Source organism: Caulobacter sp. GW821-FHT05F04, assembly GCF_059419665.1.
The window spans coordinates 110,449-336,940 of the sequence record NZ_JBWKSF010000003.1 but is presented as its reverse complement, the minus strand read 5'-3'; the positions used below and the strand labels follow the sequence as shown (position 1 = coordinate 336,940).

General features: G+C 67.8%; 201 protein-coding genes, 5 tRNA genes and 4 pseudogenes (2 of these 210 running past the window's edge). 77 read left to right on the top strand and 133 right to left on the bottom strand.

Annotation, left to right across the window (positions count from 1 at the left end; genetic code table 11):
- Positions 1-747: the 5' portion of a pentapeptide repeat-containing protein gene (locus AC07R7_RS10210; protein ID WP_492887894.1), read on the bottom strand. 513 nt of this gene lie to the left of the window's left edge; 747 of the gene's 1,260 nt are visible here — the first part of the coding sequence; the start codon lies at positions 745-747; its stop codon lies off the left edge, out of view.
- Between the two features lie 93 nt (positions 748-840).
- Positions 841-1,554, bottom strand: a complete 714-nt coding sequence (gene gpmA, locus AC07R7_RS10205) for a 2,3-diphosphoglycerate-dependent phosphoglycerate mutase (RefSeq protein WP_494635068.1) — start codon at positions 1,552-1,554, stop codon at positions 841-843.
- A 162-nt stretch (positions 1,555-1,716) separates the two neighbouring features.
- Here gpmA and AC07R7_RS10200 point away from each other — a divergent pair, with 162 nt between their 5' ends.
- The 3 genes from AC07R7_RS10200 (at position 1,717) to AC07R7_RS10190 (ending at position 4,528) form a co-directional block, all read left to right on the top strand.
- Entirely contained in the window at positions 1,717-1,980 is a 264-nt protein-coding gene (locus tag AC07R7_RS10200) for a hypothetical protein (RefSeq protein ID WP_492840041.1), read from the top strand.
- On the top strand, positions 1,977-2,933 hold the full coding sequence (locus AC07R7_RS10195) for a KpsF/GutQ family sugar-phosphate isomerase (protein ID WP_494635067.1): 957 nt from the start codon (positions 1,977-1,979) through the stop codon (positions 2,931-2,933). The genes AC07R7_RS10200 and AC07R7_RS10195 overlap by 4 nt, the downstream gene beginning before the upstream one ends.
- Before the next feature lie 98 nt (positions 2,934-3,031).
- Positions 3,032-4,528: a phosphomannomutase/phosphoglucomutase gene (locus AC07R7_RS10190; protein WP_494635066.1), complete on the top strand. Its 1,497-nt coding sequence runs from the start codon at positions 3,032-3,034 to the stop codon at positions 4,526-4,528.
- Between the two features lie 197 nt (positions 4,529-4,725).
- Here the strand turns inward: AC07R7_RS10190 and AC07R7_RS10185 are convergent, their stop codons facing one another.
- The gene (locus tag AC07R7_RS10185; RefSeq protein WP_494635065.1) at positions 4,726-4,860 is read right to left on the bottom strand and encodes a hypothetical protein; all 135 of its coding nucleotides are present in this window, start codon (positions 4,858-4,860) and stop codon (positions 4,726-4,728) included.
- A 174-nt stretch (positions 4,861-5,034) separates the two neighbouring features.
- Here AC07R7_RS10185 and AC07R7_RS10180 point away from each other — a divergent pair, with 174 nt between their 5' ends.
- From AC07R7_RS10180 to AC07R7_RS10170, 3 genes are read left to right on the top strand one after another with little or no spacing between them, the layout of a single operon-like run.
- Positions 5,035-5,472 (top strand): acetyltransferase, encoded by a 438-nt coding sequence (locus tag AC07R7_RS10180; protein WP_494635064.1) that lies wholly within the window; start codon positions 5,035-5,037, stop codon positions 5,470-5,472.
- 60 nt (positions 5,473-5,532) lie between these two features.
- Positions 5,533-6,810, top strand: coding sequence for a metal-dependent hydrolase family protein (locus tag AC07R7_RS10175; protein WP_494635063.1), 1,278 nt, complete (start codon positions 5,533-5,535; stop codon positions 6,808-6,810).
- Positions 6,810-7,439 carry a hypothetical protein gene (locus tag AC07R7_RS10170; protein ID WP_494635062.1) on the top strand — a complete coding sequence of 210 codons (630 nt, stop codon included), beginning with the start codon at positions 6,810-6,812 and terminating at the stop codon, positions 7,437-7,439. The genes AC07R7_RS10175 and AC07R7_RS10170 overlap by 1 nt, the downstream gene beginning before the upstream one ends.
- A 2-nt stretch (positions 7,440-7,441) precedes the next feature.
- Here AC07R7_RS10170 and AC07R7_RS10165 read toward each other — a convergent pair whose 3' ends face one another.
- Positions 7,442-7,819 carry a response regulator gene (locus AC07R7_RS10165; protein WP_494635061.1) on the bottom strand — a complete coding sequence of 126 codons (378 nt, stop codon included), beginning with the start codon at positions 7,817-7,819 and terminating at the stop codon, positions 7,442-7,444.
- A 148-nt stretch (positions 7,820-7,967) separates the two neighbouring features.
- On the opposite strand from AC07R7_RS10165, the gene AC07R7_RS10160 reads away from it, so the two are divergent.
- From AC07R7_RS10160 to AC07R7_RS10150, 3 genes and pseudogenes are all read left to right on the top strand, one after another.
- The gene (locus tag AC07R7_RS10160) at positions 7,968-8,885 is read left to right on the top strand and encodes a 5'-methylthioadenosine/S-adenosylhomocysteine nucleosidase (protein ID WP_494635060.1); all 918 of its coding nucleotides are present in this window, start codon (positions 7,968-7,970) and stop codon (positions 8,883-8,885) included.
- Positions 8,886-8,941: 56 nt separating this feature from the next.
- Entirely contained in the window at positions 8,942-9,175 is a 234-nt protein-coding gene (locus AC07R7_RS10155; RefSeq protein ID WP_199743549.1) for a CsbD family protein, read from the top strand.
- 10 nt (positions 9,176-9,185) lie between these two features.
- Positions 9,186-9,268: pseudogene (locus tag AC07R7_RS10150) on the top strand (hypothetical protein); the annotation flags it as partial.
- 6 nt (positions 9,269-9,274) lie between these two features.
- On the opposite strand, the gene upp reads toward AC07R7_RS10150, so the two are convergent.
- Genes upp through AC07R7_RS10135 form a run of 3 tightly spaced genes read right to left on the bottom strand, consistent with a single transcriptional unit; the run spans position 9,275 to position 12,572 of the window.
- Positions 9,275-9,904, bottom strand: coding sequence for a uracil phosphoribosyltransferase (gene upp, locus AC07R7_RS10145; protein WP_492887885.1), 630 nt, complete (start codon positions 9,902-9,904; stop codon positions 9,275-9,277).
- A gap of 32 nt (positions 9,905-9,936) precedes the next feature.
- Entirely contained in the window at positions 9,937-12,105 is a 2,169-nt protein-coding gene (locus tag AC07R7_RS10140) for a xanthine dehydrogenase family protein molybdopterin-binding subunit (protein WP_494635059.1), read from the bottom strand.
- A gap of 2 nt (positions 12,106-12,107) precedes the next feature.
- Positions 12,108-12,572, bottom strand: a complete 465-nt coding sequence (locus tag AC07R7_RS10135) for a (2Fe-2S)-binding protein (protein ID WP_494635058.1) — start codon at positions 12,570-12,572, stop codon at positions 12,108-12,110.
- A gap of 306 nt (positions 12,573-12,878) precedes the next feature.
- Here AC07R7_RS10135 and AC07R7_RS10130 point away from each other — a divergent pair, with 306 nt between their 5' ends.
- The 4 genes from AC07R7_RS10130 to AC07R7_RS10115 all read left to right on the top strand — a co-directional run bounded on the left by AC07R7_RS10130 (position 12,879) and on the right by AC07R7_RS10115 (position 15,508).
- The gene (locus AC07R7_RS10130; protein ID WP_492887882.1) at positions 12,879-13,445 is read left to right on the top strand and encodes an NUDIX hydrolase; all 567 of its coding nucleotides are present in this window, start codon (positions 12,879-12,881) and stop codon (positions 13,443-13,445) included.
- Between the two features lie 80 nt (positions 13,446-13,525).
- A complete protein-coding gene (locus AC07R7_RS10125; protein ID WP_494635057.1) occupies positions 13,526-14,251 on the top strand; it encodes an endonuclease III domain-containing protein in 726 nt (241 codons plus the stop codon).
- 31 nt (positions 14,252-14,282) lie between these two features.
- The gene (locus tag AC07R7_RS10120; protein WP_494635056.1) at positions 14,283-15,005 is read left to right on the top strand and encodes a DUF72 domain-containing protein; all 723 of its coding nucleotides are present in this window, start codon (positions 14,283-14,285) and stop codon (positions 15,003-15,005) included.
- 89 nt (positions 15,006-15,094) lie between these two features.
- Positions 15,095-15,508, top strand: a complete 414-nt coding sequence (locus tag AC07R7_RS10115) for a hypothetical protein (RefSeq protein ID WP_494635055.1) — start codon at positions 15,095-15,097, stop codon at positions 15,506-15,508.
- On the opposite strand, the gene AC07R7_RS10110 is transcribed toward AC07R7_RS10115, so the two are convergent.
- The 11 genes from AC07R7_RS10110 to AC07R7_RS10060 all read right to left on the bottom strand — a co-directional run bounded on the left by AC07R7_RS10110 (position 15,505) and on the right by AC07R7_RS10060 (position 29,758).
- Positions 15,505-16,476, bottom strand: a complete 972-nt coding sequence (locus AC07R7_RS10110; protein ID WP_494635054.1) for a M15 family metallopeptidase — start codon at positions 16,474-16,476, stop codon at positions 15,505-15,507. The two genes, AC07R7_RS10115 and AC07R7_RS10110, sit on opposite strands and share 4 nt — an antisense overlap.
- 17 nt (positions 16,477-16,493) lie before the next feature.
- Positions 16,494-17,990 (bottom strand): CoA-acylating methylmalonate-semialdehyde dehydrogenase, encoded by a 1,497-nt coding sequence (locus AC07R7_RS10105; protein WP_494635053.1) that lies wholly within the window; start codon positions 17,988-17,990, stop codon positions 16,494-16,496.
- Between the two features lie 65 nt (positions 17,991-18,055).
- Positions 18,056-18,580 carry a flavin reductase family protein gene (locus AC07R7_RS10100; protein WP_494635052.1) on the bottom strand — a complete coding sequence of 175 codons (525 nt, stop codon included), beginning with the start codon at positions 18,578-18,580 and terminating at the stop codon, positions 18,056-18,058.
- A 38-nt stretch (positions 18,581-18,618) separates the two neighbouring features.
- Complete coding sequence (locus AC07R7_RS10095) at positions 18,619-19,623, bottom strand: hypothetical protein (protein ID WP_494635051.1); 1,005 nt, start codon at positions 19,621-19,623, stop codon at positions 18,619-18,621.
- Complete coding sequence (locus AC07R7_RS10090) at positions 19,539-20,459, bottom strand: glycosyltransferase family 2 protein (protein WP_494635050.1); 921 nt, start codon at positions 20,457-20,459, stop codon at positions 19,539-19,541. Before AC07R7_RS10090 ends, AC07R7_RS10095 begins: the two co-directional genes overlap by 85 nt.
- Positions 20,459-21,610: a GNAT family N-acetyltransferase gene (locus tag AC07R7_RS10085; protein ID WP_494635049.1), complete on the bottom strand. Its 1,152-nt coding sequence runs from the start codon at positions 21,608-21,610 to the stop codon at positions 20,459-20,461. The genes AC07R7_RS10090 and AC07R7_RS10085 overlap by 1 nt, the downstream gene beginning before the upstream one ends.
- A 94-nt stretch (positions 21,611-21,704) precedes the next feature.
- Entirely contained in the window at positions 21,705-22,199 is a 495-nt protein-coding gene (locus AC07R7_RS10080; protein ID WP_494635048.1) for a GAF domain-containing protein, read from the bottom strand.
- 51 nt (positions 22,200-22,250) lie between these two features.
- Positions 22,251-23,339, bottom strand: a complete 1,089-nt coding sequence (locus AC07R7_RS10075) for a ChaN family lipoprotein (protein WP_494635047.1) — start codon at positions 23,337-23,339, stop codon at positions 22,251-22,253.
- Between the two features lie 84 nt (positions 23,340-23,423).
- Complete coding sequence (locus AC07R7_RS10070) at positions 23,424-25,772, bottom strand: methyl-accepting chemotaxis protein (RefSeq protein WP_494635046.1); 2,349 nt, start codon at positions 25,770-25,772, stop codon at positions 23,424-23,426.
- Positions 25,773-25,893: 121 nt separating this feature from the next.
- A complete protein-coding gene (locus AC07R7_RS10065; RefSeq protein WP_494635045.1) occupies positions 25,894-28,209 on the bottom strand; it encodes a glucan 1,4-alpha-glucosidase in 2,316 nt (771 codons plus the stop codon).
- A 37-nt stretch (positions 28,210-28,246) separates the two neighbouring features.
- Complete coding sequence (locus tag AC07R7_RS10060) at positions 28,247-29,758, bottom strand: MFS transporter (protein WP_494635043.1); 1,512 nt, start codon at positions 29,756-29,758, stop codon at positions 28,247-28,249.
- 235 nt (positions 29,759-29,993) lie between these two features.
- Here AC07R7_RS10060 and AC07R7_RS10055 point away from each other — a divergent pair.
- A pseudogene (locus AC07R7_RS10055) lies at positions 29,994-31,096 on the top strand (LacI family DNA-binding transcriptional regulator).
- On the opposite strand, the gene AC07R7_RS10050 reads toward AC07R7_RS10055, so the two are convergent.
- Complete coding sequence (locus AC07R7_RS10050; protein WP_494635042.1) at positions 31,093-32,736, bottom strand: alpha-glucosidase; 1,644 nt, start codon at positions 32,734-32,736, stop codon at positions 31,093-31,095. The pseudogene AC07R7_RS10055 and the gene AC07R7_RS10050 overlap by 4 nt on opposite strands.
- On the bottom strand, positions 32,712-34,526 hold the full coding sequence (locus AC07R7_RS10045) for an alpha-amylase family glycosyl hydrolase (RefSeq protein WP_494635041.1): 1,815 nt from the start codon (positions 34,524-34,526) through the stop codon (positions 32,712-32,714). The genes AC07R7_RS10050 and AC07R7_RS10045 overlap by 25 nt, the downstream gene beginning before the upstream one ends.
- A 300-nt stretch (positions 34,527-34,826) precedes the next feature.
- Between AC07R7_RS10045 and AC07R7_RS10040 the strand changes: the two genes are divergently transcribed.
- Together AC07R7_RS10040 and AC07R7_RS10035 are read left to right on the top strand one after the other, a co-directional pair.
- Complete coding sequence (locus tag AC07R7_RS10040) at positions 34,827-37,553, top strand: TonB-dependent receptor (RefSeq protein ID WP_494635040.1); 2,727 nt, start codon at positions 34,827-34,829, stop codon at positions 37,551-37,553.
- Positions 37,554-37,696: 143 nt separating this feature from the next.
- On the top strand, positions 37,697-38,806 hold the full coding sequence (locus AC07R7_RS10035; RefSeq protein ID WP_494635039.1) for a hypothetical protein: 1,110 nt from the start codon (positions 37,697-37,699) through the stop codon (positions 38,804-38,806).
- On the opposite strand, the gene AC07R7_RS10030 is transcribed toward AC07R7_RS10035, so the two are convergent.
- Positions 38,803-39,117 (bottom strand): hypothetical protein, encoded by a 315-nt coding sequence (locus AC07R7_RS10030; protein WP_492887863.1) that lies wholly within the window; start codon positions 39,115-39,117, stop codon positions 38,803-38,805. The two genes, AC07R7_RS10035 and AC07R7_RS10030, sit on opposite strands and share 4 nt — an antisense overlap.
- A 273-nt stretch (positions 39,118-39,390) precedes the next feature.
- Positions 39,391-39,466: transfer RNA gene (locus AC07R7_RS10025), tRNA-Ile, on the bottom strand.
- Between the two features lie 151 nt (positions 39,467-39,617).
- Here AC07R7_RS10025 and AC07R7_RS10020 point away from each other — a divergent pair.
- The gene (locus AC07R7_RS10020) at positions 39,618-40,367 is read left to right on the top strand and encodes an SIMPL domain-containing protein (protein ID WP_494635038.1); all 750 of its coding nucleotides are present in this window, start codon (positions 39,618-39,620) and stop codon (positions 40,365-40,367) included.
- A gap of 14 nt (positions 40,368-40,381) precedes the next feature.
- On the opposite strand, the pseudogene AC07R7_RS10015 reads toward AC07R7_RS10020, so the two are convergent.
- From AC07R7_RS10015 to panD, 3 genes and pseudogenes are all read right to left on the bottom strand, one after another.
- A pseudogene (locus tag AC07R7_RS10015) lies at positions 40,382-40,480 on the bottom strand (hypothetical protein); the annotation flags it as partial.
- A gap of 5 nt (positions 40,481-40,485) precedes the next feature.
- The gene (locus tag AC07R7_RS10010) at positions 40,486-40,947 is read right to left on the bottom strand and encodes a hypothetical protein (RefSeq protein WP_494635037.1); all 462 of its coding nucleotides are present in this window, start codon (positions 40,945-40,947) and stop codon (positions 40,486-40,488) included.
- Positions 40,947-41,303, bottom strand: a complete 357-nt coding sequence (panD, locus tag AC07R7_RS10005) for an aspartate 1-decarboxylase (RefSeq protein ID WP_099576484.1) — start codon at positions 41,301-41,303, stop codon at positions 40,947-40,949. Before panD ends, AC07R7_RS10010 begins: the two co-directional genes overlap by 1 nt.
- Before the next feature lie 173 nt (positions 41,304-41,476).
- Between panD and AC07R7_RS10000 the strand changes: the two genes are divergently transcribed.
- Both AC07R7_RS10000 and AC07R7_RS09995 read left to right on the top strand, forming a co-directional pair.
- On the top strand, positions 41,477-42,142 hold the full coding sequence (locus tag AC07R7_RS10000) for a hypothetical protein (RefSeq protein WP_494635036.1): 666 nt from the start codon (positions 41,477-41,479) through the stop codon (positions 42,140-42,142).
- A gap of 2 nt (positions 42,143-42,144) precedes the next feature.
- A complete protein-coding gene (locus AC07R7_RS09995; protein ID WP_494635035.1) occupies positions 42,145-43,047 on the top strand; it encodes a M23 family metallopeptidase in 903 nt (300 codons plus the stop codon).
- Here AC07R7_RS09995 and AC07R7_RS09990 read toward each other — a convergent pair.
- The 7 genes from AC07R7_RS09990 to glmU form a co-directional block, all read right to left on the bottom strand.
- Positions 43,044-43,883 (bottom strand): alpha/beta hydrolase, encoded by an 840-nt coding sequence (locus AC07R7_RS09990; protein ID WP_494635034.1) that lies wholly within the window; start codon positions 43,881-43,883, stop codon positions 43,044-43,046. The two genes, AC07R7_RS09995 and AC07R7_RS09990, sit on opposite strands and share 4 nt — an antisense overlap.
- 8 nt (positions 43,884-43,891) lie before the next feature.
- Positions 43,892-45,682 carry a long-chain-acyl-CoA synthetase gene (locus AC07R7_RS09985; RefSeq protein WP_494635033.1) on the bottom strand — a complete coding sequence of 597 codons (1,791 nt, stop codon included), beginning with the start codon at positions 45,680-45,682 and terminating at the stop codon, positions 43,892-43,894.
- Positions 45,683-45,816: 134 nt separating this feature from the next.
- Positions 45,817-47,196 carry a class II 3-deoxy-7-phosphoheptulonate synthase gene (locus tag AC07R7_RS09980; RefSeq protein WP_492887856.1) on the bottom strand — a complete coding sequence of 460 codons (1,380 nt, stop codon included), beginning with the start codon at positions 47,194-47,196 and terminating at the stop codon, positions 45,817-45,819.
- A 112-nt stretch (positions 47,197-47,308) separates the two neighbouring features.
- A complete protein-coding gene (locus AC07R7_RS09975; protein WP_494635032.1) occupies positions 47,309-48,544 on the bottom strand; it encodes an O-antigen ligase family protein in 1,236 nt (411 codons plus the stop codon).
- Positions 48,541-49,941 (bottom strand): glutathione-disulfide reductase, encoded by a 1,401-nt coding sequence (gene gor / locus AC07R7_RS09970; protein WP_494635031.1) that lies wholly within the window; start codon positions 49,939-49,941, stop codon positions 48,541-48,543. The genes AC07R7_RS09975 and gor overlap by 4 nt, the downstream gene beginning before the upstream one ends.
- Before the next feature lie 42 nt (positions 49,942-49,983).
- Positions 49,984-50,667, bottom strand: a complete 684-nt coding sequence (gene rpiA / locus AC07R7_RS09965) for a ribose-5-phosphate isomerase RpiA (protein ID WP_494635030.1) — start codon at positions 50,665-50,667, stop codon at positions 49,984-49,986.
- Positions 50,664-52,052: a bifunctional UDP-N-acetylglucosamine diphosphorylase/glucosamine-1-phosphate N-acetyltransferase GlmU gene (gene glmU, locus AC07R7_RS09960; protein WP_494635029.1), complete on the bottom strand. Its 1,389-nt coding sequence runs from the start codon at positions 52,050-52,052 to the stop codon at positions 50,664-50,666. The genes rpiA and glmU overlap by 4 nt, the downstream gene beginning before the upstream one ends.
- Positions 52,053-52,120: 68 nt before the next feature.
- Here glmU and AC07R7_RS09955 point away from each other — a divergent pair, with 68 nt between their 5' ends.
- Complete coding sequence (locus AC07R7_RS09955; RefSeq protein WP_494635028.1) at positions 52,121-52,834, top strand: HAD-IA family hydrolase; 714 nt, start codon at positions 52,121-52,123, stop codon at positions 52,832-52,834.
- Positions 52,835-52,882: 48 nt separating this feature from the next.
- Positions 52,883-52,957 (top strand) — tRNA-Val (locus tag AC07R7_RS09950).
- Positions 52,958-53,002: 45 nt separating this feature from the next.
- Here the strand turns inward: AC07R7_RS09950 and AC07R7_RS09945 are convergent.
- Positions 53,003-53,269: a hypothetical protein gene (locus tag AC07R7_RS09945; protein WP_494635027.1), complete on the bottom strand. Its 267-nt coding sequence runs from the start codon at positions 53,267-53,269 to the stop codon at positions 53,003-53,005.
- A 251-nt stretch (positions 53,270-53,520) separates the two neighbouring features.
- Here AC07R7_RS09945 and AC07R7_RS09940 point away from each other — a divergent pair, with 251 nt between their 5' ends.
- A complete protein-coding gene (locus AC07R7_RS09940; RefSeq protein WP_494635026.1) occupies positions 53,521-55,083 on the top strand; it encodes an alkaline phosphatase D family protein in 1,563 nt (520 codons plus the stop codon).
- Between the two features lie 32 nt (positions 55,084-55,115).
- On the top strand, positions 55,116-56,945 hold the full coding sequence (locus tag AC07R7_RS09935) for a pectate lyase-like domain-containing protein (protein ID WP_494635025.1): 1,830 nt from the start codon (positions 55,116-55,118) through the stop codon (positions 56,943-56,945).
- A gap of 30 nt (positions 56,946-56,975) precedes the next feature.
- Here the strand turns inward: AC07R7_RS09935 and AC07R7_RS09930 are convergent, their stop codons facing one another.
- Complete coding sequence (locus tag AC07R7_RS09930; protein ID WP_494635024.1) at positions 56,976-58,190, bottom strand: MFS transporter; 1,215 nt, start codon at positions 58,188-58,190, stop codon at positions 56,976-56,978.
- A 293-nt stretch (positions 58,191-58,483) separates the two neighbouring features.
- Between AC07R7_RS09930 and AC07R7_RS09925 the strand changes: the two genes are divergently transcribed.
- The 4 genes from AC07R7_RS09925 to AC07R7_RS09910 all read left to right on the top strand — a co-directional run bounded on the left by AC07R7_RS09925 (position 58,484) and on the right by AC07R7_RS09910 (position 64,405).
- Positions 58,484-61,417: a TonB-dependent receptor gene (locus tag AC07R7_RS09925; RefSeq protein ID WP_494635023.1), complete on the top strand. Its 2,934-nt coding sequence runs from the start codon at positions 58,484-58,486 to the stop codon at positions 61,415-61,417.
- Positions 61,418-61,551: 134 nt separating this feature from the next.
- Complete coding sequence (locus AC07R7_RS09920; RefSeq protein ID WP_494635022.1) at positions 61,552-62,277, top strand: SapC family protein; 726 nt, start codon at positions 61,552-61,554, stop codon at positions 62,275-62,277.
- Positions 62,270-63,295 carry a cupin-like domain-containing protein gene (locus AC07R7_RS09915; RefSeq protein WP_494635021.1) on the top strand — a complete coding sequence of 342 codons (1,026 nt, stop codon included), beginning with the start codon at positions 62,270-62,272 and terminating at the stop codon, positions 63,293-63,295. Before AC07R7_RS09920 ends, AC07R7_RS09915 begins: the two co-directional genes overlap by 8 nt.
- 3 nt (positions 63,296-63,298) lie before the next feature.
- On the top strand, positions 63,299-64,405 hold the full coding sequence (locus AC07R7_RS09910) for a LacI family DNA-binding transcriptional regulator (RefSeq protein ID WP_492887843.1): 1,107 nt from the start codon (positions 63,299-63,301) through the stop codon (positions 64,403-64,405).
- Between the two features lie 246 nt (positions 64,406-64,651).
- Here the strand turns inward: AC07R7_RS09910 and AC07R7_RS09905 are convergent, their stop codons facing one another.
- Positions 64,652-65,167: a Crp/Fnr family transcriptional regulator gene (locus tag AC07R7_RS09905; RefSeq protein ID WP_494635020.1), complete on the bottom strand. Its 516-nt coding sequence runs from the start codon at positions 65,165-65,167 to the stop codon at positions 64,652-64,654.
- A 60-nt stretch (positions 65,168-65,227) separates the two neighbouring features.
- Between AC07R7_RS09905 and AC07R7_RS09900 the strand changes: the two genes are divergently transcribed.
- From AC07R7_RS09900 to AC07R7_RS09885, 4 genes are all read left to right on the top strand, one after another.
- Positions 65,228-65,779 carry a TolC family protein gene (locus AC07R7_RS09900; protein ID WP_494635019.1) on the top strand — a complete coding sequence of 184 codons (552 nt, stop codon included), beginning with the start codon at positions 65,228-65,230 and terminating at the stop codon, positions 65,777-65,779.
- A 26-nt stretch (positions 65,780-65,805) separates the two neighbouring features.
- Positions 65,806-66,369 carry a cytochrome b gene (locus tag AC07R7_RS09895; protein ID WP_494635018.1) on the top strand — a complete coding sequence of 188 codons (564 nt, stop codon included), beginning with the start codon at positions 65,806-65,808 and terminating at the stop codon, positions 66,367-66,369.
- 71 nt (positions 66,370-66,440) lie between these two features.
- Positions 66,441-66,794 (top strand): sigma factor, encoded by a 354-nt coding sequence (locus AC07R7_RS09890; protein ID WP_494635017.1) that lies wholly within the window; start codon positions 66,441-66,443, stop codon positions 66,792-66,794.
- Positions 66,772-66,972: a sigma-70 family RNA polymerase sigma factor gene (locus tag AC07R7_RS09885; RefSeq protein ID WP_494635016.1), complete on the top strand. Its 201-nt coding sequence runs from the start codon at positions 66,772-66,774 to the stop codon at positions 66,970-66,972. The genes AC07R7_RS09890 and AC07R7_RS09885 overlap by 23 nt, the downstream gene beginning before the upstream one ends.
- 198 nt (positions 66,973-67,170) lie before the next feature.
- Here the strand turns inward: AC07R7_RS09885 and AC07R7_RS09880 are convergent, their stop codons facing one another.
- Both AC07R7_RS09880 and AC07R7_RS09875 read right to left on the bottom strand, forming a co-directional pair.
- Positions 67,171-67,992, bottom strand: a complete 822-nt coding sequence (locus AC07R7_RS09880; RefSeq protein WP_492887839.1) for a flagellin — start codon at positions 67,990-67,992, stop codon at positions 67,171-67,173.
- Between the two features lie 377 nt (positions 67,993-68,369).
- Positions 68,370-69,413, bottom strand: a complete 1,044-nt coding sequence (locus tag AC07R7_RS09875) for a LysR family transcriptional regulator (protein ID WP_494635015.1) — start codon at positions 69,411-69,413, stop codon at positions 68,370-68,372.
- A 350-nt stretch (positions 69,414-69,763) separates the two neighbouring features.
- Here AC07R7_RS09875 and AC07R7_RS09870 point away from each other — a divergent pair, with 350 nt between their 5' ends.
- The 5 genes from AC07R7_RS09870 (at position 69,764) to AC07R7_RS09850 (ending at position 75,548) form a co-directional block, all read left to right on the top strand.
- Entirely contained in the window at positions 69,764-70,327 is a 564-nt protein-coding gene (locus AC07R7_RS09870; RefSeq protein ID WP_494635014.1) for a hypothetical protein, read from the top strand.
- Positions 70,328-70,458: 131 nt separating this feature from the next.
- Positions 70,459-71,649: an efflux RND transporter periplasmic adaptor subunit gene (locus tag AC07R7_RS09865; protein ID WP_494635013.1), complete on the top strand. Its 1,191-nt coding sequence runs from the start codon at positions 70,459-70,461 to the stop codon at positions 71,647-71,649.
- Positions 71,649-73,592 (top strand): MacB family efflux pump subunit, encoded by a 1,944-nt coding sequence (locus tag AC07R7_RS09860; RefSeq protein WP_492887835.1) that lies wholly within the window; start codon positions 71,649-71,651, stop codon positions 73,590-73,592. The genes AC07R7_RS09865 and AC07R7_RS09860 overlap by 1 nt, the downstream gene beginning before the upstream one ends.
- 2 nt (positions 73,593-73,594) lie before the next feature.
- Entirely contained in the window at positions 73,595-74,980 is a 1,386-nt protein-coding gene (locus AC07R7_RS09855; RefSeq protein WP_494635012.1) for an efflux transporter outer membrane subunit, read from the top strand.
- A gap of 361 nt (positions 74,981-75,341) precedes the next feature.
- A complete protein-coding gene (locus tag AC07R7_RS09850) occupies positions 75,342-75,548 on the top strand; it encodes a hypothetical protein (protein WP_494635011.1) in 207 nt (68 codons plus the stop codon).
- Positions 75,549-75,643: 95 nt separating this feature from the next.
- Here AC07R7_RS09850 and AC07R7_RS09845 read toward each other — a convergent pair whose 3' ends face one another.
- The 5 genes from AC07R7_RS09845 to AC07R7_RS09825 are packed head-to-tail and all read right to left on the bottom strand — an operon-like array spanning position 75,644 to position 81,565.
- Positions 75,644-77,434, bottom strand: coding sequence for an ABC transporter ATP-binding protein (locus AC07R7_RS09845; RefSeq protein WP_494635010.1), 1,791 nt, complete (start codon positions 77,432-77,434; stop codon positions 75,644-75,646).
- On the bottom strand, positions 77,424-78,560 hold the full coding sequence (locus AC07R7_RS09840; protein WP_494635009.1) for a glycosyltransferase: 1,137 nt from the start codon (positions 78,558-78,560) through the stop codon (positions 77,424-77,426). Before AC07R7_RS09840 ends, AC07R7_RS09845 begins: the two co-directional genes overlap by 11 nt.
- Positions 78,548-79,405 (bottom strand): glucosamine inositolphosphorylceramide transferase family protein, encoded by an 858-nt coding sequence (locus AC07R7_RS09835; RefSeq protein WP_494635008.1) that lies wholly within the window; start codon positions 79,403-79,405, stop codon positions 78,548-78,550. The genes AC07R7_RS09840 and AC07R7_RS09835 overlap by 13 nt, the downstream gene beginning before the upstream one ends.
- Positions 79,406-79,442: 37 nt before the next feature.
- Positions 79,443-80,402, bottom strand: a complete 960-nt coding sequence (locus AC07R7_RS09830; protein ID WP_494635007.1) for a hypothetical protein — start codon at positions 80,400-80,402, stop codon at positions 79,443-79,445.
- A complete protein-coding gene (locus AC07R7_RS09825; protein ID WP_494635006.1) occupies positions 80,399-81,565 on the bottom strand; it encodes a glycosyltransferase in 1,167 nt (388 codons plus the stop codon). The genes AC07R7_RS09830 and AC07R7_RS09825 overlap by 4 nt, the downstream gene beginning before the upstream one ends.
- 189 nt (positions 81,566-81,754) lie before the next feature.
- Here AC07R7_RS09825 and AC07R7_RS09820 point away from each other — a divergent pair, with 189 nt between their 5' ends.
- Positions 81,755-82,186 carry a glycosyltransferase gene (locus AC07R7_RS09820; RefSeq protein ID WP_494635005.1) on the top strand — a complete coding sequence of 144 codons (432 nt, stop codon included), beginning with the start codon at positions 81,755-81,757 and terminating at the stop codon, positions 82,184-82,186.
- 292 nt (positions 82,187-82,478) lie between these two features.
- On the opposite strand, the gene AC07R7_RS09815 is transcribed toward AC07R7_RS09820, so the two are convergent.
- The 3 genes from AC07R7_RS09815 to AC07R7_RS09805 form a co-directional block, all read right to left on the bottom strand.
- The gene (locus AC07R7_RS09815; protein WP_492887827.1) at positions 82,479-83,102 is read right to left on the bottom strand and encodes a LamG-like jellyroll fold domain-containing protein; all 624 of its coding nucleotides are present in this window, start codon (positions 83,100-83,102) and stop codon (positions 82,479-82,481) included.
- 92 nt (positions 83,103-83,194) lie between these two features.
- Positions 83,195-84,301: a pectinesterase family protein gene (locus AC07R7_RS09810; protein ID WP_494635004.1), complete on the bottom strand. Its 1,107-nt coding sequence runs from the start codon at positions 84,299-84,301 to the stop codon at positions 83,195-83,197.
- A gap of 58 nt (positions 84,302-84,359) precedes the next feature.
- Complete coding sequence (locus AC07R7_RS09805) at positions 84,360-87,314, bottom strand: TonB-dependent receptor (RefSeq protein WP_494635003.1); 2,955 nt, start codon at positions 87,312-87,314, stop codon at positions 84,360-84,362.
- 240 nt (positions 87,315-87,554) lie between these two features.
- Between AC07R7_RS09805 and AC07R7_RS09800 the strand changes: the two genes are divergently transcribed.
- The 3 genes from AC07R7_RS09800 to AC07R7_RS09790 are packed head-to-tail and all read left to right on the top strand — an operon-like array spanning position 87,555 to position 94,282.
- Positions 87,555-89,816 (top strand): glycoside hydrolase family 88 protein, encoded by a 2,262-nt coding sequence (locus AC07R7_RS09800; protein WP_494635002.1) that lies wholly within the window; start codon positions 87,555-87,557, stop codon positions 89,814-89,816.
- Positions 89,817-89,819: 3 nt separating this feature from the next.
- On the top strand, positions 89,820-92,912 hold the full coding sequence (locus tag AC07R7_RS09795; protein WP_494635001.1) for an alpha-L-rhamnosidase: 3,093 nt from the start codon (positions 89,820-89,822) through the stop codon (positions 92,910-92,912).
- An 8-nt stretch (positions 92,913-92,920) separates the two neighbouring features.
- Entirely contained in the window at positions 92,921-94,282 is a 1,362-nt protein-coding gene (locus AC07R7_RS09790; RefSeq protein ID WP_494635000.1) for a glycoside hydrolase family 28 protein, read from the top strand.
- 35 nt (positions 94,283-94,317) lie between these two features.
- On the opposite strand, the pseudogene AC07R7_RS09785 reads toward AC07R7_RS09790, so the two are convergent.
- The 3 genes and pseudogenes from AC07R7_RS09785 to AC07R7_RS09775 form a co-directional block, all read right to left on the bottom strand.
- Positions 94,318-94,400, bottom strand: a pseudogene (locus AC07R7_RS09785) (hypothetical protein); the annotation flags it as partial.
- On the bottom strand, positions 94,397-95,734 hold the full coding sequence (locus AC07R7_RS09780) for an oligogalacturonate lyase family protein (protein ID WP_494634999.1): 1,338 nt from the start codon (positions 95,732-95,734) through the stop codon (positions 94,397-94,399). The pseudogene AC07R7_RS09785 and the gene AC07R7_RS09780, both read right to left, overlap by 4 nt.
- A gap of 82 nt (positions 95,735-95,816) precedes the next feature.
- Complete coding sequence (locus AC07R7_RS09775; RefSeq protein ID WP_494634998.1) at positions 95,817-98,528, bottom strand: TonB-dependent receptor; 2,712 nt, start codon at positions 98,526-98,528, stop codon at positions 95,817-95,819.
- A gap of 234 nt (positions 98,529-98,762) precedes the next feature.
- Between AC07R7_RS09775 and AC07R7_RS09770 the strand changes: the two genes are divergently transcribed.
- Complete coding sequence (locus tag AC07R7_RS09770; protein WP_494634997.1) at positions 98,763-100,145, top strand: pectate lyase; 1,383 nt, start codon at positions 98,763-98,765, stop codon at positions 100,143-100,145.
- 125 nt (positions 100,146-100,270) lie between these two features.
- Here AC07R7_RS09770 and AC07R7_RS09765 read toward each other — a convergent pair whose 3' ends face one another.
- Genes AC07R7_RS09765 through AC07R7_RS09750 form a run of 4 tightly spaced genes read right to left on the bottom strand, consistent with a single transcriptional unit; the run spans position 100,271 to position 105,309 of the window.
- Positions 100,271-102,541, bottom strand: a complete 2,271-nt coding sequence (locus tag AC07R7_RS09765; protein ID WP_494634996.1) for a hypothetical protein — start codon at positions 102,539-102,541, stop codon at positions 100,271-100,273.
- 34 nt (positions 102,542-102,575) lie between these two features.
- Positions 102,576-103,709: an FMN-dependent L-lactate dehydrogenase LldD gene (gene lldD, locus AC07R7_RS09760; RefSeq protein ID WP_494634995.1), complete on the bottom strand. Its 1,134-nt coding sequence runs from the start codon at positions 103,707-103,709 to the stop codon at positions 102,576-102,578.
- 2 nt (positions 103,710-103,711) lie between these two features.
- The gene (lra1, locus tag AC07R7_RS09755; protein WP_494634994.1) at positions 103,712-104,473 is read right to left on the bottom strand and encodes an L-rhamnose 1-dehydrogenase Lra1; all 762 of its coding nucleotides are present in this window, start codon (positions 104,471-104,473) and stop codon (positions 103,712-103,714) included.
- A 32-nt stretch (positions 104,474-104,505) separates the two neighbouring features.
- Positions 104,506-105,309, bottom strand: coding sequence for an IclR family transcriptional regulator (locus AC07R7_RS09750; protein WP_125158772.1), 804 nt, complete (start codon positions 105,307-105,309; stop codon positions 104,506-104,508).
- Positions 105,310-105,470: 161 nt separating this feature from the next.
- On the opposite strand from AC07R7_RS09750, the gene rhmD reads away from it, so the two are divergent.
- The 7 genes from rhmD to AC07R7_RS09715 all read left to right on the top strand — a co-directional run bounded on the left by rhmD (position 105,471) and on the right by AC07R7_RS09715 (position 111,169).
- The gene (rhmD, locus tag AC07R7_RS09745) at positions 105,471-106,649 is read left to right on the top strand and encodes an L-rhamnonate dehydratase (RefSeq protein ID WP_494634993.1); all 1,179 of its coding nucleotides are present in this window, start codon (positions 105,471-105,473) and stop codon (positions 106,647-106,649) included.
- A gap of 21 nt (positions 106,650-106,670) precedes the next feature.
- Positions 106,671-107,534, top strand: coding sequence for a 2,4-didehydro-3-deoxy-L-rhamnonate hydrolase (locus tag AC07R7_RS09740; protein ID WP_494634992.1), 864 nt, complete (start codon positions 106,671-106,673; stop codon positions 107,532-107,534).
- Entirely contained in the window at positions 107,531-108,283 is a 753-nt protein-coding gene (locus AC07R7_RS09735; protein ID WP_494634991.1) for an SDR family NAD(P)-dependent oxidoreductase, read from the top strand. The genes AC07R7_RS09740 and AC07R7_RS09735 overlap by 4 nt, the downstream gene beginning before the upstream one ends.
- 47 nt (positions 108,284-108,330) lie before the next feature.
- Positions 108,331-109,230: an amidohydrolase family protein gene (locus AC07R7_RS09730; protein ID WP_494634990.1), complete on the top strand. Its 900-nt coding sequence runs from the start codon at positions 108,331-108,333 to the stop codon at positions 109,228-109,230.
- On the top strand, positions 109,230-109,544 hold the full coding sequence (locus AC07R7_RS09725) for an L-rhamnose mutarotase (protein ID WP_494634989.1): 315 nt from the start codon (positions 109,230-109,232) through the stop codon (positions 109,542-109,544). The genes AC07R7_RS09730 and AC07R7_RS09725 overlap by 1 nt, the downstream gene beginning before the upstream one ends.
- Before the next feature lie 35 nt (positions 109,545-109,579).
- A complete protein-coding gene (gene rhaT / locus AC07R7_RS09720) occupies positions 109,580-110,659 on the top strand; it encodes an L-rhamnose/proton symporter RhaT (RefSeq protein ID WP_494634988.1) in 1,080 nt (359 codons plus the stop codon).
- Positions 110,660-110,743: 84 nt separating this feature from the next.
- The gene (locus tag AC07R7_RS09715; protein WP_492887809.1) at positions 110,744-111,169 is read left to right on the top strand and encodes a VOC family protein; all 426 of its coding nucleotides are present in this window, start codon (positions 110,744-110,746) and stop codon (positions 111,167-111,169) included.
- Positions 111,170-111,203: 34 nt separating this feature from the next.
- Here AC07R7_RS09715 and AC07R7_RS09710 read toward each other — a convergent pair whose 3' ends face one another.
- The 7 genes from AC07R7_RS09710 to AC07R7_RS09680 all read right to left on the bottom strand — a co-directional run bounded on the left by AC07R7_RS09710 (position 111,204) and on the right by AC07R7_RS09680 (position 117,122).
- On the bottom strand, positions 111,204-111,530 hold the full coding sequence (locus AC07R7_RS09710; RefSeq protein WP_492887808.1) for a DUF8776 family protein: 327 nt from the start codon (positions 111,528-111,530) through the stop codon (positions 111,204-111,206).
- Positions 111,531-111,642: 112 nt separating this feature from the next.
- Positions 111,643-112,398, bottom strand: a complete 756-nt coding sequence (locus AC07R7_RS09705; RefSeq protein ID WP_494634987.1) for a FadR/GntR family transcriptional regulator — start codon at positions 112,396-112,398, stop codon at positions 111,643-111,645.
- A gap of 31 nt (positions 112,399-112,429) precedes the next feature.
- The gene (locus AC07R7_RS09700) at positions 112,430-113,638 is read right to left on the bottom strand and encodes a glycoside hydrolase family 88/105 protein (RefSeq protein ID WP_494634986.1); all 1,209 of its coding nucleotides are present in this window, start codon (positions 113,636-113,638) and stop codon (positions 112,430-112,432) included.
- A 52-nt stretch (positions 113,639-113,690) separates the two neighbouring features.
- Positions 113,691-114,539 carry a 5-dehydro-4-deoxy-D-glucuronate isomerase gene (kduI, locus tag AC07R7_RS09695; RefSeq protein WP_494634985.1) on the bottom strand — a complete coding sequence of 283 codons (849 nt, stop codon included), beginning with the start codon at positions 114,537-114,539 and terminating at the stop codon, positions 113,691-113,693.
- 442 nt (positions 114,540-114,981) lie between these two features.
- Positions 114,982-115,746: a FadR/GntR family transcriptional regulator gene (locus AC07R7_RS09690; protein WP_492838035.1), complete on the bottom strand. Its 765-nt coding sequence runs from the start codon at positions 115,744-115,746 to the stop codon at positions 114,982-114,984.
- A gap of 335 nt (positions 115,747-116,081) precedes the next feature.
- Positions 116,082-116,306 carry a hypothetical protein gene (locus AC07R7_RS09685; RefSeq protein ID WP_494634984.1) on the bottom strand — a complete coding sequence of 75 codons (225 nt, stop codon included), beginning with the start codon at positions 116,304-116,306 and terminating at the stop codon, positions 116,082-116,084.
- A gap of 87 nt (positions 116,307-116,393) precedes the next feature.
- Complete coding sequence (locus AC07R7_RS09680; protein ID WP_494634983.1) at positions 116,394-117,122, bottom strand: glutathione S-transferase family protein; 729 nt, start codon at positions 117,120-117,122, stop codon at positions 116,394-116,396.
- Positions 117,123-117,215: 93 nt separating this feature from the next.
- Here AC07R7_RS09680 and AC07R7_RS09675 point away from each other — a divergent pair, with 93 nt between their 5' ends.
- Positions 117,216-117,935, top strand: coding sequence for a helix-turn-helix transcriptional regulator (locus AC07R7_RS09675; RefSeq protein WP_492887802.1), 720 nt, complete (start codon positions 117,216-117,218; stop codon positions 117,933-117,935).
- Between the two features lie 7 nt (positions 117,936-117,942).
- Here AC07R7_RS09675 and AC07R7_RS09670 read toward each other — a convergent pair whose 3' ends face one another.
- From AC07R7_RS09670 to AC07R7_RS09660, 3 genes are read right to left on the bottom strand one after another with little or no spacing between them, the layout of a single operon-like run.
- Positions 117,943-118,911, bottom strand: coding sequence for an alpha/beta hydrolase (locus tag AC07R7_RS09670; protein ID WP_494634982.1), 969 nt, complete (start codon positions 118,909-118,911; stop codon positions 117,943-117,945).
- Positions 118,912-118,969: 58 nt separating this feature from the next.
- Entirely contained in the window at positions 118,970-119,776 is an 807-nt protein-coding gene (locus tag AC07R7_RS09665; RefSeq protein ID WP_492887800.1) for a TrmH family RNA methyltransferase, read from the bottom strand.
- Between the two features lie 20 nt (positions 119,777-119,796).
- A complete protein-coding gene (locus tag AC07R7_RS09660) occupies positions 119,797-121,053 on the bottom strand; it encodes an MFS transporter (protein ID WP_125158787.1) in 1,257 nt (418 codons plus the stop codon).
- Positions 121,054-121,284: 231 nt separating this feature from the next.
- On the opposite strand from AC07R7_RS09660, the gene AC07R7_RS09655 reads away from it, so the two are divergent.
- On the top strand, positions 121,285-122,337 hold the full coding sequence (locus AC07R7_RS09655) for a LacI family DNA-binding transcriptional regulator (protein WP_492887798.1): 1,053 nt from the start codon (positions 121,285-121,287) through the stop codon (positions 122,335-122,337).
- A gap of 3 nt (positions 122,338-122,340) precedes the next feature.
- Here the strand turns inward: AC07R7_RS09655 and AC07R7_RS09650 are convergent, their stop codons facing one another.
- Complete coding sequence (locus AC07R7_RS09650) at positions 122,341-123,897, bottom strand: methyl-accepting chemotaxis protein (protein ID WP_494634981.1); 1,557 nt, start codon at positions 123,895-123,897, stop codon at positions 122,341-122,343.
- Positions 123,898-124,144: 247 nt separating this feature from the next.
- Between AC07R7_RS09650 and AC07R7_RS09645 the strand changes: the two genes are divergently transcribed.
- The 4 genes from AC07R7_RS09645 to AC07R7_RS09630 are packed head-to-tail and all read left to right on the top strand — an operon-like array spanning position 124,145 to position 127,690.
- Positions 124,145-125,260 carry an ABC transporter permease gene (locus AC07R7_RS09645; RefSeq protein ID WP_494634980.1) on the top strand — a complete coding sequence of 372 codons (1,116 nt, stop codon included), beginning with the start codon at positions 124,145-124,147 and terminating at the stop codon, positions 125,258-125,260.
- A complete protein-coding gene (locus AC07R7_RS09640; RefSeq protein WP_492887795.1) occupies positions 125,257-126,105 on the top strand; it encodes an ABC transporter ATP-binding protein in 849 nt (282 codons plus the stop codon). Before AC07R7_RS09645 ends, AC07R7_RS09640 begins: the two co-directional genes overlap by 4 nt.
- Positions 126,105-127,043 carry an MlaD family protein gene (locus tag AC07R7_RS09635; protein ID WP_125158792.1) on the top strand — a complete coding sequence of 313 codons (939 nt, stop codon included), beginning with the start codon at positions 126,105-126,107 and terminating at the stop codon, positions 127,041-127,043. The genes AC07R7_RS09640 and AC07R7_RS09635 overlap by 1 nt, the downstream gene beginning before the upstream one ends.
- Positions 127,040-127,690, top strand: coding sequence for an ABC-type transport auxiliary lipoprotein family protein (locus AC07R7_RS09630; RefSeq protein WP_492887794.1), 651 nt, complete (start codon positions 127,040-127,042; stop codon positions 127,688-127,690). Before AC07R7_RS09635 ends, AC07R7_RS09630 begins: the two co-directional genes overlap by 4 nt.
- 9 nt (positions 127,691-127,699) lie before the next feature.
- Here AC07R7_RS09630 and AC07R7_RS09625 read toward each other — a convergent pair whose 3' ends face one another.
- Both AC07R7_RS09625 and spbR read right to left on the bottom strand, forming a co-directional pair.
- Positions 127,700-128,479, bottom strand: a complete 780-nt coding sequence (locus tag AC07R7_RS09625; protein WP_494634979.1) for an NUDIX hydrolase — start codon at positions 128,477-128,479, stop codon at positions 127,700-127,702.
- Positions 128,480-128,533: 54 nt separating this feature from the next.
- On the bottom strand, positions 128,534-129,682 hold the full coding sequence (gene spbR / locus AC07R7_RS09620) for a pole-localized protein SpbR (protein WP_494634978.1): 1,149 nt from the start codon (positions 129,680-129,682) through the stop codon (positions 128,534-128,536).
- Positions 129,683-129,836: 154 nt separating this feature from the next.
- On the opposite strand from spbR, the gene AC07R7_RS09615 reads away from it, so the two are divergent.
- The 3 genes from AC07R7_RS09615 (at position 129,837) to AC07R7_RS09605 (ending at position 133,543) form a co-directional block, all read left to right on the top strand.
- Complete coding sequence (locus tag AC07R7_RS09615) at positions 129,837-131,627, top strand: hybrid sensor histidine kinase/response regulator (protein WP_494634977.1); 1,791 nt, start codon at positions 129,837-129,839, stop codon at positions 131,625-131,627.
- 222 nt (positions 131,628-131,849) lie between these two features.
- Positions 131,850-132,269 carry a nucleoside diphosphate kinase regulator gene (gene rnk, locus AC07R7_RS09610; RefSeq protein ID WP_494634976.1) on the top strand — a complete coding sequence of 140 codons (420 nt, stop codon included), beginning with the start codon at positions 131,850-131,852 and terminating at the stop codon, positions 132,267-132,269.
- Between the two features lie 83 nt (positions 132,270-132,352).
- Positions 132,353-133,543 carry a CaiB/BaiF CoA transferase family protein gene (locus AC07R7_RS09605; protein WP_494634975.1) on the top strand — a complete coding sequence of 397 codons (1,191 nt, stop codon included), beginning with the start codon at positions 132,353-132,355 and terminating at the stop codon, positions 133,541-133,543.
- Here AC07R7_RS09605 and AC07R7_RS09600 read toward each other — a convergent pair.
- The gene (locus AC07R7_RS09600; RefSeq protein ID WP_494635229.1) at positions 133,530-134,402 is read right to left on the bottom strand and encodes a lytic transglycosylase domain-containing protein; all 873 of its coding nucleotides are present in this window, start codon (positions 134,400-134,402) and stop codon (positions 133,530-133,532) included. The two genes, AC07R7_RS09605 and AC07R7_RS09600, sit on opposite strands and share 14 nt — an antisense overlap.
- 193 nt (positions 134,403-134,595) lie before the next feature.
- Between AC07R7_RS09600 and AC07R7_RS09595 the strand changes: the two genes are divergently transcribed.
- Complete coding sequence (locus tag AC07R7_RS09595) at positions 134,596-135,309, top strand: energy transducer TonB family protein (RefSeq protein WP_494634974.1); 714 nt, start codon at positions 134,596-134,598, stop codon at positions 135,307-135,309.
- Between the two features lie 122 nt (positions 135,310-135,431).
- Here AC07R7_RS09595 and AC07R7_RS09590 read toward each other — a convergent pair whose 3' ends face one another.
- Positions 135,432-136,595: an acyl-CoA dehydrogenase family protein gene (locus AC07R7_RS09590; protein ID WP_125158800.1), complete on the bottom strand. Its 1,164-nt coding sequence runs from the start codon at positions 136,593-136,595 to the stop codon at positions 135,432-135,434.
- A gap of 22 nt (positions 136,596-136,617) precedes the next feature.
- Positions 136,618-137,628: an NAD(P)/FAD-dependent oxidoreductase gene (locus AC07R7_RS09585; RefSeq protein ID WP_494634973.1), complete on the bottom strand. Its 1,011-nt coding sequence runs from the start codon at positions 137,626-137,628 to the stop codon at positions 136,618-136,620.
- Between the two features lie 217 nt (positions 137,629-137,845).
- Here AC07R7_RS09585 and AC07R7_RS09580 point away from each other — a divergent pair, with 217 nt between their 5' ends.
- From AC07R7_RS09580 to ku, 3 genes are all read left to right on the top strand, one after another.
- Entirely contained in the window at positions 137,846-138,253 is a 408-nt protein-coding gene (locus AC07R7_RS09580) for a helix-turn-helix domain-containing protein (protein WP_099576434.1), read from the top strand.
- Between the two features lie 126 nt (positions 138,254-138,379).
- Entirely contained in the window at positions 138,380-139,411 is a 1,032-nt protein-coding gene (locus AC07R7_RS09575) for a DNA topoisomerase IB (protein WP_494634972.1), read from the top strand.
- Positions 139,412-139,465: 54 nt separating this feature from the next.
- Entirely contained in the window at positions 139,466-140,296 is an 831-nt protein-coding gene (gene ku / locus AC07R7_RS09570; protein WP_494634971.1) for a non-homologous end joining protein Ku, read from the top strand.
- Between the two features lie 106 nt (positions 140,297-140,402).
- Here the strand turns inward: ku and ligD are convergent, their stop codons facing one another.
- Both ligD and AC07R7_RS09560 read right to left on the bottom strand, forming a co-directional pair.
- Entirely contained in the window at positions 140,403-143,045 is a 2,643-nt protein-coding gene (ligD, locus tag AC07R7_RS09565) for a DNA ligase D (RefSeq protein WP_494634970.1), read from the bottom strand.
- A gap of 3 nt (positions 143,046-143,048) precedes the next feature.
- Positions 143,049-143,318 carry a hypothetical protein gene (locus AC07R7_RS09560; RefSeq protein ID WP_125158807.1) on the bottom strand — a complete coding sequence of 90 codons (270 nt, stop codon included), beginning with the start codon at positions 143,316-143,318 and terminating at the stop codon, positions 143,049-143,051.
- A 241-nt stretch (positions 143,319-143,559) separates the two neighbouring features.
- Between AC07R7_RS09560 and AC07R7_RS09555 the strand changes: the two genes are divergently transcribed.
- The 4 genes from AC07R7_RS09555 (at position 143,560) to AC07R7_RS09540 (ending at position 146,042) form a co-directional block, all read left to right on the top strand.
- A complete protein-coding gene (locus AC07R7_RS09555) occupies positions 143,560-143,982 on the top strand; it encodes an Ohr family peroxiredoxin (RefSeq protein ID WP_494634969.1) in 423 nt (140 codons plus the stop codon).
- Between the two features lie 82 nt (positions 143,983-144,064).
- Positions 144,065-144,988: a LysR family transcriptional regulator gene (locus tag AC07R7_RS09550; RefSeq protein WP_494634968.1), complete on the top strand. Its 924-nt coding sequence runs from the start codon at positions 144,065-144,067 to the stop codon at positions 144,986-144,988.
- Positions 144,989-145,124: 136 nt separating this feature from the next.
- On the top strand, positions 145,125-145,556 hold the full coding sequence (locus AC07R7_RS09545) for a helix-turn-helix transcriptional regulator (protein ID WP_492887780.1): 432 nt from the start codon (positions 145,125-145,127) through the stop codon (positions 145,554-145,556).
- 204 nt (positions 145,557-145,760) lie between these two features.
- Positions 145,761-146,042 (top strand): HU family DNA-binding protein, encoded by a 282-nt coding sequence (locus AC07R7_RS09540; protein WP_066682603.1) that lies wholly within the window; start codon positions 145,761-145,763, stop codon positions 146,040-146,042.
- A gap of 435 nt (positions 146,043-146,477) precedes the next feature.
- On the opposite strand, the gene AC07R7_RS09535 is transcribed toward AC07R7_RS09540, so the two are convergent.
- The 20 genes from AC07R7_RS09535 to AC07R7_RS09440 all read right to left on the bottom strand — a co-directional run bounded on the left by AC07R7_RS09535 (position 146,478) and on the right by AC07R7_RS09440 (position 161,566).
- Positions 146,478-147,014 (bottom strand): hemerythrin domain-containing protein, encoded by a 537-nt coding sequence (locus AC07R7_RS09535; protein ID WP_494634967.1) that lies wholly within the window; start codon positions 147,012-147,014, stop codon positions 146,478-146,480.
- 183 nt (positions 147,015-147,197) lie between these two features.
- A complete protein-coding gene (locus tag AC07R7_RS09530; RefSeq protein ID WP_492887778.1) occupies positions 147,198-148,925 on the bottom strand; it encodes an ATP-binding protein in 1,728 nt (575 codons plus the stop codon).
- Positions 148,922-149,482: a TOL_0243 family YfiR-like periplasmic protein gene (locus AC07R7_RS09525; protein WP_492887777.1), complete on the bottom strand. Its 561-nt coding sequence runs from the start codon at positions 149,480-149,482 to the stop codon at positions 148,922-148,924. Before AC07R7_RS09525 ends, AC07R7_RS09530 begins: the two co-directional genes overlap by 4 nt.
- Positions 149,483-149,693: 211 nt before the next feature.
- Positions 149,694-149,770, bottom strand: a tRNA-His gene (locus tag AC07R7_RS09520).
- Positions 149,771-149,963: 193 nt separating this feature from the next.
- Positions 149,964-150,695: an energy transducer TonB gene (locus AC07R7_RS09515; RefSeq protein ID WP_125158816.1), complete on the bottom strand. Its 732-nt coding sequence runs from the start codon at positions 150,693-150,695 to the stop codon at positions 149,964-149,966.
- A gap of 14 nt (positions 150,696-150,709) precedes the next feature.
- Positions 150,710-151,141, bottom strand: coding sequence for a biopolymer transporter ExbD (locus AC07R7_RS09510; RefSeq protein WP_125158817.1), 432 nt, complete (start codon positions 151,139-151,141; stop codon positions 150,710-150,712).
- A gap of 5 nt (positions 151,142-151,146) precedes the next feature.
- Complete coding sequence (locus tag AC07R7_RS09505) at positions 151,147-152,049, bottom strand: MotA/TolQ/ExbB proton channel family protein (RefSeq protein WP_492838008.1); 903 nt, start codon at positions 152,047-152,049, stop codon at positions 151,147-151,149.
- Positions 152,050-152,617: 568 nt separating this feature from the next.
- Positions 152,618-152,693 (bottom strand) — tRNA-Phe (locus AC07R7_RS09500).
- Between the two features lie 98 nt (positions 152,694-152,791).
- Positions 152,792-152,965, bottom strand: a complete 174-nt coding sequence (locus AC07R7_RS09495; RefSeq protein WP_494634966.1) for a DNA gyrase inhibitor YacG — start codon at positions 152,963-152,965, stop codon at positions 152,792-152,794.
- On the bottom strand, positions 152,962-154,008 hold the full coding sequence (locus AC07R7_RS09490; protein WP_494634965.1) for a ribonuclease E/G: 1,047 nt from the start codon (positions 154,006-154,008) through the stop codon (positions 152,962-152,964). Before AC07R7_RS09490 ends, AC07R7_RS09495 begins: the two co-directional genes overlap by 4 nt.
- Positions 154,005-154,601, bottom strand: coding sequence for a Maf family nucleotide pyrophosphatase (locus tag AC07R7_RS09485; protein ID WP_494635228.1), 597 nt, complete (start codon positions 154,599-154,601; stop codon positions 154,005-154,007). The genes AC07R7_RS09490 and AC07R7_RS09485 overlap by 4 nt, the downstream gene beginning before the upstream one ends.
- 19 nt (positions 154,602-154,620) lie before the next feature.
- Complete coding sequence (gene infA / locus AC07R7_RS09480) at positions 154,621-154,839, bottom strand: translation initiation factor IF-1 (protein ID WP_035044427.1); 219 nt, start codon at positions 154,837-154,839, stop codon at positions 154,621-154,623.
- A 97-nt stretch (positions 154,840-154,936) separates the two neighbouring features.
- Positions 154,937-155,392, bottom strand: a complete 456-nt coding sequence (locus tag AC07R7_RS09475) for an arsenate reductase ArsC (protein WP_492838005.1) — start codon at positions 155,390-155,392, stop codon at positions 154,937-154,939.
- A 112-nt stretch (positions 155,393-155,504) separates the two neighbouring features.
- Positions 155,505-155,999 carry a UPF0262 family protein gene (locus tag AC07R7_RS09470; protein ID WP_492887775.1) on the bottom strand — a complete coding sequence of 165 codons (495 nt, stop codon included), beginning with the start codon at positions 155,997-155,999 and terminating at the stop codon, positions 155,505-155,507.
- Between the two features lie 20 nt (positions 156,000-156,019).
- The gene (gene hisD, locus AC07R7_RS09465) at positions 156,020-157,306 is read right to left on the bottom strand and encodes a histidinol dehydrogenase (protein ID WP_494634964.1); all 1,287 of its coding nucleotides are present in this window, start codon (positions 157,304-157,306) and stop codon (positions 156,020-156,022) included.
- Between the two features lie 76 nt (positions 157,307-157,382).
- On the bottom strand, positions 157,383-158,825 hold the full coding sequence (locus AC07R7_RS09460) for an NCS1 family nucleobase:cation symporter-1 (RefSeq protein WP_494634963.1): 1,443 nt from the start codon (positions 158,823-158,825) through the stop codon (positions 157,383-157,385).
- A gap of 60 nt (positions 158,826-158,885) precedes the next feature.
- Complete coding sequence (locus AC07R7_RS09455; RefSeq protein WP_494634962.1) at positions 158,886-159,080, bottom strand: hypothetical protein; 195 nt, start codon at positions 159,078-159,080, stop codon at positions 158,886-158,888.
- A 202-nt stretch (positions 159,081-159,282) separates the two neighbouring features.
- Positions 159,283-159,723 (bottom strand): DUF2948 family protein, encoded by a 441-nt coding sequence (locus AC07R7_RS09450; protein WP_492887771.1) that lies wholly within the window; start codon positions 159,721-159,723, stop codon positions 159,283-159,285.
- A gap of 2 nt (positions 159,724-159,725) precedes the next feature.
- A complete protein-coding gene (gene murA / locus AC07R7_RS09445; RefSeq protein WP_492837999.1) occupies positions 159,726-161,015 on the bottom strand; it encodes a UDP-N-acetylglucosamine 1-carboxyvinyltransferase in 1,290 nt (429 codons plus the stop codon).
- A 98-nt stretch (positions 161,016-161,113) separates the two neighbouring features.
- Positions 161,114-161,566 (bottom strand): hypothetical protein, encoded by a 453-nt coding sequence (locus tag AC07R7_RS09440; protein ID WP_492837998.1) that lies wholly within the window; start codon positions 161,564-161,566, stop codon positions 161,114-161,116.
- Between the two features lie 89 nt (positions 161,567-161,655).
- Between AC07R7_RS09440 and AC07R7_RS09435 the strand changes: the two genes are divergently transcribed.
- A tRNA-Thr gene (locus AC07R7_RS09435) sits at positions 161,656-161,730 on the top strand.
- 110 nt (positions 161,731-161,840) lie between these two features.
- Here the strand turns inward: AC07R7_RS09435 and AC07R7_RS09430 are convergent.
- On the bottom strand, positions 161,841-163,667 hold the full coding sequence (locus AC07R7_RS09430) for an acetyl-CoA hydrolase/transferase C-terminal domain-containing protein (RefSeq protein ID WP_494634961.1): 1,827 nt from the start codon (positions 163,665-163,667) through the stop codon (positions 161,841-161,843).
- 76 nt (positions 163,668-163,743) lie between these two features.
- Positions 163,744-163,998 carry a hypothetical protein gene (locus tag AC07R7_RS09425; protein ID WP_492887768.1) on the bottom strand — a complete coding sequence of 85 codons (255 nt, stop codon included), beginning with the start codon at positions 163,996-163,998 and terminating at the stop codon, positions 163,744-163,746.
- A 343-nt stretch (positions 163,999-164,341) separates the two neighbouring features.
- Between AC07R7_RS09425 and katG the strand changes: the two genes are divergently transcribed.
- Complete coding sequence (katG, locus tag AC07R7_RS09420) at positions 164,342-166,519, top strand: catalase/peroxidase HPI (protein ID WP_494634960.1); 2,178 nt, start codon at positions 164,342-164,344, stop codon at positions 166,517-166,519.
- Between the two features lie 63 nt (positions 166,520-166,582).
- On the opposite strand, the gene AC07R7_RS09415 is transcribed toward katG, so the two are convergent.
- From AC07R7_RS09415 to AC07R7_RS09405, 3 genes are read right to left on the bottom strand one after another with little or no spacing between them, the layout of a single operon-like run.
- The gene (locus tag AC07R7_RS09415; RefSeq protein ID WP_494634959.1) at positions 166,583-168,139 is read right to left on the bottom strand and encodes a DHA2 family efflux MFS transporter permease subunit; all 1,557 of its coding nucleotides are present in this window, start codon (positions 168,137-168,139) and stop codon (positions 166,583-166,585) included.
- A 20-nt stretch (positions 168,140-168,159) separates the two neighbouring features.
- Positions 168,160-169,293, bottom strand: coding sequence for an HlyD family secretion protein (locus AC07R7_RS09410; RefSeq protein ID WP_494634958.1), 1,134 nt, complete (start codon positions 169,291-169,293; stop codon positions 168,160-168,162).
- A 41-nt stretch (positions 169,294-169,334) separates the two neighbouring features.
- Positions 169,335-170,765, bottom strand: coding sequence for an efflux transporter outer membrane subunit (locus tag AC07R7_RS09405; RefSeq protein ID WP_492887764.1), 1,431 nt, complete (start codon positions 170,763-170,765; stop codon positions 169,335-169,337).
- Positions 170,766-170,873: 108 nt separating this feature from the next.
- On the opposite strand from AC07R7_RS09405, the gene AC07R7_RS09400 reads away from it, so the two are divergent.
- Positions 170,874-171,500 carry a TetR/AcrR family transcriptional regulator gene (locus AC07R7_RS09400; protein ID WP_492887763.1) on the top strand — a complete coding sequence of 209 codons (627 nt, stop codon included), beginning with the start codon at positions 170,874-170,876 and terminating at the stop codon, positions 171,498-171,500.
- 153 nt (positions 171,501-171,653) lie between these two features.
- Here AC07R7_RS09400 and AC07R7_RS09395 read toward each other — a convergent pair whose 3' ends face one another.
- The 6 genes from AC07R7_RS09395 to AC07R7_RS09370 form a co-directional block, all read right to left on the bottom strand.
- On the bottom strand, positions 171,654-172,826 hold the full coding sequence (locus tag AC07R7_RS09395) for an acetyl-CoA C-acyltransferase (RefSeq protein WP_494634957.1): 1,173 nt from the start codon (positions 172,824-172,826) through the stop codon (positions 171,654-171,656).
- Positions 172,826-173,719, bottom strand: coding sequence for an SDR family NAD(P)-dependent oxidoreductase (locus tag AC07R7_RS09390; protein WP_494634956.1), 894 nt, complete (start codon positions 173,717-173,719; stop codon positions 172,826-172,828). Before AC07R7_RS09390 ends, AC07R7_RS09395 begins: the two co-directional genes overlap by 1 nt.
- Before the next feature lie 112 nt (positions 173,720-173,831).
- Positions 173,832-174,461, bottom strand: a complete 630-nt coding sequence (locus tag AC07R7_RS09385) for a TetR/AcrR family transcriptional regulator (protein ID WP_492887953.1) — start codon at positions 174,459-174,461, stop codon at positions 173,832-173,834.
- Between the two features lie 108 nt (positions 174,462-174,569).
- Positions 174,570-176,111, bottom strand: coding sequence for an AMP-binding protein (locus AC07R7_RS09380; protein ID WP_494635227.1), 1,542 nt, complete (start codon positions 176,109-176,111; stop codon positions 174,570-174,572).
- A gap of 26 nt (positions 176,112-176,137) precedes the next feature.
- The gene (locus AC07R7_RS09375; protein WP_494634955.1) at positions 176,138-177,802 is read right to left on the bottom strand and encodes a carboxylesterase/lipase family protein; all 1,665 of its coding nucleotides are present in this window, start codon (positions 177,800-177,802) and stop codon (positions 176,138-176,140) included.
- Complete coding sequence (locus AC07R7_RS09370; RefSeq protein WP_494634954.1) at positions 177,792-180,056, bottom strand: TonB-dependent receptor; 2,265 nt, start codon at positions 180,054-180,056, stop codon at positions 177,792-177,794. Before AC07R7_RS09370 ends, AC07R7_RS09375 begins: the two co-directional genes overlap by 11 nt.
- Before the next feature lie 177 nt (positions 180,057-180,233).
- Between AC07R7_RS09370 and AC07R7_RS09365 the strand changes: the two genes are divergently transcribed.
- Positions 180,234-181,544, top strand: coding sequence for a spinster family MFS transporter (locus tag AC07R7_RS09365; protein WP_494634953.1), 1,311 nt, complete (start codon positions 180,234-180,236; stop codon positions 181,542-181,544).
- Between the two features lie 117 nt (positions 181,545-181,661).
- On the opposite strand, the gene AC07R7_RS09360 is transcribed toward AC07R7_RS09365, so the two are convergent.
- Positions 181,662-182,339 (bottom strand): TetR/AcrR family transcriptional regulator, encoded by a 678-nt coding sequence (locus AC07R7_RS09360; RefSeq protein ID WP_494634952.1) that lies wholly within the window; start codon positions 182,337-182,339, stop codon positions 181,662-181,664.
- Positions 182,340-182,539: 200 nt separating this feature from the next.
- Here AC07R7_RS09360 and AC07R7_RS09355 point away from each other — a divergent pair, with 200 nt between their 5' ends.
- Positions 182,540-185,584 carry a TonB-dependent receptor domain-containing protein gene (locus AC07R7_RS09355; protein ID WP_494634951.1) on the top strand — a complete coding sequence of 1,015 codons (3,045 nt, stop codon included), beginning with the start codon at positions 182,540-182,542 and terminating at the stop codon, positions 185,582-185,584.
- 155 nt (positions 185,585-185,739) lie between these two features.
- The gene (locus AC07R7_RS09350; RefSeq protein WP_494634950.1) at positions 185,740-187,467 is read left to right on the top strand and encodes a methyl-accepting chemotaxis protein; all 1,728 of its coding nucleotides are present in this window, start codon (positions 185,740-185,742) and stop codon (positions 187,465-187,467) included.
- 145 nt (positions 187,468-187,612) lie between these two features.
- Here AC07R7_RS09350 and AC07R7_RS09345 read toward each other — a convergent pair whose 3' ends face one another.
- From AC07R7_RS09345 to AC07R7_RS09275, 15 genes are all read right to left on the bottom strand, one after another.
- Positions 187,613-188,704: a protein-glutamate methylesterase/protein-glutamine glutaminase gene (locus tag AC07R7_RS09345; RefSeq protein ID WP_492887755.1), complete on the bottom strand. Its 1,092-nt coding sequence runs from the start codon at positions 188,702-188,704 to the stop codon at positions 187,613-187,615.
- A gap of 4 nt (positions 188,705-188,708) precedes the next feature.
- Positions 188,709-189,566: a CheR family methyltransferase gene (locus tag AC07R7_RS09340; protein WP_492887754.1), complete on the bottom strand. Its 858-nt coding sequence runs from the start codon at positions 189,564-189,566 to the stop codon at positions 188,709-188,711.
- A gap of 12 nt (positions 189,567-189,578) precedes the next feature.
- Positions 189,579-190,064: a chemotaxis protein CheW gene (locus AC07R7_RS09335; protein WP_494634949.1), complete on the bottom strand. Its 486-nt coding sequence runs from the start codon at positions 190,062-190,064 to the stop codon at positions 189,579-189,581.
- Positions 190,064-191,866, bottom strand: coding sequence for a methyl-accepting chemotaxis protein (locus AC07R7_RS09330; RefSeq protein ID WP_494634948.1), 1,803 nt, complete (start codon positions 191,864-191,866; stop codon positions 190,064-190,066). The genes AC07R7_RS09335 and AC07R7_RS09330 overlap by 1 nt, the downstream gene beginning before the upstream one ends.
- A 184-nt stretch (positions 191,867-192,050) precedes the next feature.
- Complete coding sequence (locus AC07R7_RS09325; protein WP_494634947.1) at positions 192,051-193,739, bottom strand: methyl-accepting chemotaxis protein; 1,689 nt, start codon at positions 193,737-193,739, stop codon at positions 192,051-192,053.
- Positions 193,740-193,756: 17 nt separating this feature from the next.
- Positions 193,757-194,242 (bottom strand): chemotaxis protein CheW, encoded by a 486-nt coding sequence (locus tag AC07R7_RS09320; protein WP_492887751.1) that lies wholly within the window; start codon positions 194,240-194,242, stop codon positions 193,757-193,759.
- A gap of 11 nt (positions 194,243-194,253) precedes the next feature.
- Complete coding sequence (locus AC07R7_RS09315; protein ID WP_494634946.1) at positions 194,254-196,230, bottom strand: chemotaxis protein CheA; 1,977 nt, start codon at positions 196,228-196,230, stop codon at positions 194,254-194,256.
- Complete coding sequence (locus AC07R7_RS09310) at positions 196,227-196,592, bottom strand: response regulator (protein WP_492837961.1); 366 nt, start codon at positions 196,590-196,592, stop codon at positions 196,227-196,229. The genes AC07R7_RS09315 and AC07R7_RS09310 overlap by 4 nt, the downstream gene beginning before the upstream one ends.
- Entirely contained in the window at positions 196,589-196,915 is a 327-nt protein-coding gene (locus AC07R7_RS09305; protein WP_494635226.1) for an STAS domain-containing protein, read from the bottom strand. Before AC07R7_RS09305 ends, AC07R7_RS09310 begins: the two co-directional genes overlap by 4 nt.
- 167 nt (positions 196,916-197,082) lie before the next feature.
- Positions 197,083-198,897, bottom strand: coding sequence for a PAS domain-containing hybrid sensor histidine kinase/response regulator (locus AC07R7_RS09300; protein WP_494634945.1), 1,815 nt, complete (start codon positions 198,895-198,897; stop codon positions 197,083-197,085).
- A 77-nt stretch (positions 198,898-198,974) separates the two neighbouring features.
- Positions 198,975-199,325 carry a hypothetical protein gene (locus tag AC07R7_RS09295; RefSeq protein WP_492837958.1) on the bottom strand — a complete coding sequence of 117 codons (351 nt, stop codon included), beginning with the start codon at positions 199,323-199,325 and terminating at the stop codon, positions 198,975-198,977.
- Between the two features lie 174 nt (positions 199,326-199,499).
- Complete coding sequence (locus tag AC07R7_RS09290; protein ID WP_492887748.1) at positions 199,500-199,694, bottom strand: hypothetical protein; 195 nt, start codon at positions 199,692-199,694, stop codon at positions 199,500-199,502.
- Positions 199,695-199,979: 285 nt separating this feature from the next.
- On the bottom strand, positions 199,980-201,719 hold the full coding sequence (locus AC07R7_RS09285) for an adenylate/guanylate cyclase domain-containing protein (RefSeq protein WP_494634944.1): 1,740 nt from the start codon (positions 201,717-201,719) through the stop codon (positions 199,980-199,982).
- 11 nt (positions 201,720-201,730) lie between these two features.
- On the bottom strand, positions 201,731-202,147 hold the full coding sequence (locus tag AC07R7_RS09280; RefSeq protein ID WP_492837955.1) for a hypothetical protein: 417 nt from the start codon (positions 202,145-202,147) through the stop codon (positions 201,731-201,733).
- A gap of 17 nt (positions 202,148-202,164) precedes the next feature.
- Entirely contained in the window at positions 202,165-204,177 is a 2,013-nt protein-coding gene (locus AC07R7_RS09275) for a TIR domain-containing protein (protein ID WP_494634943.1), read from the bottom strand.
- 33 nt (positions 204,178-204,210) lie between these two features.
- On the opposite strand from AC07R7_RS09275, the gene AC07R7_RS09270 reads away from it, so the two are divergent.
- A complete protein-coding gene (locus tag AC07R7_RS09270) occupies positions 204,211-204,957 on the top strand; it encodes a Crp/Fnr family transcriptional regulator (protein WP_492887745.1) in 747 nt (248 codons plus the stop codon).
- A gap of 11 nt (positions 204,958-204,968) precedes the next feature.
- Here AC07R7_RS09270 and AC07R7_RS09265 read toward each other — a convergent pair whose 3' ends face one another.
- The 9 genes from AC07R7_RS09265 to AC07R7_RS09225 all read right to left on the bottom strand — a co-directional run bounded on the left by AC07R7_RS09265 (position 204,969) and on the right by AC07R7_RS09225 (position 215,331).
- Positions 204,969-206,948 (bottom strand): TonB-dependent receptor, encoded by a 1,980-nt coding sequence (locus tag AC07R7_RS09265; protein ID WP_494634942.1) that lies wholly within the window; start codon positions 206,946-206,948, stop codon positions 204,969-204,971.
- 54 nt (positions 206,949-207,002) lie between these two features.
- On the bottom strand, positions 207,003-208,421 hold the full coding sequence (locus AC07R7_RS09260; RefSeq protein ID WP_494634941.1) for an efflux transporter outer membrane subunit: 1,419 nt from the start codon (positions 208,419-208,421) through the stop codon (positions 207,003-207,005).
- Positions 208,418-209,299, bottom strand: coding sequence for an efflux RND transporter periplasmic adaptor subunit (locus tag AC07R7_RS09255; RefSeq protein WP_492887742.1), 882 nt, complete (start codon positions 209,297-209,299; stop codon positions 208,418-208,420). Before AC07R7_RS09255 ends, AC07R7_RS09260 begins: the two co-directional genes overlap by 4 nt.
- A 12-nt stretch (positions 209,300-209,311) precedes the next feature.
- Entirely contained in the window at positions 209,312-209,521 is a 210-nt protein-coding gene (locus AC07R7_RS09250) for a DUF1656 domain-containing protein (protein WP_492887741.1), read from the bottom strand.
- Positions 209,518-211,536: an FUSC family protein gene (locus tag AC07R7_RS09245; RefSeq protein WP_492887740.1), complete on the bottom strand. Its 2,019-nt coding sequence runs from the start codon at positions 211,534-211,536 to the stop codon at positions 209,518-209,520. Before AC07R7_RS09245 ends, AC07R7_RS09250 begins: the two co-directional genes overlap by 4 nt.
- 12 nt (positions 211,537-211,548) lie before the next feature.
- Positions 211,549-212,007 carry a MarR family winged helix-turn-helix transcriptional regulator gene (locus AC07R7_RS09240; protein WP_492887739.1) on the bottom strand — a complete coding sequence of 153 codons (459 nt, stop codon included), beginning with the start codon at positions 212,005-212,007 and terminating at the stop codon, positions 211,549-211,551.
- Positions 212,008-212,118: 111 nt separating this feature from the next.
- A complete protein-coding gene (locus tag AC07R7_RS09235; protein WP_494634940.1) occupies positions 212,119-213,126 on the bottom strand; it encodes a purine-nucleoside phosphorylase in 1,008 nt (335 codons plus the stop codon).
- Between the two features lie 211 nt (positions 213,127-213,337).
- Entirely contained in the window at positions 213,338-214,201 is an 864-nt protein-coding gene (locus AC07R7_RS09230) for a dienelactone hydrolase family protein (protein ID WP_494634939.1), read from the bottom strand.
- A 101-nt stretch (positions 214,202-214,302) separates the two neighbouring features.
- Positions 214,303-215,331 carry a glycosylasparaginase gene (locus tag AC07R7_RS09225; RefSeq protein ID WP_494634938.1) on the bottom strand — a complete coding sequence of 343 codons (1,029 nt, stop codon included), beginning with the start codon at positions 215,329-215,331 and terminating at the stop codon, positions 214,303-214,305.
- Between the two features lie 55 nt (positions 215,332-215,386).
- On the opposite strand from AC07R7_RS09225, the gene AC07R7_RS09220 reads away from it, so the two are divergent.
- Positions 215,387-216,124 carry a copper homeostasis protein CutC gene (locus AC07R7_RS09220; RefSeq protein ID WP_494634937.1) on the top strand — a complete coding sequence of 246 codons (738 nt, stop codon included), beginning with the start codon at positions 215,387-215,389 and terminating at the stop codon, positions 216,122-216,124.
- Positions 216,125-216,189: 65 nt separating this feature from the next.
- Here AC07R7_RS09220 and AC07R7_RS09215 read toward each other — a convergent pair whose 3' ends face one another.
- Genes AC07R7_RS09215 through AC07R7_RS09205 form a run of 3 tightly spaced genes read right to left on the bottom strand, consistent with a single transcriptional unit; the run spans position 216,190 to position 218,807 of the window.
- Positions 216,190-217,353 (bottom strand): glutathionylspermidine synthase family protein, encoded by a 1,164-nt coding sequence (locus AC07R7_RS09215; protein WP_494634936.1) that lies wholly within the window; start codon positions 217,351-217,353, stop codon positions 216,190-216,192.
- Positions 217,353-218,111 carry a PspA/IM30 family protein gene (locus AC07R7_RS09210; protein ID WP_492887733.1) on the bottom strand — a complete coding sequence of 253 codons (759 nt, stop codon included), beginning with the start codon at positions 218,109-218,111 and terminating at the stop codon, positions 217,353-217,355. Before AC07R7_RS09210 ends, AC07R7_RS09215 begins: the two co-directional genes overlap by 1 nt.
- Before the next feature lie 24 nt (positions 218,112-218,135).
- Positions 218,136-218,807, bottom strand: coding sequence for a YjfI family protein (locus tag AC07R7_RS09205; RefSeq protein WP_492887732.1), 672 nt, complete (start codon positions 218,805-218,807; stop codon positions 218,136-218,138).
- Positions 218,808-219,022: 215 nt separating this feature from the next.
- On the opposite strand from AC07R7_RS09205, the gene AC07R7_RS09200 reads away from it, so the two are divergent.
- The 4 genes from AC07R7_RS09200 to AC07R7_RS09185 all read left to right on the top strand — a co-directional run bounded on the left by AC07R7_RS09200 (position 219,023) and on the right by AC07R7_RS09185 (position 221,382).
- Positions 219,023-219,670, top strand: a complete 648-nt coding sequence (locus AC07R7_RS09200; RefSeq protein WP_492887731.1) for a YjfK family protein — start codon at positions 219,023-219,025, stop codon at positions 219,668-219,670.
- Positions 219,671-219,687: 17 nt separating this feature from the next.
- Positions 219,688-220,101, top strand: a complete 414-nt coding sequence (locus AC07R7_RS09195; protein WP_492887730.1) for a DUF350 domain-containing protein — start codon at positions 219,688-219,690, stop codon at positions 220,099-220,101.
- 11 nt (positions 220,102-220,112) lie between these two features.
- The gene (locus tag AC07R7_RS09190) at positions 220,113-220,751 is read left to right on the top strand and encodes a DUF1190 domain-containing protein (protein WP_494634935.1); all 639 of its coding nucleotides are present in this window, start codon (positions 220,113-220,115) and stop codon (positions 220,749-220,751) included.
- Between the two features lie 145 nt (positions 220,752-220,896).
- On the top strand, positions 220,897-221,382 hold the full coding sequence (locus AC07R7_RS09185; protein WP_492887728.1) for a hypothetical protein: 486 nt from the start codon (positions 220,897-220,899) through the stop codon (positions 221,380-221,382).
- On the opposite strand, the gene AC07R7_RS09180 is transcribed toward AC07R7_RS09185, so the two are convergent.
- The 4 genes from AC07R7_RS09180 to AC07R7_RS09165 all read right to left on the bottom strand — a co-directional run.
- A complete protein-coding gene (locus tag AC07R7_RS09180) occupies positions 221,379-221,876 on the bottom strand; it encodes a low molecular weight protein-tyrosine-phosphatase (protein ID WP_494634934.1) in 498 nt (165 codons plus the stop codon). The genes AC07R7_RS09185 and AC07R7_RS09180 overlap by 4 nt on opposite strands.
- Complete coding sequence (locus AC07R7_RS09175; protein ID WP_494634933.1) at positions 221,861-225,445, bottom strand: hydantoinase B/oxoprolinase family protein; 3,585 nt, start codon at positions 225,443-225,445, stop codon at positions 221,861-221,863. The genes AC07R7_RS09180 and AC07R7_RS09175 overlap by 16 nt, the downstream gene beginning before the upstream one ends.
- Positions 225,446-225,574: 129 nt before the next feature.
- The gene (locus AC07R7_RS09170; RefSeq protein ID WP_492887726.1) at positions 225,575-226,150 is read right to left on the bottom strand and encodes a TMEM165/GDT1 family protein; all 576 of its coding nucleotides are present in this window, start codon (positions 226,148-226,150) and stop codon (positions 225,575-225,577) included.
- A 241-nt stretch (positions 226,151-226,391) separates the two neighbouring features.
- A protein-coding gene (locus AC07R7_RS09165; RefSeq protein WP_494634932.1) for a DUF2793 domain-containing protein crosses the window boundary here: on the bottom strand, positions 226,392-226,492 show its final stretch. The gene runs 652 nt beyond the window's last position; the window shows 101 of its 753 coding nt (coding positions 653-753); the start codon falls outside the window, past its right edge — the gene reads right to left on this strand; it ends in the stop codon at positions 226,392-226,394.

Sequence of the window (226,492 nt, the reverse complement as noted above, 5' to 3'; positions counted from 1 at the left end):
CGGCAGGTCCGAGACGCTGGTGCCCGACGGCTTGTCGGTCAGGGCCCCTTCCAGATTGGTGTCGTTGATGTTCCACGACATGGTCTTGGCGCCGACCAGGATCGTGTTGCGCAGGTCGGCCCCGGCCAGATTGGCGCCCGACAGGTCGGCCCCGGCCAGGTTCGCCCCGTTGAAATTGGCCTGCTTGAGGTTGGCGCGGACCAGCTTGGCGTCCTTGAGGATCGCGTCGCTGAAGTCGGCCTTGGTGGCGACGATGCCCGACAGGCGCGACCGCTCGAGATTCGCGCCCGACAGGTTGGCGCCCTTGGCGTAGGCCTCGCGCTGGACCGGCTCGATGACGCGATAGCCTTCCTTGCGGTCGGCGGCGGCGATGGAGCCTTCGCGCAGATCGGACTCGAACATGTCGGCGCCGGTCAGGTTGGCGCCGCGCAGGCTGGAGCCGCGCAGGTCGGCGCGACGCATCGAAGCGTCCGTCAGGTCCGCTCCCTGCAGATCCGCGCCGTAGAGATTGGCGTTGTCCAGCTTGGTCTTGCGCAGGTCGCAGCCGACCATCATCGCGCCGGTGAAATCGGCGTCGCACAGATTGCGGCCGGTCATCGACAGGCCCGACAGGTCGCAGAAGGCGAACACGGCGCGCGCCCCGCCCAGGCGGGCCGACCACAGGCGATCGTGCTTGGCGCAGATGACGTCGACATCATGCTGCGTCAGGCGCTTGTATTCCTGTGTCGTGCTGGCGGCGGCGCTCATGTCTGGCATGGAATCCCGGATAGGGGATCACCATGCGCAGAGCAAAATTAACGTCGTGTTTCCAAGGGTTTCTGGTGAAGCTTAGCCAGAATTTTACCCAACTTGGGGCAGAGCTTCCGCCCGGCTTTCGTCCAGGTAGCGAGCGCTGGTCGGCTTGAGCTGGTCGTCGAGCTCGATGACCAGCGGATTGCCCGTTGGGATCTCGACGCCGACGATCTTGTCGTTCGGCACGTTGAACAGATGCTTGACGATAGCCCGCAGCGAATTGCCATGGGCCGCGATCAGGACCGTCTCGCCGGCCTTCAGGTGCGGGGCGATATCGCTTTCCCAGTAGGGCAGAACGCGCACCAGGGTCGTGGCCAGGCTCTCGGTCGACGGCAGATCAGCGCCCTTGTAGCGGCGGTCCTTGCTGAAGTCGTACTCGCCGCCCGCGGCCAGCTCCGGCGGCGGGATATCGTACGAGCGGCGCCAGACGGTGACCTGCTCGACACCGTGCTTCTCGGCCGTCTCGGCCTTGTTCAGGCCCGTCAGGCCGCCGTAGTGACGCTCGTTCAGACGCCAGTCCTTGGTCACTGGCACGAAGCTCTGCTTGGCGGCGTCCAGGGCCAGATTGCCGGTGCGAATGGCCCGGGTCTGGACCGAGGTGAAGGCGTGGTCGATCTGGATGCCGGCGTCCTTGATCAGTTCGCCGCCCTTCTTGGCCTGGGCCTCGCCCTCGGCGGTCAGGTCGACGTCGACCCAGCCCGTGAAGCGATTTTCCAGGTTCCACTGGCTCTGGCCATGGCGGAGCAGGACGAGGGTCGGCATCGGCGGCTTCCTTCGCGGATCGGGGAGGTATGGGCGCGGGCTAAGGCTCCGCGGCCGCAGCGTCAAGCGCGGAGCAAGGCGCGATACGTCCGCCGCCCTCCTCTTCCCCCTCCCCCGCGCCGCGGCGCATGCTATAGGCGGGCCATGCCTGATCGCATTTTCATGCCGCTGATGGGACTGGTCGCCGCCGCGCTGATCGCCCTGTCCCTCGTCTGGCCGCAAGGCCAGGGCGCCCGTTCCTGGGGTCCGTTCGGCCACACGCCCGTGCAGCAGACGCCGGAGATGAAGGCCCGGATCCAAAAGGAGAAGGACGCCGCGATCCGCCGCGACCAGGCCGCCAAGAAAGCTGTCGAGGCCGTGGGCCAGATGCCGACCCAGGCCCCGCCGCCCGTTCCGCCCCAGGCCCCGCCCCAGGCCCCGCAATGAGCGCTTTCGACGCCGTCGCGGTCGGCCGTCGCGTGCTGAGCAGGGAGGCCGACGCGCTCAACACCCTGGCCGAGTCGCTGGGCGAGACCTTCGTCCGCGCGGTCGAGGCCGTGTTCGACGCCAAGGGCCGGGTCGTCTGCACCGGCATGGGCAAGTCTGGCCACGTGGCGCGCAAGATCGCCGCCACCCTGGCCTCGACCGGCACCTCGGCCATGTTCGTCCACCCGGCCGAGGCCAGCCATGGCGACCTCGGCATGATCGGTCCCGACGACGTGATCCTGGCCCTGTCGAAGTCGGGTGCGGGGCGCGAGCTCTCCGACACCCTGGCCTACGCCAAGCGCTTCTCGATCCCGCTGGTGGCCATGACCGCCGTGGCCGACAGCCCGCTGGGCCAGGCGGCGGACATCCTGCTGCTGCTGCCCGACGCTCCGGAGGCCACGGCCGAGGTCAATGCGCCGACCACGTCGACGACCCTGCAGATCGCCCTGGGCGACGCCCTGGCCGTGGCCTTGCTGGAGCGGCGCGGCTTCACGGCCAGCGACTTCCGCGTCTTCCACCCGGGCGGCAAGCTGGGCGCCATGTTGCGCACCGTCGCCGACCTGATGCATGGGCAGGACGAGCTCCCCTTGGTGAGCGCCGACGCGGCCATGCCCGACGCCCTGCTGGTGATGAGCGAGAAGCGCTTCGGCGCGGTCGGCGTCGTCGACGGCGGGGGCCTGCTGACCGGCCTGATCACCGACGGCGACCTGCGCCGGCACATGGACGGCCTTCTTCAGCACACGGCCGGCCAGGTCATGACCCAGCATCCGCTGACCATCGCGCCTGGCGCCCTGGCCGCCGAGGCGCTGAAGGTCATGAACGAGCGCCGCATCACCGTGCTGTTCGTGGTCGACGCCGGACGCCCAGTCGGCGTGCTGCATGTTCACGACCTACTCCGGGCCGGCGTGATCTAGGTCACATTCGACTTTATCGAACTTTGTCATGTGAACGCGCTAGTCGCCCGGTCTTTGGGCGGCTAAAGCCACGTCACCTAAACTGAAGCGAGCTTTCGATGTTCTCCGCGCCCCGCGCCGACCTCGTCCCGAATACCGCCGCCTACGAGAACGAGCCGTTGGTCAAGGCGACCGGCTTTCGCGAGTACGACGCGCGCTGGCTGTTCGGGCCCGAGATCAACCTTCTGGGCGTTCAGGCGCTGGGCCTGGGTCTCGGCACCTACATCCACGAACTGGGCCAGTCGAAGATCGTGGTCGGCCACGACTTCCGCTCGTACTCGACCTCGATCAAGAACGCCCTGATCCTGGGCCTGATCAGCGCCGGCTGCGAGGTCCACGACATCGGCCTGGCCTTGTCGCCGACCGCCTATTTCGCCCAGTTCGACCTCGACATCCCCTGCGTGGCCATGGTCACGGCCAGCCACAACGAGAACGGCTGGACCGGCGTGAAGATGGGCGCCCAGAAGCCGCTGACCTTCGGCCCCGACGAGATGAGCCGCCTCAAGGCCATCGTCCTCGGAGCCGAGTTCGTCGAGCGCGACGGCGGCAAGCTGATCCGCGTGCAGGGCGAGGCCCAGCGCTATATCGACGACGTCGCCAAGCGCGCCAGCATCACCCGCCCCCTCAAGGTCGTCGCCGCCTGCGGCAACGGCACGGCCGGCGCCTTCGTGGTCGAGGCCCTGCAGAAGATGGGCGTGGCCGAGGTCGTGCCGATGGACACCGATCTCGACTTCAACTTCCCGAAGTACAATCCCAACCCCGAAGACGCCGAGATGCTGCACGCGATGGCCCACGTCGTCCGTGAGGAGAAGGCGGACCTGGCCTTTGGCTTCGACGGCGACGGCGACCGCTGCGGCGTGGTCGATGACGAGGGCGAGGAAATCTTCGCCGACAAGATCGGCCTGATGCTGGCCCGCGACCTGGCCCCGCTGCATCCGGGCGCGACCTTCGTGGTCGACGTCAAGTCGACCGGCCTCTACGCCACCGACCCGATCCTGGCCGCCCACGGCTGCAAGGTCATCTACTGGAAGACCGGCCACAGCTACATCAAGCGCAAGAGCGCCGAGCTGGGGGCCCTGGCCGGCTTCGAGAAGAGCGGCCACTTCTTCATGAACGGCGACCTGGGCTACGGCTACGACTGCGGCCTGACCGCCGCCGCCGCCATCCTGGCCATGCTGGACCGCAATCCGGGCATGAAGCTGTCGGACATGCGCAAGGCCCTGCCGGTGGCCTTCACCTCGCTGACCATGAGCCCGCACTGCGGCGACGAGGTGAAGTACGGCGTGGTCGACGACGTGGTGAAGGAATACGAGAACCTGTTCGCCGCCGGCGGTTCGATCCTGGGCCGAAAGATCACCGAGGTGATCACGGTCAACGGCGTCCGCGTCCACCTGGAAGACGGCTCATGGGTGCTGGTCCGCGCCTCGTCGAACAAGCCGGAGGTCGTGGTCGTGGTCGAGAGCACCCGGTCCGAGGACGACATGCGCGCCCTCTTCCGCGAGGAAGTGAAGCCCCGCCTGGGCGACCGCGTCGGCAAGTACAATCAGGAGATCTGAGCCGGCTCGCCGGGCTCAAAGCAAAAGGGCCGGCGTGAAAGCGCCGGCCCTTTCGTCATTTGGCTCCGCCCTGGATCAAGACGTCTTGGTGCCTCGTTGGGCGACCGTATCCACGCGCTTCAGGGGCGGCGGGCCGCCGGTCGAGCGGGGATCGTTCAGTCCGCGCAGGGGCGAGGGCAGCGTGCCTGAATAGGTTTTCATCGCGGCGTCGCCTTGGACGGGCGGTTGGTCGCGCGCGAGCGGCTCGGCGCCACGGTGAAGAAACGGAAGATGGGAAGCATCATCGCCGCGGCGATGACGCAGGCGGCCGAAAGCTGAAAGAGCCAGTCCATTTGGAGAATCTCAAGCGTCGCCAAGCCCGAGCGTTGACCGCGATGCGGTTCGCTCCCGACGGCGACTGATCCTCATATGGGGAGCCATGGCCACGTTTATCAGGGGCGCCGCGAAATATGTCGGAACCGGCCGATCGGCTGGCGCGGAAAGCGGCGGCGGGTTAGGTCACCGCCATGATCAAGCTCCGCCCCTCGCGCCCGGAAGACGGCGCTCGCGTCGTCGAGATCTGGGCCGCCGCCGTCGACGCCACCCATGATTTTCTGACGCCGGAGGACCGGGCCGCGATCGGTCGCGATGTCGAGCGCTTCCTGCCGACCGCGCCGCTGATGCTGGCCGTCGACGACCGCGATCGACCGCTGGGCTTCATGCTGATCGTCGACAGCCACATGGAGGCCCTGTTCATCGATCCCCAGCATCGCGGGGCCGGCGTCGGCGCCATGTTGATCGACTACGCCCTGGCGGTTCACCCGGTCCTGACCACCGACGTCAACGAACAGAACGGCCAGGCCGTCGGCTTCTACGAGCACATGGGCTTCGAACGTATCGGCTGGTCGGCCACCGACGGCCAGGGCCGCCCCTACCCGCTGATCCATCTGCGCTTTGGCGTCTGATCACTTTGGTGGTTGGGGCGATTTCGGATTAGCTGCGTGACGTCAAACACGAGTCGTCCCATGCGCCGTCTGCTCACCGCCCTTGCCCTGATCCTGGCGCCCGGCCTCGCGCTCGCCGCCCAGCCCGTGCTGCTCAAGCCCGCCCGGGTCTGGACGGCCGAGAACGCCGGCCCGCCGCGCGAGGGCTGGGCCGTGCTGGTCAAGGACGGTAAGATCGCCGCCGTGGGCCCCGCCGCCCAGATCGACGCCGCGGGCGCGGAGATCGTCGACCTGCCCGGCGCAACCGTGATCCCCGGCCTAATGGACCTGCATAGCCATCTCTTCCTGCATCCCTATAACGAGACCCTGTGGGACGATCAGGTGCTGAAGGAGACGCCGACCTACCGCGCGCTGCGGGCGGCGGTGCAGGCCAAGGCGACGCTGGAGGCTGGGTTCACCACCCTGCGCGACCTCGGCACCGAGGGCGTCGGCGCGGCGGACGTTCCGCTGCGCAAGGCGATCAATGACGGCCTGATCCCGGGTCCGCGCCTGTTCGTGGCGACCAAGGCGATCGTGGCCACCGGCTCGTACGGCCCGGCCCGCAAGAACTACAATCCCGAAGCCGACCTGCCCCAGGGCGCGCAGGAAGCCAGCGGCGTGGCCGAAGTGGTCAAGGCCGTGCGCGAGCAGGCCGGCGCCGGCGCGGACTGGATCAAGGTCTACGCCGACTACCGCGTCGGACCCGATGGCTCCACGCAGCCGACCTTCTCGATCGAGGAGTTGAAGGCCCTGGTCGACGCGGCCCATTCCAGCGGTCGGCCGGTCTCGGCCCACGCCTCCAGCGACGAAGGCATGCGCCGCGCGATCGTGGCGGGCGTCGACACCATCGAGCACGGCTATGGCGGCAGCGACGCCACCTTCAAGCTGATGGCCGAGAAGGGCGTGGTGTTCTTCCCGACCCTGACGGCGGTGGAGAGCACCTCGACCTATTTCGGCGGCTACGTCGCCGGCAAGACCCCGCCGACCGCCGCCATGGTCAACGCCGAGCGCGCCTTCAAGCTGGCGGTGAAGAACGGCGTCACCATCGGCATGGGCAGCGACGTCGGCGTCTTCCGGCATGGCGACAACGCCCGCGAGCTGGTCTGGCTGGTCAAGGAGGGCATGAGCCCCGCCCAGGCCCTGCTGGCCGCCACCGCCGTCGACGCCAAGGTGCTGGGCCGGGCCAATGACCTCGGCCAGCTGAAGCCCGGCTACCTCGCCGACATCGTGGCGGTGAAGGGCGATCCGACCCGGACGATCGAGGCCACCCAAGACGTCGTCTTCGTCATGAAGGGCGGCCAGATCGTGCGGCGACCGTGATGCGCCTGGTCCCCGCCCTGCTGTTGCTGACCCTGGCCGGCCCGGCGCTCGCTGAAGCCGACCCCGGCACGCTGCAGCAGCACGACACCTTCCGCGACGCCGCCACCGCGCCGTTGGAGGACCTGAACCTCAAACGGAAGTCGATTCCGCCGGTCCTGGCCCGGGCGGTCACCGATCCCTACGACCTGACGGGCCTGACCCGCTGCGAACCGATCGCCGCCGAGATCGGCCGGCTGGACGCGGCCCTGGGTCCCGACCTCGACGAAGCCCCGCCGCCCGACGACCGCTCGCGCGGCAAGAAGGTCGCCGACGCGGCCTATGGCGCCGGGGTGGCCGGGGTCCGCGACACGACCCACGACCTGCTGCCGTTTCGGGGCTGGATCCGTCGCCTGACCGGGGCGGCCAAGCACGATCGGGCCATCGCCAAGGCCATCCAGTCCGGCGGCGTGCGACGCGGCTATCTGAAGGGTGTCGGCATGCGGATGAATTGCGCCCCGCCGGCCGCGCCCAGCTGGTTCGTACCGGTCGAGAGCAAGCCTCTGCCGCCGCCCAAGCCCGTCAGCGTGTTCGAGAACTTCCTGGCGTGGTGCAGCGAGGTCGTGGCGTGGCTGAAGAGCCTTATCGGCTGACCTCAGGCGGACTCCAGCATCGCCAGCACTTCGGCGACCAGCTTGGGACCATCGAACGGCTTCATCACATAGCCCTTGGCGCCCAGTTGCATGGCCTGAACGATGCGGTCCAGGCGGCCGTCGCCGGTCAGCATCAGCACCGGGATGTCAGCGTTTTCGGACTCCTTCAGCGCCTTCAAGGCGTCGAGACCGCTCTGACCGGGGATACGCACGTCCAGCAGGATGGCGTCGGGCCGGCGCGCGGGGACCGCCGCCATCAGCCGGTCGGCGGCCGGAAAGCTTACGACCTCCAGCCCGTCGCGGGCCAGATAGGCCTCGACCAACTCGAGCGTCGCCGCGTCGTCGTCGGCGACATAGATCAGAGGAACACGTCTGGACATCGAGCCAACGGCCTACGCGGTTTCGGATATCTGTTAAAGACTTCCCGTTTCGCGATCACAATTCAAATGAAGGCCGCTGGAAAGGCTTCCACCCTTGGGGCCGAGCGGCTGGACCGCTAAGCAGAGGCAGTTTCGCCTCGGAGTCGCCATGCGTCCGTCCTTTCCTTCCTTGGCCGCCCTCGTCCTGGCCTGCCTGTTCCTCGTTGGCGCGCCGGCCATGGCGCAAAGATTGGACGAGACCCCGCGCGTGGCGGTGATCTCGGCCTTCCCGCCCGAAATCGGCGCGCTGAACGCCGCGACCAGTGAGCAGAAGACCTTCGACGTCCACGGCGTCCGGTTCACGACGGGTCGGCTCGAGGGCAAGCCGGTCGTGGTGTTCCTCAGCGGCGTGTCGATGGTCAACGCGGCCATGACCACCCAGATGGCGCTGGACCGCTTCAACATCACCCGCATCGTATTCTCTGGCATCGCCGGCGGCGTCGACGAGGGTCTGGACATCGGTGACGTCGTAGTCGCCGACCAGTGGGCCCAGAACCTGGAAAGCGCCTTCGCCCGCGAGACGGATAAGGGTTTCGAGGTCTCGCCCGCCATCCGCAACAGTCCGCTGGCCAACTACGGGATGATCTATCCCCGCGCGATCATCCTGCCGGGGACCGACCTGTCGGCGCCGGCCCGCGTCTGGTTCCCGGCCGATCCGGCCCTGCTAGCCACCGCCCGCGAGGTCGCCGCCGAGGTCGCCCTGCAGCGTTGCGCCGTCGACAAGTGCCTGGTCCATCCGCCCAAGGTGGTGGTGGGCGGCAACGGCGTCTCGGCCCCGGTGTTCCTCGACAACGCCGGCTACCGCAAATACCTCCGCGCGACCTTCGAGGCTCGCGTCGTGGACATGGAGAGCGCCGCCGTCGCCCATGTGGCCCTGGTCAACGCGACCCCGTTCATCGCCTTCCGCAGCCTGTCGGACCTTGCCGGCGGCGGCGCGGGCGCCAACGAGATGCACACCTTCATGGCCCTGGCCTCGGACAATTCCGCGACCGTGGTGAAGGCCTTCGTCAAGGCGCTGCCGAACTAGGCCCGGATCGCTAGGGCTCCGTTCGCGTTCCTTGCGGACAACACGGAGCTTTACCCATGACCTTGCAACGTCCCCTCGCCTTCGCCCTGGCCTCGATGATCGCGCTGACGACCTTGAGCGCCTGCGACAAAGAAGCCGGCCGCAAGCAGGAGACGATCGGCAAGGTCGAGTCCGGCGTCGGCAAGGTCGTCGGCGACAAGGACCTGAAGAACGAAGGCAAGAAGGACAAGGTCGCCGGCAACCTGAAGCAGGGCGAGCTGAAGGACGCCGTCAAGGACGCCAAGAAGTAGCGACGAGTGGCCCGCCCTCGCCCTTCGACAGGCTCAGGGTGAGGGCTACTCCGCGCCAAACCTCACCCTGAGCTTGTCGAAGGGCGAGGTTTCGGCTCATCAACGCGTCCCGAACGTCCGGTCGCCGGCGTCGCCCAGGCCCGGCACGATGTAGCCGTGCTCGTTCAACGTCGCGTCGACCGCCGCCGTCCAGATCGGCACGTCGGGATGCGCGGCCCGCAGCGCCTCGACGCCCGGCTGGGCGGCCAGCAGGCAGACGAAGCGCAGATTGGTGACGCCGGCGGCCTTCAGCCGCGAGATCGCCGCGATGGCCGAATGGCCCGTGGCCAGCATCGGATCGACGACGATGACCAGGCGGCCGGCGATGTCCTCCGGCGCCTTGAAGTAGTACTCGACCGCCTCCAGCGTCTCGTGATCGCGATAAAGGCCGATATGGGCCACGCGCGCCGAGGGCACGAGGTCCAGCATCCCCTCGCACATGCCCAGGCCCGCCCGCAGGATCGGCGCGAAGACCAGCTTCTTGCCGGCGATCTCATAGGCCGTCGTCGGGGCGACCGGGGTCTCGATCTGGACCGCGTCCATCGGCAGGTCGCGGGTGATCTCATAGCAGATCAGGGTCGCGACCTCGCGCATCAGGGCCCGGAAGGTCTTCGTCGAGGTCCGCTTGTCCCGCATCTTGGTCAGCTTGTGCTGGACGAGCGGATGGCTGACGACGGTGACCTGGGACATGAAGGCGCTCGCTTGAAGAGTATCTCCCGGTCCTAGGCCAGTTGGTCGCCGATCGGCAAGCTGCGGATGCGCTTGCCGGTGGCGGCGAAGATGGCGTTGCACAGCGCCGCCGGGGTCGGCGGATAGGCCGGCTCGCCAAGGCCCGTCGGATTGTTGTCCGACAGCTTGAAGTGCACTTCGACCTCCGGCGCGTCGGCCATGCGCAGCAGCGGGAAGGTGTTGAAATTGCCCTGCTTGGCCGCGCCGTTCTCGAAGGTGATCTCCTGGCGCAGGGTGGAGCCGATGGCGTCGAGGATCGAGCCCTGCATCTGCTGCTCGGCCCCATTCGGATTGACGATCTGACGGCCGACGTCGGCGGCCGCCCAGACCTTGTCGATCTTCAGCGCCCCATCCTTGACCGTCACCTGCATGACCACCGCCACATAGCCCAGGTGGCTATAGTGGCAGGCCACGCCCAGGCCCGAGCCCTTGGGCAGTTTGCGGCCCCAGCCGGACTTCTCGGCCACGAGGTCCAGCACCCCGCGCATGCGGCCGGTGTGGAAGCTGTCGCCCTTGCCGGGCTCGCCCAGCAGGCGCGGCTCGCCCAGCAAGTCGCGGCGGAAGGCGACCGGGTCCTTGCCGGCGGCGACGGCCAGTTCGTCGGTGAAGCTCTGCAGCACGAAGCCGAAGGCGTTGTTGCCCGGCGCGCGCAACGGCCCGGTCGGCATGCCCAGCGGCATGACCGACACGTCGACGCGGTAGTTGTCTACCGCCCGGCACGGGAACTGGGTGGCGTTGAAGCCGCAGCTGGGCGCGAACTTGTCGCCCTCACCGAAGCTGACGAAGTGGTCCTTCCAGGCCGTGACCTTGCCCGAGGCGTCGAGGCCGGCGGTGAGGTTGTGCCAGGCGCCCGGACGGTAGAAGTCGTGGCGCGTGTCGTCCTCGCGCGTCCAGATCAGCTTGACCGGCGCACCGGCCCTGGCGGCGATCGCCGCGGCCTCGACCATGTAGTCGTTGTTCAGCCGCCGGCCGAAACCGCCGCCGCCGCGCACCAGGTGGATGGTGATCGCCTCTTCCGGCACGTTCAGGGCGGCCGCGACCAGCTTGCGGCCCGGCTCGGGGTTCTGGGTTGGAGCCCAGATCTCGACCTTGCCGTCCTTGACGCTGGCCGTGCAGTTCTGCGGCTCCAGCGGCGCGTGGGCGATGAAGGGATAGCTGTAGGTCGCCGCCACGACCTTGGCCGCGCTCTTCAGCGCCGCGTCGACGTCGCCGTCCGAACGGTCGGTGCGCTGCGGCGGGGCCTTGGCCAACTCGGCGGCCTTGGCGGCGAAGCCGGCGCTGGACTGGGCGGCGGTGGGGTGCTCGGCCCACTGGATCTCCAGGGCGTTGCGGCCCTTGCGCGCCGCCCACCAGCTGTCGGCCACCAACGCCACGCCGGGCAGCAGGCCGTTGAGGTTGGTCCCGCCCTCGATGATGAAGGCGTCGCGCACGCCCTTCACCGCCTTGGCCGGCGCCAGATCGACACTGGCCACCTTGGCCCCATAGACCGGCGCCTTGACGAAGGTGGCGAACAGCATGCCCGGCACAACGATATCGACGCCGTACAGCGGCTGGCCCGTGGTGATGGCGTCGAGGTTCTGGCTCTTGTGGCTCTGGCCGATGATCCGGAAGGCCTTGGGATCCTTCAGGACCAGGGTCTTGGGATCCGGCGGCGTGAGGGCGGCGGCGGCTTCCGCCAGATCGCCATAGGGCGCGCGGTTCTTGCCCGAGACGACGAAGCCCGGCTCGGTCTTGCAGCTATCGACCGGAACGTTCCAGCGCGTGGCGGCGGCCTGGATCAGCAGCGCCCGCACGGTCGCGCCGACGCGGCGCAGGCCGTCATATTCCAGCGTCGTGGCCATGCTGCCGCCGGCCACCTGGCGGCCATAGACCTTGGCGTCGGCCAGGGCCTGCTCGACGGTCACGGCCGACCACTCCACGTCCAGCTCCTCGGCGATCAGCATCGGCAGGGCCGTCTTGATGCCCTGCCCGACCTCCGGGACCTTCGAGGCGATCGTGACCTTGCCGTCCAGCGCGATGCGGACATAGGCGTTGATCCGCTTGGCCTCGGCGGCATGCCCCTCGGCGGCCATGGTGAAGCTCAGCAGCAGGCCGCCGCCGGCGGCCGCGCCGCTTTTCAGGACGAAGCGGCGTGTGGGATCGCGCAGGAGTTCGCCGTCCATGATCAGACCTCCACCTGGCCGGACGCGGCCTTGATCGCCTTCTTGACCCGCGGATAGGTCGCGCAGCGGCAGAGGTTGCCGTTCATGGCCGCCTCGATCTCGGCGTCGGTCGGCTTGGGCTTGGCGGTCAGCAGGGCCGTAGCCGACATGATCTGGCCCGCCTGGCAGTAGCCGCACTGCGGCACGTCGACCGCCTTCCACGCCTCCTGCACCTTGGCCCCGACCGGGGTCTTGCCGACGCCCTCGACGGTGGTGACAGCGCGCGCGCCGACCCGGCTGACTGGCGTGACGCAGGCGCGGACCGGCGCGCCGTTCAGGTGCACCGTACAGGCCCCGCACAGGGCCGCCCCGCAGCCGAACTTGGCCCCGACCAGGCCCAGCGTGTCGCGCAGCACCCACAGCAGCGGGGTGTCGCCGTCGACATCGGCTGTCCGGGTCTCTCCATTGACGGTCAGCGTGAAGGCCATGACGCGGCTCCGATCCCCAGTGAACGGGCGCGATCCTGCCTCAGCGAGGCTTGGCGCGCGACCCCTGTTCGGCGAAACCGCAAACGAATTTGACACCCGCGCCCGCGCGTGGTCTTCACCTCGCCCCCGGGGAGTCGATCCGTTCACAGACGATATTCATCGACGCGACTCCGCACGCGGAGCGCGCGCGAGTTGTCGCACCAACGTTCAACGCGACGACTCGGGCGATCGGGGCCACTATTCTACGTGGCTGAAATTCGCGGAACGGGCGGACCACGCGGTTCGCGGGCTTGGGATTGGGGTGACGTGGCAAGGGCGAGTGGCAATACGGGATCAGGCAAGCCGGGCGGCGGCGGCAAGCGCCGCCAGGTCGCGGCCTTGCCCTGGCGGGGCGAGGGCGAGGCCCTGCGCGTCTTGCTGGTCTCGTCGCGCGAGACCCGCCGCTGGGTGATCCCAAAGGGCTGGCCGATGAGGGACAAGCCCGACCACGCGGCCGCCGCCCAGGAAGCCTATGAGGAGGCCGGCCTGGTGGGCGTGATCGCCGACCAGCCGATCGGCGAGTACGAGTACCTCAAGAAGCTGAAAAGCGGCGCGGCGCGGTTGGTCAAGGTCGACGTCTATCCGCTGGAGGTCACCGGCGAACTCCAAGCCTGGCCGGAGAAGGGCCAGCGCACGCTGGACTGGATGACTCCGGTCGAGGCCGCCCTCGCCGTCCAGGAGCCCGCGCTACGCGACCTGATCGCCAACTTCGCCGGCGTCGCCCTGCCCGAGGAGGAGCGCCCGGCGCTCGACCCGGCGCCGACGCCCGCGCGCGTCGCCTTCCAGCGCCTGCGCCGCCGCGTGACGGCGCTGTGGGGCCGCTACAGCCGCTGATCCAACCCAAGCAAACGCCTGTGGACAACGCCGTTCGGCGCACATAATGTTCCCATTATGTTCTTGAACGGCGAGGTCCCATGCAGCTGTCCCTAGGCTTGGCCCGGTCGCCGCTGGAAAGCGTGCGCGACGCCCTGCTCTGCGAGTTCGGCCCGCAGCGGCCCGTGGCGCGCATGGACCCGATCTCCCAGTTGGTGAAGTCGTCGATCAGCGGCCGCACCCTGGACGCCGTCTCGTGGGCGGCGTTCCTGCGCCTGCGGTCCGAGTTCAAGTGCTGGGAGGACCTGGCCCAGGCGCCGGTCGCGGCCGTGGCTCGGATCATCGACGATGTCGCCTTCCCCGCCGACAAGGCCCGCCACCTGACTACCACCCTGAAGATGATCGAGGCCAAGGTCGGCTGGCTGTCGCTGAACCACCTGAAGACCCTGGAGGTCGATCAGGCCCGCTGGGAGCTGCAGGCTCTGCCCGGCGTGGGCGTCAAGGTCGCCGCCTGCGTGCTGAACTTCAGCGACTTGGCCATGCGCAGCCTGGTGGTCGACACCCACGTCCACCGCGTCGCCAAGCGCATCGGTCTGGTCGGCGCGGGCGACACGACTCAGGCCTATCACACGCTGATGGCCCTGGCGCCGGACACGTGGACCGCCGACGACCTGTTCGAACTGCACTGGCTGCTGAAGCGCGGCCTGGGCCAGATGCTGTGTCCGCACGAGGGCCCCAAGTGCGGAGCGTGCCCGATCAAGTCGATGTGCGCCAAGGCCGGCGTCGGCCACAGCGCCGACGTCCTGCCGTGGCGACCGCGGGACTGAACCCGGGCGGCGCTTCGCGCGCCGATCCCGCATGACCATCCGGATTGGCACGGCCGGTTGGAGCTTCCCGCGCGACCTCGACTTCCCGGTCGAGGGAACGGGGCTGGAGCGCTACGCGGCGCGGTTCGACTGCGTCGAGATCAACAGCGCGTTCCACCGGCCGCATCAGCGCAAGACCTATGAGCGTTGGGCGGCGACCACGCCAGAGGACTTTCGGTTCGCGGTGAAGGTCCCGCGGGCCATCACCCACGAGCGGCGGCTGGTCGGCGTGGACGATCTGCTGGCGCGGTTCCTCGACGAGACCGACGGCCTGGGCGGCAAGCGCGGGCCGCTCCTGGTGCAGTTGCCGCCGAGTCTGCGGTTCGAGCCGGGCTTGGTCGCGGCGTTCTTGAGGACCTGGCGTGGATCCACCAATGCACCGACCGTGTTGGAGGCGCGCCATCCGAGCTGGTTCCCGGCCGAGCCGGAACGGATGCTGGCGGATTTCCAAGTCGCCCGCGTCGCGGCCGATCCAGCCGTGGTTCCCGAGGCGGCCGAGCCTGGCGGCTGGCGCGACCTGATCTATCGCCGCTGGCATGGCTCGCCGGTGATCTACGAGAGCGCCTATCCGCCCGAGGCGCAGGACGCCCTCGCCGCCCGCCTCATTGATGAAACAGAGACGGCGGAAACCTGGTGCGTCTTCGACAACACCAAGTTTGGCGCGGCGACGCGGGACGCCTTGGCGATCAAACGCATCTTGTCAGCCCGGCCATAGCGCGGCGGAGAGCGGCTCCGCACCCGCCGCTTGCCCTTGGGTTCCCGATAGCGCTACGCGCTTCCGGGCTGACACGTTGAGGAATCTCGATGCCCGCTTTCGACCCCGCCCTGATGGTCGCGCCCGAAGCCCTGGCCCGCTTCCTCGAAACCGGCGACGAGACCCTGCTCGACGGCGTTTTCTCCACGGGCGACGTCACCATCCTGGAAAACTTCCCGCCGCACATCTTCCACGGCCAGGCGGGTCTGTCCCTCTGGCGCGCCACGATGGCCAAGCACGTGGGCGCCATCGGCGAACTGCATCACACGTTCGAGCGGCCGCAGGATTTCGGGGTCACGGGCGACATCGTCCACTTCACCCTGCCCACGCGCTGGAGCGGCGTGCGCGACGGCGCGCCGTTCAAGGAGCTGGGCGGCTGGACCTTCGTCCAGGTCCGCGAGGACGACCGCTGGCGGATCCGCTCGTACGGCTGGGCCGTCGTCGAGTTCGCCTGGGAGGCCTAAGCGCCCGACGCCAGCTCCGTGAAGGTCTTCGTGCCGATCGGGTAGCGACGATAGTCGCGGTAGTCGAAGTGCCACCACTCCTCGGGATAGACGGTGAAGCCCTTGGCCTCCATCGCCTGACGCAGGATCGCTCGCCGGGCCCGCTGCGCCGTCGTGCCGCCCACGAAGTCGGCGTAAGAGCGGGTCGAGAACTCGTCGTAGAGGCCGGGCATCTCGACGGCCTTGCCGGTCTTCAGGTCGTACAGGGTCAGGTCGACCGCGCAGCCACGGTTGTGCCGCGAGCCCTGCGCCGGGTCGGCGACGAACACATGGTCCTCCGGCGGCGTCGCCTCCCAGAACATCCAGGTCACGTACCAGGGACGGTAGGCGTCGTGGATCAGCAGGCCATAGCCCTGGGCCGCCAGCGCCTTGTGGATCCGCCCCAGCGCCTGCGCGGCCGGTCGCTGCAGATAGGCCGCCGGCGTCTCGTAGAGCGGGATGCCCATGAAGTTGTCCGATCCGGCATAGCGGATGTCGAGCTTGATACCAGGATCGATGGTGGTCACGTCGACGAGATCGGACGGCAAGCGCTCGCCCGGCTCGACCGGCGGCGTGGCGGCCAGGGCGCGCCGGCGCAGGGCGACCGGATCAGCGCGCACGGCCCTGTGGATCCGCTCCCGCGTCTCGGCCCCGAAGTCGTGGAAGGCCAGGGCCTTGCCGTTCAGGCGCGCCGCGCCCTTTTCCAGCACCAACTCGCCGCCGCCAGCAATGGCGTAGCGACCACCGCCCAAAGGCGTCAGCCGCGCGGACTTGAAGCCCTCGCCGTCGATATGCAGCGCCCCGTCCTTCTCGAAGACGGTGAAGGGCGCGGCCTTGTCGCCGTATTGGCCGATGGCGGCCCACTCGGCCTTCGTCTGGCCGAACGCGGTCGGGACCAGGAGCCCGGCGGCGGCGATGGACAGGAAGGATCGTCGAACCAGCATGCTCATCACCGCCCTCTGAAGGCCTATTTCATTGTCGGGATGACGAAGCTGGAGTCGCTCACCTCGCCTTCCGGCCAGCGGGCGGTCACCGTCTTGACCTTGGTGTAGAACTTCACGCCCTCGACGCCGTGCTGGTTGGTGTCACCGAACGCCGAGCGCTTCCAGCCGCCGAAGGTGTGGTAGGCGACCGGCACCGGGATCGGCACATTGATGCCGACCATGCCGACATTGACGCTGGCGGCGAACTCGCGCGCGGCGCGGCCGTTGCGCGTGAAGATGGCGACGCCGTTGCCGTACTGGTGTTCCGACGGCAGGGCCACGGCCTCCTCGAAGCTGTCGGCGCGGACCATCTGCAGCACCGGGCCGAAGATCTCCTCCTGGTAGGTCTTCATGCCCTTCCTGACGCCGTCGAACAGTGACGGGCCGATGAAGAAGCCCTTTTCGAAGCCCTGCAGCTGGAAGTCGCGGCCGTCGACGACCAGCTCCGCGCCTTCCTCGACGCCGATGCGGATGTAGTCGGCGATCTTGTCGCGATGCGCGGCGCTGACTACCGGGCCGTAGTGAGCGTCGGGGTCGGTGGAAACGCCGACCTTCAGGGTCGCGATCTCGGCGACCATGCGCTCGCGCAGCTCGTCGGCGGTCTTCTTCCCGACCGGCACCACCACCGGCAGGGCCATGCAGCGCTCGCCGGCCGAACCGAAGGCCGCTCCCGAGAGATCCTTGACCACCTGGTCCATGTCCGCGTCGGGCAGGACGATGCCGTGGTTCTTGGCGCCGCCCATGGCCTGGACGCGTTTCCCGTGCGCCGTGCCCGTCCGATAGACGTAGTGGGCGATGTCGGAGCTGCCGACGAAGCTGACGGCGCGGATCAGTGGGTGGGTCAGGATGGCGTCGACGGCGCTCTTGTCGCCGTGGATGACGTTCAGCACGCCGGCGGGCGCGCCGGCTTCCATCATCAGCTCGGCCAGCTTCACCGGCACCGTCGGATCCTTTTCCGACGGCTTGAGGATGAAGGTGTTGCCCACCGCGATGCTGATGCCGAACATCCACATCGGGATCATGGCCGGGAAGTTGAACGGGGTGATGCCCGCGCAGACGCCCAGCGGCTGGCGCATCGAATAGACGTCGATGCCGGGGCCCGCGCCCTCGGTATATTCGCCCTTCAGGATATGAGGGATGCCGCAGGCGAACTCGATGACCTCGAGGCCGCGCTGGATGTCGCCCTTGCTGTCGGCGATGACCTTGCCGTGCTCGGATGACAGGATCTCGGCCAGGCTGTTCATGTCGCGCTCGATCAGGCGCTTGAACTCGAACATCACCCGCGCGCGGCGCTGCGGGTTGGTGGCGGCCCAGCCGATCTGCGCCTTGGCGGCGACCTGGACGGCCGCGTCGAGTTCGGCGTCGGTCGCGAACTGGACGCGCGCCTGAACCTCGCCGGTGTTGGGATTGAAGACGTCGCCGAAGCGGCCGGAGGCTCCGGTCAGGGTCTGACCGTTCACGAAATGGACGATGTCTCGCATGATGCGCTCCCTAACGCTGTTTTGCGCGTCAATAGCATCCAAGGTTCACGCCGTATCGCGCGAAGTCATTCCGCGTCCACATGGACGCGGCGGAACCGGCCCTGCAGATAGACCAACGGCTCGTGGTCGGGATCGTAACGCAGCTTGACCACCCGCCCGACATAGACCCGGTGGTCGCCGGCGTCGAAGACGTGGTGCGTCTCGCACTCGAAATTGGCCATGCAGCCCGGCAGGATCGGCACGCCCGTGCGCCAGGTCTCGGTCTCGACGCCGGCGAAACGGTCGGCGTCCTTCTGGACGAACTGGCGGGCCAGGGCCTGGTGCTCGGCGTGCAGGACGTTGACCGCCCAGCGACCGGCCGCGTCCAGCGACGACAGGCTGGACGACTTCAGGTCGACGCAGACCAGGACCAGCGGCGGGTCCAGCGACACCGAGGTGAATGAATTGGCCGTCAGCCCGACCTTGCGACCGTCCTCGCGGACGGTGGTGATCACCGTCACCCCGGTCGTGAAGCATCCGAACGCATTGCGCAGGGCCCGGGCGTCGTGCTCGGCGCCCTCCCCCAGTTCGATCGTAACCGCTTTACTCATTGCCTAAGCAGTGCGGCAAAGATCGGCGGTCGGCAAGGTCAGCCGTGCACGGGCTCGACCAAAACGCCCGGTCGCGCGGCATCCAGGCCGAAGGTGATCGGCAGGTGGTGCACGTGCGGCGTCTGCAGGCCCAGGGCCTTGGCTCCACGCGCCACGGCCAGCTTGCCCAGCGCCGTCGGCCCGAAACCCTCCTGCACGCGCGGGCTCATGCCCATGCGCCGGCGCAGCACGCCGTTGGCGTAGATGACGTTGGCCCGCATCAAAGCCGGTGGGGTCATGAATTCGACCGAGATAGAGACGTTCAGCATGGGACCGTTCTCGATCCGGTGCGGAGCGTTCTGCTTCCAGGTGACCATGTTCCCGGGCGTCAGCGCCACTTCCTGAGCGCCCTTGTCCCATTCGGGTTCGAAGGCGAACTGCTCGGCGGTCTCGCGCAGGACGATCTTCTCCAGGGCCTGGTCGCCGACATAGGGGTCCGCCACCGGATAGACCCAAACCTTCTTCTCACCGCGGAGCTGCCACAGCGACACCAGCGGCACGTCGAGGTGATAGAAGACCTGGGCGTTGGCGCTGGAGATCAGCATGCCGACGTCGCGCTTGAAGGTGCGCAGGCCCGGCACGTGCGCTTCCTTGTCGGCGAAGATCTCATCGGCCAGGGCGGCGTATTCCGGCACATGGTCGTTGGTCTGGCGCAGATTCAGCCATATGCGGCCGGTCTTGGCGGCCTCCAGCAGCTGATCGCCGCTCAGATTGCCGGCCGAGCCCTTGCGCCAGGTGGTCCAGGCCTTGGGGTCGTCGCCCATGGTGAAGACGCCCAGCTTGTCGCGCGGATACTGGTCCAGCAGGCGCGCCAGCCCCTCGTCGTCGAACATCGGACGCTCGTGCAGGGCGTGCTTGAACATCAGGTTCTCGTGGCCGAAGGCCTTGGCCTTGTCCGCCGTCCAGTCGGTGATCACGCTCATGCGGTCCTCCCGTAGAATTGAATCTTGAAGGGGCCCCACCAGAGGGTCTTGCCCAGGCCCCGCGCGGCGCGGTCCAGCCATTCGGCGCGGTCCCTGGCGCGGGTCAGCCACTTGAAGCCGGCGACGGCCCCGAACACGGCGGCCTGGCCCAGACCGATGATCATCCAGCGGGCGACGCCCAGAGTGTCGCGCGGCGCGGCCGTGGCGCAGTGCGAGGTCGGGCCCTGGCCGTAGGCGAAGGCGCGGGCGATCGTGTAGCGAAGGTTCATGCGGCTGGGCACCGGCTCTTCCCAGACCCAGGCGGCCGGCTCCCAGGCGAAGCGCGCGCCGGCTGCGCGCATGTGGCCAAACAGCATGTCGTCCTCGCCGCCGATGTGATTGCGCTCGATCGCGAACGGCGTGACCGGATCCGGCAGGGCCGCGCGGCGGATCAGGCTGTCGCCGCAACCGTAGTAGTGGTCGAAGATACCGGCCTCGGCGGGACCCTCCCGCGAAAAGAAGCGCTCCAGATAGTCGCGGTGCTCGACGATGTGATCCGGGGCGCGAGTTCGAACCGGACCGAACACCACGTCGGCGTCGTAGCGGACCTGGGCCGCCAGCAGCGCCGCCAGCCAGCCGGCCGGGGCCTCCTCGTCGTCGTCCAGGAAGGCGATCAGCTCGCCCGAGGCGCGGGCCATGCCAGCGTTGCGGGCGAAGGCGACGCCGGGGCGCTTTTCATGGACGTAGACCACGGGGAACGGCGCGGCCTTGGCCAGCATGTCGGCCACGGGCTTGGCGGACGGGACTTGGTCGTTGTCGACGATCACCAGCTCCAGTTCGGCGCGGTCGACGCCGGTCTGGCCGAACACCGAGCGCGCCGCGACGGCCAGGCCGTCCGGACGCCGCTGTGTCGGGATCATGATCGTCACGCGCGGCATCAGACCTCCGGATGGCCCCCCTGGCGGCGATGCGCGCGCGAGGCCACGGCCCCGACGAAGTCGCGCACGCGGCCGGACATGGTCAGTTCGGTGCTGGCGATGGCGTCCATGCGGCGGCGCAGGCGTCCGACCGGACCCGCGCCGTGGGCGCCAGCCATCGTCCAGGCGTTCTCGATCGACAGCGCCATGCGCCCGCCGATCGTGGCGGCGGTCGCCGCGCCCTCGCCGATCGTCACGGTGTTGAGACCGTAAGACCGCTTGTAGTGGTCATGGCTGGGGCCGAGATCGTAACGGGAAAGGCCCAGTTTCGGCATCGCCGCGATGGCGCGCAGGAAGAAGATCTGGCCCGGCGACCAGGCGGCGTGTTCGGGGGAGGTCGAGGCGATCCACGGATGGTACACCTCGCCCAGGCGGACGCCGAAGTGGCCGCCCACCAGCGTGTCGCCGGCATAGAGGTTGATCATCAGCCCCCGGAAGTCGCCCGAGCGACGGGCGAACAGGTCCGCCATCAACTCGCGGGTCCAGTCGGCGCGCAAGAAGTCGTGGGCGCCGGTCCGCTCCAGCTGTTCGCGCTTCCAGTCGATCAGTTGGTTGAACGCGTCGCGCGAAACGTCGCCCGCGACCAGGCGCACCGGCCCGATCTCGCGGTCCAGCTTGTTGTCCAGGCGGCGGTAGTTCTTGATCTTCTTGGGACTCGCGGCGCGGATGGCCTCCAGATAGGCCTCGGCGGTCGTGCCCTCCAGATCAATCAGATAGGCCGTGCGGTCGGTCTCCGGCGAGGCCGGGAACAGGCCATTCGGATCGACGAGGCCGGTGTAGCGGAAAACCGAGACGTCGGCGGCGCGCAGCACCTGTCCCAGATCAAGTCCCGCATCGGGACGGGCCACCAGGCCATGATAGTCCGACAACGGAGAACCGATCGGCCGCGCTAGGCCGCCCGGACGGCGGTGATAGGCTAGAAAGCCCTGGGTCTGGCCGTCGCGGCGGACCACCGCCACGCGCGCGTCTTCCCGAACACTTCCAATGGCTTGCGCGAAGTCGGGGCCCAGCAACGGATTGCCGAAACCCGCCTGAGAGACGGCCAGGCTCCGCCACAGCGCCACGTCTTCGGCGCTCAGCAGGTTCGGGTGTAGGGTTTCGACGTCCAACATGTCCAGCTGTCCTACTCCGGCTCGGGTTAGGGAAAGATGGATCAAGGCCTGCAATCGGCGGGCCATGTGTCAGACCGGCGGTTCGGTCGACCTTTTATGCAAAAGTCGTCTTGAGGATCTTCTCCAGCCACAGCTGGTCGGTGGCGTCGAACGCGGCGGGCTTGTCGGAATCGACGTCGAACACCGCGATCAACTGGCCGTCGGGGCCGAAGACCGGCACGACGATCTCGCTCTCCGAACGGCTGTCGCAGGCGATATGGCCTGGGAAAGCGTGCACATCCGGCACAAGCTGGGTCTCGCCCGTGGCCGCCGCCGCCCCGCAGACGCCGCGCCCGTAGGCGATGCGCAAGCAGCCCAGCGAGCCCTGGTAGGGCCCGACCACCAGTTCGCGCTCTTTCAAGGGATCCACGACGTAGAAGCCGGTCCAGAAATAGTGGTCGAAGCTGTTGGCCAGCATCGAGGCTACCGTCGCCATGCGGGCGGTGACGTTGGGCTCGCCATCCAGCACGGACGCGATCTCGTCGGCGACCTCGGCATAGCGGGTCGCCTTGTCGGCGGAGAGGGTGATGTCGTTGAACGCTTCGGCCATGGCGGGGATATAGCGCGGCCTTCGGCGGATGTCAGAGGGGGGCGGCGCGGTTTAGGGCTTGGCCGGCTCGGCGGTCCCCGGCGGCGAGTACTTGCAGGCGCTGGCCTTGCGCTTGGCCATCAGGGCCTGGACCCACGCGCCGGTGTCCTCGCCGTCCACGAAGGTCGGCGGATTTGGATAGATCAGCTGGATCAGCGTGCCGTTCTCCAGATCGGTGGCCTTGAAGGCCGGCGCCTTGGCGTCATCGACCTCCAGGGGGTCGATGACCGCGATCTTCAGGGCGGGGTCGCGCAGCTTCAGCCGCTCGACGGTTCCCAGGAAGGCCGCGCTATGGAAATTGCCGTTCAGATGCAGGGCCTTTGAGCCCGGATGGGCTCTCAGCGCCATAAAAATGGCCTCGGCCATGGTGTCGTCGCGGGCGGTCTGGCCGGCCAGGCTGCGCTCGGCCTTCAGCAGCGCCTCGGGCGACTGGCTCGCGCCGCCGCCATGGGCCGCCGCGCCGGACTGGAAGCGCATGTACTTGGCGCGATAGGCGCCGGTCCCCGGATTGAGATCGCGCGCGATCCAGCCGCGCTCCTCCGGCCTGAACTGGCTGAGGATTTCGGGGCCCCATTGGCCGATGCACGAGATCGCCCAGGTCGGCGCCTCGGCGGCCACCACGGGCAGGCCATGCGTCCGCGCGAACTCGACCAGCGGCCGGTACGAGGTCGGATAGTTGTCCCAGGCCCGGCCCTTTTCCTTCAGGGCGTTCTCGCCGACCTTGCCGGCCAGATAGGCGTCGACCACCGGCTGGGTGTCGCGCTCGAACTGCTCCAGCGACAGGATGTAGCGCGGGTTCTTGGCCACCAGCGCCCGGAACAGCTCCTGCTGCCGCAGATGCACGCCGGGATGGCGGTGACTTTCGCCGAAGAACACGACGTCGTAGCCCGACAGCAACTCGGCGGCCTCGGCGAAGCTCACGACGCGGGGCTTGCCGGTCTTGGCGTCCTTCATGACGAACGCGGTATCGTAGAAGTCCTCCAGCCCCCGGCTCAGTTGGTAGCCGTCACCGACGGGCTTCACGATCGGCGCTGTCTGGGCCACGGCGCCGCTAGCCAGGGCAAGCATCGGCAGGGAAATGAGCCAGGACTTCGTGAACATCGGCGCTCCAGGGTATGGACCTTAGATCCAAGGACTACCCGGTCTGGCTACCGCCACGCCAGAACTTTGCGAGTCACTTGCAAGTCAGAACTCTTCCCACTCGCCCGGACGTGAGCTCGGCGCGACCTTGAGGGCGTTCGCGCCCTGCACGTAGCGCTGGCGGAAGCTCTCGCGGGTTGGAGCCACCGTCGGACGCTGGACCGGAGCCGCTGGACGGCGCTCGGCGCGGGCGGGCAGTTCGTGGACCACCGCCCCGACCTGGAAGCGGCCGATCAGGCGTTCCAGTTCGGCGGCCTCGGTCGAGAGCGCGTGGCTGGCGGCCGTCGACTGCTCGACCATGGCGGCGTTCTGCTGGGTGACCTGGTCCATCTGGTTCACGGCCTGGTTCACCTCGGCCAGGCCCACGGCCTGCTCCTTGGAGGACGAGGCGATTTCGCCGACCAGTTCGTTGATCTCGGCCACCTGGGTGAGAATCTGCGCCAGGGTCTCGCCCGTCTCGCCGACCAGCTTGACGCCCTTGCCGACCTGGTCGCTGGAGGCGCGGATCAGGCCCCTGATTTCCTTGGCCGCATCAGCCGAGCGCTGGGCCAGGGCCCGCACTTCTTGAGCGACCACCGCGAAGCCTCGGCCGGCATCGCCGGCGCGCGCGGCTTCGACGCCGGCGTTCAGCGCCAGCAGGTTGGTCTGGAAGGCGATCTCGTCGATGACGCCAATGATCTGGGTGATCGACTGCGAGGACTTCTCGATGCCGCCCATCGCCTGGACGGCTTCCTGGACCACCGCGCCGCTGCGTTCGGCGGCGGCCTTGGCGCTGATCGTCACCTGACGCGCCCGCTCGGCGCCTTCCGAGCTGCGCTTCACCGTGGCGGTGATCTGGTCGAGGGCGGCGGCGGTCTGCTCCAGGCCAGCGGCCTGGCGCTCCGTCCGCTGCGAAAGATCGTCGGCGGCGCTGCTGATCTCCGCGCAGCCGCCGCGGATGCTACGGGCGGCGGTCAGGATGCCGGCCATGGTCGCCTGCAGGCTTTCGACGGCGGCGTTGAAGTCGCGCGGCATCTTCACCGCGTCGCCCTGGAAGTCGTCCTCGCGCATGCGCCAGATCAGGTCGCCATCGACCAAACGCTCCATGCCTTCGCCGAGGTTGGCGACGGCCTTGGCCTGGGCGGCGGCGAAGGCTTGCGCCTCCTGCTCGTGACGCAGGCGGGCGGCCTCGGCCACGGCGCGCTCGGCCTCCTGCTCGGCCCGCCGGCGCTGACCATCGGCCAGATCGTGGCGGAAACCGTCCAGGGCGCGGGCGATGGCGCCGATCTCGTCGCCGCCGTCGATACCGGGAACGGCCTCGTCGTAGCGGCCGGCGCTCAGCTTGTCGACGCTGCGGGTCAGCCCCGTCAGCGGCTTCTTGACCAGGGCGGCGCTGGCGAAGAACAGCGCCGCCAGCACGGCGGCGGTGATGACAAGCCCGCCGACGAACAGGATCTTGGCCAGGCGGTCGGCGGGACCCGTGATGGCGGCCACCGGCACATCCATGACCAGGGCCCAGGTGGTGTTCAAAGCCGGGATCGGGACGGGACGGATGATGCGGGCCATCGGCACGCCGTTGTCGACGACGCCCTTGACCTCGACGATCGCGCCCCCGGCCAGGACGCTCTGCAGTTGGTGGGCGCCGGCATCCGAATACGGCTGGGTGCGCTTGGCCGGATCGGGATGGGCGATCCACTTGCCGCTCGGCGACAGCATCATCACCCGGCCGCCGCCCAGCGGCTTGAGCGCGCCCAGAGTCTTGGAGACGCTGTCCAGCGCCATATCGAGACCGGCCGCGCCGATGAACCGGCCGTGCGAGAACACCGGGTAGACGACCGAGGTCATCAACACCGACTTGCCGGCGACCTCGTAGGAATAGGGCTCGACGACGGTCGACTTCCCCGTCTGCTTGGGGATGGCGTAGTAGGGCTCCTGGTACTCGTTGCCCTGGTCCAGCGGCTGGAAGATCACCTTGTCGCCGTCGTGCACCCAGTACGGCGAGAAGTTGCCGGCCTTGTTCGAGCCCGACGCGGTGTTGCCGACGAACTCGGCGTCCTTGCCGTCGAAGGCGTTGGGCTCGGCCATGTACCAGCTGCCCAGCACCATCGCCGAGGACTCGGCGTTGGGCTTCAGCATCTGGACCACCGTGGCCCGGTCGGTCATGCCCGCCTCATGGGCCGCGCCGATCGAGACGGCCATCGACCGCGCCGTCGACTGGACCTTACCGATGTCGGCCTGGACGCTCTGGATGGCGTCATCAGCCACCGCGCCAGCATAGCGGTTGGTCAGGCCCGAAACGATCGCGCTGGTGTGCGACGAGACGGCCACCGCCGCGGCGATGAGCAGGAAGCCGATCGCGAGACCCGCCACGAGGATCAATTTCCACGCGATGGTCAATCGACGGAACGCTGTCATGAAGGTCTCCGGCCGCGAGCAGGGCTGTTAACCCTGTCTTCGCGGCCGAATCCTAAACCACCCGTTAACCATGCCGCGGACGCGCCGAACTGCGACAATCCGCGCATCAGGAACAGTTACCCTAGCGGGAGAAACGGGCCTTCACAGGCGCGTAGTTGTCCCACACCTGGCCGTCGCTGACCGAGCGCAGGAGCTTGACGTATTCGGCGTGGCTCCAGGCCAGGGGCGTGGCGCTGTCGGTCCCCTCGCCGCGCGTGTAGCCATGAGCGCTTGGCGCGCCGACGCCGTCCCAGACCTGTTCGGGGATCAGCAGACCCTCGTTGGCGAACAGCTCCATGGCGCGGACATAGGTGTCGCGGATCTTCTTGATGGACGCCGCGTCGGGCTTGCCCGACACGCCGGCCAGGGCCAGTTCGTAGTGACCGCGCTCACCGGTGAAGATCGGCCACACGCGGCCGCGCTGGCCCGGACGCATCTGGCCGTCGGCCCCATAGTTGGCGCCGGTCTTGGTATCCTCGCCATAGCCGTCGACGCCGTAGCGGCGCCAGCCGGGGAAGCTGCCGTCGACGCCCGGGAACGTGAAGCCGTAGCGGACGCGATAGAGGTCCTCCATCGCCTCGTCGTCCAGCTTGGGCAGGCTGGCGACGATGGCCGGGTCATCGGCGCGGCGCACGCCGTAGCGGACCAGCTCCAGGAAGCCGGCGTCCAGCATCTTGTCCTCGGGGACCGCCGTCTGGCCGTTGCGTTCCTCGACCGGGCTCTTGTTGTCCGGGTCCTGGTCGCTGTTGAGGCGCAGGTAGTAGTGACCGTCGCCGAACGCGCCCTTGGTCGTGACCATGCGGGCCTCGACCTTGGACGAATAGTCGTCGGCGGTCTTGCGGTAGGTCTCCGCCGAGGCCGTGTCGCCGGCGGCCTCGGCGATGTCGCCGGCCACCACCAGACCCGCGATCACGGCGGCGGTCGTCGAGGGCGAGTAGCCGCCCTGCTCTTCCCAGCGCTCCTGCTGGGTGAACGGCGGGGTGATGGTCGCGTGGTTCCAGCCCAGGTCGACCTTGCCGCCCTTGACCAGGAAGTCGGCCGCCGGCTTCAGCATCTTGCCGTAGTAGGTCTTCAGTTCCGCATCGGACAGCCAGCCCAGCTTCCACAGCTTCCAGCCCAGCATGATCGGCATGGCCGTCTGGTCCAGCTGGACGCCGACCCATTCGGGCGTGCCGTCGACGTGCGACTTCTGCAGGAACCAGCCGCCATCGCCCCTATTGCCAGGCGTCTTGGCTCCGACCTGCACCGTCGGCAGGTAGTGGAAGGCCGCCAGCGGCGTCTCCTTGTCGCCCAGGGCCGCCAGGGCCATGGCGCACTGGTAGAAGTCGCGCGGCCAGACGGCCTTGTAGCCGGTCGAGGACGTCGTGGCGTCGACCGTGTCGCCCCAAGGGTTGGACAGCGAGGCGATCAAGGCCCCGGCGTGGGTGCGATCCTCCTGGACCTTCAGCATCAGGGCCGAAGCCTGGACCAGCTTGCCGCCATCCTCCGAGGCTTCGCGCAGGCGCGGCAGCTGCGTCAGCGAGGCCAGATAGTCTTCCCAGCCCACCCGCGCGCCCTCGCCGTTGAAGCGGGCCAGCACCTCGGCGTAACCGGTCTTCAGCGTCGCGGCGGCGGTGGCGTCAGCGGCCCTGGCGTCGGAACCGAAGCCGATGGCGAAGTCGAAGGTCGCTTCCTTGCTCACGGCCGGCAGCTGGCCGGTCAGGACGATCGCGCCCTTGGCCGAGGTCGTCGCGGTCTTCAGGCCCAGCAGCGCGTCATTGTCCTTCAACACGCTAGCGGAGGCCTTGGCGAAGGGCTTGGTCCCCTTCAGGCTCAGGAACGCCTTGCCCTCGTAGGCGGTCAGCGCCGCCGTCGAGGCCGCGCCGGTATCGCCGCCGCCGGTGTTGGCCATGTGCGGCTCCAGCACCAGGGTCGGCGTGACTGGCCCCCCCAACGCCTTGACGGTCACGCGCACAAACAAGGCGTTACGGTCCGGGTCGGTGAAGATCCGCTTCTCGATGACGAAGCGACCCTGCTTGTCGGTGGTGGTGATCTTGTAGGCCGGCGACAGCGGACGGCCGGCCGCGTCGACATGCAGATATTCGGTCTTCGAGGTCGTGTCCGCGCCCTCGACCGCCAGGCCCGTCGCGGTCTGGACGGCGATGCGCATCTGCTTGATCTGGGCCTCGTGGATCAGACCGTACATGGTCTCGGTCAGCACGCCGTCGGCGATCGAGAACCAGACCTTGGACACCGCCCCGGTCTTGCCGCCGGCCTTGTAGGCCCCGTCGACATAGGCCTCGTAGGACGCGCCGACACCCGTCTTGGCCGAATAGGCCCAGGTGCTCGGCGCGGCGGCATGCGCCGCGCTGGCGGTCAGGGCGGCCGAGGCCAGGGCGAGAAGTTTCAGGCGGCGCATGGCGAGGACCTCGTCAGGCTGGAAGGGAAAGGGAGGATCAGGCGGGCTCGCCGGCGACACGGTCGCGGACGAGGAAGGTCGTGGCGGCGGCGATGGCGAAGGACACCGCCCCCAGCACCAGGGCGTAGATCGCCTGGCCGCCGAAGAAGCTCTTCAGCAGCAGGCCCAGCACCGTCGCGGCCAGCAGCTGCGGGATGACGATGAAGAAATTGAAGATGCCCATGTAGACGCCCATCTTCCGCGCCGGCAGGGCCCCGGCCAGGATCGAGTACGGGGCCGACAGGATCGAGCTCCAGGCGAAGCCGACGCCGATCATGCCGATCCACAGCATCCCCGGCTCGCGGATCAACAGGAACGACAGCAGGCCCAGGGCGCCCAGGATCAGGCAGGCGGCATGGCTGAGCTTGCGGCTGGTCGCCTGAACCATCAGCGGGATGACCAGGGCCGCCAGGGCCGCGACGCCATTGTAGACGGCGAACAGCACGCCCACCCAGTCCGCGCCTTCATTATAGGCCTTGGACGTCGCGTCCACCGCGTGGAAGTGGACCGCCGCCACCGCGGGCGTCGTGTAGATCCACATGGCGAACAGGCCGAACCACGAGAAGAACTGCACCACCGCCAGCTGACGCATGGTCCTGGGCATGCGGAAGAAGTCGGACAGCACTTCGGAAAAGCCGTTGTCCGTGCGCCCGATCCGTTTGAGCCGCGCGCCAGCGACGCCCGCCACGCCGAACGCGAAGACCAGGCCGGCCAGGACGTAGAGCTCCTTCTCCAGGCGCGCGCTCCAGACGACCAGCGCCAAGGCCAGGCCCACCAGCACGCCGCCGACGCCCAGGACGACATAGGCGTTGACCGACGGCTCGGGCTCCTCGTGCGGGCCGAAGCCCAACGCCTCGTGCTCGGCGGCCTCGAAGGCGACGAGCTGGTCGGGGCTGTATTCCCGGGTCGTGAACACCGTCCACATCACGGCCAGCAGGAGACCCGCGCCGCCGGCGTAGAAGGCGATCCGCACCGCGTCGGGGATCTGGCCGGCCGGAGCGGTGTTCGACACGTGGAGCCAGTTGGTCAGCATCCACGGCAGGGCCGAGGCCAGCACCGCGCCCAGGCCGATGAAGAAGCTCTGCATGGCGTAGCCGGTGGCGCGCTGCTCGTCGGGCAGGTTGTCGCCGACGAAGGCTCGGAACGGCTCCATGGTGATGTTGATCGAGGCGTCCATCAGCCACAGCGCGCCCGCCGCCACCCACAGCGCGGGCGCGTTGGGCATGACGAACAGCGCCAAGGTGGTGAGGATCGCGCCCCAGAAGAAGTACGGCCTGCGGCGACCCAGACGACCCCAGGTCTTGTCGGAGAGATGGCCGATGATCGGCTGGACCAGCAGGCCCGTGGCCGGCGCGGCGATCCACAGGATCGCCAGATGGTTCACATCGACGCCCAGGGTCTGGAAGATGCGGCTGGTGTTGGCGTTCTGCAGGCCGAAACCGATCTGGATTCCGAAGAAGCCAAAGCACATGTTCCAGATCTGCAGGAAACTGAGCCTCCGCCTGGTCATCGGTCCTCCGCCCCGCTCCGACCGCCGGTTAGCCCGACTGGTTCGCAAGTTTTTTCATGAACTCTCGTGACGGGCATTTGCGCATGCGCCGTCAATGGGCGCAACGGAGAATCCACTACTTGTTGAGCCTATTCGCAAAACAGGCGCCCCAAACCCGACATCCGCTACCGGCGGAACAGCAAGGTTCAAGCCACGGTTTGCAGTAGTTTTCACATCCATTTTCAACCAGCTCGGCTTGCAAACCCCATCGAACGGCGCCTTATGGGCCTCTGAAAAAGTTTGCAGAAATCTTTGCAGCATCAACAGTCGAACAGGGACGGGCGTAAGGTGAGCAAGGGGGCGACGCGACTGGAGGACCTGGCCAAGCTGGCGGGGGTTTCGATCTCGACCGCGTCGCGAGCCCTCAACGACAGCCCGGCCGTCAACAAGCGCACCAAGCAGCTGATCTGGAAGCTGGCGCGCGAAATGGACTATCCGTTCCGCCGCTACATGCCCGCCGGTCCGATCGGGGCCGAGGCGACGATCGCCATCGTCACACCCCGTCCGCAAGGCCGCGCCAGCAGCATGTCGGACCCGTTCTTCCTCGAGCTGCTGGCTGGCGTCGGCGAGGCCGCCCGCGAGCGCGGCTGCGACGTGATCCTCAGCCACATCGCCCCGACCAATTTCGAGGACCTGTCCTCGGCCATGACCACCAGCCGGGCGGAGGGCGTGATCTTCCTGGGCCAGAGCTCGCTGCACGCGGCCTTCAACCGCCTGGCCGAAACCGAGAACCGCTTCGTGGTCTGGGGCGCCCAGCTGCCGGACCAGAACTATTGCTCGGTCGGCTCGGACAACGTGATGGGCGGCCGCCGCGCCACGCTTCACCTGCAGCGCCTGGGCCGCAAGCGCATCGTCTTCCTCGGCGACACCGAGGCGCCCGAGGCCATGCAGCGCCATCGCGGCTATCTGGACGCCCTCGACCACGCCAAGCTGGGCGTCGACCCAAACCTGATCGTCCCGGCCCACTTCGAGGTCGAGTCGGCCGAGGCCGCTGTCGACAGCCTGATCCACCACGGTGTGGCGTTCGACGGCGTCGTCGCCGCCTCCGACCTGATCGCGCTTGGCGCCATGCGGGCCCTGAAGCACGCCGGTCTGTCGGTTCCCGGCGACGTCTCGGTGATGGGCTTCGACAACGTCCCCTTCAGCCGCTACGCCAGCCCGGCTCTGAGCACCATCGCCCAGGACACCAACAAGGCCGGCCGGCTGATGGTCTCCAAGCTGCTCGACAGCGGCGAGCGGGCCAGCCGGTCCGAACGCGTGCCGACGGACCTGATCATTCGCGAAAGCTGCGGCGGTTAGACCCGTCGCGCGATCAGCCCGGCGCACGGCCGCATTTCGCCGTCGCCGCCCAGGTTGACCCCGTCGACGATCGCCCACCCCTCCGGCAGCGACCAGGTCACCGCCTCATGGCCGAGATTGAAGGCCAGCAGCACGGCGTCCACCCCCTCCCCGCGCTGGAAGATCAGCAGCGGGCTGTTGGTGTCGACGAAGCTGATCGCGCCGGTGCGCAGGGCGGGATAGGCTTTCCGCAAGGCGATCAGGCGACGCGCCACATGCAGGGTCGAGGTCGGATCCGCCTCCTGGGCGTCCACCGCCAGCGGCAGGTGCTCGGGATCGACCGGCAGCCAGGGCTCGACGCGAGAGAAGCCGGCGTTGATCGCGCCAGCCACCCACGGCATCGGCGTGCGCGCGCCGTCGCGCCCCAGGGTCTGGGGCCAGTTGGCGATGGCCTCCGGATCCTGCAGGCGCTCGAACGGCACATTGGCCTGGGGCAGGCCCAGCTCCTCGCCCTGATAGACGAAGACATTGCCGCGCAGGCCCATCAACAGCAGCAGGCACATCTCGGCGAAGGCCTTGCGGTCGCGCCCCTCGGCCCAGCGCGACACCGCGCGCGGGGCGTCGTGGTTCGAGAAGGTCCACGACGGCCAGCCCTCCCCGTCCTCGCCCGGCCACATGGCCGCGCCCTTGGGGATCATGTCGCCGGTCAGCCTGTCGGCGTAGAGATAGAGGAAGCCGTAGGCGCTGTTCAGGCGATCGTTTCCGGCCGTGAACAGCTTCATTTCGCGGTCCGCGTGGTCGCCGCCGACTTCCGCCACCGAGAACCGGCCGCCCGCCGCGTCGGTCAGCGCCCGCAGGCGGCTCAGGAACTTCGGGATGTCGGCGTGGCTCTGGTTGTGGATCTTGTCCTGGAAGTCGAACGGCCGCGTGCGCTTGCCGCCCGGCGGCAGCGGCGGGTTATCCGTGAACGCCGGGTCGTGCATCGAGAAGTTGATGGCGTCGAAGCGGAAACCATCCACGCCCTTGTCGATCCAGAACTGGGTGACGGCCAGCAGGGCTTCCTGCACCGCCGGATTGTGCAGGTTCAGCTGCGGCTGGCTGCTGAGGAAATTGTGCATGTAGTACTGGCCGCGACGGGCGTCCCAGGTCCAGGCCGGGCCGCCGAACACCGACTGCCAGTTGCTGGGCGGGCTGCCGTCCGGCTTGGCGTCGGCCCAGACGAACCAGTCGGCCTTGGCGTTGGTCCGATCCTGACGGCTTTCCGTGAACCACGGGTGCTCTTCCGAGGTGTGGGAGAACACCAGGTCGATGATGATCTTCAGATTTAGGGCGTGGGCCTTGGCGATCAGGGCGTCGAAGTCGGCCAGGGTCCCGAAGATCGGATCGACGTCGCGATAGTCCGAGACGTCGTAGCCGAAGTCCTTCATCGGCGAGGTGAAGAAGGGCGACAGCCACACCCCGTCGACGCCCAGCGAGGCGATGTGCTCGAGGTGTTCGGTGATCCCGGGCAGGTCGCCGACCCCGTCGCCGTTCGAGTCGGCGAAGCTGCGCGGATAGACCTGATAGATGACCGCGCCACGCCACCATTCGGCGCTCATCGACGTCTCCGCACCGGGGCGAACCAGAACCTGCACTGTCACTGTCGTCCCTCGGAAACGCAAATCATGTAGTCGAGCGGCTTCAGCTCGATGGAATAGCTGCCGGGCGCGGTCGCCGTCGCGGCGCATGCGCCGTGCAGCGCCCGCCAGGCGACGGAGCCGGTCTCGACCGGGATGTTGGCGGTCAGCGGCTGGTCGCCAGTGTTGAAGACAGCCAATACCTCGGTCTTGTCCAGAATGCGCGAGAAGGCCAGCAGGCCGGGTTTTTCACTGGCGACACGGACCACCTGGCGCCCTTCGCGCAGCGCCGACGTCGCCTGGCGCAGCCTGGCGAGTTCGGCGATACGGCCATAGAGCAGAGCGTCGGCCTCGAAGGCGGATCTCGCCCCCTTGGCGCTCGAGCCGATCAGACGGTTGTCGTTGTAGCTGGCCACCTGGCTCGCAAACATGTCCTCGCGGCTGTCCGCGTAATCGCCGTCGCCGGTGAAGCCTTGCTCGTCGCCGTAGTAGATCGTCGGGACGCCCCGCGCGGTCAGCATCAGGGCATTGGCCAGGGTGACGCGGGCCAGCAACTCGTCATCGCCTATCCCTGGCTTGGCCTTCAGCGCGAACCAGCCGATCCGGCCCATGTCGTGATTGCCCAGGAAGGTCGGCAGCTGACGCGCGGTCGCCTCGCCGCCTTCGTAGACGGGATCGGCGGCGAAGACGCGGGCCAGGCGGTCGGTCCCGGTCCGGCCCAGGGCGACATCGGTGACCGCCGACTGAAAGGCGAAATCCAGCACCGCCGGCAGCCTGTCGACCGTCGTGTGGCTGGCCAGGATCGCCGGGTCGGCGTCGAACACCTCGCCGAAGATGTGAAAGTTCGGGATCCCCTTGGCCTTGGCGCGCGCCAGCATGGCCGGAACAAAAGCCTGCCAGAACTCGGGGTTCACGTGACGGGCGGTGTCGATGCGGAAGCCGTCGATCCCGAAATCGTCGATCCACTGGCCGTAGACCTCGACGAAACCCCGCACGACGCGCGGGTTCTCGGTGAAGACGTCGTCCAGCGTGGCGAAATCGCCCAGCAGCGAACTCTCGCCCGCGAACGTGCTGTCACCCCGGTTGTGGTAGTAGATCGGGTCGTTCAGCCAATCCGGCTTCTTGAGGTGCTCCTGCCCCGCCGGAACATAAGGCGCGTAGGCCCAGTTCGACGTCTTGAGCTTGGTGAAGTCCTTGCCGTCGAAACCGGCATTGATCGGCGCGCCGCCGAGGCCGCCTTGGCGAACATAGGGATAGTCGGCGACGCCACGATACGCGCAGCGGCCGTCCGGACATTCCTTGTACTGGATGACGTCCGCCGTGTGGTTCACGACGATGTCCATATAGACCTTCAGGCCTCGGGCATGGGCCGCATCCACGAGCGCCCTGAAGTCGGCCTTGGTCCCGAAGTGCGGATCGACATCGGTGAAGTCGGTGATCCAGTAGCCGTGGTGCGCGGCCGACTCGTGGCCCGGCGAGCCCTGCACCGCGCGGTTCCTGAAGATCGGCGCCAGCCACACCGCCGTCGCGCCCAGGCCCTGGATGTAGTCCAGCCGCCGGGTCACCCCCTTCAGATCGCCGCCGTGATAGAAGCCTGCCCGCGTCGGGTCGAAGCCGTCGACCAGCGGCCCTGTATCGCGCCCGCCGTGATCATTGGTCGCGTCGCCATTCTCGAAGCGATCGGGCAGGACGAAATAGATCACTTCATCCTGGGGCTTGCGGAGGCGATAGGAGCCCGGAGCAGCGCACGCGGCCGAGGCCAGCGCTCCCACGCCAAGCACACCCAGGGCCGTCACGGCCAGCAGCGTTCGTCGCCAAGGCGTCAACGCCGACATCGCCCCCCCCTCGCGGCGAATGACAACCGCACTGCAATTATTTGCAAGAATTTGCAGAACCAGCGACAGCCTGTCAATCCGTCCGGCCGACTGGATTTGCAGCCCCTTCCAACAAATTTTCGCGGCGCAAGTGGCGCAAAGAAGCCACACGACGCCCCATTCCGGTGATCCCAAGACGAGCCTGACGCCGGATTTGCAATTTTTTGGGTTGATTACAGCGCGTTAATTTGCGGTAGTTTGCAGCAACGGCCCGATCGCAAGTTTGCAAGAGCGCAGAGCCGGACAGGGAGGGAGCATTCCATGAACACCCAAGTTTCGCGTCGTCGTGCGTGGCTGATGGCGGGTGGCGCCACCGGCCTGGTCCTGGCGTTCGCCGTGGCCGGCTCGGCCCAGGCCCAGACCACCGCCCCCGCGACCCAGGACGACAGCAAGGTCGAAGAGGTCGTCGTCACCGGCATCCGCCGCGGCATCGAAGGCGCCATCTCGCTGAAGAAGAGCTCGACCTCGATCGTCGAAGCCGTTTCGGCCGAGGACATCGGCAAGCTGCCGGACATGTCGATCGCCGAGTCGATCGCCCGTCTGCCCGGCCTGACCGCCCAGCGCCTGGATGGCCGCGGGCAGGTCATCTCGATCCGCGGCCTGGCCCCCGACTTCACCACCGCCCTGCTGAACGGCCGCGAGCAGGTCTCGACCGGCGACAACCGCGGCGTCGAGTTCGACCAGTATCCGTCGGAACTGCTGAGCGCCGTCGTGGTCTACAAGACCCCGGACGCCGGCCTGATCGGTCAGGGCCTGGCCGGCACCGCCGACATGCGCACCGTCCGTCCACTGGCCTTCGGCAAGCGCGCCCTGGCCATCGGCGCCCGCTATGAGTGGAACGACATCGGCGCTCTGAACGCCGGCACCAAGGCCCACGGCAACCGCCTGTCGATCTCGTATATCGACCAGTTCATGGACGGTAAGCTGGGCCTGGCTTTGGGCTACGCCCACATGGAGTCGCCCTACCAGGCCGAGCGCTGGAATTCATGGGGCTATCCCACCGACGCCTCAGGCAACCTGGTGATCGGCGGCGCCAAGCCGTACGTGCAGTCCAGCATGCTGAAGCGCGACGGCGTCATCGGCGTCCTGGAGTTCAAGCCCACCGACAATTTCAGCTCGTCGCTGGACGTCTTCTATTCGAAGTTCAAGAACCACCAGATCCAGCGCGGCATCGAACTGCCGCTGGTCTGGGGCGGCGTGCCGCTGACCGGCGCCCAGGCCTCGGGCGGCTTCGTCAACAGCGGCGCCTTCAACGGCGTGAAGGGCGTGGTCCGCAACGACGGCAACGACCGCGACGCGACCATCAAGTCGGTCGGCTGGAACAACAGGTTCAACGTCGGCGACGACTGGACCCTGGTCAGCGACCTGTCGTGGTCGAAAGTCGACCGCACCGACCAGATCGTCGAGAGCTATTCGGGCACGGGCCGCTCGGGCGTCGGCGCGACCGACAACATGACGTTCTCGATGAACGACGACGGCGTGGCGATCTTCAAGTCGACCCTGAACTATGCCGATCCGAACGTGATCAAGCTGACCAGCCCGCAAGGCTGGGGCGGCGACATCATCACCGGCGGCCAGGACGGCTATCTGAACCAGCCGCACATCGAGGACGAGCTGAAGGCGGTCCGCCTGTCGGCCGCCAAGGCGCTGGGCGACGGCCTGTCCAGCTTCGAGATCGGCTTCAACTACAGCGAACGCTCCAAGGGCCTCGTCAACGACGAATGGTTCCTGCGCGTGAAGGGCTCGCCGGCCAGCGTCGCGATCCCCTCGTCGGCCATCGTCGGCACGACCTCTCTGGCCTTCATCGGCATCGCCGGCATGGTCAGCTACGATCCGTTCGCCCTGATCAAGAACGGTACGTACGACCTGGTTCGCAACCCGAACGCCGACGTGCTGGTCAAGAGCTGGGACGTCGAGGAAAAGGTCACGATCGGCTATGTGAAGGCCAATATCGACGCGGCTGTCGGCAGCGTGCCGGTCACCGGCAACTTCGGCTTCCAGATCGTCAACACCGACCAAAGCTCGACCGCCCTGGGCGCCAGCGGCACCGGCGCGGGCGTCACCCGCGCCAATCTGTCGGGCGGCAAGACCTACACCGATTTCCTGCCCAGCATGAACCTGCAGTTCCACCTGCCGGCCGAGCAGACCCTGCGCTTCGCCGTCGCCCGCACCCTGGCCCGTCCGCGGATGGACCAGATGCGCGCCAGCACGCAGTACAGCTTCGACGCGGCCAAGGGCGGCAATACCGACATCAACTTCTCGCCGTGGAGCGGCACGGGCGGCAATCCGGACCTCGAGCCGTGGCGCGCCGACGCCTATGACGTGTCGTACGAGAAGTACTTCGGCCGTCAGGCCTATGTCTCGCTGGCCGCCTTCTACAAGGATCTGAAGACCTACGTTTACGACCAGAGCATCATCTACGACTTCACCGGCTTCCCGACTGGCGGCAACCCGGAACCGGCCACCCGCAAGGGCCTGGTGACGACCCCGCAGAACGGCAAGGGCGGCACGGTCAAGGGCGTCGAATTCGCCGCCTCGATCCCCGGCGCGCTGTTCACCGACGTGCTGGACGGATTCGGCGCCACCTTCAGCGCCTCGTACACCGACAGCTCGATCCACCCGAACCCGAACGACCTGAGCACCCCGATCCCGGGCCTGTCGAAGAAGGTCGCCAACCTGACCGTCTACTACGAGAAGAACGGCTTCTCGTTCCGCGTCAGCGACCGCTACCGCTCGAAGTTCCTGGGCGAGGTCACCGGCTTCGGCAACGGTCGCAACTACCGGATGGTCAAAGGCGAGTCCGTCGTCGACAGCCAGATCGGCTACACCTTCAGCGACGGCCCGATGGAGGGCCTTTCGGTCCTGGCCCAGGTCAACAACCTGACCAACGAGCCCTTCGTCACCTACCAGAACAACGATCCGCGCCAGGTCATCGACTACCAGAACTACGGTCGCACCTATCTCGTCGGCCTGAACTATCGGTTCTAAGCCGACCACTCCTTCCCCGAAGAAGCCTTGGCGCCCCTGTCGGTCCTGCCCGACAGGGGCTCTTTTTCGCCTGAAGCTTCGCCTTTCAAGCTCTCTTTAGGATTGAGCCGGATAGTGCCGCCCATCTGGGGGAGCGCACGATCATGCCGACCAAGTCCATCCGTCTGGCCATCCTGCTGGCGAGCGCCGCCGGCGGCTTGAGCGCCTGCGCCACCCGCGAGGAGGTCGCCGCCCTGCGCCAACCGGCCATGCCGCCGGTCGCCGTGGCCAAGGCCTCGCCCGCCCGGGCCTTCTATCGCAACGTCGCCGTCCAGGCCGTCGAGGGCGCGCCGGAGTTCCGCTGGTTCGATGGCGGCGCCGTCGTCACCACCCGCCCGACCCGCGTCCAGGTCGTCGAGAGCCTGAACAACCATCTGCGCCGCGCCGAGATGCTGGCCCCGACGCGGCTCGACGCCGAATACATGCTCTACACGACCTTCGAAGAGCTGCGCGGCCCCAACGTCTGGTGGGGAACCGACAAGCTGGCCTCGGCCCGCGTCACCTTCCGCCTGGTGCGCTGGCGCACCGGCGAGGTAGTCCGCGAGAAGACCCTGGAAGCCTCCTACGAGGCGCGCTGGACCGGGATCACGCCCGACATCGCCCGCGCCGCCATTGCCGGTCCGCTGGGCGTCTCGCGCGACCGCGTGCTGGCCCTGCCCGGCGGCGCCATCGGCGGCGTCGCGCTGGGCTATTACGTCAACCAGAACCTGATCGTGTCGATCTATGACGCGCCCTATGCCGGCCTCGTCGGCGCGGCCCAGGCCGCCGCCATCGGCGGTCCCAGCCGCCTGGGCCCCGGGTTCGACGCCGCCTTCAGCACCGCCCTGGCCGTCGGCACGGCCTCGGGCCGCTTCCAGGACCTGGAGGCCATGCTGGCCGGCGGGGTGATCAGCGCGGCCGGCGCCGCGGCGGGTCCCGTCCCGGCGGGTCGCGAGATGTCGCAACTGGGCGAGGTCACCACCGCCTTCAACGGCCGCGAGCGCCGCCTGGCCGCCACGCGCGGCTTGATGGACCTGGCCTTCGACCTCTTCATGAACGAGCTCAGCCGCGACGGATCGGTGATCTACAAGACCGCCGTCTCGTGCCGCGCCCTGAACGGCGACAGCGACAGAGGCCCCTACCTGGCCGAGACCGCGGGCGCCTACGCCGTCGACTGCCCCGGCGCGCGCTACAACGACGCCAAGACGACCAAGGCGTTTCCGAGCCAGTTCTAAAGCTTCTCCGCCCGCTCGGCCGCGCGGCGCCTGACCACGCGGAACAGCAGCGGCAGCAGGTCCCAGTTGAAAGCCCCGATCGCGAAGCCGAACAGATAGGCCTCACGCATCGGCGCCCAGGGGATCAGCGGCAGCGCCGCCTTGACGAAGAACGCCGCCAGGATGACGGCCGAGGCGGTGGCGCAGGCCAGCCGGATCGTCAGCTCGCGCGGGCTCGCGCCGCTCGGCGCGCCCACCTGCACCAGGCCATAGACGGCCACGCCGCCGAGCGCGCCCACGATCGCGCGCAGGCGGTCGGGATCGATGTCCATCACGGCCTCCTTACGGCCTGGGATCTTGGGTGACGGCGTCAGGACGTTCCGGTCCGCGTCGCGGCCGCGACGGCGCCGGAACGTCCTCGCCGTTAACAAATGTGCCTAGGTCTGACGGCGGAGTCGATTGGCGTTGGAAGCGCATGCGTCCGAGTCTGACGTGGACTCACGGCGATCCTATAGCCACTCAGAATTAGAACGAAAGCAGAACAAATGGTGCGATTGACCTCCATGCGGCGTCAGCCGCCTGAGGGTCCTTGAACTTCGGGGTGGTGGTAGGCCTGGAGGGACTCGAACCCCCAACCAGACCGTTATGAGCGGTCGGCTCTAACCATTGAGCTACAGGCCCGCGCGGATACGTGTGAGCGTACGCGAGAGCGGCGGATTAGCATGAGCCGAACGCGGCTTAAAGCTCCGGTTCAGGTTGGAGCTGTCATCAGGGAACGCATAGCTGTCCAGCAGCGCTTCCCTTGCCTTGGACGGACCTGGAGAAAAGAACGATGACCAACACCGCTCGCCGCCTGACCTCGATCGCCCTGCCAGCCCTGATCGGCGGCGCGCTGATGATGGGCGCCGCCGCGCCGGCCCTGGCCCAGACCAGCGCCGACTCGGCGTTCAAGGCCACGACCTTCAGCCTGTCGGCCTATGGCGAGACCCGCGTGGCGCCGGACATGGCCACCATCACCCTCGGCGTGCAGACCGAGGCCCTGACCGCCGGCGAGGCCCTGAAGGCCAACGGCGCGCGCATGAACCAGGTGATGGCCGCCCTGAAGAAGGCCGGGATCGCCGAGCGCGACGTCCAGACCTCGAACCTGAACCTCAACGCCCAGTACGCCTATGAGCAGAACCAGCCGCCGAAGCTGACCGGATACCAAGCCTCGAACCAGGTGACGATCACGGTCCGCGACCTGGCCAAGCTGGGCGCGACGGTCGACGCCACGGTCAACGCCGGCGCCAACACGGTCAACGGCATCAGCTTCGGCCTCATCAATCCCCAGGCCGCCGAGGACGCCGCGCGCCTGGAAGCCGTGAAGGCCCTGCAGGCCAAGGCCGAGCTCTATGGCCGCGCCACCGGTTACAAGGCCGTGCGCCTGGTCAATCTGAGCGAAGGCGGCGGCTACCAGCCCGCGCCGCCCCCGATGCCGGTGTTCGCCATGGCCAAGCGCGAGATGGCCGACTCCACCAGCATCGCGGCCGGTGAACTGAAGGTCCGCGTCGACGTCAGCGCGACGTACGAAGCCGCCAAGTAGGCGATATCCGCCCGGAGCCGCCCTCGCCCTTCGACAAGCTCAGGGTGAGGGCTACTTCTCGCGGTGATTGAGTCGAAAACCTCATCCTGAGCCTGTCGAAGGACGAGGTTTTCGCTTCCTAGAAGCCGGCCTTGGCGAAGGCCCGCTCGACACGATCCTTGATCTCCAGCCCCGGCAGGGCTCGTTCGCCCTCCATGACCGCGACATAGGTCAGGCCGCGCGCCGGCTTGCCTTCGCCGGTCGGCACCGGGCCAATGGACCAGCCGACCGTGGCGCCGTTGGCCCCGCCGCTGGCGCAGCTGATGAAGCGGGCCGGCTTGCCCAGGCTTGCCTTCAGCAAGGTCTCGGCCGTGGTCTGCGCGCCTTCGCAGGACGGCAGGTTGCGCGAACAGGTGACATAGCCGCCGCCACGCCACACCAGCTTGCCGCTGGCGTCGGCGATCACGACGCAGGTCGAGGGCGAGCCGATCGACTTGCCGACCGACTGGGTCAGGACGGCCTCGTCCACGCCCGAAGGCAGCTTCGGCGAACAGGCCGAGAGACCCGCGGCGGCCAGAACAGCGAGCGCGATACGACGCATCAGGCCGCCTTCTTGATCAGATTGCCTTCGTCCAGCAGCACGACGGTCGGGGCGTAGTTGCGGGCCTCTTCCGCCGCCATCTGACAGTAGGTCACGACGATCACCAGGTCGTTCTTCTGCACCAGGCGAGCGGCGGCGCCGTTGACGCCGATGACCTTCGAACCGCGCGGGGCCTCGATGGCGTAGGTCGTGAAGCGGGCGCCGTTGGTGATGTTCAGAACATCGACCTGCTCGTTCGGCAGGATGCCCGAGGCGTCCAGCAGGTCGCGGTCGATGGCGATCGAGCCTTCGTAGTCCAGGTCGGCCTGGGTCACCGTGGCCCGGTGCAGTTTGGCCTTCAGCATGGTGAGCAGCATGGCGGGGGCTCTATCCCTTTGAACGAAATGGAATTCTCTAGGCCGCCACACACAAGGCCCGAAACAGGTCACGCCATATAGACACGAACCCACAACCGTTCAATCGCGCCCTCTCAAGGCCAATGGTTAACACCGTGACCATTTCGCGCTAGGGTTTGAAAGAACGCGGTTCTGTGGGGGATGCCATGCGTCATTCAAGAGGGTGGGCGATGGCGGGAGCCGTCGCCGTGAGCGTGCTCGCGGGCGCGGCGTGGATCTCGACCGGCAAGGCGCAGACGCGGGATGCGACCGGTGCGCCGGTCCCCGGCGCGGCGGCTGTCCGCCCCGGGATCGCGGCGCTGACCGCCCGGCCGCGCGGCCGCGTGGACTGGCAAGGCGCCGTCGGCAGTCTGCGCCAGTCGGCCAATGTCGGCGAGAGCCTGGCGAGCAACCTGAACCGCGAACAGGTCGACATGACCGCCGTGCCGATCCTGCTGCCCCAGGACGCCAAGCTGACGGCCGGGGCGCGGATCTACAGCTTCGGCGACTACTACACGATCACCAGCAACACCGCTGGCGGCCGCGTCTCGTTGAGCGGCACGACCGTCACCGTGCCGATGCCGGCGTCCAGGCCGCTGAAGATCGAGGCCGGGCCGGAGATGCTGACGATCCAGCGCACGGTCGACGGTCAGTTGGCCAGCTTCGTGCGCTACGGGGTGCTCTACACCGTGGAGATCCGCTGCGACGCCGCCGGCGACCCGCGCTGCGCCGATGACAACTATGTGCTGGGCCTGGTCGGCAAGACCACCGCCGTGGTGATGGGCAAGGCCGCGCGGGACGCCGCCGGGCTGGGAGGTTGACCATGCGCCTCTCCCCGCTCCTGCTGGTCGCCGCCCTGGCGCTCGCGCCGCTGGCCGCCTGCGACGACACCACCAAGCCTCCGGCGCCCGGCGAGACGCCCAAGCCGCCCTCGCCCGAACCCGGGCCTCCCCAGCCCGACGACAGCCCGGCCGACGGCGGGGCCGAGCAGCCGTCCAGCGAGCCGGTGCCGCCCAGCCCCGATCCCGCGCCACAGCCGGCCGATCCGCCCGCGCCCTCGCCGGCCACGTTCGACCACGCGCCGGCCGGCGCGATCCCGGCCGGCCAGGGTCCGGGCTATCTGGACCGCACGGTCTGGTCGCCGAACATGTGCTGGCCGCTGGCCGAGGCCGGCTTCCCGAACTCGCAGGTCTACGGGCCCGGCGGCGGCATGGGTCCGGCCGGCAAGCCCAGCCAGTGCGACGCGCTGAACTACAGCCTGCCCTGGCACGACACCTTCTGCGAAGCCCGCTCGCGTGCGAACCCGCTGTGCGCCGGCGCCGGCACGGGCCACCAGGGCCAGGACATCCGTCCGGCCACCTGCAAGAAGAACGAGCATTGGGCCGTGGCCGCCGAGGCCGGCACGATCACGGACATCGGCTCGTACAGCGTCACCCTCGTGGCCAAGGCCCAGCCGCACTACACCTACCGCTACCTGCACATGCAGATGTCGACCCTGGCGGTGAAGGAAGGCGACCAGGTCGCCAAGGGCCAGAAACTGGGCAAGGTCTCGAACGATTTCGGCGGCACGCCCACGACCATCCACCTACACTTCGAGCTGCGGGCCGGCGTGGCGGGCGTGACCACTGACGGCAAGGCCGTGGCGCTTCAGACCTTCCTGCCGCCGTATCTCAGCCTGGCCGAGGCCTATCAGCGCAAGCTGAACGGCCAGGCCTGCGGAAGCTAGCCTACGGCTGTCCTGAGAAAGGCGACCATGTCCGCCAATACCGTCGACTTGCCGCGAAACAGGCGCGACAGGGCCAGCACCGGACCGGCGTGGCCCATGCCGGGGTAGTGGCGCTCCTCGACCCTGGCGCCCGCCGCGCGCAGGGCAGCGGCCAGCTTGCGGGTGTTGCGGGGACGGACCACCGTGTCCTGCTCACCGGTGGCCAGAAACGCCGACGGCGCGTCGGCGCGCGCGAAGGCTGCCGGCTGGGTGGCGGCGAGATCGTCCGCCTCGCCAAAGGTGCGGATCGTCACCGGGCTCTCCAGCGGCAGGAAGGCATAAGGTCCCGACAGGCCGACGAAGGCGCGGATCATGCTGGGTTCGACCGCGACGGCGCGCAGCCAGCGCGGGTCCAAGGCCAGCATGGCGGCGTTGTAGGCGCCGGCCGAGTGACCGATCAGAACGATGCGACCAGGATCGCCGCCCAGGCTGGCGGCGTTGTCGACCGCCCAGCGCACCGCCGCCGCGCCATCCTCCAGGAAGCCCGGATAGCGGACCTCGGGATAGAGCCGGTAGTCCGGGACCAGCGCCAGGAAGCCCTGGGCGGCCAGGGCGCGCGCCACCCAGCGATAGTCCTGGCGGCGGCCGGTCTCCCAGGAGCCGCCGTAGAAGAAGATCGCCACCGGCGCCGGGCCGTCGGCCTTCGGCGGCGCGTAGACATCGAGCCCGCCGCGCGGTCCCTCGGCATGCCCCGCGTCGTGGGTCACGCGCCGCGCGAGGTCCTTCGGCGCGATCAGGGCGAACAGTTGCAGCGGCGAGAACGCGGCCAGCAGGCGCTTGATCGCTCCTTTGGTCACGGGCGGCCCTAAAGTTTGAAAGCCCCGCTCTCGATCTTGGCGTGCAGGGCCTTGGTGATCTTCACATAGCCCTTGGCCGGATCGCGGAAGTACAGCGGATCCCGGGTCTTGGCCGGATCGAAGCCGTCATTGACCAGGTCGATCTTGCGGTACTTGAAGGTGCCGGTCGTCTCGATCTGCTGCTGCAGGCGCACGAACAGCGGACGGGCGTAGCTGGGCAGCTGCTCGTCGACGTGTTTGCCGAAGGCCTCGATGTCGAAGCCTCCCTCCACGACCAGCGCCGCCATGCCGGCCTTGCCGTCCAGGTCCCCGACCTTGACGCCGTAGACATTGACTTCCAGCACGCCTTCGAAGCCCGCGATGCGTTCGGACACCTCGCTGGTGGCGACGTTCTCGCCCTTCCAGCGGAAGGTGTCGCCGATACGGTCGACGAAATAGATGTAGCCGTCGCCGTCGACCTTCATCAGATCGCCGGTGCGGAACCAGGCGTCGCCCTTCTGGAAGACGTCGTGCAGCACCTTCTTCTCGGTGGCGGCCTTGTCGGCATAGCCGGTGTAGTTCGAGCGGGCGTCGCTGCCGATATGGCCGATGCACTCCCCGACCTCGCCCGGCGCGACCTCGATGCAGCAGCCGTTCGGGCCGCGGATCGGCATCTCGGCCTCGACGTCGAACTTGACGATGCGGATGTTGAACTTCTTCTTCAGATAGCCGGGGATCCGGCCGATCGCGCCGCGCCGGCCATCGAAGTTGAACAGCGAGACGTTGCCCTCGGTCGCGCCGTAGAACTCCAGCACCTCGCCGACCTTGAAACGGTCCAGCATGTCGTTCCAAACGTCGGGGCGCAGACCGTTGCCGAAGATCATGCGGATCTTGTGGGCGCGCTCCAGCTCGTGCTCGGGCTGGTTGGCCAAGTAGCGGCACAGCTCGCCGATATAGACGAACATCGTGCAGTTCTCGGCGACGATCTCGGGCCAGAAGTGGGTGGCCGAGAACTTCTTGCGCAGCACGATCGAACCGCCGTTCAGCAGGCCCGCGCCCATGGCGCAGAGGCCGCCGGTGGCGTGGTATAGCGGCAGCGTCACGTAGATGCGGTCGGTCTCCTTCGAACCGGTGGAGCCGGCGAAACCGCGCATATAGAGCTGGGCGCGCATGTGGGTGATGCGCGCGGCCTTGGGCAGGCCCGTCGTCCCGCTGGTGAAGATGTAGAGCGCGGTGTCCTTGGCGACGATGCCGTCGCGGGCCGTCTCGCGGTCGGGACGCAACTGGCTGCAGCTCTTCAGCGCCTTGACCAGGTCGCGCTGCTCGCCGGTCACAGGCCCCAGCACCCACTGGTGCATGTGGCGCTCCAGCTGGCCCTTGACGTCCTCGAAGCAGGGCGAGGTCTCGGGGTCGACGATGCAATGCAGGGCCTGAGAGATGTTCAGGCAGTGCGCCAGCGCCGCGCCGGTCAGCTGGTTGTTGATCAGGGCCGTGGCCACGCCGACCTTGGTCAGGCCATACCAGATCGCCAGGTATTCGAGGCGATTGGGCATGAACAGCGCCACGGTCTGGCCCCTCGTCAGCCCCAGCCCCTTGGCCCAATGGGCATAGCGATTGGCGATGGCGTCCAGCTCGGCGTAGGTGACCGACTTGCCTTCGAAGGTGATCGCCGGGCGATCGCGCCACTTGTCGACTGCGGCTTCCAGGTCGTCACAGATCAGGTTCGGGCTGTCGGGAGCGATCGACTTCACGCGCTTGAGCGTCCGGGAAAGTCCCTTCAGAAACCGGATTTCCCGCTTGATTGTCTGACGCAAACGCATTCGTCTCTCCCTTAAACAACCATTGGAGAGCGCCGCGCGACGGGTCAAGACGCCGCGCGCTGCATCGCAAACCTTTCAATGTTCGCCCAACCTGAACGGCGATCAGTCAGGATCGCCGTATCCGGCGCTGATCGTCAGCCGGCAGCGAGACGGCGTTGCTCGTCGCGGGCCGACTTCAGCTTCTCGGCCACCAGGAAGGCCAGCTCCAGCGCCTGCTCGCCGTTCAGACGCGGGTCGCAGTGCGTGTGGTAGCGGTCGGCGAGCTCGGTCTCGGAAACCGCGCGCGCCCCGCCCAGGCATTCGGTGACGTTCTGGCCGGTCATCTCCAGGTGGACGCCGCCCGGATGGACGCCCTCGGCCTGGGCGATCTCCACGAAGCTCTTCACTTCGCTCAAGATGCGGTCGAACGGACGGGTCTTGTAGCCGGTCGAGGCCTTCAGCGTGTTGCCGTGCATCGGGTCGGTGGCCCACACCACCGAACGACCGGCCGACTTGGTCGCCCGCATCAGGCGCGGCAGACGATCGGCGATCTTGTCCGAACCGAAGCGGCCGTACAGCGTCAGACGGCCCGACTCGTTGTTGGGGTTCAGCACGTCGATCAGACGCAGGAGATCGTCGGCCTCCATGGTCGGGCCGCACTTCATGCCGATCGGGTTCTTCACGCCCTTCATGAATTCGACGTGCGCGCCGTCCAGCTGGCGAGTGCGCTCGCCGATCCACAGCAGGTGGGCGCTGGTGTCGTACCAGTCGCCCGAGGTGCTATCGATGCGGGTCATGGCTTCCTCGAAGCCCAGCAGCAGGGCCTCGTGGCTGGTGAAGAACTCCACCTGGTGCATGCCCGGGTGGCTCTGGGGCGTGACGCCAATGGCGGCCATGAAGGCCAGGCTCTCGGTGATCTTGTCCGACAGTTCGCGGTAACGCGCACCCTGCGGGCTGTCGCCGACAAAGCCCAGGGTCCAACGGTGGATGTTGTGCAGATCAGCGTAGCCGCCGCTGGCGAAGGCGCGCAGCAGGTTCAGGGTCGCCGCCGACTGGCCATAGGCCTTCAGCAGGCGATCCGGATCCGGCACGCGTTCCTCGGCCGTGAAGTCCATGCCGTTGATGATGTCGCCGCGATAGGACGGCAGGGTCTCGCCGTCGATCGTCTCGACGGGCTCGGAGCGCGGCTTGGCGAACTGGCCGGCGATGCGGCCCACCTTCACCACCGGCTTGCCGCCAGCGAAGGTCAGCACCACCGCCATCTGCAGGATCAGGCGGAAGGTGTCGCGGATATTGTCCGCGTGGAATTCCTTGAAGCTCTCGGCGCAGTCGCCGCCCTGCAGCAGGAAGGCCCGGCCCTCGGCCACGTCGCCCAGCAGGCTTTTCAGGCGGCGCGCCTCGCCGGCGAAGACCAGCGGCGGCATCTGGCGCAGCGTCTGCTCGACCCGCTCCACCGCGCCCATGTCCGGATAATCGGTGGGCATGTGCTTGGCGGGCTTGGCTCTCCAGGCGGCGGGGGTCCAGCGGGCGGTCATGGCAAGGCTCGATAACTGAAAGGGCGGCGTAGATACCGCGAAAGGAACCAAAAGGCAAAATCATGCGGCCGAACACCGCCGATCCGCCCGAGCGAGAAACGTGACGGTCGCGCTAACGCCGTGGAGCGCTCGATTTTTGCGCGATCGCACAGCCGATAGCGGCGATGACGCCGAGCGCCAGCCACCACTCCTGCCAGACGCCGAAGCTGAGGCCGCCGATCATCACGTACGCGGTCAGGGTGGCGGCCGCCATCGCGCCGTCGCGGCGGTTCTCGCCGGTCCAGGCCACGATCCGGTACAGCACCCAGGCGAAGAACGCCGCCGCCAGGGCCGCGCCCAGCGCGCCCAGCTCCAGCCACAGCTGCAGGGCGGCGTTGTGGGTGTGCAGCGGGATGGCGTTACCGAAGGTCCGGCTGGCGTCGACACCCCAGCCTCGCAGGGCGTGCTCGACGATCTTGTTGGCGGCGAAAGCCCAGATGTTCAGGCGCGCGTCCCACGAGGGCGGGGCGATCACGTGCAGCCAGGCGAACAGGCCCGAGCGCACGCCCCACAACACCACCATCGGCGCGAAGATGAACAGGGTCGAGATCGCCGGGATCATGCCGCGCACGAACGGCTTGCCGATGATCCGCGTCCCCAGCCAGACGACTCCGCCCAGCAGCAGGGCGGCGCCCGAGGCGTCGGCGCTGGTGAAGTGCGAGGCGGCCAGGATCATCAGCGCCATGGTCGCGATCAGCACATTGCGGCCGCGGAAGCCCCAGGCGTCCAGCAAACGCACACAGGGCCAGAACAGCAGCACCAGCGGATAGATCGGCAGGGACACCTTCACCACCGCCAGGTCGGGCCGAATGGGGTCGTGGGTCGCGGCCCGGATCGCCTGGTAGATCCTCGCCCCCATCGCGGCGTCGATGAAGGTGAAAGCGGCCAAGGCGATCATGCCGAACAGCATCATCCGCCCCGCCAGCCGCGCCGAGCGTTGCGACATGGTTCCGAGCACCGCGACGGCGGTCCCGTAGAGGCCCAGTTGCAGCACCAGCTTCAGGGCGGTGAAGGCGCCGACGTCCTTGTCGCGCTTGAGCTCTGACAGCGCCGGGGCGGCTGGGCTCCAGTTCAGGCTGACCAGCGCCCACAGCACCAGCAGCATCAGGGCGAACATCGGCAACAGCGGCGGGCGCGATCGCGCCAGGCCTGGCGTCGCCAGCAGGCCGACCACGGCCAGCAGCGGCGCGAAGCCCAGCGGCGCCAGGTAGCCGATCAGTGGCGTCATCACCATCAGGAAGACGGCGAGCGCGCCCAGCCACCGCGTGCGGCGCTCGGGGCTCTCGGCAGAGGCTATCGCCAGCGTCATCCAACCCCGCCGACTTCGACCGGCGTATACTTCTCGCGCATCGTGACCAGTTCCTCGGCCAGGGTCGGGTGAACCGCGCAGGTCGAGTCCCACTGGGGCTTGGTCACGCCCATCTTCACGGCGATGGCGGCCATCTGGATAATCTCGGGCGCGTCCGGACCCACCACGTGCACACCGAGCACCTTCTGGTCGTCGGCCTTGACCACCAGCTTCATCAGGCACCGCTCCTGGCCGCCGTAGAAGGTGATTTTCATCGGACGAAACACCGAGCGATAGACGTCGACCGTGCCGAACGCGTGGCGGGCCTCGGCCTCGGTCATGCCGACCGAGCCGACCGGCGGCTGCGAGAACACCGCCGAGGCGACCATGTCGTGATCGAAGGTGGTCGGATTGTCGTAGAATTCGGTCTGGGCGAAGGCCGCGCCTTCGCGAATGGCCACGGGCGTCAGATTGATGCGGTCGGTGACGTCGCCGACGGCCCAGATGCTGGCGACGCTGGTCTTGGAGTGCGCGTCGACCGCGATCGCGCCCTTGTCGTTCAGCTTCACGCCGACCTTCTCCAGGCCCAGGCCGTGGACGTAGGGCTCCCGGCCGGTGGCGAACATCACCGCTTCGGTCTCGAAGGTCAGGTCGCTGGTCAAGGTGCTGAGCAGCGTGCCGTCCGCCTGCTTCTCGATGCTGGTGTGCGAGCAGCCCAGCACCACCTTGACGCCACGCTTCTCAAGCTCTTCAGCCAGGTGCGAGCGGACATCGTCGTCGAAGCCGCGCAGGATGTTGGCTCCGCGATAGAGCAGCGTGGTCTCGACGCCCAGACCGTTGAAGATGCCCGCGAACTCGACGGCGATATAGCCGCCGCCGACGACCAGGATGCTCTTGGGCAGCTTGGGGAGGTGGAAGGCCTCGTCCGAGGTGATCCCGAACTCCGCGCCCGGGAAGTCGGGCTTCACCGGACGACCGCCGGTGGCGACCAGGATCTTCTTGGCGGTGTAGGTCCCGGCGTCCTTACTGCCCTCCTTGGGCAGCACCTCGACGGTGTGAGCGTCGACGATCTGGGCGCGGCCGTGCAGCAGGTGCGCACCGGCCTTCTGCAGGTTGGTGACGTAGATGCCCGACAGGCGGGCGATCTCGACGTCCTTGTCGTGCAGGAAACCCTTCCAGTCGAACTTGGCGCCCTCGATCGTCCAGCCATAGCCCTTGGCGGTCTTCAGCTGGCTGGTGACCTCGCTGGCGTAGACCATGAACTTCTTGGGCACGCAGCCGCGGATCACGCAGGTGCCGCCGACCCGATATTCCTCGGCCACGGCGACCTTGGCGCCGCTCATGGCCGCCAGACGGGCCGCCCGCACGCCGCCCGAGCCGGCGCCGATGACGAAGAGATCGAAGTCGTAGTCAGCCATCACCGGCCTCCGGAACCTTAACTGGTCGGCTTATGTAGGATGTCAGGGAACGAGGCGCACCACACCCTCGTCCGTGCCGAACAGGGCTTCGTCGGCGAGGTCGAGGAACAGGCCGTGGTCGACCACGCCGGTGACGCTCTTCAGCGCGGCGGCCAGGGCCGTGGGCTCGGCGATGACGCCGGAGGCCATGTCGTAGATCAGGTTGCCGCCGTCGGTGACCACCACGCCTCGGTCGGCCATGCGCAGGCGCGGCGGCGGCAGATCGAACTCGGCCGCGATGTCGGCCAGGCGCCAGCTGGTATGGACATGGCCGAAGCGGACCACCTCGATCGGCAGCGGGAACTTGCCCAGAGCGTCGACCTTCTTGGCCGCGTCGGCGATGACGACGCAACGGCTGGAAGCTTCCCAGACCAGCTTCTCGCGCAGCAGGGCCGCGCCGCCGCCCTTGATCAGGGACAGGCCCGGACCAACCTCGTCGGCGCCGTCCACCGTCAGGTCGATGGTCTTGACATCGTCCAGCGCCACCAGCGGGATGCCCAGTTCGCGCGCCAGGGCGCCGGTGGCGTCCGAGGTCGGCACGCCACGGATGTCGCTCAGCTTGCGGGCGGCCAGCGCCTTGACGAACCACGCGGCCGTCGAGCCGGTGCCCAGGCCCACCACCATCCCGTTCTCGACGAGTTCGGCGGCGGCTTCGCCGGAGATACGCTTCTGGTCGTCGACGCTCATTTCTTGCCGCCCTTCTTCTTGTCCTTGGCGGCCTGCTTGAGGGCGCGAAACTTCGTCGCCCAGCCGGCCTTGGTCTTCTGTTCCGGACGCGTCAGGGCCAGGGCCCCGTCCTCGACATCCTTGGTGATCACCGAGCCCGAGCCCGTCATCGCCCCGTCGCCGATGCGGACCGGCGCGACCAGGGCGCTGTTGGAGCCGATAAAGGCGCCCTTGCCGACATGGGTCTCGAACTTCTCGAAGCCGTCGTAATTGCAGAAGATCGTACCGGCCCCGATGTTAGCCTTCTCGCCGATCGAGCCGTCGCCGAGATAGCTGAGGTGATTGGCCTTGGCGCCCGCCCCGACCTTGACCTTCTTGACCTCGACGAAGTTGCCGATGTGGGCTTCGGGCCCGATCTCGGCGCCCGGCCGCAGGCGGGCGTAGGGCCCGATCAGGGCGCCCTCGCCCACGTGCGCGCCTTCCAGATGGCTGAAGGCCTTGATCACCGCGCCGGTCTCGACGCTGACGCCCGGCCCGAAGACCACGAACTGTTCGACGATGGCCCCGGCGGCGATCTTCGTGTCCCACGACAGGTGGACGGTCTCGGGCGCGGGCATGGTCACGCCCTCGGTCAGCAGGACGTTGCGGCGACCGCGCTGCCAGACCGCCTCGGCGGCGGCCAGTTCGGCTTGCGAGTTGACGCCCTGAACCGCCGGCTCCGGCGCGAAGGCCGCGCGGGTCGAGAGCTTGCGATCGTGGGCCAGGCCCACGACGTCGGTCAGGTAGTATTCGCCCTTGCTGTTGTCGTTGCGGACGTCGGCCAGCAGGCTGAACAGCGTGGCGCGGTCAGCGGCCAGGACGCCGGAATTGCAGTGCTTGACCTGCTTGGTGGCGAGGTCGGCGTCCTTCTCCTCGACGATGCGCAGCAGCACATGGCCCGGGGCCAGGATCAGGCGGCCGTAGCCGGTCGGGTTGGCGGCCTCGAAGCCCAGCACCGCCACGTCGGTCCCGCCCTCGATGAGGTCGAACAGCGGCGCGATCACCCCGGCCGTGGTCAGCGGACAGTCGGCGTAGGTGACGACCACGTCGCCCTCGAAATCGGCCAGGGCGTCCTTGGCCGCCAGCACCGCGTGGCCGGTGCCCAGCGGCGGATCCTGGATGACCGTCGCGTTCGGACCGAGGCGCTTGCGGGCGCTCTCGCCAACCTGCGGGCTGTGCGCGCCGACCACGACGACGATCCGCTCGCAGTTCAGCCCTTCGGCGGCGTCGATGGCCAGGTCCAGCAGCGTGCGGCCGGCGACCTTGTGCAGCACCTTGGGCGTCGGCGACTTCATCCGCGTCCCCTGGCCGGCGGCCAGGATCACGGCGGCGCGCGGACGGGATGGGCTCGAAACGGAATCAGTCATGGATGGGCGACTCCCTGGGACGCTTCCAGCGTTGCATTAGCCGCCCAATTGGCGGAAAGGCCAGACCCATGAGCGAGCTTCATGACCTGAACGGGGCGACCATCGCCTTCGACCTCGATGGAACCCTGGTCGACACCGCCCCCGACCTGGTCGGCGCGCTGAACACCATCCTGACCCAGGAAACCCTGCCGCCTCTGCCCTTCGACGAGGTTCGGCTGATGGTCGGTCGCGGCGCGCGCGCCCTGCTGGAACGCGGCTTCGCCGCCGCCGGGGTGCCGCTGGGGGTCGACCGCGCCCCGACGCTCGTGGAGCGCTTCATCGCCGTCTACCTGGACCGCATCGCCGACGAGAGCGCGCCCTTCCCTGGCGTGGTCGAGGTGCTGACCGAACTGAAGGCCGACGGCGCCAGGCTGGTGGTCTGCACCAACAAGCTGACCAACCTGTCGGTCGCCCTGCTGGACGCGGTGGGCCTGACGCCGCTGTTCGACGGGGTGATCGGCGCGGACCTGGCCCCCGCCCCAAAGCCCGACGGCCGCCATGTCGCCGCCGCCATCGCGGCCGTGGGCGGCGATCTGGCCCGCGCGGTGATGGTCGGCGACAGCATCAACGACGCCCTGGGGGCCCGCAACGCCGGCGTCCCCGGCCTGCTGGTCTCATTCGGCTACACGGAGGATCCGGTCGAGACCCTGGGAGCCGATCTGGTCATCCACAGCTTTTTGGATGTGCCCCGGGCCTGCAAGACGCTTTTGGCCTCTTGCCCCGGACCGAACACCGGGCTATAGGCCCCCTCCTCTCGCGGATCGGTCCTTCACGGACCTCTCCACACCGGCGGATGCGTAGCTCAGCGGGAGAGCACCTCGTTCACACCGAGGGGGTCACAGGTTCAATCCCTGTCGCATCCACCATCCATACCCCAGGAAAATCAACAACTTGCCGGGAAATCCGGAGCTTCACAGCGACACCTGTCGCGGTTTACTACCCAGAAACATCCCCCAACGACGGCCATTTCGGCCAGTTGACGTAGTGGCGCAGCCGGGCCCGCCCGGAGCGGCGGAATATCGCCACTCCAGCAAATCTAAGCGCTCGGCGATGCGGATGGGCCAGGCGTCGTATTCCGCGCCGGCGTGACCGGCGGCCGAAAGCTCCTCCAGCACGATCGTCACCTTCACGCCGTTGGGCGTGGCCAGGGAGTAGAGCTGCAAAGGATGCTTGCCCACGCGCAGAGGCTCCTCGCGCGTGGCGCCGGCGATAGGCCGATTGATGTTGGCGAAGGCGAGACAGCCGCCACGGCCGTGGGCCCCTGTTTGGTCCCCTCGGAACGCCATCTATTTTGAACCGTCCACAGCATATGGGTGGTTTGTCATCGCGCTGTCATCCGGGCGCCATGAACGCCATGTGTAGCCATCCGCGAAGTCGCCGCAAAGGGTCCGCCCGAGGGCGTGATCGGCGCAAGTTCCCAGGAGACAGAATGGCGTTTCGGTTTACCCGGCGAGGCGTGCTGGCCGGCGTTGCGGCGACCAGCGGTCTAATTGCCGCCCCGGCGATCGTCCGCGCCCAGCAGGTTTTTAGCGGCTATCCGTTCCGCCTCGGCGTGGCGGCGGGCGACCCCAGCGCGGACGGCTTTGTGTTGTGGACCCGCCTGGCGCCCGATCCGCTTGGCGAACATGGCGGGATGCCCATGGCCCCGATCAGCGTGGATTGGGTGGTGGCGTCCGACTCGCGATTCCAAACCGTTGTCGCCAGGGGCAGCGCGGTGGCGCGGCCGGAATTGGCGCATGCGGTGCATGTCGAGGTGAGCGGGCTCGCGCCGGGGCGGCCCTATTGGTATCGCTTCTTCGTCGGGCGGGAGCGCTCGATGCCTGGCCGCGTCGTCACCTTGCCAATGGCCGGCGCGGCGCTGCGGCGGCTGCGCTTCGGCGTCGCCGGCTGCCAGGGCTATGAGGATGGTCTGTACACGGCCTACCGCCACCTCGCGGGCGAAGAGGTCGACTTCATCTATCACTATGGCGACTATATCTATGAAGGCCGCGCCTCGCCGACGCCGCTCGACTATGGCGGCAACGCGCGACGCTTCGTGCGGGCGCATGTGGGGCAAAATCTCTACAGCCTTGATGACTATCGGCGGCGCTACGCCCAGTACAAGATGGACCAGGATCTGCAGGCGGCGCATGCCGCCACGGGCTGGTTCACGACCTTTGACGACCATGAGGTCGAGAACAACTGGGTCGGCGGCATCGATCAGAACGGCACGCAGCCGGAGGTTTTCGCGCTGCGCCGCGCCGCGGCCTTCCAGGCCTACTACGAGCACATGCCGCTTCGCGCGGCGTCGTTTCCGACGGCGGCGGGTCTGCGTCTCCACCGGCGGGCCGTGATCGGCGACCTGGTTGATCTGCATCTGCTGGACACTCGCCAGTTCCGCACGGATCAGCCGTGCGGCGACGGCTTCAAGGCCTATTGCGCCGGCTGGGATGATCGCGGCGCGCAGGTGCTGGGCGTGGACCAGGAAGCCTGGTTGGCGGGCAATCTTCGCCAGAAGGCCGCCCGCTGGAACACGATCGCCCAACAGGTGATGATGATGCCGCTGGATCGGCGCGAGGCCGGCGAAACCGCGCCGGTGCGCAACATGGACAGCTGGGGTGGATACAATACCCCGCGTGAGCGCCTGTTCGACCGGCTGAAGGGGCTGGGCAATGTCGTGGTCCTAACCGGCGACGAACACCAGAACTATGCGGGCGAGCTGCGCACCAAGGGTGGCGAGGGCGACGCGGTGGCGGTCGAGTTTGTCGGCACCTCGATCTCGTCAGGCGGCGACGGAGCTGACAAGCGGCTCGGCTCGGACCGCATCGAAAGCCAGAACCCGTTCCTGAAGTTCACCAATGATCGCCGCGGCTATCTGCTGTGTGACGTCAATCACCAGCGCTGGGAGACCCAGTTCAGGACCGTCGAGCGCGTCACCACGCCCGACGCGCCGGTGATCACGGCCAAGACGGCCACCGTCGCGCATGGCCAACCCACGCTCAGCCTGGGCTGACGCGCGGCCTCGAGGCGTCCGCGGGCTCGACCGTGGCCCGCCGCGCCGCAGGCTGCGGGCGACAAGAATATCGGATCGTCGTGATGGATGACAACGAAGCGGACGAGGGCAGGCGCGCCTTGATGCAGCGCGCCGTCGCCTTGGGTGTCGGCGCCGCGGCCTGCGCGGTGTTTCCCGCCGAGGCTGGCGCGCAGGCGCGGACGGGGGGCGATCCGGACCTGGGTCCCAATGTGGTGATCATCGGGCCGGAGATGCCGACGGCGGTGATCCAAGCCAAGCTTGACGCGATCTTCAGCGTCCAGGAGACGGCGCATTTCACCGATCGCCGCGACGCGGTGCTGTTCAAGCCCGGTCGCTACGCCGTCGAGGTGAAGGTCGGTTTCTTTACCCAGATCGCCGGGCTTGGCCGGCTGCCGGGCGACGTGGTGATCGACGGTCATGTCCGGGCGGACGCCCAATGGTTCAAGGGCAACGCCCTGGTGAACTTCTGGCGCGCGGTGGAAAACCTCGCCATTCGTCCGCCCGACGGCGCCGACCGTTGGGCGGTCTCCCAGGCGGCGCCCTATCGGCGCGTCCACTTGATGGGCGATCTTCGTCTGGATGACGGCGGTTCCTCGAGCGGCGGCTTCATGGCCGATTGCCAGATCGAGGGCGAAATTCGCTCGGGCTCGCAGCAGCAGTGGTTCACCCGTGGCGCCACGATTCGGGGCTGGGACGGCGCGAATTGGAACATGATGTTTCTGGGCGTGACCGGCGCGCCGGCCACCACCTTCCCACAGCCGCCCGTCACCACCTTGCCGGCGGCGCCGATCGTAAGGGAAAAGCCGCATTTGCAGGTCGACGCGGCCGGTGACTGGGGTGTGTTCGTGCCGGCGCTGCGCCGCGACGCGCAGGGAACCAGCTGGACCGCGGGCGATCCGGCCGGCGCGCTGATTCCGCTTTCGCGCTTTCTCATCGCTCGGCCCGGGGTGTCGGCCGGCGACATCAACGCGGCGCTGAGCCAGGGGCGGCATCTGTTGCTGACACCGGGCGTCTACGTGCTCGACGCGCCCATCAGGGTCGAGCGGGCCGACACGGTGGTGTTGGGCCTGGGCCTGGCGACGCTGTTGCCGGTCGCGGGCAATGCGGCGCTGACGGTGGCCGACGTGCCGGGCGTCTCCATCGCCGGGGTGTTGATCGATGCGGGGCCCGTGGAGTCTCCGGTGCTGATGACGGTGGGGCCGCCCGACGCCTCGGGCGACCACGCCGACAACCCGACCCTGCTGGCCGACCTGTTCTTCCGCGTCGGCGGCGTCGCCGTCGGCAAGGCGGAGACCTGCCTCGAGATCAACAGCCATCACGTGATCGGCGACCACCTGTGGATCTGGCGCGCAGATCACGGCGATCTGGACGGCGGCCGGACGCATGTCGGCTGGGCTGAAAGCACCGGCGACCAGGGCCTGATCGTGCGCGGCGACGACGTGACCGTGTACGGCCTGTTCGTCGAGCATTTCCAACGACACCAGACCGTTTGGCGAGGCGAGCGGGGCCGCACCTTCTTCTATCAGAGCGAGTTGCCCTATGATCCGCCCAGCCAAGCCGCCTGCAGGGCGGACGGGCTGGGCTGGGCCGCCTACAAGGTCGCCGACTCGGTCGAACGGCACGAGGCCGTGGGGCTGGGCGTCTACGCCTATTTCGCCGCCGATCCTTCCATTGTGGTCGAAAGCGCGGTGGAGGCGCCGCGGCGGCCCAGTGTTCGTTTCACCAGCGTGACCACCGTCTCCCTGGGCGGCGGGGTGGGCAGCATCGCGCATCTGGTCAATGACCAAGGCGCCGCCGCGCGGCCCGGCGCGATTCGCCAGACCTTGGCGCGCTACCCCTGATCCATCGCCCCGAAAAGGACGGCGCGGGCGTCAGCGGCGTCCGCGAATGGCCAGCATGGCGAAACCCCCGCACAGAGTCAGTCCCGCCAGCAGTAACAGCAGTCCGCCAAAGTCGCCCGGCGTGGCGAAAACATAGGCTAGGACCGGCCCGACCAGGGCGGGCAGAGTGTTGGCGAGGTTGAGCAGTCCAAGGTCGCGGCCGCGATTTCGGGCGCTGGGCAGCAGCTGCATCCAAAACACCGCGTGCAGGGCCAGGAAGATCTCCGAACCGAGGGCGTAGGTGATGAAGCCGACGGCCCCGGCCGTCCGACTGCTCGCGAGGGCCATCAGCGTCAGGCCGACGGCGGTCAGTACGGCCGAGCCGAGCAGGAACGGCTTGCGCCGGCCCAGTTGGTCCGAGAGCCGTCCGATCAGGATGGCGAAGGGCAGCGGCAAGATATAGGCCAGGGTCAGCATGTGGCCCGCATAGCCCGCCAGAACCAGCGGTGGAGTGTTGGGCTCAAGGCTCTGAAAATAGTACAGTAGGTAGAGGGTCAGCGAATTGCCGGCCGCCTGCAGCAGAAGACGGGCGAGCCAGGCGATCCTCAGGTCGTGCTGGGTCAGGCTTCGGGGCGGCGGCGGTTCAGTCGGGGCTGGGGCCGGCTGGGCGGGGGTCAAGACCAACGGCGCGACGCAGATCGCCACCGCCAGGACAATGACGGCCAGCTGCGCCGCTTCGCCATGCCGGGCCAGGCCGACCACGCCTGTCGCCAGTCCGGCGGCCAGGGGATAGGCGAAGGCCAGCAGGCCGCCGACCAGGCCCTTCTGCGTGTCGGGAATCTCGTCGGCCATGATGGCCAGCATCGGGGCGAGGATGGCGTTGACCGCGCCCTGGAAGATCACCACCGCGACCACGAGGGTGACCGGCGTGTTCGCTACCAGGACCAGCCCGTAGGCGCCGGCGGTGGCCAGCACCCCACCGACCATCCAGCCCCGCCTCCCGCCGCCCTTGGCCACGGAGCGATCGCTCAGCCAGCCGAAGAGGAGGTTGGCCAGGATGGCGCCGAGGGTGCCGCACAGGGTCGTGGCGGTGAAAAGGCCGATGCGCGCATCGCTGGCGATGGCGGCCACCTTGATCGGCAGCAAGAACGCCACGAGCGGCAAATAGCCCATGGTTCCGCCGGCATAGGCCAGGGCGAAGACCAGGAGAAACCGCCAGGATCGGCGGTTCGGCGAGGCCAAGGGGGTGGGCGAGGGTTTGGGCATCGCGCTTGACGATCGAGGCCTTATCCGCCCCCGCCACAATCAGCAAGCGCAAGACTAACTAGCGCCCGTCCTTACCGTCGGAAGATGACGAAGAAATGAAAGCTGAAGTTAATGTTCACTACAGTTATGTGACGATTTTTGTATTGTTTTTTATAGCCTTTGGTGTGCGGTTGACAGCCAATTTTTCGCCGGGCAGTGAACGTTCACATTTTTGAAGTTGGGGCTTGGACGAGCCTCACAACACGGGGAATATCATGCCGAACTCCACGTCGCTTAGGTTGTCACGACTGGCCTTGAGCGCATCGACGCTGGCGATCCTGAGCCTGCCGAGCCTGGCGATGGCGCAAGAGGCCGCCAAGGTTTCGGCGCCGTCGGACAGCGGCGAGGTCAGCGAGATCGTCGTCACCGGCATCCGCGCCAGCCTGCGCCAGTCGGCCGACATCAAGCGCGACGCGCAAGGCGTGGTCGACGCGATCTCGGCCGAAGACATGGGCAAGTTCCCGGACACCAACCTCGCCGAGTCCCTGCAGCGCATCACCGGCGTCTCTATCGATCGCTCGATGGGCGAAGGTTCGTTTGTCACCGTTCGCGGTTTCGGCCCCGATTTTAACCTGGTGATCCTAAATGGCCGCCAGATGCCCACCGCGCAGCTGAGCGGCGGCGCGACCGCGCCCTCGTCGCGCTCGTTCGACTTCGGCAACCTGGCCTCGGAAGGCGTCGCCGCCGTCGAGGTTTATAAGTCCGGTCGCGCCACGATAGAGTCGGGCGGCATCGGCTCGACGATCAATATCCGCACGCCCCGCCCACTCGACCGACCCGGCCCGCGCGGCAGCGTCGGCGTCAAGGCGGTCTACGACAAGTCGGGCAATGACAAGGACCCCGTCACGCCCGAAGTGTCGGGCATCTTCAGCGACACCTTCCTCGACAACCGTATCGGCGTCCTGGCGTCGGGTACGTATCAGAAGCGCGAAGGCGGCAACAACGAAGCCTATGTCGGCTGGCGCGACGGCTATGTCGCCACCAATCCGGCCGGCCAACTGCCCCAGCCGAGCGATCCGCGGTCGGCCAACATCGTCAACCGGCCGACCGGAACGACGGTCTATTCGGTGCCCAACAACGCCGGCATCGGCATCAACAACTTCAAGCGCGAACGCATCAACGGTCAGTTGGTGCTGCAATTCCGCCCGACCGACGCCCTGACCGCGACCGTCGACTACACCTATTCGCGCAACACCGTCGAAACCCGCAACAACAGCGTCGGCGTCTATTTTAATCACAACGCCACCAGCAGCGACTGGACCAACGGGCCGATCGCGGCGCCGAACTTCTACACCGAGACCTTCAAGGCCAGCGAAAAGAAGGATCTCTCCTACGTCGCCAATCTGACGGCCAACCGCACCGAGAATAAGTCCATCGGCGGGAACCTGACCTGGAAGGCCCCTGGCGATCGCCTGACCTTCGAGATCGACGGCCACCATTCGACCGCCGAGTCCAAGCCGACCAACAAATATGGCACCAGCACCTCGGTCAGCACCGCGATCTATGGCGTCGCCAGCCAGAGCATCACGTTCAAGAAGAACGCGCCGATCCTGTCCTACACGATGCAACCCGGCATCAGCGCGCTCGACGCGTCGCTGATCCAGGCCAGCGGCAACTCGTTCCGCAACGGCTATTTCCGGGACGAGATCAACCAAGGCCAGGTCATGGGCCGCTATGAGGGCGACGGCTGGCTCGACGGAATCGACTTCGGCGTCTCCTATGTCGACAACAAGGTGCGGTCGGCCTACGGCTTCATCCAGAACAACACCTGGAGCGGCGCCGGTCCGGCTTCGGATCTTCCCGACAACCTGTTCACCCTGGCGACCATCCCGGACAAGTATCCGGGCATCGGCGTGAATGGCGCCGACCTGGTCCAGCAGATCTACACCTTTGATTTCAAGACCGTGGTTCCGCTTTTGGACCGGCTCTACAAGTTCTGCGGCGGCGACGGCGACTGCCTGGCGACCTATACGGTCGATCGGCGGATCCACGAAAAGACCGCCGCCCCCTATCTGCAGGTGAAGACCAGGTTCGACGCCTTCAATTGGCCCGTCCATCTGGTCGGCGGCCTGCGCTATGAAAAGACCAAGGTCGACTCGTCGGCGCTGGTGCCGGTCCCGACCGGCACCGAGTGGGTGTCAAACAACGAGTTCAACGTCGTCTACTCGGGCAAGAGCGACTTCACGAACTTCAAGGGTGAATACGACAACTGGTTGCCGGCGATCGATTTCGACATCGCGCCGCGTGACGACGTCAAGCTGCGCGCTTCCTACAGCCACACGATCACCCGCGCCGACTATGGCAGCTTGCAGGGTGGGCGAACGCTGGACTCGCTGTTCCGGATCGACGCCGGCTCGGGCAGCCAGGGCAATCCGGGTCTGGAGCCTTACAAGTCCAAGAACATCGATCTGTCGGCCGAGTGGTACTACAAGCCCGACAGCTATATCTCGGTCGGCTACTTCCATAAGGACGTCGAGAACTTCCTGTCGTCCACGCGCGTCGACACCTCGGCCTTCGGCCTGACCAATCCGGCGGACGGTCCGCGCTTCAAGGCCGCGCGCGCCGCGCTGGGCCCCAACGCGACGGTCGCCGACATCCGCCAGTACATCTTCGCCAACTATCCCAATTCGGTGAAGATCACGGGCGGAACGCCGGGTAACTACACCGGCACGATCATCGGCCTGCCGGAAGACAACCTGGTCAATTTCAAGGTCTCGACCCCGGTCAACAGCAGCCAGACCGCCTCCGTCCACGGCTGGGAGTTCGCCTTCCAGCACAGCTTCTGGGATACGGGCCTGGGCGTGATCTTGAACTACACCATCGTCGATGGCGACGTCCGCTACGACAACACCTTGCCGGCGACGGCCACCCAGTTCGCGCTGACGGGTCTGAGCGATACGGCCAATGTCGTCGCGTTCTACGACAAGCACGGGATCCAGGCCCGCATCGCCTATAACTGGCGCGACGAGTTCCTCTCGGGGAACGGGCCTAATCCGGGCTACACCGAGGCCTATGGTCAAGTTGACGCCAACGCCAGCTATGAGATCCGGCCCGGGCTGACGGCCTTCGTCGAGGGCCTGAACCTGACCGGCGAAGGTCGGCGGGGCCATCAGCGCTCGAAGCAGTACGTGACGGTCGCCGCGCCGGGCTTCGCCCGCTATACCGCCGGCATCCGCTTCACCTTCTAGGCCAGAGCCGTCGCGACCGTGAAGGTGGAAGAGCCGCTCGCCCGAGGGCGGGTGGCTCTTCCAACGGCCCGACGGCAGGCGGCGTTCAGGATGCGCGGGAACCGCCGCCCGCTAGGCACGGCAATGGGGTCTTGATGTCGAACCATGTCCTTCTGACGGTCGAGGCGCACCGCGCATTGCGCATCGACACCCGGCGCGACCCGGCCCTCGGCGACGCAATGATGTCGTGTCTCATCCCGCCCGACGAGTTTCGCCAGGCGCAGAACCACTATCCGATCCTGTTCCATCGTCCGCCGGGAGGCGACCGCTTCCAGGCGGTGGCGCTGTTTGGCTTTCATCCCGGCGAGAATCTGTTCCTAGAGGCGGACGGCTGGGACGCCGCTTATCTGCCCCTGGCCATGACGATCCAGCCGTTCTTGATCGGCGCCCCGACCTCCCCCGGGGCCGCCCCCTCGGTCCATATCGATATGGCCAGCCCGCGGATCCTTCGCGCGCCGGACGCGGAAGGCGCGGCGGTGTTCGACGAGGCGGGCCGACCGACCGACTATCTCGAAACGATCGCTGAACAGTTGGGCGCGCTCGATGCGGGCTACTGGCGATCGGCGGATTTCTTCTCGGCGCTGCGTCGACATGACCTGCTCGAGCCCCTGGCCGTGGAGATGATGCTAGAGGACGGCGGCTTCGAACGCCTGGTCGGCTTCCATGTCATCGACGAGGCGCGTCTGGCCGCCCTCGACGCCGATTCGATCGCCGCCCTGCATGCCGAGGGACATCTGCAGCCGATCTATATGGCGATCGCCTCGCTGGCCAATCTCGCCGCTCTGATCGCCCGCAAGAACCGGAGGTCGCGTCATGGATGAGGCCAGCATCTGGGACGACATGGCCAAAACGCCGGCCGTGGCCGTCGAGGACCCCGACGCGCTCGACGTCCGTCTGCGCGAGGCCGCCGCGCCGTTCGTCGTGCACGGCCTGGTGGCCGATTGGCCCCTGGTCGCCGCGGCCCGCCATTCGGACCGTGAGGCGCGCGCCTATCTGCTGAGTCTGCATCGGGACGTGCCCTTCACGGTCGCCACCGGCGCCCCAGGGAGCGACGGGCGGATGTTCTATGACCAGGCCATGGGCATGAACTTCCGCACCGACCGCGCGAAATTGTCCCAAATCTTCGAGCGGATGAACGCCGAGGAGGGCGAGGCGGACGCTTCGCCGCTCTATCTGGCGGGCGTCGATGTTCACGACTTTTTCCGAGGACTGCACGAGGCCAATCACGTGCCTCTGGCGGGGCGGGACTGTCTGGCCAGCATTTGGATCGGCACGCGCACGCGGGTCGCCGCCCACAATGACTTTCCCGACAATCTGGCCTGCGTGGCGGCCGGTCGTCGCCGGTTCACGCTGTTTCCGCCGGAGCAGTTCTCCAATCTCTATCTGGGCCCTATCGACAACACGCCCGGCGGGCGAGCTGTAAGCCTGGTCGATTTTCATGCGCCGGATTTCGAGCGGTTCCCCCGCTTTCGCGAGGCGCTGCGTCACGCCCAATATGTCGAGTTGGCGGCCGGCGACGCGCTGCATATCCCGACGATGTGGTGGCACCATGTCGAGGCGCTGGATCCGTTCAATGTTCTGGTCAACTACTGGTGGCGCGATACGCCTCGGTGGATGGGCCAGCCCCAGAACGCGCTCAATCTGGCGCTCCTGACCATCCGCGACCTGCCCGAGGCAGAAAAGCGTCATTGGCGCGCTCTGTTCGACCACTATGTGTTCGACAACGACGCCCAGGTGACCGCTCATATCCCCCAGGGTGGGCGGGGCGTGTTGGACCCGCTGACCGCCGAAAGCGCCGGTCGCCTGCACGCCTTCCTGTTACGACAACTCAACCGGTAGGCCTTGATCGCGACCGTAACGGCGGCGCGGCGCGAAAGGGATTGGAAAGCGAGCATGGCGCGGCGGCGGCAGTCAGTAACCATTCGGCACGTGGCGGCGGACGTCGGCGTGTCGCTGCAGACGATCAGCCGGGTCATCAACAAGGAGCCCGGGGTTAGCCCGGCGATGGCGCGGCGCGTGCAGGCGTCGATCGACAAGTTGGGCTATGTGCCGTCGATCGCGGCGCAGCGGATGAGCGGCTCGCGATCGTATCTTATCTTGGCCTTGAACGACCGCGAACGCACCATCGCCGACTGGCGCGCGCGCGAGGGCAGCGACTGGATCGGCCAAATGATGCTCGGCGGCATGCTCGCCTGCGCGAAGCACGGCTATCGGATGATCGTCGAACTGATCGATACCGACAGCGATCACATCGAGCGCGAATTGCTGTCGGCGGTGGCGGCCCTGCAACCCGACGGCGCCATCCTCACGCCGCCGCATTCGCAAAACCCGGTGATTCTCGACCTACTCGACCGTCATGGCATCAGCGTCGCGCGGATCGGCTCCCTGGCCGAGGGGCCAGGCTTCACGCTCACGCTAGGCGACGAGGGCGGCGCCCGCCTGGCCACCGAGCATTTGTTGGCGCTCGGTCATCGTCGCATCGGCTTTATCGCCGGCTCGCCCGACTATGAGCTGAGCGGTTGGCGCATCAACGGCTGGCGCGCGGGCATGGCGGCGGCGGGCCTGCCGGTCGAAGGTCTGCTGGCGCACGGCGATTTCAGCTATGGGTCTGGGCTCGAGGCGGCGCGCGCCCTGCTCGACGGCGCGGCGCCGACCGCGATCATCGCCAGCAATGACCAGATGGCGCTGGCCACCATGGCCGCCGTGCGCGGGCGAGGCCTGGATGTGCCGTCCGACATCTCGCTGGTCAGCTTCGACGACACTCCGATCGTCCGTCTGGCCAACCCGCCGCTAACCGCGATCATTCAGCCGGTCGCCGAGGGGACCGCGCAGGCCGTCGAACTGATCATCGCCGCAAGAACGGGTCAGGCTAGCGCGGGCGGCCCGATCGTCATCCCTCCAACCCTCGCCGTGCGGAACTCGACGCGGGCGCTGGCTCCCCCGGCCTGAGCGTCCCGCGCCGCTGGCGCATCATCGAGACGCCAGATCGCGCCAATGGCTATCCGGACCTGATGGGCCCGTCGACATTCTCCCCGAGGCCACCGGCGGCGACATAGCTAACTTCATCGCTCGTCGGGAGACTTCTTCAGCAGTGGGATACGAAACCTCACCGCAGACACTCGGCCGCGCCGAACGGGCCCGACAACGCCCGCCGCGCGTTACCTACAGCGGGAGCCTTGTGGGGCGGTTTTTCCCCTAACCGAAGGGCGAGTTCTCGGCGCCCGGGCCCTTGCAGCCGCCACGGCGAAGCCGGAGCAGGCGGCGAACGCCTTCGAGGAGCGATCCCCTCGGCCCCGCCTCCGGTCCAGCCAAGGCCGCGGCGCGCCGGTCGAGGACGCCAAGTCCTTGCCGCGCGGAACGCTCCAGCGTGGCGGCAAGCTCCGGATTGGCATTGGCCACCGGGGCCAGCGCCTCGCGGTCTAGGGCATAGACCTCGCCATGGGTCAGGGCGCGGGCGCTTGCGCGCAAAGGCTCGCCCGCCAGGAGGCTGATCTCGCCAAGGTAGTCGCCCGGGCCGACCCGCCCCAGCCCCTCGTCCGCGCCGCCCGCCCCTTCCCGCGAGACCACGAAGACCCCGGACGCGACGATATACAGGCGCGCCTTGGCCTGCCCTTGCGCGAAGAGCGTGTCGCCGGGCTCCAGGTGCCATCGTAACGCGGGCGGCGCCAGCGCCCTCCACGAAGTCGCAACACACCCTCCACGATCAGGCAACCGCGCTCGGGCATAGGCTCGCGGCGCCTCGAGCGGCGCGCCTTGGAAGCCTCACTCTTCATGAACCGCCACCCGCCGCGCATCGCCGCGCCCCTTATGGTTTGCGCCTCGATCCTGGCCGCCTGCGGGCAGGCCGAGGTCGGCGTGTCGCCCTCGGCCACCGAAGTGGCGGTGGCGACCGCGGACGTCGCGACCGTTTTACCGATGGATGACCTGCCTGGTCGCGTGGTCGCCTTCCGAACCGCCGAGATCCGCCCCCAGGTGTCGGGCGTCGTAACCCGTCGGCTCTTCACCCAGGGGGGTGATGTCACGGCCGGCCAGCCGCTGTTCCAGATCGATCCCACGCCCTATCGGGCCGACAGCCTCGCCGCCCAGGCCAGGTTCGCTAACCAGGTCAATGTTCAGGAAGGCGTGGCCGAGGCCGTGCGCGTTCGTCTGCATTTGTCGGACCTCAGGCACCGCGCCGGCCTGGAGGGCCGCCTCGAACCGCTCGACGCGCGGCGCGCCAGCAATGCGGCCCGTCAGACGCTGCTCTCGCTTCGGCGCGACCAGCTAGCGGCCATGGTCACGCTCTACGCCGCGCTCGGTGGCGGTCTGGAGCCAGCGTCGTGAAAAACGATATCGAAGGAGCGTCAAAAATGAGACCCGTCACGAGCGAGCTCGGCCGCCCCGACCGCTATCCCTTCTCGATGCGCGCCCTCCATTGGCTTCGCGCGCTCCTGCTGGTCGGGCTGATCGCTCTGGGCTGGTACATGACCGCTCTTCCCGAAGCGGCGCCGATCAAGTTCGCCCTCTATCCGATCCACAAGCAGTTGGGCGTGACTGTCCTTCTCATCGCCATCGCCGCGCTCTTTGTTCGCGGACGTTCGGTTCACCCCGCCGAGCCTCGCGGCTCGTCGCGTTTTGAAGCGATCCTGTCGCGCTTCACGCACCGCGCGCTGCTGGTCCTGGCTATCGTCGTGCCGCTGATGGGCTACGCGATGTCCAGTTCCTATGTCGACAGCGACGGCGTGCCGTTCCTGTTCATGATGCTTCCGGAGCTCTTGCCCAAGAGCGATCTCGGCTTCGCCGTTTTCCAATGGCTGCACAGGATTCTGGCCTACGCGCTGCTCGCCCTGGCCCTCCTGCACGTGATCGGGGCGCTGAAGCACCGCCTGGTGGATCGCGGCGGCGAAAGCGACGTGCTCGGCCGAATGCTGTGACGCCGACCTAGCCCTCTCGTCATCGAAGACCTTTGCCCAACATCGGCTTTCAGCCATCGAGGCCAAGTTCCGTGACTACTTCGCCTTCGTCCTCGACCTCTCCGTTGATCATCGCCTACTTCGTGCGGCGCGAGGACTTGCGTCGCTTCCTCTCCGCCAGGACGGCCGGAGGCGGAGACGTCGACGATCTCATTCAGGACCTCTATCTCAAGGTCCAGCGCGTGAACGGCGAGGCGATCGAAAACCCCTCGGCCTATCTATATCGGCTAGCGTCAAATCTGGCTCTGGATCGTCTACGCGCCAAGTATCGGTCCGCCGCGCGCGACGCGGCTTGGCGAGACGTCAATCATACGAGTCTGGGCGCCACCGCCATCGCCGACGCGGCGGACGGCCGAGGCCGCCGTGGACGCTCGCCTCCGACTTGAAAGACTGGCCCACACCCTCGGCGCTCTGCCGCCTATGACAAAGCGCGTATTCACGCTGCACAAGCTTGACGGCCTGACCCATGCCGAAACCGCCAGACAGCTTGGAATCTCAAGAAGCGCGGTCGAAAAGCACATCAGCCGAGCGATCAAACACCTGCTCGCGGCATCCCACGGGTGAGCAAGGGCGGTATGGGCGCCCGGATCAGCCCGCGCCCACGCCGCGCGCCCTCCAGCACGCGGGCGGACACCGCGGCGCCGAGCGTCGCTAACCGATAGCCTAGGCAATTGACGAAGGTCGTCTTCGGGACCAGCGCGACCAGAAGCCAACCTTGAAAAGCGCCGCCCCCGCATCCCAAGCGGAGGCGGCTCGCGCCTCTTATCGGAAAAGGCTCAACAGCGACTGAGTTGATTGGTTAGCGATGGACAAAGCCTGCACCCCGAGCTGCTGCTTGGTTTGCAGCGCCTGCAGCTTGGCGCTTTCCTTGGCGAGGTCCGCGTCCACAAGATTGCCAACCCCCGACGTCAGGCTGTCTTGCAGCTTGCCGACGAAGGTCAGGTGGGTGTCGAGACCGGTCGAGGCCGTACCCAGCGAGGCCAGCTTGTTGGTGGCCGTGCCGATGGCCTTGTCGACGGTGGCGATCATCGACTTCGCCACGCTGGCGCTGGCGAAGCTGGAACCAGCCGACAGGCCGAGGCCGGCCAGACCCAGGGTCTGGGCCTTGACGGTGAAGCCCGAGCCGTCCGAGTTGGCCAGGAAAGTCATTTGCGTGCCCTTGCCGTCGGCAAGGCTGACGCCGTTGAACTTGGCGTTGTCGGCGGCCTTCTGCACCTGGTCGCGCAGCGAGTTGAAGTCCGACTTCAGCGCATTGAACGAGGCGGTGTTCAGCGAGGTGTCGGAAGCGGCCAGGGCCTTTTCCTTCATCTTGCCGAGCAGGTCGGTGATGGTGTCGCCGGCGGCCAGGGCCACGTCGATCGTCGACTGGCCGCGTTGCAGCGAGTCCTTCACCGAGTTCAACGACTGGGCGGTGGACGATTGCGTCTTGGACATGGCCCAGATCGCGCCGTTGTCCTTGGCGCTGCCGACCTTCTTGCCAGTGCTGATCCGTTGCTGAACTGATCTCAGATCCGAAGCCGTATTATTCAGGTTCTGAAGCGCAATCATCGCGCCAGAGTTAGTGTTTATGCTGTTAATAGCCATAATTCACATTGCCCTTTGTGCTATCAACGACACAAAGATCGTTGATCGGCTTTTTGCCTTCGGGCAATTTCCGCCGCCAAAAGCGGGATTTCGTTAATTTACTCGATTAGATATTCAAAATCCATTTCAGTTATAATCGAGACTATTTTCCGTCGATCACCAGCCCCCGCACATGGACCCACGCATACTCATGATGCCGGCAGGGGGTGACCGCGGCGCGAGTGGCTGCCGCGCCGCGGCCATGAGACCTGCCTGGACGGAAGGCCTCGCAAGAGGCGCGGCGAGGGTTCCAGACCCGCTCGACACCTCTTCATATAGCCCGGGACGAAGCGACCGCGGGGATGCGGGGAGCGGCCAGAACGCCACGGGGCGCCGAACTATCGCGCGGCGTCGTTGCGCGAACGTGGCGGTTCGGTGGACGCGCCATGGGGCGCAACTTCCGCCGCGGATGGCTCCGCGAAACCGTCGACCCGACGGCGCTCAAAGCCAAATCCAGGCTTGGGATCGGCTATTTGGGCGAGTTGATCCACGAGCCATAGGACTATCGGATCCTCACGCGAACGTCCGCGCCAAAGCAGCCAATAGCTGAAGGACTCCAAGTCAAACGGCGCGTCGAGCACGACCAGATCGTGATGGCCGGCTGTCAGCAGGCGGGCCACGCGGTCGGGGACCACCATGATCGCGTCAGAACTTAGTATGAGAGGCGCCGCCAACGAGGAATAGGGAACACGCATGATGATCCGCCGCTCCCGCCCCAGGATAGCGAGGCGGCGCTCGGCGGGATCGTCATCTTCGCCTTGCACTGTGCTGACCACATGCGGCCAGGCCAGAAACTCATCGAGCGTCAGACGCGCGGGGCGATGCGAGGCACGCCCTGTCGCCATGAGCGGATGATCGGCGCGAAGGACGCATTGGTAGTTTTCAACAAAAAGCAGTCGCTCGAAGGCGCGCGTCGGCCGGGGATCATGGCTCGTTAGGACAAGATCGGCATCGCCGACAGCCAGGGCGTTCAGATGCGTCGGCAAGAGCGGCTCGACTTCAAGGCATAGACCCGGAGCAGCCCGACTGATCCGCTCCAAGGCCGGAGCAAGCACCGTCAGAACGCCATAATCCGAAGAGGCGATCCGATAAACCCCGGCGAAGTCGCGCGGCTCCTGGGCCGGGCCTCGGCGCAGGAGGGCCTCCGTTTCGCCGAGCCATCGATAGAGAGGCCCCTCCAGAGATTTGGCGCGATGGGTTAGCGCCATGCCGCTGTTGGTCTTGATGAGAAGCGGATCGTGGAGAAGCTCACGCAGCCGGCCGAGCGAGCGGCTGACAGCCGGCTGACTGACGCCCAGTCGCTGGGCGGTCAGCGTGACGCTGCGCGTAACGATGAGGTTATGCAGAGTCGTCAGGAGATTGAGGTCGAACTCTTCCAACATTTTGGACCGCCGCGCCGTAAGCGCCCCCGGTCTTAGAGCTTTCCCTTCCCCCACCAAGAGGGAATTGACGCCCTCCACGCTCCCTCCACGAACGCTCCACCCCCGCATAACGACGCTACCGCATAAGAGCTTCGCCGCCGGTTCTGGCGCTGACGCAGACCGCGTCCCGCGGAGCAGAACGACCAAGTCGTGAGCACATTATACAAATGCAGGCTCAGAATACCGGCCCAGCGCAACAACACATCGAGTTATTCATTGTCACATCGCTTACAATAATCGACTTCGTGTTAATAGTGTTGAGAATTTTATTCAACGCGGAACGTTCGAACAGTCTACCGAAAGATAACCCCATGGGCCAAACGACCTCTCTGAAGAAACATGTATTTCTTTCTATGTTTAGCGCCGCGACGGTCCTCACCACGCCCGCTCTAGCTCAGGTCAAGGCGGAACCGCGTCCCGCTGAGAGCACCTCCAAGCCCTCCCAAAAGACCGGGGCGAACCGCCCGGGCGATGCACGCAAGAAAGCCATGGACATCGGCTCCCAGCCAGCGCGCGACCTGGGCGTGGCCAAAACCGAGATTCCGGCCGCCCTCCAAAAGGCTTACGACGCGCCCTACGGCTTGAAGGACCTCGACAGCTGCAAGGCGATCGAGGCCGAGATCGCCTCCTTGAACGAAGCGCTTGGCCCCGATTTCGACGCTGGCGACAAACCGAAGAGCGGCCCCGGCAAGATGGCCGAAGAAGGCGGCAAGATACTGGTGGGCAGCATCATTCCTTTCCGCGGTTTGGTGCGGCAGGTCTCGGGCGCGGCGTCCGCGGACCGTCGCTTGGAGAAAGCCGTCACCACGGGCGTGGCCCGCCGCGGCTTCCTGCGCGGCGTGCGCGCCGCCAAGGGATGCGAAACGCCCCGATAGGCGTGCTTTCCGCCGCTGGCTTGAGCCAGCGGAGTCCCCTCGGCACAGCCAGAGCCAGACCCAAACCTGTCGCCAACCGCGAAAGGTCGGCCAATCCCCGCACTCCCTAATTCTGGAGCATCACCTGCGCCATGAAACGTCGCATGATTGTCGGTGCAGCCCTCACCGCCGTAGCCGTCGGCGCCGTGTCAATTCCCGCGATACTCGCGTCTCGCAAGTCACCTCAGCTTCTCACGGCGGTCGTCACGCGAGGCGATATCGAGGAAGCCGTCGTCGCGAATGGCAAGCTTGAGCCAAGCCAGCTCGTGGGCGTGGGCGCACAGGTATCTGGCCAGGTCCAGGCGCTCAAGGTCGTGCTAGGCCAACACGTTCGCAAGGGCGACCTTATCGCTCAAATCGACCCCCAGCCCCAGACCAACGCCCTGAGCGTGGCGCGAGCGGAGCTCGCCAACGCCGAGGCCCAAGAGGGCGCACGCCAAGCCACGCTGGCCCGCGCCGAGCTGGCGTTTAAACGTCAGCAGGACATGGGCCCAGGCCTTGCGACATCGCAAGCCGAATACGAGGCGGCCGAAGCGGAACTGAAAAGCGCCCGCGCCGCCGTGATCTCGGCCCAGGCTCAAGTTCGCCAGGCCAGCGTCAGCGTCGCCAACGCTGAAGTCAATCTTGGCTACACACGCATCGTCGCGCCGATCGATGGGGTGGTGGTGTCGGTGGTCACCAAACAAGGCCAAACAGTCAGCTCGGCCCTGGCGGTCCCGACCATCGTTGTGTTGGCTAGGCTCGACACCATGCGGGTCAAGGCCAGCGTCTCCGAAGCCGATGTCATCAAGGTCAAGCCGGGTCAGTCGGCTCGCTTCACCATCCTTGGCGATCCGGATAGGGCTTACCATGCGCGTCTCGCGCAGGTGCAGGCGGTCCCCGATGCGATCGTCAATGAACTGGGAACGGCATCGAGCGCGGCCGCGCAGGGCGCGCCAGCAGCCTCGGCTATCTACTACAGCGCGCTGTTCGAGGTGCCTAATCCCGATGGGCGGCTGCGCGCGATGATGACCACGCAGGTTTCCATCATCCTGGCGTCCAAGCACGGCGTGCTGAGGATTCCAGCCACCGCGCTGGGACCGCGCCTCCCGGATGGACGCTACCCCGTGCGGGTCGGGCTCGCCAATGGCAAGATCGACACACGTCCTATTCGCATCGGCCTCAACAACAGGGTCTTGGTGGAGGTCGTCCATGGATTGACCGAGGGCGACAAGGTGGTGGTGGGAGAGACCGTCGCCAGCGACGGCATCGATCCGGCGGCGGCATTCGTGGGCGGCTTCTGATGGACGCCCCGCCCCTCATTCGCCTGGTCGGCGTCCGGCGTGACTATCCCACCGGGGATGGCGTGTTCTCGGCACTTGGCGGTATCGACCTTGAGATCCGCGCGGGCGAAATGGTCGCCATCGTCGGCGCGTCAGGATCGGGCAAGTCGACCCTGATGAATATCCTGGGCTGTCTGGACCGGCCCACCGCGGGAACCTACCAAATCGGCGGTCGGGATACGGCGGAGCTTGGGCCGGATGACTTGGCCGCGCTTCGCCGCGAGCGGTTCGGCTTTATCTTTCAACGCTACCATCTGCTGGCCGCGATGAGCGCGGTCGCCAATGTCGAGACCCCCGCGATCTATGCGGGCGATGCGCGCGAGACACGGCGCGCGCGCGCGCGTGACCTGCTGGTCCGCCTAGGCCTTGGCGAACGGCTCTCGCATCGGCCGAGCCAGCTCTCGGGCGGTCAGCAGCAGCGCGTGTCCATAGCCCGGGCCCTGATCAATGGCGGCGAGGTCATCCTGGCCGACGAACCGACCGGCGCGCTCGACCGCGCCAGCGGGGAAAAGGTGATGGAGATCCTGCGCGACCTGCACGCCGAAGGTCACACCATCATCTTGGTGACGCATGACAAATCAGTCGCGCAACACGCGCCTCGCGTCATCGAGATCAGCGACGGCTTCATCGTGGCCGACCGAGGACCCCGCACTTGTGCGCCTAGCGCCGCGCTTCGTCCTGTCGCGGCGCACAAGCCCAAGCTGGCCGCCGTTCATCAGCTCACGGAGAGCTTCCAATTGGCGCTGATCGCGATGTCCGCGCACAAGCTGCGCACGTTTCTGACGATGCTCGGCGTGATCATCGGCATCGCTTCCGTGGTGTCCGTGGTGGCGATCGGCAACGGATCGCGCAGCCAGATCATGAAGCAGATCTCGGACTTGGGGACCAACACCCTCGATCTCTATCCGGGCAAGGACTTCGGTGACCTCGAGGCAAGCAAGGTCGAGACGTTAACGCCCTCGGACGTCGAGGCGCTGAGGAAACAGCCGTACGTCGACAGCGTGACGCCAGGCGTCTTCACGACAGTCGCCGCGCGATACCGAGGCTTGACCGTCAACGCCGAGGTCTCAGGCGTGGGCGCCGACTTCTTCCGGGTCAAGGGCTCGAAGTTCGCCGAAGGCCGTGGCTTCGACGCGGAAGCGGTCGCTAGCATTCGACAGGACGTCGTGCTCGACAACAACGCGCGCAAGGCTCTGTTCGCCCGCGGCGAGCCCGCCATCGGCCAAACGATCATGCTGGGGCAGACCCCGGCCAGAGTTGTCGGCGTCATCCAGCGAAAGCCGTCCGGCGGGCGCGACTCCAGCCTGACGATCTATGCGCCGTACACCACGGTGATGACCCGGATGCTGGGCGTTTCTCATCTAAGCAGCGTGACAGTGCGCGTTTCCGACAAGTCTCCGGTCGCCGCGGCGCAAGGCGCCGTCACGCAGTTGATGACGATGCGCCACGGCAAGAAGGACTTCTTCATCAGCAACAACGACCAAATCCGAAAGATGATCGAGAATACAGCCAAGACGATGACGCTGCTGATCAGCTCTATAGCCATCATATCCTTGGTGGTCGGCGGGATCGGCGTGATGAACATCATGCTCGTATCGGTCACCGAACGCACCGCCGAGATCGGACTTCGCATGGCGGTCGGCGCGCGGCGCGCGGACATCTTGCACCAATTTCTGATCGAGGCGGTGCTGGTCTGCCTTCTTGGCGGCGTCATCGGCATCGCCCTGGCGCTCGGGATCGCCGGCGTTCTGGCGGCGGCCGGATCTGGACTGGTCATGCAGTTCTCACCGCTCTCGATCATCGCGGCCTTCGCCTGCTCCACCTTCATCGGCGTGGCCTTCGGCTACCTGCCCGCCCGCAACGCCGCGCGCCTCGATCCGATCGACGCACTCAGCAGAGTCTAGCCATGACTATTCCCGGTCTCCGCCATTCGGCGGCGCTACTGCCGATCACCGCCCTCCTGGCGGGGTGCGCCCTCGCCCCCCATGCCGCCTATACTCCTCCCGCGACGGCGACCGCGCCGACATGGCAGGCAGCCGCGCCGTCCGAACCCGCGCCACGGCCGACGATGTGGTGGAAAACACTCGGTGACCCGCGCATGGACCAGCTCATTGACCAGGTGACAACGCGCAATCCCGGTCTCGCCGCCGCCGGCCTTCGCCTCAAGCGCGCGCGCCTATCGCTGGACCTGGCGAGTCAGCGCTTGAAGCCGACCATCGTCGCGGATGTCTCCCATGGCCTTAGCCAGCCCATGACGGGCCGACGACAGTCGTCGTTGTCCTCGAGCGCCGCGATCACGACGAGTTGGGAGTTGGACCTCTTTGGCCGCCTGGCGGCTCAGCGCGACATGGAGCGTTGGGAGGCCCGAGCCAGCCAGCAGGATCTGGAGGCCACGCGCCTGGCCTTGGTTGGCTCGGCGGCGAGCGCCTGGTGGCAGCTGGCGCTGGCGAACGAGCGCATGGCGCTCGGCGACCAGAGTCTGATGAACGCCCAACGCACCTTCGACCTCGTCGCCCGCCGGTATCAGGCCGGAGCGGCCTCGGCTGTCGAGATGAAGGACGCCGAGCAAAGCATTGCATCGCAAGAAGCCCAACGCATTCGACTCGAGCAAGCTCGCACGGAGGCGCGAAACGCCCTCGCGGCGCTGCTCGGCGAACACGCCTATAATGGACCGGAGCCGAAGGCGCTCCCGACGGCCAACCTGCCCGAGATCCCAGCGGGACTCCCGTCGGACCTGCTGGTTCGGCGCCCGGACTTGGCGGCAGCGCAGGCTAGGCTTCGCCGCGCGCTAGCCGCGCAGGACGCGGCGCTGGCCGATACCTATCCCCGCTTTACGCTCACCGGCTCAGCCGGCGGCGTGAGCAGCGCGCTCAGCAACGTTCTTCGCGCGCCAAGCATGGGCTTGACCGGAGGGGTGAGCTTTCCGTTTCTCGACGCCCGTCGCGCTCGGTTGTCCGTCGGCGTGGCGAAGGTCGACTATGAGCTCGCGGTCGAACAGTTCCGGCAAACCTTCTACGATGCGCTGCGCGATACCGAGAACGCGCTTTCCAACAGAGCCGTGACGCTGATGCAAGGTGAGCAGCTCGTTCGCGATCTGTCCGCCGCCCGTCAGGCCGAGAGCCTGTACGCCCAACAGTACAAGGCCGGCGCTATTCCCCTAAGAACGGTATTGGACGCCCAGGAGCGGCGGCGCGTGGCCCAGAACGCTGTCCTTCAGAACCGCTTTGATCAGCTCAACGCCCAAATGGTTCTCTATATGGCCTTGGGCGGCGAGCCGGCCGCCAAACCATGACGCCAAGGACAGTGATGGCGGACAGTGGCTTTCGGCCCCACCCGCTTGAGCGAGGGCTGGATCGAGCGGTCAAACAACACCTTCGGCTTAACCGGCGGGCTCACAAAGCGCTGAGTGACCAGCTTCGTATCGATTGGCGGCGTTATCTGTAGGTGGCTCGATGACATCTTCATCCCCGCTGAGCGCGCTGCTGGCGGCCGCGCACGCCTTACGCCAGTCGGCGATTACCCGTGTCGAAAGGGCGTCAGCGCCGAGCCCGCGAGACCAAGCCCAAGAAGCTGGGAACCAAGCGCTCGATAAAGACCACCGGCGGCGGCGACCAACGGAACGGAAAGGTTCCCAGCTTAGCGATGTGGCGGACATGTCGCCGCGACAGGCGGCGACGACCTTGGATGCGGTGGCGAAGCTGCGCGACATGTACGGCGAAGGTGGCCTTGAGGTGAAGGCTTCTCGAGGTGAGGAAACGACGACATCCCTCGCGACCTACACCCGTTGGCTTCAGGAACGCGCTGGCGAAGCCACTGCCGATCCCGACACGCAGGCAAACCTCTTTAGCCTGAAAACCTGATCGGGGTGCGCTGGTCGCGCATGCTCATCCATGAGCGGCTTGGCGGTGAGCCCGCCTAGCGGATGACTGTTCCGGGCGTTCGCGCTTGGATCGCCCTAGTCTTCTTCAGGCCGCAGCAGGGCCGCATAGGCGCCGCCCCGCGCCATGAGCCCGTCATGCGTCCCACGTTCAACGACCTGGCCGCGTTTCATCACGACGATCAAGTCCGCCGAGCGAACGGTGGAGAGCCGGTGAGCGATCGTGATGGTGGTCCGCCCCTTCGACAGCGCCGCCAGCGCCGCGCTCATCGCCTGCTCGGTCTGAGTATCGAGCGCGCTGGTCGCCTCGTCGAGCAGCAGGATCGGCGGGTCGCGCAGGATGGTGCGAGCAAGCGCGAGCCGCTGTTTCTCGCCGCCCGAAAAGCGATAGCCGCGCTCCCCGACGATGGTGTCGTAACCTTCCGGCAACGCCTCGATTTGCGCCGCGATCTGTGCGGCGCGGGCCGCCGCGACAAGATCCGCATCGGTGGCGTCGGGCCTGGCGAAGCGCAGGTTGTCGGCGATGCTCGCATTCAGCAGATAGGGCTCCTGCGTCACGACGCCGAGCATTTCGTTAAGCGAAGCGAGTTTGAGGTCCCGGATGTCGACGCCATCGAACCGGATCGCCCCATGATCGACGTCATACAACCGCGCGAGAAGGTAGCCGAGCGTCGTCTTGCCCGACCCCGTCGCGCCCACGATGGCGACGTGCGATCCGGCGGGGATGTCGATGGAGACGTCGCGCAACGTGGGCTCGCCGCCCTTGTCGTAGGCGAAGCTCACATTCTCGATCGCGACGGCGCCGCGCATGCGATCGGCCGGGAGCGCAACAGCATCGGGGCGCTCGACGATTTCCACGGGCCGATCAAGATAATCGAACACGCGCGCGAATAGGGCTCGGGTGGTCCGAATTTCGAGTCCCGTGCGCAAAACCTCCTCAAGGGGCCAGAGCAGTTGCTCCTGCAGGGCGATCATCGCCACGAGCGTGCCGATGGTGATCGTCACGTCACGGCTGATCAGCCAGCCGCCCAGGAGAAGGGTCAGAGCCGGTAGCACCTGAAGCAGCAGATAGATGAGCTGCCACTGCCACTCACCCGCCGTGCTGGAGCGCACCTCGAGCGCGCCGACATCTGCCGAGGTTCGGGCGAAGCGTCGGACGAGAAAATCTCTCCGCCCCATGGTTCGGGCCAGGATGACGCCCGAGATCGAAAGCGTCTCCTGCACCGTCGACGAAAGGTCAGCCATCCGCTCCTGTTGCCGATGGGTGTAGGCCTCGCGCTTCTGACCGACATGATCACTCAGGCGCACGACGATCGGAATGACCGTCATCGAGAACAGCGCCAGCCGCCAGTCGAGCAACACCATGGCGACGCTGGTCATGATCACGAGGCTGAGATTGCGGGCCAGCTCGTGCGCGGTGTTGGTGACGAGAGATTGCAGCCCGCCAATGTCGTTGGCGATACGCGACTGGATTTCGCCAGCGCGGGCGTGGGTGAAGAAGCCCAGCGAGAGTGACTGGAGATGTCCGTAAACCCGCACACGCAAGTCATGCATGACCGCTTGGCCGATCTGCGAGGACAGTATGGCGTGGGTCGCGTTGATCACCGCGGATATCGCCCCCACGCCGATCAAGGCCGCGACGAGGAGACTGAGCAGACCCATATCGCCGTTAGGCAGCGCCTTATCGATGATCGCGCGCAGCAGGAACGGGGTCGTCAGGCCGACTGCCGCCCCTAAGGTGATGAGCGCCGCTATCGCCGCGATGCGGTGTCGATAAGGACTAAATAGCGACAGCACCCGCCGTAATGAAACCTGGACGGCCTCCCCGGTTTCATCCCCCAGCTCGTTCTTAAAATCGTTATCGAGCATCGTTCGTCACCTGAGCGAGGCAAAGTCGGGACATGGTGGACAAATAGGTTTCGCAGGCGGATTCGATTGTAAAACGCTGAGCTAAGGCCAGGCTTTTCTGCGCGTCTTGGGATCCTGGCCGGACCGTCGCGATCGCCTCGGCAAGGGCTCGCTCGTCACCAACCTCGACAAGCAGACCCAAGTCGCCATGACCCAGCAAGGTCTTCATGCTTCGACCGCAGTCTGTGGCCACGATCGGAAGCCCCGCGGCCAGCCCTTCGAGGACGACCGCGGGCACGCCTTCATAGTCTGACGACAACAGCAGGATGTCGAACGACGTCAGCTGGTTGACCGGATCTGGAAGGTAACCTCGGAACACCACGCGCGTTTTCAGTCCAAGATCCACCGCGAGACGCTCGAGCTTTCCGCGTTCGGGCCCATCACCAATGATCGTCAGCGTATCGGCCGCGAGCGCTCCACGCGCGAAGGCGCGCAACATCAGGGCGATATTCTTCTGCGGCGTGAGCCTGGCGACGCAAACGAAACAGCGGCCGGCGCCATTGGTTCGCGGGGCTTGCCGGCTTGCCCGCAACCTGGCGATCAGCGGTCCGGACAGGGCGGGATCCGGAATGATCGTGACGCGGTCAGCCGACACGCCCAGACAGTCACCGATCTCCTCGGCCATCGGCGCTTCCATGCCGATGAAGTGGTCTAGGCGCCGTCCCTGGATTTTGAGCCATAGGCGATAGGCGAAGCGGAACCAGCGCGGCTGATCGCGTCGGTCGAGATCGTTGCTGATCTTGACCACGATGGGCGGGCAGTCGCGGCCCAGTAGGACCTTCAGCGCGACCGCGATGACCGCGTAGGTATTGCCCGCGCAGAACAGGACGTCGGGACGCAGCCGCCGCACGACCTTGGGAAGCGTCCAGATCATCCACAACGTTTCCATCCCGGCCACGCCTGGACCAGCGCCCGGCGGAGAGATCGGATCAAGGCCGGCGCCGACGTCGTCGCGCATGCCCCCTTCGAGACGTCCCATGAAAAGCGGCGCATCGACACCCAGCTCGCGCCAATGACGCACCATCCGCAGCGCGATGCGCTCGACCCCGCCAGGCTCGAAGCTGTGCAAGAAGGTCAGGACGCGCAAGGCGCGGACTCTCGGCGCGGCGCCCACAGCGAGCGATCGATGCGCTTGACGTCGAACAGGGTGACCGGACCACAGGCCGACAGGGTGTGCAGTCCCATCGAATAGCCCCCCACGCCAGGCGGCGGCGCAAGCGGTGCGCTGGCTTCGGCCTCGAAGCGATCAGGGCCCAGCTCCAAAATCTTCAACTGTCGGACGCCGCCGCCGTATGTGTGCCTGCAGTCCTGCACCGGCAGGACCGGCGCGGCGTCCTCCATCCAGACCGTGCCGCCAGGCCGGCATGACGCCAGACTGTCGCGCACGGGGTTGCCGGCATGGGGGCGCCATGGCCCGGTCAGACGCTCGGCGAAGGCCAGGTGTAGGCGCCCCTGCTTCCAACGCTGCGGGCCGGTCGGAGAATAGGCCAGCCACCACAGCCCGCCGTGTCGGAACGGGGTGGCGTCGATCGCGGGAGTGTCCAGTTCGAAACGCGCCACCGGCTCCCAAACGTCGGGAAACGCGGCCGCTCGGTAAAGCGTGAGCCCGCCCGATCGGTGGCCCTCGGGGAGCATCCAAATTTGCCCGTCGGTCTCGAAGACCTGCGGATAGGACAGGTGCCAGGGCTCGCGCAGGATCACGGACCGTCGATGGGACAAAAAGTCCGACCCAAGTTCGATCACCTCGATGACGCCGTGGCGAGTTCGGTAGTCATAGGCTTCGACGAACAGGTACAGGCACCCATCGCGCCAAAGGCCGAAGGGATCGGCCAGGAACTTAAGCCTCGCCTCCTCGGCCAGCCAGTGGACCTGAGGGGCGGAGGAAAAACCGAGCCGAGCAATCTGGGCGATCGGCGCCTGGACCAGCCCCACGCGCCAGATGTCTCGTCCAGGAATCCGTGCGCGCCAATCAGTAGTCATGGACACCCCCGGCCTTGATCGAAGACGCCCCGCTCGCGCGGCGCAAGCTACGCGTCAGATCGAGCGCGCCCAGCCCGACGATCACGGACAGATGTAGAACCAGCGTGACCAGGGCGAGCGCCGCCAGCAACACGGCAACGGTCGAATGCGCGCCCAACAGCAGCAGCATCAAGTTGCCGAACACCAGATCCTTGTTGGAGATCAGCGGGATGCGCGAGATCAGGTAGCGGATCGCCAGCAGGACGATCCACAGGCCAGGCTGCACTTCCGGCATAGCCAGACGCCAGACCAGGATGGTCAGCGCGGTCCACACCCCAAGGCGCAGACAGCAGATAAGGCCGACATAGGTCAGTTGAGACGGGCGCAGCGAGAATACTCGCCGCCTTAAGAGCAGGACGCCTAGCGAGATGGCGAGCGGGATGATCCCCGACCATAGGGCTGGCCCCATCCGCCGAGCGAAATCCATGTCGCGGAGCTGCGTCAGGCTGACGGCCGCCAGAACCAACGTCAACAGGTTGCCAAGCAAGGCCGAGACGATGTTGGCGTCCTTGATGGCGGCGAAAGGCTCGGCGATGACGCCCGCCGCCCGTCGCGCCCAGACATATAGATAGGCCTCGCCGCTGTAGCCCAGCACCACTTCATTGATGACGTTCTTGCGCAGCAGAGTCTCGAAGCCCTCGAGGGGCATGTTCCAGAACCGCCGAAAGATCGCGAAATCGGAGATCGTCTGGACGAGGTACAGCAGCAGGAGCGCTGGCCAGACCAGCGGCGGCAAGCGGCCGATAGTGGCCAGTACCTCCGCGGTCGCGCCGTCCAGCTGCAGGACAATGGCCGCGACCATCCCGACCGACAGAAGCCCGCCAAGCCACACCCATCGCCGCCGGGTCCGTCCGCCGGCCGCGCGCGAGGCGGCTTGGTCGACACCGTCGGCCTCCGCGCCTCCGGTCATGTCCGAACTCCGGCCGCGACGGCGCCGTAGTGTTCAAAAAGCTCGGCGAAATGGTCGATGTCGCGCCGCACGCCAACCGATGCCTTGATCGCGGCGCTCTTCAAAGCGAGCGGGTCTCGGGCGAAAAGACGTTCGATGGCGGTCGCGGCGGCGACAGTGTCGCCGGCGAGATAGATTTCGCAGGTCTCCAGCCGCGCTATATGCGCGAACCCACCGCGATCAGGCCCGACAACGGGCAGGCCACTGGCCATCGCCTCGGCCGGGATCAGCCCGAAGGTTTCGGACTCGCAGCCATGCACCAGAGCGTCGGCGCTCGCCAGGTGCGCGGCCAGGAGCGTCCGATCGCGGATCGGCGGCAGGATATGAACGTGGGGATCCCCGGCGGCGGCGCGGGCCACGCGCGCACGGTCAATGCCGTCGCCGATCAAAACCAGGCCGAGCGGCGCGGCGCATCGGGCGCGCTTCACCGCTTTAATGACCATCGGCCAGCGCTTTTCAGGATGGAAACGGCCGACGCCGAGCACCAGTCTCGCCTCGTCCGGGCAATTGCAGGCGGCCAACAGACGAGACCGAAGCCCCGCGTCGCGCATGTCGGGCGAGAAGGCCTCGCGATCGATGCCTAGCGAAACGCTGGCCACCGCGTCGATCCCCTGCCCCGTCAGCCGATCGGCCAGCCAAGGTCCTCCAGTGACGACGGACGCAAAGCGCCCGGTCAACTGGCGGAGGTAACGCCAGAACCACGCGAATAGCTGGTCTATGCGCTGTGGGCTGGCGAAAGGGGCAAGCCAGCGCTGGGGATAAGAGGCCACGGGATCGGCATGCATGAACATCGCGCGCGGGACCGGAGCGCGCCAACGGGCGACAATCCACGCGCCTCGCCAGGGCGAGGACGCCTCGACCAGATCGGGCGCCAGTCGATCTAGCCAGCGGTGCACCGGCCCCGCATCCCAGAACATGTGATAGTTGGCGTCGAATGGCAGTTTCGGGGACCGAACGTGGATCACCCCGCCAGCCTGGCGCTGTTCGAAGGCATCCTGGGGGCCCGGCGCGATCACGAAGAGTTCGTGACCAAGCTGCGCGGCCGCCTCCAGTTTACGGTCGATGTAGGTCCGCACGCCCCCGCCGGTCGGCGAATAGAATTCGGCGACATCCACTATCCGCATCGCGCTTCGAACCTCAGAGATCCGCCGGACCGCACCGCCTAAACATCCGCGCGACGGGGGCTCGCGGGGCGCTTTCACAGAAAGACGGCATGCGTCGACGCACGCCTCAAAAGATTTTCAAAATCCGTGTGGTGGCGCGGCGCGCGCGTCGTCTGAATTGAAAACCGAGGCCACCGCACGGGGACAGACATGGAAATGAATAGAATGGTGGCCACCCGTTTCAGGAGGCCGCCACGCATCGCTTTGTTCTCCAGGAACTACAACTACACCCTGGATGGAGCAAATAAGTCCCTTAACCGCCTGGTTGGTCACCTGCAAAGCACATTGGACACTGGGGCGAGTACCTATTCTCCGACTTCGCGGACCCCGGCGTTTGAACCGGTCGGCGATCTGATTTCCGTACCGTCGGTGAGAATTCCGTTCCGAAGCGACTACCGCGTTTCGTTCGGCCTTACCGCATCCACAAGGCGGGATATCGAGGCCTTCGGACCCGACCTTATCCACCTCTCGGTGCCGGACGCTCTAGGCTGGTCGGCGCTCAAGCTAGGTCGCCAGCTGTATGTGCCGGTCGTAGCCAGTCTACATACGCTGTTCGTTAGCCCTCGACGGCCGACGACGTGAAGACCGGCGCCGGATCCGCCAAAAAACCCTTGCGCTCGACGCGCGCCGGCAGCGACCTGACGGTTCAGAGGTCGATCCTGCTCGGCGTCCCTAGAGCGTCGTGGGCGGCATGCCGGTTCGATGTCGATCTGTCCAACAGGCGGCCCCATCGGCGACGGCTGCACGAAAATAGCTTGGCGCTTCATGAAAACGCGTGTCGAGCCACTCCCCTGAAACTCCCGAGAAACTCCATGTTTGGACGCACGTCGAGGATTTCGGCGCGCCCCAGGTCGGTGCGGCGATCAAGCGCCCGTCAGCGCGTCTTCCGCAGCGCTTGCGGCGCCAGGGCGCGGGGCGTGAAGCGGGCCTCTCGGACGGCGCCCTTGAAGTAGTCGACCTTGTTCATGCGGGCCCCGATCGAGCTGCGGCCCTGGCCTTGCGGCTGGTAGGCGATGTCGGCCTCGCCCTGCAGCTCGCCGTTGACGAACGACCGGTAGGTCTTGCCGTCATAGCTCTGGGCCACCCAGTACCAGGGGCCGATCGGGAAGGTCTTGTCCAGGAACAGCAGGGTCTGCTTGTAGCCCTGCCCCGTGGCGAAGGCGTCCAGGCTCCAGGCGCCGTCCTTGACGCGGATCTCGAACAGGACGCGCGTGACCGAGGGCGGCGCGCCGGGCGTCGGGTCCTCCTCGTTGAGGTGGAACCAGCGCTGGGCGAAAGCCCCGCCATCGGGACGGAACAGAGCCTCGAAGGTGAACTGGCCCATGCCCGCCAGCGGATGTTTGCCGATGACCAGGCGGTCGTCGACGCCGTCGAACTGAACGGCCTTGCCATAGGGGCTGTCGACCAGGATCGGGTCGCCCTCGACCCTGGTGTCGGCGCCGCCAATGTTCGACAGGCGGTCGAAGACCCAGCGGGTCTGGCCGGGGAGCCTGGTCATCGCCCGAGCCTCGCCGGCCAGCAGCCCTCCAGCGAGAGCGGCTCCGCCGACCAGGACTTCGCGTCGTCCGCAACCGCCCATCGCTTCACTCCTCAAACCGGATTCCAGCCCGACATCAGCTTCGGGATCGTATAGTTGCGCGCCTCCGCGGCCGACAGCTGGCGGCGACGCTTGGAAGGCTTGCCCGCGCCCGGTCCCTTGCTGACGTATTCGAACAGGCGCGCATCCTCGGGCTGGTACATGGCCCGCCGGCCGCCCTTCAGATTGTAGTGCATCGGATACCAGCCTTCGGGGACGATATGGTCGTCCATCCAGCAGCGGATGAAGGCGGCCTGCCCCACGGCGTCCGGGTTGCCATAGCGACCGTCCGGGAAGCTCATGGTGCGCCGCCAGGGCCGGCCCAGCGCCATCGTGCGCCTGGGCATGTCCGCATCGCGGGTCAGGCGACAGTCCAGGAAGACCAGACCGTAGGGCTGGCGGCGGTCGGTGTCCGGCGCGGCGATGAAGCCGTGGAAGTCCTTGCCCGGCCGGGTGCGCGAGCGGATCTCGCAATGGTCGAACACCGCCAAGCCCATGCCGTAGATGAAGTCTACGCAGCCGCTGACATAGCACTCGCGGAACACGCTGCGGCCTGCGTCCGCGAACAGGGTGTCCTGCCAGCCGGTCAGGGCCACGTCCTCGAAATAGGCCTTGTCCGAGCCTTGGCCCAGCTTCAGCGCCGTGGCTTGCGCCCCGCTGGCGCCGGTGCGGTCGTAATCGACCTCGGGCGGCATGTGGCGCGGATAGTCGAAGTCGTTGGCGATGGTCATCCGCTTGGCCCGGAAGCCGGGCGCGGTGACGACCAGGGTGGCGATCTCGGCCGGACCGCCGGGACGACGGGCGCCGGCATAGTCGTCATGGACAATGGTGGTGGCCTGGCGGCCCTCGCCGATCAGCCAGACGTTCGGCTTGGTCACCGTCACCTTCTCGCGCCAGGTCCCAGCGGTCACCAGAATACGGAACGGTTGGTCGCTGACAGCCGGCGCGGCGTCCAGCGCCTCGGCGAGGGAGGCGTAGGTCTTGGCGACGCCACGGCTCCTTCCGTCCGTCGAGACGATGGCGTCGAAAGCTCCGCGGGAAGCGGCCGGGGCCGGGTTGGCGGCGAAAGCGGCCGCCGCGCCGGTCAGCATCAGCGACCGGCGATCGAAGAGATAGGACATGGGTCGCCCTCGCAAAGCGACACGGCGCGGCTCCGAAGAGCCGCGCCGTGCTTGAGGCTTAGAAGGTGTAGCGGAAGCCGGCGAAGAACTCGCGGCCGGTCTCGTGGTAGAACGACACCAGCTGACTGCTGTCGTAGTACTGGTCCTGCTTCTCGTTGGTCAGGTTGACCGCCTCGAGCGTGAAGGCCAGGTTCTTGGTCCAGGTGTAGGTCAGCGAGGCGTCGAAGTTCAGCGTCGACTTGGTGCCTTCGACGTCCGAACCGTTACGGCCCGGGATCTGGGTTAGGTACTTGGAGCGATAGGCCGCCGAGACGCGGCTGCTGATCTTCTTGTTCTCGAAGTAGAGCGTGGCGTTGTAGCTGTCCTTCGAGAGGTTGGTCAGCGGGCCGATGGCCGCCACAGCGCCTGTCGAGGACAGGTACGTCACGTTCGAGGTCACATGGGTGTAGTTGCCCAGGAAGCCGAACTTGTCGAACGGCGCCGGCAGGAAGGTGAAGGGCTGCTGGTAGTTGATCTCGAAGCCCTTCAGCGGACCGCCGGGCGTGTTGACCGAGGTGCTGAACTGCCAAACCGGCAGGCTGGGCGAGCAGCCCGGGGTGGTGCCGCAGGCGGCGACCGCCGCGCTGTCCGGCAGGCCGAACGGGTTCTGGTCGAAGGTCGACAGCGCCGAGGTGTAGCTCTGCACGAACGTCGAGATGTCCTTGTAGAAGTAGGCGAAGGACAATAGGCCGCCCGGCTGGAAGTACCACTCGACCGCGGCGTCGGCGGTCTTGGCGCGGTACGGATCCAGGAACGGGTTGCCCGAGGTCACCGACTTGGTCGAACCCGTGCCGATGTTGACGCCCGGCGTCAGCGAGCCGAGGTTCGGCCGCGACATGACCTTGGCGGCGCCGAAGCGCAGCAGCAGATCTTCGCGCGGCTCGACGACGACGTTCATGGCCGGCAGCACGTCCGTGTAGGCGCGCGTGGCCGTCGTGGCCGAGATCGTCTGATAGTTCACGCCGTTGACGTTCGAGGGCACTACGCCATAGCCCAGCGCCTTCTGGCGGGTCTTCACATAGCGGACACCGACATCGCCGCGCACCGGCACGCCGCCGACGTCGAACTTGAAGTCGCCCTGGACGTAGCCCGTCGTGTCCCACTCATCGATCGAGTAGTTGCTGCCCAGGCTGGGCTCGCGACCCAGGTTGTAGATGCCGCAGCCCTGGGTGAAGCACGAATTGCCGAACGGGCTGACCCAGACCGTGCCCGGCGTGGTGGTGACCGTCTTGCCGTAGTTCACGTCGTCCATGTGCAGGGCCGCGAGGGCCTTGTTCAGGTCCGGCGTGATCCATGAAGACACGTTGCCGGCCGGGATCTTCAGGCTCGAGAAGTCGATCGTCTCCGCATAGCTGGACCGCGGCACGGTCTTCAGGTCGGTCGAGCTGATCGGATTGATGTTCGAGGTCGTGCCGTTCGAGCGGGCGAAGGCCGTGCTTTCGACGCCATAGGCCTTGTAGGACAGGCCGCCCTTCAGCTTGAAGGCGTCGCTGAAGTCATAGGCCAGGTCGAACTGGCCGGTCTTGTAGCTGTTGTCGACATAGCCCTGGACCATGCGAATCTCGGCCAGGGTCCAGGCGTCGGCGTTGACGGTGTCGCCGGAGCCGTACTTGATCACCGGATAGGCGTCGCCGGCGCTGTAGTCGAAGCTGTAGCCCTGGACGTTGTACTGGTCCCACTGGACCGTGTTCTGGACGGGGTTGGAGAAGGTCGACTTCGAGAAGCCGAGCACGCCCTTGGCCTTGAACTTGTCGGTGAACTGGTGCTCGCCGGCCAGGGTGAACTGGCGGAATTCGGTCTCCAGTTCATCGTGGCGCTGCTCGGTCTTCAGATCGACGTTGTTCCACGTTCCCTTGGTCATGACCGGGAAGTTCGAGCGTGGGCTGGTGATCGTGTAGTCGACCACGTCGACCTGGTTGATGCCGCACGAGGGCGCCGAGGTCGCCGTACAGGTGCCGGCGGTCTGGGGCGTGAAGGTCTCGAGGAAGTCCTCGTTACGCTCGCCCTTGAAGTCGGCGTAGAGCACGTCGAACGAGACCGTGGTCTTGTCGTCCGGCGCCCATTGCAGCGACCCGGTCATGCCCAGGCGGTCCTGCTTGTTCTTGTACCAGTCAAAGCGCGGGATACGCGGGTGGACCGCGCCATTGGCCTCGGCGCAGGCGGCGGCGTTGGTGGCGCAGGTCACGCCCTTCACGCTGCGGAAGCCCGGCGCGGCGGCCGTGCCGGTTTGCCAGCGCACGGTGCTCGTGCCTTCGTCCAGCAGATCGCGCTTGGAATAGGCGATGGAGAACAGAGCGCCGATGGTGTCGTCGCGCCAGGTGTTCGAGATCAAGGCCGCCACGCGCGGCGAGGCCTTCTTGGCCTGGTCGTTGTAGCCGTACTTGCCCGACACCGCGAAGTTGAAGCCGCGCTTGTCGAACGGGTGGGCGGTGTTCAGGTCGACGGTCGCGCCCAGCGAGCCCTCTTCCGTCTCGGCCGAGGCGGTCTTCTGCACCGTGATGCGGTTGAAGAGATCCGAGGCGAAGACGTTGAAGTCGAACGAGCGGCTGCGGTTGGTGCCGCCCGAGGCGTCGGTGCCGCCCGAAGTGGTCAGGGCTTCCATCCCATTGATGCGCACGCGGGTGAACTGGGCGCCCAGGCCGCGGACCGAGATCTGGCGGCCTTCGCCGGCGTCACGCGAGATCGCGACGCCTGGGATGCGCTGGATGGATTCGGACAGGTTCAGGTCAGGGAACTTGGCCATGTCCTCGGCGTAGATGGCGTCGACCGCCGCCGCCGAGGAGCGCTTGACGTTCAGGGCCTGCTGCAGGCTGTTGCGGAAGCCGGTGACCACCACCGCCTCGACCGTGTCATCAGCCGCGGGGGCCGTAGCGGCCTGCTGCGCCTGGGCGGCGCCCGCAGCTAGCATGACGGCCAGACCCGCGGCGCCGGTCAGAAGGCGATCACGCAGGGCAAAACTCTTGGATGAAGCCATTATCTCGTACCCTCCCAGGTTTGGTGTTCTTGATGACACCGGTATCATTATCTTCACATGCTGCGATCGGTTTCCATTTTTTGCAAGCCCACAAGCGCAATAATGGGCGGGTGCGCCTATGGTGCGACACCGGTGGCGCCGACCGCCGGCGCCGGTAGACAACCTTTCAAAATCTGACATTCTATTCCAAATAATGAACGTCGCTGACCCCATGAGTGTCGGCGCGCCGAGGAATCGCCAGTGCCCACGACCCCGCGTTCGAAGCCCCTCCGTCAGGCCGGCATGGCCGCCCTGCTGTGCGCCACGGCCTTGTGCGCCGTCGGAGCGCCGGCCCTTGGCGCGCCGAAGCGCCCGGCGGCCGTCGCTACGCAACTGCCCGCGCCGGCCGAGGTGCTCGCGGTGCTGAACCGGGCCAACAAGGCTCAGATCGACGCCATGCGGGCCGAGCCGATCCCCGTCTCCACCGGCGGCGCGGTGCGCGAAATGTCCTCGAACTGGGTGTCGGCGACCTACTATGTCGGCGCCGCGCGACTGGCGCGGGCCACGGGCGACGTCGAGACGCTGAAGTTCCTGACCGACGCGGCCGAGCACTACAACTACGCCCTGCGCGGCGCGAAGAACGGCAAGGCCATGCTGAACGCCGACGAGATGGCGATTGGCGACCTCTATGAGGAGCTCTACGCCCGTCGCGGCCAGGAGGGCGTGATCATGCCCCTGCGCCAGCGCCTGGACTGGGCTATGCCGCACCTGGCCCGCCAGCCGATCCCCGAGCACCTGGTCTGGTGGTGGAGCGACGCCCTGTTCATGGCCCCGCCGGTGCTGGCGCGGATGAGCGCCCAGACCGGCGACAGGAAGTACCTCGACGCCATGGACAAGCAGTGGTGGCGCACCTTCGCGCGCCTCTACAGCCCGGACGACAGCCTCTATTTCCGCGACGAGCGCTTCATCGATCGCCGGGACGAGCAGGGCCGAAAGCTCTTCTGGTCGCGCGGCAACGGCTGGGTCATGGCCGGGACCGCCCGGGTGCTGGAATCGATGCCGTCCGACTACATCTCGCGGCCCCGCTATGTCGCCATCTTCCAGGCCATGGCCAAGCGGGTCGCCGGGCTGCAGCGCGCCGACGGCCTGTGGGCGTCCAGCCTGATGCAGCCGGAGAAGTTCCCCGAGGCCGAGACCTCGGGCTCGTCGTTCTTCGTCTACGCCCTGGCCTGGGGGATCAACCACGGGATCCTGGACCGCGCGACCTATCAGCCCGTGGTCGTGAAGGGTTGGACCGGTCTGCAAAAGCAGGTGCTGCCCAGCGGCATGATCGGGGCGGTGCAGAAGACCGGCGACCAGCCGGTGCCGACGGCCGCCGACGACATCGGTCCCTACGGCACGGGCGCCTTCCTGCTGGCCGGGCTGGAGGTGATGAACCTCGGCAAGCCCGTCACCGCCCTGCCCCTGGCCGAACCTTCGCGGGACGCCGCAGACTTCGTGGCCGCCTCGACGCCCGTGCCGCCCGTGCCGCGCACGGTGCGTGGTCCAGAAGAGGAAGCGCGCCACGCCACCGAGATGAAGGCCGTCGCCGCCCTCGCCTACGATCCGGCCATCGAGGGTCCGGGCCTGGCGCCCGCCCAGGTTCCGCCCGCCGCGCCGGGCCAGCCGACGCCGCCGAAGATGATCTATCGCATGGCCCCGCCGCCGGCCGGCCAGGACAAGCCGCGTGCCACCGTCCGCTACGCGCCCGAGCGCTATGACGACATCCTGTGGGAGAACGACCGCACGGCCCACCGCATCTACGGTCCGGCCCTGGAGCAGTTCGAGCCCCCCTCGACCTCGGGGATCGACGCCTGGGGCAAGAGCGTCCGCTACCCGTTCATGACCCGCCAACTGCGCACCGGCGACCAGCACGCCTACCACGGCGAAGGCATCGACTATTACAACGTCGGGACCTTCCGCGGCGCGGGCGGCCTAGGCGTCTGGGACGGCGGCAAGCTGTGGGTGTCGCGCAACTGGAAGGACTACAAGATCCTGAAGGACGGCCCCGACGCGGCGTCTTTCAAGGTCAGCTACGCCCCCTGGAAGGTCGCGGAAAAGCGGGAGGTCTGGGAAAGCCGCACCTTCACCCTTCCGATGGGCACGAACTTCACGCGGATGGTCTCGACCTTCGGCTCGAACGCCAAGGGGCCGATCACAGTGGCCTTGGGGATCACCAAGAAGCCGACCGCCAAACAGGCCGGTGACCTGCGCGCCGACAAGGCCAAGGGTGTGTTCTCGTTCTGGGATGTCACCGATCCCGACAAGGGTACGATGGGCGTGGCCCTGCTGGTCGATCCCAAGCAGATCGTCGGCGTGACCGAGACCGACAGCGACTGGCTGGTGCTGGTCAAGGTCGAGCCGGGCAAGCCCTTCGTCTACTATATGGGCGCGGCCTGGGACAAAGGCCTCGACTTCCATTCGCGCGCCGACTGGGAGACCTATGTCTTCGCGCAGAAGCCCGACTTCAACCCGAGCCGCTAGGCGATGGATCGCCGCCAGTTCCTGGCCGTCGCGGGCGCAGGCGCGAGCCTGACCCCCGGCGCGGCCAAGGCCGCACCGAGCACGGCCCGGATCGCCGCGCCGCGCGTCGACCAGATCGATAGCCCGCTGGGCCTCGACAATCCGAGGCCGCGCTTCTCGTGGACGATCGAGGCGGTTGGCGCGCGCGACGTGAAGCAGAGCGCCCACCGGATCCGCGTCGCCGCCAGCCGCGCGGCGCTGACCGGTGGTCCGTTCCTGTGGGACAGCGGCAAGGTGTCGTCCGACGCCACTTTCGACATCGCCTATGCCGGCCCGGCCCTGGCCTCGCGCCAGCGCCTCTGGTGGCGGGTCGAGGCGTGGGACGGCGCGGGCAAGCCGATCCGCGCCTCGACGCCCGCGTGGTTCGAGACGGGCCTGCTGGAGCCCTGGTCCGCCGGTTGGCTTGAGGCCGAGACCCCGGCCATGCGCGAACAGCGCCTGGAGGGGATGCGCTGGCTCTGGGGCGACACCGACGACGCCAAACCCCACCGTTTCCGCTGGCGCTTCGACATGCCGGCCGACGTGGTCTCGGCCGTCGTCAGCGTCTGCGCCAAGGATAGCCTGAACGGCCTGTGGGTGGACGGCGCGAGCCTGATCAAGCCCGGCGACCGCACCGCCTGGGGCCAGGGCCCGAGCTTCGCCCTGCCCCGCCTCGCGCCTGGTCCGCATGTACTGGCGGTCGAGGCCGGCCTGCGGCTGGACGAGCCGCGCCCCGTGCTGGGCGGCGCCCTGGCCGCGCGGCTGACTCTCACCAAGGCCGACGGTTCGGTGACGCGGATCCACGCCAAGGACGGCTGGCGCACGACGCTCGACGCGCCCGATGGTTGGCGCGAGACGCGCTTCGATGACACGGCCTGGCCGGCGGCTATTCCGGCGCGAACGATCCCGCCCTGCCATCCCTGGATCACCGGTCCAGCCGTGCGCCTGCGCAGGGCCTTCCGGCTGGAGAAGCCCGTCGCCAGCGCTCGTCTCTACGCCACCGCCCTGGGCGGCTACGAGGCTCGGCTGAACGGCAAGAAGGTCGGCGACCGCCTGCTGACGCCGGAGTCGACCGACTTCCGCAGCCGCGCCCTCAGCCAGGCCTATGACGTCACCGACCTCGTGAAGACCGGCGACAACGTCCTGGGCGCCCTGGTCGCCGACGGCTGGTTTGGCAGCCCGTTCGGGTTCCTGGACCTGCGCTACGCCTTCGGCCCGCCGCCACGCCGGTTCTCGGGCCTGCTGGAGGTCACTCACCCCGACGGCTCGACGACCCGCATCGCCACCGACGGCGACAACTGGAAACTGGCGCCTTCGGCCGTGCTGAAGGCCGAGATCTATGACGGCGAGACCCACGATGCGCGCCTGGACGAGACAGGGTGGGACGCACCGGGCTTCGATGACCGCGCCTGGACCTCGGCGCGCAAGGGCGAGGCGCCGCCGGTTCATGTCGCCGCCCAGCCTGGTCCCGGCATCCGCGCGATCCAGGTCCTGAAGCCGACCGCGACCACCACGCCCAAGCCCGGCGTCCGCATCGTCGACTTCGGCCAGAACTTCTCCGGCTGGTGCCGCATCCGCGCGAAGGGCGCGACCGGCGACACGGTCATCCTACGCCACGCCGAAGCGCTGAAGCCGGACGGGACGCTGAACACCACGTCCAACCGCCGGGCGCTGCAGACCGACACCTACGTTCTTAAGGGCGATCCGGCTGGCGAGACCTGGGAGCCGCGCTTCACCTTCCATGGCTTCCGCTATGTCGAGGTCACGGGACCGCTGACCGAGATCGAGGGTGTCGTCCTGCACAGTGACGCGGCCCTGACCGGCGCGGCGCGCATCGACCATCCGCTGGCGCAGTCGATCGTCAACAATACCCTGTGGAGCCAGCGCGGCAACTTCCTCGGCATCCCCACCGACTGCCCGCAGCGCGACGAGCGCATGGGCTGGACCGGCGACGCCCAGATCTTCTGGGACGCGGCGGCCTTCAACATGGACCTCGACGCCTTCACCCGCCGGTTCATGGGCGACATACGGGCCGGCCAGGCGCCGACCGGCGAGATGCCCGACACCGCGCCCTTCTGGGCCCTGGGCCAGAACACCCCCGGCTGGGCCGACGCGGCGGTGATCCTGCCCTGGACAGTCTGGCGACGGTACGGCGACACCAGCATCATCGGCGAAAACTGGGACGCCATGGACCGCTGGAGCCGGCGGCTGCTGGCCCTCAATCCCGACCACGTCTGGCGCAACGCGCGGGGCATGGACTATGGCGACTGGCTGTCGGTCGACGCCAGGAGCCGCTCGGACATCACCACGCCCAAGGAATTGGTCTCGACCGCCTATTGGGCGCACTCGACCGACCTGTTGGCCCAGATGGCCAAGGCCACCAGCCGCGATGCGGACGCCGCCCGCCTGACCGCCCTGCGCGCCAAGATCGGCCAGGCCTTCGCCCGCGAGTTCGTGCGCCCCGACGGCGGGGTCGGCAACGACAGCCAGACCAGCCACATCCTGGCCCTGCGCTTTGGCCTTGTCCCGCCAGCCCTGCGCCAGGCCTCGGCCGATCGCCTCGCCGCCGACATCCGCCGGCGCGGGACCAAGCTGTCGACCGGCTTCATCGGCACGCCCTACATCCTCGACGCCCTGGCCGACCACGGCCACGCCGACCTCGCCCATGGCCTGCTGCTGCAGACCGACCTGCCCTCGTGGGGCTATCAGGTCGGCCAGGGCGCGACGACGGTGTTCGAGCGCTGGGACGGGCTGAAGGACGGCGTCGTCACCGGCTCGTTGAACCACTACGCCTTCGGCGCGGTCTGCGGTTTCATCTGGCGACGGATCATCGGCATCGACGCCCTGGAGCCCGGCTTCCGCCGCATCGCCATCCGTCCGCTGTTCGACCCGCGCCTGCCCGGCGCTGGCGGCGACTACGAGTCCGTGGTCGGCCGCATCTCCAGCGCCTGGAAACGCACGGCCGAGGGCGTCCGGCTGGACGTCGCCATCCCGCCCAACGCCACCGCTCGCGTCGAGCTGCCCGCTCGCGTCGTCGAGATCGGCTCGGGCGCGCACACCTTCACCTTCAGCGCCTGAGGCCTTCCATGCAGAGACGCGCCCTCCTTCAGCTCGGTCTCGTGGCCGCCTCCGCGCCCACCCTCGCCCTGGCCGCCGGCAAGCCGATCCTGGCCAACGCCCACGGCGCGGTCGGCGACGGCAAGACGCTGAACACCAAGGCCATCCAGGCCGCCATCGACGAGGCCGCCAAGACCGGCGCGACGGTCGCGCTGAAACCCGGCGTCTACCGCACGGGTTCGATCTTCCTGACGTCCGGCGTCACCCTGCGCCTGGACAAGGGCGTGACCCTGCTGGGCTCGACGAACCTGGCGGACTATCCCGAGCTGCCGACCCGCGTGGCGGGCGTCGAGCTGACCTGGCCGGCGGCGCTGATCAATGTCTACAAGCAGAAAAACGTCCGCATCGTCGGCGACGGGACGGTCGACGGCGACGGCAAGGTGTTCTGGGACAGCTACTGGGCCCTGCGCCGCAAGTACGACCCCAAGGGCCTGCGCTGGGCCGCCGACTACGACTGCAAGCGCCCGCGCCTGATCCAGATCTTCGACAGCCAGGAGATCGAACTGGCCGGGCCGCGCCTGCGCCGCGCCGGATTCTGGACGGTGCACGTCTGCTATTCGCATGACGTCCACATCGCCGACCTGGAGATCCGCAACAACGAGGGCGGCCGCGGCCCCTCGACCGACGGCGTCGACATCGACTCCTCGCATGACGTGCTGGTCGAACGGGTCGACGTGGCCTGCAACGACGACGCCCTGTGCATCAAGGCCGGCCGCGACGCCGACGGCCTGCGGGTGGCGCGGCCGACCCGCGACATCGTCATCCGCGACTGCGTGATCCGCGACGCCTCGGCCGGGATCACCTTCGGCAGCGAAACCTCGGGCGGCTTCCACGACATCAAGGTCTCGGGGCTGAAGGTGCATCATCCCACGCCCGTCGGCATCCTGTTCAAGTCGGCCCACACGCGCGGTGGGACGATCTCGAACATCGACATCAGCGACATGCATCTGCAGGACGTGCCGACCGTCTTCCGCGTGAACCTGAACTGGAACCCGTCCTACAGCTACGCCGAGATTCCGGCGGGCATGACCGACGTCCCGCCCTACTGGAAGGTCATGACCCAGCCTGTTCCGCGCGCGCAGGGCCTGTGCCGCCTGAGCGACGTGCGGGTCAGCAAGATCAGGTCGGTCGGCGCCAAGACCGCCTTCGAGGTGGCCGCCTTCGCCGAGGCCCCGCTGGAGCGCTTCGCGTTCGAGGATCTGGATCTCGACGTCCAGGCCGCCGGCAAGATCGCCGACGCCAAGGACTGGCGCTTCACCCGCTGCCGCATCGACACCCTGGACGGCAAGAAGCCCGAGGTGGTCGAGTCCTCGGGCGTGGTGGGGCTGTAGCTATTCTTGTCATCCCGGAAGCCTCGTAGAGGCTATCCGGGACCCAGGGGCCAGCGCAGTGCGGTCGTCTCCCTGGGTCCCGGCTCTCCGCTTCGCCGCGGCCGGGATGACAAGCTATGCGGACTTGGTCACCTCGACCGCATACACATGGTTCGCGCCGTGCATATTCGAGGTGAAGACGATCCACTTCTGGTCCGGCGTGAAGGTCAGGTTCGGCTCCAGGCGATAGTCGTGGGCCGACATGTCGACGAGGCGCTCGGAGGCCATCTTCTCCGGCGTGATCAGGTCGTCGGTGTAGTACTGGGTCGCCGCGTCGCGCGGGGTCCCCGGCTTGAAGACGTAGATCCACTTGCCGTCCGGCGCATGGGCGACCATGTCGGCGTCGCCGCCGTCGCCCGCGAACAGCGTCCCGTCGGCCGAGACGTTGTAGTGCACCGACCACTCGTTCTGCTCGACCCGGCGCCATAGGCGCTTGCCGGTGGCGATCTCGTAGCCGCCGATCCAGAACACCTGGCCGCGCGGGGTCTGCAGGTCGTACCAGATCCACTTGCCGTCGGCGCCGAAGAACTCGTGGCCGGCGATCTCGAAGTTCATGGTCCGGGTGTGGATCTTGGTCAGGGCCGAGCCGTCGGTGCGGATGGTCCAGATGCGATCCACGCGATGCCAGGGTCCCTCGTGGCAGAACATCACCAGAGTCGGGTCGGTCGGCGAGAACTGGGCGTGACCCAGCCACTTGTCCGAGGCGTGGACGATCTTGCGCTCGCCGGTCTTCAGGTCGAGCGTGAAGATCTCCATCGGCGTCGGCGTCTCGAAGCGCTCGGTCATCCGCACGCCCTTGGCCTTGGCGAAGGACAGCGGCTTGCCGTCCGGGCCGTTGGCCGCGTACTCGGCCTGGCCGAAACGCTTGCGGTCGTCAGCGGTGTTGGGCTGCAGCGGCTTGCCGCCGTAGGTGACGACGCCCAGCAGCAGGGTCTCGTCGGCGTTGATAGAGACGATCTGACCCTGGGCCAGCTTGCCGACGACCTTGGCCTTGCCGCTGTCGATATCGAGCGCATGGATCGTCTTGGCCCGATCCACGGGCTGGCCTTCGCCCGGCGCGGTGACCGCGTAGTAGAGCCGCCGCGACGCGCGGGCGAAGAACAGCAGGTCGGCGTCCTCGCTCTTGGCCAGCGGCGTCAGCTTGAAGGTCTTCAGGTCCACGAGGGCGATGCCCGCTGGCGTGGTGATCGCCAGCTTGTCGCCCTGCGGCGTGTAGCCGTTCTGGTGGAAATAGAGGTTCTTGCTGCCCCCCTCCTCCGACAGCCGCACGATGCGGTGGCCGGTCTTGGGGTCGATCCAGTCCTTGGGCGGATTGCCGATCGGCGCCGGCGGCGCGGCGGGGGTCTGGTCGGCGAGAGCCGGCGTAGCGAGGGCGGCAGCGGCCAGGCCCAGGATGCTTCTGCGATCGATCACGTCGAATGCTCCAAAAAGATGGGCCTGGGGCGGGGAAAGGACCGCCCCAGGCCCTAGGAGGAGGCCGGGAAAGAGGAAGCGGTCAGTAGGTCCAGCGGACGCCGAGCAGGATCTCGCGGCCGGTGTGCCGGTAGTCGCTGACCCGGTTGGTGGTGTCGACATAGGCGTCGGTGAACTTGTCGCCCAGGTTGATGCCTTCCAGGGTGATGACGAAGTTGTCCCGCAGCTTGTAGCTCGACGAGAAGTCGTAATACGTGCTGCCGTGGGTGCCGCCCATGTTGTTGCCGTTCGAGCCCGGGAAGGCCGTCAAGAACTTCGACCGCTTCGCCAGCGAGGTGCGGGCGCTGAACTTGCCGCGCTCGAAGTAGATCGTGGCGTTGGCCGTGGTCTTCGACTGCCCGGTCAGGGTGTTGTACTTCGGCGCGGCCTTGGTGCCGTAGTTCACCTCGGAGTCGACATAGGTGAAGTTGCCGATGAAGCCGAAGCCGCGCAGGGCGTCGGGCAGGAAGTTGAACGGCTGCTGGTACTGGAACTCGACGCCCTTCAGCCAGCCGCCGTCGCCGTTGTAGGGACGGGTCACGTCGAAGATGTCGGAGCCCACGGCCCCGGCGCTGGTGATGATGCTCTCCGGCAAGCCCAGCGTGTTGTAGACGGCGCGGCTGGTCTGGCTGGCGATGAAGCTGTCGATCTTCTTGTAGAAGACCGCCACCGACAGCAGCGACTCCGGCGCGAAATACCATTCGGCCGCCAGGTCGAAATTGGTGGCGCGGAACGGCTCCAGGTCCGGGTTGCCGAAGTTCACCGTCCGCGTCGTGGCGCTGACCGAACCGCCCGGAGTCAAGCTGCCCAGGGTCGGGCGGGCCATAACCTTGGCGATGCCGCCACGCAGGATGAAGTTGTCGCGCGGCTCCAGGGTGATGTTCATCGACGGTAGAACGTCCGTGTAGTCGTTCTTCATCGTGACGTAGTTGGTGTTGGTGTTGACGAAGCCGCCGGCCGTCACCTTGGTGTGGGCCACGCGGAAGCCGAAGTCCGAGCGCAGCGCCATGCCGCCGAAGATGGTGGCGTCGACCACCGCCTGGCCGAAGCCGCTGAGGTCGTCCTCGGACACGTCGCGGGTGTCGCCCGTCTGCACGATCAGCGGATAGCTGAGCAGCTTGGTGTAGGCGACGGCCTTGTCGATGTCGGCCACCACGTAGCTGCGGTCGCCGCCCGGGAACGGGAAGTCGCGGCCGAACGAGACGACTTTCGAGAACGCGCCGACGCCGACGATCTGGTTGGCGCCGGTCAGGGTCTGGTTGCGGCTCGCGTCGCGATATTTGACGACGTACTGCTGGGCGTCGACGCCACCCCGCAGCTTCAGGTGCTCGTCGACGTCGAACTCCAGCGCGCCGTTGACGGTGCGCACGATGTTCAGCGCCGTGCTCTCGCGCGAGCGCATCTCGGTCAGGGTGAAATTGGCCGGATTGGCGACGTCGAAGCCATAGGTGATGATCGGCGTGCGGTCGTTGGCGCGGGCGTCGTAGACGTAGCCGTTGACGTCGTTGCGATCGAGCTGGAACGAGATCTGCTCGGGCATGCGGTAGTCGGAATTGGCCACGCCGACGCGCATGTTGCCGCGCAGGCGGTCGGTGAACTCATACTTCCCGCTGAAGGTGACCTGGGTGAAGGTCGTGTGGTCGCGCTGGGCGCCGTTCTCCGAGCGGACATCGACCTTGTCGAACACGCCGTAGGTGAAGGTGTTGCGGTCGTTGAGCGCGTAGTCGCGGAGGATGGTCGCGCCCACGCCGGCGGCGTTCGAGCGGCTGAATGAGATGGCTTCGAGGTTTGGGCTTTCGGTGAACTGGTTCAGGTCCGAATAGAGGACGTCCAGCGACAGCTCCGACTTCGGGTTCGGGCGCCACTGGGTCGAGAAGGTGATCCCCAGGCGCTTGGAGTCGAGCAGCGAGCCGGTGTAGCGCGGGATGCGCGGATAGAAGGCGTTCTGCACCTTGGCCAGTTCTTCCGGCGTCGCGCACTTGGAGCAGCTGGCGAAGTTGTCCGTGGCGTCGGCGCCTTGCCAGCGCGTGGTGTTGAACCCCTCGGCCACCGGCTGGCGCTTCGAATAGGCCACCGAGGCCAGGACGCCGAAGGTCTGGTCGGGATTGGACCAGCTCAGCAGGCCCGCGACGCGTGGCAGGATGCGGTCGGTGATGCTGTTCAGGCTGCCCTCGGCCGAGGCGGCGGCCTTGAAGCCCCTGTAGTCGAACGGGCGACCGCTCTGCAGGTCGACCGTGGCGCCCAGCGAGCCTTCCGAGATGTCGGCCGATTGGGTCTTGCGCACCGTGATGCTGTTGAACAGCTCCGAGGCGAAAACGTTGAAATCGAAGCCGCGGCTGCGGTTGCCGCCGCCCGTGGCGATGGCCTCGACGCCGTTGATGCGGACGCGGGTGAAGTCGGCGTTCAGGCCGCGGACGGTGATCTGGTGGCCTTCGCCCCCGACGCGGTCGATGGTCACGCCCGGCAGGCGCTGGATGGCTTCAGCCAGGTTCTGGTCCGGGAAGGCGGCGATGTCCTCGGCCAGGATCGCGTCGACGGCGCCGATGCTGGTGCGCTTCACGCCCAGGGCCTTGCTCAGGCTGGATCGGTAGCCGGTGACGACGATCTGCTCGACCTCGGAGGCCCCTTCGGCGGCGGGGGCGCTTTGCGGCGCGGCAGCCACGGCGTCCTGAGCATGCGCGCTGGCGGCGGCAAGCAGCGAAACGGCCAAAGCGCCGCTGGCCATCAGTCGTTTGCGGAATGTGGTCGAGGTCATGTTCGCTCCCCTCAACCGGTTTGACACCGGTATCGTTTGACGCTCCACAAAATATCAAAATGTGGAACTATTGCTCATACCTTGCAACACATCGCGAAAACCTGCAACTCTGGTATTACCAATCCGATGCGTTTTCAGAGCATCCGGCCAACTAGGTGAAACGAGGAAACGACCATGAACTGGCAAAAGGCGTTTGTTTTTGCTGGCCTTCTGGCTGGAGTTACCAATTCGGTTATGGCGGCCGAAGTGGTGAGGCCGCTGGCGTTTCCGGGCGCGGAGGGCTTTGGCCGGTTCGCCGAAGGCGGCCGTGGCGGCAAGGTGATCAAGGTCACCAACCTGAATGACTCAGGCCCCGGCTCCCTGCGCGCCGCCGTCGAGGCCGACGGTCCCCGCATCGTGGTCTTCGACGTCGGCGGCGTGATCCGCCTGAAGAGCGACCTGAAGATCGCCAACGACCACATCACCATCGCCGGCCAGACGGCGCCGGGCTATGGCGTCACCCTGCGCGACGCCCAGTTCCTGATCCACGCCAACCACGTGATCGTCCGCTACCTGCACGTCCGCGTCGGCGATGTGGCCGGCAAGGAGTACGATTCGATCTCGCTGGGCGGCGGCTCTGACATCATCCTCGACCACATCTCGTCGGGTTGGTCGATCGACGAGAGCCTGTCGGTCACCCAGAAGGTCACGCCCGACGTCAAGCACCTGACCAATGTCACGATCCAGTGGTCGCTGATCGCCGAAAGCCTGAACCACTCGATCCACGAGAAGGGCGAGCACGGCTATGGCAGCCTGATCCAGGGCTCGTTCGGCGCCAAGTACAGCTTCCACCACAATCTGTGGGCCCACCACGAGGCGCGGATGCCCCGCATCGGCAACTATGCCGGCGCAAAGGACGACGCCGAGGGCATCACCTTGGATTTCCGCAACAACGTCTTCTACAACTGGGGCCAGGGCGCCACGACGGACTTCTACAACTGGGAGCCGGGCGTCAGCCGCGGCTATTCGATGGACCCGTTCTACGGCCGACCCGACAACGCCTCGAAGTTCGCCGCGGGCGAGGATCTCAACACCAACTCGACCACCCACTCCAACTTCGTGGGCAACTACTACATCCAGGGCGCCAACACCGGCGGTCCGCTGGCCCTCTATATCCGCAACAAGAGCGGCCTGACCCACTTCGCTGGCAACTACATGGACGACAAGCTGGTCGCCGATCAGAAGACCCTGGTCCTGACCTCGTCCAACGCTCCCGGTGAGCACGTGGTCGACACGCCCTTCCCGTTCGGCGCCGTCGTCACCCAGAGCGCGCCCGACGCCTACAAGGCCGTGCTGGCCAAGGCCGGCGCCTCGCGCAAGCGCGACCCGATCGACGCCCGCGTGATCAAGAGCGTGATCGACCGCACCGGCAAGATCATCAACAGCCAGAAAGAGGTCGGCGGCTGGTTCGAAGCCTCCTCGACCGCCGCGCCGAAGGACACCGATGGCGACGGCATGCCCGACGCCTGGGAGACGGCCCACAAGCTGAACCCGAAGGACGCCTCGGACGCGGCCAAGGATCGTGACGGCGACGGCTATACGAACATCGAAGAGTATGTGAACGGGCTGGTTCGCTAGCCAAAGCGCTTGTCATGCCGGAAGCCTCGCAGAGGCTGTCCGGGACCAGGGGGTGCGTGAACGCTGTGCGGGCCGCCCCTGGGTCCCGGACAAGCGCTCCGCGCTTTCCGGGATGACAAGTTAGCTTAAGGCAACGGCTTGAAGCCCTCGGCCTTCACCGTCCATTGGCCGTCCTTCGGGAAGCCCGGCGTCGGTCCCTTCGAGCCGTCCCAGCCGCCCGCCATCATCGCCACGGCCGCCAGCAGCGAGCCGTTCGACGGGAAGTAGGTCTCGGCCGCGCGGCGATAGCCTGGGCCGTCCGGCCCTACCGCCTCGCCCGCCGGCACGATCTGGCCGCCCGAGACCACGGTCGTGGGCACGAAGGCCTGGGCGTGTTCGTCCTGGTGTACGCGCGGCGTCATGCCCGAGACGCCGAACTTGTTGTTCTTGGCTTCGTAGAACAGCCAGTCGACGGCCTTGTCCGGCTCGCCCAGGCGCGCGGCGGTCATCGCGACCATCGGATAGTCCCAGCCCCAGGTCTGGCGCAGGTCCCAGTCGGTCTCCACGGCCCGCAGCGTCCGCCGCATGGTCTCCGGGTCGGCCTTCCCCGGGATCAGGCCGTAGGCCATCAGGAACGAGGGGTGGTCGCGGTTCATGCACTTGGGATCGACAGCGTGCTTGGAGCAGGCGGCGCTCTTGGCCACGTCCCAGAAGTCCGGCACGGACTCGGCCGGCAGATAGAGGCCGTCCTTGGTCGCCAGCGGGGCAAGACCCTTGATCACCGCGTCCCATTCGGGCTTGCGCTTCAGCCCGGCGCGGGTGCGCCACTGCTGCGCCGTCTCCAGGCCCCAGCGGTAGTATTCCAGCTCGAAGGCCGGGTTGAAGGTGGTCAGCGGGTCGTAGTTCTCCTGCACCGGAATGATCGGCGGCCCCAGGATGAAACGGCCTTTGTCGTCCTTGTGCGGGAAACTGGCCAGCAGGTCGGCGGTCTCGGAAACCAGTTGGCCGTACTTGGCCAGGGTCGCCTTGGTCGGCTTGTCGCGCCAGATCAGCTCGGACATCCAGATCGGATGCGGCTGCTGCCACATGATGAACGGCGAGACCTTGCTGGGGCTGTCGACGCCGTCCGGGCCGACCATCTTGGGCCACCAGGCGCCCTTCAGGCCGTGGCTGGCCGCGCGGGCCTTGGCGTCCTTCAGGTGACTCACATACCAGGGCAGGCTGCGCTCCAGGTATTCGGGCTTGTTCCAGAGCGCGAAGTGCCCCGCGTGCCAGGCGTGCATCTCGAGATGGAACTTGCCGTTCCAGCTGTTGGAGAACAGCCCCTCCTCCTGCGGCGGGACCTCGCCGGCGCCGTTCAGGGCCATCAGGTACTGCGATAGCACCACGCGTCGCTCCAGCTCGGCCGCGCGCGGGTCGGTGCTGCCCGAGAAGTCGACGGCCGCGCCCTGCGTCCAATAGGACTTCCAGTGCGCCCGCGTGGCCTGGTCGGCGACGGTGACCGTCGGCAGTTGCTTCGGCAGTGGCGCACGCGAGAAGGCCACCTCCAGCCCCAGCGTCCGCCCCTTGGCCTTGGGTGCGACGACGAAGGCGTGCGGGCCGGCGGCGGTGAAGTCGACCGCGCGGTCGGCCTGCAGGGCGGCGACATATCGGGTCTCGTCCAGCCGACGCGAGACGTCCAGGCGGGTCGTCCCTTCCCCGGTCACCTTGGTGGTGTGCAGCTCGGGGTGCTCCCAATCCGACGGATCGGGATTGAGGGTCTTGGAAACGCCCGGGAACTTCACCGACAGCTTCAGGCGGCCCTGTTCGACCAGCGTCGAGTCGACGTCGACCACGATCATGTCCAGCGTCGGATGCACGCGCGTGCGGACCGTCACGGCCTCGCCGTCATAGGTGAAGCGGCTGGTCAACACGCCGGTCCACAGGTCCAGCTTCTGTTCGGTCTGCTTGAGGTCCGCGAACTTGGCGGGCTTGCCGGCCTTGTCGCGCAGGTCCAGGGCCACGCGGCCCAGCGAGAAGCGGTGCGGGTTCTCGCGCAGCCACAGCAGGGCCGGCCGCTTTTCGCCCTCGTTCCAGTCGGCCATGTAGGCGTAGGGCTGCTTCGTCCCGCGCACGTCGATCGGAACGGTCCCGTCGGCATAGGTGTAGTGGCTCGGATTGGGGAAGGCGTGCCAGGCCCACTGGGCCTCGGTCAGCAGCGGCGCGATCTTGCTGTAGGCCTCGGGGAAGGTCTGCAGGCCGGTGATGTCGGCGGTGAAGCCGATCTGGCCGTTGCCGACCATCAGCGGCGACGAGGGATCGACGGTCGTGAGCTTGACGTCATGCCGGCTGACCAGGGCGTGGCGGTCGATCGGCTGGCCGAAGGCGGATGTGGAGAGGCACACGGCCGCGAGGCCGGCCATCAGAACGCGCTTCATCGTTTACTCCCAATCGTCTTGTTGGCGCGGGCGCTCAGGCCAGGATCGAGCGGTCGATCTCGGCCACGCTGTTGACCCCGGTCAGGGCCATGGCCACGCGCATTTCCTTCTCGAAGAGGTCGAGCAGTTGGGTCACGCCGCTCTCGCCGCGGGCGGCCAGGGCGTAGACCCAGGCGCGGCCCAGCAGCACGCCATGCGCGCCCAGGGCCAGCATCCGCACGACGTCGAGGCCCGAGCGCACGCCGCTGTCGGCCAGCACCGTCAGCCGGTCGCCCACCGCCTCGGCGATGGCCGGCAACGCCCGGGCCGAGGACAGCACGCCGTCCAGCTGCCGGCCGCCGTGGTTGGAGACCACGATGCCGTCCGCGCCGATATCGGCGGCGGCCTTGGCGTCCTCGGGATCCAGCACGCCCTTGATGACCAGCGGGCCCTTCCAGACCTCGCGGATCCACTCCAGGTCCTTCCACTGGATGGAAGGGTCGAAGTTCGCCCCCAGCCAGCCCATGAAATCTTCCAGCCCCGAGTTCGCGCCCAACACCGGTGCGACGTTACCCAGGGTGTGGGGACGGCCCATGACGCCGACGTCCCAGGCCCAGTCGGGCTTGAACACCGCCTGCATCAGCCGACGGGCGGCGGCGTTGGGACCGCTCATGCCCGAGTGGGCGTCGCGATAGCGGGCGCCGGGCACGGGCATGTCGACCGTGAACACCAGGGTCGTCGCCCCCGCCCCCGCCGCGCGGGCCAGCAAGTCGCGCATGAAGGCCCGGTCGCGCAGCACATAGAGCTGGAACCAGATCGGCGCGCTGGAGGCCCTGGCCACCTCGTCGACGTCGCAGACGCCGACGGTCGACAGGCAGAACGGCACGCCCTTCTTGGCGGCCGCGCGGGCGGCCTGGCACTCGCCGCGCCGAGCGTACATGCCCGTGAGGCCCACCGGCGCCAGGGCGATCGGCATGGCCTGCTCGACGCCAAACAGGGTGGCCTTGGTCGAGACCCGCGAGACGTCCTTCAGCACTCGCTGGCGCAGCGACAGATCCGCCAGGTCGGCGACGTTGCGCGCCAGGGTCCGCTCGGCATAGGCGCCGCCGTCGATATAGTCGAACAGGAACCGCGGCAGGCGACGACGCGCCGCCTCCCGGAAGTCCGTGGTCGAGGAGACGATGGTCATCGCTACTGCAGGTTCACGAAGGCGCCGCCGTCGACCAGCAGGGCCGCGCCGGTGACGTACTTGGCCAGGTCCGAGGCCAGGAACACGATCGGGCCGGCCAGGTCATCGGGCTCGCCCAGACGGCCCAGCGGAATGCGGCCGGCCATGTAGTCGCGCTTCTTCTGGTCAGCGAGATCTTCCCTGTTGATCGCCGTCTCGATCGTGCCCGGCAGCACCGCGTTGCAGCGGATGCCGTAGGGACCCAGTGCGATGGCGGTCGACTGCATCAGCGAGTTCACGCCGGCCTTGGTCGGGGTGTAGTGCGTCTGCATGCCGCCGCCGACCAGGGCGCTGATCGAGCTGACGGCGATGATCGCGCCGCCGTGGCCCTGCTTGACCATCTGGTTGGCCGCGGCCTGGACCATGTAGTAGGCGCCATGCAGATTGACCCGCATGGTCCGTTCCATGACCTCGGCCGGCATGTCGAGGAAGGTATGGAAGGGGCAGATGCCGGCGTTGTTGACGAAGACGTCGACCTTGCCGAACGCCTCGACCGCCGCCTGGACGAAGGCCGGAGCGGAATCGGCCTCGGCCACGTCGCCCTTCACGGCGATCGCGCGACGGCCCAGCGCCTCGATCTCGCGCACCGCGTCCGCAGCCCCCGCCTCGTCCGAGTGGTAGTTGATCGCGACGTCCGCCCCGTGCTGGGCGCAGCCGATGGCCGCGGCCTTGCCGATGCCCCCAGAGGCGCCGGTGACCAGCACAACCTTGTCCTTCAACAGCATAGGCTTCCTTCCCGGGGCTGGCCCGTTACTCGTTACTTCTTGCGCGCGGACCGCTCGCTCCAGCCCAGCTCGCGGCTGATGGCGTCGGCGGTGTTGCGGACGTCGTCCGACAGCGCCTCCATCCGGGCGTCGTCCATGTACTGGGCGGCGCTGGAGAGGCTGATGGCGCCCACCGTCTTGCCGTCGACGCCCCGGATGGGCGCGGCGACGCAGCGGATCTGGTCTTCGTTCTCTTCAAGGTCGAAGGCGCGGCCGGCGGCGGCGTAGCCGCGCATCCGCTCCAGCCAGACCGGCAGGCCGAGCGCGCGCGGACCGGTCTCGGCCGTGAACAGCTGCTTCCAGCGCTCTTCGCCAAGGTCGAGGATCAGCGCCTTGCCCAGGCCGGTCGACGACAGCGGCTGGCGCTCGCCGATCCGTGAGCCGATCTCGACCCGCCGGCGGCCCGGCACCTTGTCCAGATAGAGGGCCAGGTCGCCTTCCAGCACGCCGAGGTGGACGGTGTCGCTGGTCGCGTTGGACAGCTGTTCCAGGTACGGGCGCGCGACCTGCGGCAGGTGCATCTGCTCCCGAGCGGCGTAGCCCAGTTCCAGCAGCTTCGGCCCCAGCGCATAGCCCTCGCGCGGACGGAAGGTCAGCATCCGCCGATCGACCAGGGCGGCCGCCAGGCGGTGCGTGGTGCTGCGGGTCAGGCCCAGCGTCTCGGCCAGTTCGGTCAGGGCGATGGGACCGTTGGCGACGGCTTCGATCACGTCCAGGCCGCGCAGAAGGGTCTGGCTGCCCGACGGCTTTCCGTCCCCATCCGCATCGCCGCGCTTGATTGACGCCTCTTGTTCCATTCTTTAGACATACCTCTCACATTGTGAAAGTCCACTCCTTCGGACCTTCATTTTGGACGTCAGTTTGCAGATCACGGCCGTGAATAGCCAGAGCGTTCCCGAAATATGGGACTAGCGTGCATTTGGGCGAAATCAGAGCCTGCCTCGGGGAGTCGACGCCGATGAGTTTTCCGAAGATCCGCGCCGTGCGGGCCTATGTCGTCCGGGGCGGCGGGGCCGACTATCACGACCAGGGTGACGGCCACTGGATCGACGATCACATCGCCACGCCGATGTCGCGTTACCCGGAATATCGCCAGAGCCGCCAGAGCTTCGGCATCAACGTGCTGGGCACGCTGGTCGTGGAGATCGAGGCCGCCGACGGCACGATCGGCTTCGCGGTGACCACCGGCGGCGAGCCGGCCGCCTATATCGTCGAGAGGCACTTGGCCCGCTTCCTTGAAGGCCGCGACCCGGCCGAGGTCGAGAAGATCTGGGACCAGATGTACTTCTCCACCCAGTACTACGGCCGCAAGGGCCTGGTCGTGAACGCCCTCTCCGGCGTCGATCTGGCGCTGTGGGACTTGCTGGGCAAGCTGCGCCAGGAGCCGGTCTACCACCTGCTGGGCGGCAAGGTCCGTGACGAGCTGACCTTCTACGCCACGGGCGCGCGCCCCGACCTGGCCAAGCAGATGGGCTTCATCGGCGGCAAGATGCCCCTGCACCACGGCCCGGCCGAGGGCGAGGAAGGCCTGCGCAAGAACCTCGAAGAGCTGGCGACGATGCGCGAGCGCTGCGGCGAGGACTTCTGGCTGATGTTCGACTGCTGGATGGCGCTGGACCTGAACTACGCCACCAAGCTGGCCCACAAGGCCCACGAGCATGGCCTGAAGTGGATCGAGGAAGCCCTGAGCCCCGACGACTACTGGGGCTATCGCGACCTGAAGAAGAACGCGCCCAAGGGCATGCTGGTCACGACCGGCGAGCACGAAGCCACGCGCTGGGGCTTCCGCATGCTGCTGGAGATGGAGTGCTGCGACATCATCCAGCCCGACGTGGGCTGGTGCGGCGGCATGACCGAGATCATCAAGATCTCGAACCTGGCCGACAGCCGCGGCGTGCTCTGCATCCCGCATGGCTCCAGCGTCTACAGCTACCACTTCGTCATCACGCGCCATAACAGCCCGTTCGCCGAATTCCTGATGATGGCCCCGAAGGCCGACGAGGTGGTGCCGATGTTCCACCCGCAGCTGATCGGCGAACCCGTGCCGGTAAACGGCAAGCTGAAACTCTCCGACGCGCCGGGCTTCGGCGTCGAACTCAATCGCGAGGTCGGCTTGCACCGTCCTTACGCCCGCTGATCCTCTCGAAAGCGTAGACCCATGAAACTGCTTCGCTACGGCCCCAAGGGCTCCGAAAAACCCGGCCTGCTCGACGCCCAGGGCCAGATCCGCGACCTGTCGGGCCATGTCGCCGACATCACCGGCGCCCAGCTGTCGCCGACCAGCCTGAAGGCCCTGGCCGCCATCGACCCGGCCTCGCTGCCGCTGGTCGAGGGCTCGCCGCGCTACGGCGTACCGGTCAACGGCGTTTCCAAGTTCATCGCCGTGGGCCTGAACTTCGCCGACCACGCCGCCGAGTCGAACCTGCCGATCCCCGAAGAGCCCGTGTTGTTCACCAAGGCCGTCAGTTGCCTGACCGGCCCGAACGATCCGGTGATGATCCCCAAGGGCTCGCTGAAGACCGACTGGGAAGTCGAGCTGGGCGTCGTGATCGGCACGCGGGCGCGCTATGTCAGCGAAGCCGAGGCCCTGGACCATGTGGCCGGCTACGTCCTGATCAACGACGTCTCCGAGCGCGCCTTCCAGATCGAGCGCGGCGGCACCTGGGACAAGGGCAAGGGTTGCGACACCTTCGGCCCGGTCGGCCCGTGGATGGTCACCTCGGACGAGGTCGGCGACCCGCAGGACCTCGGCATGTGGCTGGACGTCAACGGTCAGCGCAAGCAGGACGGCTCGTCCAAGACCATGATCTTCCCGATCAGCAAGCTCGTTTCGTACATCAGCGAGTTCATGACGCTGGAGCCGGGCGACCTGATCACCACCGGCACCCCGCCCGGCGTCGGCATGGGCCAGAAGCCCGAGCCTATCTACCTGAAGGCCGGCGACGTCATGCGCCTGGGCATCGAGAAGCTGGGCGAACAACAGCAAACCGTCGTGGCCTGGACCCAGGAAGACGTCGCGTGAGCGCTCCCTACGCCAATCGTTTCGCGGGCCGCACCGCCGTCATCACCGGCGGCGCCTCGGGCCTGGGCAAGGCCGTCGCCGCCCGCATCGTCGCCGAGGGCGGCAAGGTCGCCCTTTGGGACCTGGACGCCGCGAACCTGGAAGCCGCCGCCCTCGAAATCGGCGCCAGTCACACCGTGGCCCTGGACGTCTCCGATCAGGCCGCCGTCGCGGCGGCCGCCAAGGCCTCGAACGCGGCCCTCGGCAAAATCGACATCCTCGTCGCCTCGGCCGGCATCACCGGCGCCACCGTTCCGGTGCACGAGTTCCCGGTCGACAGCTGGAAGCGGGTGATCGACATCAACCTGAACGGCATCTTCTACTGCTGCCGCGAGACGGTGCCGTACATGCTGGCCAACGGCTATGGCCGGATCGTCAATGTCGCCTCCGTGGCCGGCAAGGAAGGCAATCCCAACGCCAGCGCCTATTCGGCGTCGAAAGCCGGGGTAATCGGCCTGACCAAGTCGCTGGGCAAGGAGCTGGCCACCAAGGGCGTGATCGCCAACGCCCTCACCCCCGCCACCTTCGAAAGCCCGATCCTGGAGCAGTTGCCCAAGAGCCAGGTCGACTACATGCGCGGCAAGATCCCGATGGGCCGGTTGGGCGAGGTCCACGAGAGCGCGGCCATGGTCTGCTTCATGGCCAGCGAGGAGTGCAGCTTCACGACCGCCGCGACCTTCGACACCTCCGGCGGCCGGACCACCTTCTGATCGCCGCGCGACCCGGAACGCCGGGCGCGAGTTAGGAGAGGACACCCATGGGCGCCCTGCCCTTCGTCGATGCGCACATCCACCTGTGGGACCTCACGCGCATCCGCTATCCCTGGCTGACGCCGCCGTTCGACGACAACGGTCCGAACGGCAGCGTCGAGGCGATCGCGCGCAACTATCTGCTCGACGACTACCTGGCCGACGCCAAGGCCTGGAACGTCGTCGGGGCGGTGCATGTGGACGCGGGCGCGGAAGGCGCCTCGGCGCTGGACGAGACCCGCTGGCTGCAGGCGCTGTCGGACGAGCGCGGCCTGCCCAGCGGCCTTGTCGCCTTCGCCGCCCTGGACGCGCCGGATGTCGAGGGGCTGCTGGAGGCTCACGCCGCCCATCGCAGCGTTCGGGGCGTCCGCCACATCGTCAACTGGCACGCCGATCCCCGGCGCACCTACACGCCGCGCGACGTGACCGGCGATCCGGCCTGGCGCGCGGGCTTTGGCCTGCTTTCCAAGTACGGCTTGTCCTTCGACCTTCAGTGCTATCCCGGGCAGATGCTGGGCTTGGTCGACCTGTTCGCCGGCCATCCCGACACGCCGGTGATGATCAACCACGCCGGCATGCCCGTGGACGCCGACAAAACCGAATGGCGCGAGGGCATGAAGGCCCTGGCCGCCCTACCCCATGTCTCGGCCAAGCTGTCGGGCTTCGGCTTCGTCCACCGTCAGTGGACGAAAGAGCAGATCCAGCCCCTCATTCTCGAAGCCATCGAGATCTTCGGGACCGATCGCTGCATGTTCGCCAGCGATGTGCCGACCGACAAGCTGTTCGGCAGCCTGGACAGGCACCTGACCGCCTATGCCGCCATCACCGCCGGCTTCAGCGAGAACGAGCGCCGCGACCTGTTCGGCCGCAACGCCAACCGCCTCTACCGCCTGGGGCTGGACCTCTGATGCGCAAGATCGCCACCCGCATGAGGCTGAAACCCGGCCGGCTGGACGAGTACCGCCGCCGGCACGACGCCCTGTGGCCGGAGCTGGCGGCGTTGCTGAAATGCTGCGGGATCTCCGACTATTCGATCCACCACGATCCCGAGACGAACGCCTTGTTCGCCGTGATGTGGTGCGCCACACCCGAAAGACTCGACGACCTGCCCGCCCATCCGGTGATGCGGCGGTGGTGGGAAGCCATGGCGCCGCTGATGGAAGTCAATCCGGACAAATCGCCGGTCAGCGTTCCGCTGGACACCCTGTTCCACCTCGCCTGACCGGCCCACAACGAAGACAAGAACGGGAGAAAACCATGACGCCCAATCCGCTGCTCGGCGTGCTGTTCCACTGGCTGGGCGGCCTGGCCTCGGCCAGCTTCTACGTGCCCTATCGCGGCGTGCGCCGCTGGTCGTGGGAGATCTTCTGGCTGACCGGGGGCATCTTCTCCTGGCTGCTGGCCCCATGGTTCTTCGCGGCGATCCAGACCCGCGACCTGATGGGCGTGATGAGCCAGGTGCCGGGCAACATCGCCGGCCTCTGCGTCCTGTTCGGCGTGCTCTGGGGCTTCGGCGGCCTGACCTACGGCCTGACGATGCGCTACCTTGGCCTGTCGCTGGGCATGGCGGTGGTGTTGGGCCTCTGCACGGTGTTCGGGACGCTGATCCCGCCGATCGTCCAAGGCGACTTCGCCGAGAAGCTGCTGAACAACGCCTCGGGCCGGATCATCCTGCTGGGCCTCTTCATCACCCTGGCCGGCATCGTCGTCGTGGCCCTGGCGGGCGCGCGCAAGGACGCCGCCCTCTCGGAAGACGCCAAGAAGGCGGTCATCGCCGAATTCGACTTCAAGAAGGGCGTCGCCGTGGCGATCTTCTCGGGGATCATGTCGGCCTGCTTCGCTTTCGGTCTGGCGGCGGGCGAGCCGATCAAGGCGCTGTCGGCCGCGGCTGGCACCGGCCCGCTGTGGACCGGCCTGCCGGTGCTGTGCCTTGTCATGTTCGGCGGCCTGCTGACCAACGGCGTCTGGTGCGGCTTCCTGATCGTCCGCAACAAGAGCGCCGGCCAATGGCTGGGCGGCGCGGCGCCGTCCGAAGAGACCGCCAAGGCCAAACCGCCGCTGCTGGCCAACTACCTGCTCTGCGCTCTCGCGGGCACGGCCTGGTACTTCCAGTTCTTCTTCTACACGATGGGCGAGAGCCAGATGGGCAAGTTCGGCTTCTCCAGCTGGACCCTGCACATGGCCTCGATCATCATCTTCGGCACCGTCTGGGGCTTTGCCCTGCGCGAGTGGAAAGACGCCCGCCCGGGCGTGAAAGCAACGGTCTGGGGCGGCATCGCCCTGCTGATCCTGGCGACCATCGTCATCGGCTACGGCAACAAGATCGGGGCTGCGTAGCCTGTCTGTCTCCCGTCACGGTCCTGCGCTAGGGTCGGCTACAAAGGGCCGCCCTAGCGCCCAGGACACAGCGAGGAGACTACCGTGAAGATCGTCACAAGCCTCAGCTTCAAAGGCGAATGCCGCCAGGCATTCGATTTCTACGCCCAGGTCCTGGGCGGCAAGGTCACCGCCGCCTACCCCTTCGGCGAAGGCCCGCCTGACATGCCGGTCGACGCCCGGTACAAGGATTGGCTGATGCACGCCTGGCTGGAGATCGGCGACCAGGCGATCATGGGCGCGGACATGCCGCCCGAGTTCGCCCCGAATATCGACAAGCCCAAGAACGGCTTCGACGTCACCTATCATACGGACGATCCCGCCGAGGCGCGCCGCGTGTTCGACGCGCTCTCGGAAGGCGGCAAGGTCGGCATGGATTTCGCCGCGACCTTCTGGTCGCCGGGCTATGGCAGCTTCACCGACAAGTTCGGCATCCCGTGGATGATCAACACCATCCCGGCGCAGCCTTGATGTAGCGGCCTGACGGCAGTCGCCCGCCGCAAGCCTACTCGGCCGAGATCGAGGCGCGCAGGCGGGCGGCGACGTCGCCCAGGGTGATGGCGTTGAGCGAGTCGTTGACCTCGAGAACGCCCTGGCCGTGCTGTTGCGACAGATTGCCGGTGAAGTCGGTGATGGCCGTGATGTGCTGAGCCAGCAGGTCGACCGTGTGCAGTTCCTGCATCACCGACAAGCGATGCTCGTCCGGAACGACTTCCAGGATCTTGCCGAGGGCGACGTCCAGATGTCCGCACGCCACCGCGGCGATCGACATCTCGGTCGAGATCGCCTTCAGCACCGTTTCAACGCTCGCAGGCGCGAGTTTATCCGACATCAGTACCCCCTGATTCCCTTAAGGGGACGTGAGCACGCGCCGCCCCGTGACGGCAAGCCCTTGATTTGTGCGGCGAATTATCGCGGCGGGACAGCGATCGTCGGAAACAACGTCAGATGGTGGTTCGACGCAACAATTCGTCTCGGCGTTCAGCCATCTCGCGGCGGGTCCGCTCCAGCGCGTCGCGCTCCGCCAGCGACAGGAGAGCCTCGACCGTGCGGTTCAGGTGATCGTGGATCACCCGCCGCGCTTCCTTGGGATCGCGGTCGCGCAAGGCGGCGACGATGCGGTGGTGATCCTCGGCGAAGCTCTTCGGATCGGCCAGCCGCACGCGGCGCAACTGACCGGAGCAGTCGGGAAACTGCCGGCGTAGCATCCAGATCTCCTCGACCGCCGCGACGATGGCGGCGTTGCGGGTGGCGTGAGCCACCGCCAGGTGGAAGTCGTGCTCCAGCCGCTCGCCATCCTCCGTCGCGGCCAGGGCGTCCAGGTCGCGGGCGATCCGCTCCAGCCCCGAGATCTGCTCGTCATTGACGGCGGCGGCGGCCAGGGCGCAGGCCTCGCCCTCGAATAGGCGGCGGGCCTCGGTCAGCTCCAGAGCGCTGACCTCGGCCTCGGCGGCGTCCTCCTCGGGCTTGACCTGGGCGGTGACGTAGACGCCCGAGCCCTGCCGGGCCTCGACCAGCCCTTGGAACTCCAAGGCGATCATCGCGTCGCGGATCGTCGGCCGGCTGACGCCGAACGAGTCGGCCAGTCCCCGCTCGGATGGCAGACGGTCGCCCGGAACATAGCGTCCCTCCGCGATCGAGGCTGCGATCGAGCGGGCCACCTGCTGGTAGAGCTTCTGGGGATCCTGCGCCGCGCGCATCAAACCTCGCTTTGAATGGAGCGGGTCCATCTTAACGCGAGGCCTGACCTTTGGAAGCGGAGCCTTGCGCCAGCTTGCGAACTTCGCTGACCGACAGCAGGAAGGCGCCAACGCCATAGAGCTGAGTATCGTCGCGGCCCACCTGGTCCGGCGCGACGCCGACGCGCTGCACCCAACCCAGGCGGCCGTCCGGCTCGATCGCCGCGTCCAACGCCTTCCAGCCCCTGTCGATCGCCGGGCCGTACTTGGCGCGCGGCAGAAGGCCGTGGTTCACGCCCCAGGCCAGGCCGTAGACGAAGAAGCCCGTGCCGCTGGTCTCCGGTGTCTTCTGCGGCTCCAGCAGGGAGACGGGCCAGTAGCCGTCCGCGCCCTGCAGAGTGACGATCTTGGCCGACATCTGCTTGAAGATCGCCTCATACTTCGGGCGGCTCGGGTGGCCTGCCGGCAGGTCCTGCAGGATCCGGGCGATACCCGCATAAGCCCAGCCATTGCCGCGGCCCCAGAAAATCTTCGCGCCCGCGTCACTGCGCCGGTTGATGAAGCGGCTGTCGCGGAAATAGAGGTGGTCGGTCTTGTCGTAGAGATAGTCGGTCGTCGCCCAGAACTCGCTGTCGGCGTGGTCCAGGTAACGCTTGTCGCCGGTGATCTTGGAAAGGCTGACCCAGGCCGGCGGAGCCATGAAGATGGCGTCGCTCCAGCACCAGCGAGCTTGGCAATAGGAGTCGCCCTTGGCCGGCTTCGGCTCGAAGTCCAGCGACACGTTGGACGGGTCGGCCAGCACCGCGTCGAAGCGCGCGCGGATCGGCGTCAGCTTGCTCTGGTCCTTGGTGCGGCCAGCGGCCCAGACCCAGACCGCGCCGGTGGCGTCGGCGTCGGCGTGGCGCGGACGGTGGTCGAAGCCCCACTGTTCGGCCTCGCCGTGCTTGAGTATCGCGGTGGTCAGGTACGGATCCTGGGTCGCGTCGGCGAAGGTATAGAGGCCGATATAGAAGGCCGCCTGGATCCAGTCGCGGGGCGCCTCGGTGTCCTTTCGGAACGCGGCGACCGGCACGTAGTCGAAGCTGTCCATGTGGGCCAGTTGCCAGGCCGCCACCTTGCGGCCGGCCGCGTCGACCGACGAGGCCGGGACGCTGACGACGGCGGCCTTCCCAGCCGCTCGGGGGGCGGCAATGGTCGGCGCCGCGCCGCCGGCCAGGATCGCGGCGACCGCGACTGCCTTCAGAAGCGTCTTGAAGGTCATGGATGCGTTTCCTCCCGTCTTGTTCTTATGCGTTTCGTCGAGGCGCCTGGTCTTAGATATTCGGGCCGAGATCCGAGACCGCCAGGACGTCCATGTCGTCGAATTCCAGGTTCTCCCCGCCCATCGACCAGACGAAGGTGTAGTTCGAGGTGCCGACTCCGCTGTGGATCGACCAACTGGGCGAGAACACCGCCTCGCCCTCGTCCATGAACACCGCGCGCGGCTCGGACGGCTCCCCCATCAGGTGCATGACCCGGCCGGGGTCGGTGTCGAAGTACATGTAGATTTCGCTGCGCCGGCGATGGGTGTGCGGCGGCATGGTGTTCCAGACATTGCCGTCGGCCAGCTCGGTGAAGCCCATCACCAGCTGGCAGGTGTCGACGATGCCGGGGCGGATCGACTGGCGGATCACCCGGCGGTTGGCGGTCGTCGCCTCCCCCGCCTGGATCGTCCTAGCCTCGTCGCGCCGCACCCGCTTGCTGGGGTGGTTGGCGTGAGCCGGGTAGCTGACGAAGTAGAACTTGGCCGGATCGGCCGGATCGTCGCTCTCGAAGCTGACGACCTCGGTACCACGGCCGATATAGAGACTGTCGTGACGCGCCAGGTCGAAGCGCTCGCCGTCCAGGGTCACGGCGCCCGAACCGCCGATGTTGATCACGCCCACCTCGCGGCGCTCGCAGAAGAACCGCGAGGCCAGCTCCTTGTGGGTCGGCAAGCTCAGGGCCGTATCGGTCGGCGTCGCCGAACCGACCACCGCCCGCTCGATCTCCAGATAGCTGAGCGACAGCTCGCCCGGCCGGAACAGCCTGTCGATCACGAAGGTGTCGCGCAGCTCGCGCACCGTCATGCGGCTCATGCCGGCGCGATCGGTGCTCTCACGATAGTCCATCTGAACGCTCATCGGCCGAACTGGCCTCCACTTCGGGAAGGTTGCTGGCCGGTCGCCGCCTTCACCGGCGGTCGCTCCAAGACGCGCATCCATCCCCCGTTTCACTGGTTGCGAAACTGACATTACCAATCTGATCGTAAAGCCGTAAAGGCTGAACGCGCCCGATTCCATGCTAACGTTGTCACTAGCTAGTGCTCCCTCAGCCATCCGTCGGATTGAACAGAGAAGGCAGCCACCCAGGCCAAAATCCGCTCACGGAACAGCGCCGCTCGATAAGCGGCCTGACCATCTATCATTATTTGGGCATACCAATATGTGATCAACAACAAGCCCGCAGCATCCAATCGCCGCCGCTCGCCTCCACGTCGGCCGCCGCGCACTCCGCACCCGGCGGATCCAGCCTGCTTTTATGGAGGGCGCTGGGTCTAGTTCGCGGCGCTGACCGCGCTCTTCCCTATTTGGCGGCGCTGGCCGCGCGGAGGGCGATCTCTTCGCGCTTGGCCGCCAGGCTCTCGCGGGTGCGCTCGATGGCCTCCAGTTCTGCGGTCAGCAGCAGGTTCTCGATCAGCCCGCCCAAGTGGGTCTGCATGGCGGCGCGCGCGGCCTTGGGATCGCGCGTCCGCAGGGCCTCGACGATCTCCTGGTGTTCGTCCTTCAGCGGCCGCTTGCGCACGTGGCGGGCCTTCTCCAGCATCTGCATGCACAGGCGCGAGCGGTAGCGCAGGTCCCAGGCGCTCTCGATGATCCGCACCACGGCGTTGTTGCGCGTGGCCTGGGCGATGGAGATGTGGAACTGGCGGTCGGCCAGCTCGGACTGCTCCTTGGTCGAGGCGTCGCTGTTCATCTCGGCGACCAGGGTCTCGAGATAGGCCAGTTCCTCGTCGGTGATCAGGGTGGCGGCCAGGGCGGCGGCCTCGCCCTCGAACAGGCGGCGCGCCTCGGCCTGCTCGAACGCCCCGATGTCGAGGTCCTTCACCGGCGGCGGCGGCTGGTCGAGACGAACATAGACGCCCGACCCTTGGCGGGCCTCCAGCAGCCCGCGCATCTCCAGCGCGATGACGGCGCGGCGGACAGTGGGACGCGAGACGCCGAACTCGTCGGCCAGGTCGCGCTCGGACGGCAGGCGATGGCCCGGCTGATAGACGCCGTCGGCGATCGCGCCGCTGATCGTCGCGGCGACCTGCTGATAGAGCCTTGAATCCGGCGAAGAGGTCGACATCACGAGGGCCACAGACAGGCGCCACGATCGGCGCGTCACACAGGACTAGCGCGCGTCCAGCCGGCTCACAAGCATCCGATCCGGAGGTGGCCTTACCAGACCCTCCCGGCGGGGCGACCGGAGGGAGGACTCCGGCCGCCATCGTCGGCCGCCCCGGGAGGAGGTTGGCGCAAGGTACGCAACGCCTGTGGTCGACGAGCAAGCGATTGAACGGAGGTGAGCTCCATTCCATCGCGCCACCCCACCCTAGCGAAATTGGCTAGGCGCGCAACGAAAAATGGCCTGACCAATTCATCAAATTCGGTCAGATTTGTACGACCAATTTGTTAGCGCTCTCAAATCTCGACGTCGAGGGCCACGCCCGGCTCGGACCAGGCCTTCCACGAACCGGCGCGAGCCTTGTCCTTTTCCGCGTCGTGATCCTTGGCATTGACGCCGTAGGGCCCATCCTTGGGATGGGCCGGATCGATGTGCTTCTTGGCATAGTCGACGTCCGTGCAGTTCTTGCACGAGAAGCCGTTCACCGTGACCGGCTGTGGGTAGTCGCCGCTGATGGCCATCGCCTGCTCCCCTGCTCGGCGCCGACAAGCGCCCGTGGGTCATTCGGACGATGGACCTCTTTGGTTACAGTCCCGTTCCCGCCAATTTCACGCCGCCTGCCGAAGCCCCCACGGGTGAGCCGGATAGAACTGGGCCATCATCCGCCCGACATAGTCGACGAGACGCGGATAGCTTTCGGCCTCGCGACGCAACGGCGACTCGAAGTGCGGCGTCATGATCCCCGCCAGCATGGCGAAGGCCGTGGCGTCGACGCCGACCGGATGGCTGTCGCGCATCAGATAGGCCTTGTCCTCCAACAGCTCGTCCAGCGAGCGCAGCGACAGGCCGCCCAGCCAGACGACCTCCTCGCGCAGATGACGGCCGACGCCGACCGCGCGGATATTGGCGGCGATCGCTTCCCGCAGGCCGCGCCTCAGATCTTCTCGCATAGGCTCCGGCACCTCGTCGAACCAACGTGCGGCGCCCTTGGCGAAGTTGGCCGGATCGAGGTGCCGGAAATAGGCCGACACCCAGCCCAGCTGGTTCTCGATCATGCGCTCGATCGCCCACGCCTGGGCGCGCTCCTTGCCCGACAGGCCGATGTCGAGGTCGATCGCGTACTTCTGCTCGATGTGAGCGCGGATGAAGGTCGAGTCCCCGATCGCCACGGCGGCGTCCTCGATCCATGGCAACTGACCCTTGGGCGCGGTCTCGCGACTGCCCTTGGTCTTTTTGTAGTCGAGACCAGCCATCATCAGCTGGACCTCTGTCTTGGTCACATAGGGGCTGATCTCAGGCAGCCCGAACCCGGCTCCGGCGGCGAATAGCGTGATCATCGTCCCTCTCCATCACGAATGTCGTGGTGACGACTTGCTACCGCCAGGCTACTGCCAGCATGCTGTCAGTAGCGATCGCCGATATTCGAGCCCATGAGACGCGCCGAACGCCTTTTCCAGATCATCCAGATCCTGCGCCGCAGTCGCGCGCCGGTGACCGCCGACGCCATAGCCGCCGAACTGGAGACGTCGAAACGCAGCGTCTATCGCGACATCGCCGCCCTGGTCGGCCAGCGCGCGCCGATCCGTGGCGAGGCCGGGATCGGCTACGTGCTGGAGGCCGGCTTCGACATGCCGCCCCTGATGCTGACCCCGGACGAGATCGAGGCGGCGGTGCTGGGCGCGCAGTGGGTGGCCGGGCGCGGCGATCCGGTCCTGGCCAAGGCCGCCAACGACCTGATCAGCAAGATCGCCGCCGCCGTGCCCGATCGTCTGCGGCCCTACGTGCTGGAGCCGGCGATCGGCGCCTCACCGGCCTGGAAGCCCGAGACCGACCGCATCGACGTCGCCCAGGTCCGCGCCTGGATCCACGCCGGCCGCAAGATCCGCCTGGACTACAGCGACGGGGCCGGCGCGGTCAGCGCGCGGGTGATCTGGCCAGTGACCGTCGGCTATCGCGAGACGATCCGCATGATCATCGCCTGGTGCGAACTGCGCGAGGCGTTCCGCACCTTCCGCACCGATCGCGTGGTCGGCGCGGAGTTCCTGGAGGAACGCCACGGCAAACGGCCGGCGGTGCTGCGCGGCGAGTGGATCAAGTTCCGCGACGCCGAGATCGCCGCCTGGAAGCTGAAGGAAAAGGCGGACTGCTGAGGCTCTGTTAGATCCCGTGCCGCTTGGCGAAGGTCTCGAACAGGCTGGGCCAGGCCGCCACGGGCTTACCGGGCGTGCCGCGCAGGCCAAAGCCGTGACCGCCCTCCTCGAAGATGTGCATCTCGGTCGGCACGCCCTTGGCCCTCAGCGCCGCGAACATCACCAGGCTGTTGTCCACCGGCACGGACTTGTCGTCGGCGGCGTGCAACTGGAACACCGGCGAGAGGCCCGTCGTCACCAGGCGCTCGGGGGAAATCGCCGCGGCCCGCCCGGGCGAGGCGTCGGCGGTGAGCAGTTCCTTGCGCGAACCGGCGTGGGCGATGGCCGGGTCCATGCTGATCACCGGATAGATCAGGCCGGACAGGTTGGGCTTGGCCGAAAGATCGTCGGCGGCGTCGACCGAGGCGTAGGTCTTGTCGGCGAAGCGGGTGGTCAGGCTGGCCGCTAGGTGGCCGCCGGCCGAGAAGCCCATGATCGCCACCCGGTCAGGACGGAAGCCCATCTCGGCCGCCCGCGACCGGATCAGTCGGATGCCGCGCTGGGCGTCCTGCAGCGGCGTGTCGGCGCCCGCCGTCCAGCCGTCGCCCGGCATGCGATAGAACAGGACGAAGCAGGCGTAGCCGCGCTGGTTCAGCCAGCGGGCCATCTCGTAGCCCTCCTTGTCCAGAACCGCGCGCACATAGCCGCCGCCGGGGATCAGCATCACCGCCGCGCCATTGGGGGTCTTGGGCCGAAACACCATCAGCACCGGCTTGCTGGTATGGGCCATGGCCCGGTCGCGCACGCCGTTGGGATCGCCCCGTTCGAGGATCTGCTCGGTGACGGTGACCGCCTCGCCGCCCGGCGCGCCGGCTGGCCACAGGACGATGGTTTCGGTCGGATCCTGATCCACGGGCGCGGCCTCGACACTCTTGGCCGCCAGCGAAGCGAGGAAGCCGGTGACAAAGGTCGCCAGGGCGCCGCGACGGTTCAGCATGGATCTAGCCTTCTGACGGGATGTTCTGGCGGACCCTAGTGCCTGGGAAACCGGTTTCCTAGCCCTGTGCGAACCGAAGATGATGCAGCACGATCCCACTGGTCGTGGCGACATTCAGGGAGTCGAAACCGCCCGCCATCGGGATGCCGATGGTCCTCGCCCGCGCCATGACCTCGGGCGTCAGGCCGGGTCCCTCGGCGCCCAGCAGCACCGCCGTCCGGGGCGCGGGCGTCAGCCGCGCCAGGATCTCGGTCGCCGAGGGGCTCAGCGCCAAGCCTTCGAAACCCGTCGCGGCCAGCAGGTTGGCGATGTCCTCCCCGCGATCGAGCTTGGCCGTGGGGATCGACAGCGCCGCTCCGACCGAAACGCGGATGGCCTTGCGATACAGCGGATCGCAGCAATCGGCGTCGAGGATCACCGCGTCGGCCCCGAACGCGGCGGCGTTGCGATAGATGCCGCCGATGTTGTCGTGATTGGCGATGCCGCAGAGCACCAGCACGATCGCTCGCGCCGGCAGGCCGGCCAGCAGGTCGCGCGCCGGGATCGGATCGGGCTTGCGCCCCACCGCCAGCACGCCGCGATGCAGATGAAAGCCGGCGATGGCGTCGACCACCGCCTGCTCGGCGAGGTGGACGGGGACGTCCTCCGGCAGACCCGCGAAGACGTCGGCCAGCTTGTCCTTGCGCTTCGGATCGATCAGCAGCGAGACCACGCGCCGCGGCGCATCGCGAACGAAGGCCCGCAGCACCGTCTCGCCCTCGGCGATGAACAGGCCCTCGCGCCCGACCAGGTCCCGCTCCTTGATCGCCCGGAACGGGGCGACGGCGGGATCTTCGGGATCGGTGACGACGCGGAACTGGGGCAAGGCGATCCCTGAGGCGGTAGTTAGCGCACCCCTCGTATCGGCAGGATCGCCAGACCGCCAGCCAAAGCCAGCCCCGCGGCCATCAGGAAGAACAGCTGGAAGTTCCCGTGGGTCGGCCCCAGGCTCCATACGGCCAGGGCCGGCGCCAAGGCCTGAGGCAGCGTGTTGGCCAGGTTGATCACGCCCAGGTCCTTGCCAGCATCGCGCTGCGAAGGCAGCACCTGGGTGACCAGGGCGATGTCGACGGCGCAGTAGCAACCCGCCCCGCAGCCATAGACGACATAGGCGGCCAGCAGCACGTTCCAGTCCGAGGTCAGCGAGAACACGACCATCGACGCGGCGATGGTCAGGGCGGCGCCGAAGGCGAACAGCTTGCGCCGTTGCATCCGGTCCGACAGCACCCCGCCCACCATGGCGCAGGCGACGTTGAAGACCGTCGAGACCGTCGCCAGGATCGCCAGGCCTTCCTCCGAGCGATGACCCGGGAAGAGACGCGGATACTCCACCACGTCCTGGAGGAAGTAGAGCATGTAGCTCTGCACCAGGCTCAGGGCGACCAGCACCATGAACCGGCCCGCCCAGGCGAAGGCGAAGTCGGGATGCTCGCGCGGGCTGACCCACAGGCCGGCGATGAACTCCCGCAGGTGGAACGGCGGCACATCGGCTTTCGCCAGAGGCGGGTCCTTCAGGCGCAGCACGAAGGGCGCCAGGCCCAACAGCAGCGCCGCCGAGATCACCGCGTAGCGCTGCCACTCGACGACCAGCAGGCCACCGATGATCACCGCGCCGGCGGCCGTGCCGATTGGGTTCCCCAGACTGAGGAAAGCCGCCACCATGCCCTTCTGGGTGTCGGGCACCCGGTCGGGCATGACGGCCACCAGGGCCGAGAAACACAGGTTGAAGGTCAGCTGGAACAGGATAACGCCGCCGATCAGGGCCAGCGGCGTCTTGGCGTTCATGATCGCCAGATAGGCCAGGGACGCGCCGATCGCGCCGACCACCATCCAGGGCCGCCGGCGACCAAAGCGCGAGGTGGTGCGGTCGCTGATCGCTCCGGCCAGTAGGTTGGCGATGCTGGCGGCGATCGCGCCATAGAAGGCGACCTGGCTAAGCACCACCGCCTTGGAAGCCGCGTCGATCGACTCGGCCTTCAGCGGCAGCAGGACTTGCAGAAGCGGTTGGAACGAAACAAAGGCCCCGATCTGGGCGAGGGTATAGGCGGCGATGAAGTTCGCGCGCACCGGCTCCTTGGGCCGGGCCCCATCGTCAGGCCGCACTCATCACCTCCCCCAGGAACACGGCGACCGCCACGCTCCCGAACGCTTTTGATAGAGCCCGCTTTTCAACGGGCTCGTCGCGGTCTTTCGCCGCGTCCGGTCCGGACAGTGGCCGCGCCTTCGTTGCGGCACAAGGGGTCGCGTGTGGGTGAGCAGGGAGTTTCCCTATCGCGCGGGGACGCTCTAGGTTGGCTCTATGAGCATGAGTCAGAACAGCATCGGGACGGTCTGATGGCCTCGGTGACGATCTACGACGTCGCCGCGCGGGCGGGCGTCTCGATCAAGACCGTTTCGCGGGTGATGAACAAGGAGCCGAACGTACGGCCCGCCATGCGCGATCGTGTCCTGGAGGCGGCTGGCGAGCTTGGTTACAGCCCCAACCTGTCGGCGCGCAGCCTGGCCGGCTCGCGCTCGTTCGTGATCGCCGTCTTCGTCGACGCGGCCTTGACCATCGACCACTGGCAGAGCGAGCGCGGGGCCGACTATCTCAGCCGTATCCAACTAGGCGCGACCCTGCGCTGCCGCGAGGCCGGCTATCACCTGCTGATCGAGCTGATCGACAACGACGGCCCGAATGTGCGCCAGGACGTGGCCGGCTTCATCGCCGCGCTGAAGCCGGACGGCGTGATCCTGACCCCGCCCTCCTCCGACAATCCCGGCGTGCTGGAAATCCTCGACAAGACCGGCACGCCCTATGTTCGCGTCGGCCCCGAACGCGCCGAAGGCCTTGGCCCCCGCGTGCATATGGACGACGTCGCCGCCGCCCGCGAGATGACCGAGCACCTGGCCGCCCTCGGCCACAGACGGATCGGCTTTATCGTCGGCGAGCCGCGCTACGGCGCCAGCCAGGCGCGGCGGCAAGGCTATCTTGAGGCCATGAAGGCGCGCGGCCTGCCTGTGGTCGACGACTGGGTGCGCCAGGGCGACTTCACCTTCCAGTCGGGCCTGGAGCAGGCCAAGGCGCTGCTGGCCCTGCCCGAGCGCCCGACGGCGATCTTCGCCAGCAACGACGACATGGCGCTGGGCTGCATCGCGGCGATCGCCGAGGCCGGGCTGATGACGCCGGGCGATGTCTCCGTGGCCGGCTTCGACGACAGCCCCAGCTCACGCTTCAGCCGCCCGCAGCTGACGACCGTGCGTCAGCCCGTGGCGGAGATGTCATCGGTGGCGGCCAAGCTGCTGATCGCTCAAGCCAGGAGCAACGATCCGCCCGAACGACCGGTGGACGAGCTCCTGCCGTTCGAACTGATCCACCGCGCCTCGACGGCTCCGCCGCCGAAGTAGACCCTAGCGCCCCGGACGAGCGAAGGCGGCGACGCGAGCCCGGGCGGCGTGGACCGGGTTCTCGGCGGACTCTTCGCGGTGAGCCGGCTGGAAGCTCTGCGGACGGCCGTCCAGGCGGAAGACGCCGACGCGGTTCGACAGGTCGGCGACCTCGACGCGCAGGGCATGGGTGGCTTCGGTCGATTGCGAGACCATGGCGGCGTTGCGCTGGGTCACCTGATCCAGCTGGTTCACGGCCGAATTGACCTGGCCCAAGGCCGTGGCCTGCTCGCTGGCCGAGGCGGCGATGGCGTTGACCAGTTCGTCGATGCCGCCGACCTTCTCGTGGATGCCGCGCAGCGCCGCGCCCGTCTGGCCGACGAGGTCGACGCCCTCGCTGACCTGACGGCTCGATTCGGTGATCAGCGATTTGATTTCGCTGGCCGCCTGCGACGAGCGCTGGGCCAGGGCCCGCACCTCCTGCGCCACGACGGCGAAGCCCTTGCCGCTATCCCCGGCGCGAGCGGCTTCGACGCCGGCGTTCAGGGCCAGCAGGTTGGTCTGGAAGGCGATCTCGTCGATCATGCCCAGGATCTGGTTCACCTGCGAGGATTGGGCCTCGATCTTGGTCATGGCCTCGGCGGCGCGCGTGACGATGTCGCCCGAGCGTTCGGCCTCGGTCGAGGCCTCGGTGATGCGCGAGGAGACCTCGCGGGCGCTCCTGGCGGTCCTGCCGACGGCGCCGGTCAGTTGCTCGACGGCGGCGGCCGTCTGCTCAAGCGTGGCGGCCTGCCGTTCGGTGCGTTCCGACAGGTCCTCGGCGCTGCGGGCGATCTCCTCGACGCCCGAGCGAATGCCGCCGGCCGAGTGTTCGACCGAGCGCATGGCCTCACCCAAAGCGCCGACGGCCTGCTCGAAGTCGACCTTCAGGCCCTGAAACTCGGGCGCCAGATCGCCCTCGACGCGGGCCGACAGGTCGCCCGCGGCCAGGCGCGACAGGGCCTCGCCGACCGCCTTGACGGCCTGGGCCTGGCGTTGCTCGGCGGCCTCGCGCTCGACCTCAAGGGCCTCGCGCTCTTCCTGCAGCAGCGAGAGATAGCTGGAGATGGCCAGTTCCATGTCGAGGAACACGGCCTTGGTCAGGGCCGAGAGGCCGTCGGCCAGGTCGGCGTCCGACTTGGCGGCGTTGCTGAACAGGCCCTTGGCCCGCTTGGCGACGACGGCGCGGATCAGCGCCTCGGCCACCAGGGCGTAGCCGCCGATATACCACCGCGGCTGCAGATCGGCGTTGACGTGAGCGCGACCGATCCGCTCGACATCGCGAACATAGGTGTCGCTATAGTCGGCCTGGACGATCCTGCGCCAGTGCGCGGCCTGGGCGCGCTCGGCGCCGGCCATGTGGGCGTCGTCGCGGAACTTGGCGCGCGTTTCGGGGAAGGCCCGAACCTGGGCGTAGAACGCGCCCAGCGCGCCGTTGATCTCGGCGTCGATCACGGGCTTGAGGCCTCGCAGAGCCGACCGCGAACGCTCGTCGAAACGCATGAAAGCCATTCGCTGATCAAGCTTGGCGTGCGCGCTCATGCGTTAGTACTCCAGTCCGGCACATAGGAATTCGTCGGCCATGTTCGTGAAGGGAATCCGTTAACCAAGACTAAAGTTCACCCCCCCGCGCGGCCCTGTTGCACCACTATGTCGCGTGGCGAGCACGCGGCCTTTTTTCGAGCTCGCGGGCCTTATCCAGCAACAAGCTGCGCCTTGGCGCGTTTTGGGCTTGTCAGGTCCATGGCCGGGCTTGGATATAACCAGGAAACGAGCCCCCCAGGACTTCATGGCTTTACCGGCGGACTTCACCTTGACCGACCAGGACGGCCGCACGACCGCCGTGCTGACCGGGGACTGGACCGCACGGGGGCTGCTCGACGCGGGCCTGCGCCTGGATAGCGCCCTTTCCAGCAAGCACGCGCTCGACATGGACCTCACGGGCGTCAATCGCTGCGACACCGCCGGCGCCTACGCGATTCTGCGCGCGGGCGGCGAAAACCTTGAGCCGCGGAACGTCCAGGCCCGCCGCGAGGTGCTGCGCCTGCTGGAGCTGGTCCGCGCCGCCATCCAGGTCGAGCCCGAGCCGACGATTCGCCCAGGCGGCGTCCACGCCCTGCTTGAGCGGATCGGCCGCGGCGTCTTCGGCCTGTTCCAGGACGGCTACGGCACCATGATCTTCCTGGGCCACCTGCTGGTCGCCCTGGGCCGCTGCGTCGTCGACCCGCGCCGTATCCGCTGGGCGCCGATCGTGGCCCTGTGCGAGCGCGCCGGCCTCGACGCCATGCCGATCGTGGCGGTCACCACCTTCTTCATCGGTGCGGTGGTGGCCCTGTTGGGCGCCAACATGCTCACCGACTTCGGGGCCCAGGTCTATTCGGTCGAGCTGATCGGCATCTCGGTGATGCGCGAGTTCAACATCCTGATCACCGCCATCCTGCTGGCCGGCCGCTCGGCCTCCAGCTTCGCGGCAGAGATCGGCTCGATGAAGATGAACCAGGAGATCGACGCCATGCAGGTCATGGGCGTGGACCCTTACGAGGCGCTGGTCCTGCCGCGTTTCGCCGCCCTGCTCTTCACCATTCCGCTGCTGGTCTTCGTGGCGACGATCGCGGGCCTGGCCGGCGGCATGCTGGTGGTCTGGGCCGTGCTGGATCTGTCGCCGACCTTCTTCCTGCAACGGATCATCGACTTCGTCGGCGCCACCCACTTCTGGATCGGCATGTCCAAGGCGCCGGTCATGGCCGCGGTGATCGCCGCCATCGGCTGCCGCCAGGGCATGGAGGTCGGCAACGACGTCGAGTCCCTGGGCCGACGCGTGACGGCGGCCGTCGTGCACGCCATCTTCGCCATCATCCTGATCGATGCGGTCTTCGCCCTGATCTACATGGAGCTGGACATTTGACCCGCTCCACACAGAACGCGCCCGAGTCCGAGCCCTTCGTCGACACAGCCGAAGCAGAGAGGCACCCGATCGACGTGCGGGGCCTGGTCTCCGCTTTCGGCGACAACATTGTCCACGACGGACTTGACCTCAAGGTCGAGCGCGGCGAGGTGCTGGGCGTCGTCGGCGGCTCGGGCAGCGGCAAATCGGTGCTGCTCAACACCATCATCGGCCTGAAGCCCCCCGACGGCGGCACGGTCCGGCTGTTCGGCGGCGATATGCGCACGGCCTCGCGTCGGCGATGGTCGTCGGTTGAGCGGCGCTGGGGCGTGCTGTTCCAGCAGGGCGCGCTGTTCTCGAATTTGACCGTGCGCGAGAACGTTTCCGCGCCGCTCTACGAGCACACCAAGCTGCCTCGCCGCGAGATCGAGGAGATCGCCGACCTGAAGATCGCCATGGTCGGCCTGCCCGCCCGCGCCGCGCTCCTGAAGCCGGCCGAGCTTTCGGGCGGCATGCGCAAGCGCGCCGGTCTCGCCCGCGCGCTGGCCATGGACCCCGAACTGCTGTTCCTGGACGAGCCGACCGCCGGTCTCGACCCGATCGGGGCCGAAGCCTTCGACTCCCTGATCAAGGACCTGTCGGACAGCCTGGACCTGACGGTGTTCATGATCACCCATGACCTGGACAGTCTCTACGCCATCACCGACCGTGTCGCCGTCCTGGCCGACAAGAAGGTCGTCGCGGTGGCGCCCGTTCGCGAACTCGAGCGTTCGGATCACCCCTGGATCAAGCAATACTTCCTGGGCCCCCGGGGACGCGCCGCCGCGACCGCCGAGGCTCTGGCCGAGGCAAGGACGAACGTCTGATGGAAAGAAACGCCAACTACGCCCTGGTCGGGGCCATATCCCTCGCCCTGTTCATGGGGCTGGTGATCTTCGTGGTCTGGCTGGCCAAGGTCAGCTTCAGCAAGGACTACGATCTCTACGACATCCTGTTCATCGGTCCGGTGCGCGGTCTGTCGACGGGCGGCGAGGTCCATTTCAATGGCATCAAGGTCGGCGAGGTCAGCCGCATCGAGCTGGACAAGACCGATCCCAACCGCGTCATCGCCCGCGTCCGCATGACCTCGGACGTGCCGGTCAAGGTCGACAGCTACGCGACGCTGGAGCCGCAAGGCATCACCGGCGTCAACTACGTGCAGATCACCGCCGGCTCGCCGAACAAGGAGCTGCTGAAGGACACCGTCAAGAACGGCAAGGTTCCCGTCCTGCGCAGCCAGCGCAGCGCCCTCTCCGACCTGCTCGAGGGCGGCGGCACGGTTCTGACACGAACCATCGAGGCCCTGGACCGCGTCAACCGCGTGCTTTCGGACAAGAACATCAAGACCTTCAGCGCCTCGCTCAGCGACGTCCAGGCGGTCACCGCCGAGCTGCGCGAGCGCAAGGAAATCATCGCCGACGCGCAGAAGGCTCTGCAGAGCATCGATGCGACGGCTCAGTCGATCACCAACCTGGCCAACAGCGCCAACGGTCTGGTCGATGGCGACGCCAAGCGCACCTTGAAGGAGGCCGGCGACGCCGCCGCCGAGCTCAAGGCCGCCGCCAAGGACGCCCGCTCGATGATCTCGAAGCTGGAAGGCCCGACCAGCGATTTCGCCAGCACCGGCCTGCCGCAACTTTCGGCGGCCATCGTCACCCTGCAGTCGGCCGCCGAGTCCCTGGACCGCCTGGTCGCCGACGTCGAACAGAACCCCCGTGGCGTGGTCGGCAAGGCCCCAGCCAAGGAAGTGGAGGTCAAGCCGTGAGCCCGATGATCCGCAACGTCGCCAAGACCTTTGGACGCGTCCTGGCCGTCTCGGCCGTGGCGTTCAGCCTCTCGGCCTGCATCAGCGTCTTCCCGAAGACCAAGCCGGTGACCACCTATCGCTTCGGCGACGCTGATCTCAGCGTCGCCAAGAGCCCTCCCGGCGCGATGTTCGGCGTTCTGAAGGCCCCGTCGGCCTTCACCCGCGCCGCGGCGGGCGACCGCCTCCTGACCGTGACCAATGGCGAAGTGGCCTATATCGCCGACGCGCGGTGGGTTTCCCCAGCCTTCATCCTGTTCGAGGAAGCCATCGCCCGCGCGTTCGACAACGATCCGGGCCGCGCTCGCCTGATCGGTCGAGGCGAGGTGGCCAAGGCCGACCTGGTCCTGCGCCTTGAGGTTCGAAAGTTCGAGGCCGACTACGTCAACGGCCCCAAGGCCGCTCCCGAGATCGTGGTCCGCGTGCGCGGCGTCCTGAACCGCAACAGCGACCGCGCCCTGGTCGGCGACCAGATCTTCGAAGCCAGGGTGAAAGCCGCCGACAACCGCGTCTCGGCCATCGTGCCGGCCTACGACCAGGCCGTGGCCAAGGTGCTGGGCGACGTGGTGGGCTGGGTCAACGCGGCGGGCCCCGGCATCAAGACCTAAAGCGCGCGCTCAGAGCGCTTCCAGGGGCTCGGTCACCGCGCCATAGCCGGCGTTCTCCTGGATCCGCAGGACTCGCCCGTCGACCCAAGGCTCGACCGTGACCAGCTCCCGGGCCTCGGCCCGCGTCACGGCGTCGACGGGACTGGCGCTCTCGGCCAGGAGCTGAAGGTTCATGCGCGTGGGGAAGATCACCTTGCGCTCGCCCGAGGCCGCCAGGTCGAGCGCCAGGCTCGGGGCGATCCACTCGGCGTCGACCGCTTCGTGGCCATCGCAGATCGCCTGCTGGGCCAGGGGCGCGTGGGCGACGTAGAACCAGGTGTCGAAGCGCTTGGGCATCAGCCTGGGGGTGATCCACCGCGCGAACACCGTCAGGGCCGAGAGATCCAGCTTCAGGCCCAGGTCCTCGACCACGTCAAGAAAGGCCACCTTGTCCTCGGCCACCGCCGCGCGGACGTCCTTGGCCGCCTCGCCGGCATAGAAGGCCCCGTCCCTGTCGCGGGCCAGCAACACGCCGGCTTCCTCATAGGCCTCGCGGATCGCGGCGATGCGCAGGGCCACGCCATCCTGCCCCCCTTCTCCTGGGCCGACCTCGTCGAACCCGATGGCCAGCTCGCGCCAGCGCGGATCGCTGTCGCCCTGGTGGCTCTTGCCGCCAGGGAACACCAGGGCCCCGGCGGCGAAGTCGATCTGGTGATGCCGCTTGACCATCAGCACCTCGAACGAAGGCGCGTCTCGAAGCAGCAGTACGGTGGCGGCCAGGCGGATCGCGCCTTGCGAGGAGTCGGACATGCGGCAAGTCTGGCGCCGCCGCGCGAGCTTGCCCATACCCCTTTCGAACAGTTGTTAGGCCGCGCCCTGATCCTCGCGATTGGCGCGACGGCGGTTGGCGCTGCGATCCATGCGGTCCATCAGGTACTCGCTATCCTCGCGCGAGACCGTGTGCGACGAAGTCAGGAAGCGCTGGATCATGCGCTCCTGGAAACGCTCCCGGTCGTTCGCGCCACCGTCGAACTCCAGACCGTGGAAGGCGTCGACGCCAGCGCGGAAGGCTGAGTAGAGGCGCGGCGGCAGCCCGGCCCGCTCGCAGATCGCCTTCAGGCCCAGGGGGCCCGCGTCGTGGATCATCAGCCAGGTGCGGTGGTGCGGAATGCCGGCCAGTTCGGCGACGGCCCACTCGAAGAAGCTCATGTGGCCGTGGGCCAGGGCCCGCAGCAGCAGCGACGGCGACAGGCGGCCGACCTTGCTCAGATGCGCCACGAAAGCCTTCGGGTCGCCGGCGCGGCCGGCCTGGTCGACCAGATCGATCGTCGCCCGCTCCTTGGCGCCGATGATCAGCTCCATCGTGCGCTCGGCCGACAGGGCGTGGCTGGTCAGGATATGGTCGCGCAGCTGCTCGCCGACCATGTCGATCAGGCGCTCGCTGACCGCCAGAGGCAGAGCCGCGCGATAGGCGACGGCCTGCAGCACGCTCTCCGACTTGGAGAAGCGATCCAGCGCCTTTTGCAGCGTCACTTCCGAGAAGCGTGCGTTGTCATTGGCGCAGGCCGTGGCGACCACGTCCTCGTCCCCCTGCTCGACCAGAAGGGTGGTGATACGGCTGGAGAGCTTGGGACGCCTGGCCACCGCCTTCTGGCGCGCCGCGCCCCCGACGCGGACGATCTCGGCCAGGTCGGCGTCGGTGAACACCGGCGAGAAGCTGATGATCGGCAGGCTGACGCTTTCGACGTCACGGGCCAGGCGGTTGGCGACGTCCGGCGGCAGAGCCATGGAATTCTTCAGCGTCACCGCCATGGCGCGACGCACCAGCTCGGCGGCGTCGGCGGCCATCACCCGCAGGATCTCGTGCGCGACCTGGCGGTCCTCATCGCTGAGCGCGCCGCGGTCGATGGTGCGGCACAGCTTGTGCGCGGCCAGCGCCCGTTCGTCCGGCGTCGCGCCCTTCACGAGCATGCGGATATCGGAATCGGTGAGAGCGGCGCGTGTGGTGGCCATGGTCGCCTGCCGAGAGTCTGGGACTTGGAGCCCCATCTTCGACGGTTAGGCTTAATGATTGTTTGAACTTTGTACCTGTGGATTAACGATACCCCGTAACCGGGTACAAACCACGCTCCCCTAAGGTGCGTCCTCAATCACGAGGAGCGCGACCTTGCTCGCCGAGCGCCGCCCACAAGATATCTCGACAGAGGGCGCCCACCTCGCCAAGGCCCTGGACGCCCAGACGGCGTTGCTGCCTTACGCGCTTGGGGTTTTCGCGGTCAGCCTGCCCCTGTTCGTATGGATCGGATCGTTCGCCGCCAACCGCGTCTGGATGACCGCCAGCTTCGCGGTGTTCGCGATCAACTGGGGCGCCTTCTACGCGGTGGTGAACTGGCTGCGCGACGAAGCGTCGCAAGATCTTAACCGCAGAGCACGAGTCCAGGTGATGGGCGGCGTGCTCTGGGCCCTGGCTTCGGTGCAGATCTCGGTCTTCGCCCTGGGCGCCGGACCGGCGCGAGAGCCCCTGCTCATGCTGGCCACGGCCGGCGCGGTGCTCTGCGCCTTCTTCGCCGCGCCCTATCTGGCGGGCCTGCTGATCGTCGCGCCGATCGCCGCGGCCGGCCCGTTGATCGCCTCCTTCGCCAGCGACCGCCAGCTGGGCGAGCTGACCTGGGGCGCTATCGCCCTGGCGATGACCCTGGCGCTGATCCTGAACCGCATGTTCCGCCGCCAGCACGACCTGGCCGTCCGACACGAACACTTGGTCGACGAACGCTTACGGGTGCTGGAGGCGGCCGAACGCACCGCGCGCAGCAAGTCGGACATCGTCGCCACCCTCAGCCACGAGATCCGCAACGGCCTGACCGGCGTCACCCACGTGCTGGCCGCCGCCGCCGGCAAGGGCGGCCGCGCCGCGCCCTCGCGCGAACAGCTGAACGCCGCCCTCGACGCGGCCCAGGACCTGATCGCGGTGCTGAACGCCACGCTCGATTCCGAGATCGCCGAGTCCGGCCGCCTCAGCGTCGAGGCTCAGCCGTTCGACCCGGTTCGCCTGGTCCAGGACCTGGCCCTGCTGGACAAGCCTCACGCTGCGGCCAAGGGCCTGGAGCTGACGGTCCATGTCGACCCGCTGCTGCGCATCCGCGACAGGGGCGCGACCGTCGCCGACGCCCTGCGCACCCGCCAGATCATCGCCAATCTGCTGGGCAACGCGGTCAAGTACACCGTGCGCGGTCGCATCGAGGTCCGTCTTGAACCCCGTGACGGGCAGATCGCCATCGAGATCGCCGACACGGGCCCCGGCCTGTCGACAGAGGAGATCGAGCAGGCGTTCGAGCCCTTCCGCCGCATCGAGCGCACCGGCGCCGGCGTCAACGGGGCGGGCCTGGGCTTGTCGCTATCGCGCCAGCTGGCCCGGTTGATGGGCGGCGCCCTGGAGGCGCGTAGCGCCGTGGGCGTCGGCAGTTGCTTCACCCTGACCCTGCCCTTCGATCCGGACGCACAGTACGCGCTCGACGCCGAAGAGATGGACGCCGCGGCCGCCGACACCTCGGGCGCGCCGCGCGCCCTGCGCATCCTGATCGCCGAGGACGACGCCCTGAACGCGGCGATGCTGCGCGCCATTCTGGAGCAGCTGGGCCATCAGGTGGTTCACGCCCAGAATGGACGCCGCGCCGCCGACCTGGCCAAGATCGCCGAATTCGACCTCCTCATGCTGGACCACCATATGCCGGTGATGGACGGCCCCACCGCCACCGCCAGCCTGCGCGACAGCGAAGGCCCCAACCGCCACGCCCCGATCGTCGCCATCATCGACGGCGACGGCGAAGAGGCCACCGGCTTCCTGGAGGCCGGCGCCGACATCATGCTGCGCAAGCCGGTCAGCGTGGCCGGTGTCGCCCGCGCCCTGGCCGACGCCGCCGCGCTCGACCGTCGCGCCGCTCGATCGGAAGCCGCCTGAGCTTCGGTTTGACAAGCCAGACGGCGAGTGGAGAATGACGCATGTTCTCGCGCTCGACCTTTCGGCGTTTTCGCCATCACGGCGGTAGCCTGCTCGCGGGCTCGTAGCCCCGAACCGTCCGCGCATCCGTCGCGGGCGTTCGGGGCGAACATCACTCCCATCGTCATCTGACGGCGCGCCGCCCGCGCCGTCGCGCCTTCACATCATCGCCAGGAGCTTTCCATGCCCCCGCAAGAGGACGCCGCCGCGCGTCCGCGCATCATCATGGCCGAGACCGAGGTCGACCGCCTTTCCACCCTGGCCCTGCAGATGGAGCAGGCGGCGCCGCTCGCGGCCGACATGCTGTTGCAGGAGATCGACCGCGCCGAGATCCGCCCCGACGGCGACATGCCCGATGGCGTCGTTCGCATGCGCTCGACCGTCCGGTTCGAGGACGACGCCCATGGCGTGGCGCGCTCGGTGCTGCTGGTCTATCCGAAGGAGGCCGACATCGCGGCCGGCAAGATCTCGGTCCTGTCCCTGGTCGGCGCGGGCCTGATCGGCCTCTCCGTCGGCCAGTCGATCCAGTGGCCCGATCGCGACGGTCACGAGCGTTCGCTGCGCATCCTCAAGGTCGAACCGCCCGGCTGTATCGTGTTCTGAACGGAGGGCTTGCCGCCAGGTAAGCCTTTCCAACCTCCTCCCCGATCCGCACACTCTTGCGCAAAGAGAAAAGGGAGAGAGCGATGCTGGAGGGACTGCGGGTCGTCGAACTGGCGACCTATATCGCCGCCCCCGGCGCGGCCGGGATCATGGCCGACTGGGGCGCCGAAGTGATCAAGGTCGAGTCGCCCGAGGGCGATCCGATGCGGCGGTTCTTCGACACCATCGGCTCGGACCAGGACGCCAACCCGATTTTCGAGCTCGACAATCGCGGCAAGCGGGCCGTGGTGCTGGACATCCGGTCCGACCTGGGCCGCGACGCGCTGAAGGCCCTGGCCGCCACGGCCGACATCTTCCTCACCAATGTCCGCCCCGCCGCCCTGGCCCGCGCCGGCCTCGACCACGAGGCGCTGAAGGCGGTCAATCCGCGCCTGATCTATTGCAGCCTGACGGGCTACGGCCTGACGGGCCCTGATCGTGACAAGCCCGGCATGGACGTCGCGGCCTTCTGGTCCCGCGCCGGCGTGGGATCGATCACCGCGCCGAAGGGGACCGAACCCTTCCCGATCCGCACCGGCATGGGTGACCACGTCACCTCGCTGGCCACCGTGTCGGCGATCCTGGCGGCGGTCCACGAGAGACAACGCACCGGTGTTGGCCGATTGGTCGAGACCTCGCTGCTCCGTACGGGCGTCTACGCGATCGGTTCGGACATGGCGATCCAGCTGCGGTTCGGGAAACTGGCCTCGACGCGGGGGCGGCGCGAGGCGGTGCAGCCGCTGGCCAACTTCTATAAGACCGCCGACGGTCGCTGGATCTGCCTGCTGCCCCGCCAGGGTTCGGTCGACTGGCCGCGTATCGCCGCCGCCGCCGGTCGGCCGGAGCTGGTCCAGGATCCCCGCTTCGCCAACGCCAAGGCCCGCCGCGAGAACGGCCAGGCTCTCGTCGACATCCTGGATGAAGCCTTCGGGGCCATGGCCTATGACGACGCCGCCGAAGCCCTGGACGCCGGCGACATCACCTGGGCGCCCTATCAGACCCCGCGCGAGCTGGCCGCGGATGCGCAGGCGGAAGCCGCCGGCTGCTTCGTCGACACCCCCGACGGCGCGGGCGGCACGTTCAAGGCCCCCGCCGCTCCGGCTCGTTTTCCCGGCGCGGAGGACGGCCCGCGCGGACCCGCGCCGAAGCTGGGCGCGCACACGGCGGCGGTGTTCAGAGAGTTGGGTTGGTCCGAGGATCAGGTATCAGAGCTAACCAAGCTCAGCGCTGCTTGACCTTGTCGTTGGCCTCGGCCAGCACGCGCAGCATCTCGGCCGAGAACATCGAGCTGGCCAGGCGCTGACCGCCGCCCATGCTCGAGCCGCCCGAGCCGCCGAACGGGTTGGCGGCGTCCTGCGAGCCGCGCAGGATCAGGTCGACCATCGCCTCCTGCTGGCGGATGCGCTCCAGACGGCGGCCGCCGGCATATTGCATGAAGCCCTGATCGCCTTCGGGCAGCTTGACCGTATCCGGCTGCTCGGTGACGCGGGTCGCGCCGCCGGTCCTGGTCAGGTTGGCGTAGACCTCGCCCACCGTGGCGGCGCGGCCGTCCTTGTAGAAGATCGACTTGTTGGCCTGGGCCGCGTCCGGGAACATCGCCGCGGCGCTGGCGCCCGGCGAGGCTGTGGCGGCCTGGATCAGCCGAGCCGAACCCGCCGGACCCAGGAAGTGGGCGGCGTAGAGCTCGCCGGAGGTCGGGTCGCGCCCCACCCGCCCTCGCAGATACGAAGCGTGGTCGGAGGTCAGTTCACCCGCCATCAGCGAGGCGGCGTGCGGATCGGCCTTTAGGCCCAGCACGGCTTTGCGGGCTTCATCGCCATCGACCCGATAGCGACCGTCGGGCCCCTGCGAGATCAGATCGGCATAGCGAGCGTAGCCGTACTTGGAGCCGTGCTTCTTCAGCGTGGACAACCAGGTCTGGTCTACGAACTGGAAGAGGCCCGACGCCGAGGAGGTTCGGGCTCTGGCGGCCGGGTTGAAGCCGCTTTCGCGCTTGGCCGTGCCCATCAGGAACGTGAAGTCGACCCCCGTCGCGCTGGACGCGCGCTGGATCGCCGACTCGACGACGCTGCGGATGGAACTGACGGCGGGCATGGACATCAGGAGTCGGCGACTATGGTTAATTCGCGATTAACCACGTTGACCAACCGTCCCCGTATGACGACATGCCGCACCCATTCTTACAAGCGTAAGACAAATCGCCACTGAGATTACGATTGTCAATTTACAGCCACACGCGTTCGTGCTGAGCTGATCCTACAACTGTAATCCAGCGTAGGAGATCGACATGAACCTGGCTCTCCATCCTAGCGGCTCCGGCATCCCCGGCCTGGACGACACCCCGCGCAAGCCCTCGAAGGTGCTGGTCATCGGCATCGCCGTCTCGGCCGCCGCGCACCTCGGCCTGATCGGCTACCTGGCCTACACCAAGTACGTCACGCCCCTACCGATGGCGCAGGAGGACCCCGGCTTCAGGCTGGAGTTGCCCTACACGCCGCCGAAGCCGCCGCCTCCCCCGCCGACGACCCAGCCGCCGCCTCGGAACCAGATCCGGTTACACACGCCAGTTCCAACGCCCATCCCCGCACCCGATCCCCTCCCCATCAAGCCCGTGGAGATTCCTCCCGGCCCGACCGTCACCGGCCCGCCGGTGATGCCGACGATCCCGGCCGCGCCGACGCAGCCCCCCGCGCCCCAGCCCAAGGTGATCACCCGGGCCAACTGGCTGCGCACGCCCTCGGCGGACGAAGTCTCGCGCTACTATCCGGAAAGCGCCCAGCGGCGCGGCCTGTCCGGTTCGGCGACGCTGAGCTGCACGGTCGCCCTCAACGGCGCGGTCCGCGATTGCGTGGTGGCCTCCGAAACGCCCGCTGACGAAGGCTTCGGCAATGCGGCGCTGAAGATTTCGCGCTTCTTCAGGATGAAGCCGCAGATGGAGGACGGCCAGGCCGTGGACGGCGCCACGGTCCGCATCCCGATCCGGTTCAGCGCGGGCGCCTGAAGCCCCCCCTCCGGCGCTGAAACGGCGGCCGGGTCGCTAGCCTTCCGCGACCCGGCCTTTTCTTTGCTTGTCGCGCATCCGGGCGGCGAACCGCTCACACTTCGCCTGACGCGCTCGCGATCTCAATAGCTCTTCGGCAGTCCCAGCACGCGCTCGGCGATGAAGTTCAGGATCATCTCGCGGCTAACCGGCGCGATGCGGGCGATCATCGCCTCGCGGAAGTAGCGCTCGACGTCGTATTCCTTGGCGTAGCCCATGCCGCCATGGGCCAGGACCGCGTTTTCGCAGGCGTGGAAGCCCGCCTCGGCGCCCAGGTACTTGGCGGCGTTGGCCTCGGCCCCGCAGTCCTTGCCCTGGTCGTAGAGAGCGGCGGCCTTGAAGGCGAGCAGGTTGGCCGCCTCCAGCTCGGCCCATGACTTGGCCAGAGGGTGAGCCACGCCCTGGTTCTTGCCGATCGGCCGGCCAAACACGATCCGCTCGTTGGCGTAGGTGGTGGCCTTGGCCAACGCCGCGCGGCCCAGGCCGATGGCCTCGACGGCGAACAGCACCCGCTCCGGGTTCAGGCCATGCAGGAGGTAGGCGAAACCCTTGCCCTCCTCGCCGACCAGATCCTCGGCCGGCACGAACAGGTCCTCGATAAAGAGCATGTTACATTCGACGGCCTTGCGGCCCATCTTCGGGATCGGCTTGGCCTCGATCTTCTCGGCGTCGGTGTAGAACAGGGACAGGCCCTGGTGCGGCTTGGCGCACTGGTCCTTGGGCGTGGTGCGGGCGATGATCAGGATCTTGTTGGCGCGCTGGGCGCCGGTGGTCCAGATCTTGCGGCCATTCAGGCGATAGCCGCCGTCGACCTTCTCGGCGCGGGTCTCCAGGCTGGACGTATCGAGGCCCGAGTTCGGCTCGGTCACCGCGAAGCACATCTTGTCCTCGCCCGAGATGATCCGAGGCAGCAGGCGATCGCGCTGCTCGTCCGAGCCGAACTTCACCAGCGGCATCGGACCGAAGATGTTGAGGTGGATGGCCGAGGCGCCCGAGAAGCCCGCGCCGGACTGGGCCACGGTCTGCATCATCACGGCGGCCTCGGTCAGGCCCAGGCCGGCCCCGCCGACGCTCTCCGGCATGGCCACGCCCAGCCAGCCGCCCTCGGCGATGGCGGCCACGAATTCCTCGGGGAAGATTCCAGTCTCGTCCGTGCGACGCCAATATTCGTCGTCGAAGGCGGCGCACACCTTGGCCACGCCCTCGCGGATGGCTTCCTGCTCTTCGGTCAACCAGAATCCGGACATCCGGCCCTACTCCCCTGCGTTGTCAGCCCTCGGACTTCTCGAAACGGCGCGCGTCCATGACAGCGGCGTCCGGGCCCGGGTTATCGCCATTCAGATACGCCGCGACCATGTCGGCCACAAGCGGCGCGAACAGCCAGCCGTTGCGCCGCGCGCCGACGACCAGCATGACGCCGGGCGCCCGGCTCCAGCCCACCAGCGGCAGGCCGTCGGGCGTGGTGACGCGAACGCCGACCTCGACCTTGGCCGCGTCGAGATCCAGCTCCGGCCTCAGAGCCCAGGCCGCCGCGCGCAGGCTCTGTGTGGCCGAGGCGTCCGGCGCGAGGTCGTCGCGGCCAGCCTCCATGGTCGCGCCGATGGCCAGGTCCTCGCCCGGCGCCAGATAGACGCCCTCGCCACGCACCACCGCGCCAACGGCCTCGGCGGAAACTCGCAGGATCTGGCCCTTGATCGGCGCCAGGACCTGGGTCTCGGGCGCCAGGCGGCCACCTCGCACGCCAGGGCCGGTGGCCAGCACCAGGGCGTCGAAGGCTTCGGTCCGACCGTCGGCCAAGGTCAGGACGCCGGGCGCGAAGGCCTCGACCGTTCCGGTCTCGAACCGCGCTCCGGCGGCTAGCGCCGCCGCGCGCATCGACGCCAGCGCGGGTTGCGCCTCGATACGCCAGTCCTCGGCGGTCGTGTCGGCGTCGGGCAAGCCAAGGGCCGCGAGTCGCTCGCCGACCTGACCGCGCCAGGCGTGGGAACCCTCGAACCGCACGCCCGCGCGAGTCAGGGCGATTCCCAGGTCATCCGCGAACGCCGGCCACAGGTCGCGGGCGCGGCGCATAATGGAGAGGTGCCCACGCGAGGCGGGATCGAACAGCGCCTCGCTGACCGGCGCCAGCATGCCGGCCGCCACGCCGGAGGCATTGTCACCCGGCGGGGCCGGATCGAAGACCGTGACCTTGAACCCTATTCGCGCCAGGCGCAGCGCCACGGCGGATCCCAAAGCGCCGGCGCCAGCCACGGCGATACGCGCGCCTGATTGAACTGTCATGGCGCGCAAACACCTTCCAGGCGCGCGAACGTCAAGTCCGGAATGACCATGCTGGTTACTCGATCTATTCATCATTAACGATAGTAAATCGAGCGCGACACTTTGGCGCGAAGACCCGTTCCGTGCACGTCCGGACGTGACGATGCAGCCAAGCTGTGTCTATACCCGTTAACATTGGCATGAAGGCCGCCGAGCGGCGCAGATGGAATAGAGGCGGATGAACGATCGACCCGCAGTCGAACCAGCCCACCCCGTTGATCTCTATGTGGGCGCCCGGCTGAGAATTCGCCGCAAGATGATGGGACTTTCCCAGACCCAAGTCGCGGACGCTCTGGGCATCACCTTCCAGCAGATCCAAAAATATGAGCGTGGCGCCAACCGCATCAGCGCCAGCAAGCTCTATGATGCCGCCAAGTTGCTGCAAGCGCCTGTCTCCTACTTCTTCGAGGGCCTCGAGGACACCGACGGTGGTATCGACGACGGTTTCGCCCAGCGCATGACCGAGTTCGTCTCCACGCCCGAGGGCCTGGAGCTGGCCAGCCTGTTCCCGCGCCTGTCGGACCGCCGCCTGCGCCGCCGGGTCGTCGACCTGGTCCGCGCCATGGTGGACGACGACGCGCCCTAAACGGCTTCCGCCCAGTACCGCTTTCGAAAGGCCCGCGATGTGCGAATCGCGGGCCTTTTCGCATTCGGAACCGCCTCCTCACGCCCGCCGTTGATCCGGCGACGGAGCGCTGACGAGGCCAAGGACATGCCACGCGACACGGTCGATCTCCAGCCGGCCCCGCCCGGCCTTCTCTACGTCAACGACGACGATCCCGGCTTGCGGCGGATCAAGAGCGGCGACGGCTTCGACTATCGCGATCCCGACGGTGACCGCGTCGACGACGCCAGGACGCTCGACCGCATCCGCGCTCTGGCCATACCGCCAGCCTGGACCGACGTCTGGATCTGCCCCTCGACGCGCGGCCACATCCAGGCCACCGGCCGCGACCAGCGGGGCCGCAAGCAGTATCGCTATCACGAAGGCTGGCGGCGCGACCGCGACGGGCTGAAGTTCGGCCGCATGATCGCCTTCGGTCGAGCCCTGCCCAAGCTGCGCGCCCAGGTCGAAAAGGATCTCGCCCGCCGCGGCCTTCCCCGCGACAAGGTCGTCGCCGCCGTGGTGCGGCTGATGGAGCTGACCCTGATCCGCGTGGGCAACGAGGCCTACGCCAAGGAGAACAAGAGCTTCGGACTGACCACCCTGCGCGATCGCCACGCCAGGCTGTCCAGCGTCGGCGGCGCGTTCCAGTTCAAGGGCAAGAGCGGCGTCGTCCATACGACCGGCTTCCGCGATCGTCGTCTGGCCCGCATCGTCAAGGCCTGCCAAGACGTTCCGGGTCAGAGACTCTTCCAATATCTGGACGACGACGGCCAGCGGCGCTCGGTCGAGAGCGCCGACGTCAACGCCTATATCCGCGCGGCGATGGGCGAGGACTTCTCGGCCAAGGATTTCCGCACCTGGGCCGGCACCCTGGCCGCGGCGCGCGCCCTGTGCCTGATCCCCAAGGCGACCAGCGCCACCGAGGCCAAGCGCAACGTCAACACCTGCGTGAAGGCCGTCGCCGGCCTGCTGGGCAACACCGCCGCCGTCTGCCGCGGGTCCTACATCCATCCGCTGGTGCTGGAATCCTATCAGCAAGGCGTCTTGCCGCTGAAGCCGGGCCGGTCGGAGCGCGCCTTTGAACTGGCCACCATCCGCTTCCTGGAAGCGGCCCAGGCCTCGTGCGCCGAAGCTTAGCGGAACGCCCCCGCGCCGAGCGCCGTTGAGTCGGCTCGAACGGAGAAAACGCCCATGGCCGCCGGCCGTCCCACCTGGCAAGGCCACCTGCGCCTGTCGCTCGTGACCTGTCCCGTCGCGATGTACACCGCCACCGATGCGCGCGGCGACGTGCACTTCAACATGCTGCACAAGAAGACCCACAACCGGATCCGGATGATCCCGACCGATCCGGACCTGGGTCCCATCGAGCGCTCGGACATCGTCAAGGGCTACGAGTACGAGAAGGGCGAGTACGTCGTCATCACCCAGGACGAAATCGACGACGTGCGCCTGGAAAGCACCCGCACCATCGACATCGAGACCTTCGTACCGGCGGCCGACATCGACCGGCTCTATTGGGACAATCCGTACTTCCTGGTTCCTGACGGCAAGCTGGCCGCCGAGGCCTATGGCGTGATCCGCGAGGCGATGAGCAAGGAGGGCCAGGTCGCCCTGGGCCGCGTGGTCATGCACCAGCGTGAGCGCCTGCTGGCCATCGAGCCGCGCGACAACGGCATGGTCGCCTGGAGCCTGCGCAACCGCCGCGAGGTGCGCGACGCCGCGACCTATTTCGACGCCATCCCCGATAAGAAGCCCGACGCGGCGATGATCCAGATCGCCCAGAAGATCATCGAGCAGAAGGAAGGCCCCTTCGATCCCGAGCAGTTCAACGACCGCTACGAGGACGCGCTGCGGGCGCTGATCAAGGAAAAGCAGAAGGGCAAGGGGCGAAAGGTCTCCGCGCCGGCCGAGCCGGAGGACACCAATGTGGTAGACCTGATGGAGGCGCTGCGGAGCAGCCTGGGCAAGGCGCCGGCGAAGAAGCCTGCGGCCAAGGCTCCGGCGCGGAGGAAGGCCAGCTAACCCTTCTTCCGTTTTCCCTGGCGCCGGCGTAAGGCGCGAACACCGCAAAGGCGCTGGATGGATCTGGATCCCGGCCTTCGCCGGGAAGATCGGTGTTGGGTCTGGCTCACCCCTTCCCCAGCTTCTTGATCGCCGCCGCCAGGTCCCGTTCGCTGTCCGCGTAGGCGTCCCAGGCGTCTAGCCCCTTCACCATCCCGGGAACCGTCCGGATATTGAACCGCGCAGGATCCAGACCCTTCCTCACCTGCGTCCAGGCCACGGGCCACGACACCGGCGCGCCGGGACGCCCGCGCGGCGACAGCGGCGCCACCGCCGTGCTCATCCGGTCGTTGCGCAGGTAGTCGAGGAAGATCTTCCCGCCCCGATCCTTCTTGGCCATCGAGATCAGGTACTGGTCGGGACTGTCGGCGGCCATACGGGCGCAGACCTCGCGGGCAAAGGCCTTGGCGGCGTCCCAATCGACCTTGGTCCCTTTCAGCGGCGTGACCACGTGCAGCCCCTTGCCGCCGGTGGTCTTGCAGAACGGGACCAGGCCCAGGGCCTCCAGTCGGTCGCGGATCTCGCGCGCCCCTTCGACCACGACGTCGAAAGAGACGTCCGGGCCCGGGTCGAGGTCGAAGACCAGACGACCCGGGACCTCCGGCGCGCCCTCCCGGCAGTTCCAAGGATGCAGCTCGGTCGCGCCCCATTGGGCGGCTGCGACCAGGCTCTCGACGGTGTTGAAGACCAGGTACGGCTTGCGGTCGCCGTTCACCGTGACCTCGTCGATCAGGGCCGAGACGCCCTTGCCCGCATGGCGCTGGAAGAACGTCTCGCCGCCGACGCCGTCCGGCATGCGGATCACCGAGCAGGGCCGCCCCTTGACGTGCTCCAGCATCCACGGACCGACGGCCTCGAAATATTCGGCCAGATCCAGCTTGGTCCCGGGCGTCCCATCGCCGGCGTCCGGCCACAGCGGCTTGTCGGGATTGGAGATCGCCACACCTAGCACAGAGGCCTTGCCGCCGGCGCGCTTCGCGAGCCCTGCCTTGGGCTGAGCCAGCGCGACGTCTTCGACCGGCGCGGGCGCTTCGGCCTCGACCGCCCTCGCCGGCTTGTCCTCGCGCAATCCCTTGAACGAAGCCTGTCGCACCGAGCCGTCTCCCGTGAAGCCAGCGAACTCTATCTCGGCGACCAGCTCCGGCTCCACCCAGTGAATGTCCGCCCCGCCCCGTGGCGCGCCTTTACCGCCGAATGGCGAGGTCTTCCGCGCCAGCGTCTTCAGGGCCGGCAGCAGCTTGGCCACCTTGTCGCGGCCGAAGCCCGTGCCGACCCGGCCGACATGGGCCAGCTCCCCCTCGTCGTTGTAGATGCCGACGATCAGCGAGCGGAACGCATCGCCGGTCGTGGTCCAGCCACCGATCACCACCTCGTGGCCGGCCCGGCACTTGGCCTTGGTCCAGGTCGCGCCCTTGCCGGAGCGATAGGGCGCATCGAGCTTCTTGGAGACCACGCCCTCCAGCGACATCCGGCAAGCCGACCGCAGCACCGCCTCGCCGCCGCTGGCGAAGTGCTCGACATAGCGGATGCGCTCACCATCAGCGGGCAGCAAGATCTTCAGCCGGGCCTTGCGGTCGGACAATGGCAGGCCGGTCAAGTCCTGTCCGTTGGCGTGCAGGAGGTCGAAGGCGAAGAAGATCAGGTCGTCGGTCTTCTCCTCCGACAGCGCCGCCTGCAGCCCCGCGAAGCTGGGCGAACCGGCCAGGTCCAGGGCCACGACCTCGCCGTCGATCAGGGCGTCGGGCAGGCCCTTGGCGGCCTCGATCAGTCGCGGGAAGCGCTGGCTCCAGTCGAGGCCCGTCCGGGTGCGCAAGGTCGCCTTGCCGCCCTCGATGCGCAACTGCATCCGGTAGCCGTCGAACTTGATCTCGTGCACCCAGCCTTCGCCGGTGGGCGGGCGGTCGACGAGTTTGCACAGCTGCGGTGGGATGAAGTCCGGCATGGCCGCCTTGGGCGTCGCCGTCTTCGCGCTCGGCTTGACCTTGGAGGATTTGCTCTTCGGCGCGCCAGCGTCCTCGGCGGCTTTCTCGGCGCTAGCCTCGGGCGAGTTGGTGCTGCTCCAGACCGCGTCCGGCGTCGGACCGGCCTTGGTCATGAACGGCGTCGGCGCCTTGCCCTTGCCAGCCGCGATGTCTTCCATCGTCCGGCCCGAGGCGATCGAGAAGGACGTATCCTCCAGGAAGTCGAGGTCGCCCTCGATGGCGAACGCGTCGCGGTGCTTGATCAGCAGCCAGTTCTCGCGCTTGCCGCCTTTGGCGAACTTGTCGTTGTTGATGCGGACCAGGACCCAGCCGCCCTTCATCCGTTCGCCGGCGAAGACCAGCTTGATCTCGCCCTTCTTGAGCCCCTTCTCCAGATCGAAGCCCGGCTCGGGCGCCCACCAGCCGCGATCCCACAGCATCACCGTGCCGCCGCCGTACTGGCCCTCCGGGATCGTGCCCTCGAAATCGCCATAGGCCAGCGGGTGATCCTCGACATGGACTGCCAGGCGCTTGTCGTGCGGATCGCGAGACGGGCCGCGGGTCACCGCCCACGAGAGAAAGACGCCCTCGTGCTCCAGCCGCAGGTCGTAGTGCAGCCGGGTGGCGTCGTGCTTCTGGATGACGAAGCGCGCCCGCGCCGAAGCCGCGACAACGGCCTCGCCGGAAGGCTCGGCCGTGATCTTGAAGTCGCGCTTGGCCTCGTAGGCCGACAGCTTCGGCGCGGTCATCGTCTATTCGCCGTCGAACACTTGCGGTCGCGCGTCATCCTCGTCGACGCCATCGCCGGCGTCGGCCTCTTCCTCGAGGTCGACGATCTCATCGTCGTCCAGCTCCTCGCCAATCAGCGCGTCGTCGTCATCCTCGTCGCCCTCGGCCTGGGTGACGTCCAGCACGTCGGGCAGTTCCTCGAAGGTGCGGAACTCGCCGTCCTTGCCGATCACGTCGTCGTCCATCGCCTCGGCGCCGTCCTGCTCGTCCCATCCATTGTCGACATCGGTCATGGCTGTCTCTCCTTTGCCTAGAGCAGGAATGGCTGGAGTCCGGGCGGCGTTCCGGTCCCTTCACGGCCCAAGTCATCCCGCGATGGCGCCGCGATCCAAATCCGAGGGCGTCCCCTCTCATCCGACGGGACTATCGCCAAATTCGCACCAATGATGTGCCCCTCCGCCGGATAATCCTGGCGCTCCCCGCGTCCTAGATTTCCCCTGCCGCGAACTGTCCTCGCGGCGCGGAGCGAGGCCCATGAATATCCTCTATTCCACCCAGGTCACCGCCGTTGGCGGACGCGACGGCTGGGTTGGCAGCATCGACGGCGCACTGAAGGTCAAACTGTCGACGCCCAAGGCCCTGGGCGGTCGCGGCGACGCGGGCAGCAATCCCGAACAGTTGTTCGCGGCCGCCTATGCCGCCTGCTTCCTGGACGCGCTGCGCGCCGCCGCCTCCGAACTGAAGATCGCCGTCGTCGAGGACGCCAATGTCACCACCACGGTCGCCATCGGCCATTCGGAGGAGGACGCCAAGCCGGCCCTGCGCATCGGCCTCTCGGTCGACCTGGCCGGCCTCGATCCGGAAGAGGCCAAGGCCCTGGTCGCCCACGCCGACGCCCTCTGCCCCTACTCCCGCGCCCTGCGCGAGGTCGTCGAGGTCAGGATCCAGGTGACGTAGCGTCGTTTCCCTTAAGCTCGGCGGCGCGTCGCGCTTCGATCGCCTCGGGTCGTCTTTCGGCGACTCGCTGGGGAACCGTCGCATGCCGCATCTGCCGGACTTCGAGGCCTGGGCGATCTTCGCCAAGGTGGCCGAGCGCGGCTCGTTCTCGGCGGCCGCCGAAGAGCTGGGCCTGGCCAAGACCACCGTTTCCAAGGCCGTGACCCGGCTGGAGGAGCGGATGCGCACCACCCTGCTCCACCGCACCACCCGCCAGTTGTCCCTGACCGAGAGCGGCCGCGCCTCGCTGGACCGGGCGCTGCGCATCCTCAACGACGGCGAGGCGGTCGAGGCCGAGATCCTGGAGGAAGCGGCCATCCCGCGCGGCCTCATCCGCCTGGCCTGCACCGGCGCGTTCGGGGTGCGGACCCTGGCGCCGCTGATTCCGGAATTTCTCAAGCGCTACCCGGAGATCGAGCTCGACCTGCAGATCACCGACACCAAGATCGACCTGATCGCGGACGGCTTCGATGGGGTCATCAAGGTCGGCCAGCTGGCCGACTCCTCGATGCGCGCCAGCCGCCTGTTCTCCCACCGCCTGCCGGTGGTCGGCGCGCCGGCCCTGTTCGACAAGTACGGTCGTCCCGAACAGCCCGAAGACATCCTAAAGATGCCGACCATGGTCTACACCCATGTGCGCGAGGCTCAGGAGTGGCGGTTCTTCCATCCCGTGCACGGCGAGCGCCTGGTCATGGTGCAGGGCTCGATCCGGATGAACAACGGCCTGGCGGCGGTGCCCGTACTGCTGGAGGGCCTGGCGATCACGCTTCAGCCCGAGGTCTACATCTGGAACGAACTGCAGGAGGGGCGCCTGGAAGAGGTGCTGAAGGAATGGACCCTGGTTCCGGTTCCCGTGCATCTGGTCACGCCACCGGGACGCGCCAGACCGGCGCGTCTGCGGGTGCTGCTGGAATTCCTGCGCGAGAACTTCTCCAAGCAGCCCTGGGCGCACGGGATCGAGCACTGATCGACCGCGCGACGCGCTCGACGAACGGCGATTAGTGCGGTTTTGGAAACACTGAAGAACCGAAACACCGGATTATCGGCCGATCACCACCAGCCTATCCCTTTGCTCAAGGAAACATACACCCCGGAGCAAGACGATGGACGGCAGCAAGATCCAGGTCCGCAGCGAAACCCAGGACCGCGACCTCGACGCGCTCGACATCGCGCGCGGCGGTCTGGCCCCCTGGCAGATGCGGACCGTCGAGGCCCACATCGACGGCAATCTCGACCGCAACATCACGGTCGAGGAACTGGCCGGTCTGGTCCGGTTGTCGATCAGCCATTTTGGCCGCGCTTTCAAGCAGAGCTTCGGCGTCGCCCCGCACGCCTACATCACCGGCGAGCGCATGGCCCTGGCCCGCGACCTGATGCTGACCACCAGCGAGCCCCTCTCGCAGATCGCCCTGACGGTCGGCCTGGCCGATCAGAGCCACCTGTCGCGCCTCTTCCGCCAGCATGTCGGCCAGAGCCCATTGGCCTGGCGACGGGCCCGCTGGACCCCGACTCAGGCCGGAATCGCGCTGCAGTGAGTCGCGGGAAAGTCTGCTTTCGGGACAGTCGTTAACGCTTTTTCGCCCAGCTTGACCGTTCCGCGGGCGGCGAATCCTTGAAAATCCCCGGCTCACGGGCGTTTTGTCCCCGTGAATCGGCTTTTTAACCTTTCCTAATGGGTGACAAACGCGATCCGTCTCGTCAGGCTCACATTTCCCTGATTCACAGGAATGAGCTTAGAGATGACGAACGTTTCCGATCTGGTCGACGCCGCTGTCGCCGCTGACGACAAGCTGACCAAGACCCAAGCCAAGGCCATCATCGACGGCGTTTTCAAGTCGATCTCCGACGCCGCCGTGAAGGGTGAAGAAGTCTCGATCCCGGGCTTCGGCAAGTTCAAGGTCCAGGCCAAGCCGGCCCGCACCGGCCGCAACCCGGCCACGGGCGCGACCATCGAGATCGCCGCCAGCAAGAAGGTCGCCTTCACGCCGGCCAAGCAACTGAAGGACGCCGTCAACGGCTAATCCATCAGCGAGAGGCGGACGCCGCAAAGTGTCCGCCTCCCGACGCTTTCCTTCACGCGCGACATTGCGCCTCTTGCGCTTGTCGCGCGTGAAAACCTTATAGAACAAATAGAGAACAATAACGTGCCACGCATGGCCGTTCTCGATCTCGGGCGTAAGCGCGCCATCCTCTCGGACGCCAAGCACCCGACGCCTGCGTGGCCTGGCGCCGTGAGCGGCCGATGGTGTTCGAGAGAGTGGCTTCCGGCCGACGCCCCGTCGCAGGACGCCGATGCGGGCGCCACGGTCGCGCTGGGCGTGCCGGCCGCGAAACGCCAAGGCGCGGGCCTGTACGGCGTTCGTGGAGGATCCTCGGCGGGGCCAAGGCTGGCGGGGCGGACTTGGCAAAACGCCCGGTCATTCGACCGGGCGTTCGCCGGGGCAGGGAAATGGCGTCTAGTTGACGGCCTTACCGCCATACTGCGCCATCAGCTCGTCCTTGCGAGCCTTCAGGCGTTCGCCCATGGCGTCGAGATCCTCATCGCCCTTCTTGGCCTGCGAGAACAGCCCACCGGGCTGCTCCTCCTCCTTGACGTGGTGCTTGATGTACTCGCTCAACACCTTGACCTTGGCGTCGTAGTAGTCATCGCTGGGCTTCATGGCCTCGATCTCGGCGATCAGCTTCTTGGCCCCGTCGTGCTCGACATAGGCCTCGTCCAGCATGTCATCGTCCACCTCGCCACGTTCCTCCGGATAGAGGATTTCTTCCTCGATCTGGGTGTGGACCTTCAAGGCCAGGGCGATCTTGCTGAACAGGGCCAGCTTCTCGGCGTCCTTCTCCAGTTGTTCGTACTCGTCGAACATCCCTTCCACCTCGCGGTGGTCCTTCTTCAGCAGGCTGATCGCCAGCGGATCGCGGCGAGCGGTGCGGCGCGTGCGGCGCGGCTTGGCGGACTTGGCGGACTTGGCGGTGGTCTTGGCGGCGGCGGCCATGAAAGTCTCCCTTGGATGTCTCCCGACCGCCAACCAACTCGCATGTCTTGGCTCGCGTTCCCTCTGCGGTAAACTCTTAATCGAGAAGCGTTTTCTGGGCCTGGATAGTGTCAGGCGGCCGACATTCGACCGCATGATAGCGACCCGGTCGGCGCCCCTGGGACATTGCCGGAACGGCGGCTCCTAAGCCCTGGCTCGCCCGCTGACGCCCGAGAACACCGCGTCCAGCTCCGTGGCCAGTCTTTCGATCCGATAGGGCTTGATCAGCACCCGCCGGCCCTCGTTGGCGGCGGCGGCCGCCGCGGCGCTGTAGCCCGTCGTCAGAACCACAGGCAAATCGGGCCGCAGCCGTGAGATGTCGCGCGCCAGGTCCAGCCCGCCGATATCGCCCGGCATGACCATGTCGCTGAACACCAGGTCGAAGGCCGCGTCCTGCCGCAGGGTCTCCAGAGCCGACAGAGCGTCGCTGGTCCGCACGACGTCGTAGCCCAGCTCGCGCAGCATCTCCTCGACCAGCTGGGCGACGCTGTCGTCGTCCTCGACCATGAGGATGCGCCGCGCCTGAGGACCGGCCTTGCGCAGCAGGGCCGGCGCGGTCTCCTGAGCCATGGCCTTGGTACAGCGCGGGATGCGCATCCAGATCGTCGTCCCCTCGCCCAGGACGCTCTCGATCCCCGCCTCACCGCCCGACGAGCGCGCGAAGCCATAGACCTGCGACAGGCCAAGGCCGGTGCCCTTGCCGACCGGCTTGGTGGTGAAGAACGGCTCGAACAGGCGGCTCAGCACCTCGGGCGCCACGCCGACCCCGGTGTCGCGGATCGACAGCCGCACCATGTCGCCCGCCCCATCGGGTTTGCCGGATGGCTCGTTGCGGCCCTCGATGGTGATCACGCCGCCCTCGGGCATGGCGTCACGGGCGTTGATGGCGATGTTCAGCACGGCCACCTCCAGCTGCGAGGCGTCGACCTCGACCCGCCACAGGTCCGGAGCCAGCCGGATCTCGACCGTCACGTCCTCGCGCAGGGAGCGGTCCAGCAAGGTGTGCATGCCATTCAGGCGCTTTTCGATGTCGACGACCTCGGGCTTCAGCGGCGCGCGGCGCGAGAAGGCCAGCAGTTGCTGGGTCAGGCTGGCGCCGCGGTCGATGGCCTGGCGGATGCCGGCGCGCAGACGCTCGCGCCGGGTCGGATCGGTGGTTCGCTCCAGCAGATCCATGCCGCTGGAGGCCACCATCAGCAGGTTGTTGAAGTCGTGGGCCACACCGCCGGTCAGCTGGCCCATGGCCTCCATCTTTTGCGACTGGCGCAGGGCCTCCTCGGCCTTCTGGCGTTCGCGCGTCTCGCGGCTCAGGCGACGATAGGCCTCGGCTTCGCGGGCGTTGGCCGCGCCCAGCACGCCGATCAGCAAGGCGGCCATGACGATCAGCAACGCGAAGCCGGCATAGCGCATGGCGCGGCGGCCAGGCGATTCCAGCACCGTGCGAAGATAGACCGAACCCAGCACGGTCTCGCCCTCGGTGACCCGCGAGGTCAGGATCAGGCGCGCGCCGTCGTTGCGCGGCGGCCCCAGGACGTTGCGGGCCGGCGGCGGCGGCGCCCCGGCCCGGACGTAGCTGGCGGCCAATTGCCCCTGCATGTCGTAGGCGGCGACCGCCTCGACATCGGGGTTGGAGCTCTGGGCCCCGACATATTCGCGCGCCGCAGAGCGGTCGTCGAAGGCCAGGGGCGCGGCCATGCTGCCGGCCAGGATCCGCAGTTGCACCTCGGCCTGGCGGAAGCGCTCCTGCTGGCCCAGGTGCTCGTTATAGGCGGCCAGGGCGAACGCGGCCGCGACGATGGCGATCGCCAGCCCGATCGCCATGGAGACGGTCAGGACGGGGCGCCAGGCCAGCCGTCCGGAAGACGACGTCATCGGCCGGTCTCCCTGGGCTGGGCGGCCAGCGCCAGCAGCTTGGAGCTGACGGTCAGGCCGGCGGCCTGGGCGGCGTCCGCCCGGATCGCGAAGCGGATGCGGCTGTCGACCGTGACGAACTGGACCATCGCGCCGGGCGCGTCGAGGCCCTCGTCGGCGACCGTCAGCAGCGGCTGTCCGGCGATCATGGCCAGCATCTCCCGCGGGGTCTGGGTGCGGGCGGCGGCCAGGAACAGCATGTGGCAGGGCGTGCTCTTGGCCACGGCCGGCATGCGCACGACCACGACCGGATGCTCGCCGACCCGCGCGCCGCGCACGGCGTGATCGACCATCCCCCCGAACGGGTCGCGCCCAGCGACGCACAGGCGGAACGGGCTGGCGGGCCCCTCAAAGGCGGCGGCGGGCCACCCGACGAACGCGGTGAGCTTGTAGAGATAGCCGGCCTTTATGGCGTAGGTCGGATCGCGGCCTTCGGCGTGGGCGACGGGGCGGTGATCGCCGGCCTGGGCCACGCTGGCCAGGGCGCAAAGCGCACACACCGCCGCGATGACGCGCAACGGCGAAGCACGCCGTCCAGGGGTCCACCCCAGGGGGCTCGTCGGGAAGCCCAAGACCATACGCCAGTCCCCCTTAGCGATCTGAACGCGAAGCATGACCGTTTCGATCCCATCCCCGTGACATTTTGGAGGCGGGACCCGTCGGGCCTTTCTGCGCAGGGGATAGATAAGCAAAAAGCCCGGGACCAAGCCCGGGCTTTCATGTCTGCGATGGTACCGCCTCTCAGGCTTGAACTGAGGACCTCTGGTTCCACAAACCAGCGCTCTAACCAACTGAGCTAAGGCGGCGCATCGCGAGGGAGTGTCTTTAGTCGGACAGGCTCCCCGGATCAAGCGCCGAAACACGCTCTTTTCACAAGAAAGCGCTCGTTCATTCTTGAGCCGTTCCAAAGAAACGCACTCGATCTCATTTGGCGTAAAAAAAGCGCCCCGGAGCCGAAACTCCGGGGCGCTTCTTTTGTGTGTCGCTCGCGTCCAGGCCCTATTGCGGGACTTGGAACACCAGCGGGACGGTCACCTGGCCACCGTCGACGGGCGCGCCGTCGAGGGTCTTCGGCTTCATCCGGAACAGGCGCGACAGCTTGATAGCTGCATCACCAAAGCCCATGTCGGCGGGCGATTCCGAGACGATCGAGCAGCCTTCCAGCGTACCGCGAGCCGTCACGGTGCACGAGATCGTCGCACGACCGCTGACCTCCATCCGTTGAGCACGGTCCGGGTAGTACCGGGCCATGTCATCGCCGGAGGGCTTGCGGGCCCAGTCCGGACGGGTGATCACCGACGCGCGGGCCGGCGGAGCCGTCGGCACCGGCGGGACCGCCGAGATCACCGGCGGAGCCGTGGTCTCGACCCGCTTTTCAACGGGCGGGATCGGCAGCGGCGGCGGCGGCGTCACGTCCGGCGGCGGAGCCACCGGGGGACGCGGCTGGACCACTGCCGGAGGCGGCGGCGGTTCGTTGGTCGGCGGCGGCGGCGGAGGAGGCGGCGGAGGCGGCGGCGGCGGCGGAGGCAACTCCACATCCACGGCTTCGTCCGAGTACTCCTGGAACACCGCTTCGAACTTCTGCTTCGCCAGGTAGGCGAAGAGCAATCCGTGCAGACCGCAGACCACGATCAGGGCGACGCCGAACGGCCCCATACCCTTCTTGCGACGCGGGCCGTCCGAGGTGAGCGGATCGTAGTGGCGATGCTCGGGCGTATTTTGTTCAGCCATGCAGCACCCCTACCTTAGCTATCATCCCGGCCAACGAGAGCCACGCTGTAGAAGCCGTTATCCTGGAGGGTGTTCATCACCTCCATGAAAGCCCCGTAGCGAACCTTTTCGTCGGCCCGGATGAAGATGCGCTCCTTGGACGGATCACGTCGGCCAATGTTCTTGGCGATGTCCTGTCCCATCTCGTCCACGGTGGTCGGGAAATCCCCAATGAAGATCTGACCCGACTGTTTGATCGAGATGTAAACCGGCTTCGGCGGGTTTGGAGATGCTTTCGCCACCGCCGGCGGCAGGTTCACTTCGACCGACACGGAGGCCAGCGGAGCGGCCACCATGAAGATGATCAGGAGCACCAGCATGACGTCCACGAAGGGCGTGACATTGATGTCGCTGTTCTGTTCGACGTTGAACCTGTCGCCCCCACCGCCTGAAAGTTTGGCGGCCATGGGTGTTACGCCCCCTTGTCGAGCTGACGCGAGATGGCGTTCATCAGTTCAGCAACGAAACCTTCCGAGCGGGTGCCGTAACCCGAGATGCGGGTCTGGAAGTAGTTGTAGAAGATAACGGCCGGGATAGCGGCGAACAGACCGATACCGGTGGCGAGCAGCGCTTCAGCGATACCCGGCGCCACGACGGCGAGGTTGGTCGTGTTGGTGTTCGCGATGCCGATGAACGACGTCATGATGCCGTACACCGTACCGAACAGACCGATGAACGGACCGGCCGAACCGACCGAGGCCAGGAACACCATGCCGCCCGACAGGCGCTTGGCCAGCGAGGCTTGCACCGCGTTGATGGCGTAGGTGGCGCGAGCCAGCGTCGAGTCACGGTGTTCGCCAGCGACGGCGAGACCGGCTTGACGCGACAGTTCAACTTCCTGCGAGGCGGCGGCGGCCATGTCGGCCATCGGGTTGCCTTCGAATTCTTCCGACGAGCTGATGCGCGCGATGTCGGCGATCGAGCGAGCGCCGCGGAAGGCTTCCAGGAACTTGTCCGATTGCTTGTTCAGGCCAGCGAACTCGAAAATCTTGGTGAGCAGCAGCACCCACGAGAAGACCGAGGCCAGCAGCAGGCCGATCATGACGACCTTAACGACGGCGCCAGCGGCGAGGAACATGCCGACGGGCGTCAGCGAGTGGCCGCCCTTCTTTTCGCCTTCAGCTTCGGCGGTGTCGGCCGGCGGAGCTTCCGGAGCCGGGGTCGCGGCCGGAGCGGCGGCGTCGGCGGGAGCGGCTTGCGTGGAGGAGGCGGCGGCGGGAGCCGAGGCGTCCTGGGCAAAAGCCGGGGCGCTCGCCATCAGCGCCATGGCGCCGACGAGAGCGATGAGGGGGGTCTTCCGTTTAATGTCGAGCATCTGTCGCCAGTTCCTGATTGGTCTAGCACGTTTGGACCGAGGGTCGTCGCGCGAGAGCGTCTCCACCCTAACTCTGAATAGCCCACCTGGCGGTCGATTTCTCTTCCAACCTGGCGGACCCGCTTCGCTGCGCTCGACCCGTTACGCCCCTCACGAGGACCAAAGCCTCCAGAAGGATCGTTTCGAAGCGCGGGCAACCGACGCCCTTTTGGGGCTTCGGTCTTACCGCAATGTTAGAATTGCGGCTGTGGTCCTTTGGCAACCCCTTTTCGCACCGTCAAGGGGATCATTTGGGCACAAATACATCGCCGACGGCCCTTACCCCCCGGGCCCACCGCAGCGCACAAAAGGGTTTTCCGGAAAAAGGGGCGGTTTTTCCCTGACAACGAGAAAAACCATGCTGCACTGCAGCATAGCAATAAAACGCCGGTCGATGAAGAAAGGCGCCTGCCCTCTCAGCAGGTGGGGCGTCTCGCAGGCGGGTCAACCGCCATCATGACGGAAAAACGACAAGGCGACCGGCCCGGATTCAGGCGGTCTGAGAAGGAGTCTAGCTTCCGAAGGGAAGTGGTGCCTGGGACCGGAATCGAACCAGTGACACGCGGATTTTCAATCCGCTGCTCTACCAACTGAGCTACCCAGGCATCTAGCGTTCGGCGGTCTAAACCGCCTCGGCGACCTCGCTCTGCAGCGAGGAGCCGGGTCTATAAGTGAGGCCGGATGGGATGTCCAGCGCCCTTTTTCATTCTCTGTGGATGTCTTCGGACAGAGGATTTTCCTCGTCGTCGTCGCCGCCCGGGACGACGTAACGGTCGCTTAGCCAGCGCTGAAGGTCGACGTCCGCGCAACGCTTGGAACAGAAGGGACGGCAAGCCGGATCGACCGGCTTGCCGCAAGTAGGGCACCCCGTGCTCATGTGGCGTACACCTCAAGACGGTCGACCGGCCAGTCCGATCGGGATTCGATGACGAAACGGCGACCCAGGCGCTCAGCGACGCCGGCGTCCAGCTCGTCCATGAAGGCTTCGACCACGGCGGGCGCGCAACACCCCGTCAGACGGCCGCCGGGGTCCGCCCTCCCCTCGCGCTCCAGCGCTCGCGCCAGGCGACGGGCCACGTAGCGGGGATTCGCGGCCCCATTCGGGGTCAGCAGGCGGTCGAGAATCGGCGGCGCGCGGCGCGGGACGATCATTTCTAGCGTGCCGAACTTGCTGATCGCCCCGATTCCCACACCGGGGTTATCCGGAGAGAAGGCGTTGCGAGCGGCCGTGGTCAGGGCCTGACCATCATGGCCGCGGCCGACGAGATCGAAGACGACGATGCCGCCCAGCCCCTTCAACCGCAGCACGCGGGCCGCGACGGCGAGCGCGGCCATGTTGGCCTGACGCGCGGCGCGCTTCGAATCGGCGGATTCGCGCCCCCCCAGGTCGACGTCGATCGCCGTCAGGGCTCGCGTGGGCTCCACGGCGATGTCGCCGCCCCCTGGCAGAGCGAAGACGGTGGTCAAGGCGTCGGCCTCGGCCTCCTCGACGGCGAGGAGAGCCTTGTCACCTGTCGTGGGCGACCCGGCCTTCACGGCCTGTCGCAGGCGCTCCTCGACCGATGGCGCGGCCTCCAGCACGCGCGGCTCGCCCTCCCCTTCGGCGACGAAGCGGGCCACGGCGGCCTTGTCGGCGCGAGAGGCGGTCTTGATCTCGATCTCGACGAGCCCGCCCTCGACCAGCCTGGGCATGTCGGGCCGCAGCGGCAGGATCACGTCCTGTCCGCCCGGCAGGGCCACGAAGGCCGCGTTGAAGGCTTTCTCGATCGACTTGATACGGGCCACGCCTCGCACGCCCTCTGCGTCTAGCGGGTCGTCGGTGGGCCAGGCGACAAACAGGCGCTCGGGGCGGCCGTCCAGCGTCACCACCCCGATGGTCTCGCCGACGCCCTTGTGAAGATAAGCTCTGCGCTCGCTCATGCCGGCTCGCTCTTGGGGCGATAGCCCAGGCCTTCCAGCAGGTTCAGGGTCTCGTACAGCGGCAAGCCGACGACGCTGGGATATGAGCCCTGCAGCTCGGTGATGAAGCCGCCGGCCAGGCCCTGGACACCATAGCCGCCCGCCTTGCCCCGCCACTGGCCGCTGGCGACATAGGCGTCGCGCTCGGCGTCGGTCAGGCGCTTGAAGCCGACCTTGGTCTCGACCAGGCGCGAGCCCATGCGGCCGTCCGGCGCGATCAGGGCCACGCCAGTCAGCACCTTGTGGTTCCGACCGGACAGCAGCTTGAGGCAATAGAGGACGTCGACCTCGGTTTCGGCCTTGGGCAGGATGCGCCGGCCAACGGCCACCACCGTGTCGGCGGCCAGGACGAAGTCGCCCGGCGCGCGCGCGGCGACCACGCGCGCTTTCTCCGACGCCAGGCGCAGAGCGTGGCGGCGCGGGGTCTCGTCGCGCAGCGGACTTTCGTCGATGTCGGCGGGATCGACCCGGTCGGGCGTAACGCCGACCTGGGCCAGCAGGTCGAGGCGCCGCGGGCTCGCGCTGGCCAGGACCAGCGATGGCCGGGCGGCCATCTCGGGAGCCACGGGCGTCCTACTTGAAGCGGTAGGTGATACGGCCCTTGGTCAGGTCGTAGGGGGTCATCTCGACCAGGACCTTGTCGCCGGCCAGCACGCGAATGCGGTTCTTGCGCATCTTGCCGGCGGTGTGGGCGATGATCTCGTGCGCGTTCTCAAGCGTCACCCGGAAGGTGGCGTTCGGCAGCAGTTCGCTGACCGTACCGGGAAACTCGAGCAGTTCTTCCTTAGCCATCAGGCCTCTCAAATGGAGCGAATCGAATAGCCACGAGGGCGCGCTGACGAGTGAGTCAGCACGCGGCCCTTCGCGGCGAGGCGCCTCTATAACGCATTCACCCCCCAAACGTCGATGGCGCCCCGAAACGTCGTTTAATTTGCTCGGCCAGGGCGTCCCGGACCAGGCGATAGGCTTCCAGCCGGGCTTCGCGCGAACCGTCCGTCAACGTCGGATCGTGGGTGGGCCAATATTCGATCTCGACCGCGCGATCACGCGACAGTTCGACGGCCCGGTGCTGGGCTTCCGGCGTCAGGGAAACGACGACGTCGAAGCTGTCGTCCTCCAGTTCGGCGAAGGTCTTGGGCTTGTGGCCCGAGACGTCCAGGCCCAGTTCGTCCATCACCACCACGACGAAGGGATCGACCCCCTCCCCGGCCGGATCCGGCTTCAGCCCGCAGGAGTCGACGAAGGCCCGCGTACCGTAGAATCGCTTGAACAGCCCCTCGGCCATCGGCGATCGCACGCGGTTGTAGTTGCAGGTGAAGAGGACGGCGTCGGGTAGCTCGCCCACGCTAAAGCCTCCCCCGAGCGGACTTCGTCCGATCGGGATAAGGAGGCTTTACCAACTTAAAGCTGGGGCGCGTTCTCATCGTGAAACCGGATCCACTTTCACGGAACGCGCCCTAACCCCGCCAGTGCAGCGCGCAGATCAGGGTGAACAGGCGCCGGGCGGTGTCGAGGTCGGTCTTGACCTTGCCCTCCAGGCGCTCGCGCAGCAGGTTCGAACCCTCGTTGTGCAGGCCGCGCCGGCCCATGTCCAAGGCCTCGATCTGCTGCGGCGTCGAGCCGCGGATCGCCGAATAGTAGCTGTCGCAGATCATGAAGTAGTCCTTGATCACCCCTCGGAAGGGCGACAAGGACAGCAGATGGCGCTTGGCGTAGCGCGTCCCTTCAGGGCCCTGGCCGACGATGTCGAAGGCCAGGCGGTTCTCGATCAGCGACAGCTTGATGTCATACGGCCCGCCCGACGCCTCGGCGGGCTCGAAATAGTTGTCATCCAGCAGGTCGAAGATCGCGACCTGGCGTTCCTGTTCCTGGTCGCGCGAGGCGGCCGCGAGGCTGTCCTCGTCGATCTCGATCGACTTGATCTTGTGGCTGGCGGAGTCGGCGGTGCTCATCTGTCGCGGACGTTCGCGCGTCAGTCGCCCGAAGGCAACCGTATGGACGCCGACAAGGCGTGGGCCGGCAGTCCCTCGGCCTTGGCCAGAGCCACGGTGTGGGGACCCAATATGCCGAACGAGGTCGAATCGCACTTCACGATCGAGGTGCGCTTGATGAAGTCGTAGATCGACAGGCCCGACTGGAACCGCGCCGCGCGACTGGTCGGCAGCACGTGGTTGGAGCCGGCAACATAGTCGCCGATGGCCTCGGGTGTGACGCGGCCCAGGAAGATCGCGCCAGCGTGGCGGACGCGGTCGGACAGCCGCTCGGGATTGTCCATCGCGAACTCGACGTGCTCGGGCGCGATGGCGTCGACCAGGGCCGGGCTCTCGTCCAGCGGGGCGATGATCACCGCGCCGTGGTCGCGCCAGGACGCGGCGGCGTCCTCGCCGGTGGCCAGGGTCTTCAGGCGGGCGGCGACCGCTTCCTCCACCTTGGCGGCGAAGGCCTCGTCGTCAGTGATCAGGATCGACTGGGCGGCCGGGTCGTGTTCGGCCTGGCTGAGCAGGTCGGCGGCGATCCAGTCGGGATTGTTCTGGTTGTCCGCCACCACGACGATCTCGGAGGGGCCGGCCAGGGCGTCGATGCCGACCACGCCGTACAAGCGACGCTTGGCGGCGGTGACATAGGCGTTGCCAGGGCCGACGATCTTGTCGACCGGCTGGATGGGACCGGCGCCATAGGCGAGCGCGGCGACGGCCTGGGCGCCGCCCACGCGCCAGATCTCGGTGACGCCTGCCTCCTTGGCTGCTGCGAGCACCGCAGGCTGAAGCTTGCCGGGCGGGGTGACCATGGCGATGCGGTCGACGCCGGCCACCTGGGCCGGCACGGCGTTCATCAGCACGGTCGAGGGATAGGCCGCGCGACCGCCGGGGACATAGACGCCCACGGCCTCCAGCGCCGTCCAGCGCCAGCCCAGCTCGACCCCGGCCTCGTCGGTCCAGGCCTGGTCGGCCGGACGCTGGCGACTGTGATAGGCGCGGATGCGGGCGGCGGCGAAGGCGATGGCCTCGCGAACGTCGGCGGGGGTGTCGGCCGCGCCCTGCTCGATCTCCTCGGCCGTGACGCGGATCGTCTCGGCGGTCAGCTCGACCTTGTCGAACTTGCGGGCGTAGTCGAGCAGCGCCTCGAGCCCCTTGGTGCGCACGGCCTCCAGCACCTCGGCGACGGCGGCGTCGACATCGGCCGGCGAGCCGCGACGCTCGTCGAGAAAGGCCTTGAAGGCGGCCGGGAAGCTGAGGTCGGCGAAGGAGAAGCGGCGCATGGCTGCTAGATGCGGTTTTTTGGCGGGGAGGCAAGAGCCAAATGCCCCCTTCCCCCTTGATGGGGGAAGGTGAAGCTCAAGCCCTCCGCATCATCAGCCCATAGACGATCGCCGCGATCGCCAGGCCCACGAACCAGGCGTAGGTGTAGAGCCCGGTCCAGAACGCTCCGACGCCGCCGAACAGATGCGGCGCCGCGGCCGCCAGGAAGCCCGGCAGGTTCGGCAGCACGCCCAGGACCAGGGCGATGATCGCCGCCGGGTTCCAGCCGCCTCGGTAGGCATAGGCGCCGTCGCGGACATAGAGGTCATCCACCGCCAGTTCCGCCTTCCGCACGATCCAGTAGTCGACGATCAGGATCCCGGCGATCGGCCCCAGCAGCGCGCCATAGCCGACCAACCAGGTGAAGATGTAGCCCTGAGTCGTCTCCAGCAGCTTCCAGGGCATGATCAGCACGCCGATGCCGGCCGTGATCCAGCCGCCGGTGCGATAGCTGATCCGGCTGGGCCAGAGAGCCGAGAAATCATAGGCCGGTCCGACGAGATTGGCGGCGATGTTGCAGCAGACGGTGTCGAGGCTGATGATCAGCAGGCCCACGACCACCGCGATCCCGCCGATGTCGCCGGCCAGTTGCACCGGGTCCCAGACCGCCTTGCCGAACACCAGGACGGTGGCCGAGGTCGTCACCACGCTGACCAGGGCCAGCAGGCCCATCGGCGCGGGCAGGCCCACGGCCTGGCCGATGATCTGGTCGCCTTGCGTCCGGGCGAAGCGGGTGAAGTCGGGAATGTTCAGGGCCAGCGTCGCCCAGAAACCGACCATGGCCGTCAGGGCGGGCGCGAAGACGCTCCAGAACTGGCCGGCCTTGGCCCCGCCTTCGACGAAGGCCGAGGGCTGGTGGAAGATCGGCCCCAGGCCGCCGGCCTTGCTGACCGCCCACCAGACCATCAGGCCGCAGATCAGAACCTTGATCGGCGCGGTCCAGGTCTCCAGCTTGCGCACCGCGGTCAGACCCTTGGTGACGAACAGCAGCTGGATGGCCCAGAAGGCGAAGAAGGCCAAAAGCTGGCCGGCGCCGACGCCCAGTAGCGGCAGTGGCGCGCCCTCGAGTTTCCGGCCGACGATGACGCCCAGCAGGGTCAGCAGCGCGCCGCCCCCGATCCAGGTCTGGATGCCGTACCAGCCGCAGGCGACGACGGCCCGCGCCACGGCCGGGACCCGCGCGCCCTTCCAGCCGAACGACGCCCGCGCCAGCACCGCATAGGGCACGCCCCAGCGCGCGCCGGCATGGCCAATCAGCAGCATCGGGACCAGCACGATCAGGTTGCCCAGCAGCACGGTCAGCACCGCCTGCCCGGCCGACATGCCCTGCTCGATCAAGCCCGAGGCCAGCATGTAGGCCGGCACGCAGATCACCATGCCCAGCCACAGGGCCGCGAAGTGCCGCCAGCGCCAGGTGCGTTGGGCTTGGCTGGTTGGCGCCAGGTCCTCGTTCCACAGGTCGCTGTCTGGCGTGCTCATGCGGCGAAGCTTAGGCCCGCTTGGCCGTCCCAGGCAATCGACCGAACGACGTTCCGCCGATTAGCCCAGCGCGGCGTAGGCCAGCGTCGCCAGTCCAGCGAAGAACACGACGCACAGCGCCACCAGGGTCGCGCGGCCCCAGTCGAAGCAGGGACCGCCATGGCGCAGCACCGGCGGCTCGGGCTTGGTGATGTCACATGCACGGAAGAAAACCGGCTGGGTTTCCCCAGTCGAATAGGCTGTCCTTCTGGCCATCGAAGGCCTCCCTGACGAGCACGCCTCTGTCGGGCGCATGGCGTTAACCTAGCACTGCTCGCCCAGCAGGCGAACGGGCCAACCGATCACTACCGCGTGGGACGAATCCCGGGCGGAGCGCCTGCCCGTCAACAGACCAGAAAAAAGGCGCCGCTCAGGAATTGAGCAGGCGCCTAATTCAGCAGCTTGGGTCCAGGAAGACCTAGTCCGCGTGCCCCGGCGTCCGGGGCGTGGTCCAGGGATCCGAGACATCGGCCAGGGCCACGTCCAGGCAGTCCACGCAGACCCGCAGGTCGCCGCCGCCCGCGAAGGTCAGGGTGACGATACCCGCCGGGGCCTCGTCGCCCGGCGTGAAGCCGATGGACAGCAGCTCGACCACCGCGCCCCTGGCGTCGCGACGCAGGTTGCGCCCCTGCACGCCGGTGACGTCACCGAACTGCAGAGCCGAACGCACGCGCTCGCCTTGCTTTCGTTTGGCCGCCTCCCAGCGGAAGCGGTTGCAGGCGATGGTCAGGGTGCGCCCCTGGGCGTCCCAGCGGATGTCGCCGATCTTGGCCACCGCGTCCTGCAGGGCGGCCGACAGCACGCCGAGATCGTCGGCGTCGTGGGCCAGCAGGCGCAGCGGCTTTGCGGTTTCGGTCATCCTCAGAGCTCCGGCTCGCCGTCGCCCTTGATGCGACGGACCTGGGCCCCGCAGGCGCCCAACTTCTCTTCCAGGCGCTCGAAGCCGCGATCCAGGTGATAGATGCGGCTGACCGTGGTCTCGCCGCGCGCGACCAGGCCGGCGATCACCAGACTGACCGAGGCGCGCAGGTCGGTGGCCATCACTTCGGCGCCTTCCAGCTGCTCGACGCCGCGCACGCGGGCCTCGCCGCCCGAGACCGAGATATCGGCGCCCAGGCGCATCAGCTCGGGGGCGTGCATGAAGCGGTTCTCGAAGATGGTCTCGCGGATGCGGCTCTCGCCCTTCGCGGTCGTCATCAGGGCCATGAACTGCGCCTGCAGGTCGGTGGCGAAGCCCGGGAATGGCGCGGTCTCGATGTCGACGGCGTTCAGGCGCTGGCCGTTGCGACGGATGATGCAGCCGTCGTTGGTGTGCTCGACGCCGGCGCCGGCCTCTTCCAACTTGACCAGCAGGCTGTCGATCAGGCCGGGACGGGCGTTGGTCAGGCGCACTTCACCCCCGGCCATGGCCGCGGCCACGGCGTAGGTGCCCATTTCGATGCGGTCGGGGATCACCGCGTGGGTCGCGCCCTTCAGGCGGGCGACGCCGGTGATGGTGATGGTCGGCGTGCCCGCGCCTTCGACCTTGGCGCCCATGGCGTTCAGGCACTCCTGCAGGTCGACCAGTTCCGGCTCGCAGGCGGCGTTCTGGATCACGGTCATCCCGTCGGCCAGCACGGCGGCCAGCATGGCGTGCTCGGTGGCGCCCACAGAGACGATCGGGAAGACGATCTCCGCGCCCTTCAGGCCGCGCGGGGCCTGAGCGTAGACATAACCCTCGTGTAGGTCGATCTTGGCGCCCAGGGCCTCCAACGCCTGCAGGTGCAGGTCCACGGGACGCGCGCCGATGGTGCAGCCGCCGGGCAGCGAGACCTTGGCCTGGCCCGAGCGGGCGACCAGCGGGCCCAACACGTTGAACGAGGCGCGCATCTGGCGGACCAGGTCATAGGGCGCGAAACCGCTGGTGATCTCGGCCGCGTGCAGCACGGTTTCCTGGCCGTCGGCGCCGTCGCGCTCGGTCACCTCGACGCCCAGGCGCGACAGCAGCTTGCCCAGGAAACGCGTATCCGCCAGGCGCGGCATGTTCGTCAGGCGCAGCGGCTCATCCGTGAGCAGGCTGGCCGCCATCAGCTTGATGGCGGAGTTCTTGGCGCCGCTGACCGGGATCGATCCGTTCAGCCGCGCGCCGCCGGTGATGGCGATGCGATCCATTCAGGTCCCTCGAACGCGCGGGGTGGGGGTCGCCGCGCGGTTCAACATGTGAGGGGCGGGTTCTATCCGTTGCAAGGGGGCTTGCAAGGGCCGCGCCTCTAAATTGGAGCCGAAAGATCGTAGGGACGCTCGTCATCCGGCCAGCGCAGCTCATGGGTCGTGCTGGCGAGGTCGAGAGCCACCTGGGCCAGCTCGATCGCCTGACGCGTCGCCGCCAGTCCGTCGCGCCCGAAGGCGGCCTTGCCGACCTCGGTGTCGAACTGTCCGCCGTCGCCCGTCAGCCGCACCGCGACCGCCCAACCCTGACCATCCGGATTCGGAAACGGCGCGGAGAGCTCGATCGCCAGCTCGACCCGCTCGCCGCCGCGATGAGTTATCCCCAGCAGTTTGCGAACGACGCTATACGGCTTCGGCGCGGCCTCCGCCGCCGTGATCGCAGGGGCGGAATCGTCCAAACGCCCACGGGCGGCGGCTTTCCGCTTGCGGAGGTTCGTACGGAGCGCCTCGGCCAGCCTGGCCTCGCGGGTGGATTTGTCGTCGCTGATCGCCATGCGTCGGGGGTGCGGCGACAAAGATCGTCGGTCAAGACGATTTTGGGCTTGGCGTTCGCGATTCACCTCGCTATACGCCCCTCCTCTTCGCCGCGGTAGCTCAGTGGTAGAGCGCATCCTTGGTAAGGCTGAGGTCCAGGGTTCGAGTCCCTGTCGTGGCACCATGGGGATCCAAGCTTAGCTTGGATCCCCACCATTCCCTGAAAATCAAAACCGTTCAGAGCCGACGCGCAAAGCGCTCGACGGCAGGACGAAGTTCCGTATTCGAAACCCTCTAGCGACGCAGGGCGCCGCGCACGGCCAGGGCGATCAGGCGCTGGCTGAGACCTCGAGGTCGCTCAAGACCAAGGCGCTTCAAGGCCGGCCCATCGTCGCTCCTGGCCCTCAGGCCGTCCAGAATCAGGCCGAGCAGGGCCTTCGGTTCGGCCTGCGCCGCCTTCAGCCGGCCGAGCGTCGGCAGCAGGCTCTCCTCCAGCGGATCGAAGTCCGAGCCGAACGGCAGCAGCGGCGCCAGGCCGGCCGCGCGGGCCGGCGCCAACGCCTCGGCGATGCGCTCGGGGGTGTTGTCGCGGACCTGCGCCGGCAGGACGTAGCCGCGCTCCAGCTTGCCGGCGGCCTTGGCCTGCTCCAGCAGCGCCGGCTGGAAGCGGCTGTCGGCCACCTTCAGCAGGGCGACGATCACGTCGCGGTCGGTGCGGCCGCGCAGGTCGGCGACGCCGTACTCGGTGATGACGATGTCGCGCAGGTGGCGCGGGATGGTGCCGTGGCCGTAGGACCACAGGACATTCGAGCGGGCCGCCCTCCCCGCCCCGCGCACGGCGTCCAGCGTGATCACCGACCGCGCGTCCTCCAGAGCGAAGGCCTGGGCCACGAAGTTGTACTGCCCACCCACGCCGCTGACGACGCGGCCGTCCTCCAGGCCGTCGGACACCACCGCGCCCAGCAGGGTGACCATCATGGCGGTGTTGATGAAGCGGGCATCGACGCGGGCGATGCGCTTGGCGGCCTCGTCGCCGTAGAGTTCATTGATCCCGGAGATGGCCCGCATCTGGAACTTGGCGCGGTCCGCCGCCGGCAGCTCGCGCAGGGCCGCGTAGAAGGCGCGCGGGCCCAGGAAGAAACCGCCGTGCAGCACCGCCCCGTCGACCTCGCGCTTGAGCACGCCGGCCTTCCATAGGTCGAGCAGGCAGTCGACGAACATCTCGGTGGCGGCATAGAGCCCCTTCTGGAACGGCTCGGCATGTCTGGGCGGCCCCGCGGCGGGCGACAGGCGCTTAACGGTGTCGAGGAAGCCAGCCTGGTCGCGATGGCGGACGATCAGGCCTTGCGTCACCGCATCGCTGATCGAGCCGATGCCCATCTGGATCGTGCCGCCGTCCGGGACAAGGCCGGCCGCATGGAAGCCGATCGCGTAGTGAGCGTCGGAAATCGGCTCCTTGGGCGGGGCGAACAGCGGGAACTGGACGGCGGGCCCTTCCAGCAGGTGGCTGAACGCCGAGGCCGGCAGGTCGCCGTCGCCCGGCATGAACGGCAGCTCGTCATTGACCTGGCCGACCAGCAGGAATTGAGCCTTCCCGGCTTGCCGCGCGGCCAGCAGGTCCAGGGTGATGTCGGTGTTGCAGGACAGGCTGTAGCGGTCGCCGTCCCTGGCCACCAATTGGGCCACGACATTGACGCCGCGATCCAGCAGATAGCGGGCGGCGTGAGTGTAGTTGGCGGAGATGTAGCTGCGCTGGGCGCTCTCGACGGAGAGGCGCGTGCCGGCCTGGAAGAAGAACTCGTCGATCTCGATGTTGTCCGGCAGGGCGTCGCGGCGCTGGACCTCGGCATAGGCTAGGGCCGGATAGCCGCCCAAGGTACGCGTGATCACCGGCCCCAGGAAGGCCGCTTCCAGCTCCGACTTGGGGCGCGGCGGCTCCAGGGTCAGGGCGGTAAAGATGTGCAGGTGCAGCGACCGATCGGCCATGGCCCGCGCGAACAGGGCGTTGGCGACATGGTTGGCCTTGCCCAGGCCCAGCGGCAGACCCAGAACGATGCGGCGGCCGACCTTGGCGATGATGGCGTCTGCCAGGACTTCGGAGTCGGTGAAGCGGTCCGTCATCCCACCAGCTTGGACCAGCCTTCCGCCGGCTGGAAGCCTTCGCCTTACTTACGGGACAACGCTTCCAGCCGCGCCTTCACCTCGGCGGCGTTGAGCGCCCTGGCCGGATGGCCGCCGTTGCCGGTTCGACTTCCGCGCTGAAGGCGACCACGACCGCATCGTCTTCGGCCGGCCATTCCTGGGCGATGACTTGGGGCGCTTGCCTCACCACATAGATCTTGCCGCCATGAGCGAGCGCCCCACTAGGCTCAGCCAAGCGGAAGATATCGCCGGCCTCCAGCTGGGATATAACAGCATCTTTCCAGTGGTTCTCGCCGATGAGCACTTGCACCCACCGAGTCTTGCTCAGCGCTATCATGAACTGTTTGTAATGTTACTGCTCGCCCAGCCGAGTCGGACACATTTCTGACAAGAATTGTCGCGCGATGCCAGGGGACTCCCCAGACATTGCGCAATCCTGTCCAATCTTTAATGCGGCGCCCGAACGCCACGACACTCAGGCCCAGTTGAGCGCCCGCGCCCGAGCTGAAGTTCGTCCGCGTACGTCAGGGCAAAGATTTTGCCTATCGCGATGATAGGAACAATCAATTTTACCAATGGCCGAAAACGGCGGCTCTCTAGGGCGCGGTCGGGGGAAACGACAGCCAGGCGCGAGCAGCGCGGAGGAAACGACGATGGACGCCAAGGTCGACGACAGCGTGCAAGGTCAATGCCCGATGGGGCGTGGCAAGGGCGGACGAGCCAACCGCGACTGGTGGCCGGAGAATCTCCGCCTGGAAAGTCTCAACCAACATTCGCCGCGCTCCAATCCGATGGGCGACGCGTTCAACTACGCCGAAGAATTCAAGAGCCTCGACCTGAACGCGGTCATCAACGACCTGCACGCCCTGATGACGGACTCGCAGGACTGGTGGCCGGCCGACTTCGGTCACTACGGCGGCCTGTTCATCCGTTTGGCCTGGCACAGCGCCGGCACCTATCGCACCTCGGACGGTCGCGGCGGCGCGGGCGGCGGTCAGCAGCGCTTCGCCCCCCTCAACAGCTGGCCGGACAACGCCAACCTGGACAAGGCGCGCCGCCTGCTCTGGCCGATCAAGCAGAAGTACGGCCGCAAGATCTCGTGGGCCGACCTCTATGTTCTGGTCGGCAACGTCGCCCTGGAGTCGATGGGCTTCAAGACGTTCGGCTTCGCCGGCGGCCGCGCCGACCAGTGGGAGCCGGAGGAGCTCTACTGGGGTCCAGAAGGCTCGTGGCTGGGTGACGAGCGTTACAGTGGCGAGCGTCAGTTGCATCCGGCCCTGGGCGCGGTGCAGATGGGTCTGATCTACGTCAATCCGGAAGGCCCGAACGGCAACCCCGATCCCCTCGCCTCGGCCCGCGACATCCGCGCCACCTTCGCCCGCATGGCGATGAACGACGAGGAGACCGTCGCCCTGATCGCCGGCGGCCACACCTTCGGCAAGACCCACGGCGCGGGCGATCCCTCGTTCGTCGGTCCCGAGCCGGAAGGCGGCCAGATCGAGGACGCTGGCCTCGGCTGGCGCAGCAAGCACGGCACGGGCCTCGGCGCCGACGCGATCACGTCGGGCCTGGAAGTCACCTGGAGCCAGACGCCGACGCGGTGGAGCAACCACTTCTTCGACAACCTCTTCAAGTTCGAGTGGGAGCTGACCAAGAGCCCCGGCGGCGCCCACCAGTGGGAAGCCAAGGACGCGCCGGCCGACATCCCGAACGCCTTCGATCCGTCGAAAACCCAGCGCCCGCGGATGCTGACCTCGGATCTCGCCCTGCGCTTCGACCCTGCCTACGAGAAGATCTCGCGCCGGTTCCACGAGAACCCCGATCAGTTCGCCGACGCCTTCGCCCGCGCCTGGTTCAAGCTGACCCACCGCGACATGGGTCCGATCAGCCGCTACCTCGGCCCGCTCGTGCCCAAGGAAACCCTGATCTGGCAGGACCCGATCCCCGCCGTCGATCACCCGCTGATCGACGCCGTCGACGCCAAGGCGCTGAAGGACAAGATCCTGGCCTCGGGCCTGTCGGTGTCGGAACTGGTGTCGACCGCCTGGGCCTCGGCCTCGACCTACCGCAAGTCGGACAAGCGCGGCGGCGCCAACGGCGCCCGCGTGCGCCTGGCCCCGCAGAAGGACTGGGAGGTCAATGACCCGCCGGTCCTGGCCAAGGTGCTGTCGACGCTGGAAGGCATCCAGCAGGGCTTCAACGGAACCGGGGGCAAGAAGGTCTCGCTGGCCGACCTGATCGTGCTGGCGGGCGCCGCCGCCGTCGAGAAGGCCGCCTCCGGCGCCGGCACGCCCATCGAGGTCCCGTTCGCCCCGGGCCGCATGGACGCCTCGGCCGAGCAGACCGACGCGGAGTCGTTCGAGCCGCTGGAGCCGCTGTCGGACGGCTTCCGCAACTACCGTAAGAGCGGCACGCAGTTCATGGCCCCGGAAGAGGCTTTGGTTGATCGCGCCCAGCTGCTCGGCCTCTCCGCGCCGGAGATGACGGTCCTGGTCGGCGGCCTCCGGGTGCTGGGCGCCAACGCCGGCGGCAGCAAGGACGGGGTGTTCACCCACCGCGTCGGCGCGCTGACCAACGACTTCTTCGTCAACCTCTTGAGCATGGGCACGACCTGGGCCCCGACGGCGGTCAACGCCTTCGCCGGCCACGACCGCAAGAGCAGCGAGGCCCGCTGGACCGCCAGCCGCGTCGACCTGATCTTCGGCTCCCACGCCGAGCTGCGGGCCTTCGCCGAGGTCTATGCCTGCTCGGACTCGCAGGAGAAGTTCGTGAAGGACTTCGTGGCGGCCTGGACCAAGGTCATGAACGCCGACCGCCTCGACCTGCACTGACGACAGAGGCTCCGGCCCAGAATGAAAAAGGGCGCTAGCCGGCTTGGCTAGCGCCCCTCATTTTTAGTCGGCCGCCGCGTGGGCCGCGCCGCTGGCGTTAGCCTTCTTGGTCAGCCAGATCAGCGGGATCAGGATCACGCACAGCCAGGCCGAGACGCGGAAGAAGTCCAGCGCCGCCAGCAGGTAGGCCTGGTTGATCACCTGCTGGGTGACCGCCCCGACCGCCTGCAGATGGCTCATGCCCGCGGCCTGCAGCTTGTTCACCGCATCGATCCAGGCCGGGCTGCCCGAGCTCATGACCTCAGACAGGCGGGTCTGGTGAACGGCCTCGCCGCGATCCCAGATCGTCGTGGCCAGCGAGGCGGCGAAGCTGCCGGCGGTGATCCGCGAGAAGTTCGACAGGCCGGAGGCCGCCGGCGTCTGGTTCGGCGGGATGCCGTTCAGCGAGATGGTCACCATCGAGATGAAGAAGGTGCTCATCGCCACGCCCTGGACCAGCATCGGCATGACCAGCGCCCAGAAGTTGGCGTCCGGCGTGTAGCCCGAGCGCATGAAGAACGACAGGCCGAAGGCGGCCAGCGACAAGGTCGCCATCCAGCGGGCGTCGACCTTGTTCATCAGCCGGGCCATGAACGGGGTCAGGAACACGGCCACCACGCCGCTCGGCGCGGCCACCAGGCCCGCCCAGGTGGCGATGTAGCCCATCCGGGTCTGCAGCCACAGCGGCAGCAACAGGTTGTTGCCGAAGAACACCGCATAGGCCAGGCAGAAGACGATCGTGCCGATGACGAAGTTGCTGGACTTGAACAGCGACAGGTCGACGATCGGGTGCTTCTCGTTCAGCTCCCAGATCACCCAGGCGATGAAGCCGATGATCGCGATGCACAGTTCGACGACGATGGCCGGCGAGGCGAACCAGTCGGCTTCCTTGCCGGTGTCCAGCATCACCTGCAGCGCGCCGACCCAGACCAGCAGCAGCATGAAGCCGGTGCGGTCGATCGGCAGCTTGCGGGTCGGGGTCTCGCGGCTGGCCATGTTCCGCCAGCAGACGACGGCGCAGAGGATGCCCACAGGCACGTTAATCAGGAAGATCCACGGCCAGGAGATATTATCGGAGATGTAGCCGCCCAGGATCGGACCGCAGATCGGGGCCACCAGGGTGGTCATCGACCAGATCGCCAGGGCCGTGCCCCGCTTGTTGGGCGGGAAGATCATGATCAGCAGAGCCTGGGAGCCCGGGATCATCGGGCCGGACACCGCGCCTTGCAGGATGCGGAACAGGATCAGGGATTCGAGATTCCAGGAGAGGCCGCACAGCAACGAGGCGATCGTGAACAGGATCACCGAGACCACGAAGGTCTTCACGACGCCGTAGCGGCCCATCAGCCAGCCGGTCAGCGGCACCGAGACGCCGTTGGCCACGGCGAAGGCGGTGATCACCCAGGTGCCCTGGCTGGAGCTGACGCCGAGATTGCCGGCGATGGTCGGGATCGAGACGTTGGCGATGGTGCTGTCCAGCACCTGCATGAAGGTGCCCAGGGCCAGGGCGATTGAGGTGACGGCCAGGAGCATCCCGGTCATCGGCGCCGGACCAGCGCCTTGTGATTGTTCGGACGCCATGGGCGGCTCCTAGTAACGGACTACTTCGCGCCTTGGGCGACGTCGATCTTGGCCTTCATGGACAGGCCCACGCGCAGCGGGTGCTTGGCCAGTTCGGCGGGGTCCAGGGTGATGCGGACCGGGACGCGCTGGACGACCTTGATCCAGTTGCCGGAGGCGTTCTGGGCGGGGATCAGCGAGAAGGCCGAACCGGTGCCGCCCGCCAGGCCGCGGACCTTGCCGTGGAACTTCACGCCACCGCCATAGAGGTCGGACGTCAGGACCACCGGCTGGCCGGGGACCACCTTGTCCAGCTGCACTTCCTTGAAGTTGGCGTCGACATAGGCCTGGGCCGTCGGCACCACGGCCATCATCGGCGTGCCCATGGCGACCTGCTGGCCGACCTGCACCGACTTGCGGGCGACGACGCCGTCGGTCGGGGCGCGGACCACGGTGCGAGCCAGGGCCAGGCGGGCGGCGTCGAGCCGAGCCTGGGCGGCCTTCACTTCCGGGTTCTCGGTGACCGAGACCCCGGAGATCAGCACGGTGTTGACCTCGCGCGTGCCGATGGCGGCCGCGCGGCTGGCCAGGGCCTGGGCGCGGGCGGCCTGAGCCCCCGTGAGGGCGGCCTGGGCGTTGGCGAAGCGGTTCTGGGCGCTGGTCAGTTCGTCGCCCGAGACGGCGCCTTGCCCCACGAGGGCCTGGCGGCGCGAGAGGTCGAGGCGCGCCCGGTCGACATCGGCCTTGGCGGCGACGATCTGGGCGTCGGCGCGCTGGACGTCGGCCTGGCGAGCGTCGAACTGGCCGGCCAGGGCCGTATCGCTGGCGAAGTAGCCCTTCACCTTGCGCTCGGCCTGACCGAGGGCGGCCTCGGCCTGGGCGACGGCGATGCGGGCGTCGGCGTCGTCGATGATGACCAGCGGGTCGCCAGCCTTCACGGCCTGGGTCTCGACCACGAAGATCTTGGCCACCGGGCCGGGCGACAAGGCGGTCACCTGGGCGGTCTCGGCCCCGACATAGGCGTCGTCGGTCTCGACATAGTGGCTGTCGAAGGCCAGCCACCAGGCGCCGTAGCCCACGAGGCCGACGGCGACGGCGCCGCCCAGCAGGGTCAGTTGGCGGCGGCGCTTGTTGTTCGCCGCGGCTTGGGAGGCGGCGGGTTGTTGATCGGACATTAGGGGCAAGTCCTAGCGAGCGGATGCTTTGGGGATTGGGTTCAGGCGCCGGTGAAGCCGCCGCCGAGGGCGCGGATCAGGGCGATGTCGAGCGCGAAGGCGCGGCTTTCCAGGTCGGCGACGACCCGGCGCTGGGTCAGGACCGACTGCTCGGCCAGCAACACCGACTGGTAGGTCGACAGCTGGCCTTCGTAGCGCAGGCGCGCGATGCGGTAGGCGTTCTCGTTGGCGGTCAGGGCCGCGCGGGCGTCCGCCAGACGGCTGGTGAGCGCCTTCTCGCTAGCGGTGACGTCGGCCACCTCGCGCAGGGCCTGGGTCAGGGCGCCGTCATAGCTGGCCACGGCGGCGTCCCGATCGGCCTCGGCGCCGCGCAGGCCGGCCCGCAGGCGACCGCCCTCGAAGATCGGCAGGCTCAAGGCCGGACCGACCTGGCCGATGTCCGAGCCGCTGGAGAACAGCTTGTCGAGATAGAGCGACTGGGCGCCGATGAAGCCCGACAGGTTGATGTCCGGATAGAAGGCGGCCTTGGCCTGCTTCGTGCGCGAGGTCGCGGCCTCGGCCCGCCACTTGGCGGCGACCACGTCGGGGCGGCGACCGATCAGGTTGGCGGGCAAGTTCGCCGGCAGGCCGAACGGCTTGATCGTCGCATTGGCCGGACGGGCGATGGCGAGACCGCGATCGGGACCCGCGCCGACCAGGGCGGCCAGGGCGTTACGGGTCAGGGCGATCTGCTCGTCGATGGCCGACAGCTCGGCCTTCGAGGCCGGCGGCCCGGCCGCGGCCTGCTCGCTCTCGGCCTTGGTGTCGAGACCGTTGGCGACGCGCTTGGAGACGAGGTCGCTGGTCTGCTGGCGCAGGCGCACGGCCTGATCGGCGACGTCGCGCTGGGCGTAGAGGCGCGACAGCTCGGCATAGGTCGAGGCGATCGCGGTCGACAGGGTCAGGCGGGCCTGGGCGGCGTCGGCCTGGGCGGCCTTGGCTTCCGAGGTCGCGGCGGCGACGGCCGCGCGGTTCTTGCCCCAGAAGTCCAGCTCCCAGCTGAAGTCGAGGGCCAGGCGGCCGATGTCGTTATAGCCATGCGGCACGAAGGCGGGCGGGATGCCGGCGTTATAGCTCTGCTTGCTCTCGGCGGCCGAGGCCCCCAGCGAGACCCGCGGCAGGTCGGCGGACCTGGCCTGGGCGACCAGCGACTGGGCGCGGCGCAGGCGGGCCTCGGCGGCGGCCAGGGTCGGCGAGCCCTTCAGGGCCTCGTCCTCCAGGGCGTTCAGCTGGGCGTCGCCATAAGACGTCCACCAGGCGTCGGCCGGCCAGTCGGCGTTCGGAGCCGCCAGGGTCTGGGCGGTTTCGTAGGCTTGAGGGGTTTTCGCCACGCGGGCGGGCTGCGCGGGGGGCAGGCTCGCACATGCGGCCAGCACCAGGGCGCTGGCGGCGGCGAAGACGGGGACGCTACGGCGGGGAGAGAGGGTCGGCATGAACGAGCGCCTTGATGTGACCGTACGGTATAGTCATATGGTGCGGTGCAAGTAGGCTTCACCTGCGCTATAGTCAAGGCGACCGTACGGTACGGTCGGAAAAGAATCATGCTGCCCGAGATCAAACCCCGCCTGGATCGCGATGCCCGCCGCGAAGCGATCCTTGACATCGCCGCCGAGGTGTTCCTGGCCGAGGGCTATGACGCCGCCTCGATGTCGACCATCGCGTCGAAGGTCGGCGGCTCCAAGAGCACGCTCTACAACTACTTCAAGAGCAAGGAAGAGATCTTCCAGGCCCATATCGAGCGCTATTGCGACTGGCAGCGCGAGGCGATGTTCAGCCTGCTCGATGATGGCGGCGACCTGAAGACCGCCCTCACCCACGTGGGTCGCCGCTACCTGACCAATGTGCTGTCGGACCGCAACATGCGCCACTTCCGGCTGATCACCGCCGCCGCCGAGCGTACGCCGGACCTGGGCCGCGCCTTCTACGAGGCCGGACCGATGCGCGGCGCGCAGATTCTCGGCGACTATCTGGCGCGGGCCAAGGCCGACGGCCGCATCCACGCCGAGGATCCGCTGGCCGCGGCGCACCAGTTCATCGGCCTCTGCCAGAACCGCCTGCTGAAGGCCCGGCTGGTCAACTATGTCGGCGAACCCTCCCTCGCCGAAGTGGACGCCGAGGTTCAGGCCGCCGTGGCGACGTTCCTCGCGGCTTTCGGGACGAAGGCCTGAGGGGCCTGAACGAGCGATCCATTCCTTGTCATCCCGGCCGCAGCGAAGCGGAGAGCCGGGACCCAGGGGCCGGCGCACAGGCCTTGGCCCCTGGGTCCCGGACAGCCTCTGCGAGGCTTCCGGGATGACAGGGATTTAGAGCTCCATTTTCCCTTACAAGACCTCGAACAACCCCGCCGCGCCCATACCGCCGCCGACGCACATGGTGACGACGACGTGCTTGGCGCCCCGGCGCTTGCCTTCGATCAGGGCGTGGCCGGTCAGGCGCGCGCCCGACATGCCGTAGGGATGGCCCATGGCGATGGCGCCGCCGTCGACGTTCAGCAGCTCGTCGGGAATGCCCAGGCGGTCGCGGCAATAGACGACCTGGCAGGCGAAGGCCTCGTTCAGCTCCCACAGGCCGATGTCGTCGATCTTGAGATCGAAGCGTTGCAAGAGACGCGGGATGGCGAAGACCGGGCCGATGCCCATCTCGTCCGGCTTGGTCCCGGCCACGGCCATGCCGATATAGCGACCAAGAGGCTGCAGGCCGCGCTTTTCGGCCAAGTCCGCCTCCATGACCACGCAGGCCGAGGCGCCGTCCGACAGCTGGCTGGCGTTGCCGGCCGTGACCGTACCGCCCGGCCGCACGACCTTCAGGGCGGCGAGGCCTTCCAGCGTGGTGTCCGGACGCACGCCCTCGTCGCGACCCAGGGTCACCTCGCGATGCGAGACGGCGCCAGTCTCCTTGTCGGCGACCTTCATGCGGGCGGTCATCGGGACGAGTTCGGCGTCGAAGCGCCCCGCCTCCTGGGCCGCCGCCGCGCGCTGCTGCGAGGACAGGGCGTACAGGTCGCAGACCTCGCGGGTGATCCCGTAGCGCGCCGCGACCGTCTCGGCCGTGTCCAGCATCGGCATGTAGGCGTCGGCGTGCAGGGCCACGAGCTCGGGATCCTGGTCGACCCGCAGCTGCGGCGTCTGGACCAGGGAGATCGACTCGACGCCGCCGGCGACGATGACGTCCATGCGGTCGACGATGACCTGCTTGGCGGCCGTGGCGATGGTCATCAGGCCCGATGAGCACTGGCGATCCATGGTCATGCCCGGGACCTCGACCGGCAGGCCGGCCCGCAGCGCCGCCATCCGACCGATGGTGGCCTGGAAGCCCTGCGGCAGCGAGCAGCCGAGGATGCAGTCCTCGACCTCGTCCGGAGCCACGCCGGCGCGCCGCACCGCGTGGCTCAGGGCGTGGGCGGCCAGGGTCGGCGACGGGGTGTCGTTGAAGGCCCCGCGATAGGCGCGGCCGATCGGCGTACGCGCCGTGGAGACGATGACGGCCTGGCGCATCACGCGCGTTCCCCGACAGCCTTGGCGATCAGACCCGCGCTGGCGACCTCGCGCTCGGCCTGGGTGAAACCGTAGGCCGGGACGATCTCGCCCGCGCGGTCGCTAACGCCGTCCCACTGGCGGATCACCTGCTCGCCCGCGTCCGCGCCGCCGCCGATATAGCGGCCATCGGTCAGGGTGATGTTGGCGGTGGCGAAGTGGCCGGCGCCGGCGCACAGGATCGTGCGGGTCGGAGCGTCGTCCTGGACCAGGGCCAGCAGGCCTGGGCTGACGAAGGCGGGGTCGAGCAAGGCCAGGCTCTCGGCCGACAGCACGCCCTCGGTCATGCCCGTGGCCGCCGTCGGGGCCAGGCAGTTGACCCGCACATTGTACTTCTCGCCCTCGATGGCCAGGGTCTGCATCAGCCCGACCAGCGCCATCTTGGCCGCGCCGTAGTTGGCCTGGCCGAAATTGCCGTAGAGGCCCGACGACGAGGTGGTCATGACGATGCGGCCATGGCCCTGCTCGCGCATGAGGCCCCAGACGGCCTTGGCGCAGACCGCCGCGCCCATCAGGTGGACGTCGACCACCAGGCGGAAGTCATCGAGGCTCATCTTGGCGAAGGTCTTGTCGCGCAGGATGCCGGCGTTGCTGATCAGGATGTCGACCCGGCCCCAGCGAGCCACGACCTGCTCGACCATGGCGTTGACGGCGGCCTCATCCGTAACCGAGGCGGCGACGCCGAACGCCTCGCCGCCCTGGGCGACGATCTCGGCGGCCACGCGGTCGGCGGCCTCCTGGCCCAGGTCGTTGACGACCACCTTGGCGCCCTGCCCGGCCAGATACAGCGCGTGAGCGCGGCCCAGCCCCCCACCGGCGCCCGTGACGATCGCGACGCGTCCTTGCAGCATCATGAAACTCTTCCTTTCTCGCCCCAAAACTCGACGAGCCCGAAGCTCGCACTTAAGTCACTATCTCGTTAGTGAATATCTTTGACAGAACTGTCCCGCCCAGGGCAAGCCGCCTTTAGGCCTGGGCCTTGCGCCGCTCGCAGGCCGCGATGAAGCCGGCGGCCATGAACGCGGCCATCCGCTCCTTCACGGCGTGGAAGTCGTCGGACTTGCAGACCCCGCCCGACAGCTTGTCGATCCGGCCGGTGCGCGCCAGGGTCAGCATCAAGGCCCCCGTCACGAAGTGGTAGCCCCAGAAGATATCGGCCTCCGGACAGTCCGGCAGGGCCTTCTTCAGCAGGTCGATCAAGCGCAGCACCACGGGGTCGAAATGCTTGTCCATCAGCGACGCGCCCCACTCCGGCGTGTTGGCGACCTGAGCGCCGAGGGCCGCGTAGTTCTTCCAGCCCTCCCCGCCCTCGATGTAGAGATCAAGGTCGGTGTCGAGGAACGCCCGGAGGGCCCCCTCCACCGTCGGCCTGCCGGCCGAGGCCGCCTCGTACTCGTCCAGCGCCCGCATCCGCCGCTCGCTGGTCACCACCGCCCGGCGCGCGAAGACCGCGTCGAACAGGGCTTTCTTGTCGTCGAAATAGTAGTTCATCAGCGTGTGGTGCACGCCGACCTGCTTGGCCACGTCCTTCAGGGTGACGCCGTGGAGCCCGTGCTTCGAGAACAGCTCCTCGGCCGCGTCGAGGATCTGCTCCATCTTCTCGGCGCGCTGTTCGGCCTTGGTGGTGCGTCGACGGGTGGGGGCGGCTTCGGACACTGAGCGGGACTTCCTGGCATTGGGCGAAAGGCGTGGACGGACGAAGCGTTAACCGCCGCCGTATTCCGTTCGCAGCCTTATCTTGTCGATCTTGCCGGTCGACGCCAGGGGCATGCGCGGCAGGCGATAGACGGCGTCGGGGATCCACCAGGTCGCCACCCGGCCACGCAGCGCGTCCAGAAGCGCTTCGTCGCTGACCTCCCCTTGCGTCTCGACCAGCAGGATCGGTCGCTCGCCCCACTTGGGATCGGACCGGCCGATGACGGCGGCCAGCGACACCTCGGGCAAGGATGCGACCAACGCCTCGATCTCGGCGGGGTTGATCCATTCGCCGCCGGACTTGATCAGATCCTTGGCGCGGCCCGTGATCATCAGGTTCCCCGCCGCGTCGATGCGGGCCAGGTCGCCGGTCGGGAACCAGCCGTCGGCGTCGGTGGCCGAGGTCTCTTGGCCGAAATAGCGTTCGACCACCGCCGCGCCGCGCACCCGCAGGTGACCTTCAGCGTCGCGTTGCCGGGGTAGGGCCACGCCGTCGGCGTCGGTCAGCAGCAGGTCGACGCCCACGGCCGGACGGCCGGACAGCGCGGCCTGCGACGGCGCGTGCAGCGGCGCGACGGTGCCGGAGGGCGACAGCTCGGTCATGCCCCAGCTGGTCTGGACGGTGACGCCCAGGCCCTGCTCGATTCGCTCCATCAGGGCCGGGGGCATCGGCGCGCCGCCGACCATGATGCGCTTCAGCGACGGGAGGCGCTCGCCCGTGGCGTCCAGATGCTCGACCAGGCCCAGCCAGACCGTCGGCACCCCGACCCCGACCGTGACGTCCTCGGCGGCGATCAGGCGGGCCAGGCTGGCGCCATCGGCGTGGCGGCCAGGCAGGACCAGCTTGGCGCCGACCGCCGGCGCGGCGAACGGCAGGCCCCAGGCATTGGCGTGGAACATCGGCACCACCGCCAAGACGGCGTCGGCGCCCGAGATCGCCATCACGTCCACCTGAAGGGCCCGCAGGGTGTGCAGGTAGCTGGAGCGGTGGGTATAGGTCACGCCCTTGGGCGCGCCCGTGGTGCCCGAGGTGAAGCACAGGCCGCTGGGCGCGGTCTCCTCGAACTGGCCCCAGACGGCGTCCGGCCTGGCGGCGGCGATCAGTGGCTCCAGGGCTTGGCCTTCCGACGCCTCGCCGTCGATGATCAGCAGGCGTTCGACGCCCGGCGCGGCGTCCATGATCTCGCGGGCCAGGGGCGCGAGATCGGCCGAGGCGATCAGCACGCGGGCCTGCGACTGGACGATCATCGCCGCCAGTTGCTCGGCGGTCAGGCGCGGGTTCAGCGTGTGACACACCGCGCCCATGCCCATGATCGCGTACCAGACCTCGACATGGTCCTGGGTATTCCACGCCAGGGTGGCGACGCGGTCGCCCTTGCACACGCCAAGCCCCGCCAGCACCGAGGAGACCCGAAGGCTGCGGTCGCGGAGATCCGCGTAGCCGACCCGGTCGATCCGTCCGCCCTCGCGCGCGGTCACCACCTGGCCGTCGGGCCGCCACTTGGCGGCGTGGTCCAGGAACTTGTCGAGCGTCAGGGCGAAGGCCTGCATCTCGCCGTCAATCGTCGGCGCACTACTTATCGGCACTGAGTCACTCCAGGGGGAAGCGGCGGCGCGACGACGCCGACGTTCCAGTTCCAGGGCGTGTCGCCCTGGGCGCGTCGGCGGCACATCACCGCCTCGTTCAGTTCGTACATGCCCGGGCGCAGGCGGACGCCTGGCTGGGGCCCTGCGACGAAGGCCATGTAGGCGCGCTCGGCGCCGTAGGGTTTCCAGGCCGGCTGGCCGGCGGCCCTGGGCGCGCCGTATCGGGCGAACGAGGCCCAATAGTCGCCCATGACCGCCGTCAGCCTGGCCTCCTCGGGCGTGTCCGGATTCTTCGGCCAGGCCGGCGGCGCGCTCTTGGCGGAGCCGAAGACGTAGGGCAGTTCACTGGCGTGGAAGCCATGCAGGCCGGCCGCGTCGGCGGCCGGATAGCCATGGTCGAACAGGTAGAAGTAACCGGCCTGGCCGACGGCGGTCTGCTTGGCCACGAGACGCTCGGCGGTCCAGCCATAGAGCGCGTCACGGGTGGTCAGCAGCACGCTCTCGGGCACGTCGCTGGACGGATAGAGCTTCAGGAAATCGTCGGCGAGGTCGCCGTAGCGCGCCCGGATTTCCTTCTCGTACGCGGCGGCGTCGGCCGGCGGCGGGGGGGCCAGAAAGCGCAGCGAGCGGATCTCGCCGCTGTTGAAGCCGGCCAGGATCGGCACGTGGGCCTGCTCGCCGGCGTCGAACGTGTCGACCAGCTGCTTGGGCAGCACCTTGCCGTCAACCGCGCCGAAGGTCTGGAAACCGGCCATCAGGGCGCCGGTGGTCAAGGTCTCGGCGTCCATGGCCCGAAGGTCGGCCAGGGACTTGGCGCCCAGCTTGGCGGCGGTGGCCGCGCCCATGGTCTCGGCCGGGATGTGGCCGTACCTGGGCTCGCGCAGGTCCGGCGTCGAAACCATGTAGGCGCTCTGGGCGATGGCCTTGCTGAACAGCCCCCGGGCCGGCGGCGAGGCCATCAGGTACATGACGCTCAAGGCCCCCGCGGACTCGCCGGCGATGGTGACATTGGCCGGATCACCCCCGAAGGCGGCGATGTTGGTCCGCACCCACTTCAGCGCCGCGATCTGGTCCAGCAGGCCGTAGTTGCCCGAGACGTGGTCGGGCGATTCCGCGCTGAGCTCCGGATGCGCCATGTAGCCTAGCACGCCGAGGCGGTAGTTGATCGACACCACGACGACGCCTCGCCTGGCCAGGGCCGCGCCGTCGTACAGGCCCTCGGCGCTGGAGCCGCCGATCAGCGACCCGCCGTGGATCCAGACCAGCACCGGGGCCTTCGCGGCCTTGGCTGGCGTCCAGACGTTCAGCGACAGGCAGTCCTCGCTGAACGCCTTCAGGGGCGATGCATAGATGCTGCCCGGACGCGGCTTGGGCTGCAGGCAGGACGGGCCGAAGTCCAGAGCGTCGCGGACGCCGCTCCAACTGGCCGGGGCGGCGGGCGGCTTCCAGCGCAGCGGCCCGACGGGCGGCGCGGCGTAGGGGATGCCCTTGAAGACCTCGAGGCCGTCCTGGGCGACGCCGCGCACCGCGCCGGCCGGGGCCTTGACCACGGGAGCCTCGGCGCGGGCGGCGGCCGGCGCGAGCGCCAGGGCCGCCAGGGCCGGGACGAGTAGACGTTTACACAAGCTGCTCACCGCCGCCCTCCTAGAACGCATAGCCCAGCCGCACGCCGGCCGTGCGCGGCCGCATGGTCGCGAACCGGCTGGCGATGAAGGCCTCGGGGTGGACGTAGGTGATCGAGTGGTCGTCGAACAGGTTCTCGACATAGGCCCCGATCGTGGTGTCGCCCATGGCCACGGCGAAGGTGGCGTTGACGTTCTGGTACGAGTCCGTGAAGCCATAGGTCGCGCTGGTCACGGTGGGCTGGCCTGGCACGTGCTGGAACGAGCCCGGATACGAGCCGACGTGCTGCAGCACGACCGACAGGTTGGCCTTGGCCTTCGGCGTCAGGTCCCAGCCATAGTTGACGAACAGCGAGCCCTGCACTTTGGGCGAGGCCAGGCGGGCGCCGACCACCGCGCCGGAGATCGCCGCCTCGGCCGGGGTCAGCTCGGTGACCTTGGCGTCGTTGAGCGAGCCGTTCAGGCCGATGGTCAGGCCCTTGGCCGGGAAGGCCAGCAGCTCCAGCTCGATCCCCTTGCTGCGCGCCGCGCCGATGTTGGTGGCGAACTGCACGCTGTCGGAGACGCGATTGGCCTGGACCTGGATGTTGCTCCAGTCGATCAGGTAGACGGCGAGATTGGCCGAGACGAGGCCATTCAGGAACCGCCCCTTGGCCCCGACCTCGTAGTTGGTCAGGTCGTCGGACGAGGCGCCGTTCGGGATGATCAGGTCGCTGGGATTGACCAGGCTGGCCCGGCCGGCGAAGGCGTTGACCACCGGGGTGCGGAAGCCGGTCGACACCGTGGCGTAGGTCGTCAGGGTCGACGACGGCTTGTAGGACAGACTGACCTTGAACGAGGGCTTGCTGCCCGTCGCCTTGACGCCGCTGTCCGCCGCGAACGGCGTCAGGGTCAGCGGCCCGCGGATGCCGAACAGGGCGTTGGTCAGATAGGCGCTGCTATAGCCGCCGGCCTCGGTGAAGCCCTGGGCCTCGACCCGGCCATAACGCATGCCGCCGGTCAGCCAGACCTTGTCGCTGAAGTGATAGGTCAGCTGGCCGAAGGCGGCCTTTTCCTGCGAGTTTATGTGGGTGTACTGGCGCTGGTAGTACTCGTCCGGCAGACCGGTGATGCCGTGCGAGGTCAGGAAGGCGGGATTGGAGCGGTAGAAGTAATCCACGTCCAGGCGGCGATCGAGATAGAAGCCCCCGACCACCCAGTCGAGCTTGCCGCCGGGATCGGACGCCAGACGCGCCTCCTCGACGAAGGTCTTCTGGAAGCCGCCGGCGTCGAGCGCGAAGGCGATCGCGCCGCCGAACGTGCCGGCCAGGTCGACATAGAACTTCTGGTCGAACTTCGAATAGGTCGACGAGCTGGTGAAGTGCGCGCCGTCGAACTGGTAGTCGACCGTGACGTTGTGGCTGCGCATCTCGCCCACGAACTGGTCCGGCCGGTCCGAGACCCGCTTGTTCCGGCCCAGGGCCGGATTGACCATCGACGAGTCCTTCGGGTTGCTGTCCTCGTACGAGAACAACGCCTTCACCGACAGGCGGTCGTTGGGCTTCCACAGCAGCGTCGCGCGGCCGCCCCAGTCGACCAGGGTATTGGAGTTGTGGACGCCGGTGCCGAGGTTATCGAGATAGCCCTCCTCGTGCCGGTAGAAGCCGACCACGCGCAGGGCCAGCTTGTCCTGGACGATCGGCATGTTGAGCATGCCGTTGTAGCGTTGGCGCAAGGAATCCGAGCCGGTCAGACCGAAGTCGACCAGGGCCGCCCCTTCGCGGCTCGACAGGTTCGGCGCCTTGGTCAGGATACGCAGCGCGCCCGACAGCGAGCCCGAGCCGAACAGCGTGCCCTGCGGGCCGCGCAGGAACTCCACGCGCTCGACGTCGAACAGGTTCGGGTCCAGCACGGTGGTGTTGCCGATCGTCGAGATCGGCAGTTCGTCGACATAGACGGCCACCGTGCTCTGCAGGTTCGCGCCGTAGCCGTTGGTCGCGATGCCCCGGGCGGTGAAGTTGTTGAAGTTGGCGGTGGCGCGGTTCAACACCACGCCGGGCGTCTGACGGGCCAGACCCTCGAAGCCGACGATGCCCTTGGCGGTCAGCTCCTTCTGGTCGAAGGCGGTGACGCTGAGCGGCACGTCCTGCAGCTTTTCGGGACGGCGGGTCGAGGTGACGATGACTTCTCCGACCAATGCGGCGTCGCCCCTCCCCTGATCGCCACCGGCCGCCTGGGCCAGCGCCTGTGTTGTCGAAAACACGCCGAGCGCGACGGCGCATGCCGACGCAAGCAGTCCAGCCTTCATGGCGTTCACTCCCCTAACGAGCGTCGATCGTTTGCGTCGACGTTGTGAGCCCACGGTGGCGGTGATCTGGGCCGCTGTCAACACTCACTCACTCGCGTGTGAATATTGACGCGAGGCCGGTATTGAGGTCATCCTCGCTGCAAGCAAGGCTCGAGAACGGGCAGCTGGGAGGAAACCTTGAACGACCTCGAGCGCGATGGCGCCGCGGCCTTGTCCGCGCGTCCAGACCACCCTCACCCCGCCCCCGGCCGCCGCGCCTGGCTAGTCTTGGGCATGCTGTGGTTCGTCTATGTACTGAACTTCCTGGACCGGCAGCTGATGTCGATCCTGGCCAAGCCGATCCAGGACACCCTGCACGGCTCCGATAGCCAGCTCGGCTTGATCGGCGGCCTCTATTTCGCGATGTTCTACTGCTTCATCGCCATTCCGGTCGGTTGGCTGGCCGACCGCACCAACCGCGTGGCGGTGCTGTCCCTGGCCTGCGGAATCTGGAGCGCGGCGACCGTGGCCTGCGGCCTGTCACGCGGCTATGGCGAGTTCGCCTTCGCCCGGATGACGGTCGGCTTCGGCGAGGCCGGCGGGGTGCCTCCCTCCTACGCGATCATCTCCGACTACTTCCCGGCCGGCCGACGCGGCACGGCGCTGGGCATCTACAACCTTGGCCCGCCCGTGGGCGCGGCGCTGGGCATCGCCTTCGGCGCGGCGATCGCCGCGGCGTTCAACTGGCGCTACGCCTTCGTGATCCTGGGCGTCGTCGGCCTGGCCGCCGCCTTGATCCTGCCGCTGGTGGTCAAGGAACCGCCGCGCGGCGGCCTGGACGGGACCGAGATCAAGGTCGCCAAGGCCGGCTTCTGGTCGACCCTGAAGATGTTCTTCTCGCGTCCCACCCTGGTGCTGGCCGCGCTGGGCAGCGGCGCGACCCAGTTCGTGACCTATGGCCTGGGCAACTTCACCACCCTGTTCCTGATGCGCGAGAAGGGCATGGCGCTCGACGAGGTCGCCGTCTGGTACGCTCTGGTCGTCGGCATCGGCATGAGCGCTGGCATCTTTGTCTCGGGTCGGGTGATCGACCGCTTCCGCAAGAGGTCCAAGGTCGTCTACGCCATGGCCCCGGTCATCTCCCTGACCCTGGCGATCCCGTTCTATGTCGGCTTCGTCTGGGCCCCGACCTGGCCGCTGGCCCTGGCCCTGCTGATCGGCCCGACTTTCCTGAACTACTTCTATCTGTCGTCGTCGGTGGCGCTGGTCCAGGAGGAAGTGCGCCCCGACCAGCGTGTGATGTCCGGCGCCCTCTTGCTGCTGGTCATGAACTTCATCGGCCTGGGCCTGGGTCCGACCTATGTCGGCGCGGCCAGCGATTTCTTCAAAGCCAGCCATCCGCACAATTCGCTGCAGATGGCGCTCTACACCCTGGTCCCGTTCTATGTGATCGCGATCGGGCTCTTCCTGTGGCTGGCCCGAATCTTCCGCCGGGCTGAACGAGGCTAATTCCAGGGGCGGTCCTCGTCCTTCGACAAGCTCAGGATGAGGACTACTGATGCGCCGGTTTAGTAGAAAACCTCACCCTGAGCTTGTCGAAGGGCGGGGTTTTCGACTCCGCGGGCTTCATTCCTTCAGGGCGATGAAGCCCGCCGCCATGAACCGCGCGATCCGCTTCTTGATCGCGGGAAAGTCGTCGGAGTGGCAGAGGCCGCTGGACAGCCGGTCGATCCGGCCCGTCCGCGCCAGGGTGTTCATCAGCGCGCCCGAGACGAAGTGGTAGCCCCAGAAGATCTCCTCGTCGGCATAGTCCGGCAGGGCGCGCTTGAGGATGCCGACCAGCTTCAGGACCACCGGATCGAAGTGCTCGTCCATCAGCGCCGCGCCCTCGGGCGTGTTGCTGACCCGGGCGCAGAACGCCCCATAGTTCATCCAGTGCTCGCCGCCCTCGTAGTAGAGGTCGAGGTCGGTATCGAGAAAGGCGTGCAGCGCGCCCTCGACGGTCGGCCTGTCGCCCACCGCCTGCTCGTACTGCTCCAGAGCGATCATCCGCCGGCCGGACGTGACCCCGGCCCGCCGGGCGAACACGGCCTCGAACAGATTGGTCTTGTCCTTGAAATAGTAGTTCAGCAGCGTGGTGTGGATGCCCACTCGCACGGCCACGTCGCGCAGCGTTACGCCGTAGAGGCCGTTCTGCGAGAACAGGTACTCGGCCGCGTCCAGAATCTGCTCAAGGCTCTGGGCGCGCTGTTCGGCCTTGGTGCGCGGGCGCTCCTTGGCCTCCTCCGCGGTGGCTCCTGCCAAACCGTCCTCCTGGTCCTACCGTCCGCCGCGTAGTCGGCCCGGCGCGCCCCTGTCAATCGTTCCCATAACGGCAATCGCCGCGTCGGAGCCGCGCTCCGAAGTCATCGAACAATGATCATTGACGCCATCGCGGCGACGCTACAATACTCACTCTTGTGAGAATGAGCGTTAGAGACTCGTTCAACGGGAGGGTTCGCCACATGAGAATTGGGCTTATGAGCGCGTCGGGCGTCGCGCTGTTGATCGGGATCGCGGGCCTGGGCGCCCCGGCCTGGGGTCAGGAAAAGACGACCAACGATCCCACCACCCAGGTCGAGGAGATCGTCGTCACCGGCTCCAACATCCGGGGCTCGGCGCTGGACGCCGCCCTCCCCGTGGAGGTCTATTCTCAGGAGCAGCTGGAAAAGCAGGGCTCGCCGACAGCGCTGGAGTTCGCCAAGAGCCTGACCATCTCGGGTCCGACGACCGGCGAGTCCTACTATTTCGGCGGTCCGACCCTGGTCGGCTCGGTGAACTACAATCTGCGCGGCCTCGGGGCCGACAAGACGCTGGTGCTGCTGAACGGCCGGCGGATGAACCAGAACACCGCCAACGTGCCCTCGATCGCCCTGGCGCGCACCGAGATTCTCAAGGACGGCGCGGCGGTGATCTACGGCGCCGACGCCACCGGCGGCGTCGTCAACTTCATCACCCGTGACAAGTTCGTCGGGATGGAGGCCCAGGCCCAGTACAAGCACATCAAGGGCTCGAAGGGCGACTATTCGGTCGGCGTGATGGGCGGCATCGGCGAGGACCGCGTCAATCTGCTGGTCTCGGCCGAGTACGAGCACCGCTCGCGCCTGAACACGCTGGAGCGCGACTTCACCAAGGCCTCGCTGACGCCAGGAGCCGGCTACAATCCCGCCCCATGGTCGACCCTGACCAACCTCACGGGCTGGCAGCCGCGCGGTCCCCTGCCCGCCGTGCCCACCGCCACGGACACCGGCGAGTGGGGCGCGAACCTGGGCGGCATCGTCTCGGACTTCAGCGCCGCCAGCTGCGCCGCCGTCGGCGGCCGCATGGATAACGCCTACACCTGCGCCTACAACTACATCCCGTACTACCGACTGGTGGAAAACCAGGACACCTACCGGCTCTACGCCCAGCTGAAGGCGCAGATCACCGACAGCATGAAGTTCCACGCCGACGCCTCTTACGGCAAGGTGGATCTGCCGCAGGTGATGGGTTCGCCGGCCCAGCCGGTGTCGCGCGGTCCGGCCCTGACGACGGGCGCCGTCAACCAGTTCTACGTGCCGATCAGTAACCCGTTCGCGGCCGAATTCGCCACCGCCCACGGCATCGTCGGCGCCTCGGGCTTCACGCCGATCACCTACCGACTGTTCGGCCACGGCGGTAATCCCTACTATTCGGGCGGCGACGGCTTCGGCGTGGCTGACAAGATCACCAACAAGGTCTGGCGCGTTTCGGCGGGCGTCACTGGCGACCTGGGCGACCTCGCGCCATTCGCCAAGGCGGTCGGCTACGACTTCGCCCTGACCTATAACGACGCCTACAATTACAATACCCACGCCGACACCGTCGGCTATCGCCTGCAGGAAGCCCTCAATGGCTTCGGCGGCTCGAACTGCCACGCCACCGACCTGGATCCGACCCGCTTCGGCACGCAGAACGCCGCCGCCGCCGGCAAGAACGGCTGCCAGTACTGGAACCCCTTCTCCAGTTCGTTCAAGGGCCAACCCGTGCGCGGCCTAGCCAACCCGAACTACATCGCCGGCCACGAAAACCCCGAGGATCTCTCCCTCTGGATGTTCGATCCGCGCGCGGTGGAAACCAAGAGCAACAACTTCACCGCCGACCTGGTGTTCAACGGCCTGTCGGGTCTGAAGCTGCCCGGCGGCGAAGTGGGCTGGGCGCTCGGCGCCCAGTACCGCTCGTTCGAGAGCCGCCAAATCGTCTCCAGCCCGTTCAACAACGGGACGGTCCAGTGCGAGTGGCCCGCCGGCACGACCAGCGCCAACGGCCCGGGCTCGCCGAACCTGCCGGCCAATCCGCTGCCGACCAACGATCCCAACTTCCGAGGCTGCACGCCCGACGCGCCGGGCCCGTTCGTCCTGTTCGCCCCGACGCTGCCGGTCCAGGCCGACCAGAGCCAGTACTCGCTGTTCGGTGAGCTGCAGGTGCCGCTGTTCTCGACCGTCGACGTCCAGCTGGCCGCCCGCAAGGAGAAGTTCTCCAACGACCTCGGCGCCACTGTCTACAAGGTGTCGGGCAAGTGGAACGTCTGGGGTCCGCTGACCCTGCGCGGCTCGTACGGCACCAACTACCAGACCCCGCCGCTGGGCGTGACGCCGGGCGCCATCACGGTGGCCGCGCGCACCTACACCGTGGCGGCCAGCAACTGGCTGGCGGCGCAGTTCATCACCGACGCCGACCTCAAGCCCGAGACCGCCAAGACCGCCAATATCGGCGCGATCTGGCAGAGCCGGGGCCTGTTCGACGATCACAAGTTCCGCCTGATCGTCGACCACTTCGACATTCGCACGAAGGACCAGATCGGCCAGGTCGCCGACCCGAACCAGATCGCCAGCCTGGTGTTCAACGGCGCCGGCGGCACGATCACCACCTGCGATGTCGCCAAGCAGCCCCTGCTGGCCCGTATCACCTTCAATAGCGGCTGCGCTGTGGGCATGAGCGGCGTCGGGAGCTTCTCCGCCGTCTCCACCCGCTACGGCAACGGGCCGGGCCAGACGACCAAGGGCTTCGACGTTCAAGCGACCTACGGTCTCCCGGTCGGCCCCGGTGATCTGGACGTCAGCTTCACCGCCACCCGGGTCACCGAGCTGAAGACCGGCCCGACGACCCTGGATGGCGTGACCATCTCGACCGGCGACGATCGGCTGGGCACGCTGAACTTCGCCACCTTCGCCCAGGCCGCCCCGAAGCTGCGCGCCAACCTTGGCGTCAACTACGGCCTCGGCCGCCAGAACTTCCGCCTGGGCGTCAACTACGTCTCGGCGGTCAAGGATGAGCGGGCCGGCGTCCAGTACGGCGAAGACGGCAAGGCCTGGGTGACGACCGACTTCACCTACCGCCTGCAGTTGGGCGACGACATGGCCCTGACCGCGACGGTCGCGAACATCTTCGATCGCGACCCGCCTCCGGCCCAGGAAGAGTTCGGCTACGACCCGTGGACCGGCAACCCGTTGGGCCGGACCATCGAACTGGGCGTCAAAAAGGCCTTCTAAGTAAGGCGTTTCCGTTCCTACCTCGCGCGGCGGGCGACCTTCGGGCCGTCCGCCGTCCTTCTTTTGGGGACGGAAAATCGCCACCATGGCGGGCCTTTACGCCAAATTCGCACATTGTGGATGATCTTGTCGGCCACGGTTCACACGGCGAGCTCATGGCCCTCTCATCCCTGGCGTTTTCAGCTTCCCATGCGGGTGACGGCGGGGTTCACGCGCGCCTGGAAACCGCGCGTGGCGCGATCGAAGGTCGCTTCGTGGAGGTGGGCGAAGTCCTTTCGCAGGTCGTGGACGGGACCAGCGCCCTGATCACCGCCCTGGACCGGATGCGCGAGGGCCTGGAAGGCCAGGAAGTCGCCGCCGCGACCCGCCAGTTGAGCGAAGCCTCCAACCAGCTGCGGGAATTGCCCGCCGCTCTGCACGCGCGCCGCGACCGCCTGGGCGCCTTGGTCAGCGCTGGCGACGCCCTGACCGCCTGTATCGAGGACATGCGCCAGCACCTGGCCTACCTCCGGGTCTTCGGCGTCAACATCAAGATCACTTCGGGCGGCATCGCCGCCGCCGGCCCGGAGTTCGCGATCTTCGCCCAGGAGATCTGCGACTGCATCGAGCTGGGCCGCACCCAGCTGGACACCTTCCGCAACGACCTCTCCAGCATGGACGGCGCCCTGCGCGCGGCCCTGGGCCATGAGGACGAGCTGCGCCGCCGCTGCGACGGCCTGCTGCCGGCCGTGCCCGACGCCCTGGTCGGGCAGACCGCCGCCATCGCCGACCACCAGGCGAAAATCGCTGAAATCACCGCCCGTGTCGCCGAACTGGTCCGCGACGTCCGCAAGAAGATCGGCTCGGCCCTGGCCGCCCTGCAGATCGGCGACATCACCCGCCAGCGCATCGAGCACGTCCAGAAGGGTCTGACGCTGCTGCGAACCTCGGCCCCGGCCCGCGCCCTCACCGCGCAGGCGCGCGAGCGGCTAGAGGCCTTCGTGCACCGCCTGCTGGCCGCCCAGCTCACCGCCACCATCGACGACTTCCACCGCGACGTCTCGCGCATCGGCCAGAGCGTCAGCGCCATCGCCAGCGACGCCAGCGAAATCCTGCGCCTGCGAGACCATGCCCAGGGCGGTTCGTCGAACGGCGAAACCAGCTTCCTGCGCGGCCTGGAGACCAGCGTCGGCGAGGCCTTCGCGCTCGTGGACGACATCGACGCGGGCGCTCGCCAGGCCGCGGATGTGAGCCATTCGGCCGCCAGCTCCGCCCGCGACCTGGCCGCCCAGATCCACGGCATCCAGAACATGCGCGCCGACGTGCAGATGATGGCGCTCAACACCACGCTGAAGTGCTCGCGCATCGGCGAGACCGGCAAGCCGCTGGGCGTTATCGCCGTCGAGCTGCGCGCCCATGCCGGTCACCTGGAAACCTCGGCCGCCCGCACCCTGACGGCGCTGCAGTCGCTCTCGGCCTCGGCCGACGCCCAGCCGCAAGCCAACGGCCAGGACGGCGCGGCCAGTGCAGCCCTCGCCTTGCGCGAGGCCGTCGGCCGTATCCGCAAGACCGGCGACGCCGTCGAAGGCGGCCTCGTCGACGCCGCCCGCCAGGGCGCCGACGTCGTCGAGATGCTCCGCCGCGCCGCCGCCCGCTTCGACTTCCAGCGCCAGGTCGGCGACCACCTCGACCAGGCCGCCGCCGAGCTGGAGAGTCTGTCCGGCGACGTCCAGGTCGATGACCTGATGGGCGCGCTGTCGCCGCTGCTGACCGACCTGGCTCGCAGCTACACCATGGCCCAGGAACGTGAGGTCCACGCCGCGCTGACGGAAGGGCTGGACCTGGCGATGATCGAGGCGCCGGCGGAAGCCGAGGCCGTCGAGGACGACGACCTGCTGTTCTAGGACGACCTCCTAGGTTCAGACGACACGTGATGGCGGGCTACCCCGCCATATCCATGCCCTTGCGGCGGCCAAGGGGGTTCCCGCGACACGGGCGGGAATGACGTAGGTTGGGAAGTTCAGCCGGGTAGCTGAATTTTGAGCGGCGTTACCGGCTCGAAGCCTTCAGGATTTCCTTGGCCAGCGCGTGCAGCGGCGCGACGCGGTCGACGCAGCCCAGCGCGATGGCTTCCTTAGGCATGCCGAACACCACCGAGGTCGCCTCGTCCTGGGCGATCGTGTAGGCGCCAGCCTGCTTCATCTCGTTCATGCCGCGCGCCCCGTCGTCGCCCATGCCGGTCATGATCACGCCCACGGCGTTGGAGCCAGCCGAGCGCGCCGCCGAGCGGAACAGCACGTCCACCGACGGCCGGTGGCGAGTGACCAGCGGACCGTCCTTGACCGTGACGTAGTAGCGGGCGCCGCTGCGCTCCAGGATCGTGTGCTTGTTGCCCGGCGCGATCAGCACCCGACCGCGCAGCACGGTGTCGCCGTCCTCGGCTTCCTTGACGGAGACCGCGCACAGGCTGTCCAGCCGCTTGGCGAAAGACGCGGTGAACTTCTCGGGCATGTGCTGGACGATGACGATGCCCGGCGAATCCGGCGGCAGGTCTTCCAGCACCGCGCGCAAGGCTTCGGTGCCGCCCGTCGAGGCGCCGATGCAGACGATGGCCTCGGTCGTCTTGGCCATGGCCCTCCCCGACGGAGGGGGCAGCATGGCGTCGGCGGTCAGCTTCTTCTCGGGCTCGTGGATCGGACGCGGCACGGCGACCGGAGGGCGTCGAGCGCCGGCGACGCGGGCGCTGGCGGCGGCCTTCACCGCGTCGCAGATGCGGATCCGCGACTCCATCAGAGCATCGGCGACCCCGATCTTCGGCTTCAGCACGATGTCGACCGCGCCGGCCTCCAGGGCCTGCAGCAGGGTCTCCGAGCCCGCCTCGATCAGCGACGAGCACATCACCACCGGGATCGGATGCTGGCTCATCAGCTTGCGCAGGAAGGTGATGCCGTCCATGCGCGGCATCTCGACGTCCAGGGTGATGACGTCGGGGATATCGTCACGGATCCGCTTGGCGGCCACGAAAGGGTCGGAGGCGACTCCGATAACCTCGATCTGCGGGTCGGACTCCAGCACGGCCGACAGGGTCTGCCGGACGGTGGCGGAATCGTCGATGATCAGGACGCGAATCTTGCGGGCCAAGGGCCTAGCCCTTCTGGAAGACGGTGTTGGCGATCTGCCGCAGCGGCAGATCGATGCCCACGATGGATTCGGAGTGACCCAGGAACAGATAGCCGTCGGGCGCCAGGTGGCGGCAGAGCCGCTCCAGCACCTTGGCCTGGGTCTGCTTGTCGAAATAGATCAGAATGTTACGGCAGAAGATGATGTCCATCTGCTGTTCGACGGGATAGCGCTCGTCCATCAGGTTCAGACGGCCGTACGCGACCTTGCTGCGCAGTTCGGGAACGATCCGCACCTCGCCGCGCGAGGCGTCCTTGGCCCGCATCACGTAGCGCTGGCGACGGGGCATCGAGACCGGCTGGATCATCGACTCCACGAAGCGGCCCGCGATCGCCTGCTGCAGCACCTCGGTGCAGATGTCCGTGCCCAGGATGGAATAGTCCAGGCCGCGCCGCGCGGAACAGAATTCGTCCAGCACCATGGCCAAGGTGTAGGGCTCCGCCCCGGTCGAGGCGGCCGCGCTCCAGACGTTGATGTGGCGACGCGTCTTGGCCAACTGCGGCAGGACCGTCGTTTCCATGAAGTTGAAGTGCACCGGCTCGCGGAAGAACTCGGTCTTGTTGGTGGTCACCGCGTCGATCAGGTGGATCGTCTCGGTTTCCAGGCCGCCGTCCTCGAACAGGAAGCGGCAGTAGTCGTTGACGTTGTCGATGCGATTGACCCGCATCCGGCGGCGCAGGCGCCCCTCCAACATGGTCTTCTTGTTCGACGGCATCTTGATGCCGCTGTAGCCGTGGATGAACTCGGCCAGCCGCGTGAAGTTGCGGGCGCTGAGCGGTTCGCTGGTCGTGACGGGTTGGAGAGCGAGCGCGGCTTGCGACACTAAGGGATCCGATCAGGCGGCTTGAGCGATGTAGGCGGCGTCCTGGCTGGTCAGCAGGCGGGCGAGGTCGAAGATGACCACGAAGCCCCCCTTCCCCGAGGCCATGTCGCGGCGCACGACACCGCGGATGTAGTCCGAACGCCACGGCACGCCGATGTCGGGCGAGGCCTCGATCTGACCTTCGGCGAACGAGATCACCTCGATCACCCGGTCGGCGACCAGGCCCAGCGACAGGATGCGGTCCTCTACCGGCACGTCGACCACCAGGATCCGCGTCGCGCCATCGGGCGTCACGGCGGGGAGACCCAGTTTCAGGCGCAGGTCCAGGGTCGGCGCGCCGCGACCGCGCACGTCGGTCAGGCCCAGCAGATAGGACGGCCCGTCGGGAATGCCGGACGGCTTGGCGTAGTCGAGGATCTCGCGGACATAGGCCACGGGAACCGCGAAGACCTCGGCCCCCAGGCCCAGGGTCACGAACTGTTCGGTCGAGCCGCTCATCAGGCATATTCCTTGAAATCGGCGTCGGCGTCGTCGGGACCGCCGTTGGTGAGGTCGAGGGCGAAGCCAGCGACGCGGGCCTGCTGGCCGGCCACCGCATTCCGCGCCGGCTTGCGCGCGGCCGTAGCGGCCGGGGCGGCGCGCTTGGCGGCGACAGGGCGCGGGGCGGGCCGGCGCTGCGTCGAACGGTCGGCGGTCTCCGTGCGGAAGTAGGAGATCGAGGCCTGCAGCTCCTCGGCCTGGGCGGCGAGCTCTTCCGAGGTGGCCGACATCTCTTCCGAGGCGCTGGCGTTCTGCTGGGTGACCTTGTCCAGTTGCTGGATGGCCTCGTTGATCTGCGAGGAGCCGATGTCCTGCTCGCGGCAGGCGGCGCTGATCTCGGAGACCAGCTCGGCGGTCTTGCGGATGTTCGGCACCAGGCTGGTCAGCATCTCGCCGGCCGACTGGGCGGCCTTGACGGTGTCGGACGACACGGCGCTGATCTCCGAGGCGGCGGTTTGCGACCGCTCGGCCAGCTTGCGCACTTCCGAGGCGACGACCGCGAAGCCACGGCCATGCTCGCCGGCGCGGGCGGCTTCCACCGCCGCGTTCAGGGCCAGCAGGTCGGTCTGGCGGGCGATCTCCTGCACGATGGTGATCTTCTCGGCGATCGTCTGCATAGCGTCGACGGCCTTGCTGACGGCGGCGCCCGAGGTCTCGGCGTCGACGGCCGACTGGCGGGCGATCTTCTCGGTCTGAGCGGCGTTGTCGGCGTTCTGCTTGATGTTGGCCGACATCTCTTCCATCGAGGCCGAGGCCTGTTCGGCGGCCGTGGCCTGTTCGGTGGCGCCCTGGCTCATCTGCTCAGAGGTCGCCGAAAGCTCCTGGCTGCCGGCCGAGACGTTCTCCGAGGCGGCGACCGCGTCGGCGACCACGCCGCGCAGGCGCTCGACCATCCGCTCCAGGGCCAGGCCCAGGGTGTCCTTGTCCGACAGGGGCTTGGGGCGCACGGTCAGATCGCCGTCGGCGACCTTGTCCGCCAGCGCCGCGGTCTCCCGCAGGTTCGCGGTCATCCGGTTGACCGTATCGACCAGATCCTTGATCTCATCGTTGGTCGTCACCGTGACGTCCTTTTCCAGATCACCGACCGCCACCGCATCTATAGCCACGCTGACCTTGCGCAGGCCCATCGTGACGGTCCTGGAGATCCACAAGGCCGCGACCGAACCGATGGCCAGCGCCAGGACAACCAGTCCGATGAACAAGGCTCGCGCATCGGCGAACACCTTGTCGCCCTCGGCGCTCGCGGTCGCGCCGCCATCGATGTTCAGGTTGACCAGCTTGAGCAGGTCCGCCGACATATCGTCGTACAGCGCCTTGCTGTCACTCAAAGCTTGAACAGCGGCAGCATTTTGATTGCTTCTGGACAACACAAGAAGGCGATCTGAGTCGCGAATGTACTTTTCGTACTTTTCGGAAAACTGACCATACAGCTCCCGTTCCTTATCGGACGAAATCAGCTTCTCATATCGTGCGCGATCCTTCTTGATCATTTCAAGCGTCGCGCTGATTTCCTTGTCCACATTAGCCATAGCCGCCGGGTCAATGGTCGCGACGTGGACATATTGCTGAACACGTAGGTCGGATGTAGCGGTATTGATGCTGTGGATTGAATCTATACTTGGCATCCAGTTTTCAGAAATAACCGTCGACTGTTCGTTTATCGAGCTCATCTTCATGATGCCGACGACGCCCATGAGCGCCAAAATCAGCAAGACGGTGGCGAAGGCGCCAGCCAGTTTCATCTTGATAGTTGCACGCATGGAGAAGCCCCCGCTTCGGCTCAGGATTGAAAAGACGAGATCCATATGACGGTCGCCAAGGACTGGCCGCGGTCCGCTGGGTCTGTTCGAGATCGTCTGCGTTAGATGTTGAAGCGCTTACTGGGTTGAGATCGAAAAGGGTGACCGGCGCGGTAAGCCGCCGGTCCATGAGTTCAGGCCAGGATCAGGCGTATTGCTTGAAATCGGCGTCGTCGGCGTCAGGTCCGCCATTGGTCAGGTCCAGCGCGAAGCCGGCCACGCGGGCCTGCTGGGCGGCGACCGGACGGGTGGCCGGCTTGGCGGGCGCCTTGCGGGCCGCGCCGGTCGAGGCCGGGCGCCTGGCCGGGGCGGCCTTGCGGACCGGGGCGCGCTGGCCGCCGTTCATGTCGGTGCGGAAGTAGGAGATCGAGGCCTGCAGCTCCTCGGCCTGGGCCGCCAGTTCCTCAGAGGTGGCCGACATCTCTTCCGAGGCGCTGGCGTTCTGCTGGGTGACCTTGTCCAGTTGCTGGATGGCCTCGTTGATCTGGCTGGAGCCGATGTCCTGCTCGCGGCAGGCGGCGCTGATCTCGGCGACCAGTTCGGCCGTCTTGCGGATGTTCGGCACCAGGCTGGTCAGCATCTCGCCGGCCGACTGGGCGGCCTTGACGGTGTCGGACGATACGGCGCTGATCTCCGAGGCCGCCGTCTGGCTGCGTTCGGCCAGCTTGCGCACTTCCGAGGCGACGACCGCGAAGCCACGGCCATGTTCGCCGGCGCGGGCGGCTTCCACCGCCGCGTTCAAGGCCAGCAGGTCGGTCTGGCGAGCGATCTCCTGCACGATGGTGATCTTCTCGGCGATCGTCTGCATGGCGTCGACGGCCTTGCTGACGGCGGCGCCCGAAGTCTCCGCGTCGATCGCCGACTGGCGGGCGATCTTCTCGGTCTGGGTGGCGTTGTCGGCGTTCTGCTTGATGTTGGCGGCCATTTCTTCCATCGAAGCCGAGGCCTGCTCGGCGGCGGAAGCCTGCTCGGTGGCGCCCTGGCTCATCTGTTCCGAGGTCGCCGACAGTTCCTGGCTGCCGGCCGAGACGTTCTCGGAAGCGGCGATAGCGTCGGCGACCACCCCGCGCAGGCGCTCGATCATGATGTTCACATGGCCCAGCAAGTCGCCGATCTCGTCGCGGGTGGTGATGTCGACCGATTTGGTCAGGTCGCCATCGGCCACCATCCTCACGGCTTCCGACGCGCGGCTCAGGCCCTTGCTGACCGCCATCGAGATGTAGAGCGCCGCGCCGGCCGCGCCGAGCAGCGAGAGGACCGACAGGCCGATCAGCAGGTTACGGGTGGCGGCGAAATCGGCGTCGGCCTTGGCGGTCGCGGTTTCCAGCTGAGCCTTCGACAGCTCGACCAGTTCCTCCACGCGAGCGCCGGCCTCGACCACGACCTTACGACCTTCGCCCATCGACAGAGCCGAGGCTTCGACATCATGGCCGGCGATCGCCATCGACAGGATGCGGCTATGGACCTCCATCATCTGATCAAAGGCCCCGCCCAGAGCCTGCCACTTCGGCCGCCCCTCGGCCGTGGCCAGGCCTTCGGCCTTGGTCAGCAGGGCGTCGAACGTCTGGCGCTCCTTTTCGATGGAGGTTTCAAGCTTGTTCACCTCCTCGGGAGAGCCGACGAGGATCATGTTCTTTTCGGAGCGCACGACGTTCAGCAGGTGGATGTTGAGCTGCTGGGCCGCTTCCAGGCGCATCGCCGGACCGTCCACCACGTCATTGAGAGCCTTGTTCGTCTTGGACAGATTGGTGATGCCAAAGACGTTGCCGATGAGCAGCAGGGCGATCACGAACCCGAAGGCCATGCCGAGCTGAAGTTTGATGGTCAGACGCATTGGGATACTCCGGGCGATCAGCGTTGGGCGGTATGGAGAGGCGTCACCGGGGCCGACTGCCCCCGGGTGGCGAAGATCTGGTCCAGGTCCGGCAGCACGATCACGTCGCCATTGCGGCGCACCAGGCGGCGGATGAAGTCGGCCCGCCAGCGCATGCCGACGCGCGGAACCTCTTCGGTGGTGTCGGCGGTGATCGAGGTCACCTCATGCACCTTGTCGGCGCGCAGCCCGATCAGCGTCGGTTCGCCGTCCAGCGGGTGCTCGATGACGACGATGCGGTTGTCGATCGTGGTCTCGCCGACGCCCATGCCGAAGGCCATGCGCAGATCGACCAGCGGGATCACGCGGCCGCGGAAGTTAATCACGGCGCCGACGAACGGCGGGGCCCCGGGAACCGGCGTCTCGGGCAGCAGGTCCAGGACCTCGCGCACATAGCCGGCCTCAAGGGCGAAGGTCTCGCCCTGCAGGTCGAAGGTCAGGGCCTCGATGGTTTCTTGTGTCATCGTCTTTCCCCTCACCCGGCCGCGCGCATTTGCGCGTCGTGGCGTTGGCCCAGGCTGACCAGGGCGGCGATGTCCAGAATCAAGGCCACGCCGCCGTCGCCCATAATCGTCGCGCCCGAGAAGGCGCCGACGTCTTCATGGAAGGCCGACATCGGCTTGATGACGGTCTGGTGGTCGCCGAGGATCTGATCGACGACCAGGCCCACCCGGTCCTGGCCCGTCGAAACCACGACGATCTTCTGGTGCGGGTCAGGCTGGGTCCCGGTCGCGAACTGCTCGCGCAGCCGGATGAACGGCACCAGCTCGTCGCGAAGCGTGATCAGGCTGCGCCCCGCGGAGCGCAGGTCCTGGATCGGGGTCAGCTCGACGCATTCCTCGACCGTGGCCAGCGGGATCACATAGCGGCCCGAGCCGACACGGATCAGCAGGCCGTCGATGATGGCCAGGGTCAGCGGTATGCGCAGCGACACCACCGAGCCTTCGCCGGGCGTGCTGCTGATCTCGATCGAACCGCGCAGGCCTTCGATGGTCTTCTTGACCACGTCCATGCCGACGCCGCGTCCCGACAGGTTGGTGATCGCCGCCGCGGTGGAGAAACCAGGGGCGAAGATCAGCTGCAGCAGTTCGTTGTCGTTCAGCACCTGACTCGGTTGGATCAGACCGTTCTCCTCGGCCTTGGCGCGGACGCGGTCGCGGTCGACGCCCCGGCCATCGTCGGAGATGGTGATCACCACCTCGGCGCCCGACTGGCGCGCGGCCAGCATGATCTTGCCCGCGGTCGGCTTGCCGGCGGCGGCGCGCTGCTCGGCGCCTTCCAGGCCGTGGTCCGCGGAGTTGCGGATCAGGTGGATCAGCGGGTCGGCCAGTCGCTCGATCACCGTCTTGTCCAGCTCGGTGGTCTCGCCTTCGGTCGACAGCTCGATCTGCTTGCCGGTGTCGCGCTCCAGGTCGTGGATCAGACGCCGGAAGCGGCCGAACAGCTGGGCGATCGGCACCATGCGGACGACCATCATGGTGTCGCGCATCTCGCCGGCCAGACGCTCGATTTCCTCGGCCACGGCGCGCAGGGCGACGTCGGACGACGAGGCGGCCAGTTGCTTCAGGCGGGACTGAGCGATGACCAGTTCGCCGACACGGTCCATCAGCTCGTCGAGGCGTTCGGCGGGAACGCGGACGGTGTCTCCGGACTTGCCTCGTGTATCTTGCGAGGCCGCGCGGCCGGCTTCGGCCGGGGCGTTGGCGGCGACGGGGGCTGCTTCTTCCTGGGTGATGACGGTTTCGACGACTTCGGGTTCTTCGACGGCGGCGACCGTCAGATCCTCGACCTCGAGCGTCATCTCGTCGATCACGAAGATGAAGACGTCGTCGATGGCGTCCCGGTCGTGCTTGGTGGTCAGCACGACTTCCCAGGCCAGGCGGCACTCGGCCGGGACCAGTTGGTCCAGCGGCGGGACGTCGTCGGTGATGACCCGCACGCGGGCCTCGCCCAGGTCGCGCAGCTCGTCCAGCAGCGGCAGCGGGCGCGCGCCGTTGATCAGGGCGTCGGCCGGCAGGCTGAAGCGGATTCTGAAGATGTTCAGGCCAGGCTCGGCCGGCGCGGCGACCGGAGCCGTCTCGCCGCCGTCGATGGCGGCCTGCAGGTCGGCCAGCAGCGCCTCACCGGCGCCGTCGACGACGGGGGCGCCCTCAGCCAGGGCCCGCATATGGTCCTGGGCGGCCAGCACGGCCGAGACCAGGCTGGGCGAAGCCGGCACCTCGCCCTTGCGGACACGGTCGAAGGCGGTTTCGCAGTGGTGGGTGAAGGCGGCCAGGGCGTCGAAGCCGAACATGGCCCCCGAGCCCTTCAGGGTGTGCAAACCCCGGAAGATGGTGTCGATCAGCGCGCGATCCCCCGGACGACGCGCCAGATCGAGCAGGCCCTGTTCGACCTGCTCCAGCAGTTCCTGGGCCTCTTGGCGGAACGTCTCGATGGGATCCAGGCCGCTCATTTGGCGAGCACCTTCTTGACGACGCGGACCAGCTGTTCTGGATCGAAGGGCTTTGTCAGCCATCCGGTGGCGCCGGCCGCCTTGGCCTGGGCCTTCACGTCGGCGTCGGATTCGGTGGTCAGGAACAGGATCGGGACGCCCGCGCCGGCCGGCCGCTGGCGCAGCTCGCGGATCATGGTCAGACCGTCCATGATCGGCATGTTCAGGTCGGTGACGATCAGGTCGAAGCCGCCGGCCGAGGCCTTGTCCAGCCCCTCGGCGCCGTGGGCCGCCTCGCTGACGTTGTAGCCTTCGCCGGTCAGGGCGATCTTGATGGCCGCGCGAATGGAGGCCGAGTCATCAACTGTGAGGATCGCGGTCATTGTTCAGTCGCCCCTTGAAGCCAGAAGTTCGCCCGGTCCCGGTCTTCGGGATCCAGGAAGCCGCCTCGCTGGAGGACCTGCAGGACCGCGCCTTGCGCGGCCCTTCGCAACACGACCGAGTGTTCGCCCTCCGCGGCTGAGCGCCGAGCAGACTCGATCATTTGAACGAAGGTCAGATCCACTTCTTCGAGGTCGTCGATTTCAATTGTGATGGAATTATTCTGCTCGAGAGCCGCGAGCAAAATACCGTGAGCGTCTGAAATATTTGATATAGTGACGCTGCCCGAAAATCGGACAACTGAACTTTGAAATTCACCTGGCACAGCCGCCCCCGCGTACAAATATAGTCCGTCGAAAGAACGGAACTATACCTACTATCTAAGGTTCAACCACCAAGCTTAATTTAGGGTAAACTCGACAACCCTTGGAACTGCGACATTGTGTCCGCAACGTGCGGCTTTTTTCCACGCGGGGTGAGACCGTCGATCACCTACAGCACGGCCTGCAGGGCGCCGAAGAGCCTGGCGGCGGTGATCGGCTTCTGCAGATGACGGTCGGCTCCGGCCGCCAGGCTGGCGCGAACGTGCTCGTCACCGACATTGGCCGTCAGCATGAAGATCGGCCGGCGTTCCTGGCCGCCGGCGGCTTCCAGGCGACGGATCTCGCTGACCGCCGAGAGGCCGTCCATGACCGGCATCTGCATGTCCATCAACACCACGTCGGGCCGCTCGACGAGGTAGGCGCGCACGGCTTCGAGGCCGTTCTCGACGCAGGTGACCTCGGCGGCCTCGGCCAACATCAGCTCCACGATGCGACGATTAGCCGGGTGGTCGTCGGCGACCAGCACCCTTAACGCCCGGTCCGGGCCCCCTGGCGCCGATCCTTGCGCGTCACTGTCCAAGGCGGGCGGCAGCGAAAGCTCGAACCAGAACCGCGCGCCCCCGCCCGGCCTGCTCTCGCAGTCCAGGACCCCGCCCATCAGCGACACCAGGTCTCGGGAGATCGACAACCCCAGCCCCATGCCGCCGAATTGGCGGGTGATCGAGGCGTCGGCCTGCTGGAAGCGTTCGAAGAGGCGCGCCTTCTCGGCCGCGTCGAAGCCGATGCCGGTGTCGGCGACCTCGAAGCGGACCCGATCGCCCGTCCCAGCCGTCGCCGTCAGCGTGATCGCGCCGCGCTCGGTGAACTTGACCGCGTTGCGCACGAGGTTTCCGATCACCTGGCCCAGGCGCACGCCGTCGCCGATCAGCTCGCCGTTCAGCTCCGGCGGCAGGACGATCGAGAAGCTGACGTCGACCTCCCCCAGGCTCAGCTGCGCCATCGCCCCGATCGACTGCAGAAGTTCCCCCAGATGGAACGGCCTGTCGACGATGCGGACGCGGTCGCCCTCGATCTGCACGACGTCCAGCAGATCGTCGAGCAGGCGTTCCAGCGTCCGGCCGGAGTCGCGGATCATGTCGACCAACTCGCGCCCCTTCGGGTCGAGGGCGGCGCGGGCCAGCATGTCGGCTCCGGCGACGATGCCGTGCAACGGCGTGCGGACTTCGTGGCTCATATTGGCCAGGAAGGCGCTCTTGGCCTGACTGGCCCGTTCGGCGGCGTCCAGCGCGGCGCGCAGAGCCTTGGCCTGGTCCAGCCGCTCGGTAATGTCCTCGCCCAGGCAGATGACGTGGCGCGGGCCCTGGTCGTCGAGGGTGGCCAGCGACTTGATGTCGAATACCCCGCCGCCCAAGGCTTCCGGCATGACGACGCCCGCGGCGATGTGGGTCTCGCCTGTCCGCAGGGCCTCGGGATCGTCGACCGTGACCGCCTTGGCCAGGTCGGGATCGAACAGTTCCTCGGGCGTGCGGCCCAGCGCGTCGTCAGCGTCGACGCCGAAAAGGGCTTCGGCCGCGCGGTTCCACAGCACGTAGCGGCGGCTCCGCGCCGACGCCACCGTGAGCGGCGACGGCAACGACTGGACGACCGAGCGCATCAGCGCCTCGGCCTCGACCTCCGCGGTCACGTCGTTCGAGACGGCGACCAGAGAGGCCACCGCTCCATCCGCGTCGCAGACCGGAGCGACCGTGGTGTCGTAATAGGTGCGGGCCGCGCCGAGCCGGGCGTCGAAGGTGCGGAAGCGGGCGATCCGTCCCTCGGCGGCCGAGGCCACGGCGCGGTCGACGGAAAAGCGGTTCTGCTCGGGCCAGTGGTCTCGCCAAGGCTTGCCACGCGCCTCCGCCAGGGAGGCGCCGGCGTACATTTCCGCGGCCTCATTCATGTGCCGAATGCAGCCGTCCCGTTCCAGGCTCCAAAGACAGTTCAACCCGCCGCCCCCGCGCGGTCCAATCCCCGCTCTCGGATAGATAGCGCCCGGCGGCGTTAACGTCGGGTTGGCGCGCGTCAGGCTCCAGCGTCGCGGAAGCTGGAGACGATCGTCCGGCGCTCGCCCAGCTCACGATGGACATTGGCCAAGGCCTTGAGCCGCACTTCGCGCTCGGCGGCCTCGGCCTGGGCGCGGCCCGCCGCCTGGCGGGTCTCGGTCAGGCGCTCGCGGCTCAGAGCCAGCTCCGCCAGGACGCGATCACGGTCGGCGGCGAGGTCGACGGCCATCCGACGCGCCTGGACCAGGCGCGCCTCGGCGCCCAGCAGCCGCAGGGCCAGGAACGCCACTGTCGGCAGCAGCGCCACGGCGAGGATCTCCGCCAGGAGGCGAATGATCGGGCTGTCGAAAAGGCTCAGCAAGGCCAGCATGTCTCGGCTCCGGTAGTTGCGGGTCAGATGTTGAGAAGGACCCGAGCGGCCGCACCGCTCGGGCCCTTCGCGACAGTGGCCCATGCGTTCCGCACACGCGGGCCTCCGTCGACCTGTCGTCCCGACGCCCCACACAGCGAGAACGACAAAGCCGCGCCGCCGACGGGCGGGAGGTCAGGCGCCGAGGGCCTGCCGCGACTGACCGCGGAGGGAGCCGACCGCGAAGTCCAGGATGTTGTGGACCACGCCGGGCAGTTGGTCGTCGGCCACGCCGTTCTCGCGGGCCCAGACGCGCAGGGCGTGGCGCAGGAAGGTCCTGCCGGTTTCCGGATTGGAGGGGGCGTCGGAAAGGATGTCGTCGAAATGCACGGCGCGGCTCCTGTTCTGAGGTCGGATCTCCGACCTGGTTGAGGCTTCGAAAAAGAGGACCCAGCCGGCGGGTGGCCGGGTCCCCAGTCGGTTCACGCGGCCGGCGACAGGCTTGATCCAGGGAATGGGTTGCTGCCCGTCGCGGTCGACAGTTGAACCATGTTCGGCAAGGGGGCGATCTGGATGTGCGGATATGCACATCGGGAAAAATTACGGTTTTTCCCGGGAAGGTTTACAATTGCGCGCAGCGCGCTCTAGGCGCGCAACGGCTGAACTCGAGCGCGCCTAGAGCGCGCGCGACAGGCTGAAGATCGGGGTCGCCGGGAAGCCCTTGCGCCCCTGAGTGCGGCCGACATAGCCGCAACGAACGCGGTCGCCGTGAAAGGTCGCCAACGCCCCGGCGAGGGCCTCGCTGACATAGGCCGAGCCCGGCGCGACGTCTGGCTCGATACGGGCGGCCACCACGACGTGGGCGCCGATCACGGCCGGAGCCTTGGTCAACGGATTGGTCCGCAGATGGACGGGGCCGTAGTGACCGCCGATGCGCAGGCCAAGGCCGCGCGGCAGGCCAAGGGCCCTGAGGTCCAGCGACCGATGGGCCTCCAGCAGCGCCAGCGCCGCCAGGGCCGCGTCGATCGGTCGGTCGAAGACCAGGAACAGGCCGTCGCCCCAGGTCTCGATGTGACAGGGCCGCTCGGCCAGTCCCTCGACCGTATCGGCCATGCGCCCCATCACGCCTTCAATGAAGGCCGGAATCTGGTCGTCGCGCAGAGCGCCGAAGCCCTGGACGTCGGCGAACAGCATCGCCTTCATGGCCCGCCGCTCCGCCCCAACCGACGGCGACGCCCAGCGCGAAGGACAGGGGGGCGGACGCTCGACCTCGATGACCACGAGCCGCCGGTCGCTGTCCGCCCAATAGGCCATGTCGGCCGAGACGCCGGCCGGGCCTGGCGCGGCGTAGCCGTCCCAGACGGCCAGCTGGATCGCCTCGGTCGACAGGGTCTCGGCGCGCAGCACCGCGCAACCCATGGCGAACTGGCTGGAATAGGCGAACACCTGCTCGTCGCCGCGATAGGGGTCCTGAGAGGCGTAGCGGATCGAGGTGGCGCGCGAGAGGCAGCGTTCGAAGCGCGGGATCCAGTCCTCGCCGAACGGCGCCACCGACACCTCTACGAACGAAGCGCGGCTCACGGGCAGGACGACATGCAGTTCGCCGCCAGCGTCCAGCAGGGCCTCGGCGAAGAGGATGTCCGCCCCCGCCGCCAGGCCGCCATAGGCGAAGCCGACGCGCTGCTCGCGCAGCACCTGGTCGATCCGCTGGCGCAGCGCATCTTCGGGCAGGTTGGTGATGTGACCGGTGAAGTGCGCGCAAACCGGCGGTCGGAACGGCGTCAGCCAGCCAGGATCCGCGCCGGTCTCGCGGCACAGTATCTCCAGCTGGCGCAGGGTCGAGGCATGAGCGGCATAGGCGCGGGGCGCGGACGTCACGGCGACCGCCAGGGTCTCGCGCGCGGCGTCCTGATCGCCAGCCAGGAACCAGGCCTCGGCGCGGCTGGCGGCTTCGTAGTAGGCGCCCTCGCCTTCCAGGCCCGGCGTGGGCGGCGTCGCCAGCACGGCCGCGGCCCGGGCGGCGGCTCCGGCGCGGTCTCCGGCCATCAGGGTCAGGGTCGCGGCGTTGATGGCGCCGTAGAGCCCGCCGAAGCGCCGGGACAAGGCCTCGTAGCGGCGGAGCGAGGCCTTGGCGAAAGCGATACGGCGCGGTCCGCGCGCCGCCAGGGCGACATCCTTCAGAAGGCGCGCGCCCAGGGCGACGGCGTCCGCATGGTCCTCCGCCTCGGCCAGGCCAAGGCGGACATATTCCGCCCGTGCGAAATCGACAGCCCCGGCGCGCGCCAGACAGAGCACGGCCGTATAGGCGATCTCATGTGAGCCTTCCCCGACTTCGAGGGCGGCGTGGGCGATGTCGTAGGCGGCCAGGATCTCGCCGCGCCGGATCAGCGCGGCGACTTGGTCCCGGTCGAACACCGCCCCGGCGATCAGGCCTTGCTACTCTCGATGTGGCCCGTGCCGTTCTCGATGACCGGATCGAGATTGATCAGCTGGCCATGCGAGTCCATCATCAAAAGGCTGTAGGTATACTCGCCCATCCGCGCGCACTCGTAGATGATCTTGAAGCGCGAGCGCGGGCTGTCCTCGCCGTCAATGCCGTAGGGAACCCAGACAAAACTGGAGAAGTTCACCCCGTAGTCACGGTCGATCTCGATCGGACGACGCTGGAAGCTCCAGCCGGCGTTGATCAGTTGATCGCTGAGCGTAAACACGAGCAGACAGCGCTCGGTCAAGTCCAGTTTCAGCCGAGTAGGCATGGCCGGATCGGCGAAATTCATAAAATTGTAGTGTTCGTCGAGGCCGATGACCAGTTTGACGATCTTTTCAGGTTCAGATTCGCACATTTAACTCTCTCCCGACTTCAGATTCCACCTGAAGGCGAATCTCGCCAAAAAGCAAGGAAGGCGGGGTGTTCGTAGCCTTGTTTTTTGAGTAGGCGCACGATGCTTCCGGCTTGGCTGCGCGCCCCCGTCGCCAGATAGGCGCGCGCCAGGACGTCGCGACTGGCCAGCGACATCGACGCCAGCTTGGGGCTCAACACGGACACCGCCTCCGAGGCCTGGCCCTGCGCCAGCCGCGCGAAGCCTTCCAGCTCCGCGGTCTCTTCCGGCTTGCCGGCCTTCAGCGCCGTCAGGAGCGCCGCCGCCAAGTCGCGCCCCCTCCCCGGGTCGCCGCTCTCCTGCGCCAGGATGATCGCCTGCCTGGCGAGACGCCCTTCCAGGTCGGCCCGCCAGGCCTTCTCCTTCTCGCTGGCGTTCAGCTCGGCGAGGCTGGCCGCCGCCCCCGCGTACGCCGCGCGGGCTTCGGCCAGACGGCCCGACCAGCAGGCGATCTCGACCGCGTCCAGTTGCCCGACCACCAGATACTCACGCCAGCGCGCATTGCTGGGGTCCAGAGCCGACAGGGTATGGATGCGGCGCAGGTTAGCCTCCGACCGCGCGCGGGCCTGCGCCAGGCGCCCCAGATCCACTTCTAGCCGCGCCAGCGCCAGCTGCATCGTCACGTCCCTAGCCGCCAGGCGCTTGTCGGCCGGATCGGCCGCCGCCGCCCGCGCCAGCAGGTTGGCGGCTCGCTCACGCTCGACGAAGGCCTCGCGAGGCCGGCCCAGGCGCAGCAGGGAGTCGGCCGCCCAGGCCTGGCTGTTGGTCGCGTCGGCGATGCGGGTCTTGTCGTTTGGCGCCCGGGCCAGTTCCGCGCCGAACACCTCCAAGGCGCCCCGGAAGGCCGCCAGGGCTTCCTCGGGCCGCCCCCGTTCGAACAGCAGCGTGCCGAGATTGCTGCGGGCGTAACCGACCTCGACCCGCCATTCCGCGCGGTTGGAGTCCAGCTTGACCAGCCGCTGGGCCAGTTCGTCGTAGTGCTTGAGGCCTTGTTCGGCCTTCGCGAGGTCGCCGCGCCGCCACTGCACGTAGGCCAGCCAGAAGACGTTCTGGGCCTCGTCGAAGATGCGGTCGCCGTTCTTGGGATCGCGCGCCGCCAGGACGTGGGTGGTCGCCGCCGCCTGACCGAAGGCGTCCTGCGCGCCGACCAGGTCGCCGCGCTGCTCGCGGATCGTGCCCAGCAGGGTCTGGGCCTTGGCGCGCTGGGCCAGGGCCTTGTCGTCGAGCCGATCCGTGCGCGACTTGCCGTAGTAGGTCAGCACCCTGGCGCTGACCCCGTCCAGCAGGTCGAGGCGACCGACGGGCTCCAGCTGCTGGCGCAGGTCGCCCAGCATGTAGGCCACCAGGGCCTCGGTCTCGTCACGCTGCTCGCGGGCGATCTGGCGCGACTTCAGCGTCACTACGGTCATGGCCCCCATGCCCACGGTCACGGCCATCGCCACGGTGGTGAACGCCGCCATCACCCGCAGCCGGCGACGGGCGTCCCGCTGCACCAGCCGGTCGAGGCTGACACCCAGCAGGCGGGCGGCGATCTTCAGCCGCGCCAGGCGCTTGCCGTCGGCGTCGGGGCGCAGATCCACGGCCAGGGGCTCGACGCCTTCCGGCAGGGCCGCGCGCAGCGACGGCGGCAGGATTTCGGCCAGCGCGGTCGTGGGCGGCGTATCGGGCGTGATCACGCAGAGGATTCGTTCGGGGCCTCCGCCCGTCAGGAAGTAGGCCACCTCTTGGTCCACCCACCGCGAGGCGGCGGAGGCGGACGAGCACAACACGATCAGGGCGTCGGACAGGTCCAGCGCATCGCGAATGGCCTGGTTGAGGTTGGCCGAGGCGCTCAGTTCGTCACGATCGCGGAATATGGGGCGCAAGGACCGGTCGGCGCTCGCCAGGGCGCGCGGCGCGCGATAGGTCTCAAGCGCCCGATGCAGCCACCCGGCGGCTTTGCGGTCGCGGTGACTATAGCTGATAAAGGCCTTGTACCGCTGTCGGCTGTTCATGCGTCGCCCCACTCGACGGCAGGAGCGTAACCGATGACCGTGATTCCATCATCGCCCCCGCGCGCCGTCAGCCATACGATGTTCGAGCAACCGCCCAAAGACTATCGCGCCAACAAGATCTTCCGGCACATGTCGCGTGAGGAGATCGAGGCGCTGGCGCCGTTGATCGAGCATCGGTCCTACGGCAAGGGCGAGATGATCCTGCAACGCCGCGACCAGGACGGCGGCGTCTATCTGCTGCTGGACGGCGTGCTGCTGGCCAATCAGTACGCCAAGTCGGGGCGCGAGGTCGGCTACCGCCGGATCACGCCGGGCGGCTATTTCGGCGAGATTTCGGCCATCGACGGCCTGCCCCGCTCGGCCAATATCGTCGCGATCGAGGATTCCCGGCTCGCCCGCCTGCCCCAGAGCCTGGTCCGACGCCTGTTCGAGGACTCGCCGCGCTTCATGCGGGCGCTGCTGGAGGACATGGCCGGACTGACCCGTTCGCTGACGGACCGCTTGTTCGAATTGACCGCCGTCTCGGTGGCCTGCCGCGTCGATATCGAGATTCTGCGCCTCGCCACGGCCAATAGCGAGGACGGCCAGACCGGCGTCATCCACCCTTGCCCTACCCACGCCGAGCTCGCCGCCCTGCTGGGCAGCCAGCGCGAGCCGGTCACCCGCGAGCTCAATCGCCTGGCCAGCCTGGAAATCGTCCGCCAGACCGGCCGCACGCTATACGTCCTCGACCTGCCTGCCCTGGCCGCCGAGATCGAGCGGATCGGCGGCGAGGTCTAGCGCCCGGCGCCTCAACGTCTCAGGGCGAAGCCCACATACACCGTGCGCGGCGCCGAGAAACTAGTCACGCCATCCGCCGTCTGACCGACGGCCAGATCGGCGTTCAGGGCATTGTCAGCGGCCAGATAAACCTCGGTGCTCGGCGACAGCATCCAGCCGGCGCGCAGGTCCAGACTGGTCCCGGCCTTCAGCGCCCGCTGGTTCAGATCGTCCTCGAACCGCTTGCTCTCGTAGCGCAGGTCGGCGTCGAACCGGAGGCGCTCCAGCGGCCGCCAGCGCGCGCCGGCGGTGACGGTCAGGGCCGCCGCCTGGGCGGGACGCTTGCCGGTCAACTGGACGGCCGCCGCGCCGCCGTCGACACGGGCATGGGTCGCCGAGAAGGCCGCGCGCACGGTCCAGGCGGGCGACAGGTCGGCGGCGACGTCGCCCTCCAGGCCATAGGCGTTGATCTGTCCGGCGTTCCGGCGCTGGCGCAGCACGCCGCCGGCCGGGATGAAGCCGGCGACCGGAAAGGTCCCCGGACCGATGCCGATCGTGACGTTGGTGATCGGGTCCCGGACCTGATTGTAGAAGACGCCGAGGTTCCACGTCGCGACGCCGTCACCCGAAATGCCGGTCTCGACGCCATAGAGGGTCTCGGGCTTCAGGGCGGCGTTGGCCTCGGTGACGTCGTTGCCGACGCGGAACGGGCGGTGCAGCTCATTGAGCGTCGGCGGCCGGAAGCCTGCATAGGCCGCCACCCGCACCCAGGTCTCGCCCGACAGCCGCTGGCGAACGCCGATGCGGCCCGTCGGCGTCGCGCCCGAGGCGTTGGCTGGAGGAGCGTCCAGAGTCAGGGCGCCGGTGGCCGCGTCCCGCTCGCGCCGGACACCGTCATAAGACCGCCAGCCGTCCAGCCGCGCCCCGGCGACCAGGGAGAAGTCCGGTCGGTTCCAGGCGGTCTCGGCATAGACCCCGCCCACCAGGGTCCGGCCGCCGGCCGTGCGCTGGCGGGTGAAGGCGCCGGCCATGTAGCGAAAGAGCTCGTGGGTCTTGCCCTCGGTCATGCGAGCGTCGCCGCCCAGTTCCCACGTCCACTCCCCCAGCGCGCCCTGCCAGGCGGCGTTGAGGCCGTAGCCGCTGGCCGGGGTCGAATATTGGTCGTTGGCGGGGGTCGCGCCGACGCGACCGGCGGCGACGGCGGCGGAGGTGTTTTCGAGATCGCTCCTGCGGAGCCAGGCCTGCACGCTCCAGGCGTCGCCCGCCACGGTCGCGGCCAGCGAAGCGCCGGTGGCGTTCGATCGAGCGCCGACGAGACCGGCGTCTCGCGTCTCCTGGTAAGCGCCGGCGCGGATCGCCCAGCGCACCTCGCCGAGGTCGCCCTGGACCCGGGCGGCGACCGAGCCGTCCTCCAAGGTGGTCGGCGTATCGGCCGCGCCCGCCGCCGAGCCTCTGACCGGCCGATAACCGTCGGTGCGCGAGCCGCTGGCGGTCAGCAGCAGGTGGTCGGTCCCGAAGGTCCCGGCCGCGCGCCAGCCGTCGCGCTCGCGGACCTCGGCCGTGAAGCTGGTCAGGCCGCCGCCGGCCGCCCGTTCGCGCAGGGCCACGACGCCGGTCAGGGCCCCGGCGCCATAGGGACCCGCCCCGGCGCCGCGCACGACGGTGGCGCCCGAGAGGCCTTCGCCCGGCAGCGACGTCCATATCACCCAGCCGCCGAAAGGATCGTTCTGCGGCGCGCCGTCCAGGGTCACCAGCGCCCGGCCCGCGCCCGAGGGGGCGATGGCGCGCAGCGAAAGCCCCTGGATGGTCGGGTTGGCCGCGTCGCTGCCTGTGCGGCGGAACAGCGAGACCCCGGGCGTGGTCTTCAGCGCATCGTCCAGCCGCGCCTGGGCGCCCAGTTCGGCGGCGTCATAGTAGGCGGTGGAGAAGGCCTGCCGACCGGCCAGCGGGAGCAGCCGCGGCGCCTCGACGACGACCGTGGAAACCGAGGGCGGCGGGGCGTCTAGCGGCACGGACGAACTCAACTTTGGGAAAGGCTATGCTTAGCCCAAAGTCGCAAGATCACGCTATCGTTCCCAGCCGCCGCCCAGAGCCAGGAACAGATTGACCTGGTCGGCGGCCACCTGACTGTCGGCCTCCGCCAGAGCCGCCTCCGACTGGGCCAGGGCGCGCTGGGCGTCGAGGCCGGCCAGGTACGGGCTGCGGCCGGCGCGGTAGAGGGTCTGGGCCTGGGTCTCGGCCAGAACGGCCTGGTCGCGAGCCGCCTTCAGAGCGGCTTGGCGCCGCAGGTCGTGGGCGTAGGCGTCGAGGCTGGTCTCGGTCTCGCGCAGCGCGGTCAGAACCACCCCGTCGAACCGGGCCAACGCGCCGTCGGCGCCGGCTTCGGCCTGGCGGATACGGGCCCGCTCGGCCTCGCCCGGCAAGGTCCAGGTGATCAGCGAGGTCAGGCCCCAGCGGTTGGCCGGCGCCTGGCCGATGTCGGCCAGGAGGCCCGTCGAGCCCGCGCCGAGGCCCAAGGTGACGTTCGGATAGAGCGCGGCCGTGGCGACGCCGATCCTGGCCGTGGCGCCGGCCAAGGTCCGCTCGGCCTGACGCACGTCGGGCCGGCGCTTCAGCAGGGCCGCGCCGTCGCCGACCGGGATCGCCTGGGCCAGAATCGGCGGGTGGACACAAGCCTCGACCGCCTTGGGAAACTCGGCCGGCGGCTTTCCGGTCAGGGTCGCCAGCCTGTAGAGCGCCGCGCGTCGCCGGCTCTGGTAGGTCGGCGGGCTAGCGCGGGAGAGATCCAGCTGGGCCTGGGCGCGGGACACGTCGACGGCCGTGCCCCTGCCCGCCCTCACCAGCTTGCGGGTGACGTCCAGGCCGCGCGACTGCAGGTCGACGGTGTGCTGAGCGACGGCCAGTTCGTGGCCGTTGGCGCAGGCCTCGACATAGGCGCGGGCGACGTCGGCGGCGACGCTGACGCGAGCCAGGTCAAGGGCGGCCTGGCTGGCCTCGGCGTCGGCATGGGCGGCCTCGGCGGCGCGCTTGATCCGGCCCACCAGGTCGACCTGGTAGGAGACCTTCACCCCGACATCCGCCAGGTTCTCGACCGGCAGCTGCTTGGTCAGGAGGTACTGCTCGCCGGACTCCCGCGAATGCATGGCGGCCGCCGAGGCGCCGAGCTTGAAGCCGCCCGCGTCGTCGGCCTCACCGGCGATGGCCTGGGACCGCGCCAGGTTGGCGGCGGCGACGCGCAGGTCGGTGTTGGCCCTCAAGGCCTCCTCGACCAGGCCGTTCAGCACCGGGTCGTCATAGAGCTTCCACCAGCCGGCTGGGACAGGGTCCTGGCTGACCGCCCTCGAGGCCGCGCCCAGGAACGGCCTCTGCGCCGTCGAGGCGTTGATCTTGGCCTCAGCGGGCAGCTTGTAGTTCGGCCCGACCGCCGTGCAAGCGGCCAGGGCCAGCAGCGAACCGACGAGCGCCAGCGCCTTCAGCGGGCTCATCGGCCGGCTCCCACCACCGCGACCGTGGCGGTGCGGCCGGCGATCAGGCGCAGGTCGCGCGGCGTCTGGTCCAGGGCCACGCGCACCGGCACCCGCTGGGCCAGGCGCACCCAGCTGAAGGTGGGGTTGACGTTGGGCAGCAGGTTGCCGCTGGCGGCGCGGTCGCGATCCTCGATGCCGGCGGCGATCGACTGGATGTGGCCTTTCAGCGGTCGGTCGTCCCCCATCACCTTGACGGTCACCGGCTGGCCGATGCGCAAGGACGACAGCTTGGTCTCCTCGAAATAGCCCTCGACCCGGAACGAGCGGGAGTCGATCAGCGCCAGGACCGGCTTGCCGGCGGTGACGTAGTCGCCTGTGCGCAGGGTGAGGTCCGAGAGGAAGCCGTCGGTCGGGGCGGACACCACCGTGCGTTCCAGGTTCAGCGCCGCGACGTCGCGGGCCGCCAGGGCCTGGGACAGGGCCGCCTGGCTCTGCTCGACCTTGGACAGGCTCTGCTCGGTGACTTCGCCGGCGACCAGTTCGCCGAGGGTTCGGTTGCGCGCTAGTTCGCGGCGGGCCTGGGCCAGGGTCACACGCTGAGCCTCGACGGCGGCGTCGGCCTGGCGCAGGGCCAGGGCATAGCGATCGCGGTCGACATAGAACAGCGGCTGGCCAGCCTTGACCGTCTGGTCGTTGACGGCGTCGACGCGGGTGACTAGGCCCGAGACGTCGGGAGCTACCTGCACGACATCGGCCCGGACGCGGCCGTCGCGGGTCCAGGGATCAACCTGGTAGTGGGTCCATAGCGCCTTACCGCCGACCAGGGCGGCGATGACGACAACGCCGGTGACGGCGGCGCGGGCTGTGGTCGGTAGAACGGTCTTCAACGGAGGCATGCGGTCCGAACTTCAGAATTTCAGGGGCGAAGGGACCGCCACGACGACGGCCCAGAGGATGACGAACAGGGCGGTGTCGAACAGCGCCGGGTGCCAGACCAAGCGATAGGCCCCGACCTTCGACAGCACGCGACGCAGCACGAACGACGCGGCCAGCGCGATCACGGCCGAGACCAGGACGGAGGACAGGAAGACCCCGTCGATAGCGAACTCGCCGATCATCGGGCGATCTCCGGAACGAAGGCGGGAGCCTCCGGGAACAGGTTGCGGCGAAGGCCAACCAGGCCGGCCACGCCCTGCACCGCCGAGGCGGCCGGGACGCTCAACAGGCCACGCAGAGCCGCGTCGAGGCGGACCAGCAGGTCATCGTTGGGCTTCCGGACGGCTCCGGCCGCCAGGGCCGCGAAATAGTCGCCGACGCCGTCAAGCGCGGCGTCCAGCCGGTCCTTGCCCTCTGGCGGCAGGTCCGGCCGGGCGGTCTGGACGGCGACCAGGTTCATGCCAACCCGCAGGTCGCGCAGGGCGTCGACGCCGACGAAGTCGTGGCGCCGGCCGGCGTCGGCCAGCTTGGGGGTCAGTATGCCCAGGCGGTCGACCAGGATGGCGGCGAAGGCGGCCGGTTCCGGCGCCTGGCGGGCGCGAGCCAGGCGGGCCAGGCCCCTCCAGGTGCGGACCAGCAGGCGCCGGGCGCTGGCGTCCACGCCCATCGAGCGCAGACCGGCCGTGACGATGATCGCGAACAGCAGACCGACGAACTGGCCCAGATTGCCGTTCAGGAAGCTCGCGAAGTCGGCGCTGAACGTCTCCTGCAGGGCCAGGGCGTTGAAGAAACCCATCAACACGGCCAGGGCCGCGCCAGCCCGGCGCGGGTCGGGGATGTAGAGGCCCAGGAACAGCAGCGGCGGGGCCATGGTCAGGACCAGCAGCGGAAAGCCGTCGATCGCGGGCAAGATGGCGAACATGTAGATCGCCGACAGCGGCAGGGAGAGCAGGGTGTAGACGCCGAAGCTCTTGATGGCCGGAACCGGATCGTCCATCGCCGCGAAGAAGCAGCAGAACACGGCCGCCATGACCGGGGCGGCGGCGCCGTCGCCCCAGCCGGCCAGGATCCAGGTCGCGCAGGAGAGCAGGATGGCGATCGCCGCCGCCCCGCCCGACAGCAGGGCCAGCGGCAGGTCGGCGTGCATCGCGCGTTGAGCCTTGACGCGGGTCGAGGCTTCCAGGCCCGGCGACAGCGGCGCATCGGGATCCTCTAGGCGCGCCATCAGGGCGTGGCCCTCGGCCAGCGCCCGAACGGTCGCGGACAGGCGCGCCAGCAGGCTCTCGATCAGCAGGGCCGACCACGCCGAGCCGCGGCGGTGGGCGGCCAGCCTGTCCAGGCGCTCGATCAGGTCAAGGCCCCGGTCGCGGGGCGAGCCGGCCTCGATCCAGGCCGTGACGGCGTTCAGGGCGGCGCGAACGCGGTCGTCGCGAACCTCGCGCAGGGCCTCCATTCGGTCGGCCAGGCCCGACAGCAGCGGGATCAGCAGCAGCATGCGCTCGTGCAGAGCGCTGACGACGCCGGAGGTCTCGCGCAGGCGCGAGGTGTCGAACGGCAGGTGGACGGCCAGCATCTGGATCTCGCTGGCGGCGGCCGCCAGGTGGCGGCGATCGCGGGCGATGGCCTCGCCGTTCTCGCCGTGCAGCACGTCCAGCGCCCAGTGGTCGGCCTCGCCCAGCCAGGTGGAGAGGCGTTGCTTCAGCACCGTTCCGACCGGACGCGGAAAGACCAGGCTATGAACCAGGGTGGCGCAGAGAATGCCCAGGCCGATCTCGATCACCCGCGAGACGGCGACGTCGAAGATCGCGCCGGGCTGGTTGACGCTGGGAAAGCCGATGATCGCGGCCGTGTAGCCGGACAGCATCAGGAGGTAGCTGCGCGGGGTGCGGTCCAGCAGCGAGATGGTCAGGCAACCGCCGACCCACAGGGCAAGGGCCAGGCACAGCAGCACCGGCGCGTTGACGAGATTGGGCACGAGGGCGACGGCGGCGGCCGCGCCGAGCACGGTGCCCAGCACGCGGTAAACCGCCTTGGAGCGCACGGCCCCGGCCAGCGGCTGGCTGACGATATAGGCCGTGGTCATCGCCCAATAGGGACGGGGCAGACCCAGGGCGAAGCCGATATAGAGGGCCAGCATCGCCCCCGCGAAGCTGTTCGCCGAGAACAGCAGCGTATGCCGATCGAACTTGGGGAACATGGTGGAAGCGCTCTACGCCCCCTGCCCGGCAGCCGCGTTCAAGGCGGCCTCGAACGCGCTGAAGGTCCGTACGGCGGCGGCGAGATCCGCGTCGCTGACGTCGGCCAGCAGCTGAGCCCGCACCACCTGCACGGCATCCTCGACCACCGCGGCCAGCGCCTGGCCGTCGGTCGTCAGGTGCAGGGTCTTGGCGCGCTTGTCGGAAGGATCGTCGCGGCGCTCGACCAGACCCGCCTGGCTCAACTGATCGAGAATCCGGACCAAGGACGGCCCCTCCACCCCGATCTCCTCGGCCAGCATGCCCTGGCGCATGCCGCCGCCCGCGCGGGCGATGTGCAGCACCGGCATGGCTTTGGCGTCCGAGATGCCGTGGGCGGCCAGGGCGCGGTTGACCTCGCGCCGATAGACCCGCGCCAGGCGCAGCAGACCCTGGGCGAAGGCGCGTTCATCGAGGGTGCGAATGGCGATCATGGAACGAAGGTCAATTAAATAGGTAGCTTCCTATCTAAATTAGATAGCATCCTACCTATCTCATCGCAAGAGCGCCGCAGGGGAATTCCGGGAAGCCGTCGCGAGGTGGGCTCAGAGGGGCGGCGGGCCCTCCCGCCAGCGCGGCCAGTCGGCGACGATGTGGTCCACAATGCGCGACCCGACCGCGCCGATATTGGCGACGGTCTCGGCGAAGCCGCCGGCTGTTTGCCCCGGCGCCGGGTCGAGGTGCTGCAGGGTTGTTTCCCCCGGCGCGCCCTGGTCGAAGTTGACCGCCCCGCGCAGGCTCAAGATGCGCCCTGTTCCCCATTGGCGCTTGATCACCAGGGCCAGGGCGGCGGCCTCCATCTCGGTGATCACATAGTCGTCGGCGCCGTAGAGCTTGGCGATGGACTGGGCTTCCTTCGACAGGCCCGGGCCATGGAAGAAGGTGTCGCCGGTCATGTGCGTGCCGACCATGACCGAGGGCGCCGCGCGCGCCCGGGCGTCGGCATAGCGCATGCGGTAGCGGCGGGCGTCGTCGCTGTCCTGCATGGGAGCGCCCTTGGACCAGCGCACGGCCCAGCCGACCAGGGTCGGGTCGAGTTGGAAGCGGCGGTACTCTTCGTAGCCGGCCCGCGGCATGAAGGTCGGCGCGCCGGCCGTGTTCTCCGCCGGCGCCCAGCGATGGCCGAGGTCATAGTCGACCAGCCAGGTCGCCCAGGAAACGTCGCCGATCGTCCCGCGCGAAGGCGGCGTCCCGCCGACGCCGCTGAGAACGAAATAGGCCTGCGAGAAGTCATAGGCCGGATCCAGCAGGATGGCCTGCATCGAGGCCGACGCATTGACCTTGCCCATGCCCAGGGTCGAGCCGCAGACCCCGTCGGGGTTGCAGTAGACGGGCTTCAGAGCGCCCTTGACGATCTTGGGCGCGCTCTGGCGCCAATAGCGCTCGTACCAGGGCTGGAACTCGCCGGCGCGGTCGCCGGTGTTCTCGCCGATCTCGAACATGGCGGCGACGAAGACCTTGACCTTGATCGGGGCGGTGGCGGGGGTGGGAACTTGCGCCTTGGCGCCGCCCGCGAGGGCAAGCGCGGCGAGAACGGCGGCCAGCAGTCTCACGCGTTCGCTCCGGCGATCTGGACGTCCTGTCGGGCGGTGTCAGTCATGGCTCGACGCTATCGATGCATCGTCCGGATGCGTCAACGCCCACGACGACGGGACGGCGGAGTTCCAGTCGCGAGGGCAGGCCCTGCCTGTTCTCTGCGCGATTTCGAGGCTGTGCGGCGCGCCTCCCTCCCCCGTCCGGCGAGAGAGGCGCGACGCGACGTTCCTAGGCCAGCGCCTTCTTGTACAGCGCCAGCAGGTTGGCCCAGGCCGTCTCGGCGGCGGCCTCGTTGTAGACTTGGCTGCCCTTGACGGTCCAACCGTGGGCGGCGCCGGCGAAGACCTCGACCTGGGCCGGCCGCTTGGCGGCCTCGAAGGCGGCCTTCAGCTTGTCCTTGGCGGTGGGGTCCTGCTTGTCGTCGTTGTCGGCGATCTCGATCAGGTAGCTGGCGTGGGTCTTGGGGATCAGCAGGTGCGGGCTGTCCTCCTTGTCCGTGACCAGACCGCCGCCGTGGAAGCTGGCGACCGCGCCGATCCTGGCCGGGACTGCGGCGGCCGTGCGGAACGACAGCGGACCGCCCATGCAGTAGCCCTGCACGCCGGCCTTCTTGGCCTTGTCGGTCTTCGACTGGGCGTCGAGGAAGGCGATGTAGGCCGCCGCGTCCTTGAACGTGCCTTCCGTGGTCACCGAGGCGCGCAGCGGCGTCAGCTTGGCGCGATCGTCGGGGTTGGCGAAGTTGAACGTCCCCTCGACCACCGGCGCCTTCTTGACGCGGTAATAGAGGTTAGGGACCAGCACCACATAGCCGGCCGCGGCCAGGCGGCGGCCCATGTCGCGGAACACCGGCCGCAAGCTCATGACGTCGGGCCACAGCAGCACCGCCGGGTACTTGCCCTTGGCCTTCGGATAGAACAGCGCCGCGTCCGCCACGCCGTCGGGCGTCTTCACCTCGACGTCCTTCTCCTCGACCGTGTCGTCGGCGCGGGCGACCGTGGCGACGCCGGTGGCCGCGACTGTCAGCAGGCCGAAGGCGCGGCGCGAAAGGCGGGGGTCGTGAACGAGGCCTGGGTGGATGTCGTCATCGCACATGGCGGTCTCCTCCGAATGATGGGAGCGGCACGCTATAACCGCGTTATCCCGCCGCATACCCTCTTTCCAAGGCGCCCCGCGGGTCGCCTTGCTGGCCCTCTTTAGGCGCCCAACTGATAGGTCGCCTTGCCGGGCAGCAGCAGGTCCTGCTTCCTGCCGTCGCACAGGGCGTAGCTGAAGCCGCTCTGGATCGCCCAGGCCCCGACCTCGCCCTTCTTGTTGACGGCCAGGAAGCCGACCTGGAAGGCCTTGGCGTTCGGCTTCTTCTTGAGGATGCGCTCGACGGCCTCGCGGCAGGCGGCCTCGGGCGAACGGCCCTGGCGCATCAGTTCCACGACCAGGAAGCTGCCGACATTGCGGATCACCTCCTCGCCGACCCCGGTCGAGGTGGCGCCGCCGACCTCGTTGTCGACATAGAGGCCCGCGCCGATGATCGGACTGTCCCCGACCCGGCCGCGCATCTTCCAGGCCATGCCGCTGGTGGTGCAGGCGCCGGCGATGTTTCCCTTGGCGTCGATGGCCAGCATGCCGATGGTGTCGTGGTTATTGGCCCCGCCCGGCGTGCCCAGCTGGCCGGAAGTCTTGCCGTAGTCGCCGACCTCGCTGTTGGCCGTGGGCTGGTACTTGGCGTCCTTCTTCCAAGCTTCCCAGGCGATCCTGGATTCCGGGGTCAGCAGTTCCTCGCGCGGGAAGCCTTGCTCCAGCGCGAACTGCAGGGCGCCGGCTCCGACCAGCATCACGTGCGGGGTCTTCTCCATGACCTTTCGCGCGACCGAGATCGGGTGGGCGATGTGCTCCAGGGCCGCGACCGCGCCGCAGTTGCCCAGCTCGTCCATGATGCAGGCGTCCAGCGAGACGTGGCCGTCGCGGTCGGGATAACCGGCGCGGCCGACGCTGTGGTTCTTCAGGTCCTGCTCGGGCACGCGCGCGCCGGCCTCGACGGCGTCCAGCGCCCGGCCGCCCCTGGACAGCACCGCCCAGGCGGCCTGGTTGGCGGCGACCCCGAAGTCCCAGGTGGAGATGACGCAAGGGCCGTCCAGCTTGACGCCGCCCTCCGCGGCGGACGCCTTCGCGCCCAGCATCGCCGATCCGACCAGGGAGGCGCCGATCAGGCCTCTACGATTCATCATGCTCGTGTGCTCCAACAAGATCGCGCGAATCCCTAGCACGACCTGGAGCAGGACCATGACCGCCACCCGCATTCTTCTGGAAGTCTGCGTCGACACGCCCGCCGGACTGGCGGCGGCGATCGCCGGCGGCGCGGATCGGATCGAACTTTGCGCGGCCCTGGCGCTGCAGGGTCTGACCCCCGCCCCCGGCCTGATGGCCCAGGCGGCCAGCGCGCCGATCCCGATCTATCCGATGATCCGTCCCCGGAATGGCGACTTCTGCTATGACGCCGGCGACCTGGATCACATGCGGCGGGACATCGACGCGGTGCGCGAATATGGCCTCGCCGGCGTGGTCATTGGGGCCAACCTCCCTGACGGCCAGCTGGATCTGGACGTGCTGGAAATGCTGGTCGAGCATAGCCAGGGGCTGGGCCTAAGCCTGCACCGCGCGTTCGACCTCGTTCCCGAACAGTCCGTGGCCCTGGAGGCGGCGATCGCCCTGGGCTTCGAGCGGGTGCTGACCTCGGGCGGCGCCCTGACGGCGCAAGCGGGCGCGGAGCGGATCGCCGAGCTAGTCCAGCAGGCCGACGGCCGGATCGGCATCCTGGCCGGGGCTGGCGTGCGGCCATCGAACGTGGCCGAACTGGTGAGGCGGACCGGCGTGCGCGAGGTGCACGGCTCGTTCAGCGGTCAGATCCCCGGCGCGGCGCCAGGCTCCAAGCTCGGCGAGATGGGTTTCGTGCCGCCGGAGCTGCGGGACACGGATGAGGCGGCCGTCGCGGAAGCGGCGCGGATTCTCCGCGACCTCTGAAACAGATGGCGAGCGCCGCGCTTGGTCCTCATCCTGAGCTTGTCGCAGGTCGAGGGTTCGGCCCCTTAGCCCTCGATGATATGCGGGATGAACCGCGAGCGGTCCCGCGTCACCCGGCCGCGGTCCTCGCGCACGCCGATCCCGGCCGGCTGGTCGCCGATGACCCATGAACCCACCACGGGATAGTTCACGCCGAACTTGGGCGGGGCTTTAAGTTCCTGGCGGATCCAGCCTTCCTCGCCATAGCCTTGGTCGAGCACCCGGCCCCTGCGGCCGTCCTTCCAGAGCTCGACATTGGCGCCCTCGCGGCTGAACAAAGGCTTGCGGGCGTAGCTGTTGCCCAACCGCTCGACCTTGGGATCGTCATCGAAATAGGTCTCGAGCAGGTTCGGGTGGCCCGGATGGCGCTCCCACAACAGCGGCAGCAGCGCCTTGTTCGACAGCACCGCCTTCCACGGCGGCTCCAGGAACAGGGTCTTGGAGCCGGCGATGTTAGCCGCGTACGGCTCGCGCAGCATGTCCTCCCAGGGGTACAGCTTGAACATCGCGCCGACGATGTAGTTGTCCTGGTCGACGAAGCGGCCGTCAGCGTCCAAGCCGATGGCCGTCATCGGCACGAACTTCGGCTCCAGGCCCGCCAGCCGGGCCATGTCCTCCAGGAACCGCACGGTCTGGCGGTCCTCGACGAAGTCGGGATCGCTGGCGAAGTGGACGAAGCCGCCGTTCGGGAAGATCGCCTTGAAACGCTCGGCCAGTTGGTCGTGCAGGCTGTTGAACTGGTCTGTGCTCTCCGGCAGCAGGCCTTGCTGGATCAGGTCCTCCAGCCACAGCCACTGGAACACGCCGGCCTCATAGATGCTGGTCGGGGTGTCGGCGTTGTACTCGTAGAGCTTGGGCGGCCCGGCCCCGTCGTAGAAGAAGTCGAAGCGGCCGTAGAGCGACGGATCGCGCCCCGCCCACGAGGCGGCGACCAGGTCGCGAGACGCTTCCGGTATCTGCAGACGCGCCATCAGGGCGTCGCTCTTCACCGCGTCGTCGACCAGATCCAGACACAGCTTGTGCAGCGCCTCGGTCGCGGGCTCCAGATGGCCCTCGACCTCCTCCAGCGTAAAGGCGTAGGCGGCCCGTTCGTCCCAGTAGCGACGACCGTCCGCGTGATGCCAGGTGAAGCCGACCGCCTCGGCCTTGGACTTCCAGTCCGGTCGAGGCGTCAGGGTGAGACGGCGCATCAGGCGTCCGAGCCGTCCTTGTTGGCTTTCACCTTGTCCTCGATGGCCAGCATCGGAGCGGGCAGAGCCTCGTCCTTCGGCGCCATCAGGCGGGCCAGCACGTCTTCGGCGCCGCCACTGCCCGGCAGGATGCCGGCGGCCGCCAGCTTGGCGTCCAGATCCGCGCCAGTCTTGCGGTCTTCCGACTCGCTGTGCAGGCGGAACTGCTCCTCGCGGACCGACTGACGCTCCTTGATGCGCTTGAGGCTGTCGGCGGCCGAGCCGACGACGCCGCTGGCCGACCCCGAGCGCGAGATCACCGCGGCCTGAGCCTTCTGGACGCTCTCGTTGACCTTCACGATCTCGATCTCGCGACGCAGCGCTTCGACCTTGGTGTCGGTCTGGGCGATGATCGTGCGCAGCTTTTCCTCGGCCGTGCGCAGCTCGGTCATCTGCGTGGCCTTCTGGCCCGCGTCCTTCTCGAGGTCGGCGATGCGCTGGGCAACTTCCAGGGCCAGGGCCTGGTCGCCCTTGTTCATCGCCGCGCGGGCCGAGGACTCGTACTTGCGCGACTGGTCGGTCAGCTGGGCGACCTCGGTCTCCAGCGAACGGCGGCGAGCGACCAGCTTGGCCAACTCGTCCCGGGCCTTGCCTTGGGCGTTGTCGGCGTCGCGGATTTCCTGGTCCAGGATCCTCAGCGCGTTGGCGTCCACGATGGTCTGCGCGCCGTCGTGCGCGGTCCCACGGAACAGGGCCGAGAGCTTGCTCCAGATCGACATCAGTAAGTCTCCAGGTCCGGTTCTTTAAGCGGCCGTCGCGCGGCTTTTTTCGAAGGTGTCGCGCAGATCGCTGGCGGCGGCGATGGCGTTGTCGGCCAGGGTGCGCAGCTCGATGATCAGCGTCTGCAGGGTGGTCTTGGACGAGATCTCGCCCATCAGCTCGTAATAGTCACGACCGTCGACACTGGTGATGCCGAAATTCGACAGTGGCACGATCTTCTGGGCCTTCAGCAGGAACTCGTTGAAGGCCGCGCGGTCGTTCTGCTCGTCGCAGGGCCACAACAGGGTCGATACGACCAGTTGCAGCTCGCCGCCGCTGACATAGATCGGCAGATCGCCGAACTCGTGCATCGTGACCTGAAGCACGGGCTCGACGCCCTCGACGACGGTGGCGGTCATCTCGCCTTCGCGCACGAGGGCGCTTTCCACCAGCGCGTCGCGCAAGTTGTGGATCGTCCAGGCGGTATCGATAACGGAGTCCATGTGTCTGACGCCCTTGGGGGGATGGGGGTTGGTTGCCAGGGTCGGGCCACGAACCGACTCGACGACGATCGCCTGCACGGCCGAAAGGATATCGGGCTTGCACGCCGCCGGCGCCCAGACCTCGATCTTCACGAAGCCGGCGTTCCGGCGGGCTTCGCGCCACGCTCGGGTTCTTTCAGCGGCCTGGGCGCTTCGGGTCGGTTTGGCAGGCATGCGTTACATGTACGCATAACATGTACGCTTGACAAGGCGTCGTTCGGCGCCATCCTGCGCGTTAAGTTCACCCCCGTGCGTGGCTCGCCACGCTCAGTGTGCTTGGGTCGGACCTTGTTCCTTGAACAAGGCCAGGGCAAGCGCGCCGTCGGGCAATTCGGCGTCGCTTGTCAGATAAGCGGCCCGAGCAGGTTTTTGAGGGCACGCGCACCGCGATGTTCGGAAAGCTTTTCGGCAACAAAGGCGGCGAGGCTAGGCCCGCCCTGCCCGTGATCCGCAATGTCACGATCGGCCGGACCGTGGTGCTGGATCCGCTGGCCTGGCGCCGGTTCGGAGCCGAGACCAAGTTCGCCCTCGACCGCGACACGCTGGAGATCACCGCCCAGGGCCTGATCCAGCTGAACGACGGCGCGTTCGTGCATCGCTTCTATACGGACGACGAGATCCTGTTCCAGGTCGTGTCGGACGACCGCGAGGGCCAGAAGGCCAACGACTTCACCGTCTTCGTCCCGTGGGCCAGCGAATATCCCGCCGACCGCGCCGACCGCGACCTCTGGACCCAGCGCCTGCGCGCCCGCGCGTTCCAGCCCGAGGGCCTGCCCGCCTATACCCGCCTGTGGTTCGGCGAAGAGGCCGCGGAGCAGGATCCGGTGACCCTATGGGAAGACGTCTATTACAACCGCGACGCCGATCGGCCCGACCGACGCCTCTTCCAGACCACCATGCTGTTCAACCGCGACCTCGCCGGCGGCGACGGGCGCGAGCTGCTTCTGGCCCTGACCTTGGAGCCCGAGGACAGCAAGGACATCAGCCACGAGACGATGATCGGCCTGCCGCTGTCGGTGGGTGAGTTCAGGGCCTAGGTAGGGGACAAACCCAGATGTTCGACTTCACCAGTTTCCAGGACGGCGCGACCGCGTTCCTGCTGGCCTTCGTCGTGGCCGGCCTGTTCACGATCGCCTTCAAGTACATCTACCAGTGGGTGACGCCCTACAACGAGAAGACCCTGATCCGGGCGGGCAACACCTCGGCGGCCATCGCCCTGGCCGGCGCGCTGATCGGTTACGCCCTGCCGCTGGCTTCGGCCCTGAGCCACACGGTCAGCCTGCCGGAGCTCGCCGCCTGGGCGACCTTGGCGGGGATTATCCAGATCGCCGCGTTCACCGGCGTGCGCCTGATCGCCCTGCCCGACGTCAAGGCGCGGATCGAGGCCAACGAGGTCTCGATCGGCATCTATCTGGCCGGCATCTCGATCGCGGTCGGCCTGTTGAACGCCGCCTGCATGACCTCTTGAGGACCTGAGCGATGACCCCGCGCAAACGCTCGAGCTCGCTGAAGCTGACCACCATGCTGGCCGGCGCCACGGCCCTGACCCTGTCCGGGTGCGACGATCCCGCCGGCCAGGCCAGCTGGGATCCCAACAAGGGCGAGCAGGTCGAGGCCTTCAGCTACAAGACCCTGGAAGAGTGCAAGGCGGCCAACGAGGTCTCCGACACCCAGTGCGACACCTCCTACGCCGCCGCCCAGAAGGACGACGCCAAGGACGCCCCGCGCTACGAGGCCCGCGCCTCGTGCGAGGAGGTCTACGGGGCCGGCAACTGCGTGCCGCGCAGCTACAACAACGGCGGCAACTTCTTCACGCCCCTGCTGGCCGGCTTCGTGATCGGCCGGATGCTGGACGGCGGCGGCTATCGCGGCACCGGCCTCTATCGCCAGGACGACCGCTATGGCGGCGGCTACTATTCGACCTGGGGGGGGCGCCTGGGCCGCGACTACAGCACCGGCCGGCAGGTCATCAGCCGCGAGAGCATCGACCCGCCCGACGCGATCCGCAACGCCCCGCCCAAGGTCCAGACCCGCACTTCCGTGGTCTCGCGCGGCGGCTTCGGCGGCGGTCGCAGCTACGCCCACAGCGGCAGCTATAAGGGCGGTTTCGGCGGCTAGATCGGACGGACGCGTTTTTGCAATTGACTCGCAACTAGACATCCCATTTAGTTGCGATGTGTTCGCAAGAACGCGTCGGGCCGCTCACCGAAATCGGTTCGCCACGGCGGGTGTCGGCCCCCTGCTTGGCGAGGAGATTTCCGGCGTGCGGCCCGACCCTTTCTCAGAGACCCACCTGAACCATTGCGGCCCTGTCGGCCTGGCCGACGGCGAGCGGATCCTGCTCTGGATGCTCCGCCAATGGGTCACCGCCCGCGTGCTGGGCGAAGAACCGGGTCAGCGGCTGTCGAAGAAGGCCGGAGCCCTGGTCTCGCCCCGCGTGGCGACCGCCTTCATCCTGATGATGAGCGCCATTGAAGGCCAGGTCCGCCGTCCGCTCTGCGTCTCCGCGCCTTGCTGCGAGGGCTATGCGGACGACGAACAGCGCCTGATCACCGCCTGCGGCGTCTGCCCCGCCTCGCCCGAGATCGCCGGCCGCCTGATCGAGGACCTGGTGATCACGCCCGAGAGCGTGACGGTGATGGCGCGGTTCCTGAACACGGCCCTGGCCAATGACGGCATGGCGCTGCCGATGCGGTTCGATGAGCCCGAGGTGGTGGTTTCGCACGCGCGGCGGCCGACGCTGCACTAGGCCCGAGACCAGCCCTCATCCACCAGCCGCCGCGCCAGCGCTTGGGCCGCCTGCACGACGTCACTCCAAGTCACGTCGAACCCGGCGTCGTCGCCGTAGTAAGGATCGGCCACGGCCCGCCCCCGATGCCCCTCGACCAGATCCAGCAACAGCCCGACCTCGGCGGTCGCATCGGACGGCGCGACCTGCAGCAGGCCGCGCAGGTTGTCGTGGTCCAGGGCGTAGATGTGGGTGAAGATCCGGAAGTCGTCAGGCTTCACCTGACGCGCCTTCAGGCCGCCAATGTCGACGCCGTTACGCCGCGCCACCGCGATGGCGCGCGGATCCGGCGGATCGCCCCTGTGCCAGCCGCCGGTGCCCGCGCTGTCGACCATGACCTCCAGGCCCAGCCGATCGGCTTCCGCCCGGAACGCGCCCTCGGCCAGGGGCGAGCGACAGATGTTGCCCATGCAGACGAACAGCACGCTGGCCTTGGCCATCAGGCTTCTCCCCAACCGCCGCCGCCCGGCGTCTCGATGACGATCGCGTCGCCCGCGCCGACCTCCACGAGATCGGTGGCGGCCATAGGCTGGACCGTTCCGTTGGCGCGCTCGACCCACGCCTTGCCGACCTGGCCCGCGCCCCCGCCCCGCAGGCCGAACGGCGGCACGCGGCGGCGATTGGACAGCAAGGTCGCGGTCATCGGCTCGCGGAAGCCGATCCTGCGCACGACGCCGTCGCCGCCGCGATGCGCGCCCGCCCCGCCCGAACCGCGCCGGATCGAGAACGCCTCGACCAGCACGGGATAGCGGGTCTCCAGCACCTCGGGATCGGTCAGGCGGCTGTTGGTCATGTGGGTCTGGACCGCGTCGGTCCCGGCGAAGTCCGGCCCGGCGCCCGAGCCGCCGCAGATGGTCTCGTAGTACTGGCGCCGCTCGTCGCCGAAGGTGAAGTTGTTCATCGTCCCCTGGGCCCCAGCCATCACGCCCAGCGCGCCATAAAGGGCGTCGACCACCACCTGGCTGGTCTCGACATTGCCGGCCACCACCGCCGCCGGATAGCGCGGCCGCAGCATCGAGCCCTCGGGAATGACAAGCTCGACCGGCCGCAGGCAGCCGTCGTTCATCGGGATCTCGTCGTCGACCAGAGTGCGGAAGACGTACAGCGCCGCCGCCCGGCAGATCGAGGCCGGGGCGTTGAAGTTGGTCGGGACCTGGTCGCTGGTGCCGGTGAAGTCCACGCGGGCGGTGCGGGCCTGGCGGTCGACCGTAATGGCCACGCGGACCACCGCCCCGTCGTCCAGTTCGTAGGCGAACGATCCGCCTTCCATCTTCGCCAGCACGCGACGGACGGCCTCTTCGGCATTGTCCTGGACGTGGGCCATATAGGCTTCGACGACGTCCTGGCCGAATTCGGAGACCATGGAGGTCAGGGCCTCGGCGCCGCGGGCGCAGGCGGCGATCTGAGCCTTGAGGTCGCCGATGTTCTGGTCGGGGTTGCGCGCCGGCCACTTGCCCGAGGCCAGCAGGGCGCGGGTCTCGGCTTCCAGGAACCGGCCGCCCTCGACCAGCAGGAAGTTCTCGATCAGGACGCCCTCTTCCTCGACCGTCTTGCTGGTCGGCGGCATCGAGCCCGGCGTGATGCCGCCGATGTCGCCCTGGTGCCCGCGCGCGGCGACGTAGAACAGCAGGGCTTGGCTTTCGTCGAACACGGGCATGACCACCGTCACGTCCGGCAGGTGGGTGCCGCCCTTGTAGGGGGCATTGAGCATGTAGGCGTCGCCCGGCCTCATGCCGCGGCCGTCGCCCTCGCGCGCCTCACGGATGGCCCGCACGCTGTCGCCCATCGAGCCCAGGTGCACCGGCATGTGCGGCGCGTTGGCGATCAGGTCGCCGTCGCGGCTGAACAGCGCGCAGGAGAAGTCCAGCCGCTCCTTGATATTGACCGAGTAGGCGGTGTTCTGGAGGGCGAAACCCATCTCCTCGGCCACGGCCATGAAGAGGTTGTTGAACACCTCCAGCATGACCGGGTCGGCCTCGGTCCCGATGGCCTTGCGGGCCGGCAGGGCGACGACGCGGTCGAGGATCAGGTTCAGGCGGGCGTCCACGGTCGCGCGCCAGCCGGGCTCGACGACCGTCGTGCCGGTGGCTTCGCGAATGATGGCCGGGCCGAGGATCTCGACGCCGACGGCCAGGGCCTCGCGGTCGAAGACCGGCGTCGTATGGCTCGCGCCCGCCATCCGGGTTTCGACCGTCGCCAGCGGCGTGGGTTCGCCCTTGGACGCGCCGGTCTCGAAATCCGGTTGCGCCCCGGCGTCCGAATGACCGATCGCCTCGACCGACAGAGTCTCGACCACCAGCGGCGTCGTCGGCGAGGTGAAGCCGAAGCGGCGTTGATGCAGCGCCTCGAAGTCCTCACGAACAGACGCCGCTTCGCCGAAGGATGTGACCAGCGGCGTGTCGGTCCCGGCGTACTTCACCCGCAGGCTGGCGACGGTCTCGACCGAGGCCATCGGCACGTCCTGGGCGCGCAAGGCCGCTTCCGCTTCCGCGGCCAGCACCTTCGCGCGATCGGCCAGGTCGCCCGCCTGGTCCAGCGGCCGCTCGACCGTCTCCTCGCGGATCAGGCGCAGGTCGGCCAGGCCCATGCCATAGGCGCTCAACACCCCGGCGAACGGGTGGATCATCACCTTGGTCATGCCCAGGGCGTCGGCCACCAGGCAGGCGTGCTGCCCGCCCGCCCCGCCGAAACAGGCCAGGACATAGCGGGTGACGTCGTAGCCGCGCTGGATCGAGATTTGCCGCACGGCCTTGGCCATGTTCTCGACGGCGATGGTGACGAAGCCTTCGGCCACGTCCTGCGGGGTCATGGCCTTGCCGGTCGCGGCTTCGATCTGGGCCGACACCGCCCTGAAGCCGGCCGCCACCGCATCGGCGTCCAGCGGCTGGTCGGCGTTGGGGCCGAACACCTTGGGGAAGAACTCCGGCCGCAGCTTGCCCAGCATGACGTTGCAGTCAGTGACCGTCAGCGGTCCGCCCCGACGATAGGCCGCCGGTCCAGGGACCGCGCCGGCCGAGGCCGGCCCCACCCGCAGCCGCGCGCCGTCGAAGCTGCAGATCGAGCCCCCGCCGGCCGCCACGGTATGGATGTTCATCATCGGCGCGCGCATCCGCACGCCGGCCACCACCGTCTCGAACGCCCGCTCGTACTGGCCGGCATAGTGGCAGACGTCGGTCGAGGTGCCGCCCATGTCGAAGCCTATGACACGATCAAAGCCGGCCTCGCCCGCCGTCCGCGCCATGCCGACCACGCCGCCGGCCGGGCCGGACAGGATGGCGTCCTTGCCCCGGAAGGCCCGCGCATCGGTCAGGCCGCCGTTCGACTGCATGAACAGCAGCCGGGTGTCACGACCCAGCGCATCGGCCACCTGGTCCACATAGCGGCGTAGGATCGGCGACAGATAGGCGTCGACCACGGTGGTGTCGCCGCGCCCGACCAGCTTCATCAGCGGGCTGACCTCGTGACTGACCGACACCTGGGTGAAGCCGATCCCGCGCGCGATCGCGGCGACCCGCGCCTCGTGGTCGGTGAAGCGGAAGCCGTGCAGCAGCACGATGGCGATGGCGCGGAAGCCTTCCTCGAAGGCCGCTTGCAGGCTCGCCCGCGCCGCGCCCTCGTCCAGCGGCCGCAGCGTCTGCCCCTCGACGCTCATCCGCTCGTCGATCTCGACGACGCGGTCGTACAGCGCTTCCGGCTTGACGATGTGGCGCTCGAACAGCTTGGGCCGCGCCTGGTATCCGATGCGCAGGGCGTCGGCGTGACCCGCCGTGATCGCCAGGACCGTCGGCTCGCCCTTGCGCTCGAGCAGGGCGTTGGTGGCGACGGTGGTGCCCATCTTCACCGCGTCGACGCCCGCGCCTTCCGGCAGCAGCGCCCGCACGCCCGCCACGGCGGCGTCGGCATAGTGCTCGGGATTCTCCGACAGCAGCTTGTGGGTCACCAGCGAACCGTCCGGCCGCCGCGCGACGATGTCGGTGAAGGTGCCGCCGCGGTCGATCCAGAATTCCCAGCCGCGAGCGGTCATCCACATCCCCAAAATCCGATCTTTCCGGCGAAGGCCGGGACCCAGGTTCAGCCTGAGCATCCGCCAATCCTGGCGACGCGGAGCCTTACGATCTGGGCCCCGGCCTTCGCCGGGAAGTCGGTTTAGGGGTTATTTGAGCACGCCCGTCAACTCCGCCACCTGCCAGAGACCCAGCAGCAGGAAGATCAGCGCCGCGCCCATCCGCACGTACTTCAGCGGCACGATCTTGGTCGCCGCCTCGCCCAGATAGACGGCAGGGACGTTGGCCAGCATCATGCCCAGGGTGGTGCCGGCGGCGACCCAGAAGATCGAGTGGAACTTGGCGCCCAGGGCGACGGTGGCGATCTGTGTCTTGTCGCCCATCTCGACCAGGAAGAAGGCGATGGCCGTGGTCACGAACACGCCGTAGCGGCCAGCGCTCGCCCCCTCCTCGTCATCGGCCTTGTCGGGGATCAGGGCCCACGCGGCCATGGCGATGAACGAGATGGCGATGGCCCACTTGAACCAGGCGCCGCTCAGGAAGTCCGACACCCAGTAGCCGGCGGTAGCGGCCAGGGCGTGGTTGGCCAGGGTGGCGACCAGGATGCCAAGAATGATCGGGACAGGCTTCTTGAACCGCGTGGCCAGGATGATGGCCAGCAATTGAGTCTTGTCGCCGATCTCGGCGATGGCCACGACCAGGGTCGAGACGAGCAGGGCTTCCACTGAAATAGTCCTCCGGGCCGGGCGCATGCCAATAGCGTCGACGTCCACCCGGCCCGGATGAAAATCGGCGCCATTGGTCTCGCCAAGGAAGCTCGAAATCGCTTCCCTTCCCCGCGCCATGCTCCCGAAGCAGCAAGTGTGTTGACGGCGGGGCCCGCTGATAGATGCGGGCGGCTACTCCCCAAAGGTGAGGCGCGTTTAGCCGCTCCGCCCCCCGCCGTCAACGCGTCAGGTCAACGTATCAGGCGACCGCGGCGGGCGCGTCGAACCTCAGAACATGGATCGCGACCCGCACCTTGCCCGTGATGAAGCTGCCGCCGACCGCGCTGATCAGCACCGGCG

What these genes read in the sequence shown, in the direction of transcription:
- AC07R7_RS09535 (WP_494634967.1), bottom strand. Translation starts at nt 147,014, where the DNA reads ATGGCCGCCGCCGCCAAGACCACCGCCAAGTCCGCCAAGTCCGCCAAG.
- AC07R7_RS09805 (WP_494635003.1), bottom strand. Translation starts at nt 87,314, where the DNA reads ATGGCTTCATCCAAGAGTTTTGCCCTGCGTGATCGCCTTCTGACCGGC.
- AC07R7_RS09730 (WP_494634990.1), top strand. Translation starts at nt 108,331, where the DNA reads ATGGGCGCCCTGCCCTTCGTCGATGCGCACATCCACCTGTGGGACCTC.
- AC07R7_RS09880 (WP_492887839.1), bottom strand. Translation starts at nt 67,992, where the DNA reads ATGGCTATTAACAGCATAAACACTAACTCTGGCGCGATGATTGCGCTT.
- AC07R7_RS09240 (WP_492887739.1), bottom strand. Translation starts at nt 212,007, where the DNA reads ATGATCGCCATTCGCACCCTCGATGAACGCGCCTTCGCCCAGGGTCTG.
- AC07R7_RS09895 (WP_494635018.1), top strand. Translation starts at nt 65,806, where the DNA reads ATGAGACCCGTCACGAGCGAGCTCGGCCGCCCCGACCGCTATCCCTTC.
- AC07R7_RS09515 (WP_125158816.1), bottom strand. Translation starts at nt 150,695, where the DNA reads ATGGCTGAACAAAATACGCCCGAGCATCGCCACTACGATCCGCTCACC.
- AC07R7_RS09975 (WP_494635032.1), bottom strand. Translation starts at nt 48,544, where the DNA reads ATGACGCTGGCGATAGCCTCTGCCGAGAGCCCCGAGCGCCGCACGCGG.
- gpmA (WP_494635068.1), bottom strand. Translation starts at nt 1,554, where the DNA reads ATGCCGACCCTCGTCCTGCTCCGCCATGGCCAGAGCCAGTGGAACCTG.
- AC07R7_RS09985 (WP_494635033.1), bottom strand. Translation starts at nt 45,682, where the DNA reads ATGCGTTTGCGTCAGACAATCAAGCGGGAAATCCGGTTTCTGAAGGGA.
- AC07R7_RS10115 (WP_494635055.1), top strand. Translation starts at nt 15,095, where the DNA reads ATGCCCGCTTTCGACCCCGCCCTGATGGTCGCGCCCGAAGCCCTGGCC.
- AC07R7_RS09495 (WP_494634966.1), bottom strand. Translation starts at nt 152,965, where the DNA reads ATGAGCACGGGGTGCCCTACTTGCGGCAAGCCGGTCGATCCGGCTTGC.
- AC07R7_RS09490 (WP_494634965.1), bottom strand. Translation starts at nt 154,008, where the DNA reads ATGAGCGAGCGCAGAGCTTATCTTCACAAGGGCGTCGGCGAGACCATC.
- AC07R7_RS09510 (WP_125158817.1), bottom strand. Translation starts at nt 151,141, where the DNA reads ATGGCCGCCAAACTTTCAGGCGGTGGGGGCGACAGGTTCAACGTCGAA.
- AC07R7_RS09485 (WP_494635228.1), bottom strand. Translation starts at nt 154,601, where the DNA reads ATGGCCGCCCGGCCATCGCTGGTCCTGGCCAGCGCGAGCCCGCGGCGC.
- AC07R7_RS09230 (WP_494634939.1), bottom strand. Translation starts at nt 214,201, where the DNA reads ATGTGCGATGACGACATCCACCCAGGCCTCGTTCACGACCCCCGCCTT.
- AC07R7_RS09415 (WP_494634959.1), bottom strand. Translation starts at nt 168,139, where the DNA reads ATGGCGTCCGAACAATCACAAGGCGCTGGTCCGGCGCCGATGACCGGG.
- rnk (WP_494634976.1), top strand. Translation starts at nt 131,850, where the DNA reads ATGCCCCCGCAAGAGGACGCCGCCGCGCGTCCGCGCATCATCATGGCC.
- AC07R7_RS10135 (WP_494635058.1), bottom strand. Translation starts at nt 12,572, where the DNA reads ATGGCCTTCACGCTGACCGTCAATGGAGAGACCCGGACAGCCGATGTC.
- AC07R7_RS09200 (WP_492887731.1), top strand. Translation starts at nt 219,023, where the DNA reads ATGTTCGGAAAGCTTTTCGGCAACAAAGGCGGCGAGGCTAGGCCCGCC.
- AC07R7_RS09690 (WP_492838035.1), bottom strand. Translation starts at nt 115,746, where the DNA reads ATGTCGACCTCTTCGCCGGATTCAAGGCTCTATCAGCAGGTCGCCGCG.
- AC07R7_RS09685 (WP_494634984.1), bottom strand. Translation starts at nt 116,306, where the DNA reads ATGGCCATCAGCGGCGACTACCCACAGCCGGTCACGGTGAACGGCTTC.
- AC07R7_RS09205 (WP_492887732.1), bottom strand. Translation starts at nt 218,807, where the DNA reads ATGCCTGCCAAACCGACCCGAAGCGCCCAGGCCGCTGAAAGAACCCGA.
- AC07R7_RS09920 (WP_494635022.1), top strand. Translation starts at nt 61,552, where the DNA reads ATGTCGAACCATGTCCTTCTGACGGTCGAGGCGCACCGCGCATTGCGC.
- AC07R7_RS09315 (WP_494634946.1), bottom strand. Translation starts at nt 196,230, where the DNA reads ATGAGCGGCCTGGATCCCATCGAGACGTTCCGCCAAGAGGCCCAGGAA.
- AC07R7_RS09385 (WP_492887953.1), bottom strand. Translation starts at nt 174,461, where the DNA reads ATGGAGCAGATCCTCGACGCGGCCGAGGAGCTGTTCTCGAAGCACGGG.
- AC07R7_RS10185 (WP_494635065.1), bottom strand. Translation starts at nt 4,860, where the DNA reads ATGGACTGGCTCTTTCAGCTTTCGGCCGCCTGCGTCATCGCCGCGGCG.
- AC07R7_RS09395 (WP_494634957.1), bottom strand. Translation starts at nt 172,826, where the DNA reads ATGCGCCAGGCCGTCATCGTCTCCACGGCGCGTACGCCGATCGGCCGC.
- infA (WP_035044427.1), bottom strand. Translation starts at nt 154,839, where the DNA reads ATGGCTAAGGAAGAACTGCTCGAGTTTCCCGGTACGGTCAGCGAACTG.
- murA (WP_492837999.1), bottom strand. Translation starts at nt 161,015, where the DNA reads ATGGATCGCATCGCCATCACCGGCGGCGCGCGGCTGAACGGATCGATC.
- AC07R7_RS09390 (WP_494634956.1), bottom strand. Translation starts at nt 173,719, where the DNA reads ATGATGCTGCAAGGACGCGTCGCGATCGTCACGGGCGCCGGTGGGGGG.
- AC07R7_RS10120 (WP_494635056.1), top strand. Translation starts at nt 14,283, where the DNA reads ATGACCATCCGGATTGGCACGGCCGGTTGGAGCTTCCCGCGCGACCTC.
- AC07R7_RS10190 (WP_494635066.1), top strand. Translation starts at nt 3,032, where the DNA reads ATGTTCTCCGCGCCCCGCGCCGACCTCGTCCCGAATACCGCCGCCTAC.
- AC07R7_RS09605 (WP_494634975.1), top strand. Translation starts at nt 132,353, where the DNA reads ATGCTGGAGGGACTGCGGGTCGTCGAACTGGCGACCTATATCGCCGCC.
- AC07R7_RS09575 (WP_494634972.1), top strand. Translation starts at nt 138,380, where the DNA reads ATGCCACGCGACACGGTCGATCTCCAGCCGGCCCCGCCCGGCCTTCTC.
- AC07R7_RS09855 (WP_494635012.1), top strand. Translation starts at nt 73,595, where the DNA reads ATGACTATTCCCGGTCTCCGCCATTCGGCGGCGCTACTGCCGATCACC.
- AC07R7_RS09375 (WP_494634955.1), bottom strand. Translation starts at nt 177,802, where the DNA reads ATGCGTTCTAGGAGGGCGGCGGTGAGCAGCTTGTGTAAACGTCTACTC.
- AC07R7_RS10065 (WP_494635045.1), bottom strand. Translation starts at nt 28,209, where the DNA reads ATGCGCCGCCTGAAACTTCTCGCCCTGGCCTCGGCCGCCCTGACCGCC.
- AC07R7_RS09845 (WP_494635010.1), bottom strand. Translation starts at nt 77,434, where the DNA reads ATGCTCGATAACGATTTTAAGAACGAGCTGGGGGATGAAACCGGGGAG.
- AC07R7_RS09455 (WP_494634962.1), bottom strand. Translation starts at nt 159,080, where the DNA reads ATGGCCAGAAGGACAGCCTATTCGACTGGGGAAACCCAGCCGGTTTTC.
- AC07R7_RS09940 (WP_494635026.1), top strand. Translation starts at nt 53,521, where the DNA reads ATGGCGTTTCGGTTTACCCGGCGAGGCGTGCTGGCCGGCGTTGCGGCG.
- AC07R7_RS10170 (WP_494635062.1), top strand. Translation starts at nt 6,810, where the DNA reads ATGCGCCTGGTCCCCGCCCTGCTGTTGCTGACCCTGGCCGGCCCGGCG.
- AC07R7_RS09750 (WP_125158772.1), bottom strand. Translation starts at nt 105,309, where the DNA reads ATGGAACAAGAGGCGTCAATCAAGCGCGGCGATGCGGATGGGGACGGA.
- lldD (WP_494634995.1), bottom strand. Translation starts at nt 103,709, where the DNA reads ATGACCATCGTCTCCTCGACCACGGACTTCCGGGAGGCGGCGCGTCGT.
- AC07R7_RS10180 (WP_494635064.1), top strand. Translation starts at nt 5,035, where the DNA reads ATGATCAAGCTCCGCCCCTCGCGCCCGGAAGACGGCGCTCGCGTCGTC.
- AC07R7_RS09280 (WP_492837955.1), bottom strand. Translation starts at nt 202,147, where the DNA reads ATGTGCGAATCTGAACCTGAAAAGATCGTCAAACTGGTCATCGGCCTC.
- ku (WP_494634971.1), top strand. Translation starts at nt 139,466, where the DNA reads ATGGCCGCCGGCCGTCCCACCTGGCAAGGCCACCTGCGCCTGTCGCTC.
- AC07R7_RS09775 (WP_494634998.1), bottom strand. Translation starts at nt 98,528, where the DNA reads ATGACCTCGACCACATTCCGCAAACGACTGATGGCCAGCGGCGCTTTG.
- AC07R7_RS09430 (WP_494634961.1), bottom strand. Translation starts at nt 163,667, where the DNA reads ATGACGGACCGCTTCACCGACTCCGAAGTCCTGGCAGACGCCATCATC.
- AC07R7_RS10125 (WP_494635057.1), top strand. Translation starts at nt 13,526, where the DNA reads ATGCAGCTGTCCCTAGGCTTGGCCCGGTCGCCGCTGGAAAGCGTGCGC.
- AC07R7_RS09505 (WP_492838008.1), bottom strand. Translation starts at nt 152,049, where the DNA reads ATGCTCGACATTAAACGGAAGACCCCCCTCATCGCTCTCGTCGGCGCC.
- AC07R7_RS09815 (WP_492887827.1), bottom strand. Translation starts at nt 83,102, where the DNA reads ATGACCAGGCTCCCCGGCCAGACCCGCTGGGTCTTCGACCGCCTGTCG.
- AC07R7_RS09215 (WP_494634936.1), bottom strand. Translation starts at nt 217,353, where the DNA reads ATGCGCCGTCTCACCCTGACGCCTCGACCGGACTGGAAGTCCAAGGCC.
- AC07R7_RS09460 (WP_494634963.1), bottom strand. Translation starts at nt 158,825, where the DNA reads ATGAGCACGCCAGACAGCGACCTGTGGAACGAGGACCTGGCGCCAACC.
- AC07R7_RS09870 (WP_494635014.1), top strand. Translation starts at nt 69,764, where the DNA reads ATGGGCCAAACGACCTCTCTGAAGAAACATGTATTTCTTTCTATGTTT.
- AC07R7_RS09810 (WP_494635004.1), bottom strand. Translation starts at nt 84,301, where the DNA reads ATGTCCTATCTCTTCGATCGCCGGTCGCTGATGCTGACCGGCGCGGCG.
- upp (WP_492887885.1), bottom strand. Translation starts at nt 9,904, where the DNA reads ATGTCCCAGGTCACCGTCGTCAGCCATCCGCTCGTCCAGCACAAGCTG.
- AC07R7_RS09850 (WP_494635011.1), top strand. Translation starts at nt 75,342, where the DNA reads ATGTCGCCGCGACAGGCGGCGACGACCTTGGATGCGGTGGCGAAGCTG.
- AC07R7_RS09625 (WP_494634979.1), bottom strand. Translation starts at nt 128,479, where the DNA reads ATGTCCGACTCCTCGCAAGGCGCGATCCGCCTGGCCGCCACCGTACTG.
- AC07R7_RS10020 (WP_494635038.1), top strand. Translation starts at nt 39,618, where the DNA reads ATGACCAACACCGCTCGCCGCCTGACCTCGATCGCCCTGCCAGCCCTG.
- AC07R7_RS09330 (WP_494634948.1), bottom strand. Translation starts at nt 191,866, where the DNA reads ATGCGTGCAACTATCAAGATGAAACTGGCTGGCGCCTTCGCCACCGTC.
- AC07R7_RS10090 (WP_494635050.1), bottom strand. Translation starts at nt 20,459, where the DNA reads ATGCCGCGCGTGACGATCATGATCCCGACACAGCGGCGTCCGGACGGC.
- AC07R7_RS09320 (WP_492887751.1), bottom strand. Translation starts at nt 194,242, where the DNA reads ATGACACAAGAAACCATCGAGGCCCTGACCTTCGACCTGCAGGGCGAG.
- AC07R7_RS09580 (WP_099576434.1), top strand. Translation starts at nt 137,846, where the DNA reads ATGAACGATCGACCCGCAGTCGAACCAGCCCACCCCGTTGATCTCTAT.
- AC07R7_RS09335 (WP_494634949.1), bottom strand. Translation starts at nt 190,064, where the DNA reads ATGAGCGGCTCGACCGAACAGTTCGTGACCCTGGGCCTGGGGGCCGAG.
- AC07R7_RS09725 (WP_494634989.1), top strand. Translation starts at nt 109,230, where the DNA reads ATGCGCAAGATCGCCACCCGCATGAGGCTGAAACCCGGCCGGCTGGAC.
- AC07R7_RS09915 (WP_494635021.1), top strand. Translation starts at nt 62,270, where the DNA reads ATGGATGAGGCCAGCATCTGGGACGACATGGCCAAAACGCCGGCCGTG.
- AC07R7_RS09740 (WP_494634992.1), top strand. Translation starts at nt 106,671, where the DNA reads ATGAAACTGCTTCGCTACGGCCCCAAGGGCTCCGAAAAACCCGGCCTG.
- AC07R7_RS09900 (WP_494635019.1), top strand. Translation starts at nt 65,228, where the DNA reads ATGAACCGCCACCCGCCGCGCATCGCCGCGCCCCTTATGGTTTGCGCC.
- AC07R7_RS09530 (WP_492887778.1), bottom strand. Translation starts at nt 148,925, where the DNA reads ATGACGTCGTCTTCCGGACGGCTGGCCTGGCGCCCCGTCCTGACCGTC.
- AC07R7_RS09710 (WP_492887808.1), bottom strand. Translation starts at nt 111,530, where the DNA reads ATGTCGGATAAACTCGCGCCTGCGAGCGTTGAAACGGTGCTGAAGGCG.
- AC07R7_RS09675 (WP_492887802.1), top strand. Translation starts at nt 117,216, where the DNA reads ATGAGACGCGCCGAACGCCTTTTCCAGATCATCCAGATCCTGCGCCGC.
- AC07R7_RS09260 (WP_494634941.1), bottom strand. Translation starts at nt 208,421, where the DNA reads ATGAGCCCGCTGAAGGCGCTGGCGCTCGTCGGTTCGCTGCTGGCCCTG.
- AC07R7_RS10035 (WP_494635039.1), top strand. Translation starts at nt 37,697, where the DNA reads ATGCCGACCAAGTCCATCCGTCTGGCCATCCTGCTGGCGAGCGCCGCC.
- AC07R7_RS09700 (WP_494634986.1), bottom strand. Translation starts at nt 113,638, where the DNA reads ATGACCTTCAAGACGCTTCTGAAGGCAGTCGCGGTCGCCGCGATCCTG.
- hisD (WP_494634964.1), bottom strand. Translation starts at nt 157,306, where the DNA reads ATGCGCCGCTTCTCCTTCGCCGACCTCAGCTTCCCGGCCGCCTTCAAG.
- AC07R7_RS09255 (WP_492887742.1), bottom strand. Translation starts at nt 209,299, where the DNA reads ATGCCTCCGTTGAAGACCGTTCTACCGACCACAGCCCGCGCCGCCGTC.
- AC07R7_RS09350 (WP_494634950.1), top strand. Translation starts at nt 185,740, where the DNA reads ATGGCCCTCTCATCCCTGGCGTTTTCAGCTTCCCATGCGGGTGACGGC.
- AC07R7_RS10105 (WP_494635053.1), bottom strand. Translation starts at nt 17,990, where the DNA reads ATGCGAGACATCGTCCATTTCGTGAACGGTCAGACCCTGACCGGAGCC.
- AC07R7_RS09175 (WP_494634933.1), bottom strand. Translation starts at nt 225,445, where the DNA reads ATGACCGCTCGCGGCTGGGAATTCTGGATCGACCGCGGCGGCACCTTC.
- AC07R7_RS09410 (WP_494634958.1), bottom strand. Translation starts at nt 169,293, where the DNA reads ATGTCCGATCAACAACCCGCCGCCTCCCAAGCCGCGGCGAACAACAAG.
- AC07R7_RS09955 (WP_494635028.1), top strand. Translation starts at nt 52,121, where the DNA reads ATGAGCGAGCTTCATGACCTGAACGGGGCGACCATCGCCTTCGACCTC.
- AC07R7_RS09225 (WP_494634938.1), bottom strand. Translation starts at nt 215,331, where the DNA reads ATGATGAATCGTAGAGGCCTGATCGGCGCCTCCCTGGTCGGATCGGCG.
- AC07R7_RS10110 (WP_494635054.1), bottom strand. Translation starts at nt 16,476, where the DNA reads ATGAGCATGCTGGTTCGACGATCCTTCCTGTCCATCGCCGCCGCCGGG.
- AC07R7_RS09400 (WP_492887763.1), top strand. Translation starts at nt 170,874, where the DNA reads ATGCTGCCCGAGATCAAACCCCGCCTGGATCGCGATGCCCGCCGCGAA.
- AC07R7_RS09450 (WP_492887771.1), bottom strand. Translation starts at nt 159,723, where the DNA reads ATGACCGAAACCGCAAAGCCGCTGCGCCTGCTGGCCCACGACGCCGAC.
- AC07R7_RS10195 (WP_494635067.1), top strand. Translation starts at nt 1,977, where the DNA reads ATGAGCGCTTTCGACGCCGTCGCGGTCGGCCGTCGCGTGCTGAGCAGG.
- AC07R7_RS09550 (WP_494634968.1), top strand. Translation starts at nt 144,065, where the DNA reads ATGCCGCATCTGCCGGACTTCGAGGCCTGGGCGATCTTCGCCAAGGTG.
- AC07R7_RS09545 (WP_492887780.1), top strand. Translation starts at nt 145,125, where the DNA reads ATGGACGGCAGCAAGATCCAGGTCCGCAGCGAAACCCAGGACCGCGAC.
- AC07R7_RS09325 (WP_494634947.1), bottom strand. Translation starts at nt 193,739, where the DNA reads ATGCGTCTGACCATCAAACTTCAGCTCGGCATGGCCTTCGGGTTCGTG.
- AC07R7_RS09380 (WP_494635227.1), bottom strand. Translation starts at nt 176,111, where the DNA reads ATGCAGGCCTTCGCCCTGACGCTCGACAAGTTCCTGGACCACGCCGCC.
- katG (WP_494634960.1), top strand. Translation starts at nt 164,342, where the DNA reads ATGGACGCCAAGGTCGACGACAGCGTGCAAGGTCAATGCCCGATGGGG.
- AC07R7_RS10040 (WP_494635040.1), top strand. Translation starts at nt 34,827, where the DNA reads ATGAACACCCAAGTTTCGCGTCGTCGTGCGTGGCTGATGGCGGGTGGC.
- AC07R7_RS10100 (WP_494635052.1), bottom strand. Translation starts at nt 18,580, where the DNA reads ATGAGTAAAGCGGTTACGATCGAACTGGGGGAGGGCGCCGAGCACGAC.
- AC07R7_RS10070 (WP_494635046.1), bottom strand. Translation starts at nt 25,772, where the DNA reads ATGACAGCGTTCCGTCGATTGACCATCGCGTGGAAATTGATCCTCGTG.
- AC07R7_RS10155 (WP_199743549.1), top strand. Translation starts at nt 8,942, where the DNA reads ATGACCTTGCAACGTCCCCTCGCCTTCGCCCTGGCCTCGATGATCGCG.
- AC07R7_RS10030 (WP_492887863.1), bottom strand. Translation starts at nt 39,117, where the DNA reads ATGGACATCGATCCCGACCGCCTGCGCGCGATCGTGGGCGCGCTCGGC.
- AC07R7_RS09555 (WP_494634969.1), top strand. Translation starts at nt 143,560, where the DNA reads ATGAATATCCTCTATTCCACCCAGGTCACCGCCGTTGGCGGACGCGAC.
- AC07R7_RS09865 (WP_494635013.1), top strand. Translation starts at nt 70,459, where the DNA reads ATGAAACGTCGCATGATTGTCGGTGCAGCCCTCACCGCCGTAGCCGTC.
- AC07R7_RS09705 (WP_494634987.1), bottom strand. Translation starts at nt 112,398, where the DNA reads ATGCGCGCGGCGCAGGATCCCCAGAAGCTCTACCAGCAGGTGGCCCGC.
- AC07R7_RS09670 (WP_494634982.1), bottom strand. Translation starts at nt 118,911, where the DNA reads ATGCTGAACCGTCGCGGCGCCCTGGCGACCTTTGTCACCGGCTTCCTC.
- lra1 (WP_494634994.1), bottom strand. Translation starts at nt 104,473, where the DNA reads ATGCTGTTGAAGGACAAGGTTGTGCTGGTCACCGGCGCCTCTGGGGGC.
- AC07R7_RS09355 (WP_494634951.1), top strand. Translation starts at nt 182,540, where the DNA reads ATGAGAATTGGGCTTATGAGCGCGTCGGGCGTCGCGCTGTTGATCGGG.
- AC07R7_RS09220 (WP_494634937.1), top strand. Translation starts at nt 215,387, where the DNA reads ATGACCGCCACCCGCATTCTTCTGGAAGTCTGCGTCGACACGCCCGCC.
- glmU (WP_494635029.1), bottom strand. Translation starts at nt 52,052, where the DNA reads ATGACTGATTCCGTTTCGAGCCCATCCCGTCCGCGCGCCGCCGTGATC.
- AC07R7_RS09930 (WP_494635024.1), bottom strand. Translation starts at nt 58,190, where the DNA reads ATGCCCAAACCCTCGCCCACCCCCTTGGCCTCGCCGAACCGCCGATCC.
- rpiA (WP_494635030.1), bottom strand. Translation starts at nt 50,667, where the DNA reads ATGAGCGTCGACGACCAGAAGCGTATCTCCGGCGAAGCCGCCGCCGAA.
- AC07R7_RS09600 (WP_494635229.1), bottom strand. Translation starts at nt 134,402, where the DNA reads ATGCCCGCCGTCAGTTCCATCCGCAGCGTCGTCGAGTCGGCGATCCAG.
- AC07R7_RS09645 (WP_494634980.1), top strand. Translation starts at nt 124,145, where the DNA reads ATGGCTTTACCGGCGGACTTCACCTTGACCGACCAGGACGGCCGCACG.
- AC07R7_RS10010 (WP_494635037.1), bottom strand. Translation starts at nt 40,947, where the DNA reads ATGCGTCGTATCGCGCTCGCTGTTCTGGCCGCCGCGGGTCTCTCGGCC.
- rhaT (WP_494634988.1), top strand. Translation starts at nt 109,580, where the DNA reads ATGACGCCCAATCCGCTGCTCGGCGTGCTGTTCCACTGGCTGGGCGGC.
- AC07R7_RS09680 (WP_494634983.1), bottom strand. Translation starts at nt 117,122, where the DNA reads ATGATCACGCTATTCGCCGCCGGAGCCGGGTTCGGGCTGCCTGAGATC.
- AC07R7_RS09980 (WP_492887856.1), bottom strand. Translation starts at nt 47,196, where the DNA reads ATGACCGCCCGCTGGACCCCCGCCGCCTGGAGAGCCAAGCCCGCCAAG.
- AC07R7_RS09195 (WP_492887730.1), top strand. Translation starts at nt 219,688, where the DNA reads ATGTTCGACTTCACCAGTTTCCAGGACGGCGCGACCGCGTTCCTGCTG.
- AC07R7_RS09795 (WP_494635001.1), top strand. Translation starts at nt 89,820, where the DNA reads ATGGATCGCCGCCAGTTCCTGGCCGTCGCGGGCGCAGGCGCGAGCCTG.
- spbR (WP_494634978.1), bottom strand. Translation starts at nt 129,682, where the DNA reads ATGGCCACCACACGCGCCGCTCTCACCGATTCCGATATCCGCATGCTC.
- AC07R7_RS09560 (WP_125158807.1), bottom strand. Translation starts at nt 143,318, where the DNA reads ATGACCGATGTCGACAATGGATGGGACGAGCAGGACGGCGCCGAGGCG.
- AC07R7_RS09995 (WP_494635035.1), top strand. Translation starts at nt 42,145, where the DNA reads ATGCGCCTCTCCCCGCTCCTGCTGGTCGCCGCCCTGGCGCTCGCGCCG.
- AC07R7_RS09875 (WP_494635015.1), bottom strand. Translation starts at nt 69,413, where the DNA reads ATGTTGGAAGAGTTCGACCTCAATCTCCTGACGACTCTGCATAACCTC.
- AC07R7_RS10165 (WP_494635061.1), bottom strand. Translation starts at nt 7,819, where the DNA reads ATGTCCAGACGTGTTCCTCTGATCTATGTCGCCGACGACGACGCGGCG.
- AC07R7_RS10140 (WP_494635059.1), bottom strand. Translation starts at nt 12,105, where the DNA reads ATGGACGGCGAACTCCTGCGCGATCCCACACGCCGCTTCGTCCTGAAA.
- AC07R7_RS09635 (WP_125158792.1), top strand. Translation starts at nt 126,105, where the DNA reads ATGGAAAGAAACGCCAACTACGCCCTGGTCGGGGCCATATCCCTCGCC.
- AC07R7_RS09245 (WP_492887740.1), bottom strand. Translation starts at nt 211,536, where the DNA reads ATGTTCCCCAAGTTCGATCGGCATACGCTGCTGTTCTCGGCGAACAGC.
- AC07R7_RS09790 (WP_494635000.1), top strand. Translation starts at nt 92,921, where the DNA reads ATGCAGAGACGCGCCCTCCTTCAGCTCGGTCTCGTGGCCGCCTCCGCG.
- AC07R7_RS10095 (WP_494635051.1), bottom strand. Translation starts at nt 19,623, where the DNA reads ATGGCTGGACCGCGCCGCGCGGGGCCTGGGCAAGACCCTCTGGTGGGG.
- AC07R7_RS09655 (WP_492887798.1), top strand. Translation starts at nt 121,285, where the DNA reads ATGGCCTCGGTGACGATCTACGACGTCGCCGCGCGGGCGGGCGTCTCG.
- AC07R7_RS09310 (WP_492837961.1), bottom strand. Translation starts at nt 196,592, where the DNA reads ATGACCGCGATCCTCACAGTTGATGACTCGGCCTCCATTCGCGCGGCC.
- AC07R7_RS09440 (WP_492837998.1), bottom strand. Translation starts at nt 161,566, where the DNA reads ATGGCGATCAGCGACGACAAATCCACCCGCGAGGCCAGGCTGGCCGAG.
- AC07R7_RS09830 (WP_494635007.1), bottom strand. Translation starts at nt 80,402, where the DNA reads ATGACCGGAGGCGCGGAGGCCGACGGTGTCGACCAAGCCGCCTCGCGC.
- AC07R7_RS09825 (WP_494635006.1), bottom strand. Translation starts at nt 81,565, where the DNA reads ATGCGGATAGTGGATGTCGCCGAATTCTATTCGCCGACCGGCGGGGGC.
- kduI (WP_494634985.1), bottom strand. Translation starts at nt 114,539, where the DNA reads ATGAGCGTTCAGATGGACTATCGTGAGAGCACCGATCGCGCCGGCATG.
- gor (WP_494635031.1), bottom strand. Translation starts at nt 49,941, where the DNA reads ATGGCTGACTACGACTTCGATCTCTTCGTCATCGGCGCCGGCTCGGGC.
- AC07R7_RS09370 (WP_494634954.1), bottom strand. Translation starts at nt 180,056, where the DNA reads ATGAAGGCTGGACTGCTTGCGTCGGCATGCGCCGTCGCGCTCGGCGTG.
- AC07R7_RS09540 (WP_066682603.1), top strand. Translation starts at nt 145,761, where the DNA reads ATGACGAACGTTTCCGATCTGGTCGACGCCGCTGTCGCCGCTGACGAC.
- AC07R7_RS09770 (WP_494634997.1), top strand. Translation starts at nt 98,763, where the DNA reads ATGGCGGCCGAAGTGGTGAGGCCGCTGGCGTTTCCGGGCGCGGAGGGC.
- AC07R7_RS10175 (WP_494635063.1), top strand. Translation starts at nt 5,533, where the DNA reads ATGCGCCGTCTGCTCACCGCCCTTGCCCTGATCCTGGCGCCCGGCCTC.
- AC07R7_RS09650 (WP_494634981.1), bottom strand. Translation starts at nt 123,897, where the DNA reads ATGAGCGCGCACGCCAAGCTTGATCAGCGAATGGCTTTCATGCGTTTC.
- rhmD (WP_494634993.1), top strand. Translation starts at nt 105,471, where the DNA reads ATGAGTTTTCCGAAGATCCGCGCCGTGCGGGCCTATGTCGTCCGGGGC.
- AC07R7_RS10080 (WP_494635048.1), bottom strand. Translation starts at nt 22,199, where the DNA reads ATGGCCGAAGCGTTCAACGACATCACCCTCTCCGCCGACAAGGCGACC.
- AC07R7_RS10200 (WP_492840041.1), top strand. Translation starts at nt 1,717, where the DNA reads ATGCCGCTGATGGGACTGGTCGCCGCCGCGCTGATCGCCCTGTCCCTC.
- AC07R7_RS09590 (WP_125158800.1), bottom strand. Translation starts at nt 136,595, where the DNA reads ATGTCCGGATTCTGGTTGACCGAAGAGCAGGAAGCCATCCGCGAGGGC.
- AC07R7_RS09820 (WP_494635005.1), top strand. Translation starts at nt 81,755, where the DNA reads ATGGAAATGAATAGAATGGTGGCCACCCGTTTCAGGAGGCCGCCACGC.
- AC07R7_RS09860 (WP_492887835.1), top strand. Translation starts at nt 71,649, where the DNA reads ATGGACGCCCCGCCCCTCATTCGCCTGGTCGGCGTCCGGCGTGACTAT.
- AC07R7_RS10045 (WP_494635041.1), bottom strand. Translation starts at nt 34,526, where the DNA reads ATGTCGGCGTTGACGCCTTGGCGACGAACGCTGCTGGCCGTGACGGCC.
- AC07R7_RS09275 (WP_494634943.1), bottom strand. Translation starts at nt 204,177, where the DNA reads ATGAACAGCCGACAGCGGTACAAGGCCTTTATCAGCTATAGTCACCGC.
- ligD (WP_494634970.1), bottom strand. Translation starts at nt 143,045, where the DNA reads ATGACCGCGCCGAAGCTGTCGGCCTACGAGGCCAAGCGCGACTTCAAG.
- panD (WP_099576484.1), bottom strand. Translation starts at nt 41,303, where the DNA reads ATGCTGCTCACCATGCTGAAGGCCAAACTGCACCGGGCCACGGTGACC.
- AC07R7_RS09250 (WP_492887741.1), bottom strand. Translation starts at nt 209,521, where the DNA reads ATGATCGGCGAGTTCGCTATCGACGGGGTCTTCCTGTCCTCCGTCCTG.
- AC07R7_RS10075 (WP_494635047.1), bottom strand. Translation starts at nt 23,339, where the DNA reads ATGTTCACGAAGTCCTGGCTCATTTCCCTGCCGATGCTTGCCCTGGCT.
- AC07R7_RS09595 (WP_494634974.1), top strand. Translation starts at nt 134,596, where the DNA reads ATGAACCTGGCTCTCCATCCTAGCGGCTCCGGCATCCCCGGCCTGGAC.
- AC07R7_RS09585 (WP_494634973.1), bottom strand. Translation starts at nt 137,628, where the DNA reads ATGACAGTTCAATCAGGCGCGCGTATCGCCGTGGCTGGCGCCGGCGCT.
- AC07R7_RS09405 (WP_492887764.1), bottom strand. Translation starts at nt 170,765, where the DNA reads ATGCCGACCCTCTCTCCCCGCCGTAGCGTCCCCGTCTTCGCCGCCGCC.
- AC07R7_RS09270 (WP_492887745.1), top strand. Translation starts at nt 204,211, where the DNA reads ATGACCGTGATTCCATCATCGCCCCCGCGCGCCGTCAGCCATACGATG.
- AC07R7_RS10160 (WP_494635060.1), top strand. Translation starts at nt 7,968, where the DNA reads ATGCGTCCGTCCTTTCCTTCCTTGGCCGCCCTCGTCCTGGCCTGCCTG.
- AC07R7_RS10060 (WP_494635043.1), bottom strand. Translation starts at nt 29,758, where the DNA reads ATGACCAGGCGGAGGCTCAGTTTCCTGCAGATCTGGAACATGTGCTTT.
- AC07R7_RS09295 (WP_492837958.1), bottom strand. Translation starts at nt 199,325, where the DNA reads ATGCTGGCCTTGCTGAGCCTTTTCGACAGCCCGATCATTCGCCTCCTG.
- AC07R7_RS09765 (WP_494634996.1), bottom strand. Translation starts at nt 102,541, where the DNA reads ATGAAGCGCGTTCTGATGGCCGGCCTCGCGGCCGTGTGCCTCTCCACA.
- AC07R7_RS09190 (WP_494634935.1), top strand. Translation starts at nt 220,113, where the DNA reads ATGACCCCGCGCAAACGCTCGAGCTCGCTGAAGCTGACCACCATGCTG.
- AC07R7_RS09470 (WP_492887775.1), bottom strand. Translation starts at nt 155,999, where the DNA reads ATGAGCACCGCCGACTCCGCCAGCCACAAGATCAAGTCGATCGAGATC.
- AC07R7_RS09210 (WP_492887733.1), bottom strand. Translation starts at nt 218,111, where the DNA reads ATGTCGATCTGGAGCAAGCTCTCGGCCCTGTTCCGTGGGACCGCGCAC.
- AC07R7_RS10085 (WP_494635049.1), bottom strand. Translation starts at nt 21,610, where the DNA reads ATGTTGGACGTCGAAACCCTACACCCGAACCTGCTGAGCGCCGAAGAC.